Genomic DNA, 227,024 nt, shown 5'->3' with positions numbered 1-227,024 from the left:
CCAGCCGGGTGAGAGAGCGCCGGTACGGCTTCTGCGAACGCGCGGCGATGATCGCCCAGCCGACCGCCGCGCACAGCACGTACGTCAGCAGGCGGTTGCCGAACTCGATGTAGCCGTGGACGCCCATCTCACGGGTCGCGGTGAGCGAGTCGTCGGTGCACTTGGGCCAGGTCGGGCAGCCGAGGCCCGACCCGGTGAGCCGCACGGCACCGCCGGTCACCACGATGACCACCGCCATCACGAGGGCGGCGAGGGCCGCGCGCCGGACCGTTCTGGGGTCCGGCGTCCAACGGTCGGCGATGAAGGCGAGCGGGTTGCGCGCGGCGGAGACGAGGTCGTCACGGGTCACTTTCGGCACGCGTCCCATCGTAGGCCGCCGCTTGTGCACGTATTCACGAGGGGTGTGGCCAGGAGCGTGACCTGCGGCTACTCCCAGCGGAAGAAGCGTGCCGCCGCGCCCAGCCCGAGCACCGCCCACGCCGCGAGGATGCCGAGGTCGCCCCACGGCACCCCGGCGCCGTGCTGGAGGACGTCCCGCAGCCCGTCCGACAGGGCCGCGATCGGCAGCAGCCCGAGCACGCTCTGCGCCGCGTCCGGGAACTTCTCCAGCGGGACGACGACACCACCGCCCACCAGCAGCAGCAGGAAGACGAGGTTCGCCGCCGCCAGCGTCGCCTCCGCCTTCAGCGTGCCCGCCATCAGCAGACCGAGGCCCGAGAAGGCGGCCGTGCCGAGGACCAGCAGGAGCAGCACGGCGAAGGGGTTTCCGTGCGGGTCCCAGCCCATCGCGAAGGCGATCACCGTGAGCAGGACGACCTGGAGGACCTCCGTGACCAGCACGGACAGGGTCTTCGCCGTCATCAGGCCCCAGCGGGGGAGCGGTGAGACGGCCAGCCGCTTCAGCACGCCGTAGCGGCGCTCGAAACCGGTGGCGATGGCCTGCCCGGTGAACGCTGTCGACATCACGGCGAGCGCCAGGACGCCGGGCGCCAGGAAGTCGACCGCCTCGCCCTCGCCCGTGTCCACGATGTCCACGGAGCCGAACAGCACCAGCAGCAGCGTCGGGATGACGACCGTCAGGAGCAACTGCTCGCCGTTGCGCAGCAGCATCCTCGTCTCCAGCGCCGCCTGCGCCGCGATCATGCGGGTCAGCGGGGCCGCCCCCGGCATCGGTGTGTAGGCCCCGGTGCTCGTACGCGCGCTCATGACCGCAGCTCCTTGCCCGTGAGCTCCAGGAAGACGTCTTCGAGGGTGTGCCGCTCCACCGAGATCCGGTCCGGCATCACCCCGTGCTGGGCGCACCAGGAGGTGACGGTCGCGAGGAGCTGCGGATCGACCTTGCCCGTCACCCGGTACACGCCGGGCATCAGTTCGACGGCGGTGGAGTCCGCCGGGAGCGCCTTCAGCAGGGAGCCGACGTCGAGGGCCGGCCGGCCGGTGAAGCGCAGGGTGTTCTCGGCGCCGCCCCGGCACAGGTCCTCGGGCGAGCCCTGGGCCATGACCCGGCCGCCGTCGATGATCGCGACGTCGTCCGCGAGCTGTTCGGCCTCGTCCATGTAGTGCGTGGTGAGGATGACCGAGACACCGTCCGCGCGCAGGTCCCGCACCAGTTCCCAGGTGGCCCGGCGGGCCTGCGGGTCGAGACCGGCGGTCGGCTCGTCGAGGAAGACCAGCTCGGGCCGGCCGACGACGGCCATCGCGAGGGCGAGGCGCTGCTGCTGCCCGCCGGAGAGCCGCCGGTACGTCGTACGGCCGCAGCTGCCGAGGCCCAGGCGCTCGATCAGGGCGTCCACGTCGAGGGGGTGGGCGTGCAGCTTCGCGACGTGCCGGAGCATCTCCTCCGCGCGGGCGCCGGAGTAGACGCCGCCGGACTGGAGCATCACGCCGATCCGGGGGCGCAGCGCGGCGGCCTCGCGGACCGGGTCGAGGCCGAGGACGGACACCGAGCCGGAGTCCGGCTTCCGGTACCCCTCGCAGGTCTCGATCGTGGTCGTCTTGCCCGCGCCGTTCGGGCCGAGCACGGCGGTCACGCCCGCCCCGGCCACCAGGTCCAGGCCGTCCACCGCGGTCTTGTCGCCGTACCGCTTCACCAGGGACCGGACCTGGACCACGGGGTCACTTCGCATGGGCCCGAGTCTAGGGAGACGGCCGGGTGCCGAGGCGGGCGGGTCCGGAGATCCCCTCCTCACGGGGACGGTGCACGGGGAGCCAGCGCTCGGCGTACGCCACCGCGTCGGCCACCGGGAACAGCCGTACGTCCGCCCCGCCCACCCTGGTCCGGCGGATGCCGCGGTCGCGTTCGAAGTCGTACCCGAGTTCGTCGAACCGGTCCGAGTCGATGGACACCTCGGTCACCACCTCCCAGCCGTCCGGGCCCGGACGGCCGACCTCCACCAGCGGCGCGGGGATCCGGTACTCGGCCAGGTGGAAGCAGGTGCAGGAGTCGTAGCCCGCGCCGAGCAGCAGGACGCGGGCGCCCGCCGCCTCGAGCCGGGCCAGTGGGCTGCGCTCGCCCAGGCGGCAGTCGGTGGCGTGGTCCGCGAGGAGCGCCGACGCGCCCGGGCCTATCGCCGCGAAGGACGTCTGGGGGTGCGCGCTGCGCAGGGCGCCCGGCCAGGTGCGCACCGTCTCGGGGATCACCCCGACCCCGCGGGTGGGGGTGGTCGCCGGGTCGTAGCCGGGCATGCCGGCGCGGATGGTCTCCCACCACTCCTCGGGCACCGGGGGGTTCGCCCAGAGCGCGGGGTCCGACAGGTCGCCGGACTGGCTGGGCACGACCAGGGTGCCGTCCGGGCCGAGTGCGTCGAGCAACGCGTGCACGACCGTCACGGCGCCTCCGCAGACCCAGCCGAGCGAGCTGAGCGAGGAGTGCACGAGGAGGGTCTCGCCGGGCTCGACACCGGCGGCGCGCAGGTCCGCCGCCAAGCCGGCGCGGGTGACAAGAGGGCCGGTGGGAGGGGTTGTCGACATGGTGTGGCAGTCTTCCCCAGCGCCCTGCGCGGCGCCACCGGTTTGATCGATCAGTGATCGTTTCCCCAGGTCAGCTTAGGTATGCCTAAGTGATGCACGGCACCGCCCGCCCGGCCGGACGCGGCTTGCCCAGCTCTGAGGAATTACGCAACAATGGCGTTGTGAAAAACGTCGGCGAGGCTCCGCAGGAGGAACTCGCGACCGGTGAGCGGTCCACCCGCAACCGGGTCGCGCGGTCCATCCTGTCCCACGGCCCGTCCACCGTGGCCGACCTCGCGGGGCGTCTGGGGCTGACCCAGGCGGCCGTCCGCCGGCACCTCGACGCCCTGGTCTCCGACGACGTCGTGCAACCCCGCGAGCAGCGCGTCTACGGCACGCGTACGCGCGGGCGCCCGGCCAAGGTGTTCGCCCTGACGGCCTGCGGACGGGACGCCTTCGACCAGTCGTACGACAAGCTCGCCACCGACGCGCTCCGCTGGATCGCCGACCAGGAGGGCGGGGAGCAGGCGGTCGCCGCCTTCGCCCGCGCCCGGGTCGCCGCCCAGGCCGGGGCCTACCGCGAGGCCGTCGAGGCCGCGGACCCCGAAGAGAAGACCGAAGCCCTGGCCAAGGCCTTGAGTGCCGACGGGTACGCTGCTACGGCACGCAGTGCCCCCCACCCCCACCAGGGTGAGCAGCTCTGCCAGCACCACTGCCCGGTAGCCCATGTGGCCGAGCAGTTCCCGCAGCTCTGCGAGGCCGAGACCGAGCTCTTCGCCGAACTGCTCGGTACGCACGTCCAGCGGCTGGCCACCATCGCCCACGGCGACGGCGTCTGCACGACGTTCATCCCCAGAGTTTCCAAGACAGCCACCAACGCATCCGCAAGCACGGCCGGGAGGAACCCCGCATGACTCTCCCCATCGAGGAGACAGCCCACCCCGAGCTCGAGGGCCTGGGTAAGTACGAATACGGCTGGGCGGACTCCGACGAGGCCGGCGCCTCTGCCAAGCGCGGTATCAACGAGGACGTCGTCCGCGACATCTCCGCGAAGAAGAACGAGCCGGAGTGGATGACCAAGCTCCGTCTCAAGGGTCTGCGCCTGTTCGAGAAGAAGCCCATGCCGAACTGGGGCTCGGACCTCTCCGGCATCGACTTCGACAACATCAAGTACTTCGTGCGCTCCACGGAGAAGCAGGCGGAGTCCTGGGAGGACCTGCCCGAGGACATCAAGAACACGTACGACAAGCTCGGCATCCCCGAGGCGGAGAAGCAGCGCCTCGTCGCCGGTGTCGCCGCCCAGTACGAGTCCGAGGTCGTCTACCACCAGATCCGCGAGGACCTGGAGGAGCAGGGCGTCATCTTCCTCGACACCGACACCGCCCTGAAGGAGCACCCGGAGCTCTTCAAGGAGTACTTCGGCACGGTCATCCCGGTCGGCGACAACAAGTTCGCGTCGCTGAACACCGCCGTGTGGTCCGGCGGCTCCTTCATCTACGTGCCGAAGGGCGTGCACGTGGAGATCCCGCTCCAGGCCTACTTCCGTATCAACACGGAGAACATGGGCCAGTTCGAGCGGACGCTGATCATCGTCGACGAGGACGCCTACGTCCACTACGTCGAGGGTTGTACGGCCCCGATCTACAAGTCGGACTCCCTGCACTCCGCGGTCGTCGAGATCATCGTCAAGAAGGGCGCCCGCTGCCGCTACACGACCATCCAGAACTGGTCGAACAACGTCTACAACCTGGTCACCAAGCGCGCCGTGGCCTACGAGGGCGCGACCATGGAGTGGGTCGACGGCAACATCGGCTCCAAGGTGACGATGAAGTACCCGGCCGTCTACCTGATGGGCGAGCACGCCAAGGGCGAGACCCTCTCCATCGCGTTCGCGGGCGAGGGGCAGCACCAGGACGCCGGCGCCAAGATGGTCCACATGGCCCCGAACACCTCCTCGAACATCGTGTCGAAGTCGGTGGCGCGCGGCGGTGGCCGCACCTCCTACCGCGGCCTGATCGAGATCGGCGAGGGCGCCCCGGGCTCGAAGTCGAACGTCCTGTGCGACGCGCTGCTCGTCGACACCATCTCCCGCTCGGACACCTACCCGTACGTCGACGTCCGCGAGGACGACGTCTCCATGGGCCACGAGGCGACCGTCTCCAAGGTCTCCGAGGACCAGCTCTTCTACCTGATGAGCCGCGGTCTGAGCGAGTTCGAGGCGATGGCGATGATCGTGCGCGGCTTCGTCGAGCCGATCGCCAAGGAGCTGCCGATGGAGTACGCGCTGGAGCTCAACCGGCTGATCGAGCTGCAGATGGAAGGCGCGGTCGGCTAAGCACCGCCCTCCGGTCCAGCAGCAGGCGGCCCGCCTCTCCGGGGCGGGCCGAAGATCGTAAACGTAGGAAGAGAGCAGACCGACAGCCATGGCTGAGGCTCAGAACATCCCGGTGGGGAGCACCACCGCCGGCTCGATCGCGGTGGCCGCCGAGTCGACCGTCGCCACGCGCATGAGCGCGCCCCCGTCCTTCGACGTGGCGGACTTCCCCGTGCCGCACGGCCGCGAGGAGGAGTGGCGGTTCACCCCGCTGGAGCGCCTGCGCGGGCTGCACGACGGCACCGCCGTCGCCTCCGGCGACGGCCTGAAGGTCGACGTCCAGGCCCCCGAGGGCGTCACCGTCGAGGCCGTCGGCCGCGACGACGCCCGCCTCGGCAAGGCCGGCACTCCGGTGGACCGCGTCGCCGCCCAGGCCTACTCGGCCTTCGAGAAGGCCGGCGTGATCACCGTCCCCAAGGAGACGGTCCTCGCCGAGCCGATCCGGATCGCCGTGCACGGCGAGGGCGGCACCGCCTTCGCCCACCAGGTGATCGAGCTGGGCGCCTTCGCCGAGGCCGTCGTCGTCATCGACCACACCGGTGACGCGGTGCTCGCCGCCAACGTCGACTACGTCCTGGGCGACGGCGCCAAGCTGACCGTCGTCTCCGTCCAGGACTGGGACGACAAGGCCGTCCACGTGGCCCAGCACAACGCCCTGGTCGGCCGGGACGCGTCGTTCAAGTCGATCGTCGTCACCTTCGGCGGCGACGTCGTCCGCCTCCACCCCCGCGTCGCCTACGCCGGGACCGGCGGCGAGGCCGAGCTGTTCGGGCTCTACTTCACCGACAAGGGGCAGCACCAGGAGCACCGCCTCCTGGTCGACCACAACACCCCGCACTGCAAGTCGAACGTGGTCTACAAGGGCGCGCTCCAGGGCGACGGCGCCCACGCGGTCTGGATCGGCGACGTGCTGATCGAGGCCAAGGCCGAGGGCACCGACACCTACGAGATGAACCGGAACCTGGTCCTCACGGACGGCGCCCGGGTCGACTCCGTGCCCAACCTGGAGATCGAGACCGGCGAGATCGTCGGCGCCGGCCACGCGAGCGCGACCGGCCGCTTCGACGACGAGCAGCTCTTCTACCTGATGGCCCGCGGCATCCCCGCCGAAGAGGCCCGCCGCCTCGTGGTCCGCGGCTTCTTCGCCGAGCTGGTCCAGCAGATCGGTGTGGACGACATCCAGGAACGCCTTCTCGTGAAGATCGACGAGGAGCTGGAGGCGTCGGTCTGATGTCGACCTATGTACGAGCCTGTGGGCTGAGCGAGCTGGAGGAGGACACCCCCAAGCGGGTGGAACTCGACGGCACGCCGGTCTCGGTCGTGCAGACCGAGGGGGAGGTGTTCGCCATCCACGACATCTGCTCCCACGCGAACGTCTCGCTCTCCGAGGGCGAGGTGGAGGACTGTCAGATCGAGTGCTGGCTGCACGGCTCCGCGTTCGACCTCAGAACCGGCAAGCCGTCCGGCCTACCCGCGACGCGCCCCGTCCCCGTATACCCCGTAAAGATCGAAGGGGACGACGTGCTCGTCTCCCTCACCCAGGAGTCCTGAGGCACCCATGGCAACGCTTGAAATCCGAGACCTGCACGTCACCGTCGAGGCCGACAACGCCACGAAGGAGATCCTCAAGGGCGTCGACCTCACCGTGAAGCAGGGCGAGACGCACGCCATCATGGGCCCCAACGGCTCCGGCAAGTCGACCCTCGCCTACTCCCTCGCGGGTCACCCGAAGTACACGATCACCGGCGGCACCGTGCTGCTCGACGGCGAGGACGTCCTGGAGATGTCCGTCGACGAGCGCGCCCGCGCGGGCCTGTTCCTGGCGATGCAGTACCCGGTCGAGGTCCCGGGTGTCTCCGTCTCCAACTTCCTGCGCACCTCCGCCACCGCCATCCGCGGCGAGGCCCCCAAGCTGCGCACCTGGGTGAAGGAGGTCAAGGAGGCCATGCAGCGCCTCAACATGGACCCCTCCTTCGCCGAGCGCAACGTCAACGAGGGCTTCTCCGGCGGTGAGAAGAAGCGCCACGAGATCCTCCAGCTGGAGCTGCTCAAGCCCAAGGTCGCGATCCTCGACGAGACGGACTCCGGCCTGGACGTCGACGCGCTGCGCATCGTCTCCGAGGGCGTCAACCGCGTCCGCGAGACCGGCGAGGTCGGCACCCTGCTGATCACGCACTACACGCGCATCCTGCGCTACATCAAGCCCGACCACGTGCACGTGTTCGCGAACGGCCGTATCGCCGAGTCCGGCGGCCCGGAGCTCGCGGACCAGCTCGAGGCCGAGGGCTACGACAAGTACGTGAAGGGTGGCGCATCCGCGTGACACAGCTGCCGGGCCTCCTCGACACCGAGGCGATCCGCAAGGACTTCCCCATCCTGGACCGTCAGGTCCACGACGGCCGGAAGCTCGTGTACCTGGACAACGCGGCGACCTCGCAGAAGCCGCGCCAGGTGCTGGACGCCCTGAGCGAGTACTACGAGCGCTACAACGCCAACGTCCACCGCGGTGTGCATGTGCTCGCCGAGGAGGCCACGGCGCTGTACGAGGGCGCGCGCGACAAGGTCGCGGAGTTCGTCAACGCGCCTTCGCGCGACGAGGTGATCTTCACCAAGAACGCCTCCGAGTCGCTCAACCTCGTGGCGAACATGCTGGGCTGGGCCGACGAGCCCTACCGCGTGGACTCCGAGACCGAGATCGTCATCACGGAGATGGAGCACCACTCCAACATCGTGCCGTGGCAGCTGCTCTCGCAGCGCACGGGCGCGAAGCTGAAGTGGTTCGGGCTGACCGACGACGGCCGCCTCGACCTCTCCAACATCGAGGAGATCATCACCGAGAAGACGAAGATCGTCTCCTTCGTGCTGGTCTCCAACATCCTCGGCACGGTCAACCCCGTCGAGGCGATAGTGCGCCGGGCACAGGAGGTCGGTGCCCTGGTCTGCATCGACGCCTCGCAGGCCGCACCGCACATGCCGCTGGACGTGCAGGCGCTCCAGGCCGACTTCGTGGCCTTCACCGGCCACAAGATGTGCGGACCGACGGGCATCGGCGTGCTCTGGGGCCGCCAGGAGCTCCTGGAGGACCTGCCTCCGTTCCTCGGCGGCGGCGAGATGATCGAGACGGTGTCGATGCACTCGTCGACGTACGCCCCCGCCCCGCACAAGTTCGAGGCGGGCACCCCGCCGATCGCGCAGGCGGTCGGCCTCGGCGCGGCGATCGACTACCTGAACTCCATCGGCATGGACAAGATCCTCGCCCATGAGCACGCGATCACCGAATACGCGGTGAAGCGGCTGGCGGAGGTCCCGGACCTCAGGATCATCGGCCCCGCCACGGCCGAGGACCGGGGCGCGGCGATCTCCTTCACCCTCGGCGACATCCACCCGCACGACGTGGGCCAGGTCCTCGACGAGCAGGGCATCGCGGTCCGGGTCGGCCACCACTGCGCCCGCCCCGTCTGCCTGCGGTACGGAATTCCCGCGACCACCCGAGCGTCGTTCTATCTGTACTCCACGCCGGCCGAGATCGACGCCCTGGTCGAAGGCCTGGAGCACGTACGGAACTTCTTCGGCTGAGGGGACGAGCGATCGCATGAAGCTGGACTCGATGTACCAGGAAGTCATCCTGGACCACTACAAGCACCCCCACGGGCGGGGCTTGCGGGACGGTGACGCCGAGGTACACCACGTGAACCCGACGTGCGGCGACGAGATCACCCTGCGAGTGAAGTACGACGGCACGACCATCGCGGACGTGTCGTACGAGGGCCAGGGCTGCTCGATCAGCCAGGCCTCGGCCTCCGTGCTGAACGACCTCCTCGTCGGCAAGGACCTTGACGACGCGCGGAAGATCCAGGAGACCTTCCTGGAGCTGATGCAGTCCAAGGGGAAGATCGAGCCGGACGACGCGATGGAGGAGGTGCTGGAGGACGCGGTCGCGTTCGCCGGTGTCTCCAAGTACCCCGCCCGGGTCAAGTGCGCCCTCCTCAGCTGGATGGCGTGGAAGGACGCGACGGCCCAGGCGCTGGGCGCCGACGCCGACGTCGAAAGGAAGACGGCATGAGCGAGACCCTGGAGATGAAGCCGGCCTCCGAGGAGGAGGTCCGCGAGGCCCTGTACGACGTCGTGGACCCCGAGTTGGGCATCGACGTCGTCAACCTGGGCCTGATCTACGGCATCCACATCGACGACGCGAACATCGCGACGATCGACATGACCCTGACCTCGGCGGCCTGCCCGCTGACGGACGTCATCGAGGACCAGGCCAAGTCCGCCACGGACGGCCTCGTCAACGAGCTCCGCATCAACTGGGTCTGGATGCCCCCGTGGGGCCCCGACAAGATCACCGACGACGGCCGTGAGCAGCTGCGCGCGCTCGGGTTCAACGTCTGAGACCAGTGACATGAGTGTGGCCCCCGGCGAACCGCCGGGGGCCACACTCATGTCCGCACTGCCGACGTCCGGTCAGGAGAAGCCCTTCACCAGGCTGAACGTGGCGTCCGCGTAGAAGTAGCCGCTGTGTTCGGCGCGTTCGAGGCGGAGCTGGAAGCTGCGGTGGCGCACGAAGTAGCCGGGGTAGTTCACCGACTCCAGCAGGACCGAGCCCGAGTAGCCCGAGCGGGGGCAGAAGGTGGCGTCCTGCTGGAAGAGCCGGGAGCCGTCGTTGCCGGACGCGCGGAGCACGAAGTTCTGGTGACGCACGTAGCGGCCGTCCGCCATGCGGAAGGAGTAGCAGGAGGAGTTCGCGAGGCCGGAGACGACCTTGAAGGAGGAGTCCTCCTTGGTCTCGCTGCCGCTGCGGGAGCTCACCTGGTCCAGCTGGATCAGACCGTCGCGCAGATGCCAGTAGCGGTCCGGGTAGCTGACGGACCGTACGGACTTGCGCGTGGTCGACGTGGACGGCGGCTTCTTCGGGGGCGCGGGCGCCTTCGACGGCTCGGAGGTCGGCTTCGCGCCGCCCTGTTGCTTGTCGTCGGACGAGCCGGATCCCTTGGCGCCGTCGGCGTCCTCGGTCTTGCCCTTGCCGTCGGTCTCCTTGGCGTCGCCCTCGGCGCCCTGCGGCTCCGACAGTCCGCTCTTGCCGTCCGGCGCCGACGTCGCGGGGGGCGACGTGGGCGGGAGCGAGAGGGAGGGGAGTACCCGGTCGTCGGCGGCGGTGGTGCGCCCGTTCTTCTCCGACGAGTCGTCAGGTCCGCTGCCCTGGAGGGTGATCGCGGTGACACAGGACGACACGACGGCGAGGGCCAGGGCGCCGGCCAGCCAGAGGCGGCGCGTGCCCGGTATTCGGGTGTCGTTCGGGGCGACACCCGTCTCCCACACCTTCGCGGATCTGAGCACCGGAAGGTTGGGCGTGGTCTGGTCCGGATCAGGTCCGGGCTTGTGTGGCGGCATGCGCGGTTCCTTCGGCGTCGCCAAAGGCGGACGCGAATCGTCATGCGGATCAGGGAGGGTGGTACGTGTCACCCGTGTGCGCAAACCCTGGCGGTCGTCACACAATCGGGAGATTGACCGTTGAAACAGTAGTGGACCAAGGGACGTGCGGGGAGCCCTTTCGGAGAGCGCTTCCATAACGGAACGGCCCCGAATCCAGGGCCTCTTGGCTGTCGGCGAGGGTCAATTCCGCCCATAAGCGTTCCTGTGCCGCGCGATGTGTACAGGCGTACGCATCATGTGTACGATCGTACACATGGGATATCTGTTGCTCGCCGCGGCCATAGCCGCCGAAGTGGCCGCCACCACCGCCATGAAGTACAGCGAGGGCTTCAGCAAGCTGTGGCCGTCACTGGTCACCGGGGTGGGGTACGTCATCTCCTTCGTCCTGCTCGCCCAGGCGCTGAAGTCGATGTCGATCGGCACGGCCTACGCGATCTGGTCCGGCGTCGGCACCGCGACGGTCGCCGCCCTCGGACTGGTGCTGTTCGGGGAGGGGTTGACCGTCCCCAAGGTCGCCGGGATCGTGCTGATCATCGCGGGGGTCGTGGTGCTGAACCTGGGAGGCGCCCACTGATGGCCCGGCGCTACGACCCCGAGCGGCGGCAACGGATCATCGACGCGGCGATCCGGGTCGTGGGGGAGAGGGGCATCGCCGGGCTGAGCCACCGCACCGTGGCCGCCGAGGCGGACGTCCCGCTCGGCTCGACGACGTACCACTTCAAGACCCTCGACGACCTGATGGTCGCCGCGCTGCGGCAGGCCAACGAGCGCTACGCGAAGTCCGTCGCCGCCCGCGAGGCCCTGCGGGACCCCGCCGCCGACCTCGCCGCCGAACTGGCCGCGCTGGGCGGCGAATGGTTCGCCGGCGACCGTACGGGACTGGAGGTGGAGTACGAGCTCTACCTCGCCGCCCTGCGCCGCCCCGCGCTCCGGCCCGTCGCCGAGGAGTGGGGCCGGGACTTCGCCGACTTCCTCGCCGAGCTCACCGACCCGGTGACCGCCCGGGCCCTGGTCGCCCTCATCGACGGCATCTGCCTCCAGGTCCTGCTGACCGGGGCGCCCTACGACGAGCGGTACGCGCGCGAGGCCCTGGCGCGCGTCATCCCCCGACCGGCCCGCAGGACGACTTCGCGCGAACCGTGAACCTTTCTCGGGCCATCGGGAAACAGGGGGTGACAGGAACACGGCGGACACGGTGGACACGCTGAAATGTGGATGCGCCGGCGTGTCGGATGCGCCGGCGTGTCGGACGCGGCGGAGGAGAGCGGTTGTGACGAGCGGGGGGAGAACCCGGTGAGCGGACCACCGCCACGGGCGGGCGGGACGGACACGAGCGGGGCCGATGCGAGCGGGGCGTATGCGCGCGAGGCGGACGACGCCGAGGTGGTCGCCCGGTCGCTGGAACAGCCCGAGGCGTTCGCGCGGCTCTACGACCGCTACGCGCCGGACATCCACCGGTACGTGGCCCGGCGCCTCGGCGACTCCCTCGCCGACGACATCACCGCCGACACCTTCCTGACGGCGTTCCGTATCCGGGCCCGCTACGACGGGGCCCACCCCAACGCCCGCCCCTGGCTGTACGGCATCGCGGGCAACCTCATCGGCAAGCACCGCCGTACGGAGGTCCGGGCGCTCAAGGCGCTGGCCCGCACCGGACACGATCCGGTCGCCGCGTCCTGGAGCGAGACCTGGGTCGAGCGGACCGACAGCCGGGTGGCGGCGCAGGGGCCGCTCGCCGGGGCGTTGGCGGCGCTGTCGGCCGGGGACCGGCATGTCCTGCTGCTGGTCGCCTGGGCCGACCTCGGCTACCAGGAGGTCGCCGAGGCCCTCGACATCCCCGTGGGGACGGTCCGCTCGCGGCTCAACCGCGCGCGGCGCAAGGTGCGTACGGCGCTGGGGGCCGATCCGGCGTTCGTGGGGGACGGTCCGGCGTTCGCCGGGGACACGGCGGAGGTGGTCTGAGATGGAGGAGCTGATCGACGAGGTGGCCCGGGTGCGGGAGCTGCGCGCCGGGGCGCCGGCCCCCGACCACGCCCGCCTCGCCCCCGGCCGCGCCCGGCTGCTGCACGCGGCCGGGACGGACCGGCGGCGGCACCGGGTCCGGGTACGCCCCAGATTCGTGATCGTGGGGGTGGCGGCGGCCGTGACCGCGGTGGCGGTGGCCGCGTCGCTGCTGGTGGGCAGGGACGACACGCGGGGTTTGACGACCCCGGCGACGCTGACGGACGCGGACCTCAAGGGGATGACCGCGGCCGAACTGCTGGAACGGGCGGCCGAGGCGGTGGAGGGACAGCCGCCGGTCGCGGAGCCGCGGGCGAAGCAGTGGATCTACACCCGCCACGCCCTCGAATACACGCCGGTTCTCGCGAAGAGCCTGTCGGACGGAGACTTCTCCGACGAGCGATGGGTCCGGTACGACGGAGGGGAGATGGCCTTCGTGGACGCCGAAGTGAACCAGCAGAAGCCCTCGGTCGTCGTCGAAGACGCGGACATGGAGAACGAGGCCGAGAACGGCACGGAGGACGACGACGGGCGTTCGCCGCGCGAGATGTACCGCCTCCTCGGCTCCCTGCCCCCCGACGCGCAGGGCGCGCTCACGGCGCTCCGGAGAGAGAACGCGGTACCGGACGCGAAGGACAGGGACCGGGCCCACGCCGACTACAGGGAGATCTCCGACCTGCTGGGTGCGCCGATCAAGCCGCCCCAGGGGCTGGCGGGCCTCTACCGCGCACTCGCCACGCTGCCGCACCTCGACGTGGTCGACCGCATGGTCGAGGACGCGGCCGGGCAGCGGGCGATCGCCCTCCGCTACAGCGGCAACGACTCGGGGGACGAACGCGTCGAGCGGGAATGGCTGATCGACCCGGTGACGTACGAGGTGCTCGGCGACCGGATGCTCCGGAACGGGAAGATGGTCTCCGGCAAGGCGTTCGTCGTCGCCACCGTCGTCGACAGGCCGGGCGAACGCCGCTGACGCCCCCACGGTGTACGGGCGGCTCGCCCCACGGGGGTGGGCGGGCCGCCCGGCGCCGTGGGCCGTGCCGTACGTCCGCCGCGCGCAGGTCCGCCGTACCGTATGTCCGCAACGTGCCCGGCCCCTGAGACGCCCGCGCCGCGGGTTGGCCTGCGTGGCCCCCTCCCGGTTAGGTTGCCCTCATGACCGACACGACTGCTCCTCGTACCACCGGCGCCGTGGCCGCCGGCCTCGCCACGATCTCCGCCGACGGCACCGTTCTCGACACCTGGTTCCCCGCGCCCGAGCTCGCCGCCGAGCCGGGCCCCTCCGGCACCGAGCGGCTGACCGCCGAGCGGGCCGCGGAGCTGCTGGGCGGTGGCGCGACCGCCGCGATCGGTCAGGACACGCGCCGGGGTGTCGAGGTCGTCGCGGTCCGCACGGTCATCTCCTCGCTCGACGAGAAGCCGGTCGACACGCACGACGCCTACCTGCGCCTCCACCTGCTCTCGCACCGCCTGGTCAAGCCGCACGGCCAGAGCCTGGACGGCATCTTCGGCCTCCTCGCCAACGTCGCGTGGACCTCGCTCGGCCCGGTCGCCGTGGACGAGCTGGAGAAGGTCCGCCTCAACGCGCGTGCCGAGGGTCTGCACCTCCAGGTCACGTCCGTCGACAAGTTCCCGCGCATGACGGACTACGTGGCCCCCAAGGGCGTCCGGATCGCCGACGCCGACCGGGTCCGCCTCGGCGCGCACCTCGCCGAGGGCACCACGGTCATGCACGAGGGCTTCGTCAACTTCAACGCCGGCACGCTCGGCACGTCGATGGTCGAGGGCCGGATCTCCGCCGGTGTGATCGTCGGCGACGGCTCGGACATCGGCGGCGGCGCCTCCACGATGGGCACGCTCTCCGGTGGCGGCAACGTCATCATCTCCATCGGCGAGCGCTGCCTGATCGGCGCCGAGGCGGGCGTCGGCATCGCGCTGGGCGACGAGTGCGTCGTCGAGGCCGGCCTCTACGTCACCGCCGGCACCCGCGTCACCATGCCCGACGGCCAGGTCGTCAAGGCCCGCGAGCTCTCCGGCGCCTCGAACATCCTCTTCCGCCGCAACTCGGTCACCGGCACGGTCGAGGCCCGCCCGAACAACGCGGTCTGGGGCGGCCTGAACGAAATCCTGCACAGCCACAACTGACCTCGTCCGGCCGCGCCCTGCGGCCGCCCGACCGATCGCCGCTCTGACCTACTGCCGAGCTGTCGGCAGTCGTCGACGACGGCCACCATGAGCGCCCTTCCACGGCCCCGAGACGGCCCGGGAGGGCGCTTCACGCCGGTCTGGTCTTCAGGTAGTCGGCTGGGAAGCGGCGTCAGCCGAGGTACGGTTCCGGGCGTTCTTCGAGTGCGTGGTCGATGCGCATGCGCATGGATGGGTGGATGGTCAGTTCGTCGAGCCTGTTCGGGGCGACGAATGCGACTTCCTTGCTCTCGTTGCTCGTCCGTGGTTCGCCGCCGGTGACGCGGGCCCGGAAGCAGATGGCGAACTGTTGGCGGACCTCGCCGTCGTCGTATGCCATGACGTGGGCCGGATTGGTGTAGAGGCCGACCAGGCCGGTCACCTCGATGTCGCACCCGGTCTCCTCCTTCGTCTCCCGGACGGCCGCATCAGGCGCTGACTCGCCCACATCGACTCCGCCGCCGGGGAGGGCCCATAGGTCGTTGTCCGTCCTGTGGATCAGCAGAACGTCCCCGGCCTCGTTCAGCGCCACGGCGGTGACTGACGGGACGACGCTGTTCGCCTTGGGGGCGTTCGGGTCGTTGAAGTAGTCGATGCGAGCCATGCGCCCAGCGTCGCACCACGGAGGGCAGCCGCCACTGACCCCGTATGGGTTGCTCGGCGTGACCTCGTCGTGGGGTTGGCAGATGAACTGTCGGACGCAGTGTCCGATCAGTGGCCGAAACGATGAGATGAGGGGCCGAGGGATGAGGAACGACGGGGTGGGGGCCGTGGCGCGTGTGGTCGTGGCAGGGCTGGCCGCGGTGCTGCTGTGCGGGGTGTCGGCCGGAGCCGCGCACGCCGACGAGACCAACAGGGCCTCGCACAACGGCCCCCGGATCGGACTCGTGAACGTCGGGCAGGTCGACGACCCGATGGAGGACGTGCTGGAGCACACCCTGCTGTTCGGCGACGGCTACCGCTGGGGCTGACCGGCACGGCACGGCCGTCACACGGTCCGGGGCCCGTACGCGTGCACACGCGTGCGGGCCCCGGACCCGTTCACCGAGACTTTTCTCCGTCGACTACTTTCGTCGACCTGGCATAGCGGTGGGCGGGGCGGCGCGTCTCAAGAGGCACAGGGCGGACACAGGGCCCGCCGGGGGAAGAGAAGGTGACGATGGATGCCGCGGGGCAGGAGAGTTTCCGGGAATTCGTGGCCGGGCGGTCGTCGGCACTGCTGAAGACGGCCGTACTGCTGAGCGGCGGGGACCGGCACGCCGCCGAGGACCTGCTGCAGAACGCGCTGATCAAGGCAGCCGGGCGCTGGCAGCGGATCGACGAGCCGGAGGCGTACGTACGGCAGATCCTCTACCGGCAGCAGGTCAGCCGGTGGCGGCTGAAGTGGCGGCGGCGGGAGTTGACCGTCGCCGAGCCGCCCGAGAGCGGTGGTGCCGTCGACGGAGTGGCCGGCGTGGAGCTGCGGCTGGTGATGCGCGGGGCGCTGGCCCGGCTGACCGCCCGGCAGCGGACCGTGCTCGTGCTCCGCTACTTCGAGGACCTGCCGGAGGGCGAGGTGGCCCGGATCCTCGGGTGTTCCGTCGGGACCGTCCGGTCCACGACCCACCGCTCGCTCGCCCGGCTGCGCGAACTCGCGCCCGAACTGGCCGCGCTCGGCCCCGCCGCGGCCGAGCAGGAGCCGTCCCGTGACTTCTCGCCCGTGGAGGTGCGTCCGTGAACGTCGACGAACTGGTGCGTGACTCCCTGCGTGAGCAGGCCGCCGAACAGCCACCCCTGGCGACGGACTTCGCTGAGCGCGTGCTGACCGTACGGCGCCGCCGCCGGACCCGCGCGATCGCGGGCACCGCCGCCGCCACGGCCGCGGTCGTGGCCGTCGCGGTGGGCGTACCCCTGCTGACGTCCGATGGCGGGGACGAGGTGCGGCCCGCCAGCGAGATGAACAAGAGCGACATCATCGGTCACCCCGACCAGTCGCCGCCGCGGAACATGATCGCGGCGGGCGACACCGCGCTCTCCGCGTTCTATGTGCGCGAGGCGGTCAAGCAGCCGGGCGGGGACATCGTCAACACCCGCGTGTACGGCCTCCTCGACCAGAAGACGGCCGAGTACCGCAAGACCAAGTGGGCCTTCCTGGATGTCGCACCCGGTATGCGCACCGCGGCCGTACTGGAGGGCGAACTGCCCGCCCGGAGGATCGGGCTGCTCGACATGATCACGGGCAAGGTGGACCGCTGGATCCCGGTGGGCCACGGCGTCGCGTCCGTCGAGTTCTCCCCGGACGGCACCAAGCTCGTCGCGACGACCTACTCCAAGAACCCGGACCGTAACTTCGCCGACCACCCGCAGAGCGTCAACGGCAAGGAAGTGCCGGGCCCCGTCGCCAGCCGCACGGGGTTCTCCATCGTCGACGTGGACTCCGGTGAGGAGACCTGGCACAAGGCACCGCAGTGGAAGGACGAGTGGGGCTTCTTCTACAACAGCCGGGATGACATGAAGTGGAGCGAGGACGGCCGGTCCGTCTTCTCGGACATCGGGGAGAAGCCGTTCCGGCAGTACTACGACCTGAAGGGCGACAAGATCGATGTGCCCGCCGCCGAGAAGTACGTGAACTACGCGGAGGCCGGTCTGTCGCCCAACGGGAAGCTGATCGGGGGCGAGTTCGCCGGAGAGGGGGACAAGATCGCCTCCGCGATCGTCGACTCGCGTACCGGCAAGAGGGTCACCACCGTGCCGGGCCAGCAACTCCTGGCCTGGGCGGACGACGAGCGGGTCATCGCCTGGGGCTGCGACCCCAAGAGGTGCAGCGGCAAGGGCGAGTTCCGCAACCAGCTCATCCTGCTCACGATCGGCAGCGACAAGGTCGTTCAGCTCAGCGGGTTCCGCAAGGCCTCTGACGACTACCCCGGCCGCTGGGTCCCGGTGTTCACCCAACGCTGGGCCGACTGACCCTCCTACCGGGTGCCGGAGCCGACCAGTTCCTCGTACGCCGCCAGCAGCCCGTCGGTCACCTCCTGACCGGCGGGCCGCAGCGGTGCGCGGACCGGGCCCGACGGGAGACCGAGTCGGCCGAGGAGCGCCTTCGCCGTGACGGAGCCGGGAAGCCCGCCGGCCATCATCAGCTCGGTGAGGGGGACGGTACGGCGCTGGAGCCGGGCCGCCTCGGCGGTGTCGCCAGCGTCGAACGCGTCGATGATCGCCCGGAAGTGGCCGGGCGCCGCGTTCGCGACCGTTCCGACGTATCCCGACCCGCCGATCGCGTACAGCGCGAGGACGTACTCGTCGCAGCCCGTGTAGTACGCCAGGTCCGTCTCGGCCAGCACCTTCTGGGTGCCGAGGAGGTCGTACGCGCAGTCCTTCACGGCCACGATCCGGGGGTGGCCGGCGAGGCGGATCATGGTCTCCGGTTCGATGCGGGTGCCGGTGCGGCCGGGGATGTCGTAGAGGGCGACGGGCAGCCCGCAGGCGTCGGCCAGCTCGCGGAAGTGGGCCTCGACGGCGTCCTGCGGAGGTCTGCTGTAGTACGGCGTGACCGCCAGCAGGCCGTCCGCGCCCGCCTTCTCCGCCGCCAGCGCCAGCTCCACGGTGTGCCGGGTGTCGGCGGTGCCCACCCCGGCCACGATCGCGGCCCGCCCGCCGACCGCCGCGCGCACCGCGCGGATCAGCTCCGCCTTCTCCGTGTCCGTCGTGGTCGGTGACTCGCCCGTCGTACCGGACAGCACCAGCCCGTCGCACCCCTCCCGCACCAACCGGTCGGCCAGCCGTTGCGCCCCGTCGAGGTCGAGTGCGCCGGACGCGGTGAAGGGCGTGACCATCGCGCAGAGGGCGCGGCCGAAGGGGGCGGGGCGGTGGATGCGGGGCGGGGTCATGGGTGCCATGGGGGTAGTCTCGGCCCCACCATTGTGAAGCTCCACTTAATTCTCCTACGAGATATTGCGAAGTGCTGCTACGCGCTGGCTGACTGCTTGCCTGGCCAGGACAGGACGCGCTGGTGACGCAGGGGTAGCTCGGGTCGGTGCGGGTACTCGGGGCGTCCCGATGTGTGAGGAGGCGACACCGTGACCGGGACCACCGAGACCAGGCCCACGCGATTCGTGCGCTCTGTGCGATCCGCGCGTCCGGGGCCGGGAGAACACGACCATCACTCCGTGGGCGAGCTGGTGGGGCAGGCCACCGAACAGCTCTCCCTGCTCGTACGACAGGAGGTCGCCCTCGCGAAGGAGGAGCTGGCCGAGAAGGGGCGGCGCGCCGGGCGCGGCGGTGGGCTCCTCGGCATGGCCGGGGCCGTCGCCTACGTGGGGTTCATGACCCTCGCCGGCGCCGGGGTCGCCGCGCTGTCGCTGGTGCTGGACGTGTGGGCCGCCGCGCTCATCGTCATGGCCGTGCTGTTCGTGATCGCCGGTGTGCTGGCCGCCATGGGGCGCGCGCAGCTGCGGCGGGCCACGCCTCCTCGGCCGGAGCAGGCGCTCGACAGCGTCAAGGCCGACGTGGACGAGATCAAGGGGAGGGCTCGGCGATGACGCACGCATCCGGTACGGCCGGTGCTTCCGGCGGCGAGACCAATGGTTCGGTGGGCGCCAAGGGGCCCGACGAACTGCGGCGGCAGATCGAGCAGACCCGGGCGCAGCTCGGCGACACGGTCGAGGAACTGGCCGCCAAGGCCGATGTGAAGGCGCGGGTGCACTCGGCGTGGGAGCGGGTGCCGCGGGAGGCGGTCGTCGTGGGCGGTGCGACGGTGGCGGTGGCGGCGGCGGGGGTGCTGGCCTGGCGCCACTACCACGAGTGACCGCCGATCCGCTTCGCTCCAACTGCCTTGCCCGCCCACCCACCCGACTCGCTCAGCTGACAAGTTCAGCCCGAAGACACCCCCCACGGCCGCCTGGCCGCCGCTCACACCGAACCCCCCGGCGGGGTTCGGCGGGGGCGCGGACGGGCGTGCCCGGGGGCGGTAGGGCGGGCGGTGCTGGGCGCTGAGACGCCGCGACTAGCCCGTGGGGGTGTTGGTAGGGGGACGTCGGGGGGCGGTTCGGTGTGCTCAATGATCCGGTCTTCGGTGCTGTACCTGGCAGGGCGGGCTGCGGGTCTGCCGGCCCGATTGGAGTGGTGGCCGGGTTGGGGGTCCGTGCTGGGTGCTCTGGCTGGCCTGCGGCGCTGCGGTCCGGGCTGGATGTCGGAGGGGTGCGCCGGGGTTGGGGCGGGGGCCTGCTGGCCTGTGACGACGCGGCCCCCGCCGTCGCCGCCCGCGCTGCCCCGTGCCCTCGTTCCCGCGCTGCCCCGCGCTCTCGTTGAGAGCGGCGTGCTGCCGGCTGTGGAGGGGGAGGCGCTGCCTCGACGGCTGCCGGCGCACATAGCGGTTTCCGGTCTCCCTCTCCGGTCCACGGCTTGGGCGCGTTCGGCGGTGTGGCGCTCCTCGGCCCCCAGCTCCTTGGCCCCGCTCCCGGTTCTTCGACCCCGCTTCTTCGGCCCGGCTCTACGGCCCCCTCCCCCTGCCCCCCACTCCTCACCCAGTGACCCCCGCCCCGCCGTCCTTCGGGCGGTGGGATTCTCGTCGGGCTCGTAGGCGGGTTGGCCAGGTGCGGGTGTCTCGAGGTTCTACGTAGGGCTCGTCCGTGGGGGAGCGGCCGTCGATGATGGCGCGTTCGCGGGAGAGTTCCGCGTCGAATTCGAGGCCCAGGAGGATCGCCAGGTTGGTGAGCCAGAGCCAGATGAGGAAGACGACGGCTCCGGCGAGGGCGCCGTAGGTCTTGTTGTACGAGCCGAAGTGGGCCGCGTAGACGGCGAACCCGGCAGACGCGGCGAGCCAGATCAGCGTGGCGAGGACACCACCGGGGCTCACCCAACGGAAGCCCCTGCCACGGACGTTGGGCGCGGCCCAGTACAGCAGCGCGATCATCAGCGTCACCAGCACCAGCAGGACCGGCCACTTGGCGATGCCCCACACGGCGATGGCCGCGTCACCGAGCCCGATCGTCGTGCCCGCGCGTTCGGCCAGCGGACCCGTGAAGACGACGATCAGCGCGCTCGCCGCCAGCATCAGCATCAGCACGAGGGTCAACACGATCCGCAGCGGAGTGAGTTTCCACACCGGACGGCCCTCCGGCAGGTCGTACACCGCGTTGGACGTACGGATGAACGCCGCCACGTACCCCGACGCCGACCACACCGCCGCCAGCAGGCCGACGATCGCCAGCACCCCGCCCGTACCGCCGCTGTCCCCCAGTTGGACGACCGCGTCCCGCAGGATGTCCCGCGCGGGGCCGGGGGCCAGGTCGCCGATGTTGTCCAGGATCTTGTCGATCGCGCGCTGCCCGACGACCCCCAGCATCGACACCAGCACCAGCAGCGCGGGGAACAGCGACAGGACGCCGTAGTACGTCAACGCGGCCGCCCGGTCGGAGAGTTCGTCGTCCTGGAACTCCTTGACCGTTCGCCGCACCACCGCCCACCACGAGCGCCCCGGCAGTCCCGTCGGACCACCCTCCCCGCCGGTCTCCGGCGCCTTCCCCACCCGCTCGGCCTCCGGCCGCTTCTCGTCCATGACCGGGCGGGTCTCCCGAAACCCGGCCCCGAATCGCGGACTTGACCTGAATCTTGGTTGAGGTTGAAAGGTGGTCATGCGTCCACCGAGCACCGATCCTGGGAGAGTGGCATGACCCGTCGTACGGACCTCCATCCCGTCCTCGACCGTTCCGATGTCGGGGCGGCCCTCTTCAGCACCTGGGAGGTGGGCACCCCCGAGCGGCAGCGGCGGACCGTCGAGGCCATCGCCGACACCTGGGAGCGGCGGCCGTGGCCGGCGGCAGGGCTGTTGGGGTACTTCGTCTACACCGCCGAGGACGGTTCCGGTCTGCTGCACCACTCGCAGTGGGCCGACGAGCAGGCGTACGAGGCCTTCGTCAAGACACACCGGCAGGAGCGCAACGACGCCATCGACACCGCCGTACCCGGGATCGAGCGGGTGGACCTGGCGCGCTATCGGCGGTACCGCAGCCTCACGGGCGGCGAGGGGCGGCCCGCGCGCGTGCCGGGGTGCGTCGTGATCGTCGACGTCCGGTTCGACGGGCCGGACCCGGCGCGGCAGCGGGCCTGGGTGGACGCCGTGGAGGAGGCGCTCGCCGCCGAGCCGGACGCGCACCCCGGCGGTATCTCCGCCCACTTCCACCTCGGCACCGACGGCACCCGCGTCCTCAACTACGCCGAGTGGGAGACCGCCCGGCACCACATCGACGCCCTCGCCGCACCCGGTGACGGCGTCGGCTCGCCCTCACCGCTCTGGGAGCGCGTACAGACCTGGCCCGGACTGCTGCGGACCGGCTCCGTCAAGCGGTACGAGTACGCCCTCGGCCTCGTTCCCGACTGAGGGCGCGAGGCCGGAGGCTCTCACAGCCCGACTCGGCCCCACCCCGCCCGTCCACCGCTCACCGAAAACTCGAACCGTCTGGACAAAAAAAGTTTTCGGTGAGACGGTGGAGCCATGTTGGACGTCACCGTGATCGAGGACCCCGAGGCAGCGGCCGTCTCGCTGGATCCCGTACGTGCCCGGCTGCTCGCGGAGCTGGCGGCCGGGCCCGCGTCGGCGGCGATGCTGGCCGGGAAGGTCGGGCTGCCGAGGCAGAAGGTGAACTACCACCTGAAGGCCCTGGAGAAGCACGGCCTGGTCGAGCTGGCGGGGGAGCGCCGCAAGGGCAATGTCACCGAGCGGCTGATGCGGGCCACCGCCGCGTCGTACGTGATCTCGCCGCTCGCGCTCGCCGCCGTGCAGCCGGACCCGGACCGCTTCCGGGACCAGCTCTCCGCGCGATGGCTGCTGGCGCTCGGTGCCCGGCTGGTCCGGGACGTCGGATCGCTGATCACCGGCGCGGCCAAGGCCCGCAAGCGCCTCGCGACCTACGCGCTCGACGGCGAGGTCACCTTCGCCTCGGCCGCCGACCGGGCCGCGTTCGTCCAGGAGTTGACGGCCGGGGTGAGCGCGCTCGTCCGCAAGTACGACGCGCCCGACGCCCAGGGCGGCCGGGGGCACCGGATCGTCGTGGCCGTCCACCCGACACTCAAGCAGCAGCCCGCCGACGAGCCCGCTACCGATGAGCGCGACCTGCCCGCCCTTCCCGTTCGGCCCGAACCACCCGTTCGTTGAGACCCGTTGAGGAGTACGTCATGCCCAAGGAATTCGAGATCGCCCGTGAGTTCGAGGTCGACGCCACCCCCGAGGAGGTGTGGGAGGCCGTCACCGCCGGAACCGGCGGGTGGCTGTGGCCGATGGAGGCACCCGAGCCGCGGGTCGGCGGCAAGGGGCCGTTCGGCTCCGAAGTCACCGCGTGGGACCCGCCGCACCGCTACACCAACCGTGTCGAGGACGTGGAGGGGATCTCCGAGCAGACCCTCAACCAGCTCGACTACACGATCGAGCCGCGCGACGACGGCCGACGCGCCTGGGTGCGGTACGTGCACAGCGGCGTCTTCGTCGACGACTGGGACAACCAGTACGACGGCGCCGCCAAGCACACCGTCTTCTACCTGCACACCCTGCGCCAGTACCTGACGCGTTTCGCGGGCCGGAAGATCACCGCGTTCGCCACCTTCGACGGGCCCGAGGCGTCCGGCGGCGCCGACGCGCTCACCCTCGTGGCGCGGGCGCTCGGCCTCGCGGACGACACCTCCGAAGGCGCCCGTGTCCAGGCCGAGGGGCCCGGCGGGCAGCGCTTCGAGGCCGTCGTCGACTACCGCGACCCGTACTTCATCGGTCTGCGCACCGACGACGCCCTCATCCGGTTCTTCGGCCGCAACCACTGGGGCCACGTCGTCGGCATGAGCGTCCACGACTTCGCGCCGGGCGCCGACTCGGAGGCCGACGAGACCGCGTGGAAGGGCTGGCTGAACGGGGTGTTCAGCCAGCCCTGAGAAACCACCGCCTGCCGCGCCGTTACGGCTTGAAGCGCAGCACCTGCGGGTCGTGGTCGCTGATCTGGTCGTTGAACTCCGCGTTGGTGTGCACGCTGTCGTACGTGAACTCGCACGAGCGCCGGATCGAGGGGCTGATCAGGATCTGGTCGAGGACCTGCGTGTTGCCCTGGAAGACGTAGGAGTAACGCTCGCTCCTCGGCAGCGACTTGACCGCCGACCACAGGGCGCCGTCGTCCTCCAGCAGCTCGGTGGTCTTGGAGAACTCGAAGTCGTTGATGTCGCCGAGGGTGATGACGTCCGCGTTCTTGTCCTTCGCCAGGATCTCCTTGACGAAGGTGTTCACGGCGGTCGCCTGGAGGTGGCGCTGGGTCTCCGAGCTCCGCTTCGGCGGCTGGAACTCCGAGTGCAGCGACTGGTCGCCACCCTTGGACGCGAAGTGGTTCGCGATCACGAAGACGGACTTGCCGCGGAAGGAGAACTCGCCGACGAGCGGCTTGCGGCTGTTCGTCCAGGCGGCGTTCGCCGGGTCGATACGGCCGGGGGAGACCGTCAGGCGCGCCTTGCCGTACGCCTTCGTCACCCCGACGGCGGTCGTGGCGTCGCCGCCCGCGCGGTCGGTGAAGGAGACCCGCTCGGGGTTGAACAGGAAGACCTGGCGGATGTTGCCGCCCGGCTCGCCGCCGTCCGCGAGGTTCACCGGGTCGATGGACCGCCAGTCGTACGTCGGCCCGCCGGCCGCCGCGATGGCCTCGACCAGCTTCTTCACCGTCTGGTCGGCGGCGACCGTACCGTCGTTGGTGGCGCCGTTGTTGTCCTGGATCTCCTCCAGGGTCACGATGTCGGGCGACTGGAGGTTGTGCACGATCGCCGCCGCGTGGTCCGCGAAGGTGGCGTCCGAGGGGTCCAGGTTCTCGACGTTGTACGTGGCGACCGCCAGCTCGCCGCGTCCCTGCTTGCGGGTCGTCTCGCGCTCGAGACCGCCCTGTTCCAGGGTGCCGAGCTGATTGGCGACGAGCGTGTAGCCACCGAACTGGTTGTAGTCCAGCGGGCCCGCCGTCGTGCCCTTCAGGGCGTCGCCGACGTTCGCCTTCGGGAAGTCGGCGACCGCGCCGAGCGACTGGATCTGGATACGGCCGGTGTTCTGCGAGGTGTAGGAGCCGTACACCGTGCCGCCGCGGCGGTTGGCGTTCTCCCGGGGCTTCACCGTGACCCACAGCTCGGTGAACGGGTCGGTGGCGCCCACCACGCGGGCGTCGGAGACCTGGACGTTCATGCCCTCCAGGGACTCGTAGAAGTCCAGGGCGTACGTGGCCGGGGCGAGCTTCAGACCGTTGACCGAGCCGCCGACGGCGGTGTCGCCGGTCGGGGCGTACCGGCTCGGCACCGTCCTGGCGTTCACGACGGTCGCGGCCGGGACGGCGTTGCCCGTGGAGACCACGGTGATCGTCGGGCGGGTGATCTGCGTCACGGACTGGTTTCCGGACGAAGTGCCGCCCGGCACGAACTCGGAGACCGTGCCCGCGACCGTCACCGCGTCGCCCACGGAAACGGTCGGCCGGGAGCTGGTGAAGACGAAGACGCCCTCGCTCGTGGCCGGGTCGGCGTCCGCCTTGGTGTCCTGGATCCAGAAGCCGCGCGAACCGTAGGTGCGGACGCCCGTGACGATCCCCTCCACCCCGGTCACCTGCTGACCGGCGAGCGGGGACGTCCGGGTCGTGCCCTGGATGTCGTGGATGCGTATGGAGTCCGCCTCGGCGGGCGAGGTCAGGACCACGGCGGACACCGTGGAGCAGATGGTGGCGACGGTCAGCGCGCCGATGCGCGCGGTTCTCTTGCTCGGCAAGGGGATCCCTCCGGGGACGTACGTGAGCGCCGGGACGAGAGTGGACGGGGGGTGGCCTGCGACCGGTGGGGCGGTGCGACGCGCGTAGAACTCCGACGGGCACCGACGGGGTCCGGTGGGCCCGGACGGTCGCCTCCGTGGGCGGCCCTGGAATCCGCCCAGAGCTACCCGTGAGTTTCTACGCGCGTCAATCTCCTGCCTGCTCAGGCCAGTTGTCAAGGTTTCAGCCACACCCGACTCCTGGCAGGTACATGAACCGGGCGGCATGGGTCCAAATCCGTCTAGGCTGAGCGGCTGCGTACACGTACGCGTATCGCTCATGGGCGACGTCCCTCGGCGGCCCCGAACCGCTCGCCGTCGTACGTCGCCATCTGTGCCGATGTTCTGCTGTTCCGAATCTGTACCGACGTACCGACGTTCCGACGTTCCGATGTCCCGAGGAGATCCCCGCCGATGTCAGACAGCTCGCCACTGCCGCCGGTGCGGCTCCTCCCCGAAGCGGAGCTGGCGCGGGAGGCTCTCGCCACGCCGCTGCTCTCGCGCGCCGCGCGGCTCGCCCGCTGGGCCGGCCCGGACACGCGGGTGGGCGCCGGGGGCGAACTCGTCGAGGAGCAACTGCCCGCGGCCGCCGAGGCGCTCGGGCTCACCGGCGCCGAGGGTGTCGACGGGGCTGACGGGGGCGACGGTGTCGGTGGCGACGACGTGGCGGCCCTCGCCAGTGAGGCGTGGCGCGTGGCCGTGGACACCGGGCTCGTCGAGATCGTGGACGAGGAGGCCGGGACGGTCGCCGTGGGGGAGGACCTCGCGCTCCTCACCTCGGGCGGACCGCAGGACGTGCTCGGCATCTGGCTGACCGCCCTGGAGACCACCCTCGCCGACGCGAGCGTGCCCGACCTCGACGGCCTCGTCGAGGCCATGGACGCCGGCGGCGAGATCGACTTCTCCGAGCTGGATTGGGACCCCGAGGCGGAGGCCGCGTTCCTCGACGGGGTGCTCGGCAACCTGTACCTCCTCACCGTCAACGAGGACGGCCCCGACGGGCCGGTGCCGCTGCCCGCCCTCGCCGCGTCGATGATCGTCCCCGACGACATGGGAGAGCCCACCAACGACGTCCTGGAACAGGTCTCGGACGCGATGATGCGGCTCGACGACCAGTTCCGGGTGCTGGAGCCGATCGGGCTGGTGGAGTACCAGCCGGTGGACGAGGCGCTGATGACGGACGCGGAGGAGGCCGCGGCCGCCGCCGAGGGGTCGGGGGCGCCTGCCGTCGACGACACCGATGTCACCCGGTACGGCATGGTCCGGCTCACCCCGCTGGGGCTGTACGGGGTGCGGGCGCGGCTCCAGGAGGCCGGCGTGGTCGCGCCCGCCGTGGGGGACCTCGTCGACAAGGGTGCGGACGTACTCCTCGACGGCACCGCCGGGTTCCCGCCGGGGGCGGCCCAGGCCGAGACCGAGCAGTGGCTCGCCCGTCGTGAGTCGCTCGACGCGGCGCGGGAGCTGCTGGCCGCGGCGCGTGGGTCCGACCCGGGGGCGCCGCTGCGGCGGCTGCGCTGTCAGCAGGCGCTGTCCCTGGTGGGGGCGGTGGCGGAGCCGGCCCTCCGGGACGTCCTGGACGACCCCGAGCTGGGTGGGCTCGCCCGGGTGTGGCTGACCGAGCGTGGTGCCGGGGATGTGCCCGCGCCGTCGGAGGCGATGGTCTTCTGGCTCACCATCGACACGGTTGCCGCGCAGCTCGCGGCGGAGGGGAACTCTGCGGAGTTGCGGGCGCTGGTGGAGGGGTTGGCGGCGCAGCACGGGTCGTTCTTCGCTGCGGCGTGGCGGGTGGATCACCCTGCCACGCCGGATGTGCTGGAGGCGATGGGGAGGATCCACCCCGACAAGAAGGTGGCGAAGGAGGCCCGCAAGGCGGCGTTCAAGGCTCGGTCGCAGATGGGGCCGGGGGCTTGATGGCTCGGGGTGCGCCTAGTAGCACGGGGGATTGGGGTGCGTGGGCGGGTGCGGGTGCGTGGGGCTTCTCGCGCAGTTCCCCGCGCCCCTAAAAGAACAGGCCCCTGCGGGCCTGAAAGACCACGGCCCCGCGGGCCTGAAAAGCACGGGGCGCAGCCCCTGCTTTTCAGGGGCGCGGGGAACTGCGCGAGAAGCCCCACCGGCCCGCGGCCGCCAATGCACGCGCACCCCCGAGTCACTGGGCCCCCCACGCACCCGCACCCCCCGCCGCACCCGTCCCCCCACAGGCACCCCCGAGTCACGGCGCGTTCAGCCCATGTTCAGGCGGGAGCGCGATCGTGTGGCGCGACAGTCAGGGTCCGCCCCCCACGGTCAGCCCACGCCACGCAGGAGACAGCATGTCGCTCACCCGTAGGGACTTCGCCAGACGATCCGCGGCCACCACAACCGGTGTCGCCCTGGCCGGCAGCGTGGCCGCCCTCGCCACCGCGCCGAACGCCCTCGCGTCGACGGACACGGACACGGACACCGCGCCGGACTCCGAGGCGGACGGCACCGAGCGCGGCGCGGACCGCCACCGCGGCGTCGGCTACGGCCCCCTCGTGCCGGACCCCGACGGCATCCTCGCCCTGCCCGCCGGCTTCACCTACCGGATCCTCACCCGCAGCGGGAAGACCAAGCTGGAGTCGGGCGAGTTCACTCCGGGCAAGCACGACGGCACCGCCGCCTTCCCCGGCCCCCGCGGCACCACCCTCCTCGTCAACAACCACGAACTGAAGGGCCCCCGGGCCAACTGGGAGTTCCCGGTGCCGCTCACCGAGGGCCTCGTCTACGACCCGGCGGCCGCCGGCGGCTGCACCGTGGTCGAGGTCCGGCCGGACGGACGCGTCGCCGAGTGGGTCGGCATCGCGGGCACCTCCACCAACTGCGCGGGCGGCAGCACCCCCTGGAACACCTGGCTCACCTGCGAGGAGAACTCCGACCGGGCCGGCGTCAACGGCATGACCAAGGACCACGGCTACGTCTTCGAGGTCGACCCCTGCGACCGCCGCGCCAACCGCGCCCCGAAGCCGCTGAAGTTCTTCGGCCGCTACGACCACGAGGCCGTCGTCATCGACCCCAAGCGCGGCCACGCCTACCTCACCGAGGACGCGGCGGCCCCCAACGGCCTCTTCTTCCGCTGGACCCCGCCCAAGGGATTCACCTACGGCCCCGGGAAGTTCCGTACCCTCGCCGACGACGCGGGCGTCCTCCAGGCCCCCCGCTGCTACGACTCCGGCGGCCGGTTCGTCGACGACCTGTCCCGCGCCACGCGGATCGGCACGGTGTACGGCGTCGACTGGATCGACGTCCCCGACCGCGACGCCAGGACCGTCGCCGTGCGCAAGCAGTTCACCGACACCGAGATCACCCGCGCCCGCAAGCTGGAGGGCATGTGGTGGGGCGACGGCGGCGCGTACCTCGTCTCCTCGTACGCCCGGGCCGAGAGCCCCGGTGCCGCGCACGACGGCCAGGTCTGGTTCTACGACCCCAAGCGCCGCACCCTCACCCTGAAGGTCCTCCTCGGCGTCAACCCGGACCCGTCCGCCGACGGCGCCCTCGACGGCCCGGACAACATCACCGTCTCCCCGTACGGCGGCATCGTCCTCGCCGAGGACGGTGAGGGCGTCTCGCACCTGTTCGGCGCCACCGACAGTGGCCGTACGTACCCGATCGCGCGCAACGACCTGAACATCGGCACCGAGGAGGAGCCGGAATACAGCGAGTTCGCCGGCGTCACCTTCTCGCCCGACGGAAAGACCCTCTACGCCAACATCCAGGCCCCGGGAATCCTGCTCGCGATCACCGGTCCCTGGAAGCGGCAGAAGCGGTAGTGGCGTCGGGTCCCCCGATCGAGTGGCTCTGATCGAAGACCCTGAGCACCCCTCCGTCTCGACCTAGCGTTTGGGCATCGTACTGATGGCCGTTCGAGACGGAGAGGATCATGGATAAGGAACTTCGGGGCGGCATTGCCGAAGGTTCTCGCGTGTGGCTTCCGGATGGCTCGGCAAGACCGATCGAGGAAGTGGTCGCGAAACGTCTTCCTGTGTTGTCGTACAACAAGGAGTGGGATACCAGGCCAGTTCGGTACGGAGCCAATCAAGGGTCACGTGACCATTCGGTCGGCGAACTTATCAGTGTCGTGCCGAGTACTTGGTCCGGTAGCGTTCTGCGCGAGGCATACAGCATCAGATTCGTATCTGGACGCATCATCGAAGTGAGCGGTGATCAGCCGTGGGTGACACAGCGGCGAAAGGGGCGTCAGGCATGGGAATGGAAGCGGACTGACGCTCTGGCTACTGGAGACCGGGTACCGCTTCCGTTGACTGCTGCTTACTTCGGAAACGAGGGAGATGCTCGCGAAGGATACTTCGTTGGAGCGATGCTCGGCGATGGTGGAATGACTTCGTGTACTCCTGAGTTCCACGGTGACCCGTGTGACGGAGCCGCAGCGTTCATGCGGGACTTTGCCTCTGAGCATGGATGCGGTGTGCGTGAAACCTCGAATGGTTCGATCGTGCGCATGCGATTCCCGTTCAGGTCAGGGTATCGGAACCCCATGACTGAATGCCTTCGTCGCTACGGCGTGTGGGGCCAGCGGTGCGACCGGAAGTCTTTGCCCTCTGATGCGTTTAGCCGTGATTTCTGGCTCGGATGTCTATCGGGGCTCATCGACACCGATGGCTGTGTGCGAGAGAGGATCAATCCGCGAGGTACGGCGCATGGTTCCGTCGAGTACGCCACAGTATCGCCAGAGTTGGCGACTCAGGTTTTCAATGCCTTGTTGCGCCTCGGCGTTGCCAGTCGGTTCACTGTCGTCGAACGGCGACGCAGCGCGAATCATTCCATCAATGGCTATCGGATTGAGAGTCGTCGCCCAATCTGCATCGTCGAAGTCTCGCGGGCGACAGCGCTGGTCCGTCTTGCCGGTCTTTTGGAGCTTCGTATCGGATGCAAAGCTCGCAAGTTGCAGCGACTGGCTCAGCTGGTCGGCCACGTAGCTCCGGCGTGCAGCGATATGCATGGCTATGACGAAGCTGTGGCCTTGGACAGAGTGAAGACCGTTGAGTCGATTGGTGTCAAAAGCGTTTATGGTGTACTGGCATCTCCCTCTGGCTTGTTCGTGGTCAACGGCCTTGTGCTAGGCGCCAGGTAACGGCTGGTACGCGGAACGGCCGCGTGCCAGCCAGAGAGCGACATTCTTCGTGTAGCTCCAACGGGATACCTACTGCTGGAATCCGCCTCTGGAGCGTCCTCCACAGCTTCTTGCGGCTGCATCCTGTAGCCGCTGGCGGCAGGAGGATGAAGCAAGCGGCTGTCCCATGGCTGGGGAGTGCAACGCTTCTGCCCCCTTGTCTGAACTTCACACTGACATCTAACATTTCAGTCCGTGGAGGCCATACGACCGGTCGGGCGCACCCTTCTCAGGGACCGTGCCTACCAAGCCATCCGGGACGCCATCGTGGCCGGGGAGATCGAGCCCGGTGCGGTGGTGCGCGACGCCGAGCTCGCGGAGTTGCTGGGGCTGTCCCGGGCGCCGGTGCGGGAGGCGTTCTCCCGGCTGGTCGACGAGGGGCTGCTGGAGACCAAGCCGCAGAGCTACACGCGGGTCACGGCCGTCGTGGCCGCCGATGTGCGGGACGCGGCGGCCGTGGTCGGGGCCATGCACGAGCTGGCCACCCGGATCGCGGTGCCCCGGTTGTTCGCGGCGGACGTCGAGACGATGCGCTCGGCCAACAAGCGGTTCGCGGCGGCCGTCCGCACCGGCGACGTGGACGCCGCCCTCGTCGCCGACGACGAACTCCACGACGTCCTCGTCCGGGTCAGTGGCAACCGCGCGGCCGCCGCCACCATCGCCCGCTACACCCCGCTCATCCGCCGCCTGGAGCGCCGGCGCTTCGGCGAGGGCGGCAACTGCCGCTCGGCCGGCCTGCACGACCAGCTGATCGAGGCCTGCGCGGGCGGCGACACGGACGAGGCGGTCCGCGTGACGGCGGAGATCTGGCGGGGCCTCGCGGCACTCGTCGACGAGCTGGCCGAGGACATCGACCACTGAACGTCGTACCTCGGCCACACCCCACCCCACCACGTACCGCCTGCCCCACTTCACCCCGGGAGGACCCGTGTCCCTGTCTTCGTTCGCGCGCTATCCGCTCCTCTTCGGGCCCTCGCCGGTGCACCCCCTGGAGCGCCTGACGGCCCACCTGGGCGGGGCCGCCGTCTGGGCCAAGCGGGAGGACTGCAACTCCGGTATCGCGTACGGCGGCAACAAGACCCGCAAGCTGGAGTACCTGGTCGCCGACGCGCTCGCGCAGGGCTGCGACACCCTCGTCTCCATCGGCGGTGTGCAGTCCAACCACACCCGCCAGGTCGCCGCCGTCGCCGCCCGCGCCGGGCTCAAGTGCGTGCTGGTGCAGGAGAGTTGGGTCGACTGGCCGGACGCCGTCTACGACAAGGTCGGCAACATCCTGATCAGCCGGCTGGCCGGCGCCGACGTACGGCTCGTCCGGGCCGGCTTCGGCATCGGCTTCAAGGAGAGCTGGGAGCTGGCGCTCAGGGAGGTCGAGGAGAGCGGCGGCAAGCCGTACGCCATCCCGGCCGGCGCCTCCGACCACCCGCTCGGCGGCCTGGGCTTCGCCGGCTGGGCGTACGAAGTCGCCGAACAGGAGCAGGAGTTGGGCGTCTTCTTCGACACGGTGATCGTGTGCTCGGTGACCGGCTCGACGCAGGCCGGCATGGTCGCCGGTTTCGCCGCGCTGGAGGAGGCGGGCGGGCGAACGCGCCGGGTGATCGGCATCGACGCCTCGGCCAAGCCGGCCACCACCCGTGAACAGGTCGCGCGGATCGCCCACAACACCGGGCAACTCATCGGTCTCAAGCGGGAGTTGACCGTCGACGACGTCGAGCTGGACGAGCGCTACCACGCCGGGATCTACGGTGTCCCGGACGACGCCACCCTCGTCGCCATGCAGCTCGCGGCACGCACCGAGGGCATGGTCACCGACCCCGTCTACGAGGGCAAGTCCATGGCAGGCATGGTCGACCTGATCGAACGCGGTGAGATCGCCCCGGACTCCACCGTCCTCTACGCCCACCTCGGCGGACAGCCGGCACTGAACGCGTACAGCGGTGTGATCCAGTGACGGCGCCCTTCTGAGCCGGCCGCGTTCTTGAGTCGGCCGCGTTCTTGAGCCGGGCGCCCTCCTGAGTGGGGCGCCCGGCGATGTCTGTGTCAGAGGGCCTGGGCCGCCGGCTTCACCATCCCCCTGACGGTGCGGGACTTCACGAAGTCGCCCATCGCGGTCATCTCCCACTCGCCGGAGAACTGCTTGATCAGCTTGGCCATCATCACGCCGGTCTGGGCCTCGGCGTTGGTGAGGTCGAAGCGGACCAGTTCCTCGCCGGTCGCGGCGTCGAGCAGACGGCAGTAGGCCTTGGCGACCTCGGTGAACTTCTGGCCGGAGAAGGAGTTGACGGTGAAGACCAGCCCGGTGACGTCCTGGGGGAGCCGGCCGAGGTCGACCGCGATCACCTCGTCGTCGCCGCCGCCCTCGCCCGTGAGGTTGTCGCCGGAGTGCTTGATCGCGCCGTTGACGATGGACAGCTTGCCGAAGTAGCAGCTGTCGATGTGGTTGCGCTGGGGGCCGTACGCGATGACCGACGCGTCCAGGTCGATGTCCTTGCCCCGGTACGCCGGCTCCCAGCCGAGGCCCATCTTGACCTGGGAGAGCAGCGGGCGGCCGCCCTTGACCAGGGAGACCGTCTGGTTCTTCTGGAGGCTGACGCGGCCCTTGTCCAGGTTGATCTTCCCGGCGCCGGGAGCGGGCGGGGCCGGAGGGGCCGCGGGGGGCGGAGGCGCGGCGGCGACGCGGGGGTCGACGGGCGGGGCGGCCGGGGTCTGCATGGCCGGGGCGACGGGCTGCGCCGGGGCCGGGGCGGGTTCCTCCACGGTGACGCCGAAGTCCGTCGCGATGCCGGCGAGGCCGTTCGCGTACCCCTGGCCCACCGCGCGGGCCTTCCAGGCGCCGTTGCGCAGATAGACCTCCACGATCACCAGGGCCGTCTCCGTGCCCAGCTGCGGCGGGGTGAACGTGGCGATCACCGCGCCGTTCGCCGCGTCACGGATCGTGGCCGTCGGTTCGACGCCCTGGAAGGTCTGGCCGGCCGCGTCGGGGCTGGCCGTGACGACGATCTTCTCGATGCCCGGGGGGACGGCCGTGGTGTCCACCGTGATCGAGTCGGGGGTCGTGCCGCCGCCGGAGCGGTACGTCACGCCCGGGCCGCTCGGCTGGTTGTAGAAGATGAAGTCGTCGTCCGAGCGGACCTTGCCGTCGGGGGTGAGCAGCAGGCCCGAGACGTCGAGCCGCACGGGCGCGGCGACGTCCACCGCGACGCGGGTGACGGGCAGCGGGATGTTCGAGCCGGGGGTCATAGCGGTCATGCCGGGAGAACGATTCGAGCCGCTTTACCGTTCCCTTACCCAGGCGTGCCGGTCGGCCGTTCGGGTCAGCGGCGGTTGCGGGGGTGCTCCCGGGCCGTGCGTTCGTTGCCCCGTCGGTAGTTCCCGGTCCAGCGGGCCATGACCAGCTGTGGGTCGCCCGCCGCGACCTCGGCGAGGAACCGGGCAGCTCGGGGGCCGCGCAGTGTCGTGGCCGCGCGGCCGTGGTGGTCGATCGTCACGGTGGTGTCGGAGTGCTCGGTGTAGGTGAACCCGCTGGGGCGTGGCATGTCGCTGAGGGTAGGGGCGGCAGCGGGCGACGGCCCAGCGAATTTCGGTCGCCCGACGGCGCGCCCGGCGCCCGTGGCCGCTCCCCGGCACCCAGGCCCTACGGCACCACGACGATCTTCCTGCCCACCCCCGCCGCGAACTGTTCCAGAGCCTGGGGATAGCGCTCCAGCGGCACCCGGTCGCTGATGAAGACGTCCGGGTCCAGGGCGCCGTTCGCGAAGAGTTCCGCCGCGCGTTCGAAGCTGTGCAGGACGGCCATGGAGCCCGTGATGGTGATCTCCTGGTTGTAGATGCGGTAGGGGTTGATGGTGACCCGGGTCGCGTAGTCGGCCACTCCGAACTGGAGGAAGGTGCCCGCCTTGGCCACGCGGTCCAGGCCGTCCTGGATCGCGGCGGCGTTGCCCGTCGCGTCGATCACCACGTCCCAGCCCTGGGGCCGGTCCAGTTCGTCGGGCCCCGCCGCCGCCCCCGAGACGCCCAGCTGCCGCGCCGTCTCCAGCCGGGCGGGGTTCACGTCGACCACGTCCACGCTCGCCGCGCCCGTCCGCTTCGCGAGTTCCAGCATCATCAGCCCCATCGTGCCCGAGCCGTAGATGAGGACGTGCGCGCCGAGGCGGGCGCGCAGGATGTCGTAGCCGCGTACCGCGCAGGACAGCGGTTCCACGAGCGCCGCGTCCTGCGTGCGGACGTGCTCCGGGAGCCGCACGCAGTTCGCCACCGGCGCCACCGCGTACTGGGCCGCGCCCCCGGCCGTGGTGACCCCGATCGCGGCCCACCGCTCACAGAGGTTGTTGTGGCCGGTACGGCAGTAGCGACACTCGTGGCAGTACAGGGACGGGTCGACGGCCACCCGGTCGCCGACGGACAGTTCGGTGACCCGGCCGCCGACGCCGACCACCTCGCCCGCGAACTCGTGGCCGGGCACGATCGGCAGCTTCGGGGCGAACTCGCCCTGGAGGATGTGCAGATCGGTGCCGCACAGACCGCACGCGGCGACCTCGACGACGACCTCGCGGGGGCCCGGTGTCGGGTCCGGGACCTCGGCGACGACGGCCTTGCCCACGGACTCGATGACGGCGGCCTTCATTTGACGGCTCCCAAGGAGAGGCCCTGGACCAGCTTGTCCTGGGCGGCGAACCCCGCGGCGAGCACCGGCAGGGAGATGACGAGCGACGCGGCGCACACCTTGGCCAGGAACAGGCCCTGGCTGGTGATGAAGCCGGTCAGGAAGACGGGCGCCGTCTCGGCGACCACACCCGTCAGCACCCTCGCGAACAACAACTCGTTCCAGCTGAAGATGAAGCAGATCAGAGCCGTCGCGGCGATCCCCGGGGCCGCGATGGGCGCCACCACGCGGGCCAGGACGGTCGGCAGCCGGGCGCCGTCCAGGTGCGCGGCCTCGATCACCGCGACCGGGACCTCCGCCAGGAAGGACTGCATCATCCAGACGGCGATCGGCAGGTTCATGGAGGTGTAGAGGACGACCAGCAGCCAGATGTTGTCCAACAGGCCCGTGTTCTTGGCGAAGAGGTAGAGGGGGAGCAGGCCCGCCACCACCGGCAGCATCTTCGTGGAGAGGAAGAAGAACAGGACGTCCGTCCACTTCTTCACCGGCCGGATCGACAGCGCGTACGCCGCCGGGAAGGCGAGGAGGAGGACGAGAAGGGTCGACGCCAGGGACGCCACCGTCGAGTTGATCAGGGCGGGCCAGGGGCTGGCCCCGCCGCCCACGCCGAAGAACTCGCGGTAGCCGTCGAGGGTCAGGGAAGCCGCCCAGGACGGGGGGTTGGTCGCCGCGTCCGGCTCCGAGTGCAGCGAGGTCAGCACCATCCAGGCGATGGGCAGGAAGAAGAGGAGACCGAGCAGCCAGGCCGCCACGCCCAGGCCGATTCCCTTGTGTTTCACGGCAGTCGGCCTCATGAGCGGCCCACCTCCTCGCGGAACAGCGACGACACCACGCGCAGGGCGAACGTCGCGATGATGATGGAGCCGATGACGACCAGGACGCCGGCGGCCGAGGCGAGGCCGTTCTCGTGGGCCTGGTAGAAGGTCTGGTAGACGGTGTACGGCAGGTTCGCGGTGCCCAGGCCGCCCGACGTGATCGTGAAGACCGCGTCGAAGTTCTGGACGATGTAGATCGAGCCCAGCAGCGCGCCCAGTTCCAGGTAGCGGCGCAGGTGCGGGAGCGTCAGATGACGGAAGATCTGCCAGTCGCTCGCGCCGTCGACCCGGGCCGCCTCGATCTGCTGCTGGTCCCTGGACTGCAGTCCCGCCAGCAGGATCAGCATCATGAACGGCGTCCACTGCCACACCAGGGAGGCCTCGACCGCGAGCAGCGGGGTGTCGGAGATCCAGTCCGGCTGGGGGCCGCCGACGTAGTGCAACAGGCCGTTGAACAGGCCGTATTCGGGGTTGTAGAGGACGTGCTTCCAGAGCAGGGCCGCCGCCACCGGGACCACCAGGAAGGGGGCGATGAGGAGCGTGCGGACGATGCCCCGGCCGCGGAATCTACGGTCGAGGAGCAGGGCGAGCCCCAGGCCGAGGACCAGGCTGGCGAGGACCACGGCGACCGTCAGCAGGATCGTCGTCCACACCGAGCGGCGCAGGTCGGGGTCGGTGAGGACCTCGCTGTAGTTGGCGAAACCGGCGAAGGCGCGGGCGTCGGGGTAGAGGGAGTTCCAGTCGAAGAAGGAGATCACCAGCGTCGCCACGAACGGGAGTTGGGTCACGGCGATCATGAAGATCAGGGCGGGCAGGAGCGGGGCGCGGGTCGCCCAGGCGCGCAGCCGGGCGTTCGGTGTGCCCTGGATGCGTACGGGGGTCGCCGCCCTCGGCGCTGTCGTGGTCGCGGTCATCGTCCCTCGTACTCCTCGGAGATCTGCTCGGCGAGCTCCTGCGACTTCCTCAGGGCCGACGCGACGGACTGGCGTCCGGCGATGGCCGCGCTGATCTCCAGGGAGACCTTGGTGCCGAGGTCGGTGAACTCGGGGATGCCGACGAACTGGATGCCGGGCGCGGGGCGCGGCTGCACGCCGGGGTCGGTGGGCCGGGCGCCCTCGATGGCCTCGCGGGTCATCTCCTGGAAGGCGGCTGCCTCCTCGCGGTAGTCGGGGTTCGCGTACGTGGACTCCCGCTTGCCGGCGGGTACGTTCGACCAGCCGATCTCGTCGCCGACCAGTTCCTCGTACTCCTTGCTCGACGCCCAGGAGACGAACTTCCAGGCCTTGTCCGGGTTCCGGGAGGCCGCCTGGATCCCCCAGGCCCAGGTGTAGAGCCAGCCGGAGGACTCGGTCCTCTCGACCGGCGCCGGTACGTAGCCGACCTTGCCCTTCACCGGTGAGTCGGCCGCCTCCAGGGAACCGGCGGCGGACGTGGCGTCGTACCACATGGCGACCTTGCCCTGGGTCATGTTGTTGAGGCACTCGGCGAAGCCGGCCTGGGCGGCGCCGGATTCGCCGTGTTCGCGTACGAGGTCGACGTAGAACCTGGTGGCCCGCTCGAACTCGGGGGAGTTCAGCCGTGCCTTCCAGTCCTTGTCGAACCAGGTGCCGCCGAAGGTGTTCACGACGGTGGTGAGGGGTGCCATGACCTCGCCCCAGCCGGGCAGTCCGCGCAGACAGATGCCCTTCATGCCGTCCTCGGCCCCGTCGGCCTTCGCGGCGAGGTCGGCGACCTGTCGCCAGGTGGGGCGGTCGGGCATGGTGAGGCCCTGCTCGGCGAAGACGTCCTTGCGGTACATCAGGAAGGACGACTCGCCGTAGAACGGTTCTCCGTAGAGCTTGCCGTCGTCGCCCGTCAGGGACTGGCGCATCGGCTTCAGGATGTCCTGCTGGTCGAAGGCCGGGTCCTTCGCGACGTAGGGGTCCAGCTCCTCCAGCCAGCCGTTGCGGGCGTAGATGGGGATCTCGTAGTTGCTGAGCGTGGCCACGTCGTACTGGCCCGCCTGGTTGGCGAAGTCCTGGCTGATCTTGTCGCGGACGTCGTTCTCCGGCAGCACGGTGAAGTTCACCTCGATGCCGGTTTCCTTGGTGAAGTGCGCGGCGGTGAGCTTCTGCAGCTCCTGCATCTGGGGGTTGTTGACCATCAGGACGTTGATGGCGTCGCCGCCGGACCCCGCCCCGCCCGCCCCGGTCCAGCAGCCGGAGAGAAGCGGGGCGAGCAGCGTCCCTGCGGCGACCGCGGCGAGTGCGCGCGGCCTCCGTCGGCTCGGGATTCGCATGGATCGCTCCTGGACGTATGGGGAGAAATAGGTCTCTTCGAAGCAAGGGGGAGGTGGAGTGGGGTGGGGTGGGGTGAAGTAGGAAGGGGAGGGAGTCGGTGGTGTCAGACGCGGACGACCTGGGGCCCCAGCAGCGAGTACCGGTGGGCCTCAGCCGTCGGCAGCAGCGTGCTGGTGACGATCGCGTCCAGGTCGCCGACCTCGGCGAACCGGCAGAAGCTGACCGCGCCGAACTTGGTGTGGACGCCCGCGAAGACCGTGCGCCGGGAAGCGCGGATCGCCTGGGCCTTGACCTCGCTGACGGCCGGGTCGGGGGTGGTGAGGCCGTGTTCGCGGGTGATGCCGTTGGCGCCGATGTACGCCAGGTCGATGACGAAACCGGCCAGCATCCTCGTCGTCCAGTGGTCCACGGTGGCGAGGGTGCCGGGGCGTACCCGGCCGCCGAGCAGCAGCACGGTGGTGTTGCCGGCCTCGGCGAGGGCGCCCGCCGTGGCGAGTGAGGCGGTGACCACGGTCAGCGGCCGGTCCCGGGGGAGCGCCTCGGCGATGAGCTGCGGGGTGAAGCCCTCGTCGACGAAGACGGTCTCGGCGTCGCCCAGCAGTTCCGCCGCCGCGGCGGCGATCCGGCGTTTCTCGGGCACGTGGCTGGTGGCGCGGAAGGCGAGCGTCGTCTCGAAGCCGGCGCTCTCCACGGGGTACGCGCCGCCGTGCGTCCTGCGGACCAGCCCGTGGTCCTCCAGGGCGCGCAGATCGCGCCGTACGGTCTCCTTGGCGACGCCCAGGGCGACGGCGAGGTCGGCGACGTCGACCGCGCCCGTGCGGCGGGCGGCCCTGACGATCTCGCGCTGCCTCTCCTCCGCGCTCATGGCCGACACCCGCTCTCCCTCGCCTCGCCGTGCTGCTGCCCGTTCGGGCCCGCTGCGGGCCTTGGAGGAAGTTCTACAGCGGGTGCGCGGCGCCGACCAGGCCTGTTGCGCGTCCGATGCTGCCCGTCCCTGACCGTTTCAGGCGGCCGGGGCCCGTCGCGGACCTGGGGCGGAGGGGGGATCGGGCAACGGGCGTGCCCGCATACGGGAGCGGGCGGGCCCGTTCGGTGCCCGCCCGCTCCTTCCGTGCGCCGCACGGCCCTCGTTTCCCGTACGACGCACGAACCCTTGGGTCCGCTCCGGCGCGGTCAGTACGGCCAGATCGGCGGGTCGCTCACGAAGTGGCCGCCCAGGTTGGCGTGGGCCTCGTTCCCGGGGTCCAGCTCGCCCTGTTCGGCGAGCAGCTTCTCGGCGTACGGCTCGGAGTCGTCCTGCGGCTCGTAGCCGAGGGCGCGGGCCGTGGAGAGGTCCCACCACAGGCGGGTGTTGGCGGAGGAGCCGTAGACGACGGTGTGGCCGACGTGCTCGGCGGTCAGGGCCGCGTGGAGGAGGCGGGCGCCGTCGGCCGGGCTCATCCAGAGCGAGAGCATGCGCACGCTGGTCGGCTCGGGGAAGCAGGAGCCGATGCGGACCGAGACCGTCTCCAGGCCGTGCTTGTCCCAGTAGAACTGGGCCAGGTCCTCGCCGAAGGACTTGGACAGGCCGTAGAAGGTGTCGGGGCGGTGGGGGACGTCGACCGGGATGAGGGGGTCGTCGCCCTGCGGCCTCGGGGTGAAGCCGACCGCGTGGTTGGAGGAGGCGAAGACGATCCGGGGCACGCCCTCCTCACGGGCGGCCTCGTACAGGTTGTACGTCCCCTCGATGTTCGCCTTGAGGATCTTCTCGAAGGGGGCTTCCAGGGAGATGCCCGCGAGGTGGATGATCGCGTCGACGCCCCGCACGGCCTCGCGCAGGGCCTCCTTGTCGGCGAGATCGGCGGCGATCGCGTCCGGCTCGCCCTCCACGGGGCGCACATCGAGGAGGCGCAGCTCGTAGCCGTACGCCGGGAGGAGCTCCCGCATCAGGGTGCCGAGTCCACCGGCGGCGCCGGTGAGCAGAACGGTGCGGGGAGCGGGCATCCTCGGGTCTCCTTGCATCGCCAACCGTGCACATGGGCGTCCGGTATTCACATTCATGGACACGCTAGGGAGCGTGGGCCCCGTGCGTCAAGTGTGACGCCGCGTCGCGAAATCGCTGGTGCGGTGCGGGTTACCCGGCTTGACCGGCCGCAAGGAGGCGGCTTAGCGTGCTGCTGTTCAGAAATGTAAACACTGATCAGCGACATGGACTTGGGAGAGCCCGTGACGTCAGCCCCTCTCGCCGCCCGGCTCAGGATCCCCACCGGACCGCTGTTCTTCCCCGTCACGGCGTACGGCCCGGACGGCGGCGTCGACCTCGACGTCTGTCGCGCGCACGTCCGCCAAGGCGTCGACGCCGGTGCGGCCGCCGTCTTCGTCGCCTGCGGCACCGGCGAGTTCCACGCGCTCACGCCCGAGGAGTTCCAGAGTTGCGTCCGGGCCGCCGTCGCGGAGACGGCTGGCCGGGTGCCCGTGGTGGCCGGCGCGGGCTACGGCACCGCCCTCGCCGTGCGCTACGCGCGCCTCGCCGAGGAGGCGGGCGCCGACGGCCTGCTCGCCCTGCCGCCGTACCTCGTCGTGGCCGCCCAGGAAGGGCTGCTGCGCCACTACCGGGAACTGGCCGCCGCGACCTCCCTCCCGGTCGTCGTCTACCAGCGCGACAACGCGGTCCTCACCCCGGAGACCGTCGTCGAACTGGCCCGCACGGAAGGGATCGTCGGCCTCAAGGACGGCGTCGGCGACCTCGACCTGATGACGCGGATCGTGAGCGCGGTACGCGCCGAGGCCCCGGCCGCCGGCGACTTCCTCTACTTCAACGGCCTGCCGACCGCCGAGCTGACCCAGCCCGCGTACCGGGGCGTCGGGGTCCCCCTGTACTCGTCGGCCGTCTTCTGCTTCGTCCCGGAGATCGCCCTCGCCTTCCACCGGGCGCTCGAAGCCGGTGACCGTGCGATCGTGGAGCAACTGCTCGACGGGTTCTACCGGCCCTTCGTCGAACTCCGCGCCAAGGGCCGGGGTTATGCCGTGTCACTGGTCAAGGCCGGGGTACGGCTACGGGGACTGGACGTGGGCGGGGTACGGCCGCCGCTGCACGAGCCGGCCGAGGAACACGTCAAGCAGTTGGGTCAGTTGATCGAGCGCGGACACGCGCTGCTGGAAGAGTGCCAGGAGGGCCAGTGAAGGCGTCGACGTTCGTCTACCCGTGGGACGTCAACGGGGACCCGGCCGCCGCGGAACGCATCGCGGGGCTGGGCGTCAGTCAGGTGACGCTCGCCTCCGCGTACCACTCCACCCGCGCGCTCACCCCCCGCCACCCCCGGCAGCGCATCGTCACCGCCGAGCACGCGGCCGTGCTGTATCCGCCGGGGGTGCGCTGGGAGGGCCGTACGCTGCGGCCGTACCCGGCGGGGCAATGGGCGCCGGGCGACGCGTTCGGCGAGGCGGCGACGGCCCTCGCGCACGCCGGCCTGGAGGTGCACACCTGGGTCGTCCTCGCCCACAACTCCCGGCTCGGCGCCGAGCACCCCTCGACCTCCGTGGTCAACGCCTACGGCGACCGGTACCCGTGGGCCCCGTGCGTCGCGCAGGAGGCGTCCCGGGAGTACCTCGTCGACCTGGCCGTGGAGGCGGCGGTCCGGCCGGGCGCCCGCGGCACGGAACTGGAGTCGCTCGGCTGGTACGGGATCTCCCACCTCCACGCCCACGACAAGACGGGCGGCGTCGGGCTCGGGGACGCCGGGCAGTACCTGATGTCGCTCTGCTTCTGCGGGACCTGCCGCGCCGGTTACGCCGAAGCCGGCCAGGACCCCGAGGAACTCGCGGCCGCCGTCCGTACCGCGCTGGAACCGCTGTGGCGGGGCGAGGCCGTCGACGAGGGCTGGCCGGCCGTGGAGAAGCTGCTCGGCGCGGAGCCGGCGGCCGCCACGCGCGCGTGGCGCGACGCGATCGCCCGCTCCCTCCAGGAGACCACCGTCGAGGCGGTACGGGCCGCCGCGCCCGCCGGGTTCCAGATCCTGCTGCACGCGGACCCGGTGGCGTACCACTGCGGCGCGAACCCGGGGGTCGACCCCGCGCACATCCTCGGCGTGGCGGACGGCGTGGTCGTCCCGTGCGCGGGCGGCCCGGGACTGCTGCCGGCCTTCGCCGAGGTCGGCGCGGAGAACACCGTGCTGGCCGCCAACTTCGGCATCGTGTCGGGCATGGGCGGCAGCCCGGTCACCCTGGCCGAGGACGCGGGCCGCGCGGCGGAACTGGGCGCGACGGAACTCCGGCTGTACCACGCGGGACTGGCCTCGGACCAGGACCTGACGGCGGCACGGGAGGCGCTGACGGCGGTGGGGTGAGCCGGGGCGGGGCGCGTACGGGGTCACGCACGGCTCAGGGCCGGCGCAGCAGTGCGGCCGCCGGCAGGAGAGCGAGGGCTCCCACCGTCACCGACAGCACCGGGAGGTCGACCGGTCCCACCAGGGACGCGCCGATCGCCATGCCCACCGCCGTCGGAGCGAACAGCAGGGTCTGGGCGGTGGCCGTGGCGCGGCCCAGCAGGTGGGGTGGCGTCCCGCGCTGCACCGCGGTGAGCGTGGCCACGAGGACGCACGGCAGCCCGGCGCCGATCGCCGCGCCGCACACGAGGGCCACCGTGTCGTCGGGCACCGCCCGCAGCGCCACCGCCACCCCGGTCAGGGCGATCCCGTACGCGGCGAAGCGGCGTTCGCCCAGGCGGCGCAGGAGGACGCCCGTGGCCAGGCCGACGGCGACGGAACCGGCGCCCTGGGCCACGTGGAGCAGGCCGGCGTACGCGGGGGAGTGGCCGAGGGATTCGACCACCGCGAAGATCAGGGAGCCGTTCACGCCGGAGAGCAGCATGGTCGTGCCGCCGGCCAGGACCAGGGGCCGCAGGCGCCGGTCCGTGAGGAGGTGGCGGGCACCTTCCGCCGTGCGGGTGCGCAGGCCCGGGGCGGGGCGGTCGACGGGGACGGGGTGTGGCTCCCGGGTCCGCACCAGCCCGTACAGTCCCGCGGCCGCGACGAACGTCACCGCGTCCAGCAGGGCCACCGTCGCTCCGCCGTACGCCGCGTACAGGCCCGCCCCCGCCAGGGGCGCCAGCAGCTTCATGCCCTCGTTCGCCGTCATGCGCAGACCGTTGAAGTCGCCCAGGAGGGCGGGGGTGACGGCGGTGGCGACGAGGGCCGACTCCGCCGCGTCGTGGACGACACCCGCCGCGCCGTATACGAGGAGGACCGCGTAGAGGAGCCACAGGTCGCCCGGGGAGTCGACGGTGAAGAGGGTGAGGAGGAGGGCGGCCAGGGCGAGGTCGGTGGTGATGAGGAGGGCGCGGCGGTGGCCCCGGTCCGCGAGCGTGCCGAGGACGGGGCCGGCGAGGAGCGGGGCCCACAGCGCGAACGCGCACAGCGCCGCCAGCGCGTCCGAGCCGGTGAGGTCCTTGACCCAGACGCCCGCGACCAGCCACATCGCCGACGAACCGAGGCCCGAGACCACCACCCCGGCCAGATACAGCCCCGCGTCGCGGTCCCGGAGCACGCGCCGCACCGCCCATGTCGTGGATGCCACGGAAGCCTTGGGGGTCTTGGGATTCCTGGGTGTCATGGCTGGTCAGCGTGGCTCTAAGGCCCGGGCGTGCGGATCGGGCGGATGCCCTAGGAATCGTCACCGGGAAGGGTGGGCGGCACGCGGGCGATGAGTTCCCGGGGCGGCGGCGGTCTACCGAAAACGAAGGACGAAGCCCGGCGAAGGAGTACCGCATGACCGACCACGGTTCGATCCCGCTCGACCTCGGCCCGCAGACCCGGACCGTCGCCCGGCTCGTCGCGGCCGTCCGGGACGACCAGCTCTCCGGACCCACCCCGTGCCCCGCGTACGAGGTGCGCCATCTCCTCGGGCATCTGCTCGGGCTCGCCACCGCCTTCCGGGACGCGGGCCGCAAGGAGCTGGGGGCCACGACGGACACCGACCCGCAGGCGGCGCTGCCCGACATCGGGCCCGGCTGGCGCGAGGCGCTGCCGCGCGTGCTCGACGAGCTGGCGGAGGTCTGGCGGGACCCGGCCGCGTGGACCGGTGAGACCCGGGCGGGCGGGGTGCCGCTGCCGGGGGCCGTCGCCGGGGCCGTGGCGACGGACGAACTCGTCGTGCACGGCTGGGACCTCGCCCGGGCGACCGGTCAGCCCTACGAAGCCGATCCGCCGGCCCTCGCCGCGACGCACGCCTTCCTCGAGGAGTCGGTCGACGACCCCTCGCGCGGCGAGATCTTCGGCCCGGTCGTGCCCGTCCCGGACGACGAGCCGCTGCTCGACCGGGCGATCGGACTGAGCGGACGTGATCCCAAGTGGAAGCCATAGCGGCCACCACACGAGCAACACCATGAGCAACCCACGAAAGAACGCACAAACGCGGCACGCGCCCCCGCCCGCGTCCGTACGCTCCCGAGCATGCCCCTGAGCCTCACCGTCCTCGGCACCGCCTCCCCGCACCCCGGACCGGGCCGCCCCGCCTCCGGATATCTGCTGCGCGGTGGGGGCGCCGAGGTGTGGGTGGACGCGGGCTTCGGCACGTTCGCCGAGTTGCAGCGGCACACGGACCCCACCCGGCTCACGGCGATCTGGATCTCCCATCTGCACGCGGACCACTGCGCGGACCTGCTGGCCGCGACCTACGGGTTCGCCTACGGCGGCCTCACCCTGCCGGCCCCGCTTCCGGTCTACGCGCCCGGCGACTGCGCCGCCCGGATCGCGGGGTTCCTCGGGAAGCCGGACAGCACCTTCCTGAACGGGGTGTTCGACTTCCGTCCCCTGTACGACGGCCACGCCGCCCGGCACTGGAACCTCACCCTCACCGCCCGCGCCGTCGTCCACGACGTGGAGGCGTACGGGCTGCGCGCCGAGTGCCAGGGGCGGGTGTTCGCGTACTCGGGGGACAGCGGGCCGTGCGACGCGCTGAGTTCCCTCGCGGGCAGCGCCGACCTGTTCCTGTGCGAGGCGGACGTCGACACGCATCGCGAAGGCGAACCCCGGGTGCACCTCACCCCGGAGGAGGCCGGGGCGTACGCCAAGGGCGCCGGCCGGCTGCTGATCACGCACGTCGGGCCCTCGCTCACCCCGGAGGGAGCGACCGGGCGGGCGGCGGTGGTCTTCGGCGGCCCGACCGAGAGCGCGCGGGTGGGGGACACCCACACCGTGTGACGTCCGCATCGGGTGACAGTCAAATGGGGTGACACCCCCATCATGTGACCGCGCGCACTACTTCTTCTGTCAGAAGCATTGACGAAACATGGGCCCCCTCCTACCTTCAACGCGTCGTACTTCGTACGTCATATATGAGACGCGATATGTGAGATCCGAGAGCGAGAGGCGCGCATGACCTCTGTGCCCACGCCGATCCCGTCCCGCACGCAGTTCGTGCTGGAGGGGATCAAGCACCGCATCCTCACCGGGCAGTTGACGCCCGGTCAGGCCCTGGTCGAGACCGAGCTGGCCGCGCAGTTCGGGGTGTCCAAGACGCCCGTGCGCGAGGCCCTGAAGACGCTGGCCGGGACCGGGCTCGTCGTGATGAGCCAGTACAAGGGCGTCACGGTGCGCATGGTGGACGCGGACATGGCGCGCGAGGTCTACGACGTACGGCTGCTCCTGGAGCCGGAGGCGTTGCGGCGCTCGGTGCGGCGCGGGGCCTCGTGGAACGCGGCGAGCGACGCGCTGGCCAGAGCCGACGAGGCCACGGACACCGCCGAACGGTCGCTGGCCAACCGGGAGTTCCACCGCGCGCTGTACGTGCCGTGCGGCAACCCGCTGCTCGGCCGGATGCTGGACGAGGTGCGCGACCAGGCCGCCCTGGTCTCGGCCGTCGCCTGGGCCGCCGACCCCTCCTGGGAGCGGGAGGCCACCGAGCACCGGGAGATCCTGCGGCTCGCCCTGGACGGCGACGCCGACGGCGCGGCCACCGCCCTCCACGCGCACATCGCCTCGTTCGTCGAGCGGGCCTTCCCGGGGGCCGGCGAGGAACCGCCGGGCCGACAGGCCCCGTAAGCCCCGAGTCCAGAGGCACGGTGGAGCCGCACGAAGCGCCGGCACCGCCGGCCCCCACAGCCTCCAAGAGCTCCTCGCAGAGGAAGGTCATCCATGAGCAGCGTGACGTTCGAGACCCAACGGACGGCTCTGGCCGACGTGGTCGCGATCCCGGTGACTCCGTTCGCCGAGGACGGCACCGTCGACCAGGGCGCCCACCGGGCCCTGCTGCGTCGGCTGCTCGACGGTGGGATCACCACGCTCACCCCGAACGGCAACACCGGTGAGTTCTACGCCCTCACCCCCGAGGAACGCCGCCTCGTCACCGAGTTGACCATGGACGAGGTCGGCGACCGGGCCGTGCTCCTGGTCGGTGTCGGGCACGACGTACCGACCGCGATCGCCTCCGCCGAGCACGCCCGCGAGGTCGGCGCGCAGATGGTGATGGTCCATCAGCCGGTGCACCCGTACGTCTCGCAGAGCGGCTGGGTCGACTACCACCGGGCGATCGCGCGGGCCGTGCCCGAGCTCGGCGTCGTGCCCTACATCCGCAACGCCCAGCTCACCGGCGAACGCCTCGCCGAACTCGCCGACGACTGCCCGAACGTGATCGGCGTCAAGTACGCCGTGCCGGACGCCGCGCGCTTCGCCGCCTTCGCCCGCGACGCCGGCCTGGAGCGCTTCGTCTGGGTGGCCGGGCTCGCCGAGCCGTACGCCCCCTCCTACTTCTCGGCCGGCGCCACGGGCTTCACCTCCGGCCTGGTGAACGTCGCCCCGGCCGTCTCGCTGAACATGATCGAAGCGCTTCGATCGGGGGACTTCCCGGCCGCCATGAAGGTCTGGGAGCAGATCCGCCGCTTCGAGGAGCTGCGCGCCGCCAACGGCTCCGCCAACAACGTCACCGTCGTCAAGGAGGCCCTCGCCTCCCTCGGCCTCTGCCGCCGCGACGTCCGGGCCCCCAGCAGGCACCTGCCCGAGGACGAACGCGCCGAGGTCGCGGCCATCGCCGCCGGATGGTCGATATGAACGAGCCGACCGACATGACGCACCCCGAAGAGCCGCGTACGACGCAGCCCGAAGAGCTCCGTGTGAAGAAGCCCGAAGAACTCCGCAGCCACCAGTGGTACGGCACCGACGGCCTGCGTTCCTTCAGCCATCGGGCCCGCACCCGCCAGCTCGGCTACCTCCCCGAGGAGCACCTCGGCAAGCCGGTCATCGCGATCCTCAACACCTGGTCGGACATCAACCCCTGTCATGTGCACCTCCGGGATCGCGCGCAGGCGGTCAAGCGAGGGGTGTGGCAGGCCGGAGGCTTCCCGCTGGAGTTCCCGGTCTCGACCCTCTCCGAGACCTTCCAGAAGCCGACCCCCATGCTCTACCGCAACATGCTCGCGATGGAGACCGAGGAGCTGCTGCGCTCGTACCCCGTCGACGGGGCCGTGCTGATGGGCGGCTGCGACAAGTCGACGCCCGCGCTGCTCATGGGCGCGGCCTCCGTCGACCTGCCGGCCGTGTTCGTGCCCGCCGGGCCCATGCTGCCGGGGCACTGGCGCAACGAGGTCCTCGGCTCCGGCACCGACATGTGGAAGTACTGGGACGACAAGCGCGCCGGGCTCATCGGCGACTGCGAGATGACCGAGCTGGAGTCCGGTCTCGCGCGTTCGCCGGGCCACTGCATGACCATGGGGACGGCGTCCACGCTGACCGCCGCCGCCGAGGCCCTCGGGGTCACCGTCCCGGGCGCGTCCAGCATCCCGGCCGTCGACTCGGGCCATGACCGCATGGCGGCCGCCGCCGGTCTCCGTATCGTCGAACTGGTCCGCAGGGACCGGAAGTTGAGCGACATCCTCACCGCCGACGCCTTCGAGGACGCCGTCACCACCGTCCTCGGACTCGGCGGCTCCACCAACGCGGTCATCCACCTCATCGCGATGGCCGGCCGCGCGGGCGTCAAGCTCACCCTCGACGACTTCGACCGCGTCGCCCGTACGGTCCCGGTGCTCGCCAACGTCCGGCCCGGCGGCCGGACGTACCTGATGGAGGACTTCCACTTCGCCGGTGGCCTCCCCGGGTTCCTGTCCCGGATCACCGACCTGCTGCACCTGGACCGGCCGACCGTCTCGTACGACACGATGCGCGAACAGCTCGACGGCGCGCTCGTCCACAACGACGACGTGATCCGGACCCGGGACAACCCGGTCGCCACCGAGGGCGGGGTCGCCGTCTTGCGCGGCAACCTCTGCCCGGACGGCGCGGTCATCAAGCACATCTCGGCCGAGCCGCACCTGCTGAAGCACACCGGCCCCGCGGTCGTCTTCGACGACTACCGGACCATGCAGCGGACGATCAACGACCCGTCCCTCGGCATCACCGCCGACAGCGTGCTGGTGCTGCGCAACTCCGGCCCCAAGGGCGGGCCGGGCATGCCCGAGTACGGGATGCTGCCCATCCCCGACCACCTGCTGAAGCAGGGCGTCCGGGACATGGTGCGGATCTCCGACGCCCGGATGAGCGGCACGAGCTACGGCGCCTGCGTCCTGCACATCGCGCCGGAGTCGTACATCGGCGGCCCCCTCGCCCTCGTCCGCACCGGTGACTCGATCACCCTCGACGTCGAGGCGCGCACACTTCGACTCAACGTGGACGACGAGGAGTTGGAGCGCCGCCGCGCCGAGTGGACGCCACCGCCCACCCGCTACGAACGCGGCTACGGCGCGCTCTACAACGACCAGATCACCCAGGCCGACACCGGCTGCGACTTCGAGTTCCTGGCCAGACCGGGCATGGTCCCGGACCCGTACGCGGGCTGAGCGCCCCGTAGGGGCGCGGGGAACTGCGCGACCAGCCCCCACGCACCCGCACCCGCCAACGCACCACAAGCCGCACCCCGAACCGCGCCCCGCACACCCACGCACAGCGAGAAAGCGCTTCCTGCACCACGACGCACCCCGACGCACCCAAAGCGCCACGACGCACCACGACGCACCGCAACGCACCACGACACACCCAGAAACGGAGCCCCAGTCATGGCCCAAGCCGCAGCCGTGGCGAAGCCGCCCGCGCCGCCCCGGCGGAGCCGTGCGCGGAGCAGTGCGCGCCGTGCCTCCGCGACCCCGCGCAGGCTGCCGTACCTGCTGATCGCCCCGGCCGCCCTGCTCATGCTGGGCTTCATCGCCTATCCGGTCATCAGCGTCTTCTACTACAGCCTGCAGCACTACAACCCCACGAAGCCCTGGCGGAACGGCTTCGCCGGCTTCGACAACTTCGTCCACGCCTTCACCGAGGACCCCCTCTTCTGGGACACCCTCGTCTTCAGCGCCAAGTGGGTGATCGTCGAGGTCTCGCTGCAGCTGCTCTTCGGTCTCGCCCTCGCGCTCATCGTCAACCAGACGTTCGTCGGCCGCGCCATCGGCCGCGCGCTGGTCTTCTCGCCCTGGGCCGTCTCGGGCGTGCTGACCTCCGCGATCTGGGTGCTGCTCTACAACTCCCAGACCGGCATCACCCGCTACCTCGCGGACATGGGCATCGGCGAGTACGGCACCAGCTGGCTCTCCGACACCTCCACCGTCTTCTCGGCGGCGATCGTCGCCGACCTGTGGCGCGGTGTCCCCTTCTTCGCGATCCTCATCCTCGCCGACCTCCAGTCCATCTCGAAGGACCTGTACGAGGCCGCCGAGGTCGACGGCGCCAGCCGCATACGGCAGTTCGTGCACATCACGCTGCCGCACCTGAAGGACGCGATCATCCTCTCCACGCTGCTGCGCGCGGTGTGGGAGTTCAACAACGTCGACCTGCTCTACACGTTGACGGGCGGCGGACCGGCCGGAGTGACGACGACGCTCCCGCTGTACATCGCCAACACCTCCGTCGACGCCCACAACTTCGGCTACGCGTCCGCCCTGACCACGGTCGCGTTCGTGATCCTGCTCTTCTGCTCGATGGTCTATCTGCGGCTGAGCAAGTTCGGAGGCGAGTCCAAGTGATCACCAAGGACGCCGAGAAGGTCGCCCCGACGCGGCCCGCGCCCACGGCCGAGGAGCCCCCGCAGCGACCGGGCAAGGTCCACCGCGCCTGGGACGAGGTCCCCCGCTGGCAGATCTACCTCCCGCTGTCGATCTACCTGGTCTTCACCCTCGTCCCCTTCTACTGGATCCTGCTGTTCGCGCTGCGCAAGCCCGGCTCGACCTCGCTCGTGCCCTGGCCGATGACGTTCGAGCACTTCGAGAAGGTGTGGAACGAGCGTTCGTTCGGCATCTACTTCCAGAACAGTGTGCTGGTCGGCGTGGTCACCCTGGTGATGACCACCCTGGTCGCCCTGGCCGGCGGCTACGCCCTCGCCCGCTTCGACTTCAAGATCAAGCGCGGGTTCATGCTGGCGCTGCTGTGCTCCCAGTTCGTGCCGGGCGCACTGCTCCTCGTGCCGCTGTTCCAGATCTTCGCCGAGCTGCGGATGATCAACTCGCTCGGCAGCGTCATCCTCGCCGAGACGGTCTTCCAGCTGCCGCTGTCGATCATCCTGATCAGCAACTTCATCAAGAACGTGCCGTACTCGCTGGAGGAAGCGGCCTGGGTGGACGGCTGCAACCGCTTCACCGCGTTCCGGGTGGTCGTGCTGCCGCTGCTGCGGCCCGGCCTGATCGCCGTCGGCTCCTTCGCCTTCGTGCACTCCTGGAACCACTTCCTCTTCGCCCTGATGTTCCTCAACAACCAGGCCAAGCAGACCATCCCGGTCGGCCTCAACACCCTGCTCAGCGCCGACAGCGTCGACCTGGGCGCGCTGGCCGCCGGCGGCATCATCGCCGCCGTCCCGGTGGTCATCGTCTTCGCCTTCATCCAGAAGTGGCTGATCACGGGCTTCAGCGCGGGGGCGGTGAAGGGATGAGCGGACGCAGGAGGAGTCTGCAACTCCTCGCCCTCGCGGGGGTGTTGGGCGCCACGCTCACCACCCCGGCCGGGGCGGAGTCCCGGGGCGCCGACCGGGACATCAGCCGGGACACGCTCGCGACGGACGACGGCTGGGCGGCCGCCGACGGTGGTACCACGGGGGGTTCCACCGCAGACGACGCCCATGTCCTCACCGTCCGCACCCGCGCCGAACTGGTGCGCGCGCTCGACGGCGGCAGCGCCACCCCGAAGATCATCCGGATCGCCGGGACCATCGACGCCAACACGTCCGACGACGGCGGAAAGCTCGACTGCGCCGACTACGCGACCGACGGCTACGACCTGCGGAAGTACCTGGCCGCCTACGACCCCCGCACCTGGGGTTCCGCCAAGCCCAGCGGCCCCCAGGAGGAGGCCCGCCAGGCGTCGGCGGCGCGGCAGGCCGAGCGGGTCGAGCTGGCCGTCGGCTCCAACACCACCATCGTCGGCCTGAAGGGTGCCGTCCTGAAGGGCGCGAGCCTCCAGCTCAGGGGCGCGGACAACGTCATCGTCCGCGACCTCGAACTCCGCGACGCCTACGACTGTTTCCCCCTCTGGCAGCCCAACACCGGCGGCCTCGGCGACTGGAAGACGGCGTACGACAACATCTGGGTGCGCGGCTCCAGCCACGTCTGGATCGACCACGTCACGATCTCCGACCAGGGGCACCCGGACGAGGACGAGCCGACGTACTTCGGCCGCAACTACCTCCGGCACGACGGCCTGCTCGACATCACCAACGCCTCCGACCTGGTCACCGTCTCCTGGAGCCGCTTCGCCGACCACGACAAGGGCATCCTGATCGGCAACGGCGACACGGCCACCGGCGACCGGGGCAAGCTGCGGGTGACGCTGCACCACAACCAGTTCGAGAACGTCGTGCAGCGCGCGCCGCGCGTCCGGTTCGGACAGGTGCACCTCTACAACAACCGGTACGTCGTCCCGGCCGACGCCCACGACTACCGCTACTCCCTGGGCGTCTCCACCGAGTCCGCCGTGTACGCCGAGAACAACGCGTTCACCACCCCCGGCCACATCGAGGTCGCCGACCTGGTCAAGAGCTGGAACGGCACCGCCCTGCACCAGACGGGCACCCTCTTCAACGGCTATCCGGTGGATCTCCTGGCCATCCACAACGCCTACAACTCCGGCAGCGAGCGGGATCTCACGGCCGACGTGGGCTGGACGCCTACCCTGCACCAAAAGATCGACAGCGCCGGGAGGGCCGACCGAGAGGTGGCACGCGGCGCGGGCGCAGGGAGGATCCGATGACCACCACCACGTACGAGAACCCGCTTCCGCTCGTCCTCGCGGGCGCCCGCGGCCACGGCCGCTGGCACCTGGAGAACATCCGGCGCCTCGCCGACAAGGGGATCGTCCGGCTCGCCGGGATCTGCGAACTGACCCCGCTGGGCGCCGACGAGATCCCCGACGGCCTCGGCACGCCCGAGCAGTCCGCCGACTTCGGGGCGCTCCTCGACTCCACGGGCGCCGCCATCGCCGTGATCTGCACGCCCATCCCCACCCACACCGACCTGGCGCTGACGGCCGCCGAGCGGGGCGTCCACGTCCTGCTGGAGAAGCCGCCGGCCCCGTCGTACGCCGAGTTCCGCCGGATGGCCGACGGGGTCGCGGCGGCCGGGACGGTCTGTCAGATCGGCTTCCAGTCGCTGGGCTCGCACGCCCTGCCCGCGATCCGCAGGATGGTCGAGGAGGGCCTGATCGGCGACGTCGTCGGCATCGGCGGCGCCGGTGCCTGGGCCCGCGCCGAGGCGTACTACCGGCGCGCGCCCTGGGCCGGGAAGCGGCGCATGAACGGTGTGGACGTGCTCGACGGGGCGCTCACCAACCCCCTCGCGCACGCCGTCGCCACCGGCCTGGCCCTCGCCGACGCGGGCCGTGCCGAGGACGTCGCCGGCATCGAGACCGAGCTGCTGCGCGCCAACGACATCGAGTCCGACGACACCTCCTGCGTCCGGATCACCACCACCGGCGGCGGCCGGATCACCGTCGCCGCCACGCTGTGCGCCGAGGACCCGGACGACCCGTACAACGTCGTGCACGGCACCAGCGGCCGGATCACCTTCTGGTACAAGCAGGACCGGGTGCTCGTCCAGCGCGCCGGACACGGTCCGGAGGAGATCGAGTACGGCCGCACGGACCTGCTGGAGAACCTCGTCGACCATCTCGTCGACGGCACCGAACTGCTGGTCCCGCCGGAGGTGACCGGCGCGTTCATGAAGGTCGTGGAGGCGATCCGCACCGCCCCGGACCCGGTCGCGCTCCCGGCCGACGCCTGGCACCGGCTGCCCGACGAGGACCGCCGGGTCGTCGACGGCATCGACGGTCTCGTCGCGGCCGCCGCCGACGACCTCGCCCTCTACTCCGAACTCGGCGCCCCCTGGGCGCTCCCCGAAGCACCGGCGAAAGAGGTGAGCACATGACGATCACCGACGACTCCCTGATCCTGCGCGTCGCGGGCCGCCCGGTGGGCCGCTACCTCACCCGGCCCGAGCTGCCGGAACGGCTCTCCCCGCGCCCCTGTCTGCATCCCGTCACCACCCTGTCCGGTACGGCGGTCACCGAGCTGAGTCCCGCCGACCACCTCCACCACCTCGGCGTCGGTGTCGCCGTTCCCGACGTCGAGGGGCACAACTTCTGGGGCGGACGGACCTACGTCCGCGACCAGGGCCCGACCGAGCTCGACAACCACGGCTCCCAGCGCCACACCGCCTTCCAACTGCGCGACCCCGACGGTTTCGTCGAGGAACTGCGCTGGGTGGCCGCGGGCCGGGAGTGGCTGCGCGAGCGCCGTACCGTCGCGGCCACCGAACTGACCGACTCCGCCTGGGCGTTGGACTTCACCTTCTCCCTCACCAACATCACCGACGCCCCGGTGTCGATCGGCAGCCCCGCCACCAACGGCCGCCCCGGCGCCGCGTACGGCGGCTTCTTCTGGCGGGCCCGCAAGGAGGCCGAGGCACCCCGCGTCTTCACCGCCGAGGCGGAGGGCGAGGCCGAGGTCCACGGCAGCCGCGCCGACTGGCTCGCCCTGGCCGGCGCCACCTGGACGCTCGTCTTCGCCGGGGCCACCGACACCACACGGCGCGACCCCTGGTTCGTCCGCGCCGACGAGTACCCGGGCGTCGGCTCCTCCCTCGCCCACACCGACCGTCTCCCCATCGAGCCGGGCGGGACGGCCGTACGCCGGGTCGTCACCGTCGTCGCCGACGGCACCCTCGACCGGGGCGAGGCGGCGGCCCTCGTCCGCAAGGCGGTGAGCCCGTGACCACCTCGGTGAGCGCACCCGCCTTCTCCGCCGACCGGGGCGACGGCACCTACCGCAACCCCGTCCTCGACGCCGACTGGTCCGACCCCGATGTCCTGCGCGTGGCCGACGACTTCTACATGACGGCCTCCAGCTTCGGCCGGGCCCCGGGCCTTCCCCTGCTCCACTCCCGGGACCTGGTCAACTGGACGCTCGTCGGCCACGCGCTGCACCACCTCGAACCCGCCGCCGAGTTCAGGGCACCGCGCCACGACTGCGGGGTGTGGGCGCCCTCGCTGCGCCACTTCGACGACCGGTTCTGGATCTTCTGGGGCGACCCCGACCAGGGCGTCTTCCAGGTCAACGCCCCCGGGATCAGGGGCCCCTGGACCCGGCCGCACCTGGTCAAGGAGGGCAAGGGACTCATCGACCCGTGCCCGCTGTGGGACGAGGAGACCGGCGAGGCATATCTCGTGCACGCCTGGGCCAAGTCCCGCTCCGGCGTCAAGAACCGGCTCACCGGCCACCGGATGCGGCCCGACGGGACGGGTCTGCTCGACGAGGGCAAGGTGATCGTCGACGCGGACCGGCTCCCCGGCTGGTTCACGCTGGAGGGCCCCAAGCTCTACCGGCACGACGGCTGGTACTGGATCTTCGCCCCCGCCGGGGGAGTGGAGACCGGCTGGCAGGGCGCCTTACGCTCCCGCGACTTCTTCGGCCCGTACGAGGAGCGGATCGTCCTGGAGCAGAAGGACACCGACGTCAACGGGCCGCACCAGGGCGGCTGGGTGCGCACGGCGGCCGGCGAGGACTGGTTCCTCCACTTCCAGCAGCGGGGCGCGTACGGCAGGGTCGTCCACCTCCAGCCGATGCGCTGGGGCGCCGACGGCTGGCCCGTGCTCGGCGACGACGGCGCCCCCGTCGCCGTCCACCGCAAGCCGGCGCTGCCGGCGCAGCCGGCGGCCGCGCCCGCCACCGACGACGACTTCCCCGGCGGCCGCTTCGGACGCCAGTGGCAGTGGACCGCCAACCCGCAGGACGGCTGGGCCACCCAGCACTCCGGCGACGGGCTGCGGCTCACGTGCGTGCGCTCCGTGCACGCGCACGACCTGCGGAAACTGGCGAATGTGCTCACACAGCGGCTGCCGGGGATCCCGGCGGTCATCGAGGTGGAGCTGAGGCTCGACAGCGAGGAACCGGGGGCGCGCGCCGGGCTCGCGGTGCTCGGGGACGCGTTCCGCTGGATCGGGCTCCAGCGGGGTGCCGACGGGAGCGTGCATCTGGTCCACCGGTTCGCCGAGACCGTCGCCGAGCGGGAACGGGACGCCGATCACGCCCGTCCGGCGCCCGGGGGGCGGGCCCGGCTGCGGATCGAGACCTCGGCCGGGGCACGCTGCCGGTTCTCCTTCGACGTGGGGGAGGGGTGGCAGCCCTCGGGACAGGTCTTCGCCGCCACCCCCTGGCGCTGGGTCGGCGCCCTGCTCGGCCTCTTCGCGGTCGCGCCCACCGGCGGGGGCCACGCCGGGGCGGCCACGTTCACGCAGTTCCGGATCACCGCCGCACCGGACGGCACCGCCTGACCGCAGTCCTCGTACGCCTGTTGGGAGCCGCAATGACGCACCTCCGTAGCAAGCGCTTGCCGCACAAGGGGAGAGCCCTCGCCGCCGTCACCGCCCTGATCGCCTCGTTCGTCGTCGGCGCGTTCACCCCGGCGGAGGCCGCCGGGCCCGCCACGGCCGCCGACGCCACCGCCGGGTACGGCGCGGCACCCCGCTGGAGCGACCGCCCCCACGGCTTCGCCTCCCTCGACGGCGGCACCACCGGCGGCGCGGGCGGCAAGGTCGTGACCGTCACCGACCAGGCCTCCCTGGTGCGGTACGCGTCCGCCGAGGAGCCGTACGTCATCCGGGTCAAGGGGACCGTCGACGTCGAACCCTTCGGCTCCGACGTCGTCGTGACCTCGAACAAGACGATCATCGGCGTCGGCGACAGTGCCGAAATCGTCCACGGCGAACTGCACCTCAACCCCGGCACCAGCAACGTCATCATCCGCAATCTGACGATCCGGGACTCCTACGTCGAGGGCGACTGGGACGGCAAGACCACCGACTTCGACGCGATCCAGATGGACACCGTCGACCACGTCTGGATCGACCACAACCGCTTCGAGCACATGGGCGACGGGCTCCTCGACATCCGCAAGGACAGCCGGTACGTCACCGTCTCCCACAACCAGTTCAGGAACCACAACAAGGCCCTCGGCATCGGCTGGACGACCAATGTCCAAACCGAGATCACCATCGACCACAACTGGTTCACCGGCACCAAACAGCGCAACCCCTCCGCCGACAACTGCGCCTACGCCCACCTCTACAACAACTACCTCTCGGCGCAGGTGGCCGACGGCGACCCCGTGTGGACGTACGGGAACTGGGCGCGCGGCCGGACCAGGATGGTCATCGAGAACAGCTACTACGACGGTGTCCAGCACCCCTACCAGGCCGACGCCACCGCCGAGTTGGTTCAGCGCGGGTCGATCCTGAAGAACGTCACCGGACGGCAGGAGGCCTGGGGCACGGCCTTCGACCCGAGGGACTTCTACCGCTACCGGCTCGACCCGGCCGCCGCCGTCCCCGCGCTGGTCACCCGGTTCTCCGGCCCGCAGAAGGGCATCGGCACGAACACCGTGCTGAACGTCCCCGGCGACTACGCGACCGTGCAGGCAGCCGTGGACGCCGTGCCCGCCGGCAACGACGGCACCGTCACGATCCGCATCGCGCCCGGCATCTACCGCGCCAAGGTCCTGATCCCCGCGAACAAGCCGAACCTGGTGCTGCAGGGGACTGGACAAGATCGCTCGGACACCGTCATCGTCTTCGACACGCCCGCAGCGAACGGCGGCTCCAACGGCAGCGCCACCGTGCGGATCCTCGCCAGTGACGTGACCGCCCGCAACCTCACCTTCAGCAACGACTTCGACGAGGCCGCGCACGAGGTGAACGGCGAGCAGGCGCTCGCGATGAAGACCACCGGCGACCGGATCGTCTTCGAGAACACGGCCTTCCTGGGCAACCAGGACACGCTGATGACCGACAGCCCCAAGCTCGACGTCATCAGCCGCGTCTACATCCGCGACTCGTACATCGAGGGCGATGTCGACTTCATCTACGGCCGGGTCACCACCGTCATCGAGCGTTCCCTGATCAAGGCGCTCAGCCGGGGCTCGGACAGCAACAACGGCTACATCACGGCCGCCTCGACCTGGAAGGAGAACCCCTACGGGTTCCTCATCACCCGGTCGAAGGTCGTCAGCGACGCGCCCGCCGGGACGTACCACCTCGGCCGGCCCTGGCACCCGGGCGGCGAGCCGGACGCGATCGCCCAGGTGCTGTTCCGGGAGACCGAACTGCCCGCCGCGATCAAGTCGTCGCCGTGGACGGACATGAGCGGCTTCTCCTGGAAGGACGCGCGGTTCACGGAGTACCGGACGTACGGGCCCGGGGCCGCCGTCACCGCCGACCGGCCGCAGCTCGAGCGTTCCGACACCTCGGCCCACACGGTCACCAAGTACCTCGCGGGGACGGACGGCTGGGCGCCGCATCGCGGTCGCGCCGGCCACTGAGTCCGCCCCGGAGACAGCACAGACCCCCCACAACTTCATAACCCTCGTATCCAGAAGAAGAGAGCCGTTCAATGAAGATCAGCATTCGCAGAAGCAGGCGTGCCGCCGTGGCCGTCGCCCTCGGATCCGTCCTCGCCCTGACCGCCACCGCCTGCGGTGACGACGGCAGCGGCGCGGGCGGGGACAAGGGCTCCGAGGGCAGCGGCAAGGGCAAGGTTCTCTTCTGGGACAACAACGGCGGTGTCCGCACCGAGATCTGGAAGGAGATCATCGCCGACTTCGAGAAGGCCAACCCGGACATCAAGGTCGAGTACGTCGGGATCGCCGCCACCGAGTACCAGTCCAAGGTCGACACCGCCATCCAGGGCGGCGGCCTGCCGGACGTCGGCGGTGTCGGCGCGGCCATGGCCGCCGGGTTCGCCGCGCAGGGCGCGCTGGAGCCCCTCGACAACCGGCTCTCCAAGTCCTCCCTCAGCGGCAAGCTCAACGAGGCGATGGTCGAGTCGCTGAAGTCCGCCGGCGGTGGCGACGCCCTGTACTCGATCCCGACCTCCGCCAACAACGGTGTCCTCTACTACCGCACCGACCTCTTCAAGGCGGCGGGCTTGGCCGATCCGACGGACTGGGACAAGTTCTACGAGGCCGCCGAGAAGCTCACCGACAAGGACAAGAACAAGTTCGGCTACACCATCCGCGGCGGCGCCGGCTCCATCGCGCAGGCGCTGGACGCGATGTACGGGCAGTCCGGGATCACCTCGTTCTGGGACGCGAGCGGTGAGAAGACCACCGTGAACGACCCGAAGAACGTCGAGGCCCTGGAGAAGTACGTGGGCCTCTACAAGAAGGTCACGCCCGCGGCCGACCTCAACAACGACTTCACCAAGATGGTCGCGCAGTTCGACTCCGGCACGATCGGCATGCTCAACCACAACCTGGGCTCCTACCAGGACCACGTGAAGGCGTTCGGCGACAAGTTCCGGGGCATCCCGCAGCCGACCGGCCCCGGTGGCAAGCGCGTCCAGGTGTCCAACCCGGTCGACGGGCTCGGCATGTTCAAGAGCTCGAAGAACAAGGAGGCCGCCTGGAAGTTCATCGAGTTCGCGACCTCGCACGAGGAGAACTCCAAGTTCAACAAGTCGGCCGGGCAGGTGCCGTCGAACAACGACGCCGCGAAGGACGCGTGGATCTCCGAGGCCGAGCCGACGAAGCTGGCCGCCGCCGCGCTGAGCGACGGGTCGACGACGATCGTGCAGCTGCCGTACTACCTGCCGGACTGGAACACGATCTCCAAGGCCGACAACGAGCCCGCCTTCCAGAAGGTGATGGACGGGCAGAGCACGGCGAAGGAGTTCCTGGACTCGCTGGCCGAGCAGCTGAACACGGCGCAGGCCGAGTGGAATGAGCAGAAGAAGGGCTGAGAGCTCGGTCCGGTTCGATTCGTGGCCGGCTGCGGGTTGGTTGTGGCTGGTCGCGCAGTTGCCCCGCGCCCCTGAAAGACGGGGCGCGGGGCCCTACTGGAAGGCACCCGCACGTGTCGCTCACTCGTAGACAGGTCAGCACCGCGGCTCTTGCCGCCCTTCCGCTCGCCGTCGCCGCCACCGGGCCCGCGTCCGCCGCGGCGGCCTCCGGCGGGCCCCGGCGACAGCGCACCCTCTACATCGCCGGCGACTCCACCGCCGCTCAGAAGTACGCCGACGCCGCGCCCGAGACGGGGTGGGGGATGGCGCTGCCGTTCTTCCTCGGGAAGGGGATCGCGGTCTCCAACCACGCCGTGAACGGGCGTAGTTCGAAGAGTTTCATCGACGAGGGGCGGCTCGACGTCATCCTCGGGGCGATCCGGCCCGGGGACTTCCTCGTCATCCAGTTCGGGCACAACGACTCCAAGATCGCCGATCCCACGCGGTACACCGAGCCGTGGACGACGTACCAGGACCACCTGCGCCAGTACATCGACGGTGCGCGGGCGCGGGGCGCCAGGCCGGTGCTCGCCACCTCCGTCGAGCGCAGAAAGTTCGACGCGAGCGGCAACGCCGTGCCGACCCACGGCGACTATCCGGCAGCGGCGCTCGCTCTCGCCGCGGAGGAGGGTGTCGCCGTCCTCGACATCCAGGCGCTGTCCATCGCGTTGTGGCAGCAGCTCGGGGTCGAGGAGACCAAGAAGTACTTCAACTGGACCGCGACCGAGCAGGACAACACGCACTTCAACCCGCCGGGGGCGATTGCCGTGGCCCGGCTGGTCGCGGGTGAGTTGCTGCGCCGTCGGGTGCTCGCGCGTCGTGACGTGCGCCGTCTCGACGAAGAGGTGCCCGACTCCTGGATCAGCTGGCCGGAAGCGTAGTGCTCCGCTCGTAGGCCGGTTTTCGGCTGCGGGTCCGTTGTGGGTGGTCGCGCCCACGCGGCGGAGCCGCACATGAACACAGCCCCGCGCCCCTGACGGGGCGGCGCTCAACATCCCCCTTTGCTTTGAAAGGAACCGCACACATGCGTCCTCGTATCTGGCATGCCCATGTCATGACATCCGTCGTCGGCTGCACCGCGCTCGTGCTCGGGGTCGCCGGTACCGGTGTCGCCCAGGCCCAGGGCCAGGGCCGTGATCTCGGCCGGCAGGTGCTCGGCGCCGGTGACGGGTGGGGCTCGGCGGAAGGTGGCACCACCGGTGGGTCGGCGGCCGACGCCGAGCACATCTACACCGTCACCACCTGGGCCGAGTTCAAGGCCGCGCTGGCCGCCGGCGGAAACGCGCCGAAGATCATCAAGGTGAAGGGGATGATCGACGCCGTCTCCGAGGGGTGCGAGGCCTTCGTCACCGGGGGCTACGACCTCCAGCAGTACCTGAAGGACTACGACCCGGCCACCTACGGCAACGACCAGGTCGCCAAGGGCCCGCAGGAGGACGCGCGGGTCGCGTCCATGGCCAACCAGGACTCGGCGATCAAGGCCAACATCCCCAGCAACACCACCATCGTCGGCGTCGGCAAGAACTCCGGCATCCTCGGCGGCAGCCTCCAGATCAAGGGCGTCTCGAACGTCATCATGCGCAACCTCACCATCGAGGCCCCGCTCGACTGCTTCCCCAAGTGGGACCCGACGGACGACAACAACACCGGCAACTGGAACTCCGAGTACGACGCCGTGGTCGTCTTCGGCACCGACCACGTCTGGCTCGACCACAACACGTTCACCGACGGGCGGTACCCCGACAGCGAGCGGCCGGTCTACTTCGGCAAGGTGTTCCAGCAGCACGACGGCCTGACCGACATCGTGCGCGGCTCCAACTACGTGACCGTCTCCTGGAACCGCTTCCAGGACCACGACAAGAACATGCTGATCGGCAACAGCGACGGCACCGCCGCCCTCGACGCTGGCAAGCTCAAGGTCACCATGCACCACAACCGCTTCGACGGGATCCTCCAGCGCTCCCCGCGTGTGCGGTTCGGCCAGGTCGACGTCTACAACAACCACTACGTCGTCACCGAGGAGCAGAAGGACGACTACTACATCTTCGGTGTCGGCCTGTCCTCGCAGCTCCACGCCAGCGACAACGCGATCACGCTGCCTGCGGGCGCGAGCGTCGGCAAGGCCCTGAAGAGGTGGAACGACTCCCCGCTGACCGCCGAGAACAACTACGTCAACGGCAGGCTGACGGACCTCATCGCCGTCCACAACGCCGAGATCCCCTCGGAGTTCCTCCGCTCCGGCGCCGGGTGGACGCCCACCCTGCGGACCAAGGTCGACTCGCCGCGCGCGGTGCCGGGCATCGTCGCGAACCGCGCGGGCGCCGGGAAGGTCTGCTGATGGCCGGGCGCCACCCGGGGCCGAGCAGACGGTCGTTCGTGGCCGCCGGGGTCGGGACCGCGCTCGCGCTCGCCGTCGCGACCCCGGCCCAGGCGGCACCGGCCGCCCGTGGCCGCCGCGTCTTCGGGCGCTACGGATCGCCCGCCGCCCGCCTCGACGAGCGGACCCTGTACGTGGACGCCGGCGGCGCCGGGGACTTCACCACCGTCCAGGCCGCCGTCACCGCCGCGAGCGGGAGCGGGTACACGCTGGTCGTCGCGCCGGGCGTGTACCGGGAGACCGTCGCCGTCAGCGTCGCCCGTACGGAGATGACCTGGATCGGGGCCTCCGGGAACGCCCGGGACGTCGTGGTCGTGTACGACAACGCGGCCGGCACCCCGAAGCCCGGCGGCGGCACCTACGGCACCACCGGCTCCGCCACGACCCTGGTGCAGGCCGCCGGGTTCACCGCGCGGGACATCACCTTCGCCAACGACTGGCTGCGCGCCGACCACCCCGGGATCAGCGGCACCCAGGCCGTCGCCATCAAGGTGCAGGGCGACCGGTCGGCGTTCCTGCGCTGCCGGTTCCTCGGGCACCAGGACACCCTGTACGCCGACTCGATGGCGCTCGGCACCTTCGCCCGGCAGTACTTCCGCGACTGCTACGCCGAAGGGGACGTGGACTTCGTCTTCGGGCGTGCCACAGCCGTCTTCGAGCGCTGCCACTTCCACACCCTGACCAGGACGGATCTCTCCTCCGCCCCGTACGGATTCGTCTTCGCGCCCTCCACCGCGGGCGCCAACCCCCGCGGCTACCTGGTGACCCGGAGCCGGATCACCAGCGAGGCCCCTGACGCTTACTACAAGCTGGCCCGCCCCTGGGTGCCCAGCTCCGACACCACCGCCCGGCCCATGCTCACCGTGCGCGAGACCCGCCTCGGTGCCGGGATCGACGCGGTCGCGCCGTACACCAACATGTCGGCGGGCTTCCCCTGGCAGGACCAGCGGTTCGCCGAGTACCGGAACACCGGGCCGGGCGCCGTCGTATCCGTCCCGGAGAACCGGCCCCAGCTCACGGCCGCCGAAGCCGCCTTGGCCACCCGTGAGGCGTACCTCGGCGACTGGACCCCGTGGGAGAGGTGCTGAGATGCGCCGACGCACCCTGCTCGGCGGGATCGCCGGCGGCCTGCTGGCCGCCGGCGCGGCCCCCGCCCTCGCCCACGGCCGCCGGGTCCTGCACGTCCGGCCCGGCGGATCGGTCCAGGCGGCGGTGGACGCCGTCACCGGCCCCGGGTGGACGATCGTCGTCCACCCGGGCACGTACCGTGAGGTCGTCAACATTCCAGCAGGCAAAGGGGAGTTGACCCTGCGCGGCGCGTCCCGCGACCCCCGCGCCGCCGTCGTCGTCTTCGACCGTGCCAACGGCACCCCGAGGCCCGAGGGCGGCACCTACGGCACGGCGGGCTCCGCCACCTTCACCTCGGCGGCGCCCGGCCTGACCGTGCGCGACCTGACCCTCGCCAACGACTGGCTGCGCGCGGACCACCCGGACTACACCGGAACCCAGGCGGTCGCCGCGTACGTCACCGGGGACCGCTCGCACTTCGAGAACGTCCGGTTCCTCGCCCATCAGGACACCCTGTTCGCGGACACCACCGCGCTCGACGCCTTCGACCGGCAGTACTACCGGCACTGCCACATCGAGGGCGACGTCGACTTCGTGTTCGGGCGGGCCCGCGCCGTCTTCGACACGTGCCACTTCCGCACCCTCCAGCGGGATGTGTCCTTCACCCCCAAGGGCATGGTCTTCGCCCCCGCCACCGCCCGCGCCAATCCCTACGGCTTCCTCGCCCTGCGCGGCCGGATCACCTCCGGTGCGGAGGACGCCGCGTACAAGCTCGCCCGGCCCTGGGTGCCGTCGTACGAGACGACCGCCTGGCCCGCACTGGTCGTGCGGGACACCTGGATCGGCCCCGGGATCGACGCCGTCGCGCCCTACACCAACATGCGTGAGGCCTACCCCTGGCAGACCATGCGCTTCCGGGAGTACGGCAACTCGGGCCCGGGCGCGGTCGTCTCCGTGCCCGAGAACCGGCCGCAACTGACGGCGGCCGAGGCGGGGGAGCACACACGGCGGACGTATCTCGGGGACTGGAGGCCGTATGCCGGCCGGTGAACCGGCGGGCGACCCCGACCCGCCCGGGACCCGTCGAGCCGTGGGGCGCCGGGCCTTCGTCGTGGGCGCGGGGGCGGCGGCACTCCTGACGGGAGGGGGGTCGCAGGCGGGCGGGGCGGACCCCTCGGCCCCCGCCGGCGCCGCCCTGGCCGGCAGCCTCCCCGACTTCCACCCCCTGCTCAAGGACGAGCTCCGCTTCCCGCTCGCCTGGGGCACCTCGCCCCTCCGCGACTTCCGCACCTGGCGCCGGGCGGCTCGGGCCAAGGTCGAGGAGCACCTGTTCGTCGGACGGGACGACACCCCGTACGACCCCGAGTTCGGCCAGGACCGCGCCGAGGGCGACGGCTACACCCGCGAGTCGGTCACCTTCTCCCTCACCCGGTACGGCCGCGTCCGGGGCGCCCTGCTCACCCCGCACGGCACCGGACCGTTCCCGGCCGTCCTCCTCCTGCACGACCACGGCGCCAAGTTCGACATCGGCAAGGAGAAACTGGTCCTGCCCTGGTCCGACGAGAGCCGGCTGGCCTCCGCGCGGGCCTGGGCCGACCGGTACTTCAGCGGCCGGTTCGTCGGCGACGAACTGGCCCGGCGCGGCTATGTCATCCTCGCCGTGGACGCGCTCGGCTGGGGAGACCGGGGCCCGACGACCTACGAGGAGCAGCAGGCCCTCGCCAGCAACCTCTACAACCTGGGTTCGTCGCTCGCCGGGCTCATGGCCCGGGAGGACGTGCGCGCGGCGGGCTTCCTGGCCGGCCTCGACCGGGTGGACCGCCGCCGGGTCGCCACCCTCGGGTTCTCCATGGGCGCCTTCCGCGCCTGGCAGACGGCCGCGCTCAGCGACGACATCGCGGCCGCCGTCAGCGCCTGCTGGATGACCGGGCTCAAGGAGGTCATGGTCCCCGGCAACAACATCCTGCGCGGTCAGTCCTCCTATTACATGCTCCACCCCGGGCTCGCCCGGCACCTCGACTTCCCCGACGTGGCGAGCATCGGCGCCCCCAAGCCGATGTTCTTCCTCGACGGCGGCCAGGACCCCCTCTTCACCAGAGAGGGCGTCCGGGTCGCGCACGAGAAGCTGCGCGCCGTCTGGCGCGCACGCCACGCCGGGGAGCGGTTGCGGCTGACGACCTGGCCCGAGCTGGGCCATGTGTTCACCGCGCCGATGCAGGACGCGGCCGTCGACTGGCTCGACGCCGTCCTGTGAACCGTCCCCCCCAACCCGCACGGGAAGGAACCGCTCCCCATGTCTCGTCGCACCGCTCTCGTCCTGAGCACGGCCCTGGTGTTCGGCGCAGGTCTGGCCGTTCTCCCCACCCAGGCGCACGCGGCCACGGTGGTCGTCAGCAACTCCACGGATCTGTCCAACGCCATCAAGAACGCCACCCCGGGCACCGTCATCCAGGTGCGCGGCGGCACGTACTACCCGACGGCGACCCTCCAGTCCACGGCGAACGGCAGCTCCTCCAGCCGGATACACCTCCAGCCCTACGGCTCGGAGACCGTCAAGATCGACGGCTCGAACCTCCCCGACGGCGACTGGATCTTCAAGCTGACCGCCGACTACTGGACCGTCTCCGGGATCACCTTCCAGAACTCCCCGGACAGCGCGGTCGTCTGCCAGTCCTGCGCCTCCACGGTCTGGGACAACATCAAGACCATCAACGGCGGCGACTCCGGCTTCACCCTCACCGGCGACAGCACGACCAACAACACCGTCCGCAACATCGACTCCTACGGCCACTACGACCCGGCCAACCACGGGGAGAACGCCGACGGGATCGCCGTGAAGTTCGGCTCCGGCTCGGGCAACCTCATCACTGGGGCCCGCCTCTACAACAACTCGGACGACGGCCTGGACTTCTGGTCCTTCTCCTCGCCCGTCACCGTCGAGCACACCTGGGCGATGGGCAACGGCAAGAACCGCTGGGGCGACTCCGCGTTCGCGGGCGACGGCAACGGCTACAAGCTCGGCGGCGACGGCGAGACCGTCGCCCACGTCATCAACAACGCGGCGGCCTGGGACAACGCGGGCAACGGCTTCACCGAGAACAGCAACAAGGGCGCCATCGTCATCAACCGGACCACCGCCTACGCCAACGCCAAGTGGGGCTACTACTTCGCCACCGGCGCGGCCCGCCTCGGCAAGAACCTGGCGGTGAGCAACGGCGGCGGCTCGGTCAACAAGGGCTCGTCCGTCGTGTCGTCCGGCAACAACTGGGACTCCGGCGTCGCGACCCCGTCGTTCCGCTCCACCGACGCCTCCTCGACGTACAACGCCCGCTCGGCGAGCGGCACCCTGCCCGCGACCACCTTCCTGACCACGGGCAGTACGACGATCGGCTCCACGATGAACTGACCGGCGCGAAGCCCGTCCGGCACGCCGGGCAAAACGATTCTGTCGCCACGGAGGCGAGGCGACCCCACACAGTGTTGCGCGACGAACAGCACCTGCGCATCTGAGTGGAGTGGTCCAAGTGGTCGACAGTCCTCGCCCGCTGATCCTGATTCGCGGTTTCGGCGGCCCCGGTGTGTCGGACGAGCGGCGTGACGCCTATCAGGGCTTCAACAACGGCAGCGTCTACGCCGAGCGCTACGGCGAGAACTACATCTACGAGGGATTCGTCCTGCGCGCCCTCAAGTCGACGCTCCACCCGTACCGGGACGCCACCAACGTGGTCGGCTACTACGAGAAGGAGCAGAGGCCCAGACCGGGAGAGCACGACGGCTGGCCCGAACACCTGCTCACCGGCACGATGGTGGTGGACGTCCCCATGGCGCGCGAGGTGCTGGGCCAGGGCGCCCGGGGCACCCTCTGGATCTACCGCTACTACGACCTCCTTCCCCGGAAGATCGACCGCTTCGGGGAAGGGCTGGTCCGGCTCATCGAGATCATCCGGCACGGCCTGCGGCCGGACGAGGAGTTCACCGGTGTGGACATCGTCGCCCACAGCATGGGCGGCCTCGTCACCCGGGCCGCCCTGAGCAGGCTCGGGGACAGCAGCGCCGACCTCATCCACCGCATCGTCACCCTCGGCACACCGCACCGGGGGATCGCGTTCCAGTACCTGCCCGACACCCTGGTCAAGTGCCTGCCCGACGCGGTCGCCGACGAGATCGCCGCCTTCGACCCGGACCGCACGGACATCACAGCCATCCCGTTCCCCGTCAGGAGGATCCTCACGGTGGTCGGTACGGACCACCGCTCCTACAGCAACAAGTTCGCCACCCTGGGCAATCGCATCGCCGGCCTGATCGACGAGGGCACCCTCACCTACAACCGCAGCGACGGCCTGGTCAAACAGTCCTCCGCCCAGATCCCGGGCGCTCCCCGGACCTTCGTCCACAAATGCCACGGCGGCAACGACTCCCTGGTGACCTCGCGCGAGGCGTACGAGATCGCCATGCGCTTCTTCCACGGCACGCACCACGTGCAACTGCGGCTGGACAGCGCCGAGGTGACCCGGGGTCGGGACCTCTTCGGCCGCAGCGAGTTCTACTTCGGGGTGTCCGTCAAACCCCGGTTCGTCGACTTCGACCTGTGCCACCAGAGCAGCGAGGCCGAGAACTACTACGGCCCCTTCCGCAAGGACGACTTCACCGACGACCTGCCCGATCTCGCCGAGGAGCTGGGCAAGCCGCTCGCGGAGTCGGGTGACGCCACCACCGGCTGGGCGGACGGGAACCGGCTGATCTGGGAGGGCTGGCTCGACGCCGCCGCCAAACCCGAGGGAGCGGCGGACCGGAGCGTGGTGCTCCGGCTCGACGTCCATGTGTACGAGCGGGACAGCCTCGGTATCGGCTTCTCCGACAACCTCGTCTTCCGCAAGCAGTACTACGTCCAGGCGGTGCCCGGCGGCGACGACGAGGACTGGTCGCTGTACCTCCACACCGGCGAGCGCTTCCTGGCGCCAGGGGTGAGCACCGGGGAGGCGCACGCCGCCGCGGAGGACAAGCAGGTCGCAGAGGTGTGGCCGATGAGGCCCACCGGTGACGGCACCTGGACCTTCGAGGTCGGCGGGACCGGCTTCAAGGCCGACCTCCTGCTGTCGGTGACCGACGAACGGTCCACGGGCACCGGACCGGCCTGATCGGCTACCGGGTCGGCACCGCCTCGACCGTCCAGACGCGCTTCGTGCCGTCGGCGGCGGTGTACCTCTGCGGCTCGCGGAAGTCGCGGCGGGTGCCCGACCTCGGGCTCACCGACGCGCCCTCGCCGATCCAGAGCCTCGGCGCGAGCCGCGCGAGGTTCTCGTCGACGGCGTCAATCGGTGTGCGGGTGAAGGCTTCGAGCGAAACTTTCGAGCTCTTTCGCGAGGGCGCGGCAACCCTTTACCGGCGGGCGGCGACCAGTGATCAGAAGCGGGCCGGGGCGGCCCCTCCGGCCCGCTTCGTTCCTCGTCTCCCGAAGACGCGTCCCCTGCGAAAGGATTCCCAATGGAGTTGTCAACCCGCGTTGGTGACTCGCTGTGAGCGTGTCAGCCCAGCATGACGGGGGTCTGCGGTGCCGTGAGTTCGAAGGCGCGGCCGTCGCGTATGAGTGCCCACAGGACGTTCAGGCGGCGTCGTGCGAGGGCGATGATTGCCTGCTTGTGGCCCTTGCCCTCGGCTCGTTTGCGCTCGTAGAAGGCTTTGGAGACGGGGCAGGAGCGGGCGGCGACCATGGCGGACATGTAGAAGACCCGCAGCAGGCGTCGGCAGTAGCGGCGTGGGCGGCGCATGTTGCCGCTGATGCGTCCGGAGTCCTTGGGGACCGGGGCCAGGCTAGCGACAGCCGGCGAGGCGGTCAGCGCTGGCGAAGACGCTCAGGTCTCCGCCGGTGTGAGCGATGAACTCGGCGCCCAGGACGGGGCCGAGGCCGGGCATGCTCAGGATGACCTCGGCGTGCGGGTGGTCGCGAAACCGGCCCTCGATCAGGGCGTCGGTCTCGGCGATCTCCTCGTCGAGGGCCATCACCTCCTCGCGAGCCTGGCCACCATGGCGGCGGCCAGCTTCTCCCCGGCGACGGCGGTGTGCTGGGCCTCGGCGGCCTCCACCGCGGTGGCCGCAACGAGCTGATAGTTGCGGACCTTGCGGTTCTTCAGCCAGGTCGCGAGCCGGGTCCTGCCGACGCGCCGGAGGGCGGCCGGGGTCTGGTACTGCGTCAGCAGCACCAGGGCCGCCTTGGACGTCTTGTAGTCGAAGGCGCGTTCCAGGGCGGGGAAGTACTCCAGCATCTGGGCTCGCAGCCGGTTGATGGTCCTGGTGCGGTCGGCGGCCAGGTCCAGGCGGCGCGAGGTGAGGATGCGCAGGTCCACGGCGATGTCGTCGCCTCGGTGCACAGGTTCCAGGTCGCGGCGCATGCGGGCCTGGTCGGCGATGACGAAGGCGTCCTTGGCGTCGCTCTTGCCGTCGCCCCGGTAGGAGCCGGAGGCGTGATGGACGGTGCGGCCGGGGATGTAGAGGACCTGCTGGCCGTTGTCGGTCAGCAGCGCGATCATCAGCGCGGCCCCGCCGGCGTTGAGGTCGATCGCCCAGGTCACCGGGGCGCCGTCGCTCAGCTCCAGCACATCGGCGATCAGCTTCAGCAGCGCGGTCTCGTCGTTGTCCACCCGCCGCGACAGCCGGCGCTTGCCGTCCGCGTCGAGCACCACGCAGTGATGCGCGGCCTTGCCCGCATCCGTACCGGCCCACAGCTCGGGCACGGCCACCTCCGAAGTCGTATCCGTTCACAGCCCAGCAGACGACCTCGCCAGCGTGTCCTTACCAAGCGATCTTGTGCCGCGCATCCCAATGAGTGGTCGAGTCGTCGCGGGATGCCGAGCGGCCAATCCTTTCAAGCCACCAGTGGGCGGAAACCCATGAGCCACACCCAGCATCCCCGGGTCTTTCGATCCTACGAGTGACCGAAACCAACCCACCTACAACGTAAGGAACACCCGTGCGTCAGACCATCGGACGCCACCGGAGAACCCGGACCCTGTCGATCGCCGCCGCCGTGTCCGTCGCCGCGGGGGCGGGCGGCGTCCACCTCGGTCTCGCGCACGGCGGCGCCCAGGCGGCCGCCACCACCGTCACCGTCTCCAGCACCGCGTCGCTGGAGAAGGCCGTCGCGAACGCCGTCGCCGGTACGACCATCCAGGTGCGCGCCGGCACCTACCGGCCCGCGCGAACGCTGAGGTCCACGGCGAACGGCACCCCCAGCGCCCGGATCACGCTCACCGCGTACCGAGGTGAGAAGGTCAGGATCGACGGATCCGCGCTGCCCGCCGGCTCCTGGCTCGCCGCGATCCACGGCGACCACTGGACCGTCTCCCACCTCACCTTCCAGAACTCCCCGGCCCAGGGCCTCGTCGCCACCTCCTCGGTCGGCGGGATCTTCGAGAACCTGGTCACCGCGAACAACGGCGACTCCGGCTTCACCCTGCGTGGCGACGGCACGACGGACAACTTCGTGCGGAACCTGGACAGCCACGGCAACTACGACGCGGCGAACCACGGCCAGAACGCCGACGGCATCGCCGTGAAGTTCGGCTCCGGCACCGGCAACAGAATCACCGGCGCACGCCTCTACAACAACGCGGATGACGGCCTCGACCTCTGGCAGTTCTCCTCGCCGGTCACCGTCGACCACTCCTGGGCCTTCGGCAACGGCAGGAACCGCTGGAACGACTCCGCGTTCGAGGGCAACGGCAACGGGTTCAAGCTGGGCGGCGGCGGGGCCTCGGTCGCGCACTCCGTCAACAACAACGCGGCCTGGAACAACACGCTGCACGGGTTCACCGAGAACTCCAACACCGGCGCGATCCTGCTGAACCGGAACACGGCGTACGCCAACAAGGAGAACGGGTTCTACTTCGCCACCGGCAAGGCCCGGCTGGCGCGGAACCTCGCCGTGGGCAACGGGGCGGGGAAGGCGAAGCGGGGTTCCGCCACGGTCTCGGCCGCCAACAACTGGGACAGCGGCACCGCCACGCCGGCCTTCCGCTCCACGGACGCGGCCACCGCCCACGCCGCTCGGCGGACGGACGGGTCCCTACCGATCACGACGTTCCTCACCACGGGCTCCAAGGCCATCGGCGCGACGATGAACTGACCCGCCGCGCACGGCAGAACGCGCCGCGCGCACCGCAGAACGCGCAGGACGGGAAGAAGGCGCCCCCCGCCGGTCGTCACCGGCGGGGGGCGTTTCTCGTGCCGACCCCGAGGGGGGCTCCGGTCGGCACCTGCTGCCGGCCGAGGGGGGCTCAGGCCAGCAGGTCCAGACAGTCGAACGAGGTGCCCGGACTGAGGAAGCCCGTGCCGCTCGAACCACTGACGATGTCGATGGTCAGTACGTTGTACTCACTGGTGTTCGACTTCCACGCACTGGCAGGGACGCTGTAGAGGAAGGTGTGGTTGTTCCCCCGGTACGAACCCGTGGTGAGCGAACGGGTGGACGGCTGTTTCGGGGCCGCCGGGACCGGCGAGGCCCAGTCATTGATGGATACCCGGGGACGCCCGCCCGCGAACGCGTCGGTGACCCCTATCCGCAGCGTGTGCGCGGCGGCGGCCTGCGCGGGCGTCAGCTTGAAGAGGATCCGGACGCCGTCGTTGACGTCCTGCCAGACGTACGCCGGGATGGAGGCCGCCGGACGGCCGCCGTCCAGGGTGACGTCGCCCGTCCACTTCGCCGCGCGGCCGTCGGACGGGTGCGCGTACGTCATCAGCTCCGCGTTCTTGAACCCGCCGGGCGTCCCGTCCCAGTCGCCGAGCCGCCAGAGGGTCTTGGCGGCGGACGGATCGCCGGTGACGGTGAGGGAGTTCAGCGCGGTCGAGCCGCCCGCCGTCACCTTCACCTCCCGGGTGTGCACGGCCAGTTCGCCCTTGAAGACGGTCAGCGTGTACGTCCCCGGCAGCATCCCCTTGCAGGAGAAGGCGCCGGTGCCGGCCGCGGCCCTGGCCCAGTACTGGGCGTCGGCGTTGGCGAAGCCGACCGTGTAGGCGTACTTCGGGTCCATGCCCTTGAGCCCCACACCGGCCACTTTGCCGCGCCCGGCCCTGCCGACCCAGCCGGTGATGCCGAGGCCGTCCACCCAGGAGGTGTCCAGCCGGTCGTGGGCCAGCGACGGCGAGGGCGCCCCGCCGTCGGTGAAGGCCAGGACGTACGGCCCCTGGAGGCCGAAACGTTCCGCCTCGGTCTGGGCCTGGTTGTAGTGCAGGATCTCGTAGAGGCCCGCGCCGAGGTCGTTGGAGTGGCGCAGCAGCGAGCGGTAGAAGGGGCCGCCGGAGGCCTTCTCGTGGTTGGAGCGGACCATCCAGAGGCCGACCGAACCCGTGGTGAAACCGATGTGGTCGTAGTCGATCACCCGCTTGCCCGAGTAGTGCTTGGAGTGGGTCGTGCCGTCCGCGCGCCGCCAGACGTCACCGGCCTCGATGACCTTGTCGGAGGCCTCGATCCAGGAGTCGGGGCCCTCGTTGGGGAACATCCCGGGCTTGAGGCGGACGAGGAAGCGGGTCGCCGTGAAGGAGGCGTTCGCCTTGTCCGTCCACAGGTAGATGTTGTTCTGGCCGCTGCGGGCCGCGTACCACTGGGTGATCGCGCCGTGCACGGCCTTGATCAGGATCGTCGACCCGGACCGGCGGATCGTGACGGTCGAGGCGCCGAGACCCGACTCCACGTGCGAGTGCCGGCCGCCGTAGCCCTCGTACTCCTTGCCCTTGTAGCGCAGCGAGGTGAGGTCGCCGGTGGTCTTGGAGACCTTGAAGACCAGGTTCGCCCCGGTGTCGACGACGAAGTTCTTCCCGTCGTCCGAGTGACCGAAGCCGGCCGCGGACGCCGTGGAGAGCAGGCCGGTGCCGCCCGCGACGGCGGCGCCGGTGGCGGCGACACCGAGCGCGCCGGCCCCGAGGACGCGTCGACGGGTGAGACGTCTCTTGTGGGTGCTCAAGGGTGGTACTCCGGGTATGTCGGATCCTGGCTCACTTGTGCGTGATGCCAGATGACGAGAACGTGCGGGTGGTTCCTTCCGCGCCGGTGGTGACTCCCGCGTCTCCTGGTCGCCACCGGCGGAGAAAGGGTTGCCGCTCCCGCGGATCTTTCTCGCGGGATCTTCTTCGCGGATCTCCCGCTACGAATCGCCCTCGTCCGAGGAGTCGTCGTCGTGGCCCTCGAAGTCGCCGCCCACCGTGACGTCCTCGCCGCCCGCCTTCGCGGTCATCGTGTAGCGGTCGTCGCCCGCGTCACGGCCGCCGCGCTCGTGGTTGTACTGCCCGGCGAAGACGAACTCGCCCTTCGGGACCGTCCGTCCGTCCTTGAGCACCCAGGTGTAGACCAGGAACCCGTCGTCGGACTCGACCGTGAGGTCGAAGTCCTGCTCCGGCAGGGACCGCCAGGCACCGGCCGAGGAGACCCCGCCGGTCTGGGCGATCGTCAGCTGGACGGTCAGTTCGGTGAGCTGCTCGCTCGTCCTCAGGGTGAGATTGCTCTGCGCCCAGAAGTCGTTGCTGTGCGGGTCGACCGAGCCGTCCGACCAGAGCGGGCCCTCCTCCTCGTCCTTCGAGGTGGGCAGCTTCGGCACCGCCGTGTCCTTGGGCGACGGGTCCTTCGACGGCGTCGAGCTGGGCTTCTCCTCCCGCTTCCCACCGGCGCTGGGGCTCGGCCGGTCCGGCGGGCTCGGGGCGCGGCTCGTCGCGGCGGGGGAGTCGACCGGGGTCGGGGAGACCACGACCGTCCGATCGGCCGGCGGCGTCTCCTCGCCCTTCACCGCGGAGGCGACCGCGTAGCCGCCGACCGCGAGCACACCCGCGACCCCGGCGGTGGCGGTGACCACCCGCACCCAGCCCCACAGCGGCGGCCGGGTCGCCTTGCGGCTCCGGCGCACCTCGGGGGCGGCCATACCGCGCTCGATCCGGGCCAGGATGCGGGCGCGGTCGGGCTCGTGCGCCTCGGCCGACGCGCGCAGCCGGGCGCGCAGCTCCTCGTGCACGTCCCTCATCGGTCCCTTCCTCCGGTGCCGGTCACGCCCGCGCGGGTCACGCGCGGTTTCGTGACGCCCCCGCCCGCGATGCCCGCGTGCATCCGCTGCGGCGTGTCCTCTGTGCCGAGCAGCTTCTGCAACTCGGCCATCCCCTTGGACGTCTGGCTCTTCACCGTACCGACCGAGACGCCGAGGGCGAGCGCCGTGTCCTTCTCCGAGAGGTCGAAGGCGTGGCGCAGGACCACACAGGCCCGCTTGCGGAACGGCAGCCGGCGCAGCGCCGACTGGACGTCGACCACGCCGGGCACATCGGGATTCTCGGTCTTCTCCTCGCGCTGCGACCAGAACAGCGTGATCCTGCGGCGCTCACGGACCGCGCTGCGGATCCGGGTGCGGGCCAGATTGGCGACGACGCCACGGGCGTACGCCACCGGATGGTCCGCCGCACGGACGCGGTCCCAGCGGTGCCACATCGCGAGCAGCGCGTCCGCGGCCAGGTCGTCGGCGGCGTCCGCCTCGCCCGTCAACAGGTGTGCCAGACGTGACAGTTCGGCATAGTGCCGTTCGAAGAAGGCGTGGAACTCCACGGAGGCTGCGTCGTCGACGACAGTGCCCACGGGGACCTCTCTTCTCGCTGCGGCCACAGCAGCCGAGCCGGCTGGCTGTGCGTGTCATGTGAATGACATGTGGTCGTCCGGGGCCGACCCCCGACGAGATCCGGAAGAGTAGCAGTGATCGTGAAAGAGGTTCGTACGCGGCTTCGAACGCCGTCTTGCAGGGAGAACTCCGATTCCGTAACACGGAGAAAACCTGAATCAGGTTCAACACGGGCACAATCCAGCCAGCATCCGCGCGTAGTCCACGCATGTCACTAGGAGCACCGTTCATGTCCGACGCACAGCAGGTGGCCGACCGGCCCGCAGCCGAGCCACCCGGGGCGAACAGCGTCGATCGCTTCTTCAAGATCACCGCTCGGGGGTCCACCTTCGCCCGTGAGATACGCGGCGGCTTCGCCACGTTCTTCACGATGGCGTACATCCTTGTCCTGAATCCCATCATCCTCGGCAGCGCGAAGGACAAGTACGGCCACACCCTCGACGGCGCCGAACTCGTCACCGCCACCGCCCTCGTGGCCGCCGTGATGACGATCATCATGGGCGTCGGAGGAAACCTTCCTCTCGCGCTCGCCGCGGGCCTCGGTCTCAACGCGGTCGTCGCCTTCCAGATAGCCCCGCTGATGAGCTGGTCCGACGCGATGGGCCTGGTCGTCCTCGAAGGCCTGCTGATCTGCGTCCTGGTGGTCACCGGCCTGCGCGAGGCCGTCATGCACGCGATACCGCAGGCGCTGAAGCAGGCGATCAGCGTCGGCATCGGCCTGTTCATCGCCTTCATCGGCTTCGTCGACGCCGGCTTCGTCAGCCGCATACCGGACATCGCCAACACCACCGTCCCGGTGCAGCTCGGCGCCACCGGTTCGCTGTCCGGCTGGCCGATCCTGGTCTTCTGCCTCGGTGTCCTGCTGACCATCGGCCTGCTCGCCCGCAAGGTGAAGGGCGCGATCCTCATCAGCATCCTGACGATGACGGTCGTTGCGATCGTGATCAACTCGGTGGCCGACATCAAGAGCTGGGGCCTGACCACCCCGAAGGTCCCCGACGACATCGTCGCCGCCCCCGAGTTCGGACTGATCGGCGACTTCAGCCTCTTCGGCTCGTTCGGCGAGACCACCGTCATCACGGTCGTCCTGCTGATCTTCACCCTGCTGCTCTCGGACTTCTTCGACACCATGGGCACCGTCGTCGGCATCACCGCCGAGGCGGGCCTGCTCGACGAGGAGGGCAAGGTCCCGAACCTCGGCCGGGTCCTCCTCATCGACGGCGCGGCGGCCGTCGCGGGCGGCGCGGCCTCCTCGTCCTCCGCGACCTCCTACATCGAGTCCGCGGCCGGCGTCGGAGAGGGCGCCCGCACCGGGTTCTCCAACCTGATCACCGGCGGCCTCTTCGCGGTGGCGCTCTTCCTCACCCCGCTGCTCACCATCGTCCCCATGCAGGCCGCCGCGCCCGCGCTCGTCGCCGTCGGCTTCCTGATGATGACCCAGGTCAAGAACATCGACTGGGACCGGTACGACATCGCCATCCCGGCGTTCCTCACCATCGCCGTGATGCCGTTCACCTACTCCATCACCAACGGCATCGGCGCCGGCTTCCTCGCCTTCGTCCTGATCAAGACGGTCCTCGGCAAGGCGAAGGAGATCCACTGGCTGCTGTGGGCCACCTCGGCGCTGTTCCTGGTGTACTTCGCGATCAACCCGATCCAGCAGCTCTTCGGGGTCAGGTAGGACGGACGAAGGGCCGCCCTCCGGGGGGAGTGAGGGCGGCCCTTCTCATTCAGGTGGTCCGGGTTGTTCCAGGGGGTCTTCAGTTCTTCAGCGCGGCCTCCATGACCGCCTTGGCCACCGGCGCCGCCAGCCCGTTGCCGCTGACCTCCGACCGCGCGGCGTTCGACTGCTCGACGACGACCGCGACGGCGACCTCCTTGCCGTCGGCCTTCGCGTACGACGTGAACCAGGCGTAAGGCGTCTTGCTGTTGTTCTCGCCGTGCTGGGCCGTACCGGTCTTGCCGCCCACCGTCGCCCCGCTGATCCGCGCGTTCGTGCCGGTGCCGTCCTCCACGACCGTGCGCATCGCCGACTGGAGCTGCTCGGCCGTGTCCGCGCTCATGATCTCCTCGGTCCCGGCCTCCGAGTCGTAGTCCTCCAGGACATCGCCACCGCTGTCGGTGATCTGCGACACCATGTGCGGTGAGACCAGCTTGCCGCCGTTGGCTATCGCCGCCGACACCATCGCCATCTGGAGCGGCGTCGCGGTGACGTCGTACTGGCCGATGCCCGTCAGGGCCGTGGAGGACTTGTTCATGTCCGACGGATAGACACTCTCGTACGCCCGCACCGGCACGTCCTGCGCCTCGTCGTTGAAGCCGAACCTCTCGGCCGTCTCCCGCACCTTGTCCTGCCCGAGGTCGACGGCCATCTTCGCGAAGACGTTGTTGCACGAGTACTGCAGCGCCGTACGGATCGTGGCGTTCTCGCAGGGCGCGCTCGGGTTCTCGTTGGACAGCTCGGTCTCGGTGTCCGGCAGCGTGTACGGGTCCGGGCTGACGGTCCTCTCGTCCACCGACCCGTACAGCCCGTCCTCCAGCGCGGCCGCCGCCACGACCAGCTTGAACGTCGACCCCGGCGGCAGCGGCTGGCGCAGCGCCCGGTTGGTCAGCGGCTTGTCCGGGTCCGCGTTGAGCTTCTTCCAGGCATTTCCGGCGGTGCCCGCGCCGGTGAGCGAGGACGGGTCGTACGACGGCGTCGACACCACCGCGAGGATCTTCCCCGTCGTCGGGTCGATCGCGACGGCCGCGCCCTTGTTGTCGCCCAGCGCGTCGAACGCGGCCTTCTGCACGGCCGGATCGATCGTGGTGATCACATTGCCCGGATCGGCCCGCTGCCCGGTGACCGTGTCCATCACGGTCTTCAGCCGCAGGTCGGTGCCGTCGAGCAGGTCCTGGTAAATGCCCTCCAGCTGGGTGGGCGCGTAGGCCTGCGAGGCGTATCCGGTGACCGCCGCGTACAGCTCGCCGTCCTTGTACGTGCGCTTGTACGCGAGGTCGCCGCTCTTGGTACGGGCCGAGCCGGTGATCGAATCCCCGGCCACGATGATGTTCCCGAGCGGGTCGGCGTACGTCCGAATCGCGTTGCGCCGGTTGTCCTGGTCGTCCGCGAGCGCCGTGCCCTCGTAGAACTGCACCCATGTCGCCCTGACCAACAGGGCGAGCACGAGCAGCAGGGAGAAGACGGCGGAGCGCCTGATCGTCTTGTTCATGGCACCCGGAAGGACGAGCGGGACGCGATCAGTCGTTCCCCTCGCCCGGCTTTCTCATGAGGTCTTCATGTGACCGGGGTTGCCACGGGGCCGGTTCAGAGTCTGCGGGTCGCCAGCGTCAGCCGGTCGCGGGCGTCGAAGAGGGCGTCCTTGACCAACTGCTCGTGCGCCGGGGTCAGCCGGGCCACCGGGACGGAGCAGCTGATCGCGTCGCGGGCCGGGGTGCGGTAGGGGATCGCCACCCCGAAGCAGCGCAGCCCGAGCGTGTTCTCCTCGCGGTCCACCGAGAACCCCTGCTCACGGATCTGCCGCAGCTCCTCGATGAGCTGCTCCCGGTCGGTGATCGTGTGCTCGGTCAGCGCCGGCAGGGTCTCCGGGAGCATCTTGCGGACCTGCTCGTCGGTGTGGGTGGCCAGCAGCGCCTTGCCGAGCGAGGTGGAGTGGGCGGGCAGCCGGCGGCCGACGCGGGTGAAGGGGCGCAGATAGTGCTGCGACTGGCGGGTGGCCAGATAGACGACGTTGGTGCCGTCGAGGCGGGCCAGGTGGATCGTCTCCGTGGTGTCGTCCGACAGCCGGTCCAGCGTCGGCCGGGCCAGCGCCACCACCTCGTCACCGTCGATGTAGGACGTGCCGACGAGCAGCGCGCGGACGCCGATGCCGTAGCGGGTGCCCGTCGCGTCGGTCTCCACCCAGCCCAGCTCCACCAGGGTGCGCAGCAACATGTAGAGACTGGACTTGGGATATCCGACGGCTTCCTGGACCGCCGCCAGGGAATGCATACCGGGGCGCCCGGCGAAGTATTCGAGCAGCTCAACGGTCCTTACCGCCGATTTGACCTGTGCCCCGCCGCCCGTCTCCACTGCCGACATCGCCCTTGACCCCTTCGTTCGGCGAGAAGCTGAAGATATAGTCTCCGACAGAATATTCATCATCAGAGACGGCGTTCAGCATATCGAACGACGCTGGTGAATGACCCAGATATGACCCTGGGAATCGATCCAGAAATACGTGGAGGAACCCGCGGTGGCAGCAGCACCAGTCTGGAGTGTCGACCCCCGTAACGGGAAGCAGCGCGAGCAGGTTGCGGTGGAGGCCACAGCCCAGGAGGTGGACGCCGCCGTCCGCGCGGCGCACGCCGCCCGCGCCTCCCTGGCCGACCGCACCGTCCGCGCGGCCTTCCTGCGCACCGCCGCCGACCAGCTCCAGGCGGCCAAGGACCAGCTCGTCGAGGTCGCCGACGCCGAGACCGCGCTCGGCCCGGTCCGCCTCACCGGCGAACTCGCCCGCACCTGCTACCAGCTGCGGGCCTTCGCCGACATCGTCGACGAGGGCGCCTTCCTCGACGTGGTGATCAACCACCCCGACGACACCGCCACCCCGCCCATCCCGGACCTGCGCCGCTACAAGGTCCCGCTCGGCGTGGTGGCCGTCTACTCGGCCTCCAACTTCCCCTTCGCCTTCTCCGTCCCCGGCGGCGACACGGCGAGCGCGCTGGCCGCCGGCTGCCCGGTCGTCGTCAAGGCCCACCCCGACCACCCGGCGCTGTCCGAGCTGGTCGCGATCGTGCTGCGCCGGGCCGCCGCCGAGCACGGCATCCCCGAGGGCGTCCTCGGCCTCGTGCACGGCTTCGAGGCGGGCGTCGAGCTGGTCAAGCACCCGCTCGTCACCGCGGCCGGCTTCACCGGTTCGGTACGCGGCGGCCGTGCCCTCTTCGACGCGGCGGCCGCGCGCCCCGTGCCGATCCCGTTCCACGGCGAGCTGGGCTCCCTGAACCCCGTCCTCATCACCGAGGCCGCCGCCGCCGAGCGCGCCGAGACGATCGGCACCGGGCTCGCCGGGTCGATGACGCTCGGTGTCGGCCAGTTCTGCGTGAAGCCCGGCCTGGTGCTGGCGCCCGCCGGTGACGCCGGTGACCGGCTGCTCAAGTCGCTCACCGACGCCGTCAGCGACGTCGACTCCGGGGTCCTGCTGGACCACCGGATGCGGGACAACTTCCTCGCCGGTGTCGCCGAGCGCGCCGAACTGCCGGACGTGGAGTCGCCGGTGACCGCCGGCGCGGGCGGCGAGCACACGGTCAGCCCCGGGTTCCTGACCGTCCCCGCGGAGAAGCTGGCCGTCGAGGGCGAGCACGACCTGCTCCTGGAGGAGTGCTTCGGCCCGCTCACCGTCGTGGCCCGCTACGAGGACGAGGACGAGGCCAAGTCGGTGCTGTCCCGGCTGCCCGGCAACCTCACCGCCACGGTGCACGTGTCGGGCGAGGAGGCCGCCGAGGGCGGGCGCGGACCGGAGCTGCTGGCCGAGCTGACGCCGCTGGCCGGGCGCGTGCTCGTCAACGGATGGCCGACGGGGGTGGCCGTGGCGGCCGCCCAGCACCACGGTGGGCCCTACCCGGCCACGACGTCGACGTCCACCTCGGTGGGCGGGACGGCGATCGAGCGGTGGCTGCGGCCGGTCGCCTACCAGGGGGCGCCCGCGGCGCTGCTTCCGCCGGAGCTGCGGGACGAGAATCCGCTGGGGCTGCCCCGTCGGTTCAACGGGGTCTTGGAGCGGTAGCGCCGTAGGGGTTCCGTTCGGTTCGGGCTGCGCGTGCGTTCGTGGTTGCTCGCGCAGTTCCCCGCGCCCCTAAAGGGGCGCGGCAGTGGGGCGGGAGCTGCGAGAATCCCCCAATGGACGTCGACATTCCCGAACTCCCCTTCCCCCTTCGCACATATGGCCCCGACGGGCATTGGTCCTACGAGGACGGGGTGCTCACCGGGTGGGCCGGTGCCCGGCAGGACCGGTTCGTGCCGCCCACGGACGAGGGGCTGGACCCGAAGTCGGACGCGCCCCGGCTGCTGGGGGCACCGGAGGGGGACTTCCAGCTGATCGCCCGCGTCACCGTCGGCTTCGCCGCCGGGTTCGACGCGGGCGTGCTGTACGTGCACGTGGGCGAGCGGGCCTGGGCGAAGCTCTGCCTGGAGAACTCACCCGACGTGCCGACCGTGTGCACGGTGGTCACCCGGGGGCACTCGGACGACGCCAACTCCTTCACCGTCGAGGGCAGTTCGGTCTGGCTGCGGGTCAGCCGCACCGGCCGCGCCTTCGCCTTCCACGCCTCCCGCGACGGCAAGCGGTGGACCTTCGTCCGCCTCTTCACCCTCGCCGGCGAGCGGGAGAGCGGCGCCGCCCTGATCGGCTTCATGACGCAGTCGCCGATGGGCGAGGGCTGCGTCGTCACCTACGACGAGATCGAGTTCCGCCCGAACTGGCCGAAGGATCTGAGGAACGGCAGCTGACCGGGGAATGGGCCGCGCTGCTTGAACGTTCATCCACCCTAGAGGCGGAGGGCGCCTCCGTACCCGTACGACCTGGAGAGAGCTGACACCATGCGCGTCGAGATCTGGAGCGACATCGCCTGCCCCTGGTGCTACGTGGGCAAGGCCCGCTTCGAGAAGGCGCTCGCCGCCTTCCCGCACCGCGACGGCGTCGAGGTGGTGCACCGCTCCTTCGAGCTCGACCCGGGCCGCGCCAAGGACGACATCCAGCCCGTGCTCACCATGCTGACCAAGAAGTACGGCATGAGCGAGGCGCAGGCCCAGGCCGGTGAGCACAACCTCCGGGAGCAGGCGGCGGCCGAGGGCCTCGCCTACCGGGCGGAGGGCCGTGACCACGGCAGCACCTTCGACATGCACCGCCTGATCCACTTCGCCAAGGACCAGGGCCGGCAGAGCGAACTGCTCCAGGCCTTCTACCGGGCGAACTTCGCCGAGGAGCGGTCCGTGTACGCCGACGCGGACGACTACCTGATCGAGCTGGCCGTCGAGGCGGGGCTCGACGAGGAGGCCGCGCGCAAGGTGCTGGCCGACCCGGACGCGTACGCGGACGCCGTCCGCGCGGACGAGCGCGAGGCCGCTGCGCTCGGCGCGAACGGGGTGCCGTTCTTCGTGCTGGACCGGAAGTACGGGGTGTCCGGGGCGCAGCCCGCGGAGGTCTTCGAGAAGGCGCTCACGCAGGCGTGGGGGGAGCGGCCCGCGCCGCTGAAGGTCGTGGCGGCGGACGGCGCGGAGGCCTGCGGGCCGGACGGGTGCGCCGTGCCCCAGTAAGAGGCGGGTAGCGGTCTGGCGCCGCGGCGCAGGTCAGGCGCCATGCATAAGCGTTGCTTGGAGACAGGGCGCAAAACTTCTCAATGGACGTGGGATACGCCCGGCCCCACAGTGGTCCCATGGAAACCTTCGAGAGCCTCGTTCGTGCCGAGTTCGTCCCGAAGAACACCTATCTGAACACCGCCAGCACCGGCCTGCTGCCCGTCAGGGCGGTCGACGCGATGAAGGCGGCCGTGGAGTCCGTGGCGGCCGGGCGGCCGCAGGACATGTTCGCCGACGTGGAGGCCGCGCGCGCCGCATTCGGCAGGATCACCGGGGTGCCGGACCGTCGCGTGGCGGCCGGCGCCTCGGTCGCCGTCTACAGCGGGCTGATCGCCGCCGCGCTCCCGGCGGGAGCCGAGGTGCTGACCGCCGAGGGCGAGTTCGCGTCCCTCGTGAACCCCTTCCACGTGCGCGGCGACCTCAAGGTGCGCCAGGTGCCGTTGGAGCGCGTCGCCGAGTCGGTGCGGCCCGGCACCGCCCTCGTCGCGGTGAGCGCCGCGCAGTCCGCCGACGGCCGGATCGCCGACCTGGACGCGATCCGCGCGGCGGCCCGGGAGCGGGGAGCGCGTACGTTCGTCGACGCGTCGCAGTCCGCCGGCTGGCTGCCGATCGAGGCGGACGCGTACGACTACGTCGTCGCCGTCGCCTTCAAATGGCTGCTGTGCCCGCGCGGAGTCACCTTCCTCGTCGTCCCCGAGGACCTCGGCGGGCTCACCCCCGTCTTCGCCGGCTGGGTCGCGGGGGAGGAGCCGTGGGACAGCTGCTACGGCCCGGTCGAGGAACTCGCCCGCTCCGCACGCCGGTTCGACGAGAGCCCCAGCCTGTTCTCCTACGCCGGCGCCCGCCGCTCCCTCGCGCTGATCGAGGAGCTGGGCGTGGCACGGGTACGGGACCACGACCTCGCGCTCGCCGAACGGTTCCGCGCGGGTCTCGCCGCGCTCGGCCACGAGCCGGTGCCGGCCCCCGGGTCGGCGATCGTGTCGGTGCCCGGACTCGGGCGGCGGCAGGCGGAATTGAGCCGCGCGGGGGTCGAGGTCTCCGATCGCGCGGGTCATCTGCGGGCCGCCTTCCACCTGTACAACACACCGGCGGACGTCGACCGGCTTCTGGACGTCCTGTCCGGCTGACTTTCCCGACCCACTGGCGCGGACCGCGCCAGGACGCTAGGAAGGCATCACGAGGTGGTGGTGCCGGTGGAGCCGACGCTCGAACAGCCGTCCATCGATGTGGAGTTGCATCGGCGGCTGGTGTACGGGGACGAGTCCGCGCTGCGTGAAGCGTACGCGGCGTACGGAGGGCTCGTCCGGCGGGTGGCCGTCCGGGTCACCCGCAGCCCGGCGGCCGCCGAGGACGTGGCGCAGGAGGTCTTCGCCCAGCTGTGGAGCAGGCCGTACGGCTTCGACGCGCGCCGGGGCTCGCTGCGCACCTGGCTGTCCATGGTGGCCCACCGGCGGGCCGTGGACTGGGTGCGCGGCGAGGCCCGGCACCGCAAGGACGTCCGCGCGGACGACTCGGCGCTGCACGCCATCCCCGACGCGGGCCCCGACCCCGCCGAGGCGCTCGTCGACCGCGAGCGCTCCCTTCTGCTGCACACCGCCCTCGCCGAACTCCCGCGCCCCCAGCGGGAGGTGGTCCACCTCGCCTACTTCGCGGGCCGCACCTACCGCCAGGCCGCCGTCGAACTCGGCATACCCGAGGGCACCGCGAAGACCCGCCTCCGCTCGGCGCTGCGCAAACTGGCGGAGTCCCTCGCGGACCCACCGGACCCGGCAGCGGCGAGGGGCGCGTGATGGGGGCGCACGGGACCGTCCGGAGCGCGGGGCACCTGCGTATCGTGGACGCGGCAGGGCGAAAGGGCGGCGCGCGATGACCAACGACCACGACGGTGTACGGGAGCTGCTGGCCGCCTGGGCCGTCGGCGCGCTCCCACCCGGCGACCGGCGCAGAGTCACCCCGCACCTGGCAGCCTGCACGTCGTGCGCGGCCGAGGCGGAACGCCTCCGCGACACGGTCCGACTGCTGGACGGATCGTGGGACGGGCACCCGCGCGATGCGCTGGACGGGCACCCGGGCGATGCCGTGGCCGGGGGTGCCGACGACATCCTCTCGTCGGCCCTCCGCTCCCGCCGCCCCCGCGCCGCCGAGCTCGCCCACCACGCGGCGCCCTACGCCGCGGCCGTGGCCGGGCTCCAGGCGCTGGTACCGGAGGTGGAGGGCCGCTGGGGCACCCCGGTCGTGCACGACTGGGACGCGCACGCCACCGTCGCCCACCTCGTCGCCGCCGACGAACACCTCGCCGTACGGCTGGGCATCGACACACCGCTGCCCGTCTCGCGCATCCCGGAGGGGATCCCGGCCGGAGACGCCTGGGCCCGGCGCACCGCCGACGTCATCGCCCACGAGCACGGGCGCACACCGGCGCAGACGGTCGCCACGTGGGCCGCGCAGGCCGCCGCGCTGCTAGCCACCCCCGAGGCCGCCGACCCCGAACTCGCCGCCCGCCCCGTCACGGTGATGGGCCTGCGCCTGCCGGTCGCCGACCACTTCGTGATCCGCGCCTTCGAGGCCTGGATCCACACGGACGACATCGGCCGGGCGCTCGGCCTGCCCGTGCCGCCGCCCCCCGACGAACACCTGTGGTCGCTGGTCAGGCTGGCCGTCCGCATCCTCGGCCTGGCCCTCCACGACGCGCCCCCCGTCCTCTTCGAGGTCACCGGCCCCACCGGCACCAGCTGGATCCTCGGCGACGACAGCGACCCCGTGCACGCCGAACTCAGCCTGGACCCCGTCGACTTCTGCCTCCTGGTCGGCGGCCGTTACGCCCCGGAGGAGGTACCGAGGGGCGTCACGGGCGACGAGGACGCGGCCCGGAACGTCCTGGAGCGGGCGGCCTCGCTGGCTTGGCTGTAGCGGATCCGCGGAGGCGACGCCCCGCAGGCGCGCGAAAGGGCCGGGCGGCCGCTCAGGGGTGGCGACCGCCCGGCCCCGTCAGGGGGACGACGGGATCACTTCACCGGGGTGAAGTCCCGTGCGCCGATGAACTCCGGCCGGCGTATCGGCGCCGCGAACGGCTCCACGGCCGCGTTCTCCACGCTGTTGAAGACGATGAAGACGTTGCTGCGCGGGAACGGCGTGATGTTGTCGCCGGACCCGTGCATGCAGTTGCAGTCGAACCAGGTCGCCGAACCGGCCTTGCCCGTGAACAGCTTGATGCCGTACTCCGACGCCATGGCCGTCAGCGCCTCGTCGGACGGGGTGCCGGCGTCCTGCATCTGCAGCGACTTCTTGTAGTTGTCCTTCGGGGTGGCGCCCGCACAGCCGAGGAACGTCCGGTGCGACCCCGGCATGATCATCAGACCGCCGTTGGTGTCGTAGTTCTCGGTCAGGGCGATCGAGACGGACACCGTCCGCATGTTCGGCAGCCCGTCCTCGGCGTGCCAGGTCTCGAAGTCGGAGTGCCAGTAGAACCCGGACGCGCCGAAGCCCGGCTTCACGTTGATCCGCGACTGGTGGACGTAGACGTCCGAGCCGAGGATCTGCCGGGCCCGCCCGACGACCCGCTCGTCCCGCACCAGCTGCGCGAACAGCTCGCTGATCCGGTGCACCTCGAAGACCGACCGGATCTCCTGCGACTTCGGCTCGACGATCGAGCGCTCGTCGGCGCGGATCGCCGGATCGGCGACCAGCCGCTCCAGCTCCTGCCGGTACACGGCGACCTCGTCCGGCTCGATCAGCTGCTCGACGGGGAGGAACCCGTCGCGCTCGTACGCCTGGAGTTCGGCGAGGGAGACGGGGCCGGGCGTGGCGGGGGAGCCCCAGACGACCGGGTCCTGACGCGGGACCGACACCTCGGTGGCCCCACGGCTGGGGTAGAGGTCGGGGACGGTGGTGGCAGTGTTCATCGTGGTGGTCGTGGTCATGGTGATGTCACACCTCCTCGGGCTCGGTGAGCAGCGGGTAGACGCCGTTCTCGTCGTGGTCCTCCCGTCCGGTCACGGGCGGGTTGAACACACAGATGCAGCGGAAGTCCTCCTTGATCCGCATCGTGTGCCGCTCGTGCCCGTCGAGGAGGTACATGGTCCCGGGCGTGATCGTGTACGTCCGCCCGGTCTCGTCGTCGGTCAGTTCGGCCTCGCCCTCGACGCACACCACGGCCTCGACGTGGTTCGCGTACCACATCGACGTCTCCGTGCCCGCGTAGAGGACCGTCTCGTGCAGGGAGAAGCCGACCCTCTCCTTGGCGAGGACGATGCGTTTGCTCTCCCACGTGCCGGACGCGGCTTTGACGTGCCGGTCGGTGCCTTCCAGATCCTTGAAAGAACGGACGATCACGGTGGTTCCAGGCCTCCTTCTCAGCCTTCTCTGACGGGTTCTCGGGTGGTCGCTCAGACGGTTTCCCGGACGGCGCGGGCGAGGACGCGCAGGCCCTCGTCCAGCTCGTCGGGGGTGATGGTGAGGGCCGGCAGCAGTTTGACGACCTCGCTCTCCGGGCCGGACGTCTCGATCAGCAGCCCGAGTTCGAACGCCCGCTTGGCCACCCGGCCCGCGCGCTCCTTCTCGTGGAACTCCATGCCCCACACCAGGCCGCGGCCCCGGTACTCCTTCACGTCGGCGAGGTTCTCCTCCGTGATGGAGATGAGCGCCTGCTCGACCTGCTCACCGCGCTGGCGGGTCTGCTTCTCCATGACGGAGCCGTCGGCCCAGTACGCCTCCAGGGCGGCCGTCGCCGTCACGAACGCGGGGTTGTTGCCGCGGAAGGTGCCGTTGTGCTCGCCCGGCTCCCAGATGTCCAGCTCCGGCTTGAACAGGCAGAGCGACATCGGCAGCCCGTACCCGCTGATCGACTTGGAGACGGTCACGATGTCGGGCGTGATGCCGGCCTCCTCGAACGAGAAGAAGGCGCCCGTACGACCGCAGCCCATCTGGATGTCGTCGACGATGAGCAGCATGTCCTGCCGCTCGCACAGGTCGGCGAGGGCACGCAGCCACTCCGGGCGGGCGACGTTGATGCCGCCCTCGCCCTGCACGGTCTCCACGATCACGGCGGCGGGCTTGTTGAGCCCGGAGCCCTGGTCCTCCAGCAGCCGCTCGAACCACAGGAAGTCCTCGACCGTGCCGTCGAAGTAGTTGTCGAACGGCATCGGGGTGCCGTGCACCAGCGGGATCCCCGCGCCGGCCCGCTTGAAGGCGTTGCCGGTGACGGCGAGCGAACCCAGCGACATGCCGTGGAAGGCGTTGGTGAAGGAGACGACCGACTCGCGGCCCTTCACCTTCCGCGCCAGCTTCAGCGCCGACTCCACCGCGTTGGTGCCGGTCGGCCCCGGGAACATGACCTTGTACGGCAGGTCGCGCGGCCGCAGCACCAGGTTCTGGAAGGACTCCAGGAACGCCCGCTTCGCGGTCGTCGACATGTCGAGCCCGTGGGTGACGCCGTCCCGTTCCAGATAGTCGATGAGGGCGCGTTTGAGTACGGGGTTGTTGTGGCCGTAGTTGAGTGACCCGGCGCCGGCGAAGAAGTCCAGGTACGTGTGGCCGTCCTCGTCGAACATCCGGCTGCCCTGCGCGCGGTCGAAGACGGTGGGCCAGCCGCGGCAGTAGCTGCGCACCTCGGACTCCAGGGTCTCGAAGACGCTCAGGTCGGGCTGGGTGATGGTCACGTCGAATCGCTCCTCGGTGCGTGGGGGAGTGAGGGAGGGGAGGGGGAGTGCGGGGGGTGGGGGGTGACGGCGGGGCTCAGGGGGAGAGCGGGCCGATGCGGTGGAGCACCTCGGGCTGGTGCGGGCCGTCGGGGAAGTCCCCGGCCTCGAACAGGACCGTGCGCTCGACGCTCGCGCCGTGCCGTTCGGCGTACGCGGCGAACAGGCGCTCGGAGGCGGTGTTGCCCGGTGTGATGGTGGTCTCGACGGTGGTCAGGGGGTGCCGTCGCGCGACCCGGGCGGTGAGCCCGTCCAGCAGGGCGCCCGCGAGCCCGAGCCCCCGGTGCGCCTCGTCGACGGCCACCTGCCACACCAGCAGGGTGTCCGGTCGCTCCGGCCGCACGTACCCGGTCACGAACCCGACCGGTTCCCCGGACCGGTCCCGCGCCACCGCCGAGGTGTCCGCGAAGTCCCGGCACCACAGCAGATAGCTGTACGAGGAGTTCAGGTCCAGGGCTCCGGAGTCACCGGCGATACGCCACAGCGACGCGCCGTCCGACACGTCCGGGCGGTCGATCCGAATCCCTTCCGCGATTTCCGTCAGTGGTTCTGCTTGTGCGGCAGTCATGGGGCTTGAATTTACCCATGGGAATTTCGAATTGCATCGCCGCGCGGGGTTACGTATGAGCCGCCCACGTGTTATCACGCGGGCGTGAGGGGCCTGGGGGCAGGCGGTAGGTATGGGAGCTTTCGCCCGTAAATTACCGCACAAAACGGGCACGTTGTGGAGTCGGTCACACGTACGTAACCCTCACGAGATCTGCTCGAATCAGCCCCGCCAGTGTTCGCGAAACCTTTGCGTTTAGGCGGGGGAAGAGCGGGCAGAAGAATACGGGATCCTGATCTGTGAATTCCAGTGTATTACTGCCATCACATTACTGCCGCCGCATTACCGTCGCTGAAAGGTGCCGCGATTCCCCCGGCGAAACGGACTCTCTACGCCAGGGCCGCTGCCGCCGCCCGCCGAGCCCCCTCCAGGTCGACGGTCACGCCGAACTCCGCCAGGGCCGCGCCCAGCCCCGCGAGCGCGGAGTGCACGGCGCCCGGGGTGGCGTCGGGGCCGTAGTGGTTCACGCGGACCATCTCCGAGGCGAGGGACCCGCCGCCGGCGGCCAGCGGGAGCGCCGGATCCATGGCCAGCGCCTTGGCCACCAGCTCCGAGGCGTCGACCCCGGCGGGCGTCCGGAGGGTCGTGGCGACCGGCGCGGCGTCGGCCGCCTCGCGCACGTACGGCTCGAGGCCCCCGCCCAGCGCGAGCGCGCCCGCCCGGGTCGCCGCGGCGGCGGACGCGTGCCGGGACATCACCGTGTCGAGCCCCTCCGCCTCGACGCGCTCCAGACAGGCCTCCAGGGCGAGCATCTCCAACTGGGCGGGCGCGTGCAGCAGGGCCCGGCGGCCGCCGTCGATCCAGCGCTCCTTCCAGTCCAGGAGGGAGAGGTACGAGCGGCGCGGCGCCCGCGGGTTGGCCGCCATCCGCGCCCACGCCCGCTCGCTCACCGAGATCGCCGACACCCCGGCCGGCCCGCCCATCGCCTTCTGCGCCCCGATCACGCACAGGTCGACGCCCCACGCGTCCGGCAGCACCGGCTCGGCCCCGACGGAGGCCACCGCGTCCAGGTAGAACAGGGCGCCGTGCGCGCGGACGACCTCGCCGATCTCCGCCACGGGGTTGGTGTTGCCGGTCGCCGCCTCCGCGTGCACCAGCGACACGAAGTCGATCGCCGGATGCTCGGCGAAGGCGTCCCGGATCTGCCCGGCCGTCACCGCCGTGTGGAAGGGCACCGCCAGGTCGACGACCCTCGCCCCGCAGTCACGCAGCCAGTTCCCGAAGGTCTGCCCGTACGGCCCGGTGATCACGTTCAGCGCGGTCGTGCCGGGCCCGGCGGCCCCGCGGATCGCGCCCTCCAGCGGCAGCAGCGCCTCGCCCTGCGTGATCACGACGTCCTGCTCGGTGGAGAGCAGCCGGGCGACCCGGTCCTCGATCGAGGCGAAGTGCGAGGCGCTCAGCGGGGCCAGATCCAGAAACGGGTGTGTCACGGGGTGCTCTCTTCACCGACGGGGTAGATGGTGTCGAGGGTACCGACGGCACCCGTGCGCTCCTCACCGGTGACTTCCGAGGTCGAACGGGTCGGTAGCCATGGGAATGATTTGAGCAAGTCAAACATTTCCTTATAATCGATCGTCTCTCAGTTCCCTCACAGGAGGTCTCCCCGTGAACTCGGTCCCCGGACGCCGGACCCGCATCCTGGCCGCCACCACCGCCGCGGCCGGACTGCTGCTCGTGGCCGGCTGTTCGTCGGACGGCGACGGCGGCAGCGGCGGCACCAAGACCGCGGCCGGCGGGGTGGAGCTGGTGAAGGCCGGTCAGCTCACGACCTGCACCCACCTCCCGTACCCGCCGTTCCAGTCGGAGATCGACGGCAAGGTGCAGGGCTTCGACGTGGCGCTGATCGACCTCGTCGCCGAGGACCTGGGGGTGAAGCAGGAGATCCTCGACACCCCCTTCGAGAACTTCAAGACGGGCGCCTTCCTGAACTCCGGTGAGTGCGACCTCGCCGCCGCCGGTATGACGATCACCGACGAGCGCAAGAAGAACGTCGACTTCTCCGACCCGTACTTCGAGGCGACGCAGGCCGTCCTCGCCGACAAGAGCGCCGGTATCGGCTCCTTCGCCGACCTCAAGGGCAAGAAGGTCGGCACCCAGGCACAGACCACCGGCGAGGACTACGCCAAGAGCAAGGGCATCGACTCCGTCTCCTTCGAGTCCTCCGACGCCGTCCTCAACGGTCTGCGCACCAAGCAGGTCGACGCCGTGATCATCGACTACCCCGTCGTCCAGGGCTGGTTGAAGGACAAGGCGAACGCCGACGCCTTCGAGGTCGCCGAGCAGATCAACACCGGCGAGGAGTACGGCTTCACGGTCAAGAAGGGCAACACCAAGCTCGTCGCCGCCATCAACAAGGCGCTGGCCGAGGCCAAGTCCGACGGCACGTACAAGAAGCTGTACGAGCAGTGGATCGGCCCGTACGACGAGAGCGCCGCCTCGGCCTCCCCGTCGGCCTCATGAGCGGGACCGACACGGACACACCGCTCCAGCCGAAGAGGAAGGGCCTGAGCCGGAGCCAGAAGCGCACCCTCTCCCGGGGTGCGCAGTACGCGCTGTTCGTCGCCGCCGTCGTCGCCTTCGCGGTGTCGGCGGACTGGGCCCGGCTGAAGAACCAGTTCGCCCAGTGGGACATCGCCGAGCAGATGTTCCCCGACGTCATCACGCTGGCGCTGAAGAACACCGTCCTCTACACGCTGTCCGGCTTCGTCTTCGGGCTCGTCCTCGGCATGGTCATCGCCCTGATGCGGCTGTCGTCGGTGGGCCCGTACCGCTGGTTCGCCGGGGTCTACATCGAGATCTTCCGGGGCCTGCCCGCCCTGCTGATCTTCATCTTCATCGGCGTCGCCGTACCGCTGGCCTTCCCGGGCACGGAGATCCCCGGCGGCACCTACGGCAAGGTGGCGCTCGCGCTCGGTCTGGTGGCCGCAGCGTACATGGCGGAGACGATCCGCGCGGGCATCCAGGCGGTCCCCAAGGGGCAGCTGGAGGCGGCCCGTTCGCTGGGCTTCTCGCCCGCCCGCGCGATGGTCTCGATCATCATCCCGCAGGCGTTCCGGATCATTCTGCCGCCGCTCACCAACGAACTGGTCCTGCTGTTCAAGGACTCCTCGCTGGTCCTGTTCCTCGGCGTCACGCTGGAGGAACGCGAACTGTCCAAGTACGGCCGTGACCTGGCCAGCACCACCGCCAACTCCACCCCGATCCTGGTCGCCGGCCTGTGCTACCTGCTGGTGACCATCCCGCTCGGTTTCGTCGTACGCCGTATGGAGGCGAAGGCCCAGGAGGCCGTGAAATGAGTACCAGGGCGGAGATCGAGGTCCGGGGCCTGCACAAGTCCTTCGGCACCAACGAGGTGCTGAAGGGCATCGATCTGGAGATCGGCCGGGGCGAGGTGGTGTGCGTCATCGGCCCGTCGGGCTCCGGCAAGTCGACCCTGCTGCGCTGTGTGAACCTCCTGGAGGAGCCGACGAAGGGCCAGGTCTTCGTCGGCGGGACGGAACTGACGGACCCCGACGTCGACATCGACGCCGTACGCCGCCGTATCGGCATGGTCTTCCAGCAGTTCAACCTCTTCCCGCACCTCACGGTGACCGAGAACCTCACGCTGCCGCAGCGCCGGGTCCTGAAGCGGGACAAGGCGACGGCGGCGAAGGTGGCGGCGGAGAACCTGTCCCGGGTGGGTCTGTCGGAGAAGGCGGACGCCTACCCCGCCTCCCTCTCCGGCGGCCAGCAGCAACGCGTCGCGATCGCCCGCGCGCTGTCCATGGGCCCCGAGGTGATGCTCTTCGACGAGCCGACCTCGGCGCTCGACCCGGAGCTGGTGGGTGATGTCCTGGCGGTCATGCGCATGCTCGCCCAGGACGGCATGACGATGATGGTGGTGACCCACGAGATGACCTTCGCGAAGGAGGTCGCCGACCGTGTGGTCTTCATGGACGACGGCGTGATCGTCGAGGACGGCACCCCGGACCGGGTCATCGGCGACCCGCAGCACGAGCGAACCCGCCACTTCCTCTCCCGCCTGCTGGACCCGGCGATGGCGAACGTGGAGGAGGAGACGTCGGACCAGGTGGGCAAGGCCGAGCAGCCGGGTGGCTAGTGCCGCGACAGGCAACGTTCGCCCCGTCGCGACGCCCGGCACGCCCTCTCGCCGCACCGGCCGAAAACCCAAGTACATCCAGTACGAGGGCTTTCGGCCGGCACACCGAGAGCACGCACCGGACGCCGCTCCTTGACGGGCAAACGTTGCCTGCCGCGGCACTAGTCTGCGGTACATGAGCGATGAGCCGGTGCTGCATGTGAAGGGCCGGGTGCTGGTCGGCCCCGAGGCCGTCCGCGACGAGCTGTGGGTCGTGGACGGCCGGATCACCTACGACCGTCCCGTGAACGCCGGCGACATCCGCACGGTGACGGGGTGGGCCCTGCCCGGCCTGGTCGACGCGCACTGCCACGTCGGCCTCGGCCCCCAGGGCCCGGTCCCGGAGGACGTCGCGGAGAAGCAGGCCATCACCGACCGCGACGCGGGCACCCTCCTGATCCGCGACGCGGGCTCCCCCTCCGACACCCGCTGGATCGACGACCGCGACGACCTGCCGAACATCATCCGTGCGGGCCGCCACATCGCCCGCACCCGCCGCTACATCCGCAATTTCGCCCACGAGATCGAGCCGGAGGAACTCGTCGCGTACGTCGCCCAGGAGGCCCGGCGCGGGGACGGCTGGGTGAAGCTGGTGGGGGACTGGATCGACCGGGGGCTGGGCGACCTGTCGCCGTGCTGGCCGCGTGAGGCGGTCGAGGCGGCGATCACGGAGGCGCACCTCCTGGGCGCCCGCGTGACGGCCCACTGCTTCGCCGAGTCGTCCCTCCGCGACCTCGTCGAGGCGGGCATCGACTGCGTCGAACACGCGACGGGCCTGACGGACGACCTGATCCCTCTGTTCGCCTCCCGAGGCGTCGCGATCGTCCCGACCCTGGTCAACATCGCCACCTTCCCCTCCATGGCGGACGGCGGCGAGGCCAAGTTCCCGAACTGGGCCGCGCACATGCGCCGCCTCCACGAACGCCGCTACGACACCGTCCGCAACGCCTACGACGCGGGCATCCCGGTCTACGTCGGCACGGACGCGGGCGGCTCCCTCGCCCACGGCCTGGTGGCCGCGGAGGTGGCGGAACTCGTCACCGCCGGAATCCCCCCGATCGAGGCCATCGCGGCGACCACCTGGGACGCCCGCGACTGGCTGGGGCGCCCAGGCCTGACCGAGGGCGCCCCCGCCGACCTGGTCCTGTACGACGAGGACCCCCGCACGGACGTACGCGTCCTGGGGGCGCCGTCGAGGGTGGTGCTGAACGGGCGGGTCGTGAGTTAGGGGCCACGGCGCGAGAACCCTTCGGCGTGCCGATCCGGCGCCGGTGAGCGGACGGCAGCGGACGAGGAACTCCACGATGCGGCGGGCAGGAGCCGGCTCGGCTCAGCCCCAGGTCCTGCCTGCTGGTTCCTTGATGGTGCGGTTGATCCGGTTGAAGAAGTTGGTCAGCGCGATCTCCAGGTTGATCGCGCCGATCTGCTCCTCGGTGAAGTGGGCGTTGATCTCTTCCCAGATCTCGTCGGTGACGCCCGGCGCGCCGTCCTGCAACCGGGTGGCGGCCTCGGCCAGCGCCAGTGCCGCGCGCTCCGCGTCGGTGTAGAACGGCGCCTCACGCCACGCCGCTACGTTGTGCAGCCGCTCGTCCGTGTCACCGGCCTTCTTCGCTCCTGCGGCACTGGCGTAGACGCACGCCGAGCAGCTGTTGATCTGGCTGGCGCGCAGGTGGACCAGCGCGAGCAGCTTCGGGTCGACGCCGCCGGCGGCGATCGCCTTCTGGAGGTGCTGGATCGCGGTCCACACATCGGGGCTGTTCGTGCTCTTGTTCTTGAGCCGGTTCTCCACGGGAGTGTTCTCCTTCATCGGGTTACGTCGCGGCGCCTGTGCGCGTCATCCCTATGACGGAGCAGCTTCCAGGAAGGTAACAACATGGCCGGCACCCATTCCGTGGACCCGATCGTCGACGCTTTCGAGTCCCACCGTGACCGGTTGCGCGCCGTCGCCCACCGGATGCTCGGATCACACGCCGACGCGGAAGACGTGGTCCAAGAGGCGTGGCTGCGTCTCTCCCGACAGGACACCGACGCCATCGACAACCTCGGCGGCTGGCTGACCACCGTGGTTGGCCGCCTCAGCCTCGATGTCCTGCGGTCGGGTCGGACGCGCCCGGAAGTCTCCTTCGACGACCGGTTGTCCGAATGCACCGTGACGCTCGACGACGCTCATGCTCCCGAAGAGCTCGCGGCGATCGGGGACTCCGTCGGCCTCGCGCTGCTCACGGTCCTCGACTCGTTGCGCCCTGACGAACGACTGGCGTTCGTGCTGCACGACGTGTTCGCCGTGCCCTTCCAGGAGATCGGCACCATTCTCGGCAAATCGGCCGACGCGACCAAGATGCTCGCCAGCCGTGCCCGCAGGAAGGTACAGGGCGCCCAGCAGCCGGCAAGCGCAGTAAGACAACAACGCGAGGTGGTCCGGGCCTTCCTGGCCGCAGCCCGCGACGGTCGGTTCGAGGAACTGCTGAGGGTTCTCCACCCCGAAGTGGAGTTCACCGTCCACACCCCGAACGGCACGTTCGTCACGCTCGGAGCCACCGAAGTCGCCACCCGCGCGCGAGTGGCCGGCAGCGCGGCACGAGGACATGCGGCGACCGTCAACGGCCGCCCCGGCGTCATCTCCTGGAGCGAGGACGGCACCCCGCTCTCCCTCCTCGCCTTCACCGTCGCCGACGGCCGCATCACCGAGATCACCGCCCTGGTCGACCCGGCCAAACTCGCGCTCATGGACCTGCCGGACCCGGTATGACTCCCTACCGGTGAAGGCCGCACCTACCCGAAGCGGGCTAGACCAGCTCCTGCCAGATCGCGAAATCACGTGGCTTCTTCGTGGCGAGAAGGCGCGAAATCGGTGCCTGATCCACGGAGTTCAACCAGCTGTCGAAGGAGACCTCGCCGCCGGGGAACCACCACTCCGAATGGCTCCCCGCGGAATCATCATCACCTTGCCGTACTGGAAAAGGTATCCGTCCGCATCGGGGGATTCCGGGACCTCGAACTCGATCGCCGAAAATCGTCTCACCAACCCAGTCAGCCCCGAGAGTGATGTGTCGAGATCATCCATCTCCTCGACAAGTCGACGGGCTGTGCGTTCCGCCGAATCCACCTGCTGTTTCATAGGCGTGATCACCTTTCGGGTCCAGCGGTACGCACCCTGACCGATGCCCGCCCGCCGATCGCTCCCAGTGGTCGACGGTGAGTGTGCGCCGGCCCTCGGCGTCGGTGACGTACTTCAGCAGCTTGGAGGGGTGACCGAGCAGCCGCTCCTCGTACGTGAACTCCATCCGGTTGCCGTTCTTGTCCACCTGGGCGCTCGGATAGCCCTGGCAGTCGAAGAGGTACCGGGTCCGGTCCGGGCGCAGGAATCCCCAGGCTTCGCGCTGGTGGGGGTGGAGCAGACAGTCCTTCTCCAGCTGCTTGACGCGGAAGTGGACGCCGGCGGGGGAGTCCCACTCGCCCTTCTTGTTCTTGCTGAAGACGTGGCTGGTGCCGTCGCCGTCGGTCAGGGTGATCTGCTCGGGCAGCAGCGCGGCCGGGTGGAAGTCCAGCGGCGTGCCGAGCCGGACCGGCGAGGAGGCCTGCAGCGACCAGCCGAAACCGGCCGGAGTGCTGGACGCGTCCTGTTAGTTGTAGCCAGCCGCAGGAAGGTCGAGAACCCGAGCGACGGGTTCGAGAAGGCGTTGTACGACCACACCGCGTTGCCCGCGTGAAGATTGCTCATCAGCGCCGAGCCCGCGCCGGTGTTCTTGCCGGCGTAGGAGTGGAAGTCCTCCAGGCCGAGCTGGTCGGAGGTCGGGTACTCGGCGGTCACCTGGTGCTTCGAGGGCGGCACCCCGTCGGTCTCGGACAGCCAGTCGCCGGTGGCCTTCTCCCGCAGGTCCCACTCCAGGCCGAAGGTGAGCCGCCGCGCCGGCGTGTACGGCAGGAAGTAGGTCTCGCCCTCGGGGGCGGCGAGCAGCTTGTCGCCCTTGACCACCCGGCCGACGGCGGGCAGCTCCACCGCCCGCGCCGGGCCCGCCAGCAGCGTGCCCTGCTGGGTGCGGACGACTGCGCGGTGGTGAATTCCGGACTGCGAACAGTGCGGAGAAGTCCTGTACGGATCGGTGAGGCGGTGTGAAGCCGTGGAGGCGGGGCGGCCGGATCCGGTCATCGGGTCAACCGCCCTTCTTTGTCAGGGCTGTTGACCGTCCAATGAAAACGTTTTAACTTCCCCTCACTCCGACGTCGAGATGTGAGGGGGACCCGTGGGCGCGTTACTACGGGAACGTGCAGGTGCAGAGGAGGACAGCGCGACCATTCATCGAGCGGACGATGTGCGACCGAGCCGAAAACGCTTCCAATCGCGTGCACTGTTCCTGCTCATGCTCCCCGGCCTCGGCTACTTCCTGCTGTTCCACTACGGCGCCCTGGCCGGCAACCTCATCGCGTTCAAGGAGTACGTGCCGTTCGACGGCATCTGGGCCAGCCCCTGGGTCGGCGCGGGCAACTTCCAGCGCATGTTCGAGGACGGGGCGTTCTGGGCGGCCGTCCTCAACACCCTCTGGATCGCCGTCCTCCAGCTCGTCTTCTACTTCCCGGTACCGCTCGGCCTCGCCCTGCTGCTGCACAGCCTCACCTTCAGCAGCGTCCGCCGCTTCGTGCAGTCGGTGGCGTACCTGCCGCACTTCATCTCCTGGGTGATCGTCGTCGCCCTGTTCCAACAGGTGCTCGGCGACACCGGACTGCTCAACTCCTCCCTCGACGGCATGGGGTTGAGCACCGTCGACATCATCGGCAACCCGGACGCCTTCCGGCCGCTCACCGTCGCCCAGGTCATCTGGAAGGACGCCGGCTGGGGCACGATCATCTTCCTCGCCGCCCTCGCCCAGGTCGACGAGCAGCAGTACGAGGCCGCCGCGATCGACGGGGCCGGCCCCTGGCGGCGGTTCTGGCACGTCACGCTGCCCGCCATCCGCCCGGTGATCGTGCTGCTGCTCATCATGCGGCTCGGCGACATCCTCTCCGTCGGCTTCGAGCAGATGCTGCTCCAGCGCGACGCGGTCGGCCCGGAGGCCGCCGAGATCATCGACACCTTCGTCTACTACCAGGGCATCGTCGGCGGCGACTACGGATTCGCCGCCGCCGCGGGCCTGTTCAAGGGCGTCATCGGCGCGCTGCTCGTGTACGCCGCCAACAAGGTCGCCCACCGCCTCGGCGAACAGGGGGTCTACAAGTGAGCGCCCGGACTCGACCGGGCTGGCTGGAGAAGCCGAAGCCGGTGACCCAGGCCGCCAAGGCCATGGCCCTGGCCGCCGTCGTCCTCCTGGTCTGCGTGCCGTTCCTCGTCATCGTCTCGACCTCCCTCGCCTCCACCGACGAGGTCGTGGCGAACGGCGGCTGGGTCCTCTGGCCGACCGAGCCCAGCCTCGACGCCTACCGCGACATCCTCGACGGCGGCATCGTCACCCACGCCCTCGCCGTCAGCGCGGGCGTGACGATCGTCGGCACCCTCCTCAGCCTCGCCTGCACCGTCACCCTCGCCTACGCGCTCTCCCGGCCCGGGGTCTTCGGAGGCCGGCCGGCGCTGCTGCTCATCCTGTTCACCTTCCTCTTCCCGCCCGGCATGATCCCGAGCTTCCTCCTGGTCAAGGAGCTGGGCCTGCTGGACAGTTACGCCTCCCTGGTGCTGCCCGTCCTCGTCAACGTCTTCAACCTGGTCGTGCTGCGCGGCTTCTTCCAGGGCATCCCCGAGGAGCTGTACGAGGCCGCGCGCCTCGACGGAGCGGGCGACTGGCGGGTGCTGTTCTCCGTCGTCCTGCCGCTGTCCAAGGCCGCGCTCGCCGTCGTCGGACTGTTCTACGCGGTGGCGTACTGGAATTCCTGGTTCTACGCCTCGCTGTACCTGGAGAGCGACCACTGGCCCCTCCAACAGGTCCTGCGCACCTATGTGGTGGCCGGCTCCGGCCTCACCGACGCGACCACCGGCGAGGGCACGGTCACCGCGCCGCAGACCGTGCAGATGGCGGTGCTGGTGATCGCCACCGTACCGATCCTGCTCGTCTACCCCTTCCTCCAGAAGTACTTCACCAAGGGCGTGCTCACCGGCGCCATCAAGAGCTGACCCACGCCGATTCAGGCCGACACGAGGGGTTCACCCATGCCCAGCATGTCCCGACGTACTCTGCTCGGTTCCCTGGCCGCCGTCTCCGTCCCGGGCGTGCTGACCGCCTGCTCCACGAGCTCCGGCGACAGCGACGTCTCCAACGCGGGCAAGAAGCTCGCGCCCTGGCCGACGTACACCCCCGCGCGCGGCCCGAAGCCGGACCTCGCGCCCACCGAGGCCGGCGTCCAGGCCGGCTACACCGCCTACCCCGCCGACCTGGCGAAGAGCGTCTCCCGCACCCCGGGCGACGGCTCCACGGTCAAGGTCCTGTCCGTGTCGTTCGGCACGCCCCCGAAGCCCGCCTCCGCCAACCGGTTCTGGGCGGCGGTCGAGAAAGCCCTCGGCGTGAAGATCGAGTACACGATCGTCCCGCAGGCCGACTACCAGAAGAAGATGGCGACGGTGATGGCCGGCGACCCCGACACCCTCCCCGACATCATCAACGTTTTCTCCGGCTTCGTCCTGCCCCGCGAGGCCGAGTTCGTCCGGCGCCGGGCCGAGGACCTCACGCCGTACCTCTCCGGCGACGCGATCGCCGACTACCCGAACCTCGCCAACATCCCCACCCACGCCTGGCGGGACATGGGCCGCATCGGCGGCCTCCTCTACGGCATCCCGCTGGAACGCCCGCTGCCCGGCTCCACGCTCTGGCTCAACCAGGGCATGTTCACCGACGCGGGCATGCGGGAGGGCTGGAGCGCCGACGACTTCGCGGCCGTCGCGAAGCGGGCCACCGCCGGACGCACCTACGCCCTCGGCGCCGCGGCCGGCTCCCTCTTCGGCAACGCCGTCCACGCGGCCGCCCACAACGCCCCCATGGAGTGGTCCGTCACCAAGGGCGGCACCTTCGAACCCGCCTGGGCCGACGAGCGCTTCAAGGCGGCCGTCGCCTTCCAGGCCCGGCTGCGCCAGGACGGCTCGTACCACCCCGACGCCACGTCCATCTCCCAGATCGACCTGACCACCCTCTACTACAACGGCACGGTCGGCTCGATGCAGGACGGCTTCGGCGCGTACCTGCCCAAGTACCGCGAGAGTAAGGGCAAGTTGACCCCCGCGGCCGCCCTCCCGTACAGCGTCGGCGGGGAGCCCGGCGGGATCGTCGCCGCCCGCCGCTCCTTCGGCCACACCGTGCTGAAGAAGGCGAAGAAGGAACGGATCGAACTGCTGCTACGGGTCCTCGACTACCTCGCCGCGCCCTTCGGCAGCGAGGAGTGGGAACTCGTCCACTACGGCGTCGAGGGCACCCACTTCACCCGAGGGGCGGACGGCTCCCCGCAGGTCACCAAGCTCGGCGAGGTCGAGAACAACACCAACCTCCCGCTGAAGTACCTCGCCGAGGGCCCGCAGGTGCTGTTCGTGCCGGGCATGCCGGACGCCGTACGGGCCCTGCACACCTGGCAGCGGAAGGTCGTGCCGCGCGCCGTCCGCAACGCCTCCTTCGGGCTCCAGTCGGCCACGAAGAACTCCCAGGGCGCCACGCTCAAGGCCCTCGTCGAGGACACGCTCACCGGCATCGTCGCCGGTCGGCTCCCGCTCTCGGAATGGGACGCGACCGTGAAGAAGTGGCGGCAGCGGGGCGGCGACAGAATGGCCGAGGAGTTCGCGAAGGACTACGCGGCCAACACATGAGCGACGGCCTGCGGCCGACGGCAGCGGAACAGGAGACGCGGGGGATGGGGAACGACATGGCACCCGAGGAGACGGAGACCGAGACCCCGGCGCGGCAGCATCAGGTGTCCGGAGGCCCGGTCCCGGTGGACACGGGGACGGGGTCCGTGGGCAACGGCCCGGCGGGGGTGAGGGCGGGGACGGGGTCTGCGGGCACGGGCTCGGGGGAGACGGGGACGGGGTCTGTGGGCACGGGCACGGGCTCGGGGGAGACGGGGACGGGGTCTGTGGGCACGGGCCCGGTAGAGACGGGTGCGAGGTCTGTGGGCATGGGTCCGGTTGAGACGGGGTCCGGGGCCAGGGGGCCGGGGGAGGCGGAGCCCAAGGAACCGGCGGGCAAGGGACGGGTCACGATTCGGGAGGTCGCCGTGCGGGCGGGGGTGTCGACGGCCACCGCCTCCCGCGCGCTCAGCGGCAACCATCCGGTGCCCGCCGCCACCCGGGCCCGCGTCCTGCGCGCCGCCCGCGACCTCGACTACGTCGCCAACGCGCACGCCCGCGCCCTGGTCGGCGGCGGCCGCAAGATGGCCGCCGTCGTCGTCCGTCAGGTCACCAGCCCCTTCTACGCCCAGGTCGCCGAGGGCGTCGAGGCGGAGGCCGCCGACCGGGGCTGGCTGTGCGTGGTCGGCGCGACCGGGGGAGACCCGCAGCGGGAGATGGACTTCGTACGGCTGATGCGCGAGGAGGGGGCGCGGCTGGTGATCCTGGTCGGCGGGGTCGTCGAGGACGACGCCTACCGCTCGCGCGTGGCCCAGTACGCGCAGGCCCTGGACGCCTCCGGGGCCCGGCTCGTGCTCTGCGGGCGGCCGGCCCCCGACCCCGGGATACCGGCGCTGGTCGTCGAGTTCGACAACGAGGCGGGGGCGCGGGCGATCACCGCGCATCTGCTGTCGGCCGGGCATCGCAGGATCGTCTTCCTCGGCGGGCTGCCCGGCAACACGGCGCTCGACGCCCGCGTCGCGGGATACCGGGCCGCGCTGGCGGAGCACGGGCTGCCGCCCGAGGCCGCGCGGGTCGTCGACTGTGGCCTCGGCCGCCCCGCCGGGCTGCGGGCGATGACCGAACTGCTCCAGGAGACACGGGAGTTCACGGCCGTGTTCGCGGGGGACGACATGGTCGCGGCGGGCGCGCTCCGCGCGATCGCCGAGGCCGGGCTGAGCGTTCCCGACGACATCTCGGTGGTCGGGTACAACGACATCCCGCTCGCCGAGGACTTCGACCCGCCGCTCACGACGGTGCGGACTCCTGCGGAGGAGCTGGGACGGGCGGCTGTGCGGATCGCTCTGCGGGATCCCGAACGGGGGGTGGGGGGTCGGCATGTGCTGGGGACGCACATCGTCGTGCGGCGGAGTGTGGCGTCGCCGAGGGGGCCGTTGTGACCGTGCGGGTCCGTCGTGGCTGGTCGCGCAGTTCCCCGCGCCCCTGAAGGGGCGCGCTGCCCTTGCCCTCGACCACAACTCACCGGAGGACGCACTCCCCTATGACCGCGCCGCACATGTCGCCCGCCGACAGCTCGACGCTCCCGCCCGCAGACCCCTCCCTCTCCCCTTTCACCGGCTGGACCCGAGCCCACTGGGAAGCCATGGCCGACCGGCTGCTCGACGGGCTGGTGCCCTACGCCTCGCCGGGCCTCGCGCAGTACCGGCTGCCGGGGCGGGCCAGTCACTCCGGTCCCGTGTCCGACGGGCTGGAGGGGTTCGCGCGGTCCTTCCTGCTCGCCGCCTTTCGGATCGCCGGCTCGCGGGGGCGGGTCGGGCCCGCGCTGATCGAGCGGTACGCGGCCGGGCTCGCCGCCGGGTCCGACCCCGCCGGCGGTGACGAGCGGTGGCCGGCGATCACCGACCGGGCGCAGCCCATGGTGGAGGCCGCGTCGATCGCGATCGCCCTGCACGAGACGCGCCCGTGGCTGTGGGACCGGCTCGACGACGGGGTGCGCGCCCGGGTCGCCGACTGGCTGGGCGGATTCGTCGGCGCGGACGTCAACGACTCCAACTGGCGGCTCTTCCAGGTGATCACCGAGGAGTTCCTCGCCTCGGTCGGCGCCCCGCACAGCCGCGCCGAGATCGACGCGGGGCTCGCCCGGCTGGAGGACTGGTACCGGGGCGGCGGCTGGTACACCGACGGCGACGGGCGGAAGTTCGACTACTACAACGGCTGGGCGCTGCACCTGTATCCGGTGCTGTGGGCCCGCATCGCCGGTCCCCGGGCGGACGCGGCGGCGGTGGCCCGGCACCGGGCGCGGCTGCGCGAGTTCCTCGCCGCCCACCAGCACTTCTTCGGCGCCGACGGCGGTCCGGTCCACCAGGGCCGCTCCCTCACCTACCGTTTCGCGACCACCGCCCCGCTGTGGGCGGGCGCCCTCGCCGACGCCACGCCCCTGCCGCCGGGCCGCACCAGACGGCTCGCGTCCGGTGCCCTGCGGCACTTCGCGGAGCGGGGTGTGCCCGACGAGCGGGGCCTGCTCACCCTGGGCTGGTACCGGCCCTTCCTCCCCGTCACCCAGCGCTACTCGGGCCCCGCCTCGCCGTACTGGGCGAGCAAGGCCTTCCTCGGCCTGCTGCTGCCCGAGAGCCACCCCGTGTGGACCGCGCCGGAGGAGCCCGCGCCGATCGACACCGACGACACCACGCTCGCCCTGCCCGGCCCCGGCTGGCTGCTGCACACCACCGCCGCCGACGGCCTCGTACGCCTCGTCAACCACGGCAGCGACCGGTTGCCGCCGCCGCCCGCCACCGCCGACGACAGCCCGCACTACGCCCGGCTCGGCTACTCCAGCGCGACGGCACCGGAGACCCCGCCCGCCCCGGACACGGCCCCCGACAACCACCTCGCCCTGCTCGCACCCGACGGCACCCCCTCCCCACGGGGCCGTATCCAGCCCCTGGGCACCGAGGGCCGCCGGGCCGCGTCCCGGTACGGCAGTGCGGACAGCGGCAGGAACGCGGACGGCGGCAGGAACCGAGACGGCGACGGGATCGAGACGGTCAGCGTGGTGCACGGCCCCTGGGAGGTCAGGGTCCACCGCGTCCACGCCGCGGCCGGCACGCCCGTACGCGAAGGGGGCTGGGCCGTGGCGGACGACGACGGGCCGCCGGAGGGCAGGTCCGGGCCGGGCTGGGCAGTGGCCCGCCGGGCGGACGGCCTGACCAGCGCGCTCGTGGGCCTGCACGGCTGGGGCGACGGCCCCGGCACGGTCGTGTCGGCCGCCGGGACGAACGCCTACGGGCACCACTCGGCGACGCCCGTCCTCGAAGGGCGGACGCCACCCGGCGGGAGGGAATCGCTCCTGGTCACCCTCGTCCTGCTGAGCGGCGACCCGGACACCCCGCACACCGGAGCGAGCGCGAGCGTCGACGCCGACGGCGACGTGCGCATCCGCTTCCCGGACGGCACCCGTGAGTCGGTCCGCAGGGGCGAGACACCGTACGGGCGCCCCCGCTGACCGCTGACCCTCCCCCGGAGGCAGTGGCCGGCCGGCTGGTCCGGCCGGTGGGCCGTAGAGCCCCTCCGCCCGGCTGACGCGGTCGACGGACCGCCGAGCCCTGTGCTCAGCGGTCCGCCAGTGTCATCGCCCGGTCCAGCGCCTGGAGGAAGCCGTTGACCGTGGTCCGGTCGCGGACCGCCAGGCGCAGCCACGCGTCGTCCAGCCCCGGGAACGTGTCACCGCGGCGAACGGCGAAGCCCAGGCTGCGCAGATGCCGCCGTACGGCGGTCGCGCGGGGCAGCCGGACGAGGACGAACGGGCCCTCGGCGGGCTCGGCCACGACCAGGCCGTCGGGGGCGAACTCCCGCAGCCCGGCGACGAGATGGGCCCGGTCGGCGACGACACGGCCGGCCGCCTCGGCGGCCTCCGCCAGCGCCCGGTCCGAGACACACGCCTCGGCCGCCGCGAGAGCGGGCGTCGACACCGGCCACAGCGGCTGGGCGCGCTCCAGCTCGGCGATCGTCCCGGGCGCGGCGAGGACGTAACCGATCCGCAGCCCGGCCAGCCCCCAGGTCTTGGTCAGGCTGCGCAGGACGACGAGGCCGGGCACGTCCGTCCGCCCGGCCAGCGCCTCACGCTCACCCGGCACCGCGTCCATGAACGCCTCGTCGACCACCAGCGTCCGCCCCGGCCGGGCCAGCCGGACGAGGGACTCCGCCGGGTGCAGCACCGACGTCGGATTGGTCGGGTTGCCCACGACCACCAGGTCCGCGTCCTCCGGCACGGCCGCCGGGTCCAGCCGGAAGCCGTCCGCCTCCCGCAGCAGCACCCGGTCCACGGCGTGCCCGGCGTCCCGCAGCGCGGCCTCGGGCTCGGTGAACTGCGGGTGCACGACCACCGGGTGACGGACCTTCAGGGCGCGGGCCAGCAGCACGAACGCCTCGGCCGCGCCCGCCGTGAGCAGGACCCGCTCGGCGGGCAGCCCGTGCCGGTCCGCCACCGCCGCCCGCGCGGCCCGCCCGTCGGGGTAGGCGGCCAGCCCGGTCAGCGACCCGGCTATCCGCTCCCGCAGCCAGGCGGGCGGTGTGCCGGTCCGGACGTTCACGGCGAGGTCGATGAGTTTCGCCCCGTCGTCCCGCACCTCGGCGTCGCCGTGATGCCGCAGGTCATGACCCGCGTGCGCCGGTCCCTGGCCCGAATCGGCCAGGTCATGACCCGTGTTCCGCAGGTCGTGCCTGCGCCCGGAGTCGGAATCAGTGTGCATGGGAGTGCGTGTGTCCCCAGTCGTGATGTTCGTGACCGTGGTGCCCGTCGCGGTCCGGACGGACGTACGGCTGTCGCGGCAGCCCCGGGCTGTTCCCGCCGCCGGGCGGAGAGTCGCCGGGCGGAGTGCCGCCCGGGGCGGGGGAGTCGTGGGAATCGCGGTTCATGTACGGGTCGCCCTCCAGCGCCTCCCGGTACCGCTCCACGATCAGATCGAGCAGCTCCGGCTCCGGTCCGATGACATCGGCCGACCGTACCCCGATCTCCGGACGCGCGGCAGCCCAGCCCTCGGTCTGCTGCCGCACCCGGTCCGCCGGCCCGCCGTCGAGCGGGAAGTACGGCAGGACGACGATCCGCCGCGCCCCCAGCCGCGCACACCGCTCGAGACCGCTCGGCACGTCCGGCGCCGCCATCGAGACGAACGCCGTCTCCACACCCGCGTATCCGCGCCCCTCCCACAACAACCGGGCCGCCCTGTGCACCTCGGCGTTGGCCTCGGGGTCCGTGGACCCGTACCCGACGAGCAGGACGGTCACATCGGCCCGGTCGCCCGGAGTCCTCGGCGAGGGCGATCCCAGTGCCTCCTCCACCCGCCGCTCCAGCAGGTCCAGCAGCACGGGGTGGGGGCCCGGGGCGCGGCCGTACTGGTACGACACCTCCGGGTGCCGCTCCCGCAGCCGGCCCAGCGCCGCCCGGGCGTCCGCCTCCGCACGCCCGGCGGACTCCCGCACCAGCGGGACCACCACGAACCGCCGTACCCCGTGCTCCACCAGCGCGGTCACGGCCTCGCCCAGCGGCGGCCGGTACGGCTCGACGAAGCCGCCCCCGACGGGCAGCCCGGGGTGGCGGCGTCCCAGCTCGCGCAGTAAGTCACGGAACACCTCGGCCCCGGCCTCGTCCCGGGTTCCATGACCGGCGATGAGCAGGGCGGGCGGCGGGGTGGTCACGGTGTCTCCTCGGAGGGGCGGAAGGGGTGGTGCGGGCGCGGAAGCGGGGGCGGTCGGTCAGCGCGGTCGGCGGTGGTCACCGTCGCGGTCATGGTCATGGTTCCGGTCGCGGTCACGGCCGCAACGATCATCATGCCGACTCCCGCCGGGTCCGGCGAAGCCAGGGTTCGCCGTCGCGACGGCACACGTCGCCCTCCCCGCCCGCCCGTCCACCGGCTCCGACTTCCGCTTCGGCACGAGCAGTTCACCCCCGCCGACGAGCGCGGCGGCCTCCGCGACGGACGGGGTACCGACGGCGGCGAGGGCCGCGCCGGAGGGGTTCGGCACCACGACGGCGGCCAACTCCTCGGCGGCGTAGGCGACCAGGGGGACACCGAGCCGTTCGGCGGCTTGGACAAGGCCCGGTTCACCGGCTTTGGCCTCGACGGTGACGAGCGCGGAAACGGCCCCGAGGGAGAGCCCGGCATCCCGCAGCACCCCTTCCAGCAGCCCGAGAACCTCCACCACCGAAACCCCGGCAGAGGCGCCCACACCGACAACGAGTGCTCCGAACACACGGTCAGCCACAGCCGCGCCCCACAGGGGCGCGAGGAACTGCGCGACCAGCCACGAACGACCCGCAGTCAAAACCCGACCTTCCCGGGAACACACCACCCCGGGGCGCCGCAGCCGACACCGCCCCCTCATCCGGTAGCAAAGACGCATGGCGGTCTTCGTGGCACTCGGCGCGTTCCTGATGACGCTGCTCGGCGGCTGGACGGCACAACGCGTGACGGACCGCCGTCACCTCGTGCTGGGCCTGGCCGGCGGTCTGATGCTGGGCGTGGTCGGCCTCGACCTGCTCCCGGAGGCGCTGGAGGCCGCAGGCGACGAGGTCTTCGGCGTGCCGGCCGCGCTGCTGCTCTTCGTCGCCGGGTTCCTCCTGGCCCACCTGGTGGAACGCCTGCTGGCCGCCCGCCAGGCGGCACACGGCGCGGAGGAGCACAACGGCCGTACGCCCCAGGTGGGCCTGACGGCGGCGGCCGCGATGGTCGGGCACAGCGCCATGGACGGCGTCGCGATCGGCGCGGCCTTCCAGATCGGCCAGGGCATGGGCATCGCGGTCGCGCTCGCGGTGATCGCCCACGACTTCGCGGACGGCTTCAACACGTACACGCTCACCAGCGTCTACGGCAACGCCCGCCGCCGTGCGCTCGCGATGCTGTTCGCGGACGCGGCGGCCCCGGTGGTGGGAGCCGCCTCCACGCTGCTGTTCACGATCCCGGAGGGCCCGCTCGGCTGCTACCTCGGTTTCTTCGGCGGCGCCCTGCTCTATCTCGCCGCCGCCGAGATCCTCCCCGAGGCCCACCACGAACACCCGGCCCACTCCACCCTGTTGTGCACGATCGCCGGGGCGGCCTTCATCTGGCTGGTGGTGGGCGTGGCGGAGTGAGCGGAACCCCCCACCGGCCGACGGACCACCCACGACGTCAGCCCGGCCGCCCATGACACCCGACGAACCGCTCATGACGCCCGGCATCTGTCCACGAACCGCCGTGCGACACCGGGTTCCGCGGCCCAGTGGGTGTGCAGATAGCTCGCGTGCACCCCTCCCCGCACGAACCCCTCGACCCGCGGCCGGGGGGACCGTATCCCCCAGGCGGGCGCGGGCCCGGCCCCCGGCTCGACGACCGTCCGGTGGAATTCGTGGGCCCGCATCCGGGTCCCGGCCGGCGCGAGCACGCTGTCGCCCACGGCCACGGCGTCGCGGTACCCGAGGGTCAGCCGCTCGTCCATCCGCGCCGTCGCGTCCAGTACCCCGCACATGGGTTGGCCGTCCAGTTCCCGGCACAGGTAGAGCAGACCGGCGCACTCGGCGGCCACCGGAGCCCCGCCGAACGCCAGCTCGGCGACGGCCTTGCGCAGCGGCTCGTTGGCGGACAGCTCGGCGGCGTACATCTCGGGGAACCCGCCGCCGATCACCAACCCGCGTGTCCCGTCCGGCAGTTGCTCGTCCCGCAGCGGATCGAAGACGACGACCTCAGCACCCGCGGCGGTCAGCAGCTCCGCGTGCTCGGCGTAGGAGAAGGTGAACGCGGGCCCACCGGCCACGGCGACCACCTCCCGCCTCCCCGTGGTCGTGACGGGCGGCTCCCACGCCGGCCCCGACAACGCCCCGGCGCTGCGGGCGAGCGCGACCAGCGCCTCCAGGTCGCACCCGGCCCGCACCTGCGCGGCCATCGCCGCCACGGCCTCCAGCGCGGCTGCCTGCCGTTCCGCGACCGGGACCAGTCCCAGATGCCGGGACGGGGTGTCCACCTGAGGAGCCCGCCGCAGCACCCCCAGCACGGGCACACCGGTCGACTCCAGGGCGTCCCGCAGCAGTTCCTCGTGCCGGTCCGAGGCGACCTTGTTGAGGATCACGCCCCCGATCCGCACCTCGGGATCCCAGGAGGCGAACCCGTGCACCAGCGCCGCCACCGACCGCGACTGCGACGACGCGTCCACGACCAGCACCACCGGCGCCCGCAGCAGCTTCGCCACATGCGCGGTGGACGCCAGCTCCCCCTGGCCCGAGGCCCCGTCGAACATACCCATCACGCCCTCGACGACGGCGATGTCGCACCCGCGCGCGCCGTGCGCGAAGAGCGGCGCGACCAGATCGGGCCCGCACAGGTACGCGTCGAGGTTCCGCCCCACCCGCCCGCTCGCGAGCGCGTGGTAGCCGGGGTCGATGTAGTCCGGCCCCACCTTGTGCGGGGACACGGCGAGCCCCCGCTCGGTGAGCGCCGCCATCAACCCCGTCGCCACGGTGGTCTTGCCGCTGCGCGACGAGGGCGCGGCGATCACCAGCCGGGGCACGGAGGGGATCGAGGTGTAGGACGTCACGATGTCACCACTCGATGCCCCGCTGGCCCTTCTGGCCCGCGTCCATGGGGTGCTTGACCTTCGACATGTCGGTCACGAGGTCCGCGAAGTCGACCAGCTTCTCGGGCGCGTTCCGCCCGGTGATCACCACATGCTGGGTGCCGGGCCGGTTCCGCAGCACGTCGACGACCTCGTCCGTGTCGATCCACCCCCAGTGCAGCGGGTACGCGAACTCGTCCAGCACGTACAGCTTGTACGTCTCGGCCGCGAGGTCCCGCTTGACCTGCTCCCAGCCCTCCCGGGCCTTGTCCTCGTTGTCCATCTGGCCGTCGCGCTGCACCCACGACCAGCCCTCGCCCATCTTGTGCCAGTCGACGGACCCGCCCTCACCGGACGCCCCGAGCACGCGCAGCGCGTTCTCCTCGCCGACCTTCCACTTCGCCGACTTGACGAACTGGAACACCCCGATCGGCCACCCCTGGTTCCAGGCGCGCAGCGCGAGCCCGAACGCGGCGGTGGACTTCCCCTTGCCGATACCCGTGTGCACGAAGACCAGCGGACGGTTCCTGCGTTGACGAGTCGTCAGTCCGTCGTCCGGTACGACACTCGGCTGTCCCTGAGGCATCTAAGCCGCCCTCCCTGAAGTCCTCTGCGTTCCCTGCACATCCCGGACCAGCCCGGCGATGGAGTCCGCCCGCAACTCGTCCAACGTCACCGCCGTACCGCCCAGTTCACCCGCCAGCTGCCCGGCGAGCCCCAGTCGGACGTGGCCCGACTCGCAGTCGACCACCACGGACGCGTGGCCCTCGGCCGCGAACAGCCGAGCGGCCCGCCCGGCGAGCGCGACGGGCTCGGGCCCGCCGGTCGCCCGGCCGTCGGTCACCACCACGACCAGCGGCCGGCGCGCGGGGTCCCGCAGCCGCTCCACCCGCAGCACGTCGTGCGCCTTGAGCAGTCCGGCCGCGAGCGGTGTCCGCCCGCCCGTCGGCAACGACTCCAGGCGGGCCGCCGCCGCGTCCACCGACGAGGTCGGCGGCAACGCCACCTCGGCGGCCGACCCCCGGAACGTCACCAGGCCCACCTTGTCCCGCCGCTGATAGGCGTCGAGCAGCAGCGACAGCACCGCGCCCTTCACCGCGCCCATCCGCTGCCGCGCCGCCATCGACCCGGAGGCGTCGACCACGAACAGCACGAGGTTGCCCTCCCGCCCCTCCCGGGTCGCCTGCCGCAGATCGTCACGCCGTACCACCAGGCCCGGCCCGGACCGCCCACGCGTCCGCTGGTGCGGCGCGGCGGCCTGCACGGTCGCCGCCAGATGCAGCTTGGTCAGCGTGCCACGCGGCCTGCGCGCCCCGGTCGTACGCCCGTGCTCGGTCCGTGCGCGCGAGCGCCGCCCGGCGGCACCCTCCCCGAGCCCCGGCACACTGAGCACCTTCGTACGGAACGGCTCGGCGGCCCGTACGGCGGACTGCTCACCGGCGGCCGGAGCCTGTGGGGGCACACCCTCGCCGGCCTCGGACCGACCGCCACCGTCGCCGCCCTGCGGCCCGTCGGACTCGGGAGCGGGCGGCTGCCCACCGCCACCGGGGCCGTCGGGACCGGGATCAGGATCGTCGTCGTCCTGCGAGTCCTGCGGATCCTGAGAGTTCTGCGAGTCCTGCGGATCCTGCGGGTTCTGCGGCGGCTCCGCGAACTCCTCCAGCGTCTCGTCGAGCTTGTCCTCGTCGAGGCCGGGCGCGTCGAAGGGATTCCGCCGCCTCCGGTGCGGCAGTGCGAGCAGTGCCGCCTGGCGCACGTCCTCCGCGAGGACCTCGGTCCGCCCGGCCCACGCGGCCAGCGCGGTCGCGGTCCGGGCCATCACGATGTCGGCCCGCATCCCGTCCACCTCGAAGGCCGCACAGGTCGCCGCGATCTGCAGCAGCGCCCCGTCGCCCAGCACCACGGACGGCAGCAACTCCCGTGCCGCGACGACCCGTTGACGTACACCGGCCTCCTCGTCCGCCCAACGGGCCGCGAAACCGGCCGGGTCGTCGTCGTAGGCGAGCCGCCGCCGGACGACCTCCACCCGCTGGTCCGGCTCCCGCGAGGCCGCGACCTCCACGGTCAGCCCGAACCGGTCGAGCAACTGCGGCCGCAGCTCGCCCTCCTCGGGGTTCATCGTCCCGACCAGCAGGAACCGCGCCGCATGCCGTACGGAGACGCCCTCGCGCTCCACGTACGAGGCGCCCATCGCGGCCGCGTCGAGCAGCAGGTCGACCAGGTGGTCGTGGAGGAGGTTCACCTCGTCGACGTAGAGGATGCCCCGGTGCGCGTCCGCGAGCAGGCCCGGCTCGAAGGCCTTCACGCCCTCCGACAGCGCCCGCTCGATGTCGAGGGCGCCGACGAGCCGGTCCTCGGAGGCGCCGACGGGCAGCTCGACCATGCGGGACGGCCGGGTCTCGAACGCCGGTTCGTGCGGCCCGTCCGGACACGTCGGGTCCGGCTGCACGGGGTCGCACGAGAACCGGCAGCCGACGACGACCTCCACCGGCGGCAGCAGCGCCGCGAGCGCCCGCACGGCGGTGCTCTTGGCGGTGCCCTTCTCACCGCGCACCAGCACGCCGCCGATACGCGGGGAGATGGCGTTGAGGAGCAGGGCGAGTTGCAGATCGCCCTGCCCGACGACGGCGGTGAAGGGGAAGTGCGTGCTCACGCGGTGATACCTCCTAGAGGTGAATGAGCGAGACGGGGGCGGACGGGCGGGATGAAAGGAACGGGGCGCAGCCCCTGCCTTTCAGGGGCGCGGGGAACTGCGCGAGAAGCCCCACCGGCCGGCAGACGAAGTTTCCTCTCCTGGTGAGGGCGACCCGGCGCCCTCATCCCGGCGCCCCCGGCGGTACGAACGGCAACCCCGTCGGCGCGCCCGACTCGATGAGCCGCCACAGCGCGTCCGTGTCCGCGTGCTCCTCGATCAGATCGCCGAGCCGGTCCAGCTGCTCCTCGCGCAGCTCGGCGAACGACGTGTCGGGGGCCGGCACGAACCGCCGCCCCGAAGCCGCCGCCACCTCGCGCAGGAAGGCCCGCCGGAACCCGTCCGACTCCAGCGACCCGTGCCAGTGCGTGCCCCAGGTCTGCCCGACCCGGCACCCGTCCAGGAAGGGCTCGCCGCCCAGCACCTCGGCGACCCCGTGGTGGATCTCGTACCCCTCGACCCGCTCACCGAGGGCCTCGCCCACGGGCCGGGTCAGTGTCTTCTCCACGGCGAAGCGGACCCGCACGGGAAGCACCCCGAGCCCGTCCACCCGCCCGAGCCGGCTCTCGACCTCGTCCTCGATCCGCTCGCCGAGCACCTGGAACCCGCCGCAGATCCCGAGCACCGGCCGCCCCTCGGCGGCCCTGCGCACCAGCGCGTCGGCCAGCCCCCGCTCCCGCAGCCACTCCAGCGCCCGCACCGTGCCCCGAGTGCCGGGCACGACGACGAGGTCCGCGTCGGCCAACTCCTCGGCCCGGTCCACGAACCGCACGACGACACCGGGTTCGGCGGCGAGCGCGTCCACATCGGTGAAGTTGGACATCAGCGGCACCGCGCACACGGCGACCCGCAGCACGTCCTCCCCGACGGGCGGCGCGACGTTCGACTCCCGAACCGTCCCGCGCAGCGAGACCCGCAGCCCGTCCTCCTCGTCGATCCCGAGCCCGTGCCGGAACGGCAGCACCCCGTACGTCCGTCGCCCGGTGAGCCCGCGCAGCATGTCGAGCCCCGGCTCCAACAGGGAGACGTCGCCCCGGAACTTGTTGACGAGGAACCCGGCGACGAGGGCCTGGTCCTCGGGGGAGAGCAGTGCGACGGTCCCGAAGAACGACGCGAACACCCCACCTCGGTCGATGTCACCGACCACGAGCACGGGCAGCCCGGCGTTGCGGGCGATCCCCATGTTGACGATGTCGGTGCGCCGCAGATTGATCTCGGCCGGAGAGCCGGCCCCCTCGCAGATCACCGCGTCATACGTGCCCCGCAGCTCGGTGAGGCACTCCAACACGGTCCCGAGCAGCCGCTGTTGCCGCCCGCCGTGATAGCCGCGCGCGCTCATCTCACCCACGGGCTTCCCGAGCAGCACGACCTGACTGCTGCGCTCGCCCCCGGGCTTCAGCAGCACGGGGTTCATGAGCGCGGTGGGCTCCACCCGGCACGCCTGCGCCTGCATGGCCTGCGCGCGCCCGATCTCGGCGCCCTCCTTCGTCACGAAGGAGTTGAGCGACATGTTCTGCGCCTTGAACGGCGCGACCTTGACCCCCTGCCGCACCAGCCACCGGCAGATCCCGGCGGTGACGACGCTCTTCCCGGCGTCGGAGGTGGTCCCGGCCACCAGCAGTCCGCCACTCATCCTCGACTCCTCGACCGCAGCAGCGACACACCCGCACCGATCCCCAGCGCCAGCCACCCCACCCGCCGGGACAACCGAACGGCCCGCTCGATGTCCCCCACGACGACGGCGCGTCCCTCTCCATTCAGCACAGGCCGATGCTCGACCCGCCCCCCGTACGACAACGTGCCCCCCAACCGCACTCCGAGCGCCCCCGCGAACGACGCCTCCACGGGCCCCGCGTTGGGGCTCGGGTGCTTGCCCGCGTCCGCGCGCCAGGCCCGTACGGCCCCCCGGGCGTCCCCACCGGAGGCGGCGGCCAGCACCGCCGTCAGCCGGGCCCCCGGCCACCCCACCACGTCGTCCAGCCGCGCGGAGGCCCAGCCGAACCGCCGGTACCGCTGCGACCGGTGACCGACCATGGCGTCCAACGTGTTGACGGCCCGGAACCCGACCAGCCCGGGCACTCCCGCCACGGCTCCCCAGACCAGCGCCCCCACCACCGCGTCGGAGGTGTTCTCGGCGACGGACTCCACGACCGCCCGCGCGATCCCGTCCGCGTCGAGCGCCTGGGGGTCCCGCCCGCACAGGTGAGGCAACCGGGCCCGCGCGCCCTCGACGTCCCCCGCGTCGAGGGACCGTCCGATCGTCCGGGCCTCCCGCGCGAGCGAAGTCCCCCCGACGACGGCCCAGGTGGCGGCGGCGGTCAACGCGACGGAGGCCACGCGCGACGGCCGTACGGCGGTCGAGGCCACGGCCCCGAGCGCCACGGCGCCACCCGCGCACACGGCGGTGTGCAGCGCGCCCCACCCCCGGTGGTCCCGCCACAGCACCCGCTCCACGGCACCGGCGGCCCGCCCGAACGCGGCGACCGGATGCCCCCGGCGAGGATCACCGAGCAGCAGATCACCGAGGAGTCCGGCGGTGGCGCCGTACGCGAAGACGCGATCGGCACGCACGGGTTCAGCCGACCGCGAGGGCGTACGCGGATCCGGTGCTGGGACTCAAGTGGCAGCCGCACATGGCGATATGTCCTCACTCAGGGTGTCCACGCCCTGGTTCGACGAGACCGACGGCGAGAGTTCCTGGCTCCCGGGAGACGCGTCGAGTTGCTTCCCCGGTGACAGTGGCGGGACCGCGCCGGACTCGCACCGGCTTCCTCTCCTGCCGTCGTACATGGCCCCGGCAGTCCACCACGCCCCTTCGAGACCCGTCAACTCGCTGTTGACCTGCGGCGCGACGGTGTGCCGAGCCCCACACCGCTGGTCCTCGACGCGGGAGCGCCGCATCCCGGTGCGTCCAACTGGCATCAGAACGCTGTGCACTCCTTCCGTCACGCCGCGTGGTGTGGTTTTCTGGCGGGGCTTGTGGACCCGGGTACGGACGGCTCTTGACGAACCGTTCGGGGGACGGGAGGTACACGCGATGGAAGACCGGACCGAGACATTCGCCGTGGCGCGTGCGAGGGCGTCGAGGGACCGGCGGACGCTGTTGTCCGCGGCCGCCCCGCTGGTGCTCTTCAGCACGGTCGCCGGAGTCCTGGCCGTGGGGATGGGAGCTCTCGCCGCCCTGCTGGTGCCGGCGACGGAGGCGCGGGCCGTCGTCTGGCCGGCGGTGACCGCCCTGCTCGCCACGGGGGCGGGCCTGTGGTGGGGGCTCACCCCCCGGCCGCGCAGGCCGGGGGAGCGCTGAGGCCGGCTGCGGACCGACGACGCACCCCTCGTACCGGATCGAACGGTACGAGGGGTGCGCTTCTGTGTGTCGTGCGAGGTGGAGCGGGTGAACGTGGCCTCAGGCCATGATCAGGTAGATCCCGTAACCCACCGCCGCCGTGCAGGCCGCGAAGCAGGCGTACGCCGCTGTCGTGGCGAGCGCGGGCGACGTGCCGGCGGCGGTCGCGGCCTCCCGCTTGGAGAGGCCGACGATCCCCAGGGTGAAGAGGCCGACGAGGGCCACGGTGACCACGAGGCTGACTCCGAAGACGGAGCCCAGGGCTGCCCAGTCGATGTGCATGGTGATCTTCCTCAGGAGGTCGCGGGGCTCAGACGGCGGGCGTCGGCGCGGACGAGTTCGCCGGGGCCGGGGTCTCGGCGGCGGCCGCGGCCGCGGGTGCCGGGATGGTCGCCGCGAGCTCCTCGGCCACGGCGGCGGTGGGCGGCGGCGTCACGGCGGCCATCGCCGTGGTCACCACACCGGGCGTTTCCTCGGTGTCGTTGACGTTCGTGTGGTCGACGACCTCACGGCGCGAGATCACCCAGATCGCGGCGCTGGAGGCGATGAGGAAGACCGCGACGACGGCCGTGCCCCAGCTGCCGAAGGACGTCACCCACTCGGCGAGCGCGGCGACCAGCGCGGCGGCCGGCAGGGTCAGACCCCACGCGACGAACATCCGGGTCGCGGTGGACCAGCGGACCACCCCGCCCTTGCGGCCGAGGCCCGCGCCCATCACCGCACCGGAGACCGAGTGCGTGGTGGAGAGCGAGAAGCCGAGGTGCGAGGAGGCCAGGATGACCGTGGCCGCGCTGGTCTGGGCGGCGAAGCCCTGCTGCGGCTGGAGGTCGGTCAGGCCCTTGCCCATCGTGCGGATGATGCGCCAGCCGCCCAGGTAGGTGCCGAGCGCGATGGCGAGACCGGCGGAGACGATGACCCACACCGGCGGGTCGGAGTCGGGCGCGAGGGCGCCGCCGGCCACCAGGGCGAGGGTGATGATGCCCATCGTCTTCTGGGCGTCGTTGGTGCCGTGGGCCAGCGAGACCAGGCCCGCGGAGGCGATCTGACCGGCGCGGTAGCCCTTGCCGGAGGCCTTCTCGCTCGTGTGCTGTCCGAGCTTGTAGGTCAGCCGGGTGGCGAGCATCGCCGCGATGCCGGCGACCAGCGGGGCCGCGACGGCGGGGATCAGCACCTTGGTGACGAGCACGTCGCCGTGCACGCCGCTGACGCCGACCGAGGCGATGGTGGCGCCGACGAGGCCGCCCATCAGGGCGTGCGAGGAGCTGGAGGGGAGCCCGACCAGCCAGGTCAGCAGGTTCCAGAGGATGGCGCCCACGAGCGCCGCGAATATGACCTCTGGCTGTATGCCGGACTCGTCGACGAGCCCCTTGGAAATGGTGTTGGCGACCTCGATGGACAGGAACGCGCCGACAAGGTTGAGCACGGCGGACATGGCCACCGCGACCTTGGGCTTCATGGCGCCGGTCGAGATGGTGGTGGCCATCGCGTTGGCGGTGTCGTGGAAACCGTTCGTAAAATCGAACGCAAGCGCGGTGACGACCACGATCGCGAGGATCAGCGAGAAGTTTTCCATTTACCCGGGCTTCTTTCGGACGTCAGTGGCATGTGGACCGTAGGCAACCTGGGTGAACGGAAGATGAACTAGGACAGGCGTACGGGTGTAATGAACGAGGTGTCGCCGCTCCGCTTGCGGACGGGCGGGCCGTCGGGGCGCGGCGGGACGGCGGTCCGACCTTCGAACTGAGGCGGAATATCGAGGTCCGCTACCCCCGGGCGAACTGCTTCAGCCGCTTCGTCGACCCGTTGAAGAGATTCTGGTCACCCGGCAGGTTCCCGCTGCCGTTGTCGTACTGCCAGATCGTCCAGACCTTCCACCCCGCGGGCAGTTCCCCCGCCCCGGAGGAGTCGTACCGGGCCAGCCACAGCGCGTGGTTCCTGCCGAAGGCCGGGCTGTTGCCGGTGCAGGTCTTCCACCAGTGGGTGGTCGTGTAGATCACCGGGCGGCGGCCCGTGAGGCGCTTCACCTCGTCGCTGAACGACGTGATCCAGCCGACCATCGCGCCGTCGCTCAGGCCGTAGCACTTCCTCTTCCTGTCGTACGGGTTGTATTCGATGTCGAGCGCCGGCGGCAGCGTCCAGCCGTCCGCGCGCCAGCCGCCCCCGTTGTCCACGAAGTAACGGGCCTGGGTCGTCCCGGACGACTGGTGGGGCAGCGCGAAGTGGTACGCGCCCCGGATCAGGCCCGCCTCGCGCGAGCCGTTGTACTGCTGGCCGAAGTACGGGTTGCGGTAGGTGGTGGACTCGGTCGCCTTGACGTAGACGAACCGGGCGCCCTTCGACTTCGCGCTCGACCAGTCCACCCTCTTCTGGTGCGAGGAGACGTCGTGCCCCCTGGGCCGGGCGGCGGCCGAGACAGGGAGCTCGGCGAGAGCGGTTCCCCCCAGGGCGAGGGCCGCGACGGAGGCGGCGAACGCGCGGTGGCGGCGGCGGAACGGTTGGAGAGCGATGGCCATACTTCCCCCCGGAATGGCGTTTGTGCGACAAAACACCCGGAGATTACTGGAAGATCACCGAATCCCGGTCGATCATCGGCCAATCACCAACTCCGGGTGACGTATGCGTATATGACCCTCCGGCTCCGCGCTTCCACGGACCCGTCACCGTCCGCCGCCTGGCAGGATCGCGGCATGGTCGAGCAGCAGGGGAACGCCGGGGGCGAGCGGGACGAGCGGGACGTGCGGCGGCGCGGTGTGCCGGACGACGTGGCGCACGCGTGGGACGAGCTCGTCACGACGGCCCGCCGGACGGTGGCCGACGGCCTGGTCGTGGGCACCTCGGGGAACGTGTCCGTGCGCGTCGGGGACACCGTCCTGGTCACACCGACGGGAGTGCCGTACGACCGTCTGGCCCCGCAGGACGTGACGGGTGTGGACCTCTCCGGCCGGCAGGTCCTCGGCACGCTCCGCCCGACGAGCGAACTCCCCATGCACCTGGCGATCCACGGCACCACCGACGCCCGTGCCGTCGTCCACACCCACGCGGTGCACGCGACGGCCGTCTCCACGCTCGTGGACGAGCTGCCGCTGATCCACTACATGTCCGCCGCCCTGGGCGGACCGGTCCGCGTCGCCCCCTACGCGACCTACGGCACCCCGGAGTTGGCCGAGAACATGCTCCGCGCTTTGACAGGGCGCTCCGGTTGTCTCCTCCAGAACCACGGCACGATCACCTACGGGAGCACCCTCTCCGAGGCCTACGACCGCACGGCCCAGCTCGAATGGATGTGCAGGGTCTGGCTGACGGCATCCTCCGTCCCGGGCCGCACCCCCCACCTCCTCACCCCCGCCCAACTGACGAAAGCCGCCACCCACCTCCGCGACTACGGCCAGCCGACCTAGCCCCCGGGTCCCGCACGCCACCACCCACCGGCACCCGCCGCCACCCCTGGCCCGCTTTCGTCTCTTCGGTCCCTCCGGTGTGCATGCCCACTGGCCGGAGGCGTGGTCGGCCAGGACACTGGAGGCGTGGGTGCAGTCAAAGCGGCGGTCGCCGCTGTCGGAGTCGCGTTCGCGGCCGGTGCGGCCAGTGTGGCGGCGGGCCGGGTGGCCAGCGACGTCGCGCTGAAGGCGCCGCCGGGCGAACCGCTGCCCACGGAACCCCGGCTGACCGTGCACGCCACCGCCGCCGGCCGCATCGCGCTGACCCGCGCCTTCGCCTCCCAGCGCCCCGGCACCTACGGCCTCACCGGCAACGGCTCCCACGCGGTCGTCGGCACCGTCCTGGACGGCGCCCCGCACGCTCCCGACACGGTCGTACGCCGCCTGGAACGCGTCACCCACGGCACCCTGGAGCCGGGCGACAAGGTGTGGCTCACCCCCGACCTCCACCGCGGCGACCCGCGCACCGCGCTCGGCCTCGACCACGACGACGTCGAGATCCCCGGTGAACTCGGCATCCTCCCCGCCTGGTTCGTGCCCGGGGACCGGGACGTCTGGGTGATCGCCGTGCACGGCCTGGGCGCCACCCGCGAACACCCCATGAACGTCATGGAGTTCCTGCACCGCCACCACTTCCCGGTGCTCGCCCCCGCCTACCGCGGCGACCCGGGCGCCCCCCGCTCCCCGGACGGCCTGAACCACCTCGGCGAGACCGAGTGGCGAGACGTCGACGCCGCCATCCGCCACGCCGTCCGCCTCGGCGCCGAACGGGTGGTCCTGCTCGGCTGGTCCACCGGCGCCACCATGGCCCTGCGCGCCGCCACCCGCTCCCCGCTGCGCGACCGCGTCGCCGGACTCGTCCTGGACTCACCGGTGCTCGACTGGACCGCCACCCTCCGCGCCCTCGCCGCGGCCCGCCGCACCCCCGGTGCCCTGCTGCCCCTCGCCGTCCGCGCCGCGCAGGGCCGCACCGGACTGCGCGCGGCCCCCACCGGCCAGGACACCGACGCCTCGGGGCTCAGGACACCGACCCTGCTCTTCCACGGCCCCGACGACACCGTCGCCCCCTGGGGCCCCTCCCGGCGCCTCGCCGCCCGCCGCCCCGACCGGGTCACCCTCCGCACGGTCCGCCACGCCCCGCACGCCGCCATGTGGAACGCGGATCCCGAGGAGTACGAGGAGAGCCTGCGCCGCTTCCTGACACCACTGGTGTAGGCGTGCCGCGAGGGCGGGGGACCGGGCTCGCCCCAGACAGGTACGACCCATTCCGTTTAGCGCTGGACCAACACGATCGCCGCCGATGTCCCCCCGGAGGGACCCGTGCGTTGGCCACCCCTGTCGCCCGCTGTGACATTCCGTTTGGGTTTTCGGACCGTCAACCGGAAGACTGCCCCCGTGACGTCCCGTAACCCGCGCGACTCCAGGCTCCGACTCGTCAGCCCGCGAACCCTGGCCGCCGCTCCCCGAGCAGCAGTGACCCAGCGCCGCCGACCGGCTCCCCGGCCCCCGGAGGGCACACCTCCGCCCGTGGAACTCGCCCGCATGGCCCGCGCCGTCCTCGCGGACGCGGCCCGCGTCGCCCGCTGGGCCGACGCCACCCTGCGCCCGGGCCGCGAGGGCGCGAGCCCCGACGGCCAGGGCACCCTCTCCGCCGCGACCGCCGAACGGGCCGCGGCCGAACTGGGGCTGACCCCGGCTCAGGTCCGCCACGACTGGGACACGGCACGTCTGGCCGGACTGGTCGAGGTGCACGGCGACAGCGCGCGCCCCGGCTGGCGCCTGCGTGCCTGGAACCGCGACGACAGCGCCGTACTGCGCGGCTGGGTCGCGTTCTTCGACGCCTGGTCCATCGCGTATCCGGAGCCCGAGGACCGGGAGCCGGCGGCGGTCGCCGAGGTCGTCTCGGCCATGCCCCAGGTCCTCTCCTTCCTCCAGCTCTCCGCCGGGCCCGTCCCCGTGGAGCAGCTCCTCGACCTCCTGGACCAGCGGGTCACCGAACTGCGCACCGAGCGCTGCGAGGTCCCCTACGGCCCGCAGCCCGAGCCCGGCGCGGAGCCCACCGCCGAAGACACCCCCCTCGCCCCCCTCCTCGACTGGGCGCTGCGGGCCCTCGCCTCCGTCGGCGCCCTCACCTACGGCGACGGCCAGGCCACCCTCACCCCGCTCGGCAGCTGGGCGGTCTGGGTCAAGCTCGAACAGATCTGCGTCGCCGCGCAGAGCCCCGCCGGGAACATCGAGGTCTCCGCCGAGGACATGCTCAGAGGCTGCGCCCAGCTCCGCCCCAACGCGGCCCGCGCCGAGTACCGCGCCTGGCTCGCCGCCCGCCCCGTCGGCGGCGCCGTCACCGAGCTCATCGACGCCGCCCGCGGCGAGGACGCCCTCATCCGCGGACTCGCCTTCGAGGCGCTGCGCGTCGTCGGCGCCCCCGCCGAGCCCGACGTCCGCACCGTCGCCGACGAGACCCCGCTGCGCCCCTACGCCCTGCTGTGGCTCGCCGAGCACGACGGCGCCGACCCCGAGGACGCGCACGAGGTCCTCACCCGGGAGGAGTCCACCTGGCTCTGGGTCGACACGGCCGCCGCCGTCGCCGACCACGGGGAGGCACCCCTGCTCGTCCGGCATCTGGAGTCGGCGGTGCAGCCCACGGTCCCCGCGCTGCTCGACGAGGTCCGCGCGGTCGGCCACCCCCGCACCGTCCAGGTCCTGGTCGCCCTCGCCGCGGCCCACCCCGACCCGGCCCTCGCCAAGGCCGTCCGCCGCGCCGCGTTCCAGGTGCACACCGGCGGCAGCTGACCCGGCCGACGGGGCACCGTGCGACGGGCCGGTCGCGCGGGGTCAGCCGCCCGTCTCGGGGGCGTACGTGCCGAAGCTCCACACATTGCCCTCGGCGTCCCGGGCCATGTAGTCCCGGGAGCCGTAGTCCTGGTCCGTCGGGGGCGTGAGGATCTCGACGCCGTGCTCCACGGCCCGCCGGTGATGGGCGTCCACGTCGTCCACGACGATGTACACCCCCGCCGGCCCCGCGCCCTTCATCGCGCCGTCGAAGACGCTGCCGCTGCCCTTGGAGCCGATCATCACCGCGCCGTTGCCCTGCGTCAGCTCGGCGTGCCGCACGATGCCGTCCTCGCCCTCGTACACCGACAGCTCGGTGAAGCCCAGCGCCTCCGTGAGCTGCCTGATGGCGGCCTTGGCGTCCGCGTAGAGCAACGTCGGATAGACGCTCGGGCGTCCGTCACCCCTGCCTGCCATACCGATCACGACCTCTCTGCCGTCCGGTCCGTCGTCCGCGTCGGTCCGGCCCGCATCCCGCTCCTCGTCCGGAATACGACCCGCTGCCCAGTTTTGCACCGGCCACTGACAACACCCCGCCGAGCCGGTGACCGAGACCACGTGATCCCTTGTCACACGGGCGGAAAACCGCTTGCCGCCCCCAGTTAGAATCGGCCCATGGCCATTCTCCTCGCGCATTAGACGGCGGGAACGTCCTCAGCCGCCCACACCCGCCACCCCCACCCGCCCTGGAGTCTGTCCGTGATCTCCGCCTCCGGTATCGAGCTGCGCGCCGGTGCCCGCGTCCTCATCGAGTCCGCCACCTTCCGCATCGCCAAGGGCGACCGCATCGGTCTGGTCGGCCGTAACGGCGCAGGCAAGACGACCCTCACCAAGTGCCTGGCCGGCGAGGGCATCCCGGCCGGCGGCACCATCACCCGCTCCGGCGAGGTCGGCTACCTCCCGCAGGACCCCCGCACCGGCGACCTCGACGTCCTCGCCCGCGACCGCATCCTCTCCGCGCGCGGCCTCGACGTACTGATCCGCAAGATGCGCGAGAACGAGCAGCGCATCGCCAACGGCAGCGGCGCCACCCGTGACAAGGCCCTGCGGCAGTACGAGCGCCAGGAGACCGAGTTCCTCACCAAGGGCGGGTACTCCGCCGAGGCCGAGGCCGCCACCATCGCCGCCGCGCTCAACCTGCCCGACCGGGTGCTCGGCCAGCCGCTGCACACCCTCTCCGGCGGTCAGCGCCGCCGTATCGAGCTGGCCCGCATCCTCTTCTCCGACGCCGACACCCTGCTCCTCGACGAGCCGACCAACCACCTCGACGCCGACTCGATCGTCTGGCTGCGGGATTACCTCAAGACCTACCGCGGCGGCTTCATCGTGATCTCCCACGACGTCGACCTGGTCGAGACGGTCGTCAACAAGGTGTTCTACCTGGACGCCAACCGCGCCGAGATCGACGTCTACAACATGGGCTGGAAGCTGTACCAGCAGCAGCGCGAGGCCGACGAGAAGCGCCGCAAGCGCGAGCGGCAGAACGCCGAGAAGAAGGCCGCCGCACTGCATTCGCAGGCCGACAAGATGCGTGCCAAGGCCACCAAGACCGTCGCCGCGCAGAACATGGCCAAGCGCGCCGACAAGCTGCTCGCCGGCCTGGAGGCCGTCCGCGTCTCCGACAAGGTCGCCAAGCTGCGCTTCCCCGAGCCCGCGCCCTGCGGCAAGACCCCGCTCACCGCCGAGGGCCTGTCGAAGTCGTACGGCTCGCTGGAGATCTTCACCGACGTCGACCTGGCCATCGACAAGGGCTCCCGGGTCGTCATCCTCGGCCTCAACGGCGCCGGGAAGACCACCCTGCTCCGCCTCCTCGGCGGCGTCGAGAAGCCCGACACCGGCCAGGTGATCGAGGGCCACGGCCTCAAGCTCGGCTACTACGCGCAGGAGCACGAGACCCTCGACCCGGAGCGCACGGTCCTGGAGAACATGCGCTCCGCCTCCCCGGACCTGGACCTGGTCGAGATCCGCAAGACACTCGGCTCGTTCCTGTTCTCCGGCGACGACGTCGACAAGCCGGCCGGGGTCCTCTCCGGCGGCGAGAAGACCAGGCTCGCCCTCGCGACCCTGGTGGTGTCGTCCGCGAACGTCCTCCTCCTCGACGAGCCGACGAACAACCTCGACCCCGCCAGCCGCGAGGAGATCCTCGGCGCCCTGCGCACCTACAAGGGCGCGGTCGTCCTCGTCACCCACGACGAGGGCGCCGTCGAGGCGCTCCAGCCCGAGCGGATCATCCTGCTGCCCGACGGCGTCGAGGACCTGTGGGGCGCCGACTACGCGGATCTCGTCGCGCTCGCTTGATCGAATCGGTTGATCAACTGCCGCTGGATCATTCGGCCCATCGGTGATCCATCATCTGTGTGAGATCTCCTCGTACCGAGGTGTGTCCTACATCGATTTCACGGCCGAGTCCTTCCTTGCGAAGGGCTCGGCCGTCGCGCGCCCCTGACCTGGGGCTTCACGGAACAACCCGTTCGGCCGTACGGACACGGCCGGGCGGAATCACAGGTTCCGCTCGTGGGGACGCGCTCCTGTCGTCAAAACCTTGTCGCACGGACCTTGCCGAATGGGTGGCCAACCCGCCCCGGAGGGGTGATCATGAGGAGACCAGAGCGCACTTCCCATGAGGAGGACCGGGTGGCCGAGACTCTGAAGAAGGGCAGCCGGGTTACCGGCGCCGCGCGCGACAAGCTCGCGGCAGACCTGAAGAAGAAGTACGACTCCGGTGCGAGCATTCGGGCGCTGGCCGAGGAAACCGGCCGCTCGTATGGCTTCGTACACCGGATGCTCAGCGAGTCGGGCGTCACGCTCCGAGGGCGTGGTGGCGCGACGCGGGGCAAGAAAGCCGCGTCGGCCTGACGCCGGGCGGCCCATCGGCTTCGATGGTGGCCACCCGGTCGGTCGGCTGATCGACCGGGTGGTTACTGTGCAGTCACTTAGCATCGCTTCATCGCTCTGCTGACCGCACCCATCGGAGGCGCCCCATGGCTTCGCTCGAAACGCTGCTCGACCAGGACGGCGTACGGCTCACCGTCGACGACGCGATCGCCACGGTGACGCTGACCAATCCGGCCAAGCGCAACGCGCAGAGCCCCGCCCTGTGGCGGGCGCTCACCCAGGCCGGGCGGTCGGTGCCGGGCTCCGTCCGTGTGGTCGTGCTGCGTGCCGAGGGCAAATCGTTCTCCGCCGGGCTCAACCGGCAGATGTTCACGCCCGAAGGCATCGAAGGGGAGCCGTCGTTCGTCGATATCGCGCGCCGTGACGACGCCGGGCTCGACGCGACCATCTCCGAGTACCAGGAGGCGTTCACCTGGTGGCGGCGCAACGACATCGTGTCCGTCGCCGCCGTGCAAGGGCACGCCGTCGGTGCGGGCTTCCAGCTCGCCCTCGCCTGTGATCTGCGCGTCGTCGCCGACGACGTGCAGTTCGCCATGCTCGAAACCAGCCTCGGACTCGTGCCCGACCTCACGGGGACGCACCCGCTGGTGAACCTCGTCGGGTACGCCCGCGCGCTGGAGATCTGCCTCACCGGACGGTTCGTCCAGGCGGACGAGGCCCAGCGGATCGGGCTCGCGAACCTCGCGGTACCCGCCGACCAGCTCGACGACGCGGTGCGCGACCTCGTCGGCGCCCTGGTGACCGCGCCCCGGGACGCGGTCGTCGAGACCAAGGCGCTGCTGCGCGGTGCCCAGGGCCGGGGGTACGACGAGCAGCGGGTCGCCGAGCGGGCGGCCCAGGCCCGGCGGCTGCGGGACCTCGCGGGCGTCGGCGAGTAGACGGCCGGTCCGGGGCCGCGGCCGCGTCGTTCGAGGACAGCATTCTCGGGATCAGGTGCCGACCGCTGTGACGAGTACCGCCACCGAGGGGTGGTCCGGCAGCGAGTCGCTCACCGCCGCGCGCACCTCGCGGGCCACGTCCAGGGCGCGGCGCTCCTCCGTCACCGCCAGTTCCACGCGGACATGGCGGCGGGAGAGAGCCGGCCCGGCGGCGATGGCGACCGCGCGAGCGGAACCGTCGGCTCCGCCGAGGCCGCCGCCCAGGACACCGAGCCCCCCGAAGACGCCGGTCAGCCGTGCGACGCCGGGGACGGAGAGCGCCGCCGCGGCCACCCGGGACTCCTCGTCGTCCCCACCCGCCGCCGCCGAAGCGGCGCCGGAGGACGACGGCCCGGGCGGGGGACCGGAGGGCCCCGCCTCGACCTCGGCCTCCAGTGGTTCGGACGACTCCGCGTCGGCCTCCAGCAGACCGGACGGCCACTCGTCGGCCTCCATCAGGCCGGGCGACTCCGCGTCGGCCTCCAGCAGGCCGGACGGCCGCTCCTCGGCCCCCATCGGACCGGACGGCCCAGTGTCCGTCTCCACCAGGTGTGTCACCCGGAGATCCACCTCGGCCACCGTCAAGCCGAGGCGGTCCGCAGCGGCTGTGAACAGGGCCTTCCTCAGCCGGGCCGCCGTGGTCGGTAGGGGCTCGGCGGCCGGGCCCGCCATGGCCGCGAGGTCGGCCGTGACCCGGAGCGGACCGGGCGGCAGGGCACTCGGGGGCGGCGGCACGGCCGTCTCGTGGCCGTACCCGTCCGCCTCACCGGAGTCGACGGGCGAGATACGGAGCCGGCCGAGCGCGAGCCCGCGCAGGGGCGTGGCCGCGCGGCGCAGGGCCGTCCTCGCCGCGCTCTCCGTGATCCACGCGCCGTCGTGCGGGCCGCCCAGGGGGAGCACGCGGCCGAGCCCCAGCTGTTGACGCACCGCCTTCGTCCAACCGTCCGCCGTCATTCCTCCAGCCTGCCGCATCCCCGGCGCGCGGTGCCGCAACCGCGCTTACTGTGGGCTGGAGGGGGACGACCGGAAGGGACTGACGGCATGACTGACATGACGGAGCGGAACCGGACGGAAGGGCCCGACACCACCAAGGAGTCGCCGCAGGTCGGGCGCAGGGCGACCCGGCGCGGTGGCGGTGATCCGGCGGGCCGGGGGCGTACGACCATCGCCGACGGCGTCGTGGAGAAGATCGCCGGGCTCGCCGCGCGGGAAGTGGTGGGCGTGCACGCCATGGGCAGCGGGCTGTCACGGACCTTCGGGGCCGTGCGCGACCGGGTCCCCGGCGGGGCCAAGTCCGTGACCCGGGGTGTGAAGGTCGAGGTCGGCGAGGTGCAGACCGCGCTGGACCTGGAGATCGTCGTCGACTACGGGGTGTCCATCAGCGACGTCGCCCGCGATGTGCGCGAGAACGTCATCGCGGCCGTCGAGCGGATGACCGGCCTGGAGGTCGTCGAGGTCAACATCGCCGTCAGCGATGTGAAGCTGCCGGACGAGGAGGACGAGGAGCCGGAGTCCCGGCTGCAGTGAGCGGGCTGAGTCGCTAGGAGCGCAGCATGAGCTTGGCCGTGATCGGCATGGTCGCCGGGATGGCGCTGGGCTTCGCCGGATACTTCGGCGGATTCGGAGCCTTCCTGCTGGTGGCGGCGCTGGGCGCCGTCGGCTTCGTCGTCGGCCGGTTCCTGGAGGGCGACATGGACCTGGGCGACTTCTTCCGCCCGCGTGACGACCGACGCCGATGAACCCGGCGGACAGCGGCCGTCCCCCTCAGACACAGGAGACGCAGGAGACGCGGGAGCCCCAGCCGGCAGGGGCCGTGGCTCCGGGTGGGCGAGGGGCGACGCGGATCGCCGACCGGGTGGTCGCGAAGATCGCCGCTCAGGCGGCGCGCGAGGCACTGGCGGCGCCGGCGCCCGCCTCCGCGCCCCCGAACGCCACCGTCGTCGTCGTTCACGAGACCGCGCGCGTCCGCGTCACGCTCGGGCTCCCCTACCCCTCGGACATCGGTGGCCAGTGCGCTGCGGTGCGTCGCCATGTCGCCGAGCGGGTAGGGACGTTGGCGGGAATGCGCGTGACGGAGGTGGCCGTCCAGGTGGAACGGCTGCACCTGGCACACGCCCACGACGTGGCACAGGGGAGGACGCGATGAGCGAACCCCACCGGACCGAAGGCACCACGCGACGCCTACCCGTCATCGAGAAGGCCGCGGACGAGACGGCGTCGGACGAGAGGGCGTCGGACGAGACGAAGCCGGACGAGACGGCGTCGGACGACGTGACCGCAGGCGGCAAGGCGGCCGGCCGTGATCCGGGCCAGTCCGCGTCGGCCTCCGCCTACCACCCGCCACCGGCCCTGGACGGCGAGAAGGGCGAGAACGGGAGCGAGGGGCGTTTCTGGTCCACGCGCAGAGTCCCCGCGGGCGTCCTCGCCGTGCTGCTCCTCGCCGGCGCGGGCATCCTCCTGTACGACGTCGTCGCCGTCCGCGCCGACCGGCCCGCCATGGCGTGGCGCCGCTCGCTGGCACGGGAGCTCGCCGAGCGGCCCCTCGACGACACCTGGGTGCTCGTCGGCGCCGCGGTCGCCGTCCTCCTCGGCCTCTGGCTGCTCGTCCTGGCCGCCACCCCCGGGCTGCGTGACGTCCTGCCGATGCGGCGCGCCCACCCCCACGTCCGGGCCGGACTGCACCGGGGCGCCGCCGCGCTGGCCCTGCGCGACCGGGCCATGGAGGTGTCCGGCGTGCAGGCCGTCCGGGTCCGGGCGGGACGCAAGCGGGTCGACGTCCGCGCGGTGTCCCACTTCCGGGAACTCGACGACGTACGGGCCGACCTGGACGTCGCGCTCGCCGACGGCATCCGGGGCCTGGGGCTGTCCCGGCCGCCCGCCCTCGCGGTGCATGTCCGCCGCCCCGGCCGGAAGGGGTGACACGCGATGCTGAGGATCGTCAACCGGGTGCTGCTCGGAGTCGTCGGGCTCGTCCTGCTCGTGGTCGGCGGCGCCGTCCTCGCCGTCGGGCTCGGCGTGGACCCGCCCTCCTGGTGGCCCCACGACGGCCGTCAGGACGTGCTGCTCAGCGACGCCGACCGGACCCGCTGGCGCGACTCCGGCTGGTGGTGGCCCGCGGTGATCGCCGTGCTCGCCGCCCTCGTCCTGCTCGCCCTGTGGTGGCTCACGGCCGTGCTGCGCCGCCACCGCCTCGCCGAGGTGCTCGTCGACACCGGCGACGGCGAGGGCGCGCTGCTCCGGGGCCGCGCGCTGGAGGGCGTGCTCACCGCCGAGGCGGCCGACGCGGACGGCGTCGAACGCGCCCACGCCCGGCTGACCGGCCGCCGCAACACCCCCGAGGCCCGGGTCCGCCTCCTCCTGCAGCCCCACGTGAACCCGGGGGACGCCCTGCAGACGCTGACGACACAGGCGCTGACGCACGCCAGGGAGTCGGCGGGTCTGGCGGCGCTGCCCGCGGAGGTCCGGCTGCGAGGGGCCAGACACCGTGCGGAAAGGGTCAGTTGACGGTGGTCGGCGACCTCAGAACCCGTGCCGCATCCCACCGTCGACCGGCAGCATGATCCCTGTCAGATAGGAAGCGGCCGGAGACAGCAGGAACGCCCCCGCGCGCCCGAACTCCTCCGGTCGCCCGTACCGCCGCAACGGAATCCGCGACTCGTGCGCCGCCCGCGTAGCCTCCGGGTCGGCCGACATCCCGTCCAGCTCCCGCACCCGGTCCGTGTCGATACGGGCCGGGAGCAGGCCGACCACCCGGATGCCGCGCGGCCCCAACTCGTCGGACAGCGATTTGGCGAACCCGGCGAGCCCCGGCCGCAGCCCGTTGGAGATGGTCAGCCCGGGGATCGGCTCGTGCACGGACCCGGACAGCACGAAGCCGATCACGCCGCCCTCGCCCAACTCCTCGGCCGCGGCCCGCGCCAGGCGCACCGCCCCCAGGAACACCGATTCGAAGGCGGTGGTCCACTGCTCGTCGGTGGTGTCGGCGACGAATCCGGGCGCCGGGCCGCCCACGCTGACCAGGATGCCGTCGAAGCGCCCGAAGTGGTCGCGGGCGGCGGCGATCAGCCGCCCGGGCGCCTCGGGGTCCGCGTTGTCGGCGGCGACACCCACCGCGTGCGCCCCGAGCGCCGCGGCCGCCGCACCGACGCTCTCCTCCTCGCGGCCCGTGAGGACCACCCTCGCGCCGTCGGCGACGAGTTCCCGCGCGACGGCGTTGCCCAGTCCGCGGGTCGCCCCGGTGACGATGTAGACACGGTCCTTCAGCCCAAGATCCATGGCCCCTATCCTGCCTTCTTCCCGTCGTAGAGGGCGAGGGCGGTGCCGACGAGACCGACGTGGCTGAACGCCTGCGGGAAGTTCCCCAGCTGACGGCCCGCGACGGGGTCGTACTCCTCCGCCAGCAGGCCCACGTCGTTGACCAGCCCCACCAGCCGTTCGAACAGCTCGCGCGCCTCCCGCGTGCGGCCGGTCAGCTGCAGGGCGTCCGCGAGCCAGAACGAGCAGACGAGGAACGTGGCCTCGCCGCCCGGCAGCCCGTCGACTGAGCCGGTCTCCGCGGTGAGGTGGTCCGCGCTGTAACGGCGGACGAACCCCTCGTGGCACAGCTCCTCACGGATCGCGTCGACCGTGCCGACGACCCGGGGGTCGTCCGGCGGCAGGAAGCCCATGAGGGGGATGAGCAGCAGCGCGGCGTCGAGTTCGCGGGAGCCGTAGGACTGGGTGAACGTGCCCCGGTCGGCGTCGTAGCCGCGTTCGCAGACCTCGCGGTGGATCTCGTCGCGCAGGGCCCGCCAGCCTTCGAGGTCGCCGCCGGTCAGGGTCGGGTCGTCCTCCAGGGTGCGCACGGCCCGGTCGGCGGCCACCCAGCACATCACCTTGGAGTGCGTGAAGTGGCGGCGCGGCCCGCGCACCTCCCACAGCCCCTCGTCCGGCTTCCGCCAGGCCGTCCGCAGGTAGTCCATCAGCGCGCACTGCATCCGCCACATGTCCGGCATGTCGGGGAGGCCCGAACGCCGGGACACGAAGAGGGAGTCCATGACCTCGCCGTACACGTCCAACTGGAGCTGGTGGACGGCGTCGTTGCCGACCCGGACCGGGCGCGAGTCCTCGTAGCCGGACAGCCACGGCAGTTCGTACTCGGGGATACGGCGCTCACCGGCGAGGCCGTACATGATCTGCAGGTCGGCCGGGTCGCCCGCGACCGCGCGGAGCAGCCAGTCGCGCCAGGCCTCGGCCTCCTCCTGGTAGCCGCAGGACAGCAGCGCGCCGAGCGTGAGGGTGGAGTCGCGCAGCCAGCAGTGACGGTAGTCCCAGTTGCGGACGCCGCCGATCTCCTCGGGCAGCGAGGTGGTGGCCGCCGCGACGATGCCACCGGTGGGGGCGTACGTGAGGGCCTTGAGGGTGATCAGCGAGCGGACCACGGTGTCCCGGTGCGGACCGTCGTACCGGCAGCGCGCCGCCCAGGCCCGCCAGTCGTGGAGGCTCGATCGCAGCGCCTCGTACGGGTCGACGAGGCGGGGGCGGGGCTCGTGCGAGGGGTGCCAGGTCAGCACGAAGGCGACCTTCTCGCCCGGCTCCACCGTGAACTCGGCGTACGTGGCCCGGTCCTCGCTCCACGACCGCACCCGGGGTTCGCTGCGCAGCCACACCGAGTCGGGGCCGGCGACCGCCACGCGGTGGCCGTCCGATCGGCGCATCCAGGGCACCGCCGAGCCGTAGTCGAACCGCAGGCGCAGGGTGCTGCGCATCGTGACCCGGCCGGACAGGCCCTCCACGATCCGTACGACGTCGGGCGCGCGGTCGCGTTGCGGCATCAGGTCGGTGACGCGTACCGCGCCCTCGTCCGTCTCCCACTCGGTGTCGAGCACGAGCGTGTCGTGCCGGTAGGAGCGCCGCGTACAGGTGCCGCCCTCGCCGGGCGCGATCCTCCAGTGGCCGTTCTCCTCGTCACCGAGCAGCGCGGCGAAGCACGCGGCCGAGTCGAAGCGCGGCAGACAGAGCCAGTCGATGGAACCGTGGCGACTCACCAGCGCGGCCGTCTGGTGGTCACCGATCAGGGCGTAGTCCTCGATGTGGGGATGCACGGGGACCGTGTTCCCGGGGCCGGGGGTGATCAGTCCCGGGATCCGGAGGGCGTGACCCTCCCGTCAGCCCGGCCCCGTGCCCGCCGTCGTCCCTCCCACCCCCGAGAAGATCACCCCGGAGCCGGACGGGGCCTGGTTGAGGACCCAGAGGCCGAGGAGCGTGGCGAGGGCGAAGACGACGAGGACCAGGACGGCCAGCACCAGCCGCCGCCGGCGCTCCCGGCGGAGCCAGTCCCCCCGCGCCGTCCGGTACGCGTCCGGCGCGGCGTGCACGCCGCCCGCCAGCGCGGCGAGCGCCGCGGCCAGCTCCCGCTCGGTGCGGTCCTGACCGGTGTCGTTGCCGGTGGTGTCGTTCATCGCCGGGCCTCCATCGCCTGGGTGAGGGCGGCGAGGCCGCGTGCGGTGTGGGTCTTGACCGAGCCGCAGGAGATGCCCATCGCGGCCGCGATCTCACTTTCCTTCAGCCCGAGCCAGTGGCGCAGCACCAGCGCCTCCCGCTGGCGGGCGGGCAACTGCTGCAGCGCCCCGATCAGCACCCGCTGGTCGTCGTGGAGCAGCGCGGTGCTCTCGGCGGAGGCGACCGGCTCCTCCACCACCGGGGTCTCCACATGCCGGCGGGCGACCTGGAGGTGCCGTATCCGCATCCGGGTCAGGTTGCAGACCGTGGAGCGGAGGTACGCCTCCGCCGCCTCGGCGTCCCTGAGGCGCCGCCACTTGCGGTAGATCTGGTAGTACGCCTCGGCCACCACGTTCTCGGGGTCGTCCGCGCCCAGCAGCACCGCGAGCCGCAGCATCGAGGAGTAGTGCAGCTCGAACAGCCGGGCGACACCCGCCTCGCGTTCCACGTCGGCGGGGTCCGCCGGAGCCGGCACCTGTCCCAGGGGCTCGGTCGCGGTCAGGGGCGCGGAGGCCGCCGGGGCCACCGGCACACGCATGTGCGTTCTGCGTCTCACGGGTTGCTCGCTCCCGTCTCGGGGCGCCGCCTGACGGTCAGGCGGGACGGTAGGTCGGTCGCGTCGGTGCCGCGCGGGACACCGAGCCGTTCGAGGACCGTCGTGCCGACGACGGCGACGGTCAGATTGAGCAGCAGGGCGAGCAGGCCGGCGTAGATCTCCAGCGAACCGCCGCCCAGGAGCACGATGGAGGAGAACCCCTCGCGCACCACCAGGAAGGTGCCGGTCACCATGCCCGCGGCCCACCCCGCGAGCAGCGCCCGGGGATGCAGCCGCCCGGTGAACAGGCCGACCGCGACCGCCGGGAAGATCTGCAGGATCCACACCCCGCCGAGCAGTTGGAGGTTGATGGCGTCCTGGTCGCGCAGTCCGAAGACGAACGCCACCGCCCCCACCTTCGCCGTCAGCGACACCACCTTGGCGATGCGCACCTGACGCTTGGGCGTGGCGGTGGGCTGGAAGTACTCGACGTACACGTTGCGGACGAAGCCCGTGGCGGCCGCGATCGACATCACCGCCGCCGGGACCAGCGCGCCCACGGTGATCGCGCCGAACACCAGCCCCGCCAGCGGCCCCGGCATCAGCCGGTCCACCAGCATCGGTACGGCCGCCTCGGCACCGCCCTCGGGGGCCCGCACGCCCGAGGCGAGCGCCGCGATCCCGAGGAAGCCGAACAGGGCCAGCAGCCCCGTCCAGGCGGGCAGCGCCACGGCGACCTTGCGGACCGTGCGCGGTCCGTCGGCGGCGAACCCGGCGGTCAGCACGTGCGGGTACATCAGCAGGGCCAGCGCCGAGCCCAGCGCGAGGGTGGCGTAGGCGGGCTGCTGCTCGGGCGCCAGCAGGAGCGCGGACTCCTCGACGCTCGTCCCGCCGAGCCGCCGGGCCGCCCCCTCGAAGACCGCGCCCGGGCCGCCGAACCGTTCCAGCACCAGCCAGCACACGGCGGTCAGCGACACGAAGACGGCCACCGCCTTCAGCGCCGAGATCACGGCCGGCGCCCGCAGCCCGTGCCGGTACGTCGCCACCGCGAGCCCCGCGAACAGCGCGACCATCACCAGATCACCGGCCGCGCCCTTCGGGTACACACCCCCGGCCGTCAGCACCGCCCTTATGCCGAGCAGCTGCAACGCCAGGTACGGCATCGTCGCGAGGATCCCGGTCAGCGCCACCACCAGGGCGAGCGGCGCCGAACCGTACCGGCCGCGCACGAAGTCCCCGGCCGTCACGTACCCGTGCCGCCGGGCCACGTCCCACAGCCGGGTCAGCAGGACGAAGGCCAGCGGGCAGACGATCACCGTGTACGGCACCGCGAAGAACGCCGGCGCCCCGTTGCCGTACGCCAGCCCCGGTACGGCGGTGAAGGTGTACGCGGTGAAGATCGTGCCGCCGAGCAGCATCCAGGTCCACACCGGGCCGAGGGCGCGGTCGGCCAGCGCCCAGCCCTCCAGCGAGGGCAGCCGGTCGCTGGGGCGCAGCCGGCGCGCGGTGACGGCGAACAGCGACGCTCCGCCGATCACGGCGAGGAACGTCGCGGTCATGGCAGCGTCCGCCATGGGTCACCGTCCTTGGTGGGCCTGGGCCCGGGTGTACCTCGGCCCTCGCGTGTTGGTTGCGTGGACAGCCGATTCGGATGACAGGGAATCGGCGCGAAATCTTCTGGAAATTCGCTGTCAACCGATCCCGACGAGTGGGCAACTCTTGCACAGACCCCCAGGAAGCGGGAGAGGAGAGCAGGTCATGGCACAGACCGGTCACCACCGGCTACGGCGCGTCGCGATCGCCGTACTGCTCCTCGCGCCCGCCGCGGGACTGCTCTGGGTCCCCTGGTACGCCGGTGCGGAGCCACGGCTCGCGGGAACGCCGTTCTTCTACTGGTACCAGCTCGCCTGGGTCCCGGGATGCGGCCTCTGCCTGCTCGCCGCGTACGCGCTGTCGGACCGGCGCTCCGCCGGGCACCGCGACCGACATCGTTGACCGGCGGCAGCAGCCGCACCGTCCCCCTCTTCCCTTCCGCCTCTTCCGTTCTCTGCCGTACCCCCGTTGAAATCAGGAGCCGCCATGCCTACGTCAGTCATGCCCGAAACCGGCCCCGAGGTGCCGGAAAGATCCCGAATGACGCCGAAATCGATCGCCCTCTGGATAGCCGTCGGTCTCGTCGGGGCGATCGGCTGGGCGGTGCTCGCCCTCTCCCGGGGCGAGGAGATCTCGGCCGTCTGGCTGCTCATGGCGGCCCTCGGCTCGTACGCGATCGGCTACCGCTTCTACTCCCGGTTCATCGCCCGCCGGGTCCTCCAGGTCGACGACACCCGCGCCACGCCGGCCGAGCGGCTGGAGGACGGCGTCGACTACCACCCGACCGACAAGCGGGTGCTGTTCGGCCACCACTTCGCGGCCATCGCCGGCGCGGGCCCGCTGGTCGGACCGGTGCTGGCGGCCCAGATGGGCTATCTGCCGGGCACCATCTGGATCATCGCGGGCGTGATCTTCGCCGGCGCGGTACAGGACATGATCGTCCTCTTCCTGTCCATGCGCCGGGACGGCAAGAGCCTCGGCCAGATGGCCCGGGACGAGATCGGCAAGGTCGGCGGCGCCGCCGCGCTGATCGGCGTCTTCGCCATCATGATCATCCTGCTCGCGGTCCTCGCGATGGTCGTGGTCAACGCCCTCGCCGAGTCCGCCTGGGGCACCTTCTCGGTCACCATGACCATTCCGATCGCCCTCTTCATGGGCTTCTACCTGCGCTACCTCCGTCCCGGCCGCGTCGTCGAGACCAGCTTCATCGGCGTCGCCCTCCTCCTGCTCGCCATCCTCGGCGGCGGCTGGATCCAGGACTCCTCGCTCGCCGAGTACTTCGTCTGGAGCCCCGAGACCCTGGTCTTCTGCCTGGTCGGCTACGGCTTCGTGGCCTCCGTGCTCCCCGTGTGGATGCTGCTGGCCCCGCGTGACTACCTCTCCACCTTCATGAAGGTCGGCACCATCGCCCTGATGGCCGTCGGTGTCGTGGTCGCCGCCCCGAACCTGCGTGCCGAGTCGGTCACCGAGTTCGCGCACACGGGTGCCGGACCGGTCTTCGCGGGCTCGCTCTTCCCGTTCCTCTTCATCACGATCGCCTGCGGCGCCCTGTCCGGCTTCCACGCCCTGGTCTCCTCCGGCACCACGCCGAAGCTGATCCAGAAGGAGTCCCAGGTCCGGATGATCGGCTACGGCTCCATGCTCACGGAGTCCTTCGTCGCGGTCATGGCCCTCATCGCCGCCTGTGTCCTCGAACCCGGCCTCTTCTACGCCATGAACTCCCCGGCGGCGCTGCTCGGCCCGACCGTCGACACGGCCGCCGAGGCGGTCAAGAACCTCGGCTTCACCATCACGCCGGAACAGCTCACCGCGGCGGCCAAGGCCGTCGAGGAGGAGACCCTCGTCGGCCGCTCCGGCGGCGCGCCCACCCTGGCCGTCGGCATGTCGGAGATCTTCGCCGGGGTCTTCGGCGGCGCCGGGATGAAGGCCTTCTGGTACCACTTCGCGATCATGTTCGAGGCCCTGTTCATCCTCACCACCGTGGACGCCGGCACCCGCGTCGGCCGGTTCATGCTCCAGGACATGCTGGGCAACGTCTGGAAGCCGATCGGCCGGGTCACCTGGAAGCCGGGCATCTGGATCACCAGCGCCCTGGTCGTCGGCGCGTGGGGCTACTTCCTCTACGCCGGTGTCACCGACCCCCTCGGCGGGATCAAGCAGCTCTTCCCGCTCTTCGGCATCGCCAACCAGCTGCTCGCCGCCGTCGCCCTGGCCGTCACCACCACCGTCCTCATCAAGTCCGGCAAGCTGCGCTGGGCCTGGGTCACCGGCATCCCGCTGGCCTGGGACGTGGCCGTCACCTTCACCGCCGGCTGGCAGAAGATCTTCTCGGACAACCCCGCGATCGGCTTCTTCGCCCTCCGCGACAAGTACGCGGCCGCCATCGACAAGGGCGAACTCCTGCCCGGCGCCACGAACATGGACGACATGCACACGATCGTCACCAACAACACGGTCGACGGCGTGATCATGGCGATCTTCCTGCTGCTGGTCCTCACGGTCCTGATCAACTGCGCGGTGGTCTGCGTCCGCGCCGTACGGTCCCCGGTGCCCCTGCCGTCGACCGAGGCCCCGTACGTCGAGTCCCGCATCGACGCGGACGACACCGAGAAGCAGTTGGTGGGAGCCCGCCGATGACCGCCCGGGACTGGGTGCGGGGGGTCCGCTGGTACCTCCGGGAACTCACCGGCGAGGCCGAGTACGACCGCTACTGCGAGCGTCGGCGCCGCCACCACCCGGCAGCGCCGGTCCCGACCCGCCGGGAGTACGACACCCTGCGGACCCGGCAGAGAGAGGAACACCCGGAGGGCCGCTGCTGCTGAGAGCGACGGCGCCCTGCTGAGCCGGCCCAGGGTGCGTCGTCGGGTGCGGGTGCGTGGGGGCTGCGGGCCTGAAAAGCAAGGGGCGCAGCCCCTGCTTTTCAGGGGCGCGGGGAACTGCGCGAGAAGCCCCACCGGGCCCGCACCCGCACCCGCACCCCGCACCGCACCGCACCCGACCCCACCCACCCCCATCCCCGGATCCAGAGATGCTGAGACGCCGACCCTCCCTGCTGATCCGTCCCGAACTCGACGACGACCCCCTGCACAGAACGCTGACCGAACTCCGCCCCACCCCCCAGCTCCACGGCCTCGGCGCCGGCCGCACTCGCCCCCCATGGGAACCCGTGGCCGCCCTCCTCCGCACCACCGGCCGCGACTGGGACCGCCGGGCCCACCGCCTCGCCGTACTGGCCCAGCGACTCCCCGCCGCCGTCCCCCAACGCTGGGCGGCCGACCGCCCGGAGGACGGCGACGCCCTCACCCTGCGCGCCTTCGTCGAGTCGCACCGCACCCCCGCCACCGACCGGACCGCCGTCCGCCGCGCCGAACACACCTGCCTCCGCGCCGCCGAGGCCTGCCCGGACGACCCCACGCCCTGGCTGGCGCTGCTGTCCCTGATGGACGCCTGCGCCGTACCGGTCAAGGACGCCGTGCCCGTGTGGACGGAAGCCGTCGACCGGGCCCCCTGGCTCCGGACGTCCTACCACCGGCTGCTGCGCTATCTGTCCCCGCGCGGCCACGGGACGGTCCCCGACATGATGGACTTCGCCTGGCAGGCCGCCGCCCGCGCACCCCACGGCTCACCGCTGGCCCTGCTCCCGGTGGCGGCCCGCGTCGAACTCATGGCCCACCGCCAGGGCTCGACACCCGTCGACGCCCTCGGCTCGGGCGGCGGCAACTGGAACGAGCCCCGGTCCGTCCACGAGATCGACCTCGCCCTCAAGAGCTGGTTCGACGTCGGCACCGCACCCCACGCCGAGGCCGTCACCGACCTCAACACCCTCGCCTTCGCCCTCACCCGCGCCCACCGCCCGGCCGAGGCCGCCCCCGTCTTCGAGCGCCTGGGCCGCCATATGACGACCCACCCGTGGGACCTGCTGCCCGAACCGCGACGCACCTTCGCCTACTGGCGCGAGCGCTCGGCCGAGGGCCGCGGCCGTACCTGAGCCCGGCCGGCGCCTACACCGGAGTGGGGGCCGTCTCCTTCTCTCCCTCGGCCTCCGCCGCGGCCGCCGCCTCCGCGCGGTCGCGGCGCTCCCGGCGGGCGAGGATGACGTAGCCGACGGGAACACCGAGGGCGAAGAGCCACCACTGCAGGGCGTAGGCGTAGTTCAGCGCGGCGTTCTCGTCGCCGGGGCTGCCGAGCTGTTCCGGGGTGTCGCCCTTGGGCTCGGGCGCGGTCTGGGCGAGATAGCCGCCGAGGACCTGGACACCGAGGCGCTTCGCCTCCCGCTCGCTGTCGATCAGCATGATCTGCCGGTCCGGCAGGCCCTGGAGGTCCTTGATGCCGCTCGCCTCGGTCGTCTCGTCGGGCATCAGCCGCCCGGTGACGGTGACTTCGCCGGCGGGCGGCGCGGGGATCTTGGGGAACGCGGTCTGGCTCGGGCCGTTCGCGGGGATCCAGCCCCGGTTGACGAGCAGCACCCTGCCGTCGTCGAGGGCGAACGGGGTGAGCACATGGAAGCCGACCTCGTCGTCGGCGTTGACTCGACGGCGGACGACGACCTCGTCCTCGGTGTCGAAGCGGCCCTTCGCGGTCACCGTGCGGTAGCGCTCGGCACTGGTGACGGTGTGCCCGGGGGAGGTCAGCCGCTCCACGGGCACCGGCTTCGCGGCCAGCGCGTCGGCGACGAGCTGGTTCCGCGCGCTGCGCTCCTCGTAACGATGCATCTGCCAAATACCCAGCCTGACCATGGTCGGGACCAGGACGAGTACGAGCAGCGCGAGGATCACCCACTGCCGGGACAACAGGAAGCGGTACACCCCACGACCGTACAACTCGGTCGTGGGGTGCGTTCGGGCGGGTGCGCACTCGCCGGTGTTCAGACTCTGTCGACGATGCCCGCCTTCCCCTCGGCCCGCGCGCAGTGGGCGCCGCAGTACCAGTGGCCGTCGACGTCGACGCCCTGGCCGATGATCTGCACCCGGCAGTGCTCGCAGATGGGGGCCATGCGGTGGATCGCGCAGGAGAAGCAGTCGAAGACGTGCACCGCTCCCTGGGCGTGGACCTCGAAGGTCATTCCGTAGTCATTGCCGCAAACTTCGCATCTCGCCATGCGCCACAGGGTGAGCCGTCGCCGCCGCGCGGGCGAGCGGGCGCCGGGCGAGTCGCCCGGCAATCACCCGTCCGTACGGGTCACTCGTCGGCGGGCGCCACATCGCGGAGCAACTGCCCGAACGCGGCCTCGTCCACCACCGGCGTCCCGTACTGCCGGGCCTTGACGACCTTCGACGTGTTCGAGTCGGGGTCGTTGGTGACGAGCAGACTGGTCACCCGGGACAGACTCGTCGCCACGTGGAGCCCTGCCTCGACCGCGCGGTCCTCCAGCAGATCGCGTTCGACCGACGTGTCCCCGGAGAAGGCGACCCGCATGCCCTGCTTGAGCGGTTTGCCGTCCTCGAACCGCCCCGGGTTGGGATAGGGACACGCGGGCCGCTTCCGCGAAGGCCGCCAACTGGTGGGCCGATAGCCGCTGTAACCACCGCCGTAGCCGCCACCGTGGCCCGCCTGCTGCCCGATGCGGGGCGTCGCCGGGCTGTCCCGCCACTCGGTCAGCGGCCGGCACTCGTGCAGCGGCAGCCGTACACCGCTCGCGGCGGCGACCCGCAGACTCGGCCGGAACGCCTCCGCCAGCACCCGCGCGTCGTCCAGCGCGTGGTGCGCCCGCTGCTGCACCACCCCGAAGTGCGCCGCCAGCGACTCCAGCTTGTGGTTGGGCAGCGGCAGCCCCAGCTCCTTCGACAGCGCGATCGTGCACAGCCGTTGACGCACCGGCGCCTCGGTCTCCGCGCGCGCGTACTCCCGGGCGATCATCGACCAGTCGAACACCGCGTTGTGCGCGACGAGCACCCGGTCCGCGAGCCGCGCGGAGAACTCCTCCGCGATCTCCTTGAACAGCGGTGCCCCTTCGAGCACATCGCTCGTCAGCCCGTGGATCCACACCGGCCCCGGATCCCGCTCCGGGTTCACCAACGTGTACCAGTGGTCCTCGACCTCGCCCCGCGCGTCCAGTCTGTACACAGCCGCGGAGATTATCCGGTCGTCCCGGGCCAGCCCGGTCGTCTCCACGTCCACGACCGCGTACCCCTGGGGATACGCGGCCGGCCAAGGCGCTTGCGACGCTGCGGTCGTGTGGTCTTCGAGCATGGTCCCTGAGGATACGGGCCGGGACTGACAGCTCGTTACCCGGCGCCGACGCGGCACAAGTGACGGAGCGACAGCTTCCTCCTCACCCTCCGGTTTGGTGGAGGACGCCAAGAAGCAAGCGCGTACCGCCGTAAATACTTGTCAGTAACAACGTCTAGCCCCCGTCCACCAGCGGTTCTACCGTGCCCCCATGCCGAACCTGCCCGATGTCGTGCTCTGGTCGATACCCGCCTTCGTGCTGCTCACCGTGATCGAGGTGATCAGTGTCCGGATCCATCCGGACGAGGATGCCGCGGGGTACGAGGCGAAGGACGCCGCGACGAGCGTCGGTATGGGGCTCGGGAGCCTCGCCTTCGACTTCCTCTGGAAGATCCCGATCGTCGCCGTCTACACGGCCGTCCACGAGTTGACCCCGCTGCGCGTCCCGGTCCTGTGGTGGACGATCCCGCTGATGCTCCTCGCGCAGGACTTCTTCTACTACTGGTCGCACCGCGGCCACCACGTGATCCGCATCCTCTGGGCCTGTCACGTCGTCCACCACTCCAGCCGGAAGTTCAACCTCACCACCGCCCTCCGGCAACCGTGGACGACCTGGACGGTGTGGCCCTTCTACGTCCCGCTCATCGCCCTCGGCGTGCACCCGGCCGCGCTCGCCTTCTGTTCCTCCGCCAACCTCGTCTACCAGTTCTGGATCCACACCGAGCGCATCGGGAAGCTGCCCCGCGCCTTCGAGTTCGTCTTCAACACGCCGTCCCACCACCGGGTCCACCACGCCTCCCAGGGTGGCTATCTCGACCGCAACTTCGGCGGCATCCTCATCGTCTGGGACCGGCTCTTCGGCTCGTTCGTCGAGGAGACCGAGCGGCCGGTGTACGGCCTGACGAAGAACATCGACACGTACAACCCGCTGCGGGTCGCCACCCATGAGTACGTCGCCATCGCCAAGGACCTGAAGAGGGCGAGCGGCTGGGGCGAACGGGCGGGGCGGGTCTTCGGGGGGCCCGGCTGGAAGCCCGCACAGCCGACCCCGGCCGACCTCTCCGACTCCTCCGACTCCTCCGACTCCTCCGAGTCCTCCCACTCTTCCGGCTCCTCCGGTTCTTCCGGCTCTGCCGGTACCTCAGGTTCCTCCTCGCCCTCTCCCTCGAAGACCGTCGCGTGAGGCGGGACAGAGGGGCCGTTCTCCTCGTCGCCTTCGGGGTCGCCGTCGGGGTCGACCTCGCGTCCCTGGCCGTCGGGTTCGACGCGGGGCACCTCGCCGCCAAGCCCCTGCTGATGCCCTTGCTCGCGGCGTACGCGTACACGCGCGGCGCGCCCCGACCGCTGATCGCGGCCCTGCTGTTCGGCTGGGGCGGCGACGTGCTGCTCCTCTCCGACGCCGAACCGGCCTTCCTCGCCGGGATGGGCTCCTTCGCGGTGGGCCACGTCTGTTACCTCGTGCTGTTCGGCGGACCCGGCGTATCCGCCGGGCCCGCCGCACCCGTCGGCCCCACCGGACCCGGCAGGTCCGGACGCCCGTCGTACCGCGCGCGCGTGGCGTTCGGTGTCGCGTACGCCCTCGCCCTGGTCGTCGCCGTCGCGAGCCTGTGGCCCGGTCTGCCGGCCGACCTGCGCCTCCCCGTCGCCGGGTACAGCGCCCTGTTGACCACGATGGCGTGGGCCGCCGCCCGACTCGGGAGCGTCGCCGGGCTCGGCGGCGCGCTCTTCGTGGTGTCGGACATGCTCATCGCGACCGGTGTCGCCGAGTGGCCGCAGCCGCCCCGACCCGACCTGTGGATCATGCTCACCTATCTGGCGGCGCAGTACCTGCTCACCCGAGGGGCCCTCGACACCCTCGGCACGCGCCCCTCGTCCACCCCGGCGGAGGGTGGGGCGCCCCAGCACACGGTCTGACCGGGCCGCCCTGCGCACCCCCGCCCCGTCGCCGCCTCACCAGCGGATCGGCAGCGGCAGCGCCGTGAGCAGCGCCGACACCGCGACGACGACGCCCAGTACGACCACCTCCGCCCGCGCGGGCGCGCAGGCGCCGAGCGGGTCGTCGGTCGCGCGGCGCAGCCGCAGCCGTGCCCAGAGGGCCAGCACGGCGACGGCCGTCACCAGCAGCACCTTGGCGAGCAGGGCGCGCCCGTACGCCGTCTCCGTCAATTGGTCGAGCACCGTGTCCGGCGGCATCCGGCGCAGCGTGCTGCACACCCCGCTGGCCGTGACGGCGGCGAGCAGAACGGCGGCCACGCGCGCGTAGAGGCCCAACAGCGCGGTGCCCGGCGGCGACGAGCGCCACGCGCGCGTGCGCAGGATCCGCAGCACGTGCAGCAGTCCGCCCGCCCACAGGGCCGCGCACGTCAGGTGCACCAAGGTCAGAGCGGCGCCGACCAGCGGATCGTGGTGGTCCGTGCTCGGGTGGGCGCGCAGCGCCTCCGCGACGACGACGGCGGCCAGGGGCAGCGCCTGGGCGGCCGGGCGACGGGACAGCGCCAGGAGGCCGGCCGCCACGAAGGCGTTGACCTCCAGCAGGGCGAGCTTGCCGTCCCGCGTCTCGTAGAGGCCGCCCACGTCCACGTCGGCGGGGGAGTCCGGCACCAGATTGCCTGTGGCCACGACCGACGCCAGCCCCAGCGAGGCCACGAGACCGGCCCCCGCCGCCCAGGGCGCCCAACTGCGCGGCGCCCGCCCGGGAGCGCCGGGCACCCGCCGCACCAGCCGTGCCACGAACAACTCGCCCACCGGTACGCACAGCGCCGCCAGCAGCACCGTCCGCAGCAGGGCGATCCCGCCGGTGCCGGGCGCCTCGGCCTCCCCCGTGCCGTCGAGCGCCACCCGCGGCCCGAACAGGGGTATCAGCGCGGCCACGGCCACCAGGACGAGCACCACGACGGCCCGCCAGGTCCCGCCCCCGGCCCGCCCCTCAGCCCCGCCGGCTTCCTCTACCCTCGCGCCCCTCGCGTCCGTCGCGTCCGTCGTCCGTCTCGTCAGGCTCACCCCAAAAAGTTCACCAGTCGCACCAGACCGGGGCAAGTGCCGGAAATCGACCGGCAGTTCGACATTCCGCCCAACCGTTCGACCCGGAGGTAGCGGTGACCTCAGCGCCAGCGCGCCTCGTCCGCACCCCAACGCCCCGGAGGCCGAGCCCAGTCGCGCGGCCCGCCCTCGAAGGACACCGGCGACAACGCGTACCGCAGCCGACCGAGGGGGCTGTCCCGCTCGGCGAGCCAGGCGTCCGGCGCGCCGGGAGCCCCGCCCTCATCGGGGGCTCGCTCGATCCCGTCCGTCAGCCAGGCTGCCGTCCGCGCCAGCGACAGCCGGACGACCCGGCTGTACCCCTGCTCCGCCTGCTCGGTGAGTGCCCGCAGCACGGCCGCCGCCAGCAGATAGCCCGTCCCGTGGTCGAGCGCCTGCGCGGGCAGCGCGCCCGGCCGCTCCGTCGTACCCTCCATCGTCGCGATCCCCGTCGCCACCTGCACCAGACTGTCGAACCCCCGCCGCCCGGCCCACGGCCCGTCCGCGCCCCAGGCCGAGAGCTGCGCCACGATCAGTCCGGGACGCCGATCGACCAGGGCCTCGGCCGACAGCCCGAACCGGTCCAGCGCACCCGGTCGGTACCCGGTGACGACGACGTCGGCCTCGGCGAGCAGCGCCTCGAACGCCCTCGGGTCGGCGGCCAGATCGAGCGTCGCCGACCGTTTCCCGAAGCCCGTGTCGGCGTGCTGGTCGAGGATCTCGGGCATGCCCGGCGGATCCACGCGCAGCACGTCCGCGCCCAGGAGGGCGAGTGTGCGGGTGGCGACGGGGCCCGCGATGACCCGGGTCAGGTCCAGGACCCGTATCCCGGCGGCGGGCGACAGCGGCGCCTCGGCCGAAGGCAGGAACGGGAGCACGCGCGCGTAGGCCGTGTCCAGCCGCTCGTGCTGGATCAGCGGCCGGGCCGCCACCGCCCGCGCCTGCTCGTGCGCGGCCCACTCCCCGGGCGTCCGCAGCGCCACCGCCAGGCCCCCGGCGGCGTACACCACCTCCTCGACCTCCCGCGCAGACCGCTCGGCGAGTGCCGCCTCCACCGCGGGCACTTCGGCGGCGGACACCCCCAGCGCCGACAGCAGCCGCTCCCGGTGATGCGGATAGTTCGCGTGTGTCCGCACCCAGCCGTCCGCCGTCCGCCAGAACCGCGACAGCGGCGCGAAGTTGACCGGCGCCCGACCGTCGACCAGCAGATGACGTTCACTCACGAAGGCCGTGCCGACCGCCCCGTCGTCCACCCGCACCCGGGGGACCTCGCCGAGCCCGGCCCGGCGCGCGCCCAACTCGGCCGCCGCCAGCGCGCACACACCGACGCAGGTCCGCGCCAGTTCCCGTACCGGCAGCCGGGCGTCGAGCACCCCGTCCCGTACGACCGTCGAGACCCTCGACGGCAGAGCGGGATCGCCGCCCAGGGCCGCCCACGCACCATCCATGTCAGTCATGATCCGAACCTACGCAACGGAAGGGCCGGGCGGTGCAGCACCGCCCGGCCCGACGACCCGCCGCTACGCCGAGAACCTCTACCTGGTCACCGCGTCCAGCGCGTCCGCGGTGCCGAAGCCGTAGAAGCCGTTGTAGCTTCTCGGCCCCTCGCAGACCGCGTCGGCCTTGCCGTCCCCGTCGATGTCGTACGGGTCGGTGCAGGGCGTGGCGTCGGCCTCGGCGTACAGCAGTGCCTTGACCAGGGCGGCCGGGGCGTACGGATGGGTCGACCTGATCAGGGCGGCGACGCCCGCGACGTGCGGCGACGCCATCGACGTACCGGCCATGTAGCCCCAGGTGCCGCCGGGCAGCGGGCCCAGGATCAGACCGCTGGTGGCGGGCGGGGCCGGGGTCTGGAAGCGGGTCGAGTCACCGCCGGGTGCGGCGATGTCGACGACGCCCAGACCGTGGTTGGAGAAGGACGACTTGATGCCCTTGGCGCCGGTGGAGGCGACCGTGACGACACCCGGCAGCTGCGTCGGGATGTCGAGGCACTCGGACGGGTCGATCAGCCGGTCCGACGGCGTCGAGTCGTTGGGGGAGACCGGGTCGGTGATCTCGTCGGCCGCGAGGTCGTAGTTCTCGTTGCCGGCCGCGGCGACATTGACCGCGCCCTTCTTCTCCGCGTACTTCGTCGCCCGGCCGAGCGCCTCCACCAGCGCCTTCTGGTCCGGGTCGTGCTTGCAGTTGAAGTACCAGGGGTCGGTGTAATAGCTGTTGTTGGTGACGTCCACCCCGTGGTCGGCGGCCCACATGAAGCCGCAGACCACGGCCTCCGTGTAGAAGAAGCCGGCGGTGGTGGACACCTTGATGCCCGACACCTTGACCCCGGGCGCCACACCCGTGACACCGATGCCGTTCTTCGCGGCGGCGATCTCACCGGCCACATGGGTGCCGTGCGCGCTCTCCGTGGGCCCCGGCCGCCAGGCCCCGTCGCTGGTGTCGGGCTTGCCCGTCACACAGTTGACGGAGGCGTCACGGTCGAAGTTCGGCGCGATGTCCGGGTGCGTGTCGTCGACGCCCGTGTCGATGACGGCGACGGTGACGTCCCGGCTGCCGAGCGACACCTCGTGGGCCTTGTCGGCCTTGATGGCGGGCAGGTCCCACTGCAACGGCTCCAGCGGGTCCTGCCCGTCCGCGGCCTCGACGTCCGCGATCTCCTCGGCGGTCAGCACCTTGGGGGTGCCCACGTCGGTGGTCGACTGGGCGGGCAGCGGCGCGGTGCGGGTGGCACCGGCCGACTGCACCCCGCGCACCGCACGGATCTCCGCGGCGAAGCCGGGGTTCGTGGAGTGCACGACGACGACACCGATCCGGTCGTACGACGTCACGATCGTGCCGCCGGCCTCAGTGATCGCCTTCCGCACGTGCGCGGAGGGCCCGTGCCCCGCGCGCACGTTGACGACGTGGCTGAGCCCGGTCGCTTCGGCCCGCCCGGCCGAAGCGACCGATCCGTTCGCCGCGGCCGCCGAGGCCGTGACGTTCGGTACGACGACCAGCGCGGTCGCCATGACCATCCCCAGCGGGATCGCGGTCAGACGACGGGAGCGCTTGAGACGCGCTGTCATGCTGTCTCCAGTTCGTCGTGGCTGCTCGTCGGCTGTGCTACTTGACGGCCTTCAGGGCGTTGACGATGCCGAACCCGTAGAAACCGTTCACGCTGGGGCTGCCTTCGCAAACCGCGTCCTGGACGCCGTCGCCGTTCTGGTCGTACGACGTCGGGCAGGCCTGCTCGTCCGCCTGGGCCTTCAGCAGCTTCTGCAGCTGCTTCGGGGACGCCCACGGGTGGGTGGACTTCAGCAGCGCGGCGACACCGGCGGCGTGCGGGGACGCCATCGACGTGCCCTGGAGGTAGCCGTAGGCGCCGTTCGGCATGGTGGACAGGATGCGGCCGTTCTTCGACGGCGTGTCCGGGATCTGGTAGCGGCTGTCGCCACCCGGGGCCGCGATGTCGACGACGCCGTTGCCGTACGTGGAGTAGAACGACTTCTCGTTCTTCACGCCCGTCGCGCTGACCGTGACGATGCCCGGCAGCTGGGTCGGGACGTCGAAGCACTCGCTCGGGTCGATGGTGCGCTCGACCGGCGTGGTGTCGTTGGGGCTGGAGGCGTCCAGGATCGCGTCGGAGGCGAGATCGTGGTTGGAGTTGCCGGCCGAGGCCAGGTGCAGGGTGCCCTTCCTCGTGGCGTACTTCTGCGCCCGGTTCACCGCGTCGACGATGGCTTCCTGGTCCGGGTCGTCCACGCAGTTGTAGAGCCACGGGTCGACGTAGTAGCTGTTGTTCGTGATCTCCACGCCCTTGTCGGCGGCGAACACGAACGCGCAGACGACGCTCTCGGCGTAGAACAGACCGCTCGTCCGGTCGGTCACGTTGATGCTGGAGACCTTCACGCCCGGCGCGACACCGGCGACGCCGACGCCGTTGCGGGCCGCGGCTATCTCACCGGCGACGTGCGTGCCGTGGTAGTCGTTCACGGTGTACGGCCGCCAGGCGCCCTCGCTGGTGTCCGCGACACCGCCGTCGCAGTTGGCGGACTGGGACTTGGAGAAGTTCGGCGCGAGGTCCGGGTGGGTGTCGTCGACGCCGGTGTCGATGACGGCGACCGTGACCTTCTTGCTGCCGTCGTCGATCTTCGCGGCCTGGTCGGCGCCGATCGAGCGCAGGTCCCACTGGTCGGCCTCGAGGGGCTCGGCGTCGGGGATGTCCGCCGAGGCGGCCTTCACCTTCGCGGCCTCCGCGTCCGTCAGCATGTCGACGGCGCCCACCTCCGTCGTGCCGGCGGGGGTCAGCGGCGAGGTCCGGGTGGCACCGGCGGACTGCACCCCGCGCACCGCGCGGATCGTCGCACCGAACGCCGGGTCGGTCGAGTGGACCACGATCACGCCGATCTTGGCGTAGGTGACCACTATCTTGCCGCCGGCCTGGGTTATCGCCTTCTGCACCTTGGCGATCGTGTGCTTGTCCGTCTTCGTGTTCACGACGTACGACAGGTTCGGGCCCTCCGCGGTCGCGGCGGTGGACTCCGCGAGCGGGGCCGCCGAGGCGACACCCGGCAGGAAACCGAGCGAGGCGGTCAGCGACAGGACGACCGGCACCGCGAGCGCGAGCTGTCGCCTGGAGCGCAGATGAGCCATGTGATCTCCACATCATCTTCAAAGAAACCGGCCCGAGACACACGGGTGCCCGGGCAGGTACATGACGTTGGTGGTGCAGCCCGAAGCTATCCCTGGTCGTCGCCGGCCAGCAATGACTTCACGGGCGGGAGGCCGAAGTAGAGGGGTAACCCTCGAAGTCGCCGTATCTCCTGGCCATTTCCGCATCGGCCGCACTTCGGCCACATGTCGCCACGGATCGGCCACGGCGTCGGCCACGCGTCGGACCCCGTGACGGTTTCCGAATCGGTTTTCGAAAGAAACCCGCGCGGTTGAACCGGTCCCCGTGCGCCGCCGTGACGTTGAGCAGGGAGCGCGAGCGCGATCGCGCACCCGTCACCGAAGGAACAGAACCGACCCCATGTCCGAACCCAGTCCGTCCCCCGATCCGACGGCGAAAAAGTCACCATCCACCGTCGCGAACGCGGCGGAGACGCGAGGAGACTCCGTGGCAACCGACGCACCGCCCCCTGCGAAGGCAGAGCATCACCTCCCCTCACCCGAGGAGTTCGCCGCGGTCCATGAGAGCGCCGAGTTCGCCGAACTGCGCCGCTCCTACCGCTCGTTCGCCTTCCCGCTGACCGTGGGCTTCATCGCCTGGTACCTGCTGTACGTCCTGCTCTCGAACTACGCGGGCGACTTCATGGGCACCAAGCTCTTCGGCAACATCAACGTCGCCTTCGTCTTCGGCGTCGCACAGTTCGTCACCACGTTCCTCATCGCCTGGTGGTACTCGAAGCACGCCGCCGCGAAGCTCGACCCCAAGGCCGAGGCGATCAAGTCCCGGATGGAGGGCGGCGCATGAGCCCCGCAACGCAGACGTTCCTCGCGGCCAACGAGGCCAGCGAGCACCGGCCGCTCATCATCACCCTGTTCGCGCTGTTCGTCCTCGCGACCCTCGGCATCACCGTCTGGGCCGGCCGCCAGACCAAGGACGCCGCCGACTTCTACGCGGGCGGCCGCCAGTTCAGCGCCTTCCAGAACGGCCTCGCGGTCTCCGGCGACTACATGTCCGCCGCGTCGTTCCTCGGCATCGCGGGCGCCATCGCCCTCTTCGGCTACGACGGCTTCCTCTACTCCATCGGCTTCCTGGTCGCCTGGCTGGTCGCCCTCCTCCTGGTCGCCGAGCCGCTGCGGAACTCCGGCCGCTACACCATGGGCGACGTGCTCGCGTACCGCATGCGCCAGCGCCCCGTCCGCACCGCCGCCGGCACCTCCACGATCGTGGTGTCGATCTTCTACCTGCTGGCCCAGATGGCGGGCGCGGGCGTCCTCGTCTCGCTGCTCCTCGGCATCACCTCCGACGCCGGCAAGATCCTCATCGTCGCCCTCGTCGGCCTCCTGATGATCGTCTACGTCTCCATCGGCGGTATGAAGGGCACCACCTGGGTCCAGATGGTGAAGGCCGTGCTGCTCATCGGCGGCACGCTCCTCATTACGTTCCTGGTGCTGCTGAAGTTCAACTTCAACATCTCCGATCTGCTCGGCACCGCCGCCGAGAACAGCGGCAAGGGCGCCGCCTTCCTGGAGCCCGGCCTGCAGTACGGCGCCACCGGCACCTCCAAGCTGGACTTCATCTCCCTCGGCATCGCCCTCGTCCTCGGCACCGCCGGCCTGCCGCACATCCTGATCCGCTTCTACACGGTGCCCAACGCCAAGGCCGCCCGTAAGTCCGTGAACTGGGCCATCGGCATCATCGGCGGCTTCTACCTGATGACCATCGCCCTCGGCTTCGGCGCCGCCGCGCTGATCTCCCAGGACGAGATCATCGCCTCCAACCCGTCCGGCAACACGGCGGCCCCGCTGCTCGCCCTGCACCTGGGCGGCGTCGACTCGGCGTGGGGCGCGATCCTGCTCGCCACGATCTCGGCGGTGGCCTTCGCGACCATCCTCGCCGTGGTCGCCGGCCTCACCCTCGCCTCGTCGTCGTCCTTCGCGCACGACATCTACGCCAACGTCATCCGCAAGGGGCAGGCCTCCGGCGCCGAGGAGGTCCGCGCGGCCCGCTGGGCGACCGTCGCCATCGGCATCGTCTCCATCGGCCTCGGCGCCCTCGCCCGCGACCTGAACGTGGCTGGCCTGGTCGCCCTCGCCTTCGCGGTCGCGGCCTCCGCCAACCTGCCGACCATCCTCTACAGCCTCTTCTGGAAGAAGTTCACCACCCAGGGCGCGCTGTGGTCGATCTACGGCGGTCTGATCGTCGCCGTCGGCCTGGTGCTGTTCTCGCCCGTGGTCTCCGGCGACCCGAAGGCGATGTTCCCGGACGTCGACTTCGCCTGGTTCCCGCTGAAGAACCCGGGCATCATCTCCATCCCGTTCGGCTTCCTCATGGGCTTCCTCGGCACGGTCCTCTCCAAGGAGAAGGCCGACGACGCGAAGTACGCCGAGCTGGAGGTCCGCTCCCTCACGGGCACGGGCGCGCACTAGCTCCGCTGAAAGACCCGTCACGAAGGGGCCGTCGTAGATCTCTACGGCGGCCCCTCGCCGCGTCTCGTGCGATCGGGCCGGTGATGTTGTCAGCGCGGTCACGTAGGCTCGCAGATGTCGAACGATTGTGATCCGCCGCGAGGGAGGGGGCCCACGTGCTCATCGACACCTACGGCCGAGTGGCCACCGACCTGAGGGTCTCGCTGACCGACCGGTGCAATCTGCGCTGTACCTACTGCATGCCCGAGGAGGGCCTGCAGTGGCTGGCCAAGCCCGACCTGCTGAGCGACGACGAGATCGTCCGCCTCATCGACATAGCCGTCCGGATCCTGGGCATCGAGGAGGTCCGCTTCACCGGCGGTGAGCCGCTCCTGCGCCCCGGCCTGGTCGGCATCGTGGAGCGCGTGGCGGCCCTCGCCCCCCGCCCCCAGATGTCCCTCACCACCAACGGCATCGGCCTCAGGCGCACGGCGACGGCCCTGAAGGCGGCCGGCCTGGACCGGGTGAACGTCTCCCTGGACACCCTGCGCCCGGACGTCTTCAAGACCCTCACCCGCCGGGACCGTCACAAGGACGTCCTCGAAGGCCTCGAAGCCGCCCGCGACGCCGACCTGACCCCCGTCAAGGTCAACTCGGTCCTGATGCCCGGCCTGAACGACGACGAGGCCCCGGACCTCCTCGCCTGGGCCGTCGAGCACGACTACGAGCTGCGCTTCATCGAGCAGATGCCCCTGGACGCCCAGCACGGCTGGAAGCGCGACGGCATGGTGACCGCCGGCGACATCCTGACCTCCCTGCGCACCCGCTTCGACCTCACCCCCGAGGGCCAGGACGAACGCGGCTCGGCCCCCGCCGAACGCTGGCTGGTCGACGGCGGCCCGCACCGCGTGGGCGTCATCGCCTCGGTCACCCGCCCCTTCTGCTCGGCCTGCGACCGCACCCGCCTCACCGCCGACGGGCAGGTCCGCACCTGCCTCTTCGCCCGCGAGGAGACCGACCTGCGCGCCGCGCTGCGCTCCGGCGCTCCGGACGAGGAGATAGCCCGCATCTGGCGGCTGGCGATGTGGGGCAAGAAGGCGGGCGCCGGCCTCGACGACCCGTCGTTCGTCCAGCCGGACCGGCCGATGTCGGCGATCGGGGGCTGAGCGGCCCTACGGCGCCGGCTCCTCCCAGTCGTCCAGCTTCACCACGTCCTTGAGGAACCCCCGCACCCCCAGGAACTGCGACAGGTGCTCCCGGTGCTCCTCGCAGGCGAGCCAGGTCTTGCGGCGCTCCGGCGTGTGCAGCTTCGGGTTGTTCCAGGCGAGCACCCAGACCGCGTCGGCACGACACCCCTTGGCCGAACAGATGGGGGAGGACGGATCCGAGCCGGGGACGTTGAGGATGTTCACACGTCGACCCTAGCCGCAGGAATCCGGCCGGAGAAAAGGCGACGCCGAGCAGCCACGGGGGGAGCTGCCCGGCGTCGGTCTGTCGCTCCGACGGGGGATGCGGAGCGCGTACGAAGTATGTCACGGGTAGGCCTCTGCCCGGCACAGGAACTACATGATTGATCTGAGCATTTCTTGAGCTTGGCGGGTGGCCGGATTCCGTTTCGTGGGGACGTCCGGACGGCCGGTCGCTCAGGCCCGCTCGCGCGGCTCGCTCCGCCGAGGCCCCGCCGCATCGGCCGCGGAATCCTCCGGGACGGATTCCGCGGGCGGCTCGATCATCGGCCGCATGGGGGCCCTCACGAACGTGGACGGCAGCGAGGGCGCGTTCTCCCGGCCCGCGTTGGCGATCACCACGGCGATGTACGGCAGCACCGCGCCGAGCACCAGCGCGACGACCGCGACGTGCCGTTCGACGTTCCAGAGGACCGCGGCGGCGATCACCGCGAGGGTGCGGACGGACATCGAGATGATGTAGCGGCGCTGCCGGCCGCGGACGTCGTCGGCGAGGCCCTGCCGGGCACCAGTGATCCGGAAGACCTCGACGTTGCTCTGCTTCCGCATCGCGTTCCACCACCCGCCTTTTTCGGACGCTCCCCGGCCCGTGCCCGTCCGTGTCCGCTACAGGGCACGCGGTCCGGACACGTTCAACGTTACGCCGCGTCTGCGCCGCCTACGAGACCGGGTCACCTTCCACGGGGAGTGCGGGAAATGCGCCGTAGCGCGTACAGCCGTGCCCGACATGCGGCGTACCGCAGGCGGGCCGACACTGGGCGTAATGCTCACGTCGAGCCGTACGAGGAGGCAGCCATGGGCTGGTTGTGGGCGATCATCGTGGGATTCGTACTGGGCCTGCTGGCCAAGGCGATCCTCCCGGGCAAGCAGCACAGCCCGCTCTGGCTGACGACGATCTTCGGCATGCTGGGCGCCGTCGTCGGCAACGCGATCGCACGCGGCTTCGGGGTCGAGGAGACCTCCGGTATCGACTGGAGCCGCCACATCTTCCAGCTGGTCGCCGCGATCGTCATCGTGGCCCTGGGCGACATGGCGTACATGGCGACCCTGGGCAAGAGAAAACGGCGGACCTGAGCGCCCCGAAAGGGGCGCGGGGAACTGCGCGAGCAACCACGATGAAGCGGCACTCGCCAGATCATCCACGCCCCTACGGCGCCCAGGCCCCGGCGAACTCGATCGTGCCTAGGCCCCGGTCACCTCGATCGCGGCCAGGTTCTTCTTCCCCCGACGCAGCACCAGCCACCGCCCATGGATCAGCTCTTCCCGGGACGGAACCGCGTCCTCCGCGGTGACCTTCACGTTGTTCACGTAGGCCCCGCCCTCCTTCACGGTCCGCCGCCCCGCGGACTTGCTCGGCACCAGCCCGACCTCCGCGAGGAGATCCACGACCGGCGCCGGCTCGGCCACCTTGGCGTGCGGCAGCTCGGACAGCGCCGCGGCCAGCGTCTTCTCGTCCAGCTCCGCCAGCTCGCCCTGACCGAACAGCGCACGGGACGCGGCGATCACGGCGGCCGTCTGGGCGGCCCCGTGCACCAGCGTCGTCAGCTCCTCGGCCAGCGCCCGCTGCGCGGCACGTGCCTGCGGCCGCTCCTCCGTCTGCTTCTCCAGCTCCTCGAGCTCCTCACGGGACTTGAAGGACAGGATCCGCATGTAGCGGGTGATGTCCCGGTCGTCCACGTTCAGCCAGAACTGGTAGAACGCGTACGGCGTGGTCATCTCCGGATCGAGCCAGACGGCGCCGCCCTCGGTCTTGCCGAACTTGGTGCCGTCCGCCTTGGTCATCAGCGGGGTGGCCAGCGCGTGCGCCTCCACACCGGGCTCGAGCCGGTGGATCAGGTCCAGGCCGGCCGTGAGGTTGCCCCACTGGTCGCTGCCGCCCTGCTGGAGCGTGCAGCCGTACCTCCGGTAGAGCTGGAGGAAGTCCATGCCCTGGAGGATCTGGTAGCTGAACTCGGTGTAGCTGATGCCCTGGTCGGACTCCAGCCGGCGGGCGACGGAGTCCTTCGTCAGCATCTTGTTGACGCGGAAGTGCTTGCCGATGTCCCGCAGGAACTCGATGGCGGACAGACCCTCGGTCCAGTCGAGGTTGTTGACCATGACGGCCGCGTTCTCACCCTCGAAGGACAGGAACGGCTCGATCTGACCGCGCAGCTTGCCGACCCAGCCGGCGACGGTCTCCGGGTCGTTCAGCGTGCGCTCCGCCGTCGGACGGGGGTCGCCGATCAGGCCCGTCGCCCCGCCGACCAGCGCCAGCGGCCGGTGACCGGCCTGCTGGAGCCGGCGCACGGTGAGCACCTGCACCAGATGCCCGACGTGCAGGGACGGTGCGGTCGGGTCGAAACCGCAATAGAACGTGACGGGACCGTCCGCGAGCGCCTTGCGCAAAGCGTCCTCGTCGGTGGACAGGGCGAACAGGCCCCGCCACTTCAGCTCGTCGACGATGTCCGTCACGGTTCTCGTGTCTCCTCGAGTGGGTCGCACCAGGTGAATCAGGTACGAGGTTATACGCCCTGGCTGACAGAACTCATATTGAAATCCGGCACCCGCAGCGCGGGCATCGCGGCCCTGGTGAAGTAGTCGCTCCACTCGCGCGGCAGCGTCTTCTCCGTGCGCCCCGCCTCCGTGGCCCGGCCCAGCAGGTCCACCGGCGACTCGTTGAAGCGGAAGTTGTTGACCTCGCCCGTGACCTCGCCGTTCTCCACGAGGTAGACGCCGTCGCGGGTCAGGCCGGTCAGCAGCAGCGTCGCCGGGTCGACCTCGCGGATGTACCACAGGCAGGTCAGCAGCAGCCCGCGCTCGGTGTCCGCGACCATCTCCTCCAGGGAGCGGTCCGCGCCGCCGTCCAGGATCAGGTTGCCGATCGTCGGCACCACCGGCAGCCCCGTCAGGCCCGCGCTGTGCCGGGTGGTCGGCAGGTGCGCGATCTCGCCCCCGCTGATCCACTCGGTCGCCGTCAGCGGCAGCCCGTTGTCGAACACCGAGCTGTCGCCGCCGGAGGAGTGGGCCAGCACGAACGGCGCGCACTCCAGGCCCGGCTCGTTCGGGTCGCTGCGCAGGGTCAGCGGCAGCTCGGTCAGCCGCTCGCCGATCCGCGTGCCGCCGGGCTTGCTGAACACGGTCCGGCCCTCGGCCGCGTCCCGCGCCGACGCCGACCACATCTGGTAGATCAGCAGGTCCGCCACGGCCGTCGGCGGCAGCAGCGTCTCGTACCGTCCGGCGGGCAGCGGCACCCGCCGCTCGGCCCAGCCCAGCCGTACGGCCAGCTCCGCGTCCAGGGCCGCCGGGTCGACGTCCTTGAAGTCCCGCGTGGAGCGCCCCGCCCAGGCCGAACGCTTGCGGTCCGGGGACTTGGCGTTCAGCTCCAGCGTCCCGTTCGGCTGGTCGTGGCGCAGCCGCAGCCCGGTGGACGTGCCGAGATAGCTCGACACCAGCTCGTGGTTGGCGAAGCCGTACAGCTCACGGCCGCCCGCACGCGCGCGTGCGAAGGATTCGCCGAGGGCCGGCGCGAAGTCGGCGAACACGGCGGAGGAGGTCTCGGCGGGCGCGTCCGTGAAGTCGGGGGAGTGCGCCACCCCCGTGACCAGCGGCTGGGCGTCCTCGGCCGGTCCGGCGCCGCGCGCGGCGGCCTCGGCGGCCCGCACCAGCGGCTCCAGCTCCTCGGGGGTGACGGCGGCCCGCGAGACGACCCCGGAGGCGGTGCCCTCCTTGCCGTCGACGGTGGCGACGACGGTCACCGACCGGCCCCGGGTGACCCCGTTCGTGGTCAGCGCGTTGCCCGCCCAGCGCAGGTTCGCCGTCGAGTACTCGTCGGCGATCACGACACAGCCGTCGGCCCGGGAGAGTTCGAGGGCCCGCTCGACGATCTGGTGCGGCTTGTGCGCCTTGCTGTTCCGCGCGCTCATCGACCGGCCTCCTGCGTGGTGTTCAGAATGTTGACGCCCTTGAAGAGGGCGGAGGGGCAGCCGTGCGACACCGCGGCGACCTGGCCCGGCTGGGCCTTGCCACAGTTGAACGCCCCGCCCAGGACATAGGTCTGCGGCCCGCCCACGGCCGCCATGGATCCCCAGAAGTCGGTCGTGGTCGCCTGATAGGCGACGTCCCGCAACTGCCCGGTGATCCGCCCGTTCTCGATCTTGAAGAACCGCTGCCCGGTGAACTGGAAGTTGTACCGCTGCATGTCGATGGACCAGGACCGGTCCCCGACGACGTAGACACCCCGGTCGACCCCGCCGATCAGATCCTCCGTCGACATCCCCGCCGGATCCGGCTTCAGCGACACATTGGCCATGCGCTGCACCGGTACGTGCCCGGGGGAGTCGGCGTAGGCGCACCCGTTCGACCGGCCGAGGCCCGTCAACTTCGCGATGCGGCGGTCGAGTTGGTAGCCGACGAGGGTGCCGTCCCGGACGAGGTCCCAGCTCTGGCCCGCCACGCCCTCGTCGTCGTATCCGATGGTCGCCAGACCGTGCTCGGCGGTGCGGTCACCGGTGACGTTCATCAGCTCGGAGCCGTACTTCAGCTTGTTCAGCTTGTCGAAGGTGGCGAAGGACGTACCGGCGTAGGCGGCCTCGTACCCGAGGGCACGGTCCAGCTCTGTCGCATGCCCGATGGACTCGTGGATGGTCAGCCACAGGTTGGACGGGTCCACGACCAGGTCGTAGACGCCCGCCTCGACGCTCGGTGCCCGCATCTTCTCGGCGAGCAGCTCGGGGATGCGGGCCAACTCGTCGTCCCAGTCCCAGCCGGTGCCCGTCAGGTACTCCCAGCCGCGCCCGACCGGCGGCGCCAGCGTCCGCATCGAGTCGAACTCGCCGCTGGACTCGTCGACGGACACGGCGGTCAGCGACGGGTGCAGCCGTACGCGCTGCTGGGTGGTCACGGTCCCGGCGGTGTCGGCGTAGAACTTGTTCTCGTGGACCGTGAGCAGCGAGGCGTCGACATGGTTGACCCCGTCGGCCGCCAGCAGCCGCGTGCTCCACTCCGTGAGCAGCGCGGTCTTCTCCTCGTCGGGGATGGTGAACGGGTCGATCTCGTAGGAGGAGACCCAGGTCTTCTCCGCGTGCACCGGCTCGTCCGCCAGCTCCACCCGCTCGTCCGACCCGGCCGCCTTGATGACCTGCGCGGACAGCTTGGCCATGGCCACGGCCTGCGAGGCGACCTTGGCGGCGGCGTCCATCGTCAGATCCACCCCGGACGCGAACCCCCAGGTCCCGCCGTGCACCACCCGCACCGCGTACCCGAGGTCGGTGGTGTCCGACGACCCGGCCGGCTTCGCGTCCCTGAGCCGCCAGGACGCGCTGCGCACCCGCTCGAACCGGAAGTCGGCGTGATCGGCGCCGAGGGCCCGCGCGCGGGCGAGCGCGGCGTCGGCGAGCGCCCTCAGTGGTAGTGCCGTGAAGGCTTCGTCGATGGAATGAGGCACCGAGGTCTCCCTGTTGCCGAACGGTTGTCGTGGCCTGTCGGGTCCGATCATGTCGCGCCCGCGGGCGGCCGGACCACATCTTTCCGGCTGCGGTCGGCGGGCTTTCTGTAGGGACCCCACAGCGACTCCCCCGCGCCACTGTCACAGCTCGAATGCCCGCCGGGAGAAATGGACCGATAGGTTTCGAGGGAAGCCGCCTGCCGTCCAGGCATCAGGGCAGGTGTCCAGACCGCTTCAGACCGCTAAGGAAAGGGTGATCCGTTGAGCCGCTCGGTTCTCGTCACCGGAGGCAACCGGGGCATCGGCCTCGCCATCGCCCGCGCGTTCGCCGACGCCGGCGACAAGGTCGCCATCACCTACCGCTCGGGGGAGCCGCCGGCCGCCCTAACAGAATTGGGCTGCCTGGCCGTCAAGTGCGACATCACCGACCCCGAGCAGGTGGAGCAGGCCTACAAGGAGATCGAGGCCGAGCACGGCCCGGTCGAGGTGCTGATCGCCAACGCCGGCGTCACCAAGGACCAGCTCCTGATGCGCATGTCCGAGGAGGACTTCACCTCGGTCATCGACACCAACCTCACCGGCACCTTCCGCGTCGTCAAGCGCGCCAACCGCGGCATGCTGCGCGCCAAGAAGGGCCGCGTCGTCCTCATTTCCTCGGTCGTGGGCCTCTACGGCTCGCCCGGCCAGGCCAACTACGCCGCCTCCAAGGCCGCCCTGGTCGGCTTCGCGCGCTCCCTCGCCCGTGAGCTGGGCTCGCGCAACATCACCTTCAACGTCGTCGCCCCCGGCTTCGTCGACACCGACATGACCAAGGTGCTCACCGACGAGCAGCGCGCGGGCATCGTGAAGCAGGTGCCGCTCGGTCGTTACGCGCAGCCCGAGGAGATCGCCGCGACGGTGCGGTTCCTCACCTCGGACGACGCCTCGTACATCACTGGAGCCGTCATCCCCGTAGACGGCGGACTGGGAATGGGTCACTGATCACCATGAGCGGAATCCTCGAGGGCAAGCGCGTCCTGATCACCGGTGTGCTGATGGAGTCCTCCATCGCCTTCCACACCGCCAAGCTGGCCCAGGAGCAGGGCGCCGAGATCATCCTCACGGCCTTCCCCCGGCCCACGCTGACCGAGCGCATCGCCAAGAAGCTCCCCAAGCCCACCAAGGTCATCGAGCTCGACGTCACCAACGACGAGCACCTCGGGCGCCTGGCCGACATCGTCGGCGAGGAGCTGGGCGGTCTGGACGGCGTCGTCCACTCCATCGGCTTCGCGCCGCAGGACGCCCTTGGCGGCAACTTCCTGAACACGCCCTTCGAGTCCGTCGCCACCGCGATGCACGTCTCGGCGTACTCCCTGAAGTCGCTCACCATGGCCTGCCTGCCGCTGATGCAGAACGGCGGCTCGGTCGTCGGTCTGACGTTCGACGCGAAGTTCGCCTGGCCGCAGTACGACTGGATGGGTCCGGCCAAGGCCGCCCTGGAGGCCACCAGCCGCTACGTCGCCCGTGACCTGGGCAAGCAGAACATTCGCTGCAACCTCGTCTCCGCCGGCCCTCTCGCCTCCATGGCCGCCAAGTCCATCCCGGGCTTCGGCGAGCTGGCCGCCGTGTGGGACGACCGTTCGCCGCTGGAGTGGGACCTCAAGGACCCCGAGCCGGCCGGCCGCGGTGTCGTCGCGCTGCTCAGCGACTGGTTCCCCAAGACCACCGGCGAGATCATCCACGTGGACGGCGGGCTGCACGCGATCGGCGCCTGAGCTCCATCGCCGAAGGCTCCGCCGCGGTTCGAGGGCGCGCATCCATTCGGGTGCGCGCCCTCGCCGTACTCCTGTCCGCCGGGATCATCACTCGTTCGGCTCATCCGGCGGGCAGCCGGGGCCGGGTGCCGCGCACGCTGGACGTGCACCGCTCAGCCACTCGGCCGAGGAGGTCCCCCTTGTGCGCATCTCCCGCAGCATCGCCCCAGCTGTCGTCGCCCTGGCTCTCGTCCTCACTCTTCCGTCCGAGTCGGCACCGCACGCGCGCGTGGAGACCGGGGAGCGGCACGCGCGCGTAGTGGTGGACGACAAGCCCGCCGCGTTCGGGGCGGCCTGCCACAGCACCGTCACCGGCTCCCAGGTGGTCGGCTACTGCTTCAATCCCCACGCGGCCGTCGATCACGTCCGGCTCCACATCGAGTGCGCGCGGTGGTGGGACCTCGACAGCGACAGCGCCGCGGTCGAGACGCCGCCCGCACGGACGGTACGGCTCACCGGGCGCTGCTGGAAGGAAGTCGGCTCGGTGTGGTTCAGCCACCAGCGGGGGGAGGGCTGACGTGTGGTTCACTCACCGGCCGGTGAGGGCTGACGTGTGGTTCACCCACCGGCCGGTGGAGGGCTGACCCGGCCGGGACGGCAGTGGAACGGATAGCCGGCCGCCTCCGCCGCGGCGGTCTCCGCGTCGCCCGCCCGGATCGCGTCCACCAGCCCGGCGTGGTCCATGTACGCCTCCGGGGTCAGCTCCTCGCCCACGTCGCCGCGCAGCCAGTCCCGCAGGACCTCGCCCAGGTCCGCGTAGACCGTCGTCACGACGTCGTTGTGGGACGCGGCGACGACCGCCATGTGGAACGTCGCGTCGGCGGTCACGAAGGCCTCCGCGTCGCCCGAGGCCCAGGCCTCCTCTCGGCGCGTCAGGAGCGCGTCCAGCTGCTTGAGGTCCCGCTCCGTGCGCCGCTCGGCCGCCAGCTTCGCGGCGCTCGACTCCAGGGCGGAGCGCAGCTCGGCGATGTGGCGCGGGTCGGCGTCCGCGAAGCGGCGGTGCATCACGCCCGCGAGCTCGCTGGTCGCGACGACGTAGGTGCCGGAGCCCTGGCGGATGTCCAGCAGGCCGTTGTGCGCGAGCGCGCGGACGGCCTCGCGGACCGTGTTCCGGGCGACCCCCAGCTCCTCGACGAGCTCGGGCTCGGTGGGGATTCGGGAGCCGACCGGCCACTCGCCCGAGGTGATCTGGTTGCGCAGCGCGGCGATGACCTGCTCGGACAGCGCCGATCGGCGGGGATGGCTCAGCGGCATGGCACACCTTCGCACGAAGTGGCCGACCGGGGACGACCGGGCCATGGACAACCAATCATCCTATGATTCTATGATGGATGTCATGGTGAGCGAGGAAACCGCGACGACGACATCCGCACCGGTTCGGGCACCGTCCGAAGCACCCGAGTCCGACCCGGCCGGGTCCGAACCCCGGCGTCGTCCACGCGCGCGTGGACGACCCGCCTCGTGATCGTCGGCATCGTCCTGACGGCCCTGAACCTCCGCCCCGCCATCACCAGCCTCGGCGCCCTCCTCGAAGAGGTGCGCACCGGGCTCGGCATGAGCGGCAGCGTCGCCGGGCTCCTCACCTCCGTACCGCCGCTCTGCTTCGCCCTCTTCGGCGTCATGGCGCCCCGGCTCGCCCGCCGGTTCGGTCCAACCGCCGTCGTCTGCGCGGGCATGGTCGCCATCGCCGCCGGCCTGCTGATACGGCCGTACGCCGGCGGCACGGCCGGATTCGTGGCCGCGAGCGCCCTCGCCCTGATGGGCATCGCCGTCAGCAACGTCCTGATGCCGGTCATCGTCAAGCGCTGGTTCCCCGACCGGGTCGGCTCCATGACGGGCCTCTACTCCATGGCCCTGGCCCTCGGCACGTCCTGCGCCGCGGCCGTCACCGTGCCCATGACCGAGGCGCTGGGCGGGAGTTGGCGGACCGGGCTGACCGTATGGGCGCTGCTGGCGGTGGCGGCCGTGGTGCCGTGGCTCCCCTTGCTCCGGGACCGCGACGCGCGCTCGGCGGAGAACCCCCGGCGAGCGTCGGGCTCGGTGCGCGGTGCCGGGGGAGCGCCGGGTTCCTCGCGCGGGTCCGGGGGAGCGTCGGGCTCCGGGCGCGAGGCGGCGCCCGTGCTGCGGATCACCCGGAGCCGTACGGCCTGGGCGCTCGCCGTGTTCTTCGGCCTCCAGGCGACCGCCGCCTACATCACGATGGGGTGGATGGCGCAGATCTTCCGCGACGCCGGGGTCCCCGCCGGCACGGCGGGACTGCTGCTGGCCCTCACCATGGTGATGGGCGTGCCGCTGGCCTTCGTGATCCCCCGGCTCGCCACCCGCCTGCCCCACCAGGGGCCGATCGTGGTCGTCCTGGGCGTCTGCGGGCTCCTCGGGTACGGCGGCCTCCACCTCGCCCCGGCCCAGGGCGCCTGGGCGTGGGCGCTGCTGATCGGTATCTCCAACTGCTCCTTCCCGCTCGCTCTCACCATGGTCGGCATGCGGGCCAGGACCGGTGCGGGCGTGGTCCAGCTGTCCGCCTTCGCGCAGAGCACGGGCTACCTGATCTCCATCCCCGGCCCGCTCCTCGTCGGCGTCCTCTACCAGCACAGCGGCGGCTGGGGCCTGCCTCTGGCCCTCATGGCCGCCCTGATGCTCCCGCAGATCGCCGCGGGCGTCTTGGCGGGCCGCGACCGGCTCGTGGAGGACGAGGCGGCCCGCTGAGGGCACACCCCGGCGGCCTCATCCGGGGTCGCGGGTGCGACACTGGGCGCATGCCAGTGCTCGACCCGAACCCCCAGAACGGCCAGAAGAAGATGCTCCTGGTCTTCGGCTCGTTCCTCGCCATCTTCGTCGTCATCGGGATCATCGCGGCCATCGCGTCACCGTGACCGCCGACGGAACGTCACCGTGACCGCTCAGCGGTCGTCACAGCGACCGCTCAGGGGTGGGGATAACCCCCCGTCCCCTAGGGGGCGAGTCTCAGGGTGAAGTGGGTGGATCACCGGATGGGGCGGAGCGCCCGCGTTCCGTAACGTCGAGATTGTGGCCGCAGGGGACCCGCGAGGGCCCACGGAGGACCGGGCCACGAGGACTCGCAGACCACGGAGGCGGCATGTCGGCCCGTACGCACCCCCGGCCCCACCCGGCGACTACCAGCGGCGTCGGCGTCCGGCTGCCCTGGTGGGCGGTCGCCCTGCCCGCCGTCGGCTTCATCACGCTCCTGCTGCTGCTCTCCGACCCCGCGCAGGCCCATGCGGCGAGCGGCGACCCGGTGATCGCCGACCTCGTGGAGCGCATACGGAACGCCCTGTCGAGCCACACACCGTGACGAGCCCCCGGCGCACCGGAACCACCTGTACCGGTGTCGGGTATCCGCACTTCAACTCCCTGCGCCCCGTGGCCTGTTTCGTGCGAAGCTGGGACGCATGAGCGTCGCAGAATCCCGCAGGATTGTCCTCTTCCGGCATGCGAAGGCCGACTGGCCCCAGGTTTCCGACCACGAGCGGCCGCTCGCCGACCGGGGCCGCATGGACGCCGCCGTCGCCGGGCGCAAGTTGGCCGACTCCGGAATCCCCTTCGACCTTGCCCTCTGCTCCACCGCCGTCAGGACCCGCGAGACCTGGAAGCTGGCCGTTCATGAACTGCCCGAACGACCGAAGACGGTCTACGAGGAGCGGATCTACGAGGCCTCTCCCGGCGAGCTGATCGCCCTGCTCAACGAAACCCCGGACGACGTGCGGAACGTCGTGCTGATCGGCCACAACCCCGGGATCCAGGGCCTCGCCGACATCCTGGCCGGCACTTCCGAGGGCGACGCCCGCGAGCGTATGAACCGCCTCGGCTTCCCGGCCGCCGCCTACGCCGTGCTCACCTTCGAGGGCGCCTGGAAGAGCCTGGAGCCGGGCGTGACCACCCTGGCCGACTACTGGGCGCCCACCGAGTAACTCCGCCGCGTAGCCGACCCGACGGCCACCCGGCCACGGGACCCGGCACCGGCCACCCCGCATCCGCCATCCGGCCACGCGGTACGACGAGGGCCCGGCACCACCTGGTGCCGGGCCCTCGTCATGTGTCTCGCCCGCTACTCGTCGTGCGTGTCCGCCGCCTCGACCTCTTCACGGGTCACCCCGAGGAGGTACAGGACGGTGTCGAGGAAGGGGAAGTTCACCGCGGTGTGCGCCGCCTCGCGCACGACCGGCTTGGCGTTGAAGGCGACGCCCAGACCGGCCGCGTTGAGCATGTCGAGATCGTTCGCGCCGTCGCCGATCGCCACGGTCTGCGCCAGCGGGACGCCCGCCTCGGCGGCGAACCGGCGCAGCAGCCGCGCCTTGCCCGCCCGGTCCACGATCTCGCCGACGACCTTGCCGGTGAGCCTGCCGTCGACGATCTCCAACGTGTTGGCCTGCGCGAAGTCGAGGCCCAGCCGCTCCTTCAGGTCGTCCGTGACCTGGGTGAACCCGCCCGAGACGACGCCGACTTGGAAGCCGAGCCGCTTCAACGTGCGGATCAGCGTGCGCGCGCCCGGCGTGAGCCGCACCTCGCTGCGCACCTTCTCCACCACCGACGCGTCCAGCCCCTCCAGCAACGCCACGCGCGCGTGCAACGACTGCTCGAAGTCCAGCTCCCCGCGCATCGCGGCCTCCGTGACCTCGGCGACCTCCTTCTCGCACCCGGCGTGGGCGGCGAAGAGCTCGATCACCTCGTCCTGGATGAGCGTGGAGTCCACGTCCATCACCACCAGCCGCTGGGCCCGCCGGTGCAGCCCCGCCGCGACCACGGCGACGTCCACGCCGAGGGCGACCGACTCGGTGACCAGCGCGGTCCGCAGCGTCTCCGGCTCCGTGCCCGACACGGCGAACTCGACGGCCGTCACCGGGTACTTGGCGAGCCGGAAGATACGGTCGATGTTGCCGCCGGTGGCGGTGATGCGGGCGGCGATGCGGGCGGTGGACTCGGCGGTGAGGGGGTGGCCCAGCACGGTGACGTGCGAGCGGCCGAGACCGCGGGGCCGGTTGTCGCCCAGGCCGGAGATGATCTCCGCCTGCATCTTCATCGACTCCGCCCAGCTGTGCACGGTCGCCCGCAGGTCGCCCTCCTGTCCGGCGGGCGGCTCGGTCACGAGCGCGCACAGCACGATCCGGCCACGGGTGACGACCTGCTCGATGTCGACCACGTCGACGGAGTACGCGGCGAGGGTGTCGAACAGCCCGGCGGTGATCCCCGGTCGGTCCTTGCCGAAGATCTTGACGAGGAGAGTGGGGATGTCAGAGGAGGTCTGCGAAGCGCTCATGATGTGCCAACCGTATCCGGCGCCCCGTGCCTTTTGCCCCTGAGGTCCGCCCAGCGGACGGAGAACACTGGGTTACCAACGGCTGAAGCACACCGGGACCCCGCACGACACCTCAGAGCGCCCGCTCCCGCGTGCTCCCCGCCCCCGGCCCGCCGACACCGCTGTCGCGAGCCCGCCGCGGACCGGTACGGCGACCGGGCATGGTTTTGCTTGCGGCTCGGGGTCCATCCGGGGTACGCGCCGCCCCGTGTCCGGCCCGACCCTGCACCTGGCTCGGCGGGCTCAGCGAGCCCCCGGCCCGGCCGGGGGCTCGCCCCGCGTGGCCCCACCCGTCCCGGTGAGCGCGCCCCGTGCCTCCTTGGGGCCCCTCACCGTCCGCGTGGTCCACGCGGTGGGGGAGGAGGCGGTGGCGGTGGTGGCCTCTCCTCCGGTGGCGGCGGGGGTGCGGGCCAGGTGCCCGACCTCGACCCCGACCCCGACCTCGAACCGGATCCCGATCCCGCCCCCGTCCCCGGCCCGGATCCCGCCCCCGAGCCCGGCCGCTGTCCCGGTCGTCGGGGCGGTGGTGGTGTGAAGCGCCGTGCCACCGTGGGCGCGCCATACACATCGGGCGGACCCTGTGCCCCGGGGCCGCCGGAGCCGCCGGAGCCCCCAGCTCCGCCCGTACCCTGCCCGCCCGCACCCCGGGTTTCCGCACCCCGCCCGTCCCCGCCTCGCCCCGTCGACCCCCGCCCGGGCTCCCCGGGCTCCCCTGCCTCCCGGGAACCCCGAGCCCCTGGCGCCCCCCGCGCCCCCCGCAGCTCATCCGGCAGTCGCAGGTACGGATTGGTGTCCGGGTTCGGCGGTCGGTACGGCGTGCCCGGCGTGTACGGTCCCGAGGAGGAGCCGGGGTCGTAGGTCTCGGCGGTCGTCGTCGCCCAGCCCCCACCCTCACCCCCGACCCCGACGCCGACCCCCCGCGCCAGCGGCGACGCCCGCAGCCCCGCCGCCCGGGTCGCGCAGGCCAGCAGGGCCCCGGCGGCCCCCGCCCCCGCGCCCCACAGCGCGCCCAGCACCAACGCCGTCGCCACCCGCCCCCGCAGCTCCACTCCCGCGTCGAACGCGTCGATGCCGAACACGGCCAGCGACGCGTCCACCGACACCTCCGTCACCCACACGAGCAGCGGCAGTGCCACCGCCGTCGCGAGCCCGAGCCGAAGCGCGCAGCGCCCCATGAAGCCGAGCACGCTCCCGCCCCGTACATCCGCACCGGACGCACCCCCGGCAGGGGCCGCAGCCGCCCCCCGTACGAACGGCGTACGTACGGCGGTCAGAACCCCCGCGTACAACATCATCAACGCGGCGGCGAGGCCCAACAGCCAGACGCGGTTGTCGAGTTCGGCCAGCCGACCGAGCGTGACGGGCTCGTCCGCGTCGACGCGCAGGAGCTCGTCGAGCGGGTCGGGCAGGAGGTCGGCCAGCGCCCCGGTCGCCCTGCCGTCCCAGGGGACGAGGAGACCGAGGGGGACGCCCAGCCAGACCCCGTTCGGCGCGCCGAGGAGGGCCGCGCCCGCGATCCGCCGGGGGTTCGGGTCGCCGATCGCCGCGTACACCGCCGCCGCGAGCCCGGCGAGGACCGCCACCAGGAGCACGGTGACCACCGCGGACACGGCCGGCCGTACGACCCGGTGCACCACGTCGAGTCCGGGCGGCAGCGGGGTGTGGCGCGAGGCCAGCAGCGCGATGACCAGCACTCCGAGGCACCAGGTCAGGCCGCCGAGCACGGTCGGCACGGCGTCGACCGTGAAGCCGACGCGGGCGTCGGCGGAGGCCAGGTCGCCCAGCCGGTCCGGCAGCAGACCGCCGCCGAGGTCACCGAGGTCGCCGAGCCCGGGGATCTCCACGTTGTCCAGGTCGCCCCCGCCCGGCAGCTGTTCGTCGATGCCGAGCCGGCCGCCGTCGAGGGTGATGACGGCGTTCCCGGCCCAGGCCAGCCCGCCCATCAACGCCACGAACAGCGCGAGCACCGTGCCCGCGCGCGCGAGGAGTTCCCCGGGCGAGACGACAACTCCCGCGCCCCGCAAGGACCGTAGGAAGAACCAGGACAGCAGCAGCGCACCCACGAGGCTGACACCCAGTGGCGTGATCTCGATGGCGGTGGTCGCCTGAGCCCCGTCCAGGCCCATCACGGACACATCGCCCGACGGGGTCACCGACCCACCCGCCCCGAGCGCCACAACCGCCGCTGTCATGGGCCCGAGTTCGCCCGCCGCGTCGGCCTCCAGCAGATGCAATCCGAGCGCCGCCGCACCCGCCATGCCGATCAAAGCCCAGCTCACGGCGGCAATCGCGGAGAACACCACGTCCCCCCACGGCACGCGCCTGCCACGGCCAACATTCCGGTCGCTCATGGTCGGACCCCCCGATCCGCATCGCGGCGTTGCACCGCTGATGTCCCCCTCGCGGGGGATTACCACTCTCCGGCCCGGTTTCAACCCCGTCAACGGGACGGGGAGATGCCCCCGTACGTTCTCTTCACAAGGCCCGACTTTCGGTCAGGGGGTCGAGCCTGAAATAGTTCCCCCCGATGTTCGACATCCCTAGACTCCCTGTGTTGGGGGTAATTCGGGGGACAACTCAGTGGGGCATGGAGTGCCGGAACTCGTACTGGAATTGAACGGACAAACCTGGACGCTCGATCCGTCCAGGGCATACACCCTCGGACGTGATCCGCAGGGGGACATCGTGTTCGACGACGCCAGGGTGTCCTGGCGTCACGCCACGATCAGCTTCGGCGGCCGTAGTTGGGTGATCGAGGACCACGGCAGCACCAACGGCACCTTCGTGCAGGGGCAGCGGATCCACCAGTTGGAGATCGGCCCCGGCTCGGCCGTGCACCTCGGCAACGCGACCGACGGACCGAGACTCAGCCTCTCCGGCACCGCCGCGTCCGTCGCGCAGCCCCAGCAGCAGCCGTACGCGGCGCAGGGCGCGAGCGCCGGATACGCCGGCCAGCAGCCCCCGCAGCAGCAGGCACCGCAGGCGGGCTGGCAGCAGCCTCCGGCGGCACAGGTCCCGCAGCAGCAGGGCTTCCCGCAGCAGGGCCCCGGTGGTGGCGCGGGGGCGCCGCCGGTCTACGGCGACCGCAGCCCGACCACGTTCCACCACCTGTCGCTCGGCCGGGTGATGCGGATCGGTCGTGCCCTGGAGAACGAACTGGTGGTCTCCGACCTCCAGGTCTCGCGCCACCATGCCGAGTTCCACGCGACGCCCGACGGGCGCTTCGAGATCCGTGACCTCGGTTCGCACAACGGCACGTTCGTCAACGGTATGCCGATCGCCAAGGGTGGCTCGGCCCTCCTCGGTCCGAACGACATCGTCGGCGTTGGCCACTCGACGTTCCGCATCGTCGGCGACCGCCTGGAAGAGTTCGTCGACACCGGTGACGTCTCGTTCTCCGCACGCCATCTGACGGTCACCGTCGACGGCGGCAAGCAGATCCTGAAGGACGTCTCCTTCGGTGTCCCGGAGAAGTCGCTCATCGCGGTCATCGGCCCCTCGGGCTCCGGCAAGTCCACCCTGCTGAAGGCGCTCACGGGCTACCGCCCCGCCAACCAGGGTGACGTCCTCTACGACAACCGGAACCTGTACAAGCAGTTCGCCGAGCTGCGTCAGCGCATCGGTCTCGTGCCGCAGGACGACATCCTGCACAAGGAGCTGAGCGTCAAGAAGGCCCTCAAGTACGCGGCCAAGCTGCGCTTCCCGGCCGACACCACGGCCGCCGAGCGTGACGCCCGCATCGACGAGGTGCTGCGCGAGCTGAAGCTCGACATCCACAAGGACAAGAAGGTCACCTCGCTCTCCGGCGGCCAGCGCAAGCGCGTCTCGGTCGCCCTGGAGCTGCTGACCAAGCCGTCGCTGATCTTCCTGGACGAGCCGACCTCCGGCCTCGACCCGGGCATGGACCGCGACGTCATGCAGCTGCTGCGCGGCCTCGCCGACGACGGCCGTACGGTCCTGGTGGTCACCCACTCGGTGGCCGAGCTGGCGATCTGCGACAAGCTGCTGGTGATGGCCCCGGGCGGCTCGGTGGCGTACTTCGGTCCGCCCGAGGAGGCGCTGAACTTCTTCGGCTACGAGACCTGGGCCGACGTCTTCTCCGCCTTCGAGAACTACCGCGACTACGACTGGGCGGGCCGCTGGAAGGGCTCGCAGCACTACCAGATGTACGCCGCGGACATCGACGCCGTCGCCCCGCAGTCGGTGCACATGCCGCCGCCGCAGGCGATGCGTCCGCCGAAGCCGCAGGGCTGGTTCTCCCAGCTCGGCACCCTGGTCCGGCGCTATGTCTCCGTCATCGCGTCCGACAAGGGCTTCCTGGCGCTGACGGTGATCCTGCCGGCCGTCCTCGGCGCGGTGAGCCTGCTCATCGACCCGGACAAGGACCTGCTGGTCAGGAAGATCAACCCGGCGACCAACCTGCCCATCCCCAACGGCACGGCCACCACGGTGCTGCTGATCCTCGCGGTGGGCGCGTGCTTCGCGGGCGCCGCCAACTCCGTACGAGAGCTGATCAAGGAACGGGTGATCTACGAGCGGGAGCGGGCCACCGGCCTGTCGCGCTCGGCGTACCTGATGTCCAAGGTGATCGTGCTCGGCGCGGTGACCGTGTTCCAGGGCGCCATGGTCGGCGCGATCGGGTTCTCCAGCCGGACGATCCCGGACGAGGCGCTGATCTTCGGCGAGGGCAAGGTCGCCGTGATGCTGGAGCTCTCCATCCCGATCATGGGGCTCGGCTTCACGTCCATGATGTTCGGCCTGGTCATCTCCTCGCTGGTGAAGACCGCCGAGAAGACGATGCCGCTGCTGGTCATGTTCGCGATCGTCCAGGTCGTCTTCACCGGCTGCCTCTTCGCCCTGCACGGCAGCCCCGGTGTCAACGAGTTCTCGTACCTGATGCCGTCGCGCTGGGCGGTCGCCGCCGCCGGTGCCACGCTGGACTTCAACAACATCAGCCCGCCGAAGGAGGCCGGCGACACCGACCCGCTGTGGGACCACACGGCCGGCGCCTACAGCCTCGACATGATCGCCCTGATCGTGCTCGGTGTGATCTGCGGCTTCCTCGTGGCCCGCTTCCTGCGCCGCCACGAGCCCGAGGTCATGCGGAAGTAGTCCACGGGCAGTGACGTACGAAGGGCGGCACCCGCACCGGGTGCCGCCCTTCCGCGTTCTCAGAGGTCCCGCGCGGGCCTCAGTACGCGCTGTTGACGTTGTCGATCGAGCCGTAGCGGTCGGCGGCGTAGTTCGCGGCGGCCGTCAGGTTGGCGACCGGGTCGTACTGGCTCTTCTTCGTGCCCGGGACGTGGTAGGCGTCGAAGGTCGGCTTGATGACCTGCAGCAGACCGATCGAGGGGACGCCGTTCTGGGCGTTGATGTCCCAGTTGTTGATGGCGTTCGGGTTGCCCGAGGACTCCCGCATGATGTTCTTGTGCAGGCCGTGGTAGGTGCCCGGGATCTTGTGCTTCTTCATGATGTCGAGCGCCTCGCGGATCCAGCCGTCGAGGTTGTTCGGGTACGACTTGGCGGCGGCGGCCTTGACCTGGGCGGCGCGCTTGGCGGACCGGCTCGCGGCCTCCTTCTTGGCGCGCTCCTGCTCGGCCTTCTTCTTCGCGGCAGCGGCGGCAGCCTTCTTGTCGGCGTCGGCGGCCTGGTTCGTCACGCTGGCCTTCGCGGCCGGGGCCGGGTTCTGGCTGAACGCCGCCGGAGCCGCGGACACCGTCTGCGTGGCGGTCTGAGCCTCGGCCGGCACCAGCGAGAACGCGAGGGCGGCGGCACCGAAGGCGGCCACGCCGGCGAACGAGAGCTTGTGGGTCTTGGTCAGCGCGAGACTGTGGCCGGGGATCTTGGCGTTCTTGAGCATGAGTGATGGACCTCTTCGAATAGCGCGGAGGTCGCTCTGCGTGCCAGGTGGGGGACACAGCTCTTCCAGCACAAACGCCGCGGTTTGACCCGCGGCGTCGAGCGACAGCAGCAATTCTTAGCGGCCGCAAAATGGCGTGGCAAAGGTGTGACGTACGATGCCGCTTAGTTGTGCCGGAAGCGGCAAAATGGGACAGACCACCCCGTCCTTCCCGCTCATACCGCCCGTATGTATCTCCTAGGTTTCTTCGTACGTGATGCGCGCCCTATGGGGGGCCTCACACCGCCCTGACGGTTTGTTCACTGTCAGTTGCGCCCGCAATGCTGTGTGTGAGGCGCCTCTCCGGCAGGATCAGATGCACGTCCCCGAACTCGTGCCACAGATAACGCCCCCTGATCGCGGCCTCGTACGCGCCCTCGATCGCCGCCCGCCCCGCGACCGCCTCCAGCATCAGCAGATGCGAGGCCTCCGGCTCGTGCAGCCCGGTCAGCAGCCCGTCGACCACCCGCACCCCGCGCTCCGGCGTCACCACCAGATCCGTCCAGCCCTCCCGCGCCCGGACGACGCCGTCGGACCCGGTCGCCGACTCCACGGCCCGCACCGCCGTCGTCCCCACCGCGACGACCCGCCCGCCACCGGCCCGCGCCGCGTTGATCAGCCGCGCCGAGGCCTCGGGCACCGCGAACCGCTCCGGATACGGCGGCTCGTGCGCCTCCGCCGACGCGACCCCGGTGTGCAGCGAGACCGGCGCGAACTGCACCCCCCGGCTCACCAGCTCCGCCACCAGCCGAGCCGTGAACGGCCGTCCGGCACTCGGCATCTCCGCACTCCCCGCCCCGTCCCGCGACGGCAACGCGAACACCGTCTGGTACACGGACAGCGGCTGGTCGCGCTCGGTGTAGGAGTAACGGATGGGCCGCCCGTGCTCCCGCAGCAGCCCGGCCACCCCCGACGAGGACACACGGGCCCACCACAGCCTGTCGCCCCGCTCACTCAGGGGCTTCTCCAGGACCAGCCGCACGTCACGGGGCAGCCACACCTCCGTCCCCGCCGGACCGCCCGGACGCGCGCGCGTGGTGCCGCGCCCGTCCGGATCCCGCAGCTCGACCGCCCACCGCCCGTCGTCGCCCCGCGTGGAGAAATGCACCACCACGCGCGCGTGCCCGATCCTGCCGTCCACCGCCGCCGCCAGCGTCGGCGAGGTGTTGACCACCAGCAGATCACCCGCAGCCAGCAGCCCCGGCAGCGCCGCGAACGCGTGGTGCGACACCGCCGTCCCCCGAGAGACCAGCAGCCGTACGCCGTCCCGGTCGAGGCCCGGCCCGCGCTGCTCGGCGGGCACGCGCGCGTGCAGCTCCTCCGGCACCCGCACCGTCACCGTCGTCATCGCCCCTCCAGCAGGGACGGCGCCGCGTAGCGGCCACTGGCCGGCCGCTCGTCGAGCAGCCGCAGGAAGGCGGGCACCACACCGGCCGGCTCCGGCCGCGGATCGTCGTCGTCCGGTACGGCCGCCGCGTACAGGTCCGTGCCCATGTCGCCGGGATCGACGGCCCACACCCGAAGGCCCGGCTCCTCCTCCGCCAGCACCGCCGACAACTGGTCCAGCGCCGCCTTCGAGGCCCCGTACCCGCCCCACGTCCCGTACGCCTCGACCGCCGCGTCCGAACTGACGTCGATCACCGTGCCCGCCCCCGAGGCCCGCAGCAGCGGCAGCGCCTCCTGGACCAGCCCCAGCGCCGCGACCACATTGACCTCCAGGGCCCGCCGCAGCCCTTCCAACGGCAGTTCCTCCAGCCGTACCAGCGGCTCGGCGCCCAGCGCGCTCGCGTTGTTCACCAGCAGGTCCACCCCGCCCAGCCGCCGCGCGGCCGCCACCAGCTCCGCCCGGTGCCCGGCGTCGGTGACATCCCCCGCCAAGGCCTCCACCCGCGTCCCGTACGCCGACAGCTCCGCCGCCGCCTCCTTCAGCACCCTGGCGGTCCTGGCGTCGAGCACCAGATCCCACCCGCGCCGCGCCAGCGCCGCGCCGAGCGCCCGGCCCAGCCCCTTCGACGCCCCCGTGATGATCGCCACCGACATGACATCCGTCCCCTCGTTCTCACCCGCCTCCGAACCCGGCGGCGGTGATCCCAACGTAGGAACCGCACCGCCCCCACCGCCTCGTACGCGGGCCGCAGAGCCCCGGGGCCCTTCGCCCTACGCCACCGGGCCGGGCCCTCAGGACGTAGGACCCGTCGAAGGCCGCCCGACCCGGCCCCCGGGACCTAGGACCGGTCGTAGGCCCCGGGCCTACGACCGAGGCCCCCCGCAAGGCCTCCGGCGGCCCGATCCGCCGTGTCGGACCCCGCCGGTACGGTGAGGTCATGAGTCAAGGTCCACGGTCCGGCCTCGCCGCGGTGAGCAGCGCCCTGCTGGCCATGAGCAGGCACCTGGAGGTGCGCGACGTCCTCAAGACGATCGTCGCCTCCGCGCGCGAGCTGCTGGACGCGGAGTACGCCGCGCTCGGCGTCCCCGACGACCACGGCGGCTTCGCCCAGTTCGTCGTCGACGGCGTCAGCGACGCCCAGTGGAAGGCCATCGGCCCGCTCCCGCGCCAGCACGGCATCCTCGCCGCGATGCTCCACCAGGCCACCCCCGAGCGCCTGGCCGACGTCCGCAAGGACCCCCGCTTCGAGGGCTGGCCCAGCGCCCACCCCGACCTGATCGACTTCCTCGGCCTGCCCATCCGCGACGGCGACGAGGTCATCGGCGCCCTCTTCCTCGCCAACAAGCGCTGCCCCAAGCCCGACGGCGGCTGCGGCTTCACCGAGGAGGACGAGGACCTGCTGTCGATCCTCGCCCAGCACGCCGCCATCGCCCTCACCAACGCCCGCCTCTACGAACGCAGCCGCGAGCTGACCATCGCCGAGGAGCGCTCCCGGCTCGCCCACGAACTGCACGACGCGGTCAGCCAGAAGCTGTTCTCCCTGCGCCTGACCGCCCAGGCGGCCGCCGCCCTCGTCGACCGCGACCCCTCCCGCGCCAAGGGCGAACTGCAGCAGGTCGCCGCCCTCGCCGCCGAAGCCGCGGACGAACTGCGCGCCGCCGTGGTCGAACTGCGCCCCGCCGGGCTCGACGAGGACGGCCTGGTCGCCACCCTGCGCACCCAGGTCCACGTCCTCGACCGCGCCCACAGCGCCCGTGTCACCTTCTCCGGCCGCGGCGCCCGCGCGCTGCCAGCCGCCCAGGAGGAGGCCATGCTGCGCGTGGCCCAGGAGGCCCTGCACAACGCCCTGCGGCACTCGGGCGCCGAGCGGGTCGACGTCACCCTGGACCGGCACGGCGGCGGAGCCGTCCTGCGCGTCACCGACGACGGCCACGGCTTCGACCCCCAGGCCGTACGCCGCGCGGGACGCCACCTCGGCCTGGTCTCCATGCGCGACCGGGCGAGCGGGGTCGGGGGCCGGCTGGCCGTGGAATCGGAGCCCGGCAAGGGCACCACCATCGAGATGGAGGTCCCCGGTGGCTGACACGATCAAGGTGCTCCTCGTCGACGACCACCAGGTGGTCCGCCGAGGTCTGCGCACCTTCCTGGAGGTACAGGACGACATCGAGGTCGTGGGCGAGGCCGCCGACGGCGCCGAAGGCGTCGACCGCGCCGAGGAGCTCCGGCCCGACGTCGTCCTCATGGACGTCAAGATGCCCGGCATGGACGGCGTCGAGGCCCTGCGCAGACTCCGCGAACTCGCCAACCCCGCGCGTGTACTCATCGTCACCAGCTTCACCGAGCAGCGCACGGTCGTCCCGGCCCTGCGCGCCGGGGCCGCCGGATACGTCTACAAGGACGTGGACCCCGACGCCCTGGCCGGCGCCATCCGCTCGGTGCACGCCGGACACATCCTCCTGCAGCCGGAGGTCGCCGACGCCCTGTTGTCCCAGGAGGAGGCCAACTCCGGGCAGGGGAGAGGCGGTTCGCTGACCGAGCGGGAGCGTGAGGTGCTCGGCCTGATCGCCGACGGCCGCTCCAACCGTGAGATAGCGCGGGCGCTGGTGCTGTCCGAGAAGACGGTGAAGACCCACGTCTCGAACATCCTCATGAAGCTCGACCTGGCTGACCGGACCCAGGCCGCGCTCTGGGCGGTACGCCATGGTGTGACCGGATGATGTGCGGATTGTCCGGCAACACGGAGGGTTCCCCTCCGGGCTGAGATTCATACTGTCGGGTGTATGTCCCCCGGGTGGCGCATCCTGCCGGGACCCCCGGCGTTCTTCAGTGCGTGCTGCGTGCGACCGCCGCAGTGATCGCAAGGAAGGGCTCAAAGTGAAGAACCTGAAGAAGGCCGCCGCTGTCACGATGGTGGCCGGTGGCCTCGTCGCCGCCGGTGCCGGTATGGCCTCCGCCACCGACGGCGGGGCGCACGCCGACGGCAAGGCCATCGGCTCGCCGGGCGTCGTCTCGGGCAACGTCATCCAGGCCCCGGTCCACATCCCCGTGAACGCGGTCGGCAACAGCGTGAACGTCGTCGGCATCCTGAACCCGGCCTTCGGCAACCTGGGTGTCAACCACTGACGTTCCGCCCCGGAGCACCAGTGACCACCGGCCTCCCAGGCACCCCCTGGGAGGCCGGTCAGGTTTCGTCCTGTAGTCGTTCCATCGCCCCAATGCGCCGAAGGGGCCGTTCCCGCCGTCGGCGCGTACCACCGCGGAGCAGCCGGGCGTTGATCAGCGCACGGCCCGTTCGGCTGGGCCGGACACGTACGACGCAGGAGGAACGCAGCTCATGAACTTCGCCAAGAAGGCCGCTCTGACCGTCACCGCCGCCGGTCTCGCCGCGGGCGCCTCGTCCGGTGCCGCCGTCGCCGACTCGGTCGCCGACAGCGCCGCGGTGGGCTCCCCGGGCGTCGCCTCCGGCCTCGACGTCCAGGTCCCCGTCGATGTCCCCGTCACGGTCACAGGCCTCAGCGCCAACCTCATCGCCGCCCTCAACCCGACGTTCGGCAACATCACGGCCAACCACTGAGCACGACCGCGCACGGCCGCGCCGACCATCCAGCCGTCCCAGCTGCGGGCAGTCGTGCCGCTGGGGGCGGCACGGGTGGGCGCAGCGGCACCCGGCAAGCGCCGGTGAGCGAAACCCGGCCCCCGCCCAGCCGCAATCACCGAGCAACCCGCAACCAAGGGCCCAGCCGCCCCGCAGCCGCCGGGCAACGCACAGCCAAGGGCCCAGCGCACCCCCGCCCGGACTACCGCCCCCGCTCCCGCTCCTCCACGAACGCGTTGTACGCCGCCACCTGCGCCCGCCGAGCCGTCCGCTCCACCGGCCGCAACGCGGCCGTCCGCGAGGCCATCTCGGACGCGCTCACGGCCCCGCCGTGCCCGTTCTCGAAGGCCACGGAGATCAGCAGCCCGATCCGCTGCGCCAGCTCCAGCACCCGTACCGCACGCGGCGGATACCCGGGCGCCAAGACCTCCCGCCCCCGCTCGGCCCGAGCCCGGTACGCGTCGATCGCCGCCTCCGCCACCGGCCCGGACGCCGCGACGTCCAGCCGCGACAACACCTCCGTCGCCTCCCGGAGCGCCTCCGCCAGCTCCCGCTCGGCCTCCCCGAGCGACGGCACGTCGGCCGGCGGCGCCTCACGCACCTCCAGGCAGTGCCAGACGACCTCCACGTGCTCGTCGCCCGCCGGCCCGGCCGAGGACACCTCCGGCACCAGCCCCAGCGCACCCCCGTGGCAGACGACCGCCTCCTCCGCCTCCAGCGCCCGCTTGTTGAACTCCGGCGGCCCGCTCAGCCCCAGCGGATGCCCCGGCGCCGGCAGCGCGACCCGCAACCCGGTCACCCCGAGCGCCCGCAACCGCCCCAGCCCGAGCGTCAGCCCCACGGGCCCCGATTCGCCGGGCAAGCCCTCCACCCGGTGCACCGCGTCCTCCCCGACGATCGCGAGCACCGCGTCATCCGGCGAGACAAGTCCGGCAAGAAGGGCATTTCCCCATGAGGCGAGGCGTCCTGAGCGTGGTTCGGAGAGCATGTCCCCACCCTAAGGACGACCGAGGCGATGGGTGGCCCGACCGGTGGCGTAGATTTCCCTATGGGCTGCGCCCACCCGGCGGTGGCTCCAACCACAGGCGTACGCGACAGCCGAGTCAGGCCGACACTGCAAGGGGAGACAGCGCGCTCATGAGCGATGTTCTGGAGCTGGAGGACGTATCCGTGGTCCGCGAGGGCCGGGCTCTGGTGGACCAGGTCTCCTGGTCGGTCAAGGAGGGCGAGCGCTGGGCCATCCTCGGCCCCAACGGCGCCGGCAAGACCACCCTCCTGAACATCGCGTCCAGCTACCTCTACCCCAGCAAGGGCACCGCCACGATCCTCGGCGACACCCTCGGCAAGGTCGACGTCTTCGAACTGCGCCCCCGCATCGGCATGGCCGGCATCGCCATGGCGGAGAAGCTCCCCCGGCGCCAGACCGTCCTGCAGACCGTGCTGACCGCCGCCTACGGCATGACGGCCACCTGGAACGAGGACTACGAGGAGGTCGACGAGCTGCGCGCCCGCGCCTTCCTCGACCGCCTCGGCATGACCGAGTACGTCGACCGCAAGTTCGGCACCCTCTCCGAGGGCGAGCGCAAGCGCACCCTCATCGCCCGCGCCCTGATGGCCGACCCCGAGCTGCTGCTCCTCGACGAGCCCGCCGCCGGTCTCGACCTCGGCGGCCGCGAGGACCTCGTACGCCGCCTCGGCCGCCTCGCCCGCGACCCGATCGCTCCCTCCATGATCATGGTCACCCACCACGTCGAGGAGATCCCCCCGGGCTTCACGCACGTCCTGATGATCCGTCAGGGCAAGGTCCTGGCGGCGGGCCCGCTGGAGCTGGAGCTCACCTCCCGCAACCTCTCCCTCTGCTTCGGCCTCCCGCTCATCGTGGAACAGGTCGACGACCGCTGGACCGCCCGCGGCTTGCCGCTCACCTGACCCGCAACTCCCGTCGATCTTGCGGCTGTCGGGTGCGCCGGGGCCATAACCCGGCCCGGGCCCACCCGACTTGGAAGCCCTCTGTACGCGATCTTTGACCGGGCGCTCTGTTCGGCGGCCCGATCGCGGTTCTACCATTGCCGATGTGGACAGCATCGACGCATGGGTGTGGTGGCTGATCGGCGCGGCCGGGCTCGGAATCGCCCTCGTCGTGACCGCGATGCCCGAGTTGGGAATGCTCGCCCTGGGCGCGGTCGCCGGCGCCGTGGTCGCGGGGCTGGGTGGTGGTGTCGTACTCCAGGTCGTCGTCTTCGCGATCGTCTCCGTCGCGCTCATCGCCGTCGTACGGCCCATCGCGGCCCGGCACAGATCGCAGCGGCCGCAACTCGCCACCGGCATCGACGCGTTGCGGGGCAAACACGCCGTCGTCCTCGAACGGGTCGACGGCGCGGGCGGCCGTATCAAGCTGGGCGGCGAGATCTGGTCGGCCCGCGCGCTCGACACCGGTCAGGCCTTCGAAGTGGGGCAGGAAGTGGACGTGGTCGAGATCGAGGGAGCCACGGCGATCGTCATGTGACCTCGTACGACGTGGTCACGAGGCGATGACGCAATGGCCTGAACCACCCACCCGGCAGGCGGTGTTCTGCCAGACTCGACCAGCAAGATCTTCAACAGTCCGAACAGGCATAAGATCTTCAGGAAGCGCCACGGCGGAGAAGGGCACGGGGAGCAACGATGGAACCGATCATCATCGTCCTGATCATTCTGGTGGTGTTGGTCTTCATCGCCCTGATCAAGACCATCCAGGTGATCCCACAGGCCAGCGCGGCCATCGTCGAGCGGTTCGGCCGCTACACGCGCACTCTGAACGCGGGCCTCAACATCGTGGTCCCGTTCATCGACTCCATCCGCAACCGCATCGACCTCCGCGAACAGGTCGTGCCGTTCCCGCCGCAGCCGGTGATCACCCAGGACAACCTGGTCGTGAACATCGACACGGTCATCTACTACCAGGTCACCGACGCCCGCGCCGCGACCTACGAGGTCGCCAGCTACATCCAGGCGATCGAGCAGCTCACCGTCACCACGCTGCGCAACATCATCGGTGGCATGGACCTGGAGCGGACCCTGACCTCTCGCGAGGAGATCAACGCGGCCCTGCGCGGCGTCCTCGACGAGGCCACCGGCAAGTGGGGCATCCGCGTCAACCGCGTCGAACTGAAGGCGATCGAGCCGCCCACCTCCATCCAGGACTCGATGGAGAAGCAGATGCGCGCCGACCGCGACAAGCGCGCCGCGATCCTCACCGCCGAAGGTACGCGCCAGGCGGCCATCCTCACCGCCGAGGGCGAGAAGCAGTCCCAGATCCTCCGCGCCGAGGGTGAGGCCAAGGCGGCCGCCCTGCGCGCGGAGGGCGAAGCCCAGGCGGTCCGTACGGTCTTCGAAGCCATCCACGCCGGTGACCCGGACCAGAAGCTCCTCTCCTACCAGTACCTCCAGATGCTCCCCAAGATCGCCGAGGGCGACGCCAACAAGCTCTGGATCGTCCCCAGCGAGATCGGCGACGCCCTCAAGGGCCTCTCCGGCGCCATGGGCAACTTCGGCAACCTGGGCGGCGGCCCCACCGTCCCCCGCCCCGCCGACGGCAACGGCGAACGCCGCGAGAAGCCGGCGATCGACTGACGGGCAAACACGACGACGGGCCCGCCTTCCGAAGAAGAGCGGGCCCCAAGTCTTTTGCCTTTAAGGGGCGCGGGGAACTGCGCGACCAGCCACGGCGCCGCCGCAGCCCGCAAACGACAGAAGTCGAACGGCGCTGGGGAGCCGCGTTTCCGGGGCGGAGCCCTACGCGGCTCCCTGCGAGAGCCAGGCCGGAAGCGCGTCGAAGTCATCGTGGCCCAGCGACAGCAGCATCGCATCGGCCGGCGTCGGCTCGAACGGCTGCCGCAGCAACGGCATACCCGCCTGCTCCGGAGTCCGGTCCGCCTTGCGGTGGTTGTCCTCGGCGCAAGAAGCCACCGTGTTCAGCCAGGTGTCCCCACCGCCCCGCGACCGCGGCACCACATGGTCGACGGTCGTCGCCCGACGACCGCAGTACGCGCACCTGTGCCTGTCCCGTACCAGCACACCCCGCCTCGACCACGGCGCTTGTCTTCGGAACGGCACCCGCACGTAGCGGCAGAGCCTGATCACCCGGGGCGCCGGTATGTCGACCGCGGCTCCCCGCATGCGCAGCTCGGGGTGGGTCTGCTCGACGACGGCCTTGTCCTGCAGCACCAGCACGACGGCTCGGTTGAGCGTCACCGTCGACAGCGGCTCGAAGCTCGCGTTCAGTACCAGCGTGTCCCGCATCCCAGCCCACCTCCTGTGCCAGCCCACCCCCCGGCGGGCTTGGATCAACTCTGGCCGGGCACGCCGAGATGGACAACGCAATAAAAAATGCCCGTCCCTGATCACTTCCAAGACCAGGGACGGGCAAACGTTCAATGAACGTCCAGCTTCGTTGCTATTCCGCCACGGCGGCGTACTCACCGATGAGTTGTGCGCGGGCCAGGGTGTGGAACCGCAGGTTGAACCCGACGACGGCCGGCGAAGCGTCCGAATCCGGGCCGAGCTTCTCCTGGTCCACGGCGTACACCGTGAACACGTACCGGTGGGCCGGATCGCCGGGCGGCGGGGCGGCCCCGCCGAAGTCCTTCGTCCCGTAGTCGTTGCGCACCTGGACGGCGCCCTCGGGCAGTCCCTCGAACTTCCCCGACCCGGCACCTGTCGGCAACTCCGTCACCGACGCCGGGATGTCGAAGACGACCCAGTGCCAGAACCCGCTCCCCGTGGGGGCGTCCGGGTCGTAGCACGTCACGGCGAAGCTCTTGGTCTCCGGCGGGAAGCCCTCCCAGCGCAGCTGCGGCGAGGTGTTCCCCTCCGCGTAGACCTGGGCGTCCTTGAGCGTGGAACCCGCCTCGACGTCCTCGCTCGCGACCGTGAAGGACGGCACGACCGGGTGGAAATCGTGGGGGAGCGGCGGCCTCTTCGGCTCGGTCACCTCGATACCTCCTGATGGATCCGGGGTGGGTGTGGTTCCAGTGGTACCGAGCCTAGAACCAGCTGCGCTTGCTGCCGACCTCGGACAGCCACTGGTTGAGGTACGCCGTCCAGTCCGTGCCCTGGTAGTCGTGCAGACCCACCTTGAACGAGCGGAACGAGTCGCTGCCCTCGCTGAACAGACCCGGCTTCTTGTCCATCTCCAGCACGACGTCCATCTCGCGCTCGTCGGCGACGAAGCTCAACTCGACCTGGTTCAGGCCGTGGTACTGCTGCGGCGGGTAGAACTCGATCTCCTGGTAGAACGGCAGCTTCTGCCGGGTCCCCCGGATGTGACCGCGCTCCATGTCCGCGTTCTTGAAGCGGAAGCCCAGCTGGATGAAGGCGTCCAGGAGAGCCTGCTGCGCGGGCAGCGGGTGCACGTTGATGGGGTCCAGGTCACCGGAGTCGACCGCGCGCGCGATCTCCAGCTCGGTGGTCACACCGATGTGCATCCCGGGCAGCGGCTGACCCTGAATGGTGGTGATCGGGGTCTCCCACGGGATCTCCAGCCCGAACGGCACCACATGCACGGCCTCGGCCTTCAGCTCGAAGGCACCGCCGAGCCGCTGCTTGGTGAACTCGATGTCCTGCTTGTACTCCGCGTCCTGGCCCTCGACCTCCACCTTGGCCTGAAGCCCGACGGACAGCGCCTCGATCTGCTGGTCCACGGAGCCGCCCTGGATCCGCACCTCACCCTGGACGACACCGCCCGGGACGACATTGATCTCGGTCAACACCGTCTCGACCGAAGCGCCACCGGCTCCCAGGCTCGCGAGCAGCCGCTTGAACCCCATGTCTGTTCCTCCCGTCAGGCCGAAGCCTGCGCATCTGCGTGGTTCTGTGTTCTCTGTGGTGTGGATCGCTCTGCGTGGCGCGGAGCCTTGATCCCTACAAACGCAAACCGACGGCACCCGGTTCCGCGTCCTCCCGCTTCCTCACCCTTCCAAGGAGGACGCCCCCACGCCACCCGTCGGCACGCACCCGTCTGGACTACGCTCGTACGCCATGATCGCGAGCCCCGACCGTACGCCCCTCGCCCGCGAGTTCTTCGACCGCCCCGTGCTGGAGGTGGCGCCGGACCTCCTCGGGCGCGTCCTCGTCCGCACCACCCCGGAGGGCCCGATCGAGCTCCGTCTCACGGAGGTCGAGGCCTATGACGGTGCGAACGACCCGGGTTCCCACGCCTATCGCGGTCGCACAGCCCGCAACGGCGTGATGTTCGGTCCGCCCGGACATGTGTACGTCTACTTCACCTACGGCATGTGGCACTGCATGAACCTCGTGTGCGGTCCGGAGGGCCGGGCGAGCGCGGTCCTGCTGCGCGCCGGCGAGATCACCGAAGGGGCCGACCTTGCTCGCAAACGTCGAATCTCGGCCCGAAATGACAAAGAACTGGCCAAAGGGCCGGCCCGCCTGGCCACGGCCCTGGACATCGACCGAGCCCTGGACGGCACGGACGCCTGCGCCGCCGAGACCTCGCCCCTGACCGTTCTGACCGGCACCCCCGTCGGCCCTGACCAGGTACTCAACGGCCCCCGCACCGGGGTCTCCGGCGACGGTGGGGTCCACCCCTGGCGCTTCTGGATCGCCAACGACCCGACGGTCAGCCCTTATCGAGCCCATGTCCCCCGTCGGCGCTCAACTTGACTCGCCCCTGGGCGATCCGTAACGTAGCCCGAGCCGCTTGAACCGGTTACGGCGATCAGCCAGCAGCCGAGAGCGGCCAACCCACTACCTACGACATCCCCTCAGCGGGGGCGAATTAGGCATGCCCTGATTCCAGCCCGCACCACTCAATTATGAGTTGCCGAGGGAATCGGCTAACGTAGTGAATGTCGAAAGGCCGCAAGGGAAACCGCGAGGCCTAAAGACAGCCGAAAGGCAAATCCCCCCGACAGGGAATCGGATCGGAAAACGATCTGATAGAGTCGGAAACGCAAGACCGAAGGGAAGCGCCCGGAGGAAAGCCCAGGAAATAACTTGGGTGAGTACAAAGGAAGCGTCCGTTCCTTGAGAACTCAACAGCGTGCCAAAAATCAACGCCAGATTAGTTGATACCCCGTCTCCAGCATCTGCTGGGGCGAGGTTCCTTTGAAATAAACACAGCGAGGACGCTGTGAACCATCGGCTTATTCCGCCGGTGGTTCCGCTCTCGTGATGTGTGCACCCGATTACGGGTAAACATTCACGGAGAGTTTGATCCTGGCTCAGGACGAACGCTGGCGGCGTGCTTAACACATGCAAGTCGAACGATGAACCACTTCGGTGGGGATTAGTGGCGAACGGGTGAGTAACACGTGGGCAATCTGCCCTTCACTCTGGGACAAGCCCTGGAAACGGGGTCTAATACCGGATACGACACTCTCGGGCATCCGATGAGTGTGGAAAGCTCCGGCGGTGAAGGATGAGCCCGCGGCCTATCAGCTTGTTGGTGAGGTAACGGCTCACCAAGGCGACGACGGGTAGCCGAGCCTGAGAGGGCGACCGGCCACACTGGGACTGAGACACGGCCCAGACTCCTACGGGAGGCAGCAGTGGGGAATATTGCACAATGGGCGAAAGCCTGATGCAGCGACGCCGCGTGAGGGATGACGGCCTTCGGGTTGTAAACCTCTTTCAGCAGGGAAGAAGCGAAAGTGACGGTACCTGCAGAAGAAGCGCTAAGCTAACTACGTGCCAGCAGCCGCGGTAATACGTAGGGCGCGAGCGTTGTCCGGAATTATTGGGCGTAAAGAGCTCGTAGGCGGTCTGTCGCGTCGGATGTGAAAGCCCGGGGCTTAACCCCGGGTCTGCATTCGATACGGGCAGACTAGAGTGTGGTAGGGGAGATCGGAATTCCTGGTGTAGCGGTGAAATGCGCAGATATCAGGAGGAACACCGGTGGCGAAGGCGGATCTCTGGGCCATTACTGACGCTGAGGAGCGAAAGCGTGGGGAGCGAACAGGATTAGATACCCTGGTAGTCCACGCCGTAAACGGTGGGAACTAGGTGTTGGCGACATTCCACGTCGTCGGTGCCGCAGCTAACGCATTAAGTTCCCCGCCTGGGGAGTACGGCCGCAAGGCTAAAACTCAAAGGAATTGACGGGGGCCCGCACAAGCAGCGGAGCATGTGGCTTAATTCGACGCAACGCGAAGAACCTTACCAAGGCTTGACATACACCGGAAACGGCCAGAGATGGTCGCCCCCTTGTGGTCGGTGTACAGGTGGTGCATGGCTGTCGTCAGCTCGTGTCGTGAGATGTTGGGTTAAGTCCCGCAACGAGCGCAACCCTTGTTCTGTGTTGCCAGCATGCCCTTCGGGGTGATGGGGACTCACAGGAGACTGCCGGGGTCAACTCGGAGGAAGGTGGGGACGACGTCAAGTCATCATGCCCCTTATGTCTTGGGCTGCACACGTGCTACAATGGCAGGTACAATGAGCTGCGAAGCCGTGAGGCGGAGCGAATCTCAAAAAGCCTGTCTCAGTTCGGATTGGGGTCTGCAACTCGACCCCATGAAGTCGGAGTTGCTAGTAATCGCAGATCAGCATTGCTGCGGTGAATACGTTCCCGGGCCTTGTACACACCGCCCGTCACGTCACGAAAGTCGGTAACACCCGAAGCCGGTGGCCCAACCCCTTGTGGGAGGGAGCTGTCGAAGGTGGGACTGGCGATTGGGACGAAGTCGTAACAAGGTAGCCGTACCGGAAGGTGCGGCTGGATCACCTCCTTTCTAAGGAGCACTTCTAGGCTGCCACGGCAGTCCAGAGGCCAGATCATCAGCGAACGTCTGATGCTGGTTGCTCATGGGTGGAACGTTGATTATTCGGCACCGTCGGCCGTCTCGGGCTGCAAGTACTGCTCTTCGGAGCGTGGAACGCTGATCACGAGCGGCGAGGGTGTCGGGCACGCTGTTGGGTGTCTGAGGGAATGAACGTCCCCTCAGTGCCGGCCCCAGTGAACTCCGGTGGAAACCGGGGGTGATGGGTGGTTGGTCGTTGTTTGAGAACTGCACAGTGGACGCGAGCATCTGTGGCCAAGTTTTTAAGGGCGCACGGTGGATGCCTTGGCACCAGGAACCGATGAAGGACGTGGGAGGCCACGATAGGCCCCGGGGAGTCGTCAACCAGGCTTTGATCCGGGGGTGTCCGAATGGGGAAACCCGGCAGTCGTCATGGGCTGTCACCCTTGCCTGAACACATAGGGCAAGTGGAGGGAACGCGGGGAAGTGAAACATCTCAGTACCCGCAGGAAGAGAAAACAACCGTGATTCCGGGAGTAGTGGCGAGCGAAACCGGATGAGGCCAAACCGTATGCGTGTGAGACCCGGCAGGGGTTGCGTATACGGGGTTGTGGGATCTCTCTTCTGTTGTCTGCCGGCAACAGGACGAGTCAGAAACCGTTGATGTAGGCGAAGGACATGCGAAAGGTCCGGCGTAGAGGGTAAGACCCCCGTAGCTGAAACGTCAGCGGCTCGTTTGAGAGACACCCAAGTAGCACGGGGCCCGAGAAATCCCGTGTGAATCTGGCGGGACCACCCGCTAAGCCTAAATATTCCCTGGTGACCGATAGCGGATAGTACCGTGAGGGAATGGTGAAAAGTACCGCGGGAGCGGAGTGAAATAGTACCTGAAACCGTGTGCCTACAAGCCGTGGGAGCGTCGGACATCAAGCTTGCTTGGTGTCTCGTGACTGCGTGCCTTTTGAAGAATGAGCCTGCGAGTTTGCGGTGTGTTGCGAGGTTAACCCGGGTGGGGTAGCCGTAGCGAAAGCGAGTCCGAACAGGGCGATTTTAGTAGCACGCTCAAGACCCGAAGCGGAGTGATCTAGCCATGGGCAGGTTGAAGCGGAGGTAAGACTTCGTGGAGGACCGAACCCACCAGGGTTGAAAACCTGGGGGATGACCTGTGGTTAGGGGTGAAAGGCCAATCAAACTCCGTGATAGCTGGTTCTCCCCGAAATGCATTTAGGTGCAGCGTCGTGTGTTTCTTGCCGGAGGTAGAGCACTGGATAGGCGATGGGCCCTACCGGGTTACTGACCTTAGCCAAACTCCGAATGCCGGTAAGTGAGAGCGCGGCAGTGAGACTGTGGGGGATAAGCTCCATGGTCGAGAGGGAAACAGCCCAGAGCATCGACTAAGGCCCCTAAGCGTACGCTAAGTGGGAAAGGATGTGGAGTCGCAGAGACAACCAGGAGGTTGGCTTAGAAGCAGCCACCCTTGAAAGAGTGCGTAATAGCTCACTGGTCTAGTGATTCCGCGCCGACAATGTAGCGGGGCTCAAGCGTACCGCCGAAGTCGTGTCATTGCGATATATACCCCCAACGGGGATCGTGATGGGTAGGGGAGCGTCGTGTGCCGGGTGAAGCAGCCGTGTAAGCGAGTTGTGGACGGTTCACGAGTGAGAATGCAGGCATGAGTAGCGATACAAACGTGAGAAACGTTTGCGCCGATTGACCAAGGGTTCCTGGGTCAAGCTGATCTGCCCAGGGTAAGTCGGGACCTAAGGCGAGGCCGACAGGCGTAGTCGATGGATAACCGGTTGATATTCCGGTACCCGCTGTGAAGCGTCAAACATCGAACCAGGCGATGCTAAGTCCGTGAAGCCGCCCCGGATCCTTCGGGTGAAGGGGAGTGGTGGAGCCGACGAACCAGACTTGCAGTAGGTGAGTGATGGGGTGACGCAGGAAGGTAGTCCATCCCGGGCGGTGGTTGTCCCGGGGTAAGGGTGTAGGACGTCAGGTAGGTAAATCCGCCTGGCAATAGTCTGAGACCTGATGCCGAGCCGATTGTGGTGAAGTGGATGATCCTATGCTGTCGAGAAAAGCCTCTAGCGAGTTTCATGGCGGCCCGTACCCTAAACCGACTCAGGTGGTCTGGTAGAGAATACCGAGGCGTTCGGGTGAACTATGGTTAAGGAACTCGGCAAAATGCCCCCGTAACTTCGGGAGAAGGGGGGCCATCACTGGTGATCCGATTTACTCGGTGAGCTGGGGGTGGCCGCAGAGACCAGCGAGAAGCGACTGTTTACTAAAAACACAGGTCCGTGCGAAGCCGTAAGGCGATGTATACGGACTGACGCCTGCCCGGTGCTGGAACGTTAAGGGGACCGGTTAGTCACTCTTCGGGGTGGCGAAGCTGAGAACTTAAGCGCCAGTAAACGGCGGTGGTAACTATAACCATCCTAAGGTAGCGAAATTCCTTGTCGGGTAAGTTCCGACCTGCACGAATGGCGTAACGACTTCTCGACTGTCTCAACCATAGGCCCGGTGAAATTGCACTACGAGTAAAGATGCTCGTTTCGCGCAGCAGGACGGAAAGACCCCGGGACCTTTACTACAGTTTGATATTGGTGTTCGGTTCGGCTTGTGTAGGATAGCTGGGAGACTGTGAAGCTCGGACGCCAGTTCGGGTGGAGTCGTCGTTGAAATACCAGTCTGGTCGTGCTGGATGTCTAACCCGGGTCCGTGATCCGGATCGGGGACAGTGTCTGATGGGTAGTTTAACTGGGGCGGTTGCCTCCCAAAGGGTAACGGAGGCGCCCAAAGGTTCCCTCAGCCTGGTTGGCAATCAGGTGGTGAGTGTAAGTGCACAAGGGAGCTTGACTGTGAGACCGACGGGTCGAGCAGGGACGAAAGTCGGGACTAGTGATCCGGCGGTGGCTTGTGGAAGCGCCGTCGCTCAACGGATAAAAGGTACCCCGGGGATAACAGGCTGATCTTCCCCAAGAGTCCATATCGACGGGATGGTTTGGCACCTCGATGTCGGCTCGTCGCATCCTGGGGCTGGAGTCGGTCCCAAGGGTTGGGCTGTTCGCCCATTAAAGCGGTACGCGAGCTGGGTTTAGAACGTCGTGAGACAGTTCGGTCCCTATCCGCTGCGCGCGTAGGAATATTGAGAAGGGCTGTCCCTAGTACGAGAGGACCGGGACGGACGAACCTCTGGTGTGCCAGTTGTTCTGCCAAGGGCATGGCTGGTTGGCTACGTTCGGGAGGGATAACCGCTGAAAGCATCTAAGCGGGAAGCCTGCTTCGAGATGAGTATTCCCACCCACTTGATGGGGTAAGGCTCCCAGTAGACGACTGGGTTGATAGGCCAGATATGGAAGCCCAGTAATGGGTGGAGTTGACTGGTACTAATAGGCCGAGGGCTTGTCCTCAGTTGCTCGCGTCCACTGTGTTAGTTCTGAGACAACGAACAGTTGTCGGCTAGAGCTGAACCACACAAAAGAAGAGTGTGCTTGTTCGCTCGAAACCATTAGGGTTTCGGTGGTCATAGCGTGAGGGAAACGCCCGGTTACATTCCGAACCCGGAAGCTAAGCCTTACAGCGCCGATGGTACTGCAGGGGGGACCCTGTGGGAGAGTAGGACGCCGCCGAACAATCTTTGGAAGGACCCCTGGTCCCAGCGTTCAGCTGGGACCAGGGGTCCTTTTGTTTCTAGAATGCTTGCAGTACCGAAGACAGGAGTCACCATGTCCACCAACTCTCCCGACGATCGACCGGAGCGCGACCAGCGGCGACGGGACAGTGGTGACCGTGGCGGCTATCGCGGTGGACCGCGCCGCGACAACGACCGGCGCGACAACGACCGTGGTGGCTACGGGCGGCGTGACGATCGCCGTAGCGACGACCGCCGTGGTGATGACCGGCGGGGTGATGACCGAGGCGGGTTCCGTCGCGACGATCGCCGCGACGACCGTGGTGGCTTCCGTCGTGACGACAACCGTGGTGGTGAGCAGCGCGGCGTCGGGTTCCGTGGCCGCGACGACCGCCGTGACGACCGCCGTGATGGTGACCGTGGGCCTCGTCCCGCGTTCCGCCGCGACGACCGTCCGGGGGCCCCTCGTCGTGACGATCGGGATCGCGACCGTGGATTCCGGCGGGACGGCGACCGGCCGGCCTTCCGTCGCGACGACCGCCGCGACGACCGTCCCGCGTTCCGTCGTGACGACCGTCGGGATGACCGCAGGGACGACCGGCGCGACAGCGGGGACCGTGGTGATCGTGGCGGCTTCCGGCGCGATGACCGGGACCGTGGGTTCCGTCGGGACGACCGTCCCGCTCGTCCCGAGCGCCGTGAGGGTGACCGTCCCGCGTTCCGTCGCGACGACGACCGTGGCGGCTTCCGCCGTGACGACGACCGTGGCGGCTTCCGCCGCGACGACAACCGTGGTGGTGAGCAGCGCGGCGGCGGGTTCCGTGGCCGCGACGAGCGTGGCCGCGACGAGCGACGCGGGGACGACCGCGGTGGGCGTCCGCCCTTCCGCCGTGACGACCGCCGAGACGACTTCCGGCGCGACGACCGCCGGGACGGTGACCGTCCCCCCTTCCGCCGCGATGACCGCCGCGATGACCGTCGCGACGACTTCCGGCGCGACGACCGTCGGGATGACCGCCCCGCTCGTCCCGAGCGTCGTGAGGGTGACCGTCCCGCGTTCCGTCGTGACGACGACCGTGGCGGCTTCCGCCGTGACGACAACCGTGGCGAGCAGCGCGGTGGCGGGTTCCGTCGTGACGACAGCCGTGGTGGCGAGCGCGCCGGCGGGTTCCGTGGGCGTGACGATCGCCGCAGCGACGACCGGGGGCGTGGTCCCCGTCGTGACGACCGTGGCGGTCGGCCCGGAGGCTTCCGTGGCCGTGACGACCGGCGCGGCGGCGACGACCGGCGTGGTGGTGGCCGTTTCCGCGACGAGCGGGACCGGGACCGGGAGCCGATCAAGCGGCTGCCGATCCCCGAGGACGTCACCGGCGACGAGATCGACAAGGACGTACGCCAGGAGCTGCTGAGCCTGCCCAAGGGGCTGGCCGAGGATGTCGCCAAGAACCTGGTGATGGTCGCGCAGCTCATCGACGAGGACCCCGAGAGGGCGTACGGCTACTCCAAGGTCGCTCTGCGGCTGGCGTCGCGTGTCGCGGCCGTGCGGGAAGCGGCCGGCTTCGCGGCGTACGCGAACCAGAAGTACAGCGAGGCGCTCGCGGAGTTCCGTGCGGCCCGGCGGATGACCGGCAACGTCGAGCTGTGGCCCGTCATGGCGGACTGCGAGCGTGGTCTCGGGCGGCCCGAGAAGGCGCTCGACATGGCCGGGGCCCCCGAGGTGCACAAGCTGGACAAGGCCGGGCAGGTCGAGATGCGGCTCGTCGCGGCCGGCGCCCGGCGGGACATGGACCAGCTGGACGCGGCCATCGTGACGCTGCAGAGCCCCGAGCTGGCCTCCAACTCCGTACAGCCGTGGACCGCGCGCCTGCGGTACGCCTACGCCGACGCGTTGCTCGCGGCCGGGCGTGAGGGCGAGGCGCGGGAGTGGTTCGCCAAGGCCGTCGAGGCCGACAAGGACGGCAGCACGGACGCTTCGGACCGGCTGGCGGAGATGGACGGTGTCGAGTTCATGGACGCCCTCGTCGAGGACGATGACGAGGACGGGAACGAAGACGGCCTCCTCGTCGACGAGGACCATGACACCGACACCGACACCGACACCGACACCGACGCAGCCGCAGGCGACGATGACGGCCCTGCCGATGTGGACGACGCGGATGTCGTCGTTGTCGCCGACGACGACAAGGACTGACGTCCGGTAGAGAGCGTGAAGGGCGGGATTCCGTACAGGGATCCCGCCCTTTCTCATGTCCGGCCGTCGCGGAAGCCGCCGTCTCAGAACTCCAGTGCGCGCAGTACCAGCCCGGACGCCGGCTTGGGGCCGAACGACGTGGACTTGCGGGGCATGGTGACGCCCTGGCGGGCCAGGTCGCGGACGACCTCCTCGCGGACCGGGTGCATGAGGACGGCCGTGCCGCCGTCGCGTTCGGCCTTCTCGACGGTGGCGGCCGTGTCGTGGATGTAGGCGACATGCGCCGGGGAGTCCTCGGGGATGCGCCAGACGTGGCCGAGGAGGGTGGCGTGGAGGACCGTCGCGTCGAGGGTGCGCCAGGCCGGCGGCCGGTCGGCGGGGATCGTACGGGCGAGGAGGTCCGGGTCCGGGCGGTCGACGAGGTGGAAGGCTCCGTCGGACGAGCCCGCGAGGACGAAGGCGTTCCCGGTGGTGGTCGCGTCCGCCAGGGCCTCCAGGGCCTCCGGGAGAGGGACGTCGAGGCGGCGCACGCGGAACAGGCCGTCCAGGGCGGTGAGGGCGTCCCGGAGCGGGAGTTGATGGAGGAGGCGGTGGATCGCGCGTACGCGCAGGGGGTAGCGGGCGGTGTCCACCAGCAGGACCAGGCCGTAGTCCCAGGGGCTGGGGGACGGGTGTTCCGTGCGGAGCCGGAGGTAGGTCGCCCAGCGGTGGTGGCCGTCGGCTATCAGGGCCTGGTGGCGGGCGAGGTCCGACTGGATCTCGGCGAGGTCGGCGGGGTCGGTGACCGCCCAGAGTCGATGCCGGAAGCCGTCCTCCGTCGTGGTGGCGAGGAGAGGGGCGCGTTCCGTGGTGCGCTCGACCACGGCGGTCGCCCCGGCTGAGGCGCAGCCGCCCCGGTAGGTGAGGAGCAGGGGCTCCATGTTGGTGCCGGTGGCGCGCATCAGGGCGGCGCGGTCCGCGATGACATGGGGGATGACGTCCTCGTGGGGCAGGACCACGCCCGCGGAGGGCTCGGAGAGGCGCAGGGCGCCTATGAGACCGCGCTGAAGGATGCTGCCGTCCGCCTGCTCGTAGACGTAGAGACCGGGCTCGGCGTCGGCGGCGAGGACGCCGTCGGCGAGCCAGCGCCGCAGCGTGTCGGCCGCCTGTTCGTCACGGCCGGTCGGGGTACTGGCCTGGGGGAGTATCAGGCGGACGATGTTGTGGGGATCGGCGGATTCGAGGTGGAGCAGACCGTCCGGCCGTACGACGACGTCGTACGGCGGTGATGTGACGGCGGCCAGGCTGCCGACCCGGTCGGGGTCGTAGCGAAGCCCCCGGAACGGGGTCAGTTCGAGGCCGCTGCGCGCCGGGATCTCCTCCGCGGGACCTGCGTAGTTCATTGATGCATCGTATGGGTGTCGGTGGCGTGAGGGATGATCGGGGAAAGTGACCTGACCGATTGTTGACCGACGGGCGTCCGGCCCGGGCGGTCGGACCGTCGGACCGAGCGAGGAGCGGAGCGCGATGAGCCAGGCAGTCAGGACGCGGCCCGACGGCAGTGGGCAGGCCCTGAGCGAGGCGTACGACACGGCTCTGCTCGATCTGGACGGGGTGGTGTACGCGGGAGGGAGTGCGATCGCGTACGCCGTGGAGTCCCTGAGCACGGCGCGCGCCGGTGGGATGCACCTCGCGTACGTGACGAACAACGCGCTGCGGACGCCCGACACGGTGGCCGCGCATCTGACGGCTCTCGGGATACCGACCGAGGCCGGTGACGTCATCACCTCGGCGCAGGCCGTGGCCCGGCTGATCAGCGAGCAGTTGCCCGCCGGGGCGCGGGTGCTGGTCATCGGGGGCGAGGGGCTACGGGTGGCGCTGCGCGAGCGGGGTCTGGAGCCCGTCGAGTCGGCGGACGACGACCCGGCGGCGGTGGTGCAGGGGTTCGGCGGCCTCGACCTGCCCTGGGGGCGGTTCGCGGAGGCCTGCTACGCCATCGCGCGTGGGGTGCCGTGGTTCGCGTCCAACACCGACCTGACGATTCCGAGCGCGCGGGGGATCGCGCCGGGCAACGGGGCGGCGGTGCAGGTCGTCCGGATCGCGACCGGCGCGGAGCCGCAGGTGGCGGGCAAGCCCCTGCCGCCGATGCACCGGGAGACGATTTTGCGGACCGGTGCCGAGCGGCCGTTGGTGGTGGGGGACCGGCTGGACACGGACATCGAGGGGGCGTTCAACGGGGAGGTCGACTCGCTGCTCGTGCTGACCGGTGTGACCGACGGCGCGCAGTTGCTGGCCGCGCCGCCGCAGCACCGGCCGACCTACGTCGACGCCGATCTGCGGGGGATGCTGACCGGGCAGCCGGAGGTCGTCGAGGCGGGCGCTGGATTCCGCTGCGGCGGCTGGACGGCCACGGCGGGGCCGGATCGGCTGGAACTCGACGGCGAGGGCGAGGCCCTGGACGGACTCCGGGCGCTGTGCGCGGCGGCCTGGACGGCGGCCGGCGAGGGCACGTGCGAGCTGGACGGGGGGAAGGCGCTGGCCAAGCTGGGTTTGTGACGGGCTGGGCGGGCACCCGCACCGTACGACGGAGCGTCGGTCGCGGATGCGATCGAGCCAGAACGGACGCGATCGAGCCAGAAAGGGAGGATAGGCTAACCTAACCGGGTGTTGGTCGACAGTCCTCCTGAACCGCGCGCGGAGACCGCCCCCGCGCCCCCGAACCGCCGGGCGGTACGAGCCGTCGGGCTTCTCGTGGCCCTCGTGATCCTCGTCCTGGTCGCCCTGGCGAGTATCGCGATCGGTGCGAAAGAACTCTCCCTGGAGCAGGTCTGGCACGGCCTGTTCGAGGACACGGGGACGTACGGCGACGCCGTGGTCGGGGAGCGGATCTCGCGCACGCTCCTCGGACTGCTCGCGGGGGCCGCGCTCGGCCTGGCCGGTGCCGTCCTCCAGGCGCTCACCCGGAACCCGCTGGCCGATCCGGGGCTGCTCGGCATCAACGCGGGCGCGTCCGCGGCCGTGGTCACCGCCATCACCTACTTCGGCGTCACCTCGCTGAGCGGATACGTGTGGTTCGCGTTCGCCGGCGCGGCCATGGTCGGGGCGCTGGTCTGGTTCCTCGGCGGCAGCCGGGGCGCGACACCGGTGCGGCTGGCGCTCGCCGGTACGGCGATCAGCGCCGCGCTCTACGGCTACCTCCAGGCCGTGATGATCATGGACGACGCGGCGCTCTCCAAGATGCGCTTCTGGACGGTCGGTTCGCTGGCCTCGGCGACCGACGACACCATCACCCAGGTGCTGCCGTTCCTGGCCGTCGGTACGGTCGTCGCGCTGCTGCTCGCCCGGCCGCTGAACGCGATGGCCATGGGCGACGACACCGCCCGCGCGCTCGGCGCCAACCTCAACCGCACCCGCGCGCTTTCCATGGCCGCCGCGACCGTGCTGTGCGGGGCCGCGACAGCCGCCTGCGGGCCGATCGTCTTCGTCGGGCTGATGGTCCCGCATGTGGTGCGGTCCTTCACCGGGCCCGACCTGCGCTGGATCCTGCCGTACGCGACCGTCCTGTCGCCCGTGCTGCTGCTCGGCGCCGACGTGCTCGGCCGCATGGTGGCACGGCCGGCGGAGCTGCAGGTCGGCATCGTCACCGCGATCCTGGGCGGCCCGGTCTTCATCTTTCTCGTACGACGGCGGAGGACGGCCCAGCTGTGAAGACGCAGCCCAAGAGGGAGACACACGACAGGGGCGAGCGCGCTGTACGCGGTCGTGCGCTGCGCACGCCCGGCGGCCTGTCGGTCCGCCTGGACGTGCGGGCGTTCACCGTCGTCGTCCTGCTGCTCGTGGCGGCGCTGACCGCGAGCGTCGTGCTGATCGGGACCGGCGACTTCCCGATCCCGGCCGGCGACGTCCTGCGGACGCTGCTGGGCAACGGCGACGCGGGCCAGGAGTTCATCGTCAACGAGCTGCGGCTGCCGAGAGTCCTGGTCGGCCTCCTCGTCGGGGCCTCGCTCGGGCTCGGTGGGGCGCTGTTCCAGTCCATCTCCCGCAATCCGCTGGGCAGTCCGGACGTGCTCGGCCTCTCGCAGGGCGCCACGGCCGGCGCCCTGGTCGTCATCGTGCTGTTCTCCGGCAGCGCGAACCAGGTGGCCCTCGGGGCGCTCGTCGGCGGACTGGTCACCGGCATCGCGATCTATGTGCTGGCGTGGAAGCGGGGCGTGCACGGCTATCGGCTCGTGCTGGTCGGCATCGGTGTCTCCGCGATCGTCACGGCGGTCAACGGCTACCTCATCACCAAGGCCGACCTCGTCGACGCGGCCCGCGCGGTCGTCTGGATGACCGGCTCCCTCAACGGGCGTGACTGGGCCCAGGTCTGGCCGCTGCTGATCATGTGCGCGCTCCTCGTGCCCCTGGTGCTCGGCAACGCGCGCGGGCTGCGGATGATGGAGATGGGCGACGACGTGTCGTACGCCCTCGGGGTGAGCGTCGAGCGGGTACGGCTGCTGCTGATGGTGTCGGCCGTCCTGCTCACCGCCGGGGCCACCGCCGCGGCCGGGCCGGTCAGTTTCGTCGCCCTCACCGCGCCCCAGCTCGCCAAGCGGCTGACCCGCTCCCCGGGCCCGAACCTGGTGCCCGCGATGTGCATGGGCGCGACCCTGCTGATCGTCGCCGACTGGGCCTCGCAGCGGGCCTTCGGGGCCGACCAACTGCCGGTCGGCGTGGTCACCGGCGTACTCGGCGGCGTCTACCTGCTGTGGCTGCTGGTCACCGAGCGCAAGGCCGGGCGGATATGAACGAGAACGACAGCGCGTCGGCGCACGCGAAAGACCAAGGGAGCACTGTGAACCGCCTGTCCGCCGAGAACGTCACCCTCGCCTACGACCAGCGGGTCATCGCCGAGCAGCTGTCGGTGGAGATTCCCGACAACTCCTTCACCGTGATCGTCGGCCCCAACGCGTGCGGGAAGTCCACGCTGCTGCGGGCCCTGTCGCGGATGCTGAAGCCGGCACAGGGGCGGGTGCTGCTCGACGGGAACGTCATCCAGTCGATGCCCGCGAAGAAGGTCGCCCGGACGCTCGGGCTGCTGCCGCAGTCGTCGATCGCGCCCGACGGGATCACCGTCGGCGACCTCGTGGGCCGCGGCCGGTACCCGCACCAGGGTCTGTTGCGCCAGTGGTCGGCCGAGGACGAGCGGATCGTCCGGGAGTCGATGGAGTCGACCGGGGTCGCCGAACTGGCCGACCGTTACGTCGACGAGCTGTCCGGCGGTCAGCGCCAGCGGGTCTGGATCGCCATGGCGCTCGCCCAGCAGACCCCGCTGCTGCTGCTCGACGAGCCGACCACCTTCCTCGACATCCAGCACCAGATCGACGTGCTCGACCTGTGCGCCGAACTCCACGAGGAGCAGGGCCGCACGCTGGTCGCCGTGCTGCACGACCTCAACCACGCCGCCCGCTACGCCACCCATCTCATCGCCCTGCGCGGCGGCTCGGTGATCGCCGAGGGAGCCCCCTCCGAGATCGTCACGGCCGAGCTGGTCGAGGAGGTCTTCGGGCTGCGCTGCCAGGTCATCGACGACCCGGAGACGGGCACGCCGTTGGTGGTGCCGGCGGCACGCAAGGCACGGACCGGGGTGGCCGGGACCGAGAAGACGGGGTCCGAGGAGCCCGGATCAGAGGAGGCAGCGGCCGAGGAGCCCGGATCCGAGAAGGCGGGCCCCGAGAAGGTGGGGGCCGAGAAGGTGGGGGCCGCTACAGAAGCTTCCTGAGCTGGAACAGGTCCCGGAAGCCCGCCTCCAGCTTCACGCGGCCCGACCCCCAGGCCTTGGCGAAGTTCAGTTCGCCGTCGACCAGGGCCACCAGGTCGTCGCCCGTCATCGCGAGCCGGATCTGCGCCTTCTCGGCGGGCGGCCCCTGAAGGGTGTCGTGCACCTCGATCCGGCCGTCCCGCATCCGCCCCACGAAGGTGACGTCGAGGTCCGTGATGTGGCAGCTCACCGAACGGTCGAGGGCCGTCGCCTCACGCACCTGTCCGTCGGCGCCTGCCATGGTGTCCGAGAGCTTTTCGAGTGCGGCGCGGCACTCATCGATCGTTGCCATCGCGATCGACGGTACCCCAGAGCTTCGCGGTAGCGTCTGGGCATGAGCGACTCTTTGCCCGAGGTCGTGGCGGAGGCGGACGCGGCGGTTCCGGAGGCGGCCACCGGGGGCGAACCCGAGTACGACCCCGCCGCACCCGCCCCGCTGGACGTTCCCCGCACCGCCACCGGCCACCCCGAGGTCGACACCGCCCTCGACCGGCTGGCCGACGCCGACCACCTCGCCACCGACGGCCATGTGGAGGTGTACGAGGATGTACACCGGGGGCTGCGCGACGCGCTCACCGCGCTCGACGCCCGCCCGGGACCTCCGGCGCCCCCACGACCGCACGAAAGCAGGAGCTGAACCCACCGTGGCAGGAGTCGCACGCCGCCGTCTGGACGCCGAACTGGTCCGGCGGAAGCTCGCGCGGTCGCGTGAGCACGCGAGCCAGCTGATCGCCGCCGGTCGGGTCACCGTCGGCAAGACCGTCGCGACAAAGTCCGCCACCCAGGTGGAGACCGCGGCCGCGATCGTGGTCGTGAGCGACGACAGCGATCCCGAGTACGTGTCCAGAGGCGGCCACAAGCTCGCCGGAGCTCTGGAGGTCTTCGTCCCGCTGGGGCTGGCCGTCGAGGGGCGCCGGGCGCTGGACGCGGGCGCGTCCACCGGGGGGTTCACCGACGTCCTGCTGCGGGCCGGAGCCGCGCACGTCGTCGCGGTGGACGTCGGATACGGTCAACTCGCTTGGACTCTGCGGAGCGATGAACGCGTCACCGTCAAGGACCGTACGAACGTACGCGAGTTGACGCTCGAAGCGATCGATGGGGAGCCTGTGGATCTTGTCGTGGGGGATCTGTCCTTCATCCCGCTCGGCCTGGTACTGCCCGCCCTGGTGCGGTGCGTGAAGCCGGACGCCGATCTGGTGATGATGGTCAAGCCGCAGTTCGAGGTGGGTAAGGAGCGGCTGGGCAGTGGGGGAGTCGTGAGGAGTCCGGAGCTGCGCGCCGAGGCGGTGCGCGGGGTGGCCCGGCGGGCCGGGGAGCTGGGACTCGGGGTGAAGGGTGTGACGGCCAGTCCGCTGCCCGGTCCCTCGGGCAATGTGGAGTACTTTCTGTGGCTGCGTGCCGGGGCACCCGCGCTGGACCCGGCCGACGTCGACCGAGCAGTGGCGGAGGGCCCGCGGTGACCCAGGACCGATCTCGAACTGTTTTCCTGCTCACCCACACCGGGCGGCCGGCGGCGATCCGCAGTGCCGAACTCGTCGTCAAGGGGCTGCTGCACCACGGCATCGTCGTGCGCGTCCTGGAGTACGAGGCCGAGGACATCCCGTTGCCGGAGGAGGTGGAGCTCGTCAAGGAGGCCACCCCGCAGTGCCTGGACGGGTGCGAGCTGCTGATCGTCCTCGGCGGTGACGGCACGCTGCTGCGCGGCGCCGAGTTCGCCCGCGCGTCCGGGGTGCCGATGCTCGGCGTCAACCTCGGCAGCGTCGGCTTCCTCGCGGAGGCCGAGCGGGACGACCTCGACAAGGTCGTCGACCGGGTGGTGACCAAGTCCTACGAGGTCGAGGAGCGGATGACCGTCGATGTCGTCGTTCATCAGAACGGGGACATCGTCCACACGGACTGGGCGCTGAACGAGGCGGCCGTGCAGAAGGCCGGTGCCGAGAAGCTGCTCGAAGTCGTCCTGGAGATCGACGGGCGGCCGGTGACCGGGTTCGGGTGCGACGGCATCGTGCTGTCGACGCCGACCGGGTCGACGGCGTACGCGTTCTCGGCGGGCGGGCCCGTGGTGTGGCCGGAGGTCGAGGCGCTGCTGATGGTGCCGATCTCCGCGCACGCGCTGTTCGCCAAGCCGCTGGTGACGTCGCCGAATTCCGTGCTGGCGGTGGAGGTGCTGCCGCACATTCCGCCGGGAGTGCTGTGGTGCGACGGGCGGCGGACCGTCGAGCTGCCGCCGGGGGCGCGGGTGGAGGTGCGGCGGGGGGCGGTGCCGGTGCGACTGGCTCGGCTGCACCATGCTTCGTTCACCGACCGGCTGGTGGCCAAGTTCGCGTTGCCCGTTTCCGGGTGGCGGGGGGCTCGGCATTAGCGGCTTGTGGGGGATGGTGGGGGATCGTCGGCGGCTGCGGGTTCGTCGTGGCTCGTCGCGCAGTTCCCCGCGCCCCTGAAGGGCGCGCTGTAGCTCGGCGGGGTGACATTGGGGACGGGGGGCGTCGCACTTCCGTCTCCGGACCTCGTATGGTCGTGTCCGTGTTGGAGGAGATGCGGATACGGTCGCTCGGAGTCATCGACGACGCGGTGGTCGAGTTGTCGCCCGGCTTCACCGCCGTGACGGGTGAGACGGGTGCGGGCAAGACCATGGTCGTCACCAGCCTCGGCCTGCTGCTCGGCGGGCGGGCTGACCCGGCGCTCGTGCGGATCGGTGCGAAGAACGCCGTCGTGGAGGGCCGGATCGCCGTGCCCGAGGACGCGTCGGCGGTGGTCCGGGCCGAGGAGGCCGGGGCCGAACTCGACGACGGGGCGCTGCTGATCAGCCGTACCGTCTCCGCCGAGGGACGGTCCCGGGCCCATCTGGGCGGGCGTTCCGTCCCCGTGGGCGTGCTCGCCGAGCTGGCCGACGAACTCGTCGCCGTGCACGGGCAGACCGACCAGCAGGGGCTGCTCAAGCTGTCCCGGCAGCGGGCGGCGCTCGACCGGTACGCGGGCGACGCGGTGGCCGTACCCCTCACCAAGTACGGCGAGGCCTACCGGCGGCTGCGGGCCGTGGCCGGTGAACTCGACGAGATCGTCACGCGCGCGCGGGAGCGGGCCCAGGAAGCCGACATGCTGCGGTACGGCCTGGACGAGATCGCCGGCGTCGAGCCCCGGGCCGGTGAGGACGTGGAGCTGGCCGAGGAGGCCGAGCGGCTCGGGCACGCGGAGGCGCTGGCCTCGGCCGCCACGGCCGCGCACGCCGCGCTCGCGGGCAATCCCGAGGACCCGGAGGGCGTGGACGCCACCACCCTCGTCGCGGGCGCCCACCGCGCGCTGGAGGCCGTGCGGTCGCACGACCCGGCGCTGGCCGTGCTCGCCGAGCGGATCGGGGAGGTCGGGATCCTGCTGGGCGATGTGGCCGGGGAGCTGGCGGGATACGCCGACGACCTGGACGCCGACCCGCTGCGGCTGGCGGCCGTGGAGGAGCGGCGGGCCGCGCTGACGGCGCTGACGAGGAAGTACGGCCAGGACATCGCCTCGGTGCTGTCGTGGGCCGAGGAGGGCGCCCAGCGGCTCACCGAGCTCGACGGCGACGACGAACGCATCGACGAGCTGACCGCCGAGCGGGACGCGCTGCGGGCCGAACTGGGCGGCCTCGCCCAGGCGCTGACGGACGCCCGAACGGACGCCGCCGAGCGGTTCGCCGCCGCCGTCACCGCCGAGCTGGCCTCCCTCGCCATGCCGCACGCGCGCGTGTCGTTCGCGATCCGGCAGACCGACGACCCCGAGGGCGTCGAGGTGGGCGGGCGCACGGTCGCGTACGGCCCGTCCGGTGCCGACGAGGTCGAACTGCTGCTCGCGCCGCACCCGGGGGCCCCGCCCCGGCCCATCGCCAAGGGCGCGTCCGGCGGTGAGCTGTCGCGGGTGATGCTGGCCGTCGAGGTCGTCTTCGCGGGGACGGACCCCGTGCCGACGTACCTCTTCGACGAGGTCGACGCCGGTGTCGGCGGCAAGGCCGCGGTCGAGATCGGCCGGCGCCTCGCCAAGCTCGCCAGATCGGCGCAGGTCGTGGTGGTCACGCATCTGCCCCAGGTGGCCGCGTTCGCCGACCGGCAGTTGCTGGTGGAGAAGACCAGCGACGGTTCGGTGACCCGGTCCGGTGTGAAGGTGCTGGAGGGCGAGGACCGGGTGCGGGAACTGTCGCGCATGCTCGCCGGCCAGGAGGACTCGGAGACGGCGCGGGCGCACGCGGAGGAGCTGCTGGCGGCGGCCCGCGCGGACGCGTAGGAGTGGCGCGGGAGTGGGGCTGGAGTCACCCAGAGGGGCAACCTCGTGCGGGTGTTCACTCGTGTGGGTGACTCTGGGTCCGGGGTTGCCCGCCCCTCCGGCGGCTTCCCCGTTCGGCTGTCCCGGAACACCCTTGCGGCCTGGCATCCTTGGTCAGGTATGCCCGACCCCGAACCAGGAGCCCCGGCCACGTGAGCCACGTGAGCAGCCACTCACCACACGGCCAGTCGCCGCTGCGGACCGTACAAGTGCTCGGCGGTGGCAGCGCGGTGAGTAGCGCGCATGTGCGATCGCTGGCCTCGGGGCTGGTCGCCAGGGGCGTGCGGGTCACCGTCTGCGCCCCCAGTGAGACGGACGGCCTGTACGACTTCACCGGCGTCGGCGCCCACCACGTCCATGTGCCCCGCAGCAGCGACCCCGCCTCGGTGGCCGGCCTGCGCAGCGCCTGCGCGGACGCCGACCTGGTGCACGCGCACGGACTGCACGCCGGCTTCCGCGCCACCCTCGCGCTCGGCCGGCGCACCACCCCGCTCGTCGTCACCCTGCACACGCGCTCGGACGCCGAGGGGGCGCGGGCCCATCTGCTGCGGCTGCTGGAGCGGCGGGTCGCCAAGGCCGCCGCCGTGGTCCTCGGTACCTCCTCCGACCTGGTCGACCGGGCCCGCAGCCGGGGCGCGCGCGACGCCCGGCTCGCCGCCGTGGCGCTGCCCCTGTCGCGCCGGGCCGTGCCCGGCGAGGATCCGGACCGGCCCGCGTCCAAGGTCCGGGCCGAACTGGGCGCCACGGACCGCCCGTTGCTCATGGCCGTCGGCACGCTCGACCGTCCGTGGAGGTACGAGACCCTCCTCGACGCCGCCCGTGAGTGGCGTGGTCTGGACCCGGCCCCGCTGCTCGTCGTCGTCGGCGAGGGGCCGCTGCGGGGTCTGCTGCAGCGGCGCATCGAGGACGAGGAGCTGCCCGTACGGCTCGTCGGACGGCGCGACGACGTCTCCGAACTGATCGCGGCCGCCGACCTCGCGCTGCTGCCCGGCGGTCCCGAGGCCCGCTCGGTCCTCGCACAGGAGGCGCTGCACGCGCGCGTGCCGCTCGTCGCCGCCGCCGTCGGATCGCTGCCCGACCTGGTGGGCGACGGCGCCGAGCTCGTCCCGTACGGCGATGCCGGGGCCCTCGCCCGGGCCGTCGTACGCCTTCTCGGGGACCCGGCCGGGTGCGAGGCGCTGCGGGAGCGGGGCGCCCGGCAGGCGGCCACCTGGCCGACCGAGGACGACACGGTGGCCCAGGTGCTGAGCGTCTACGACGAGTTGACGCAGCTCAGGCCCTTGACCTGACGGCCGGGCCGGCGTCCGGCCTCAGCCGACGTGTCTGCGGGCCCGCAGGGCCAGGCTCAGGGCCAGCACCGCCTGGGGGTCGTCCAGGTCGGTGCCGAGCAGTTCGCCGATGCGGGCGAGGCGGTTGTAGAGGGTCTGACGATTGAGATGCAGCTCGCGGGCGGTCTCCGCCTTGCGGCCGGCGTGCGCGAGATAGGTCTCCAGCGTCGGCAGCAGCGGGGGTCTGGCCCGGTCGTCGTGGTCGCGCAGGGGGCCGATCGCGCGGTCCACGAAGGCCGCCAGGTCGGGGTGGTCGCGCAGCCGCCACAGCAGCAGGTCGATGTCGAGGCGCCGGGCGTCGTACCAGGGGCGGTCGGCCAGGCCCTGCGCGGCCGTCGCCGTCTCCGCCGCGTGCCTGAGGCCCGCCGAGGCGGCCGCCCAGCCGCCGGGCACCCCGACGACCACCACAGGCGGCGGCCCGCCCGGCCGCCGCATCCCGGCCCGCTCCACACCGGCCCGCAGCGCCGCCGCGACCCTGTCGGCCACCGCGGGGCGCTCCGACTCCGCGCGCAGGCCCACCAGCAGCGGTACACGGCCCTCCACGGGGCGTACGCCGAGCAGCACGGGCACGCCCACGGAGGCCAGCTCCTCGGCCACCGCGCGGGCCAGGACGGCCCAGCCCCCGCCGGGGGAGAGCCCGTCGGCGAGGCGCATCACGACGGGCAGCAGCGGGCCGGAGCCCGGCTTGAAGCCGAGGACGCGGGCCTGTGCGGGCGCGTCCTCGGCCTGGACGCGGCCTTCCGCGAGGTCGGTGAGGAAGTCGCCGCGTCCCCGTGCCGCCAGCTCTTCCTCCTGCCGGGCCTGCATCAGGACGACGGCGAGGATGCCGGCCGCGCGTTCGGCCGCCATCCGGTGGACGGGCGCCAAGGGGGCGACGACGGGCAGCAGGACCAGGCGGGCCCGTACCGAGCCGGTGCCGGGGCCGCCGCCCGGTACGTCGACGAGGGCCGCCCCGGTCGGCGGCTCGTCCTGGTGCCGGCCGCGCAGGCCCTCCCACACCTGGAGCGGATCGGTGTCCGCCGGACCGGTCCCGGCGGCGTACAGCAGCTGCCCGTCGGGGGTCTCCAGGAAGACCGGGTTGCCGCTGAAGTCGGCCAGGATGCCGAGGACCTGTGGGACCCCGCCGCCGCCGAGCAGGGCCTCGGTGCACCGGCGGTGGACCTCCTCGGCCTGCTGCAGGAGCGCGTAGTGGCCGTTGACGATCTCGGTGTGGATCTCCTCGGTGACCGTCACGAAGGCCACCTCGCGGTGCAACTGGACGAGCGGGAGCCCGGCCGAGCGCGCCGTCTCGACCAGGGCCGCCGGGAGCCGGGCGAAGCGCGGGCCCAGTTCGACGACCAGGGCCGAGATACCGCGCTCGGCGAGGGTCCGGACGAACGCGCGTTGGTCGGCGGGGCGGGTGCCGAGCCCGTACCCGGTGGTCAGCAGCAGCTCGCCGCCCTTGAGGAGCGAGGCGATGTTGGGGACCTCGCCCGCGTGCACCCAGCGCACGGTGCGGTGCAGCCGGTCGGCGCCCGCCAGGATCTCCGGCAGCCCGCCACGCAGTCCGGGCAGCTCCAGCGCCCGCCGCACGGTGATGCCGCCCTGCGCCTCACGGCCGTCGCCTGCTGCGCGGCCTCCACGGGTGTCCATGGAGCGGACGGTACCCGGTGCTCAGGCCGGCGGGATGTTGTGGTTGAAGCGGAAGACGTTGTCGGGGTCGTACTCGGTCTTCACCGCCGTCAGCCGCCGGTAGTTGTCGACGCCGAGCCCGGCGACGACCCGGTCGGCGCCTTCGTCGCCGACGAAGTTGAGGTAGACGTCACCGGTGCTCCACGGCCGTACGTCGGCGCGCACGTCCCGTACCCACCGGACGCACCGGTCGTCGTCCTCGGGGTCCTCCCAGACGCCGAAGGGGTGCACGACCCAGGGGGAGTCCCGGTAGGGCACGGGGTAGTGGGCGGGGCCCTCCGGTATCGCGCCGCCGAGCGGGAAGAGCACGTGCTGGGTGCCGGTCGGCACGGGCATCGACCAGGCGCGGGTGGCGAGCACGTCCACCAACTCGTCCGGCAGGCCGGTCAGATACTCGGCCGACCAGTAGTTCCGCATCCCCGGCGGATCGTCGATCATGCACTGCACGTCCGCGTACGGCATCGCTCCGACCACCTCGGCCTCGTGCGGCATGGCCAGGAGCGGCTGGGCGACCTTGCGCATGTCCTCCTCGGTGCCCGCGTACGTGAGGAGGACGGCACAGGTGAGCCCGCCCACCAGATGCTCGGGGACGAACTCCTCGGGTGGGGCGGTGAGATACAGGACCCCGCCGCTCGCCTCCCGCGGGCCGGTCTCGATGAGTTCGCGGTACACGCGGATCACCTCGGGGCCGTGCTCCGGGCGGTAGAACAGCAGGGCGACGGCGAAGGCGGGCAGCTCGTGCAGCCGGAGGGTGAGCGCGGTGGCCACGCCGAAGTTCCCGCCGCCGCCGTGCAGGGCCCAGAACAGGTCCGGGTTCTCCTCGCCGGTCGCGTGGACGGTGTGCCCGTCGGCGGTCACCAGGTCGACGCCGAGCAGGTTGTCGACGGCGAGACCGAAGGTGCGGTCCAGCCAGCCGCTGCCGCCGCCGAGGACGAAGCCGCCCACGCCCGTCGTCGACGCGCGGCCCCCGGTGGTCGCGAGACGGTGGGGCTCGGTGGCGCGGTCGAGATGGCTCATGGTGGCGCCGCCGCCGACCCGTGCGGTCCTGGCCGCGGGGTCGACCGTGACCCCGTGCATCCGGCGGAGGTCGATGACGAGCCCGTTGTCGTTCAGCGCCATTCCGGCCACGCTGTGGCCGCCGCCGCGCACCGCGATCCGCAGGTCGAGGTCGCGGGCGAAGCACACCGACCGGACGACGTCGGTCTCGTCGGCGCACTGCGCGATCACCGCCGGACGCCGGTCGATCATGGCGTTGAAGACCGTGCGGGCGTCGTCGTACCCCGGGTCTCCCGGGGCGAACACGTCACCGGCCAGATCCTCGCGCAGTGCGGCGAGGGCCGCCCGCGCCTTCGAGAAGGGAGCCATGGTGAGCCGCCCCCTTTCGTTCGGGGGACAGGGCTCCTTCCAGGCTAGGCGGGCCAGGCGGATCGGGCCTGCTCGGCGGTGACGAGGGGCCGCCGCGCCCACCCGTACCAGCGAGCGCAAGCGCTTGCCGTGTGCGCCTGTGCGCGCCCCGGTCCGCCGCCGTGCGCGCCGGACCGGAGGGCGCGCACGGCAGGCCGTACGCCCCTACGGCGGTCAGCCGCCGTACGCCCCCGAGGCGGTCAGCCGCAGGGCCGTGTCGATGAGGGGCACATGGCTGAACGCCTGCGGGAAGTTGCCGACCTGGCGCTTGAGCACCGGGTCCCACTCCTCGGCGAGGAGGCCGAGGTCGTTGCGGAGGGAGAGCAGCTTCTCGAAGAGCTTGCGGGCCTCGTCGACCCGGCCGATCATCGCGAGGTCGTCGGCCATCCAGAACGAGCAGGCGAGGAACGCGCCCTCGTCGCCCGGCAGTCCGTCCACGCCCTCCTCCTCGCCGGAGGTCGGGTAGCGCAGGATGAAGCCGTCGGGGGTCGACAGCTCGCGCTGGATCGCCTCGATGGTGCCGATGACCCGCTTGTCGTCCGGCGGCAGGAAGCCCATCTGCGGGATCAGCAGCAGCGAGGCGTCCAGTTCCTTCGACCCGTAGGACTGTGTGAAGGTGTTGCGCTCCTTGTCGTAACCCTTCTCACACACGTCCCGGTGGATGTCGTCGCGCAGCTCGCGCCACTTCTCCAGCGGGCCGTCCGCGTCACCGGACTCGATGAGCTTGATCGTCCGGTCCACCGCGACCCAGGCCATGACCTTGGAGTGCACGAAGTGGCGGCGCGGACCGCGCACCTCCCAGATGCCCTCGTCCGGCTCGTCCCAGTGGTCCTCCAGGTAGCGGATCAGCTTCAGCTGGAGCAGCGAGGCGTAGTCGTTGCGCGCCAGGCCCGTCATGTGGGCCAGGTGCAGGGCCTCGGTGACCTCGCCGTACACGTCCAGCTGGAGCTGGTGCGCGGCGCCGTTGCCCACCCGGACCGGGGCGGAGTTCTCGTACCCGGGCAGCCACTCCAGCTCGGCCTCGCCCAGCTCTCGCTCACCGGCGATGCCGTACATGATCTGCAGGTTCTCCGGGTCGCCGGCGACGGCCCGCAGCAGCCACTCGCGCCAGGCGCGGGCCTCGTCGCGGTAGCCGGTGCGCAGCAGCGAGGAGAGGGTGATGGCCGCGTCGCGCAGCCAGGTGTAGCGGTAGTCCCAGTTGCGGACGCCGCCGATGTGCTCCGGGAGGGAGGTCGTCGGGGCGGCGACGATGCCGCCGGTCGGGGCGTAGGTCAGGGCCTTCAGCGTGATCAGGGAGCGGATCACGGCCTCGCGGTACGGCCCGTGGTACGTGCACTGCTCCACCCAGTCGCGCCAGAACTCCTCGGTCGCCCGCAGCGACGGCTCGGGCTCCGGCAGCGGCGGGGGCTGCTTGTGCGAGGGCTCCCAGGAGATCGTGAACGCGATCCGGTCGCCCGGCGTCACGGTGAAGTCGGCGTAGGTGGTCAGCGCCTTGCCGTAGGTCTCGCACTCGGTGTCGAACCACACCGAGTCCGGCCCGGCGACGGCCACCGTGCGCCCCTCGTGCTTGTGCACCCAGGGCACCACCCGGCCGTACGAGAACCGCATCCGCAGCGCCGAGCGCATCGGCACCCGGCCGCTGACGCCCTCCACGATCCGGATCAGTTGCGGGGCGCCGTCACGCGGCGGCATGAAGTCCGTCACACGGACCGTGCCGCGCGGGGTGTCCCACTCGGATTCCAGGATCAGCGAGTCGCCGCGGTACCGGCGGCGGGAGGCCGTCGGCGGTTCGGCGTCGGCCGCGTGGGCGGGACCCAGTCTCCAGAACCCGTGCTCCTCGGTGCCGAGCAGTCCCGCGAAGACGGCGTGGGAGTCGAAGCGGGGCAGGCACAGCCAATCGACCGTGCCGTCCCGGCAGACCAGCGCGGCGGTCTGCATGTCTCCGATGAGTGCGTAGTCTTCGATGCGCCCGGCCACGTGCAACTCCAGTCGAACGGCCACGTCGTCGCCCCCCGAGGGGCGGTCGCTGTGCGGTGTGCGGTCAAGGGACCCAAGGGATCGACAAAGAAACCATGTTTCCAGAGTGATCCAAGGGACGGTGTCATGCGATGTCGCTCAACGATCCTCAACGCATATGAGGCGGTCGTTGCTCAACGGACTGCCGAGCTCTCATGATTACCGGAGACGGGCGGGGGTGGTGCCGTCGCGCCGGCCGCGCTCGGCAGCGAGTGTCCGAAGAGGATACGACGCACCGGAGGGCTCCGCGTGCCGCTCCAGGCAACACGAGTGAGCCGAACGGGTGAGCTAATGGTGAAGGCCGACCGGGATGCGTCGGCCGTCGTACGAGGTCCGTGTCGGCCCGTGCGCGGAGCGTGGCCGGAAGCGATCGTGTTCTGTCGCTGATACCCTGGTAGCCCGTGGACCGGTGGGCGCCCCACGCCGAAGATCGCGAGAGGGACCCCCGAACCGCAGCGAAGGCACCCCCGACGGATGAGTTCGGGCGGCGGCCGACCCGCACACCGAACCGCGACCACGGGAGCCCCCTCTTGGCCATGCCGCCCGCTGCTTTTCGAAACACGACGACAAAGCACATCTTCGTCACCGGGGGTGTCGCCTCCTCGCTCGGCAAGGGTCTGACCGCCTCCAGCCTCGGCATGCTGCTCAAGGCCCGCGGGCTGCGCGTCGTGATGCAGAAGCTCGACCCCTACCTGAACGTCGACCCCGGCACGATGAACCCCTTCCAGCACGGCGAGGTGTTCGTCACCAACGACGGCGCCGAGACCGACCTGGACATCGGCCACTACGAGCGCTTCCTCGACCGCGACCTGGACGGCTCGGCCAACGTCACCACCGGTCAGGTCTACAACACGGTCATCGCCAAGGAGCGGCGCGGCGAGTACCTGGGCGACACCGTCCAGGTCATCCCGCACATCACCAACGAGATCAAGCACCGCATCCGGCGCATGGCCTCCGACGAGGTCGACGTCGTCATCACCGAGGTCGGCGGCACGGTCGGCGACATCGAGTCGCTGCCGTTCCTGGAGACCGTCCGCCAGGTCCGTCACGAGGTCGGCCGTGACAACGTCTTCGTCGTCCACATCTCGCTCCTGCCGTACATCGGGCCCTCGGGGGAGCTGAAGACGAAGCCGACACAGCACTCGGTTGCGGCGCTGCGCAACATCGGTATTCAGCCAGATGCGATCGTGCTGCGCTGCGACCGTGAGGTGCCCGCCGCGATCAAGCGCAAGATCTCGCTGATGTGCGACGTCGACGAGGCGGCCGTGGTGGCCTGCCCCGACGCCCGCTCGATCTACGACATCCCGAAGACCGTGCACGGCGAGGGCCTGGACGCCTATGTCGTCCGCAAGCTGGACCTGCCGTTCCGCGACGTGGACTGGACGACCTGGGACGACCTGCTCGACCGCGTCCACAACCCGCTGCACGAGATCAACCTGGCGCTCGTCGGCAAGTACATCGACCTGCCCGACGCCTACCTCTCGGTCACCGAGGCGCTGCGCGCTGGCGGCTTCGCCAACAAGGCCCGGGTGAAGATCAAGTGGGTCACCTCGGACGACTGCAAGACCCCGGCCGGCGCCGCCGCCCAGCTCGCCGACGTCGACGCCATCTGCATCCCCGGCGGCTTCGGCGACCGCGGCGTCTCCGGCAAGGTCGGTGCCATCCGGTACGCCCGCGAGAACAAGATCCCGCTGCTCGGCCTCTGCCTGGGGCTGCAGTGCATCGTGATCGAGGCCGCGCGCAACCTCGCCGACATCCCGGACGCCAACTCCACCGAGTTCGACTCCGGCACCGCCCACCCGGTCATTTCCACCATGGCCGAGCAGCTCGACATCGTCGCCGGTGAGGGCGACATGGGCGGCACGATGCGGCTGGGCATGTACCCGGCCAAGCTCGCCGAGGGGTCGATCGTGCGCGAGGTGTACGACGGCAAGGAGTACATCGAGGAGCGCCACCGCCACCGCTACGAGGTGAACAACGCCTACCGCGCGGAACTGGAGAAGAAGGCCGGTCTGCAGTTCACCGGGACCTCGCCCGACGGCAAGCTCGTCGAGTACGTCGAGTACCCGCGTGAGGTCCACCCGTACCTGGTCGCGACCCAGGCGCACCCCGAGCTGCGCTCCCGTCCGACCCGTCCGCACCCGCTGTTCGCGGGGCTGGTGAAGGCCGCCGTGGAGCGGAAGACCGGCAAGTAATTCCGAGCGGCGCGAGAGCTGTACGGTGACCGGGGTGCGCGTCTTTCGGGACGTGTGCCCCGGTTTCTTTTTGCACGTGTGGGAGGACGAGTCGACATGACGATCAAGGACACCGCCGAGGAGTGGGAGGTCCGGGCGAGCGAGACCCCGTTCGTCGGCAACAAGACCTCCGTGCGCACGGACGAGGTGGTCATGCCCGACGGATCGGTCGTCCGCCGCGACTACCAGGTGCACCCCGGGTCCGTCGCCGTCCTCGCCGTCGACGACCAGGACCGGGTGCTCGTCATCCGGCAGTACCGCCACCCGGTCCGCGAGAAGCTGTGGGAGATCCCGGCCGGGCTGCTGGACGTGCCCGGCGAGAACCCGCTGCACGCCGCCCAGCGCGAGCTGTACGAGGAGGCGCACGTCAAGGCGGAGGAGTGGCGGGTGCTCACCGACGTCTACACCACGCCCGGCGGCTGCGACGAGGCCGTACGGATCTTCCTGGCCCGGGACCTCTCCGAGGCCGAGGGGCAGCGGTTCGAGGTGGAGGACGAGGAGGCCGACATGGAGTTGGCCCGGGTGCCGCTGGACGAGCTGGTGCGGGGGGTGCTCGCGGGGGAGTTGCACAACAACTGCCTTGTGGTGGGAGTGCTTTCGCTGGTGGCGGCGCGCGCGAACGGCGGCGTCGAGGGGTTGCGCCCTGCGGAGGCGGCTTGGCCGGCGCGGCCGTTCGAGAGCTAGGGAAGCGGGTCGTGGGTGAGCTGCGGGTCCGTCGTGGCTTGTCGCGCCCACGCGGCGGAGCCGCATATTGATTCAGCCCCGCGCCCCTGAAAGCATCTGGGGCGGGACTCTTCTTCACGTCACCCTCACCCCGCCAGTCGTACGATCTGTTGATCCGATCGAGCGACCTCACCGCCTCGCTCCGCCCGGACCGTCGCAGAGCGTGAACTAGGCTCGGGAGACGCCCGAACCGGAGTCCCGGCGGGCTTGCTCGTGCGGTGGGACGGGAGTGTGGCCCGTGGCGGATCAGGCGGTGGACCTCGGGGGTGCCCGGGTGTCCGGAACGGGGCGGCCCCCGGCTGTCGAGGCCGCCCCCACGGACAGTCAGTTCCTGGGCCGTACACGCGAGTTGAAGGAACTGCGGGCCGACATCGACCGGGCCGGACTCAACACCCTCGCGGGCCGCAAGGCACCCCACGCGCGCGTACTGCTCATCGCCGGCCGGCCCGGTTACGGCCGCACCGCGCTCGCCGAGGAACTCGTACGACAAATTACCGATGGTTACCCTGACGGGGTGCTGCGGACCCGGCTCACCGAGCCCGACGGCACCCGGGTCCCGGTCGAGCGCGCGGCGCGGGAACTCCTCGGAGGGCTCGGACTGCCGGCGCCCGCCGGTGCCGACGAGGACGACCTCAGCGAGGCGTTGCGCGAGGCGCTGGTCGACCGCCGGGTGGTGCTCCTGCTGGACGACGCCGCCGACGCCGAGCAGGTGGACGCGCTGCTGCCGGACACCCCCGACTCCCTGGTCGTCGCGGTCTCCGAGGGGCCGCTGACGGGCATCTCCGACGTCCGGCCCTGCACCCTGGGCGGACTGGACACCAAGTCCGCCGTGGAGCTGCTGGAACGCTTCAGCGGCTCGGTGCGCATCACCGTGGACCCGCGCTCGGCCGAGGGGCTCGCCGAGGTGTGCGGCGCCCAGCCCGCCGCGCTGCGGCTCGCCGGGGGCTGGCTGGCCGCCCGGCCCTCCGCCGCCGTCTCCGACCTGGCCAAACAGCTGCGCTCCGACGAGGACGGCAGCCCGCCGCTCGTCAAGATCTTCAAGCTGTCGTACGCCTCGCTGCCGACCACCGCCGCCCGGATACTGCCCCTGCTCTCCCTTGCTCCCGCCGGCCTGGTCGACCCGCACATCGGCTCCGGCCTCGCCGGCTGCTCCGTCGGCACGGCCCGCGGCGTCCTGGACGACCTCGTGGCCCTGGGCTTCCTGCACGAGGTCGACTCACCGCTGCCGCAGTACGAGGTCCCCGGCTGTCTCCAGCCGCTCCTGCGGTCCCTCGTCGAGAGCCAGGCACGGCCGGGGGAACTGCAGCTGGCCCGGGCGCGCATGCTGGAGCGGACGGTGCGGCTGCTGCAGTCCTGCCGGGCCATCACCGAGACCGACAGCCCGCCGGCCCGCGAGAAGCTCCTCGCGATGCCCAAGGAACTGCGGTTCCCGACCCCCCGGGCCGCCGAGGAGTGGCTGCGCGTGCGCCGGCCCGCGCTGCTGGCCTCGGCCCGGCTCGCGGTCGCCGACGGCGAGCTGGACACCCTCGCCCGGCGCCTGATGTCACAGCTGGTCCGGGCCCTGGTGGCGCACTTCGGCACCCAGGCCGCCGCCCCCGACCTGTACGACCTGCACGGGCTCGTCCTCGACGTCGCCGAGCGCCGCGCCCTGCCCCGCGAGGAGGCCGCCGCCTTGCTGAACCTCGGCGACCTGGACGCCCGGACCGGCCGTACGACGGCGGCGCTGGCCCGCTACCGGGCCGCGCTCGACGCCGGACGACGGGCGAACGACCCGTACGCCACCGGCCGCGCGATGGAATCCGTGGGCGGCGCCCACCAGGAGCTGGAGGACTACGAACGGGCCGCCGACTGGTACGGCAGGGCGCTCGCCCAGCGGCTCGCCCGGGACGAGCGCGAGGACGCCACCCGGCTGTACGGCCGGATCGCCGCCACGCACACCTACGCGGGCCGGTACGGCGAGGCGCTGCGCAACTGGAGCTCGGCACTCACCGGCCACCGCCGGCTCGGCGATGTGGGCGGCCAGGCAAGGGTGTTGAGCGAGATGGCGCGCGTCCAGGAGTACGCGGGCCGGCCCGAGGAGGCGCTGCGGACCTGTCAGGAGGCCGCGGAGTGGGCGCGGCGCGCCGACGACGTCCGGCTGCAGGCCGCGATCCAGCTGCGGATCGCCGACACCCTGGAGCGGCTCGGCGACCCCGCGGCGGCCCGGCTGCACCGGGCGGCCGCCGAGCGACTGCTCGACGACGGGGCCCCGGACCCCGAAACCGGCGAGATCGAGCCGGAACAGGGTGCTAACGCCTACGAAATCCGTAGTGCATCTGCGAAAGATTGATGCATTGAAAGGCTAGACAGCGGGGACACCTTCATTAGACTGGCTGCGCCGCCGGTTCTCCTGCGGTGTCTCCCGGTGCGCTCAGATGCGTACGGGTATGTCCTGCATTGCGTGGGCATGTTCCGCCTGTGCGTGCGAGCCCCCACACCCCTCCGAGCCAAGGACCGTGATCGACGTGAAGGTCGGCATCCCCCGCGAGGTCAAGAACAACGAGTTCCGGGTGGCGATCACCCCGGCCGGCGTGCACGAGCTCGTGCGCCACGGCCACCAGGTCGTCATCGAGCAGGGCGCCGGAGTCGGCTCGTCGATCCCGGACGCCGAGTACGTCGCCGCAGGCGCCGAGATCCTGGCCACGGCCGACGAGGTGTGGGCGGCGGCCGACCTGCTGCTCAAGGTCAAGGAGCCCATCGCCGAGGAGTACCACCGCCTCCGCAAGGACCAGACGCTCTTCACCTACCTGCACCTGGCCGCCTCCAAGGAGTGCACGGACGCCCTCGTCGAGTCGGGCACGACCGCGATCGCCTACGAGACCGTCGAGCTGCCGAACCGCGCGCTGCCGCTGCTCGCGCCGATGTCCGAGGTCGCGGGCCGGCTCGCCCCCCAGGTCGGCGCGTACCACCTGATGCGGGCCAACGGCGGGCGCGGGGTGCTGCCCGGCGGTGTGCCGGGCGTGCTCGCCGGGCGGGCCGTCGTCATCGGCGGTGGCGTGTCGGGCTGGAACGCGGCGCAGATCGCCATCGGCATGGGCTTCCACGTCACCCTGCTCGACAAGGACATCAACAAGCTCAAGGAGGCCGACAAGGTCTTCGGCACCAAGATCCAGACCGTCGTCTCCAACGCCTTCGAGCTGGAGAAGGCGTGCCTGGAGGCCGACCTCGTCATCGGCGCCGTCCTCATCCCGGGCGCCAAGGCCCCGAAGCTGGTCACCAACGAGCTGGTGTCGCGGATGAAGCCGGGAAGTGTCCTTGTCGACATCGCGATCGACCAGGGCGGCTGCTTCGAGGACTCCCGCCCCACCACCCACGCCGAGCCGACCTTCCCGGTGCACGAGTCGGTCTTCTACTGCGTCGCCAACATGCCCGGCGCGGTGCCCAACACCTCCACCTACGCGCTGACCAACGCCACGCTGCCCTACATCGTCGAACTCGCCGACCACGGCTGGGCCGAGGCCTCGCGCCGCGACCCGGCGCTGGCCAGGGGGCTCAACACCCATGACGGCAGGGTCGTTTACCGCGAGGTCGCCGAGGCGCACGGGCTGGAGCACGTCGAGCTGGCCTCGCTGCTCGTCTGACCGGCTGTTTTTAAGTCACCTTTCGGTAAAAGGCGATACGTCAACACGGGTCGTCAACAGCACCTTCCCGGCCGGATCTTGCCCGACAAGGTCCGGCCGGATGTGTGTATGGTCACTTTGCGACACTCGTGCAACTCGCCTCGAACGTAACCGTTCGGTTGTTTCGCGCACCGGTGAAACCTGCCGTGCGACGGCCCTACGCCCTTGACAGCCGCATGTTTCATTGCCGACACATCGGGCCGGGTCCGGCGGATTGTGTTGCTGCGGACCGCCGACACGCCATAGAGTCGCCAACCGTCGGCATGGTGCCACGCTGACCTATCTAGAAGTTTCCTGGTCACCAAGGAGGTAAGACGACTTGTGAATGAGTCGACATTTACTCCCGGGGGTGGTCAACCAGGAATGCCTGCGCCGGTCTCGGGTCCCACGGGGTTCGCGGCTGTCGGCTCGGTCGCTGTCCGCACCTTCGCGGCCCACCAGAGTCCGCAGGCAACTCCGACAGCACTCCAGAGCATGGATGGCCAACACGTGAACGCCATGGCCGGCGACGGAAGTGGCGGGGTCCACAACCACTTCGCCGACTACGACGAGCTGCCCGACGGGCACTTCTACGACCCCGACGCCGAGTACGAGCCCGATCCGGAGTACGCGGCCACGCTCGCGCCCGACGCGGCCCGTCAGCGCCGCGAGCGCATCGGTCCCACCGGTCGCCCGCTGCCCTACTTCCCGATCCCGGGTCCGCTGACCGACCACGGTCCCGCGAAGATCATCGCGATGTGCAACCAGAAGGGCGGCGTCGGCAAGACGACGTCGACCATCAACCTGGGTGCCGCGCTCGCGGAGTACGGCCGCCGGGTCCTGCTCGTCGACTTCGACCCGCAGGGCGCCCTCTCGGTCGGCCTCGGCGTGAACCCGATGGAGCTCGACCTCACGGTCTACAACCTGCTCATGGAGCGGGGCATGTCGGCCGACGAGGTCCTGCTGAAGACCGCGGTCCCCAACATGGACCTGCTGCCGAGCAACATCGACCTGTCCGCGGCCGAGGTCCAGCTCGTCTCCGAGGTCGCGCGCGAGTCGACGCTCCAGCGCGCCCTGAAGCCGCTCATGGCCGACTACGACTACATCGTGATCGACTGTCAGCCCTCGCTCGGCCTGCTCACGGTCAACGCCCTGACGGCCGCGCACAAGGTGATAGTGCCTCTGGAGTGTGAGTTCTTCGCTCTCCGTGGTGTCGCGCTGCTGACGGAGACCATCGAGAAGGTCCAGGAGCGGCTCAACCCCGAGTTGGAGCTCGACGGCATCCTCGCCACGATGTACGACTCGCGCACCGTGCACAGCCGTGAGGTCCTCGCGCGTGTCGTCGAGGCGTTCGACGACCACGTCTACCACACGGTCATCGGGCGCACGGTCCGCTTCCCGGAGACCACGGTCGCCGGTGAGCCGATCACCACGTACGCCTCCAACTCCGTCGGCGCCGCCGCCTACCGTCAGCTCGCCAGGGAGGTGCTCGCCCGGTGTCACGCCGAGTGAGTCTGCCGGGGGCCGACGAACTCTTCCGTACGACAGGGGGAACGGCGCTGCAGCCGTCCGCTCCCCGGCGGGGGCCGAACGGAGAAACCCGTGTGCCCGCTCCCGCCGGGGAGAGCGACGGGGCCGCCGGCGCGGACGACGCGCCGCCGTCCGTGCCCGTGCAGGGCGGTGACGGCGAGGGGTCCGAGCACGTGGCCGCGGACGCCGAGTCCGACGGTGAGCAGCCGCGCAGCCGGGGCGCCGCGGCGGGGGCCGAGCGGGCCGCCGCCGGGCGGGGTCCGAAGCCGCAGGAAGGTTCTGCCGCCGCTCCCCGTAAGCGGGGGCGGGCCTCCGGGCGCCGGCCCAGTGGGCGGGAGCGGCACGACGAGAAGATCACCGTGTACGTCTCCGCCGAGGAGCTCATGGACCTCGAACACGCGCGGCTGGTGCTGCGTGGGGAGCATGGGCTGGCCGTCGACCGGGGGCGGATCGTGCGGGAGGCCGTCGCCGTGGTGCTGGCGGATCTGGAGTCCCGTGGGGACGCGAGCATCCTCGTACGGCGGCTGCGGGGGCGGTAGGGTAGCTGAGCGCTTGCTGGAATGAGCGTGGTGTGACTCGATCGTGTGATAGTCGGCTTCCAGGCTTGCGGTGGCCTGGCCCGTTCGGGCTACGGTGATCAGGCGATCTGGGCCGCTGAGCGTGGTGCGGGCGTGCGGGGCCCCTGCTCCACAGGAGTGATGGTTCGGGGCCTCCCCGTCGTTCTTTCGGCCACGCCCACTGCCAGAGCGCACAGGGAACCAGCCTCCTGGGATCGGACCACGCACGGGATGCGTGTCGCTGCTCCAGGGTCGAGTACGCCGGGGACCAGTTCGCCCAAGACCGTTCGGGGCGCGCGGCTGAGTGAGCTCACTCCTCCTCAGTCCACAGGAACGGTAGCCTGCGGGGGCTATGGCCTCGTCTGATGTTCCCGCCGCCCCCTCCAGCGCAGCCGCCGTTCGTCGGCGTGCGCTGGGGCGGGGGCCGGGCGTGGCCGCATCTGTTACCGAGGGGGCCGAACTCCCCCCTGAGGGACACCTACCTCCTGTACCAAAGCCGGAGGATACCCCCGATGGTGTCTTCAAGGTCCGGCTCTCCAACTTCGAGGGGCCCTTCGATCTGCTGCTCCAGCTGATCTCGAAGCACAAGATGGACGTCACCGAGGTGGCGCTGTCCAAGGTCACCGATGAGTTCATGGCGCACATCCGGGCCATGGGGCCGGACTGGGACCTCGACGAGACGACCGAGTTCCTCGTCGTGGCCGCGACGCTGCTGGATCTGAAGGCCGCGCGGCTGCTGCCCGCCGCCCAGGTCGAGGACGAGGCGGACCTCGCGCTCCTCGAAGCCCGGGACCTGCTGTTCGCCCGGCTGCTCCAGTACCGCGCGTACAAACAGATCGCGGACATCTTCAACCGGCGCCTCGACGAGGAGGCCCGCCGCTACCCCCGGACCGTCGGCCTGGAGCCGCACCACGCCGAGCTGCTGCCCGAGGTGGTCATCAGCATCGGGGCGGAAGGATTCGCCAGGCTCGCGGTCAAGGCGATGCAGCCGAAGCCGAAGCCGCAGGTGTACGTCGATCACATCCACGCGCCCCTGGTGAGTGTGCAGGAACAGGCCGGGATCGTGGTCGCACGGCTGCGGGAGCTGGGAGAGGCGTCCTTCCGCGTGCTCGTCGAGGACACCGACGACACCCTCACCGTCGTCGCCCGCTTCCTCGCCCTGCTGGAGCTGTACCGCGAGAAGGCCGTGGCCCTCGACCAGGAGACCGCGCTCGGCGATCTGATCGTGCGCTGGACCGGCGGGGACGGGGACGCCGAGCCCGTGGTCACGGACGAGTTCGACCGGCCGCCCGAACCGCCGAAGGAGGAGACGAAGGCATGAGCGAGGAGACGACCGGGGGGACGACCGAGGCGCCCGCGGGGGCGCGTGCCGTTGCCGACCTCGACCTCAAGCCCGCCCTGGAGGCCGTCCTCATGGTCGTGGACGAGCCCGCGACGGCGGAGCATCTGAGCAAGATCCTGGAGCGGCCGAAGCGGCAGATCTCCAAGGTGCTGCGGGAACTGGCCGACGAGTACGCGACACAGGGACGCGGCTTCGAGCTGCGGCTGATCGCCGGGGGCTGGCGGTTCTACACCCGGCCCGAGTACGCCGCCGCCGTCGAGCGGTTCGTGCTCGACGGGCAGCAGGCCCGGCTGACCCAGGCCGCGCTGGAGACGCTGGCCGTGGTCGCGTACCGGCAGCCGGTGAGCCGGAGCAGGGTCTCGGCCGTACGAGGGGTCAACTGTGACGGGGTCATGCGCACCCTGCTCCAGCGGGGTCTGGTCGAGGAGGCGGGCGCGGAACCCGAAACAGGTGCGATCCTGTACAGGACGACGAACTACTTCCTGGAGCGGATGGGCCTGCGCGGCCTGGACGAGCTCCCGGAACTCGCGCCCTTCCTCCCGGAGGCGGAGGCGATCGAGGCCGAGACCCAGGAAGCCGTACCGTCGTTCGATCCGGATGCTCCGGATTCCGAGGACACAGACGACAAGACGGAATTTTGATGCGAAGCAGCAGCGGCAGGAACAGCAGCGGAAACAACGGCGGGAGCCGTGGTGGCAACAGCGGCGGCCGCGGCGGAAGCGGTGGTGGACGCGGCGGGAGCGGCGCCGGACGCGGCGGGAGCGGCGGGAGCGGTGGTGGCCGCGGCAACTACCGTGGCGCGGGCAACGACCGCGACGACAGGCAGGGTGGTCGGCCGAAGAAGCCCCGCCCCGAGGAGCGCCGTTACGACGTGGGCCCCGGCGGCACACAGGAGGGGCCGAAGTCGGGGCGCGGCGCGTCCGCGCGAGGTGGAGCCAAGGGCGGGCCCAAGCAGGGTCAGGGCAGCACCGGGCGAGGCCGGTGGGCCCCGGCGACCTCGCGCGAGTACGACGCGCGGGCCGAGGAGCGCAACCGCGAGCGCTACGCGGGCAAGAAGGACGTGAAGCTGCCCAAGACCTTCCCGGGCGCCGAGCAGGAGGGCGAGCGGCTGCAGAAGGTCCTCGCGCGGGCGGGCTACGGCTCGCGGCGGGCCTGCGAGGAGCTGATCGAGCAGGCGCGGGTCGAGGTGAACGGCGAGATCGTGCTGGAGCAGGGCAAGCGCGTCGACCCGGAGAAGGACGAGGTCAAGGTCGACGGTCTGACCGTGGCCACGCAGTCGTACCAGTTCTTCGCGCTGAACAAGCCGGCCGGCGTCGTCTCCACGATGGAGGACAACGAGGGCCGGCAGTGCCTCGGTGACTATGTGACCAACCGCGAGACGCGGCTGTTCCACGTCGGACGGCTCGACACCGAGACCGAGGGCGTCATCCTGCTCACCAACCACGGTGAGCTGGCGCACCGGCTGACCCACCCCAAGTACGGCGTGAAGAAGGTCTATCTCGCGCACATCGTGGGCCCGATCCCGCGCGACCTGGGCAAGCAGCTCAAGGACGGCATCCAGCTGGAGGACGGGTACGCGCGCGCGGACCACTTCCGGGTCGTCGAGCAGACCGGCAAGAACTACCTCGTCGAGGTGACCCTGCACGAGGGGCGCAAGCACATCGTGCGCCGGATGCTGGCGGAGGCCGGCTTCCCGGTCGACAAGCTGGTGCGCGTCGCCTTCGGGCCGATCACCCTCGGCGACCAGAAGTCGGGCTGGCTGCGCCGCCTGTCGAACACCGAGGTCGGCATGCTGATGCAGGAGGTCGACCTCTAGGTCTCCCGGCGCGTCGAGCGTCGCGTTCGAGCAGAGGGCCGGTCCCGACTTCGCCGTCGGGGCCGGTTTTCTGCTGTTTTCGGGCACCGCGCTCGGTGCTGGGAGAGTCGCGTCATGTCCGGAAGATATCCGGCGGTCCGGCTGAGAAATCTCCGGGATGACCGATTCAAGCATTTCCCCCTTCATCTCACGATTTGAGATTCCGTTAGCGAGGCTTGCTCCCCGAAAGCGTTCATTGCATGATCATCGGCGTCGCTGTGCGGAGTCGGTTTCGCGGTGCCAGGTGAATTCCATTAGGTAACGCGGAACGGCTGAAAAATAGAGAAAACCGGGGAATGCATGTGTGGCATCGTTGGTCTCTTCACCGGCTGTACCGCGGTCAGTTACTGCCCCAAGCGCCTGCTGACCAAGGGTTCCGAAGCCCCGGCCGCGGACGGCCCGGAAGCGGCTGACGGTTATCGCAGCCCGTTCCGTGGTTGGGACAAGCGTGCCTCGCTGCGTGCGACTCCCCGGCGGGAACTGCCGGGTGAAACCGATGGGCAGTATTTCTTTTCGCCCGACTTGGTTCCGGTCGCCCGCCATGAGCTGGTGCGGGATCTTCGCCCTGAACTATTCGACCGGATACTGATCCAGCACCTCTACCGTTACCTGGATTTCACGGCGAAGCTGGAACAGATCGTCGTCAATCGCACCGCGCTCGGTATCGCACACGGAACAGTGGGCCTGCGTCTCCATCCCGACATGCGGTTCGACGCCTACCGGATCTACTGCGACGAGGCGTACCACGCCCTGTTCTCGGTCGACCTGATGAGACAGGCTCAGGCCCGGACCGGTGTCGCCGCACGGCTGCCCGCCGAGCCGTATTTCCTGACCCGGCTGGCGATGATCCAGCAGCAGCACCCGGAATGGCGGGAGCTGGCCGAGTTGGTCTTCGTGATCGTCTCCGAGACCCTGATCTCGGGCTCGCTCGGCGAGGTCCCGGACGATCCCCGGGTGGTGCCCACCGTTCGCGAAGTGGTGCGCGACCACGCCATGGACGAGGGCCGCCACCACACCTACTTCTCGCTCTTCCTCAAGGAGCTGTGGGCGCAGTCGGACCCGACCGAGCGGCGAGTGATCGGCACCCTCGCACCGATGATGGTGGACGCCTTCCTCCGGCCGGATCTCCCGGCCCTCCGCGAGGAGCTGACCGGGTACGGGCTCGACCGGGACACCGTCGAGCAGGTGCTGGCCGAGGTGTTCCCGGAGAGTCTGGTGCGCAAGTCCGCCCGTGACGCCTCCCAGCAGACGGTCCAGTACTTCAGACGGCTCGGGGCGTTGGACGACCCCGACATCCGGGCCGCCTTCGAGACGTACGAACTGGTGTGACGATGAACGCCGTCGAGAACGGACGACCCACCGACACCACCGGCACCACAGGCACCAAGGCCCCACCGGTCAGCGGACCGGCCGACGGCTCCGTCGCCGGCTCATCCGCCGGATCCGGTACGGGTGAGCGTCGCCCCCCGGGACGCCAGCCAGCGGACCACCCCCGCCGTGTAGCCCGGCAACAGCTCCCGGCCGAAGTGTTCCCGGTCCCAGTCGTTCTCCAGGACCAGCGACGCGTCGACGCACACGTAGGCCACAGCGGGGCCGCCGCCTTCCACGGGCAGGGCGCGAGCCTCGTACATCGGGCCCTCGTACACATCCAGCAGAGCACGCTCGGCAGGGTCCAGATCGGTCAGCAGGCACCCGGTGACCCGGCTTCCGGCCCGGGGCACCAGACCGGGGAAGACACGGTCCCGCAGGGCCGCGTTGCGCCAGCCGGTCACTGCCGCCGGGCGGGACTCGGGGACCCGTCCCAGCAGCGCCTGCTGCACCTCAACGTACGACAGGCTGCCGTAGACGAACAGGGGCAGCTCGTACGTCGGTCGATCGGCCGTCGGCATCGCTCGTAACTCCCACTTGAAAGGCAGCCGGTACTTCCCGGCGGAGCCTACGTCGCATGCCCGGTTGGCCGGGCACCACCCCATGAGAAGGAGCCCTCGCGTGACCACCGTCGCCCGTCCCGACGCCCCCTGTGCAACCGGTGGGGTCGCCTACGACCTCATCGACGCCGCGCTGCGTGCCGTCCCCGAGTACCAGAGCTTCCGCGGCGGTGTGTTGAGCCGCGCCGCCTACTGTTCCTGGCTGGGCTCCGGTCGTCTGCGCCCCGAGGACGTCGGGCTGAACGAGGACCAGTTCAACCTCTCCACCCGGTTTCCCGTGGACGAGCGCGCCTTCGTCGCGCAGGTGCTGGAGGGGCTGGAGCAGGACGGCGTGATCGCCTCCACGGACTACCCGGACGACGAGTTCGAGGCGCTGCGGGAGCGTGTCGCCGAGCAGTTCGCCCACGAGGACCGCGCCACCTACATCTTCCCGGAGGAGGCCCGGCTGCTCTTCGCGCTCTGCCATCTGCTGGCCCCCCGCCGCACCGTCTTCCCCGGCTCGTACTACGGGTACTGGGCGGTCTGGGCACTGCCCGGCATCCGTGCGGCCGGCGGTACCGCCACCCTGATCGACATCGACCCCAACACCATGGCGCTGGCCGAACGCAACCTCACCACCCTCGGCCTCGTTGACGGAGTCGAGTTCGCCACCACCGACGCCATCGCCCACGGCCGTGGCCTCGACCCGGTCGACCTGTGTGTGCTGGACGCCGAGGGCCCGGCCCCGCATCGAGCCCCCGAGGGCATGGACCCCGATCTGATCGACAAGGCGATCTATTTCCCGATCATGGAGGCCACCACCCCCGCCCTGCGCCCCGGCGGCCTGCTGATCGCCCACAACATGCTCCTCGGCAACCTCACCGAGAACGCCTACTTCGCCGGTCGTATCGCCAACAACCAGGCCCAGTACGCCCGTTTCCACGGCCACCTGGACACCCACTACGACCTCCAGCGGCTGATCCCCAGCTCCGAGGGCGTCGGCATCTACCGCCGTCGCGCCGACGCCGTCGTCGGGGAGGCCTCCCGATGAGCGCCCCCGTCCTGCGCCCGCTGACCGAAGCCGATCTTCCTGCGGTACTGTCTACGATCAATCACGCCATCCGGCACACCGACGCGACCATGGACCATGAAGAGAAGGCGCTCGACGACCTGCACGGCTGGCTGTCGGCCCATCATGGCCGCTACCCCGCCCTGGCCGCCGAGCAGGACGGGCGGTTCGCCGGGTACGGCACCCTCAGTCCGTTCGCCTCACGCAAGGGCTATCTGGCCAGCGCCGAGATCTCGATCTACCTCTCGCCCGACGCCCGTGGCCGCGGTGTCGGCTCGGCTCTGTGCGTCCGCCTCACCGAACTGGCGGAGCAGGCCGGTATGTCCACGGTCATCGCCTTCATCTCCTCCGGCAACGAGCCCTCCCGCCGCATGGTGCTGCGCGCCGGGTACCGCCACGAGGGCGTCCTGCGCCAAGTCGGCTACAAGCTGGGCCGGCTGACCGACCTGGACATCTTCCAGCGCACCTTCCCCGCCAACTGCGCCCGCTACGACGGCACACCGCTCGACGACCTGCTCGCCGCCCACCTACCCGCAGAGGAGCCCGCCCGATGACCACCCAGCCCCCCACCGCCCCGGAGTCCAGCGGGTCGGCCGCCTACGACCGTCATGTCGCCTCCCAGCCCGAGGCCGTGGCCGCCCTCCTGTCGACCCCGGTCCCGGTCCTCGACCCCGCGCGTCCCCTGGTCTTCACCGGCATCGGCACCTCGCTGCACGCCTGCCGGATCGCCGCCGCCTGGGTCCGGCTGCTGACCGGCGGCCGGGTACGGGCCGCCGCCCTCGACGCCCACGACCTGGCCCTGACCGAGGGTGTCACCTCCGCCGACCAGATCGTGGTGGTCAGTCACCGGGGCACCAAGGCCTGCCCCAACGACGTCCTCCGCCGCGCCGCCGAAGCCGGTGCCACCACGGTCGCCATCACCGGCGAGGGCCCGGCCGAACCCGTCGCCGACACGGTCCTGCGCACCTGCCCCCAGGAGGCGGCCAGCACCCACACCGTCTCCTACACCACCGCGCTGACCCTGCTCGCCCGCCTGGTCGCCACCGCCTTCGGCGAGGCGGGGGCCCCGCTGACCGCCGCGCTCGCCCAGGTCCCCGAGGCACTGTCCCGCACCCTGCGACTGCCCGTCGCGCCGGAGGCCGTGGACGCCCTCGCCGACGCCGCCGGACCGGTCCTGGTCACCGGCACCGGACTGGACGCGATCACCGCCGCCGAGGCCGCGCTGAAGATCAAGGAGGGCACCTACCGCTGGGCCGAGGCCCTGCACACCGAGTTCGCCCTGCACGGCACCCCCGCCGTCTTCTCCGCGACCACCGCCGGCTTCCTCCTGCGCCCCGCCGGACCCGACGCCGGCCGTACCGCCGACCTGGAGCGGGTCCTGCGCGCGCTGGGCGCCCCCGTCCACCACTGCGCCGACGATCCCGGCGCCGCGCTTCCCTTCGCCGCCGTGCCCGATCTCGTCCGTCCGCTGGTGTCGGTCGTGCCCTTCCAGCGACTGGTCTCCCTGGCCGCCGTCCGCACCGGCGCCAGCCCCGACCTCACCCACCTGGAGGCGGAGCCCTGGGCCTCGGCCATCCGGTCGGTGAAGCTGTGACGCGCGGACCGGTCATCGCACCGGAGACGGCGGGGACAGCGGCGGCGCACGCCACGACGGATGCCACCGCCGCCGCCGTCACCGAGGCATATCTCCACGACCCCCGGCTCGCCGGCGTCGTCCAGGAGACCGTCTTCCCCCCGGCCTTCCAGGAGTGCTGGGGGGCGCGCATGCTCTCCCGCCCGCTCTTCGTGGACGGTCCCGAGCTGAGCCGTGCCGGGGCCGATGTCCAGGACCTGTTCGCGCTGCTCGTCTCACTGCCGCGGCGCCTGTTCGGCGGGGACACGGCCGAGTACTGCGACGCCCTGGGCATCGCCCCCGACCGGGCCGCGGTGATCTCCCGCTTCGCCGACGCCCGCGGCGGGGCCACCCGGTACGGCCGTGCCGACCTCTATCACGACGGCAGCGCCTTCAAGCTGCTGGAGTTCAACATAGCCAGCGACCTCGGCGGCACCGACCGCTCCCAGATGCAGCGGGCACTTCTCACCCACCCCGCGTTCGCGGCCTTCGCCGCCGAGCACGGACTGGAGCACGTCCACACCGGGGAACACCTGGCCGTCGCCCTGCGCGAGGCGGCCCTCCCCCTCACCGGCGGCGGACGGGAGCCCCGTATCGGCCTGGTCTGCGCCCCGGGAGGGCTGGCCGCCTTCGGTCATCTGCTGCACGCCCTCGCCGAGATGATGCGGGGCCTCGGCCTGCCCTTCACCCTCGGCGAACTGGACGGCCTCACCGAACAGGGCGACCGGCTCCGTCTCGACGGCGACCCCGTCGACGTCGTCCTGCGCTTCTTCACCGTCGACGACCTCTGCGCGGACCCGGCCTCCGCCGCCCGCGCCGAACTCGCCTTCCGCGCCCACGAAGAGGGCCGCGCCGTCCTGTGGACGCCCATGGACAGCTCCCTCTACTCCAACAAGGGCGCCCTCGCGCTCCTCTCCGATCCCGCCACACCCTTCACCGAGGCGGAGCGCGCCCTCACCGACCGTCTTCTCCCGTGGACCCGGCTCCTCGCCGACGGCCCGCCCACACCCGGCCCACGCCCCGGTGAGACGGTGACCGACCTGCTGTCCTTCTGCCGGGAACACCGCACCGAGCTCCTCCTCAAGCCCCTGCGTGACTTCGGCGGCACCGGCGTGATCCCCGGCTGGGAATGCGAACCGGACCATTGGGCGCGCCTCGTCCAGGACAAGAAGTCCGACGCCACCGGCCCCCTCACCGGTCTGGGCAACCGCTGGATCGTCCAGCGCCGCGTCCTGCCCCGCGCCGAGCCCGTCCTCGACCCCGCCACCGGCGACCGCTCCGACTGGGTCGCGGCCTGGGGCCTGTTCCTCACGCCGCAGGGGTACGCCGGCACCGACGTCCGCGCCGCGCCGGCCTCCGCCTCCGCCGTCGTCAACTACGGCTCCAACCCGCTGACCCGCACCACCGGCGTCTTCACCGTCGGGACCGCGCGATGAGGTGCCTCACGGACACCCTCCCCACCGCTCGCAAGGATCACCGTCATGAGCACTGAGCCGACCGTCGCGCCGCCCACCGTGCGCGCGTTCTCCCGGGCCGCGGACCTCCCCCGCGCCGACTGGGCCGAACTGCTGCGGCCCGAGGACCTCTTCCTCGGTGAGCGCTGGCTGGCCGTCGCGGAACGGACCGCGGGCTGCCCGATGAGTTATCTGCTGCTCGACGAGGACGGCCGCACGGTCGCCGGGCTCGCCACCGCCCTGGCCGACGACACCGCGCCCTGGGTCCTCGGCCGCCCGGACACCCTGCTCCAGGCCGGCGCCGAGGCCGGTCGCGAGGGCGCCGCCGAGATCCTCTCGGCGCTGCCCGCGAGTCCCGCCGAGAGCCTGCTGCCCACGCTCGTGTGCGGAGGGCGGCACATGGGGCGCAGCCGGGTGCCGAGGCTCGCCGGCACCGGCCGGGACCAGGTGGAGGCACTGGTCGCCGAGGCCGAACGGCTCGCCACCGAACAGGGCGCCGCATCGGTGGCGTACCCCTTCGTGGAGGACGGCGACACCCTGCTGCGGCAGATCCTCGACGAACGGGGCTATGTGCACCACGACTCGGGCCGTTACAGCTCGCTGCGCGTCGGCCCCGGCGGCTTCGACGACTATCTGACCCTGGTGTCCGCGCGCCGCCGCCGCCGGATCCTCACCGAGCGACGCCGGGTGCGGGAGGCCAGCATCGAACTGCGGATCGAGCCGTTGAGCGCCGACCTCGTGCCCCGGCTCGGCGCGCTGGAGGCGCAGCTGATGGCCAAGTACGGCCACACCTGGACCGCCGGGCAGACCGAGCAGGTGCTGCACGAGATGATCGCCGCGTTCGGTGCCGACGCCCAGGTGGCGCTCGCGGTCGGCGACGGCGACATCCGGGGCTTCGGCACCCTGCTGCGGTTCGGCACCCACTGGTACGCGCGTCAGGCGGGCTTCGACTACGCCTACCAGGACCGGCTCCCGCTGTACTTCGAGACCCTCTACTACTTCCCCGTCGAGGCGGCGGCCCGGCTCGGGATCGAAGCCATCCACTACGGCCTCGGCAGCGAGGAGGCCAAGCTCTCCCGCGGCTGCACGGCCGAGACCCAGTACTCCTATCTGCTGCCGCTGACCCGACCTTCGAGGAACACCCATGTCTGACGCCCTGCCCCACGGGCCCCTGATCGCCGTGGTCGAGACCGGGCGAGGCGAGTACGGCCTCCAGCCCCTGCTGCGCGCCCGCGAGCTGGGACTGCGCCCGATCCTCGTCACCGACGACCTCAGCCGCTACGCGACGTCCGAGGCCGCGCGCTCCCTCATCGAGCGGACCGTGCACGCGATCGTGGACGCCGACACCCGGGACAGCGCCTCCGTCACCGAGGCGCTGCGCCCGTACGCCGAGCAGGGCGACCTCGCGGGAGTCCTCGCGGTCATCGACTACTACGTCCCCGTGGTCGCCGAGACCGCCCGCCGCCTCGGCCTGCCCGGCCTCGACCCCGAGGCCGCGCGGACCGCCCGCAACAAGCTGCGCACCCGCGAGGTCTGCGCGGAACTCGGCGTCCCCGCCCCGCGGTTCAGCCGTGCGACGGCACGCGAGGACGCGGTCGCCGCCGCCCGGTCGATCGGCTTCCCCTGCGTCGTCAAGCCGCTCACCGAGTCCGCGAGCATCGGGGTGCGGCTGTGCCGCGACACCGACGAGGTGGCCGCGCACTACGACGAGCTGACGGCGTCCCCGGTCGACATGCGCGGCATGGCGAAGCCGGGCGGTGTGCTGGTGGAGGAGTATCTGACGGGCTACGAGCTGAGTGTGGAGGTGCTGACCACCGCCAAGGGGCCCCAGGTCGTCGGCGTCACCGACAAGGCACTCACCGCGCACCCGTACTTCGTGGAGACCGGTGAGACGTTCCCGACCCAGCTTCCCGATTCCGTGCGCGACGAGGTCACCCGGGCCGCGCTCGACGCGCTCGAGGCGATCGGCCACGACTTCGGCGCCGCGCACGTCGAGATCAAGGTGACCCCCGACGGGCCCCGCCTGGTGGAGATCAACGCCCGGATGGGCGGCGCCCAGATCGGCCGGATCATCCAGGAGGCCACCGGCCTCGACCTGCTGCGCGAGGTCGTCCGACTGCACGTCGGGCAGGAGCCCGAGGTCGTGCTGGAGCGCACCGGAGCCGCCGCCTCCCGCTATCTGACGGCGGCCGACGACGGCGTGCTGCGCGGGTTCGAGGGCGAGGACCTGGTACGGCGGCTGCCGGGTGTGTGCGCCGTCGACCTGTACGCGGCGCCGGGAGGCGAGGTGCGCCGGCCGCGCAGCAACGCCGATGTCCTCGGCCATGTGGTGGTCCGGGCGGACACCCCCGCCGAGGCGGCCCGCTGGGCGGACACCGCGGCCGTCATGCTGGCTCCCGCCGTCGACGCGCCGTGCTGAGGCAACTGCGCCAGGCGCTGCCGACGGGGCCCGGGGTGCCCGCCTTCGCGGGTGCCACGTTCGCCAACTCCGTGGGCATGGGCATCTATTACCCGTTCTCACTGCTGTTCTTCCAGTCGGTCCTGGACACCTCGCTGACCCGGATCGGCGCCGCCCTCACGGTGGCCGCGCTGCTCGCCCTGCCGCTGCTTCCGTACGTGGGGCGGCTGATCGACCGCTTCGGCCCCCGTCAGGTGCTCCTGGTCAGCACGGTGGTACGGGCGTCCGCGTTCGCCGGGTATCTCCTGGTGGACTCGTTCTGGCCGTTCCTGGTGCTGAGCGTGCTCGTCGCGCTGACCATGCGCACCGAGCAGGCGGCCACCCCGGCGCTGGCGAAGGTGCTGGCGGGCGAGGAGCCACCGGGACGCTGGATGGCGCTGTCCCGCGCGCTGTTCAACGCCGGGTTCGGGCTCGGCGCGCTCGCGGCGGGGCTGACCGCCTCCGCGTCGCCCGAGGTGCTGCACGGGGTCGGGGCGGGCAACGCGGTGTGCATCGCGCTCGCCGCCCTGCTGTACGTCGCGCTGCCCGCGGCCCGCCCGGCCGGGACCGGGGCCGGGTCCGGTACGCCGGACAAGGCCCGGCCCTGGCGCAGCCGCCCGTTCCGCGGGGTGGTCGCCGCGGGCGCCGGTCTGTGGATCATCGCGGTGAGCGTGGAGGTGGCGCT

Annotated in this window: 209 protein-coding genes, 3 rRNA genes, 2 pseudogenes and 1 riboswitch (2 of these 215 running past the window's edge); of the genes and pseudogenes, 135 read left to right on the top strand and 79 right to left on the bottom strand. The window is 71.0% G+C overall.

The genetic code is table 11. From position 1 onward, the window contains the following. The 4 genes in view from L3078_RS11250 to L3078_RS11235 are tightly spaced (at most 59 nt apart) and all read right to left on the bottom strand, a layout consistent with a single transcriptional unit that may run on beyond the window. Positions 1-367 carry the beginning of a COX15/CtaA family protein gene (locus L3078_RS11250; protein ID WP_239753299.1) on the bottom strand. The gene continues 644 nt to the left of window position 1, outside the view, so 367 of the gene's 1,011 nt are visible here — the first part of the coding sequence; its start codon is at positions 365-367; its stop codon lies off the left edge, out of view. 59 nt (positions 368-426) lie between these two features. Further along, complete coding sequence (locus L3078_RS11245; protein WP_239753298.1) at positions 427-1,206, bottom strand: ABC transporter permease; 780 nt, start codon at positions 1,204-1,206, stop codon at positions 427-429. Next, positions 1,203-2,126 (bottom strand): ABC transporter ATP-binding protein, encoded by a 924-nt coding sequence (locus L3078_RS11240; protein ID WP_239753297.1) that lies wholly within the window; start codon positions 2,124-2,126, stop codon positions 1,203-1,205. Before L3078_RS11240 ends, L3078_RS11245 begins: the two co-directional genes overlap by 4 nt. Positions 2,127-2,136: 10 nt before the next feature. Further along, positions 2,137-2,970, bottom strand: coding sequence for an AAC(3) family N-acetyltransferase (locus L3078_RS11235; protein ID WP_239753296.1), 834 nt, complete (start codon positions 2,968-2,970; stop codon positions 2,137-2,139). Positions 2,971-3,131: 161 nt separating this feature from the next. Here L3078_RS11235 and L3078_RS11230 point away from each other — a divergent pair, with 161 nt between their 5' ends. The 8 genes from L3078_RS11230 (at position 3,132) to L3078_RS11195 (ending at position 9,715) form a co-directional block, all read left to right on the top strand. Further along, positions 3,132-3,863 (top strand): helix-turn-helix transcriptional regulator, encoded by a 732-nt coding sequence (locus L3078_RS11230; RefSeq protein ID WP_239753295.1) that lies wholly within the window; start codon positions 3,132-3,134, stop codon positions 3,861-3,863. Then, the gene (sufB, locus tag L3078_RS11225) at positions 3,860-5,284 is read left to right on the top strand and encodes a Fe-S cluster assembly protein SufB (RefSeq protein WP_045560921.1); all 1,425 of its coding nucleotides are present in this window, start codon (positions 3,860-3,862) and stop codon (positions 5,282-5,284) included. The genes L3078_RS11230 and sufB overlap by 4 nt, the downstream gene beginning before the upstream one ends. Before the next feature lie 88 nt (positions 5,285-5,372). Further along, entirely contained in the window at positions 5,373-6,554 is a 1,182-nt protein-coding gene (sufD, locus tag L3078_RS11220; RefSeq protein WP_239753294.1) for a Fe-S cluster assembly protein SufD, read from the top strand. Next, entirely contained in the window at positions 6,554-6,874 is a 321-nt protein-coding gene (locus tag L3078_RS11215) for a non-heme iron oxygenase ferredoxin subunit (protein WP_239753293.1), read from the top strand. Before sufD ends, L3078_RS11215 begins: the two co-directional genes overlap by 1 nt. Before the next feature lie 7 nt (positions 6,875-6,881). Then, positions 6,882-7,646, top strand: a complete 765-nt coding sequence (sufC, locus tag L3078_RS11210; protein ID WP_060885157.1) for a Fe-S cluster assembly ATPase SufC — start codon at positions 6,882-6,884, stop codon at positions 7,644-7,646. Continuing rightward, entirely contained in the window at positions 7,643-8,899 is a 1,257-nt protein-coding gene (locus L3078_RS11205) for a cysteine desulfurase (RefSeq protein ID WP_239753292.1), read from the top strand. The genes sufC and L3078_RS11205 overlap by 4 nt, the downstream gene beginning before the upstream one ends. 16 nt (positions 8,900-8,915) lie before the next feature. After that, positions 8,916-9,386 carry a Fe-S cluster assembly sulfur transfer protein SufU gene (gene sufU / locus L3078_RS11200; protein ID WP_239753291.1) on the top strand — a complete coding sequence of 157 codons (471 nt, stop codon included), beginning with the start codon at positions 8,916-8,918 and terminating at the stop codon, positions 9,384-9,386. Next, positions 9,383-9,715: a metal-sulfur cluster assembly factor gene (locus L3078_RS11195; protein WP_020130530.1), complete on the top strand. Its 333-nt coding sequence runs from the start codon at positions 9,383-9,385 to the stop codon at positions 9,713-9,715. The genes sufU and L3078_RS11195 overlap by 4 nt, the downstream gene beginning before the upstream one ends. Before the next feature lie 72 nt (positions 9,716-9,787). On the opposite strand, the gene L3078_RS11190 is transcribed toward L3078_RS11195, so the two are convergent. Further along, positions 9,788-10,714 carry an AbfB domain-containing protein gene (locus tag L3078_RS11190; RefSeq protein ID WP_239753290.1) on the bottom strand — a complete coding sequence of 309 codons (927 nt, stop codon included), beginning with the start codon at positions 10,712-10,714 and terminating at the stop codon, positions 9,788-9,790. Between the two features lie 295 nt (positions 10,715-11,009). On the opposite strand from L3078_RS11190, the gene L3078_RS11185 reads away from it, so the two are divergent. From L3078_RS11185 to dapD, 5 genes are all read left to right on the top strand, one after another. Continuing rightward, positions 11,010-11,330, top strand: a complete 321-nt coding sequence (locus L3078_RS11185; RefSeq protein ID WP_239753289.1) for a DMT family transporter — start codon at positions 11,010-11,012, stop codon at positions 11,328-11,330. Continuing rightward, positions 11,330-11,899: a TetR/AcrR family transcriptional regulator gene (locus tag L3078_RS11180; protein WP_239753288.1), complete on the top strand. Its 570-nt coding sequence runs from the start codon at positions 11,330-11,332 to the stop codon at positions 11,897-11,899. Before L3078_RS11185 ends, L3078_RS11180 begins: the two co-directional genes overlap by 1 nt. Before the next feature lie 150 nt (positions 11,900-12,049). Continuing rightward, positions 12,050-12,718, top strand: coding sequence for an RNA polymerase sigma factor (locus tag L3078_RS11175; RefSeq protein WP_420864051.1), 669 nt, complete (start codon positions 12,050-12,052; stop codon positions 12,716-12,718). A 1-nt stretch (position 12,719) separates the two neighbouring features. Then, positions 12,720-13,730: a CU044_5270 family protein gene (locus L3078_RS11170; protein WP_239753287.1), complete on the top strand. Its 1,011-nt coding sequence runs from the start codon at positions 12,720-12,722 to the stop codon at positions 13,728-13,730. A 182-nt stretch (positions 13,731-13,912) separates the two neighbouring features. Further along, on the top strand, positions 13,913-14,902 hold the full coding sequence (gene dapD / locus L3078_RS11165) for a 2,3,4,5-tetrahydropyridine-2,6-dicarboxylate N-succinyltransferase (protein ID WP_239753286.1): 990 nt from the start codon (positions 13,913-13,915) through the stop codon (positions 14,900-14,902). 172 nt (positions 14,903-15,074) lie between these two features. Here the strand turns inward: dapD and L3078_RS11160 are convergent, their stop codons facing one another. Beyond that, positions 15,075-15,545, bottom strand: a complete 471-nt coding sequence (locus L3078_RS11160; RefSeq protein ID WP_239753285.1) for an NUDIX hydrolase — start codon at positions 15,543-15,545, stop codon at positions 15,075-15,077. Positions 15,546-15,687: 142 nt separating this feature from the next. On the opposite strand from L3078_RS11160, the gene L3078_RS11155 reads away from it, so the two are divergent. The 3 genes from L3078_RS11155 (at position 15,688) to L3078_RS11145 (ending at position 17,887) form a co-directional block, all read left to right on the top strand. Beyond that, the gene (locus L3078_RS11155) at positions 15,688-15,912 is read left to right on the top strand and encodes a hypothetical protein (RefSeq protein WP_239753284.1); all 225 of its coding nucleotides are present in this window, start codon (positions 15,688-15,690) and stop codon (positions 15,910-15,912) included. Between the two features lie 188 nt (positions 15,913-16,100). Further along, complete coding sequence (locus tag L3078_RS11150) at positions 16,101-16,658, top strand: SigE family RNA polymerase sigma factor (protein WP_239753283.1); 558 nt, start codon at positions 16,101-16,103, stop codon at positions 16,656-16,658. Continuing rightward, positions 16,655-17,887 carry a WD40 repeat domain-containing protein gene (locus tag L3078_RS11145; RefSeq protein WP_239753282.1) on the top strand — a complete coding sequence of 411 codons (1,233 nt, stop codon included), beginning with the start codon at positions 16,655-16,657 and terminating at the stop codon, positions 17,885-17,887. The genes L3078_RS11150 and L3078_RS11145 overlap by 4 nt, the downstream gene beginning before the upstream one ends. A gap of 5 nt (positions 17,888-17,892) precedes the next feature. On the opposite strand, the gene dapA is transcribed toward L3078_RS11145, so the two are convergent. Next, positions 17,893-18,807, bottom strand: a complete 915-nt coding sequence (dapA, locus tag L3078_RS11140) for a 4-hydroxy-tetrahydrodipicolinate synthase (RefSeq protein ID WP_239760277.1) — start codon at positions 18,805-18,807, stop codon at positions 17,893-17,895. 189 nt (positions 18,808-18,996) lie between these two features. On the opposite strand from dapA, the gene L3078_RS11135 reads away from it, so the two are divergent. Together L3078_RS11135 and L3078_RS11130 are read left to right on the top strand one after the other, a co-directional pair. Further along, a complete protein-coding gene (locus tag L3078_RS11135; protein WP_391806260.1) occupies positions 18,997-19,458 on the top strand; it encodes a phage holin family protein in 462 nt (153 codons plus the stop codon). After that, on the top strand, positions 19,455-19,724 hold the full coding sequence (locus L3078_RS11130) for a DUF3618 domain-containing protein (RefSeq protein WP_239753281.1): 270 nt from the start codon (positions 19,455-19,457) through the stop codon (positions 19,722-19,724). The genes L3078_RS11135 and L3078_RS11130 overlap by 4 nt, the downstream gene beginning before the upstream one ends. A gap of 714 nt (positions 19,725-20,438) precedes the next feature. On the opposite strand, the gene L3078_RS11125 is transcribed toward L3078_RS11130, so the two are convergent. Then, a complete protein-coding gene (locus tag L3078_RS11125; protein WP_239753280.1) occupies positions 20,439-21,476 on the bottom strand; it encodes a YihY/virulence factor BrkB family protein in 1,038 nt (345 codons plus the stop codon). A gap of 111 nt (positions 21,477-21,587) precedes the next feature. Here L3078_RS11125 and L3078_RS11120 point away from each other — a divergent pair, with 111 nt between their 5' ends. The 3 genes from L3078_RS11120 (at position 21,588) to L3078_RS11110 (ending at position 23,836) form a co-directional block, all read left to right on the top strand. After that, positions 21,588-22,298, top strand: coding sequence for an antibiotic biosynthesis monooxygenase (locus L3078_RS11120; protein WP_239753279.1), 711 nt, complete (start codon positions 21,588-21,590; stop codon positions 22,296-22,298). A 114-nt stretch (positions 22,299-22,412) separates the two neighbouring features. Then, positions 22,413-23,072 (top strand): ArsR/SmtB family transcription factor, encoded by a 660-nt coding sequence (locus L3078_RS11115; RefSeq protein WP_239753278.1) that lies wholly within the window; start codon positions 22,413-22,415, stop codon positions 23,070-23,072. 20 nt (positions 23,073-23,092) lie between these two features. Continuing rightward, positions 23,093-23,836, top strand: coding sequence for an SRPBCC family protein (locus L3078_RS11110; protein ID WP_239753277.1), 744 nt, complete (start codon positions 23,093-23,095; stop codon positions 23,834-23,836). A gap of 22 nt (positions 23,837-23,858) precedes the next feature. On the opposite strand, the gene L3078_RS11105 is transcribed toward L3078_RS11110, so the two are convergent. Next, positions 23,859-25,682: an endonuclease/exonuclease/phosphatase family protein gene (locus L3078_RS11105; protein ID WP_239753276.1), complete on the bottom strand. Its 1,824-nt coding sequence runs from the start codon at positions 25,680-25,682 to the stop codon at positions 23,859-23,861. A 453-nt stretch (positions 25,683-26,135) separates the two neighbouring features. Here L3078_RS11105 and L3078_RS11100 point away from each other — a divergent pair, with 453 nt between their 5' ends. From L3078_RS11100 to L3078_RS11080, 5 genes are all read left to right on the top strand, one after another. Beyond that, positions 26,136-27,632 carry a hypothetical protein gene (locus tag L3078_RS11100; RefSeq protein ID WP_239753275.1) on the top strand — a complete coding sequence of 499 codons (1,497 nt, stop codon included), beginning with the start codon at positions 26,136-26,138 and terminating at the stop codon, positions 27,630-27,632. 398 nt (positions 27,633-28,030) lie between these two features. Further along, a complete protein-coding gene (locus tag L3078_RS11095) occupies positions 28,031-29,506 on the top strand; it encodes an alkaline phosphatase PhoX (protein WP_239753273.1) in 1,476 nt (491 codons plus the stop codon). A 110-nt stretch (positions 29,507-29,616) separates the two neighbouring features. Continuing rightward, a complete protein-coding gene (locus L3078_RS44915) occupies positions 29,617-30,828 on the top strand; it encodes an LAGLIDADG family homing endonuclease (RefSeq protein WP_420864050.1) in 1,212 nt (403 codons plus the stop codon). 234 nt (positions 30,829-31,062) lie between these two features. Continuing rightward, complete coding sequence (locus L3078_RS11085) at positions 31,063-31,728, top strand: GntR family transcriptional regulator (RefSeq protein WP_239753270.1); 666 nt, start codon at positions 31,063-31,065, stop codon at positions 31,726-31,728. Between the two features lie 67 nt (positions 31,729-31,795). Then, the gene (locus L3078_RS11080) at positions 31,796-32,815 is read left to right on the top strand and encodes a 1-aminocyclopropane-1-carboxylate deaminase (RefSeq protein ID WP_239753268.1); all 1,020 of its coding nucleotides are present in this window, start codon (positions 31,796-31,798) and stop codon (positions 32,813-32,815) included. 89 nt (positions 32,816-32,904) lie between these two features. Here the strand turns inward: L3078_RS11080 and L3078_RS11075 are convergent, their stop codons facing one another. The 8 genes from L3078_RS11075 to L3078_RS11040 form a co-directional block, all read right to left on the bottom strand. After that, positions 32,905-34,104, bottom strand: a complete 1,200-nt coding sequence (locus L3078_RS11075) for a TerD family protein (protein ID WP_239760275.1) — start codon at positions 34,102-34,104, stop codon at positions 32,905-32,907. 74 nt (positions 34,105-34,178) lie between these two features. After that, the gene (locus tag L3078_RS11070) at positions 34,179-34,400 is read right to left on the bottom strand and encodes a hypothetical protein (protein ID WP_239753266.1); all 222 of its coding nucleotides are present in this window, start codon (positions 34,398-34,400) and stop codon (positions 34,179-34,181) included. Between the two features lie 98 nt (positions 34,401-34,498). Continuing rightward, entirely contained in the window at positions 34,499-35,488 is a 990-nt protein-coding gene (locus L3078_RS11065) for a zinc-dependent alcohol dehydrogenase family protein (RefSeq protein WP_239753265.1), read from the bottom strand. After that, positions 35,485-36,321 carry a carbohydrate ABC transporter permease gene (locus L3078_RS11060; RefSeq protein ID WP_239753263.1) on the bottom strand — a complete coding sequence of 279 codons (837 nt, stop codon included), beginning with the start codon at positions 36,319-36,321 and terminating at the stop codon, positions 35,485-35,487. Before L3078_RS11060 ends, L3078_RS11065 begins: the two co-directional genes overlap by 4 nt. Beyond that, on the bottom strand, positions 36,318-37,256 hold the full coding sequence (locus L3078_RS11055) for a carbohydrate ABC transporter permease (RefSeq protein WP_239753261.1): 939 nt from the start codon (positions 37,254-37,256) through the stop codon (positions 36,318-36,320). The genes L3078_RS11060 and L3078_RS11055 overlap by 4 nt, the downstream gene beginning before the upstream one ends. Further along, positions 37,253-38,620, bottom strand: a complete 1,368-nt coding sequence (locus tag L3078_RS11050; protein ID WP_239753259.1) for an ABC transporter substrate-binding protein — start codon at positions 38,618-38,620, stop codon at positions 37,253-37,255. The genes L3078_RS11055 and L3078_RS11050 overlap by 4 nt, the downstream gene beginning before the upstream one ends. Positions 38,621-38,724: 104 nt before the next feature. After that, entirely contained in the window at positions 38,725-39,486 is a 762-nt protein-coding gene (locus L3078_RS11045) for a DeoR/GlpR family DNA-binding transcription regulator (protein ID WP_239760274.1), read from the bottom strand. Between the two features lie 308 nt (positions 39,487-39,794). After that, positions 39,795-40,604: an NAD-dependent epimerase/dehydratase family protein gene (locus L3078_RS11040; protein WP_239753258.1), complete on the bottom strand. Its 810-nt coding sequence runs from the start codon at positions 40,602-40,604 to the stop codon at positions 39,795-39,797. 204 nt (positions 40,605-40,808) lie between these two features. Between L3078_RS11040 and L3078_RS11035 the strand changes: the two genes are divergently transcribed. Both L3078_RS11035 and L3078_RS11030 read left to right on the top strand, forming a co-directional pair. Then, a complete protein-coding gene (locus L3078_RS11035; RefSeq protein WP_239753257.1) occupies positions 40,809-41,783 on the top strand; it encodes a 5-dehydro-4-deoxyglucarate dehydratase in 975 nt (324 codons plus the stop codon). Next, on the top strand, positions 41,780-42,946 hold the full coding sequence (locus L3078_RS11030; RefSeq protein WP_239753256.1) for a hypothetical protein: 1,167 nt from the start codon (positions 41,780-41,782) through the stop codon (positions 42,944-42,946). Before L3078_RS11035 ends, L3078_RS11030 begins: the two co-directional genes overlap by 4 nt. Positions 42,947-42,980: 34 nt before the next feature. Here L3078_RS11030 and L3078_RS11025 read toward each other — a convergent pair whose 3' ends face one another. Then, positions 42,981-44,210, bottom strand: coding sequence for an MFS transporter (locus L3078_RS11025; protein ID WP_239753255.1), 1,230 nt, complete (start codon positions 44,208-44,210; stop codon positions 42,981-42,983). A gap of 155 nt (positions 44,211-44,365) precedes the next feature. Between L3078_RS11025 and L3078_RS11020 the strand changes: the two genes are divergently transcribed. The 20 genes from L3078_RS11020 (at position 44,366) to L3078_RS10925 (ending at position 68,471) form a co-directional block, all read left to right on the top strand. After that, entirely contained in the window at positions 44,366-44,959 is a 594-nt protein-coding gene (locus tag L3078_RS11020; protein WP_239753254.1) for a TIGR03086 family metal-binding protein, read from the top strand. Between the two features lie 90 nt (positions 44,960-45,049). After that, complete coding sequence (locus L3078_RS11015) at positions 45,050-45,799, top strand: MBL fold metallo-hydrolase (protein ID WP_239753252.1); 750 nt, start codon at positions 45,050-45,052, stop codon at positions 45,797-45,799. Between the two features lie 174 nt (positions 45,800-45,973). Next, on the top strand, positions 45,974-46,639 hold the full coding sequence (locus L3078_RS11010) for a GntR family transcriptional regulator (RefSeq protein ID WP_239753250.1): 666 nt from the start codon (positions 45,974-45,976) through the stop codon (positions 46,637-46,639). A gap of 93 nt (positions 46,640-46,732) precedes the next feature. After that, positions 46,733-47,644 carry a dihydrodipicolinate synthase family protein gene (locus tag L3078_RS11005; protein WP_239753249.1) on the top strand — a complete coding sequence of 304 codons (912 nt, stop codon included), beginning with the start codon at positions 46,733-46,735 and terminating at the stop codon, positions 47,642-47,644. 14 nt (positions 47,645-47,658) lie between these two features. Beyond that, positions 47,659-49,428 carry an L-arabinonate dehydratase gene (araD, locus tag L3078_RS11000; protein ID WP_239760273.1) on the top strand — a complete coding sequence of 590 codons (1,770 nt, stop codon included), beginning with the start codon at positions 47,659-47,661 and terminating at the stop codon, positions 49,426-49,428. A gap of 216 nt (positions 49,429-49,644) precedes the next feature. After that, positions 49,645-50,601, top strand: coding sequence for a carbohydrate ABC transporter permease (locus tag L3078_RS10995; protein ID WP_239753246.1), 957 nt, complete (start codon positions 49,645-49,647; stop codon positions 50,599-50,601). Beyond that, positions 50,598-51,500: a carbohydrate ABC transporter permease gene (locus tag L3078_RS10990; protein WP_239753245.1), complete on the top strand. Its 903-nt coding sequence runs from the start codon at positions 50,598-50,600 to the stop codon at positions 51,498-51,500. Before L3078_RS10995 ends, L3078_RS10990 begins: the two co-directional genes overlap by 4 nt. Next, a complete protein-coding gene (locus tag L3078_RS10985; RefSeq protein ID WP_239753244.1) occupies positions 51,497-52,813 on the top strand; it encodes a pectate lyase family protein in 1,317 nt (438 codons plus the stop codon). Before L3078_RS10990 ends, L3078_RS10985 begins: the two co-directional genes overlap by 4 nt. After that, a complete protein-coding gene (locus tag L3078_RS10980) occupies positions 52,810-53,985 on the top strand; it encodes a Gfo/Idh/MocA family protein (protein ID WP_239753243.1) in 1,176 nt (391 codons plus the stop codon). The genes L3078_RS10985 and L3078_RS10980 overlap by 4 nt, the downstream gene beginning before the upstream one ends. Beyond that, a complete protein-coding gene (locus tag L3078_RS10975) occupies positions 53,982-54,830 on the top strand; it encodes a DUF6807 domain-containing protein (RefSeq protein ID WP_239753242.1) in 849 nt (282 codons plus the stop codon). The genes L3078_RS10980 and L3078_RS10975 overlap by 4 nt, the downstream gene beginning before the upstream one ends. Further along, positions 54,827-56,389, top strand: a complete 1,563-nt coding sequence (locus tag L3078_RS10970) for a glycoside hydrolase family 43 protein (RefSeq protein WP_239753241.1) — start codon at positions 54,827-54,829, stop codon at positions 56,387-56,389. The genes L3078_RS10975 and L3078_RS10970 overlap by 4 nt, the downstream gene beginning before the upstream one ends. Before the next feature lie 32 nt (positions 56,390-56,421). After that, on the top strand, positions 56,422-58,431 hold the full coding sequence (locus L3078_RS10965) for a pectinesterase family protein (protein WP_239753240.1): 2,010 nt from the start codon (positions 56,422-56,424) through the stop codon (positions 58,429-58,431). Positions 58,432-58,502: 71 nt separating this feature from the next. Then, the gene (locus L3078_RS10960; RefSeq protein WP_239753239.1) at positions 58,503-59,849 is read left to right on the top strand and encodes an ABC transporter substrate-binding protein; all 1,347 of its coding nucleotides are present in this window, start codon (positions 58,503-58,505) and stop codon (positions 59,847-59,849) included. Between the two features lie 113 nt (positions 59,850-59,962). Beyond that, positions 59,963-60,769, top strand: a complete 807-nt coding sequence (locus L3078_RS10955; protein ID WP_239753238.1) for a rhamnogalacturonan acetylesterase — start codon at positions 59,963-59,965, stop codon at positions 60,767-60,769. Between the two features lie 143 nt (positions 60,770-60,912). Further along, positions 60,913-62,226 (top strand): pectate lyase family protein, encoded by a 1,314-nt coding sequence (locus tag L3078_RS10950; protein ID WP_239753237.1) that lies wholly within the window; start codon positions 60,913-60,915, stop codon positions 62,224-62,226. Further along, complete coding sequence (locus L3078_RS10945; RefSeq protein ID WP_239753236.1) at positions 62,226-63,353, top strand: pectinesterase family protein; 1,128 nt, start codon at positions 62,226-62,228, stop codon at positions 63,351-63,353. Before L3078_RS10950 ends, L3078_RS10945 begins: the two co-directional genes overlap by 1 nt. A 1-nt stretch (position 63,354) precedes the next feature. Then, positions 63,355-64,383, top strand: a complete 1,029-nt coding sequence (locus L3078_RS10940) for a pectinesterase family protein (protein WP_239753234.1) — start codon at positions 63,355-63,357, stop codon at positions 64,381-64,383. Next, entirely contained in the window at positions 64,370-65,587 is a 1,218-nt protein-coding gene (locus L3078_RS10935) for a dienelactone hydrolase family protein (protein ID WP_239753231.1), read from the top strand. Before L3078_RS10940 ends, L3078_RS10935 begins: the two co-directional genes overlap by 14 nt. Positions 65,588-65,626: 39 nt before the next feature. Then, positions 65,627-66,739 (top strand): right-handed parallel beta-helix repeat-containing protein, encoded by a 1,113-nt coding sequence (locus tag L3078_RS10930; protein ID WP_239753230.1) that lies wholly within the window; start codon positions 65,627-65,629, stop codon positions 66,737-66,739. 118 nt (positions 66,740-66,857) lie between these two features. Continuing rightward, positions 66,858-68,471, top strand: a complete 1,614-nt coding sequence (locus L3078_RS10925) for a lipase family alpha/beta hydrolase (protein WP_239753229.1) — start codon at positions 66,858-66,860, stop codon at positions 68,469-68,471. 387 nt (positions 68,472-68,858) lie between these two features. On the opposite strand, the pseudogene L3078_RS10920 reads toward L3078_RS10925, so the two are convergent. Then, positions 68,859-70,070, bottom strand: a pseudogene (locus L3078_RS10920) (IS110 family RNA-guided transposase). Positions 70,071-70,300: 230 nt separating this feature from the next. On the opposite strand from L3078_RS10920, the gene L3078_RS10915 reads away from it, so the two are divergent. Beyond that, the gene (locus L3078_RS10915) at positions 70,301-71,455 is read left to right on the top strand and encodes a right-handed parallel beta-helix repeat-containing protein (protein WP_239753228.1); all 1,155 of its coding nucleotides are present in this window, start codon (positions 70,301-70,303) and stop codon (positions 71,453-71,455) included. 151 nt (positions 71,456-71,606) lie between these two features. On the opposite strand, the gene L3078_RS10910 is transcribed toward L3078_RS10915, so the two are convergent. The 3 genes from L3078_RS10910 to L3078_RS10900 form a co-directional block, all read right to left on the bottom strand. After that, positions 71,607-73,289: a rhamnogalacturonan lyase B N-terminal domain-containing protein gene (locus tag L3078_RS10910; protein ID WP_239753227.1), complete on the bottom strand. Its 1,683-nt coding sequence runs from the start codon at positions 73,287-73,289 to the stop codon at positions 71,607-71,609. 180 nt (positions 73,290-73,469) lie between these two features. Then, positions 73,470-74,336, bottom strand: a complete 867-nt coding sequence (locus L3078_RS10905) for a hypothetical protein (protein WP_239753226.1) — start codon at positions 74,334-74,336, stop codon at positions 73,470-73,472. Then, positions 74,333-74,935, bottom strand: coding sequence for a SigE family RNA polymerase sigma factor (locus tag L3078_RS10900; protein WP_239753225.1), 603 nt, complete (start codon positions 74,933-74,935; stop codon positions 74,333-74,335). The genes L3078_RS10905 and L3078_RS10900 overlap by 4 nt, the downstream gene beginning before the upstream one ends. A gap of 269 nt (positions 74,936-75,204) precedes the next feature. Between L3078_RS10900 and L3078_RS10895 the strand changes: the two genes are divergently transcribed. Beyond that, a complete protein-coding gene (locus L3078_RS10895) occupies positions 75,205-76,656 on the top strand; it encodes an NCS2 family permease (protein ID WP_239753224.1) in 1,452 nt (483 codons plus the stop codon). 79 nt (positions 76,657-76,735) lie between these two features. Here L3078_RS10895 and L3078_RS10890 read toward each other — a convergent pair whose 3' ends face one another. Then, complete coding sequence (locus L3078_RS10890; RefSeq protein ID WP_239753223.1) at positions 76,736-78,187, bottom strand: peptidoglycan D,D-transpeptidase FtsI family protein; 1,452 nt, start codon at positions 78,185-78,187, stop codon at positions 76,736-76,738. Between the two features lie 95 nt (positions 78,188-78,282). Next, on the bottom strand, positions 78,283-79,056 hold the full coding sequence (locus L3078_RS10885; protein WP_037691381.1) for an IclR family transcriptional regulator: 774 nt from the start codon (positions 79,054-79,056) through the stop codon (positions 78,283-78,285). A gap of 154 nt (positions 79,057-79,210) precedes the next feature. On the opposite strand from L3078_RS10885, the gene L3078_RS10880 reads away from it, so the two are divergent. From L3078_RS10880 to L3078_RS10855, 6 genes are all read left to right on the top strand, one after another. After that, positions 79,211-80,740: an aldehyde dehydrogenase (NADP(+)) gene (locus tag L3078_RS10880; protein ID WP_239753222.1), complete on the top strand. Its 1,530-nt coding sequence runs from the start codon at positions 79,211-79,213 to the stop codon at positions 80,738-80,740. A gap of 113 nt (positions 80,741-80,853) precedes the next feature. After that, the gene (locus tag L3078_RS10875) at positions 80,854-81,462 is read left to right on the top strand and encodes a DUF1349 domain-containing protein (RefSeq protein ID WP_239753221.1); all 609 of its coding nucleotides are present in this window, start codon (positions 80,854-80,856) and stop codon (positions 81,460-81,462) included. 90 nt (positions 81,463-81,552) lie between these two features. Beyond that, positions 81,553-82,269: a DsbA family oxidoreductase gene (locus L3078_RS10870; RefSeq protein ID WP_239753220.1), complete on the top strand. Its 717-nt coding sequence runs from the start codon at positions 81,553-81,555 to the stop codon at positions 82,267-82,269. 119 nt (positions 82,270-82,388) lie between these two features. Beyond that, positions 82,389-83,438: an aminotransferase class V-fold PLP-dependent enzyme gene (locus L3078_RS10865; protein ID WP_239753219.1), complete on the top strand. Its 1,050-nt coding sequence runs from the start codon at positions 82,389-82,391 to the stop codon at positions 83,436-83,438. Between the two features lie 54 nt (positions 83,439-83,492). Beyond that, entirely contained in the window at positions 83,493-84,101 is a 609-nt protein-coding gene (locus L3078_RS10860) for an RNA polymerase sigma factor (RefSeq protein ID WP_239753218.1), read from the top strand. 76 nt (positions 84,102-84,177) lie between these two features. Next, positions 84,178-85,221, top strand: coding sequence for a maleylpyruvate isomerase family mycothiol-dependent enzyme (locus L3078_RS10855; protein ID WP_239753217.1), 1,044 nt, complete (start codon positions 84,178-84,180; stop codon positions 85,219-85,221). A gap of 95 nt (positions 85,222-85,316) precedes the next feature. Here L3078_RS10855 and thpD read toward each other — a convergent pair whose 3' ends face one another. From thpD to L3078_RS10830, 5 genes are all read right to left on the bottom strand, one after another. After that, positions 85,317-86,231, bottom strand: a complete 915-nt coding sequence (gene thpD / locus L3078_RS10850; protein WP_239753216.1) for an ectoine hydroxylase — start codon at positions 86,229-86,231, stop codon at positions 85,317-85,319. A gap of 7 nt (positions 86,232-86,238) precedes the next feature. After that, on the bottom strand, positions 86,239-86,643 hold the full coding sequence (locus L3078_RS10845; RefSeq protein ID WP_239753215.1) for an ectoine synthase: 405 nt from the start codon (positions 86,641-86,643) through the stop codon (positions 86,239-86,241). Between the two features lie 53 nt (positions 86,644-86,696). Beyond that, a complete protein-coding gene (gene ectB / locus L3078_RS10840) occupies positions 86,697-87,968 on the bottom strand; it encodes a diaminobutyrate--2-oxoglutarate transaminase (RefSeq protein ID WP_239753214.1) in 1,272 nt (423 codons plus the stop codon). Positions 87,969-88,044: 76 nt separating this feature from the next. Beyond that, positions 88,045-88,575 (bottom strand): diaminobutyrate acetyltransferase, encoded by a 531-nt coding sequence (ectA, locus tag L3078_RS10835; protein ID WP_239753213.1) that lies wholly within the window; start codon positions 88,573-88,575, stop codon positions 88,045-88,047. 368 nt (positions 88,576-88,943) lie between these two features. Next, on the bottom strand, positions 88,944-90,044 hold the full coding sequence (locus tag L3078_RS10830) for a pyridoxal-phosphate-dependent aminotransferase family protein (protein WP_239753212.1): 1,101 nt from the start codon (positions 90,042-90,044) through the stop codon (positions 88,944-88,946). 175 nt (positions 90,045-90,219) lie between these two features. Here L3078_RS10830 and L3078_RS10825 point away from each other — a divergent pair, with 175 nt between their 5' ends. From L3078_RS10825 to L3078_RS10810, 4 genes are all read left to right on the top strand, one after another. Beyond that, positions 90,220-91,074 (top strand): transporter substrate-binding domain-containing protein, encoded by an 855-nt coding sequence (locus L3078_RS10825; protein ID WP_239753211.1) that lies wholly within the window; start codon positions 90,220-90,222, stop codon positions 91,072-91,074. Then, positions 91,071-91,910 carry an amino acid ABC transporter permease gene (locus L3078_RS10820; protein ID WP_239753210.1) on the top strand — a complete coding sequence of 280 codons (840 nt, stop codon included), beginning with the start codon at positions 91,071-91,073 and terminating at the stop codon, positions 91,908-91,910. Before L3078_RS10825 ends, L3078_RS10820 begins: the two co-directional genes overlap by 4 nt. Beyond that, on the top strand, positions 91,907-92,713 hold the full coding sequence (locus L3078_RS10815; RefSeq protein WP_239753209.1) for an amino acid ABC transporter ATP-binding protein: 807 nt from the start codon (positions 91,907-91,909) through the stop codon (positions 92,711-92,713). Before L3078_RS10820 ends, L3078_RS10815 begins: the two co-directional genes overlap by 4 nt. A gap of 175 nt (positions 92,714-92,888) precedes the next feature. Then, positions 92,889-93,980 carry an amidohydrolase family protein gene (locus L3078_RS10810; protein ID WP_239753208.1) on the top strand — a complete coding sequence of 364 codons (1,092 nt, stop codon included), beginning with the start codon at positions 92,889-92,891 and terminating at the stop codon, positions 93,978-93,980. A 102-nt stretch (positions 93,981-94,082) separates the two neighbouring features. On the opposite strand, the gene L3078_RS10805 is transcribed toward L3078_RS10810, so the two are convergent. After that, positions 94,083-94,541 carry a carboxymuconolactone decarboxylase family protein gene (locus tag L3078_RS10805; protein ID WP_239753207.1) on the bottom strand — a complete coding sequence of 153 codons (459 nt, stop codon included), beginning with the start codon at positions 94,539-94,541 and terminating at the stop codon, positions 94,083-94,085. An 84-nt stretch (positions 94,542-94,625) separates the two neighbouring features. Between L3078_RS10805 and L3078_RS10800 the strand changes: the two genes are divergently transcribed. After that, positions 94,626-95,501: a sigma-70 family RNA polymerase sigma factor gene (locus L3078_RS10800; protein ID WP_239753206.1), complete on the top strand. Its 876-nt coding sequence runs from the start codon at positions 94,626-94,628 to the stop codon at positions 95,499-95,501. A 120-nt stretch (positions 95,502-95,621) separates the two neighbouring features. On the opposite strand, the gene L3078_RS10795 is transcribed toward L3078_RS10800, so the two are convergent. Together L3078_RS10795 and L3078_RS10790 are read right to left on the bottom strand one after the other, a co-directional pair. Then, positions 95,622-95,870, bottom strand: a complete 249-nt coding sequence (locus tag L3078_RS10795; protein ID WP_239753205.1) for a hypothetical protein — start codon at positions 95,868-95,870, stop codon at positions 95,622-95,624. A 384-nt stretch (positions 95,871-96,254) separates the two neighbouring features. Beyond that, the gene (locus L3078_RS10790) at positions 96,255-96,902 is read right to left on the bottom strand and encodes a hypothetical protein (protein WP_239753204.1); all 648 of its coding nucleotides are present in this window, start codon (positions 96,900-96,902) and stop codon (positions 96,255-96,257) included. 211 nt (positions 96,903-97,113) lie between these two features. On the opposite strand from L3078_RS10790, the gene L3078_RS10785 reads away from it, so the two are divergent. The 3 genes from L3078_RS10785 to L3078_RS10775 are packed head-to-tail and all read left to right on the top strand — an operon-like array spanning position 97,114 to position 100,526. Further along, positions 97,114-97,968: an ABC transporter permease gene (locus tag L3078_RS10785; RefSeq protein ID WP_239753203.1), complete on the top strand. Its 855-nt coding sequence runs from the start codon at positions 97,114-97,116 to the stop codon at positions 97,966-97,968. Beyond that, entirely contained in the window at positions 97,965-98,852 is an 888-nt protein-coding gene (locus tag L3078_RS10780) for a carbohydrate ABC transporter permease (RefSeq protein ID WP_239753202.1), read from the top strand. Before L3078_RS10785 ends, L3078_RS10780 begins: the two co-directional genes overlap by 4 nt. A gap of 36 nt (positions 98,853-98,888) precedes the next feature. Then, positions 98,889-100,526 carry a type 2 periplasmic-binding domain-containing protein gene (locus tag L3078_RS10775; protein ID WP_239753201.1) on the top strand — a complete coding sequence of 546 codons (1,638 nt, stop codon included), beginning with the start codon at positions 98,889-98,891 and terminating at the stop codon, positions 100,524-100,526. Positions 100,527-100,626: 100 nt separating this feature from the next. Here the strand turns inward: L3078_RS10775 and L3078_RS10770 are convergent, their stop codons facing one another. Next, positions 100,627-100,800 (bottom strand): hypothetical protein, encoded by a 174-nt coding sequence (locus L3078_RS10770; protein WP_239753200.1) that lies wholly within the window; start codon positions 100,798-100,800, stop codon positions 100,627-100,629. A 34-nt stretch (positions 100,801-100,834) separates the two neighbouring features. Between L3078_RS10770 and L3078_RS10765 the strand changes: the two genes are divergently transcribed. Together L3078_RS10765 and L3078_RS10760 are read left to right on the top strand one after the other, a co-directional pair. Then, complete coding sequence (locus tag L3078_RS10765; protein WP_239753199.1) at positions 100,835-101,944, top strand: LacI family DNA-binding transcriptional regulator; 1,110 nt, start codon at positions 100,835-100,837, stop codon at positions 101,942-101,944. A gap of 101 nt (positions 101,945-102,045) precedes the next feature. Next, positions 102,046-104,007, top strand: coding sequence for a DUF2264 domain-containing protein (locus L3078_RS10760; RefSeq protein WP_239753198.1), 1,962 nt, complete (start codon positions 102,046-102,048; stop codon positions 104,005-104,007). A 106-nt stretch (positions 104,008-104,113) separates the two neighbouring features. Here L3078_RS10760 and cobC read toward each other — a convergent pair whose 3' ends face one another. The 3 genes and pseudogenes from cobC to L3078_RS10745 all read right to left on the bottom strand — a co-directional run. Continuing rightward, positions 104,114-105,253, bottom strand: a complete 1,140-nt coding sequence (gene cobC, locus L3078_RS10755) for an Rv2231c family histidinol phosphate aminotransferase CobC (RefSeq protein ID WP_239753197.1) — start codon at positions 105,251-105,253, stop codon at positions 104,114-104,116. Then, a complete protein-coding gene (locus tag L3078_RS10750; RefSeq protein ID WP_239753196.1) occupies positions 105,243-106,199 on the bottom strand; it encodes a sirohydrochlorin chelatase in 957 nt (318 codons plus the stop codon). The genes cobC and L3078_RS10750 overlap by 11 nt, the downstream gene beginning before the upstream one ends. 177 nt (positions 106,200-106,376) lie before the next feature. Beyond that, positions 106,377-106,745 (bottom strand): annotated as a pseudogene (locus tag L3078_RS10745) (cobalamin biosynthesis protein); the annotation flags it as partial. Positions 106,746-106,902: 157 nt separating this feature from the next. Between L3078_RS10745 and L3078_RS10740 the strand changes: the two are divergent. After that, on the top strand, positions 106,903-107,631 hold the full coding sequence (locus L3078_RS10740) for a ZIP family metal transporter (protein ID WP_239753195.1): 729 nt from the start codon (positions 106,903-106,905) through the stop codon (positions 107,629-107,631). Positions 107,632-107,702: 71 nt separating this feature from the next. Here L3078_RS10740 and L3078_RS10735 read toward each other — a convergent pair whose 3' ends face one another. The 5 genes from L3078_RS10735 to L3078_RS10715 all read right to left on the bottom strand — a co-directional run bounded on the left by L3078_RS10735 (position 107,703) and on the right by L3078_RS10715 (position 114,348). After that, on the bottom strand, positions 107,703-109,067 hold the full coding sequence (locus L3078_RS10735) for a cobyrinic acid a,c-diamide synthase CobB (RefSeq protein ID WP_239753194.1): 1,365 nt from the start codon (positions 109,065-109,067) through the stop codon (positions 107,703-107,705). A 4-nt stretch (positions 109,068-109,071) separates the two neighbouring features. Continuing rightward, complete coding sequence (cobO, locus tag L3078_RS10730; RefSeq protein WP_239753193.1) at positions 109,072-109,671, bottom strand: cob(I)yrinic acid a,c-diamide adenosyltransferase; 600 nt, start codon at positions 109,669-109,671, stop codon at positions 109,072-109,074. Next, on the bottom strand, positions 109,672-111,738 hold the full coding sequence (locus L3078_RS10725) for a putative cobaltochelatase (RefSeq protein ID WP_239753192.1): 2,067 nt from the start codon (positions 111,736-111,738) through the stop codon (positions 109,672-109,674). 163 nt (positions 111,739-111,901) lie between these two features. Beyond that, positions 111,902-113,410, bottom strand: coding sequence for a cobyric acid synthase (locus tag L3078_RS10720; protein WP_239753191.1), 1,509 nt, complete (start codon positions 113,408-113,410; stop codon positions 111,902-111,904). Beyond that, positions 113,407-114,348 (bottom strand): cobalamin biosynthesis protein, encoded by a 942-nt coding sequence (locus tag L3078_RS10715; RefSeq protein ID WP_239753190.1) that lies wholly within the window; start codon positions 114,346-114,348, stop codon positions 113,407-113,409. Before L3078_RS10715 ends, L3078_RS10720 begins: the two co-directional genes overlap by 4 nt. A gap of 98 nt (positions 114,349-114,446) precedes the next feature. Further along, positions 114,447-114,599: riboswitch (cobalamin riboswitch) on the bottom strand. A gap of 215 nt (positions 114,600-114,814) precedes the next feature. Here L3078_RS10715 and L3078_RS10710 point away from each other — a divergent pair. Further along, on the top strand, positions 114,815-115,081 hold the full coding sequence (locus tag L3078_RS10710; protein WP_239753189.1) for a hypothetical protein: 267 nt from the start codon (positions 114,815-114,817) through the stop codon (positions 115,079-115,081). 99 nt (positions 115,082-115,180) lie between these two features. On the opposite strand, the gene L3078_RS10705 is transcribed toward L3078_RS10710, so the two are convergent. The 3 genes from L3078_RS10705 to L3078_RS10695 all read right to left on the bottom strand — a co-directional run bounded on the left by L3078_RS10705 (position 115,181) and on the right by L3078_RS10695 (position 117,633). After that, positions 115,181-115,402: a hypothetical protein gene (locus tag L3078_RS10705; protein ID WP_217185538.1), complete on the bottom strand. Its 222-nt coding sequence runs from the start codon at positions 115,400-115,402 to the stop codon at positions 115,181-115,183. 28 nt (positions 115,403-115,430) lie between these two features. Continuing rightward, entirely contained in the window at positions 115,431-116,693 is a 1,263-nt protein-coding gene (locus tag L3078_RS10700; RefSeq protein WP_239753188.1) for an inorganic phosphate transporter, read from the bottom strand. A 190-nt stretch (positions 116,694-116,883) separates the two neighbouring features. Then, a complete protein-coding gene (locus tag L3078_RS10695) occupies positions 116,884-117,633 on the bottom strand; it encodes a lysozyme (RefSeq protein WP_239753187.1) in 750 nt (249 codons plus the stop codon). 174 nt (positions 117,634-117,807) lie between these two features. On the opposite strand from L3078_RS10695, the gene L3078_RS10690 reads away from it, so the two are divergent. The 3 genes from L3078_RS10690 to L3078_RS10680 all read left to right on the top strand — a co-directional run bounded on the left by L3078_RS10690 (position 117,808) and on the right by L3078_RS10680 (position 121,350). Then, positions 117,808-118,518 carry a class II aldolase/adducin family protein gene (locus L3078_RS10690; protein WP_239753186.1) on the top strand — a complete coding sequence of 237 codons (711 nt, stop codon included), beginning with the start codon at positions 117,808-117,810 and terminating at the stop codon, positions 118,516-118,518. Positions 118,519-118,644: 126 nt separating this feature from the next. Further along, positions 118,645-119,772: an alpha/beta hydrolase gene (locus tag L3078_RS10685; protein WP_239753185.1), complete on the top strand. Its 1,128-nt coding sequence runs from the start codon at positions 118,645-118,647 to the stop codon at positions 119,770-119,772. Between the two features lie 180 nt (positions 119,773-119,952). Beyond that, positions 119,953-121,350 (top strand): hypothetical protein, encoded by a 1,398-nt coding sequence (locus tag L3078_RS10680; protein ID WP_239753184.1) that lies wholly within the window; start codon positions 119,953-119,955, stop codon positions 121,348-121,350. A 42-nt stretch (positions 121,351-121,392) separates the two neighbouring features. Here the strand turns inward: L3078_RS10680 and L3078_RS10675 are convergent, their stop codons facing one another. After that, complete coding sequence (locus L3078_RS10675; protein ID WP_239753183.1) at positions 121,393-121,806, bottom strand: VOC family protein; 414 nt, start codon at positions 121,804-121,806, stop codon at positions 121,393-121,395. 282 nt (positions 121,807-122,088) lie between these two features. On the opposite strand from L3078_RS10675, the gene L3078_RS10670 reads away from it, so the two are divergent. The 3 genes from L3078_RS10670 (at position 122,089) to L3078_RS10660 (ending at position 125,162) form a co-directional block, all read left to right on the top strand. Further along, complete coding sequence (locus tag L3078_RS10670; protein ID WP_239753182.1) at positions 122,089-123,687, top strand: ABC-F family ATP-binding cassette domain-containing protein; 1,599 nt, start codon at positions 122,089-122,091, stop codon at positions 123,685-123,687. Positions 123,688-124,023: 336 nt separating this feature from the next. Further along, the gene (locus L3078_RS10665) at positions 124,024-124,245 is read left to right on the top strand and encodes a helix-turn-helix domain-containing protein (RefSeq protein WP_006123601.1); all 222 of its coding nucleotides are present in this window, start codon (positions 124,024-124,026) and stop codon (positions 124,243-124,245) included. 125 nt (positions 124,246-124,370) lie between these two features. Next, positions 124,371-125,162, top strand: a complete 792-nt coding sequence (locus L3078_RS10660) for an enoyl-CoA hydratase/isomerase family protein (protein ID WP_239753181.1) — start codon at positions 124,371-124,373, stop codon at positions 125,160-125,162. Between the two features lie 51 nt (positions 125,163-125,213). Here the strand turns inward: L3078_RS10660 and L3078_RS10655 are convergent, their stop codons facing one another. Beyond that, entirely contained in the window at positions 125,214-126,155 is a 942-nt protein-coding gene (locus L3078_RS10655; RefSeq protein ID WP_239753180.1) for a nucleopolyhedrovirus P10 family protein, read from the bottom strand. A gap of 87 nt (positions 126,156-126,242) precedes the next feature. Between L3078_RS10655 and L3078_RS10650 the strand changes: the two genes are divergently transcribed. Genes L3078_RS10650 through amaP form a run of 5 tightly spaced genes read left to right on the top strand, consistent with a single transcriptional unit; the run spans position 126,243 to position 128,705 of the window. After that, on the top strand, positions 126,243-126,728 hold the full coding sequence (locus L3078_RS10650; protein ID WP_239753179.1) for an Asp23/Gls24 family envelope stress response protein: 486 nt from the start codon (positions 126,243-126,245) through the stop codon (positions 126,726-126,728). Between the two features lie 26 nt (positions 126,729-126,754). Then, the gene (locus L3078_RS10645) at positions 126,755-126,940 is read left to right on the top strand and encodes a hypothetical protein (protein ID WP_239753178.1); all 186 of its coding nucleotides are present in this window, start codon (positions 126,755-126,757) and stop codon (positions 126,938-126,940) included. After that, positions 126,937-127,347, top strand: a complete 411-nt coding sequence (locus tag L3078_RS10640; protein WP_239753177.1) for a hypothetical protein — start codon at positions 126,937-126,939, stop codon at positions 127,345-127,347. Before L3078_RS10645 ends, L3078_RS10640 begins: the two co-directional genes overlap by 4 nt. Next, entirely contained in the window at positions 127,344-128,120 is a 777-nt protein-coding gene (locus tag L3078_RS10635) for a DUF6286 domain-containing protein (protein WP_239753176.1), read from the top strand. The genes L3078_RS10640 and L3078_RS10635 overlap by 4 nt, the downstream gene beginning before the upstream one ends. Positions 128,121-128,126: 6 nt before the next feature. Next, positions 128,127-128,705 carry an alkaline shock response membrane anchor protein AmaP gene (gene amaP / locus L3078_RS10630; RefSeq protein ID WP_239753175.1) on the top strand — a complete coding sequence of 193 codons (579 nt, stop codon included), beginning with the start codon at positions 128,127-128,129 and terminating at the stop codon, positions 128,703-128,705. A gap of 15 nt (positions 128,706-128,720) precedes the next feature. Here amaP and L3078_RS10625 read toward each other — a convergent pair whose 3' ends face one another. The 5 genes from L3078_RS10625 to L3078_RS10605 all read right to left on the bottom strand — a co-directional run bounded on the left by L3078_RS10625 (position 128,721) and on the right by L3078_RS10605 (position 133,790). After that, a complete protein-coding gene (locus L3078_RS10625) occupies positions 128,721-129,476 on the bottom strand; it encodes an SDR family oxidoreductase (protein WP_239753174.1) in 756 nt (251 codons plus the stop codon). A 5-nt stretch (positions 129,477-129,481) separates the two neighbouring features. Next, positions 129,482-131,284 carry a glycoside hydrolase family 15 protein gene (locus L3078_RS10620; protein ID WP_239753173.1) on the bottom strand — a complete coding sequence of 601 codons (1,803 nt, stop codon included), beginning with the start codon at positions 131,282-131,284 and terminating at the stop codon, positions 129,482-129,484. Between the two features lie 63 nt (positions 131,285-131,347). Next, a complete protein-coding gene (locus L3078_RS10615; RefSeq protein ID WP_033529192.1) occupies positions 131,348-131,641 on the bottom strand; it encodes a hypothetical protein in 294 nt (97 codons plus the stop codon). After that, positions 131,638-132,237 (bottom strand): sigma-70 family RNA polymerase sigma factor, encoded by a 600-nt coding sequence (locus L3078_RS10610; protein WP_239753172.1) that lies wholly within the window; start codon positions 132,235-132,237, stop codon positions 131,638-131,640. The genes L3078_RS10615 and L3078_RS10610 overlap by 4 nt, the downstream gene beginning before the upstream one ends. Beyond that, a complete protein-coding gene (locus L3078_RS10605) occupies positions 132,234-133,790 on the bottom strand; it encodes a sodium:solute symporter family protein (RefSeq protein WP_239753171.1) in 1,557 nt (518 codons plus the stop codon). Before L3078_RS10605 ends, L3078_RS10610 begins: the two co-directional genes overlap by 4 nt. 184 nt (positions 133,791-133,974) lie before the next feature. Here L3078_RS10605 and L3078_RS10600 point away from each other — a divergent pair, with 184 nt between their 5' ends. The 4 genes from L3078_RS10600 (at position 133,975) to L3078_RS10585 (ending at position 137,797) form a co-directional block, all read left to right on the top strand. After that, a complete protein-coding gene (locus L3078_RS10600; protein ID WP_239753170.1) occupies positions 133,975-134,211 on the top strand; it encodes a DUF3311 domain-containing protein in 237 nt (78 codons plus the stop codon). 84 nt (positions 134,212-134,295) lie between these two features. After that, on the top strand, positions 134,296-136,446 hold the full coding sequence (locus L3078_RS10595) for a carbon starvation CstA family protein (RefSeq protein WP_275593134.1): 2,151 nt from the start codon (positions 134,296-134,298) through the stop codon (positions 136,444-136,446). Further along, positions 136,443-136,631: a YbdD/YjiX family protein gene (locus L3078_RS10590; protein WP_239753168.1), complete on the top strand. Its 189-nt coding sequence runs from the start codon at positions 136,443-136,445 to the stop codon at positions 136,629-136,631. The genes L3078_RS10595 and L3078_RS10590 overlap by 4 nt, the downstream gene beginning before the upstream one ends. 206 nt (positions 136,632-136,837) lie before the next feature. Further along, positions 136,838-137,797, top strand: a complete 960-nt coding sequence (locus L3078_RS10585) for a hypothetical protein (RefSeq protein WP_239753167.1) — start codon at positions 136,838-136,840, stop codon at positions 137,795-137,797. A 13-nt stretch (positions 137,798-137,810) separates the two neighbouring features. Here the strand turns inward: L3078_RS10585 and L3078_RS10580 are convergent, their stop codons facing one another. From L3078_RS10580 to L3078_RS10570, 3 genes are all read right to left on the bottom strand, one after another. After that, positions 137,811-138,614: an SURF1 family cytochrome oxidase biogenesis protein gene (locus L3078_RS10580; RefSeq protein ID WP_239753166.1), complete on the bottom strand. Its 804-nt coding sequence runs from the start codon at positions 138,612-138,614 to the stop codon at positions 137,811-137,813. Positions 138,615-138,673: 59 nt separating this feature from the next. Next, a complete protein-coding gene (locus L3078_RS10575) occupies positions 138,674-138,907 on the bottom strand; it encodes a hypothetical protein (protein WP_239753165.1) in 234 nt (77 codons plus the stop codon). 80 nt (positions 138,908-138,987) lie between these two features. After that, entirely contained in the window at positions 138,988-139,998 is a 1,011-nt protein-coding gene (locus L3078_RS10570; protein WP_239753164.1) for a DEDDh family exonuclease, read from the bottom strand. A 190-nt stretch (positions 139,999-140,188) separates the two neighbouring features. Here L3078_RS10570 and L3078_RS10565 point away from each other — a divergent pair, with 190 nt between their 5' ends. Continuing rightward, a complete protein-coding gene (locus L3078_RS10565; RefSeq protein WP_239753163.1) occupies positions 140,189-141,160 on the top strand; it encodes a sterol desaturase family protein in 972 nt (323 codons plus the stop codon). Continuing rightward, positions 141,157-141,891, top strand: coding sequence for a lysoplasmalogenase (locus tag L3078_RS10560; RefSeq protein WP_239753162.1), 735 nt, complete (start codon positions 141,157-141,159; stop codon positions 141,889-141,891). The genes L3078_RS10565 and L3078_RS10560 overlap by 4 nt, the downstream gene beginning before the upstream one ends. Positions 141,892-141,927: 36 nt before the next feature. On the opposite strand, the gene L3078_RS10555 is transcribed toward L3078_RS10560, so the two are convergent. The 4 genes from L3078_RS10555 to L3078_RS10540 form a co-directional block, all read right to left on the bottom strand. Further along, positions 141,928-142,977 (bottom strand): CopD family protein, encoded by a 1,050-nt coding sequence (locus L3078_RS10555; protein WP_239753161.1) that lies wholly within the window; start codon positions 142,975-142,977, stop codon positions 141,928-141,930. A 101-nt stretch (positions 142,978-143,078) separates the two neighbouring features. Next, entirely contained in the window at positions 143,079-144,452 is a 1,374-nt protein-coding gene (locus tag L3078_RS10550) for a CoA transferase (protein WP_239753160.1), read from the bottom strand. Positions 144,453-144,530: 78 nt separating this feature from the next. Next, entirely contained in the window at positions 144,531-146,060 is a 1,530-nt protein-coding gene (locus L3078_RS10545; protein ID WP_239753159.1) for a S8 family serine peptidase, read from the bottom strand. A gap of 37 nt (positions 146,061-146,097) precedes the next feature. Further along, the gene (locus tag L3078_RS10540; protein ID WP_239753158.1) at positions 146,098-147,627 is read right to left on the bottom strand and encodes a S8 family serine peptidase; all 1,530 of its coding nucleotides are present in this window, start codon (positions 147,625-147,627) and stop codon (positions 146,098-146,100) included. Positions 147,628-148,093: 466 nt separating this feature from the next. Here L3078_RS10540 and L3078_RS10535 point away from each other — a divergent pair, with 466 nt between their 5' ends. The 3 genes from L3078_RS10535 to moaA all read left to right on the top strand — a co-directional run bounded on the left by L3078_RS10535 (position 148,094) and on the right by moaA (position 151,217). Next, entirely contained in the window at positions 148,094-148,450 is a 357-nt protein-coding gene (locus L3078_RS10535; protein ID WP_239753157.1) for a DUF485 domain-containing protein, read from the top strand. Next, the gene (locus L3078_RS10530) at positions 148,447-150,072 is read left to right on the top strand and encodes a solute symporter family protein (RefSeq protein WP_239753156.1); all 1,626 of its coding nucleotides are present in this window, start codon (positions 148,447-148,449) and stop codon (positions 150,070-150,072) included. Before L3078_RS10535 ends, L3078_RS10530 begins: the two co-directional genes overlap by 4 nt. A 155-nt stretch (positions 150,073-150,227) precedes the next feature. Next, positions 150,228-151,217 carry a GTP 3',8-cyclase MoaA gene (gene moaA, locus L3078_RS10525; RefSeq protein ID WP_239753155.1) on the top strand — a complete coding sequence of 330 codons (990 nt, stop codon included), beginning with the start codon at positions 150,228-150,230 and terminating at the stop codon, positions 151,215-151,217. A 6-nt stretch (positions 151,218-151,223) separates the two neighbouring features. Here moaA and L3078_RS10520 read toward each other — a convergent pair whose 3' ends face one another. Together L3078_RS10520 and L3078_RS10515 are read right to left on the bottom strand one after the other, a co-directional pair. Beyond that, positions 151,224-151,463, bottom strand: coding sequence for a hypothetical protein (locus tag L3078_RS10520; protein WP_239753154.1), 240 nt, complete (start codon positions 151,461-151,463; stop codon positions 151,224-151,226). A 231-nt stretch (positions 151,464-151,694) separates the two neighbouring features. After that, on the bottom strand, positions 151,695-152,066 hold the full coding sequence (locus L3078_RS10515; protein ID WP_239753153.1) for a DUF3099 domain-containing protein: 372 nt from the start codon (positions 152,064-152,066) through the stop codon (positions 151,695-151,697). Between the two features lie 246 nt (positions 152,067-152,312). Between L3078_RS10515 and L3078_RS10510 the strand changes: the two genes are divergently transcribed. Beyond that, positions 152,313-152,591 carry a GlsB/YeaQ/YmgE family stress response membrane protein gene (locus L3078_RS10510; RefSeq protein WP_086803632.1) on the top strand — a complete coding sequence of 93 codons (279 nt, stop codon included), beginning with the start codon at positions 152,313-152,315 and terminating at the stop codon, positions 152,589-152,591. A 108-nt stretch (positions 152,592-152,699) separates the two neighbouring features. Here the strand turns inward: L3078_RS10510 and tyrS are convergent, their stop codons facing one another. The 3 genes from tyrS to L3078_RS10495 are packed head-to-tail and all read right to left on the bottom strand — an operon-like array spanning position 152,700 to position 156,939. Continuing rightward, positions 152,700-153,968 carry a tyrosine--tRNA ligase gene (tyrS, locus tag L3078_RS10505; RefSeq protein ID WP_239753152.1) on the bottom strand — a complete coding sequence of 423 codons (1,269 nt, stop codon included), beginning with the start codon at positions 153,966-153,968 and terminating at the stop codon, positions 152,700-152,702. 50 nt (positions 153,969-154,018) lie between these two features. Next, the gene (locus tag L3078_RS10500) at positions 154,019-155,419 is read right to left on the bottom strand and encodes a metallopeptidase TldD-related protein (protein WP_239753151.1); all 1,401 of its coding nucleotides are present in this window, start codon (positions 155,417-155,419) and stop codon (positions 154,019-154,021) included. Beyond that, positions 155,416-156,939: a TldD/PmbA family protein gene (locus L3078_RS10495; RefSeq protein ID WP_239753150.1), complete on the bottom strand. Its 1,524-nt coding sequence runs from the start codon at positions 156,937-156,939 to the stop codon at positions 155,416-155,418. Before L3078_RS10495 ends, L3078_RS10500 begins: the two co-directional genes overlap by 4 nt. A 261-nt stretch (positions 156,940-157,200) precedes the next feature. On the opposite strand from L3078_RS10495, the gene fabG reads away from it, so the two are divergent. The 3 genes from fabG (at position 157,201) to L3078_RS10480 (ending at position 159,249) form a co-directional block, all read left to right on the top strand. After that, on the top strand, positions 157,201-157,920 hold the full coding sequence (gene fabG, locus L3078_RS10490) for a 3-oxoacyl-[acyl-carrier-protein] reductase (RefSeq protein WP_045560797.1): 720 nt from the start codon (positions 157,201-157,203) through the stop codon (positions 157,918-157,920). Between the two features lie 5 nt (positions 157,921-157,925). Further along, positions 157,926-158,693, top strand: coding sequence for an enoyl-ACP reductase FabI (gene fabI, locus L3078_RS10485; protein WP_045560796.1), 768 nt, complete (start codon positions 157,926-157,928; stop codon positions 158,691-158,693). Positions 158,694-158,874: 181 nt separating this feature from the next. Then, a complete protein-coding gene (locus L3078_RS10480; RefSeq protein WP_239753149.1) occupies positions 158,875-159,249 on the top strand; it encodes a hypothetical protein in 375 nt (124 codons plus the stop codon). A gap of 41 nt (positions 159,250-159,290) precedes the next feature. Here L3078_RS10480 and L3078_RS10475 read toward each other — a convergent pair whose 3' ends face one another. Further along, on the bottom strand, positions 159,291-159,986 hold the full coding sequence (locus tag L3078_RS10475) for a FadR/GntR family transcriptional regulator (protein WP_239753148.1): 696 nt from the start codon (positions 159,984-159,986) through the stop codon (positions 159,291-159,293). A 207-nt stretch (positions 159,987-160,193) separates the two neighbouring features. Between L3078_RS10475 and L3078_RS10470 the strand changes: the two genes are divergently transcribed. From L3078_RS10470 to L3078_RS10460, 4 genes are all read left to right on the top strand, one after another. Next, on the top strand, positions 160,194-161,438 hold the full coding sequence (locus L3078_RS10470; protein ID WP_338059481.1) for a CynX/NimT family MFS transporter: 1,245 nt from the start codon (positions 160,194-160,196) through the stop codon (positions 161,436-161,438). A gap of 50 nt (positions 161,439-161,488) precedes the next feature. Then, positions 161,489-161,605: an SGM_5486 family transporter-associated protein gene (locus L3078_RS44545; RefSeq protein ID WP_005477623.1), complete on the top strand. Its 117-nt coding sequence runs from the start codon at positions 161,489-161,491 to the stop codon at positions 161,603-161,605. Between the two features lie 224 nt (positions 161,606-161,829). Beyond that, the gene (locus tag L3078_RS10465) at positions 161,830-162,045 is read left to right on the top strand and encodes a hypothetical protein (RefSeq protein ID WP_239753147.1); all 216 of its coding nucleotides are present in this window, start codon (positions 161,830-161,832) and stop codon (positions 162,043-162,045) included. A 97-nt stretch (positions 162,046-162,142) separates the two neighbouring features. Then, complete coding sequence (locus tag L3078_RS10460) at positions 162,143-162,661, top strand: SixA phosphatase family protein (RefSeq protein WP_239753146.1); 519 nt, start codon at positions 162,143-162,145, stop codon at positions 162,659-162,661. Positions 162,662-162,798: 137 nt separating this feature from the next. Here L3078_RS10460 and serB read toward each other — a convergent pair whose 3' ends face one another. Together serB and L3078_RS10450 are read right to left on the bottom strand one after the other, a co-directional pair. After that, entirely contained in the window at positions 162,799-164,007 is a 1,209-nt protein-coding gene (serB, locus tag L3078_RS10455; protein WP_239753145.1) for a phosphoserine phosphatase SerB, read from the bottom strand. A 368-nt stretch (positions 164,008-164,375) separates the two neighbouring features. Beyond that, a complete protein-coding gene (locus tag L3078_RS10450) occupies positions 164,376-166,397 on the bottom strand; it encodes a streptophobe family protein (RefSeq protein WP_239753144.1) in 2,022 nt (673 codons plus the stop codon). A gap of 241 nt (positions 166,398-166,638) precedes the next feature. Between L3078_RS10450 and L3078_RS10445 the strand changes: the two genes are divergently transcribed. Then, a complete protein-coding gene (locus tag L3078_RS10445; protein WP_239753143.1) occupies positions 166,639-169,158 on the top strand; it encodes an ABC transporter ATP-binding protein/permease in 2,520 nt (839 codons plus the stop codon). 79 nt (positions 169,159-169,237) lie between these two features. On the opposite strand, the gene L3078_RS10440 is transcribed toward L3078_RS10445, so the two are convergent. The 3 genes from L3078_RS10440 to L3078_RS10430 all read right to left on the bottom strand — a co-directional run bounded on the left by L3078_RS10440 (position 169,238) and on the right by L3078_RS10430 (position 171,985). Next, complete coding sequence (locus L3078_RS10440; protein ID WP_239753142.1) at positions 169,238-169,906, bottom strand: transglycosylase SLT domain-containing protein; 669 nt, start codon at positions 169,904-169,906, stop codon at positions 169,238-169,240. Between the two features lie 277 nt (positions 169,907-170,183). Continuing rightward, on the bottom strand, positions 170,184-171,293 hold the full coding sequence (locus L3078_RS10435; RefSeq protein ID WP_239753141.1) for an S-adenosylmethionine:tRNA ribosyltransferase-isomerase: 1,110 nt from the start codon (positions 171,291-171,293) through the stop codon (positions 170,184-170,186). After that, a complete protein-coding gene (locus L3078_RS10430; RefSeq protein ID WP_239753140.1) occupies positions 171,290-171,985 on the bottom strand; it encodes an SDR family NAD(P)-dependent oxidoreductase in 696 nt (231 codons plus the stop codon). Before L3078_RS10430 ends, L3078_RS10435 begins: the two co-directional genes overlap by 4 nt. A 284-nt stretch (positions 171,986-172,269) precedes the next feature. Here L3078_RS10430 and L3078_RS10425 point away from each other — a divergent pair, with 284 nt between their 5' ends. The 4 genes from L3078_RS10425 to L3078_RS10410 all read left to right on the top strand — a co-directional run bounded on the left by L3078_RS10425 (position 172,270) and on the right by L3078_RS10410 (position 174,906). Next, complete coding sequence (locus L3078_RS10425) at positions 172,270-173,415, top strand: GAF domain-containing sensor histidine kinase (protein WP_239753139.1); 1,146 nt, start codon at positions 172,270-172,272, stop codon at positions 173,413-173,415. Further along, entirely contained in the window at positions 173,408-174,049 is a 642-nt protein-coding gene (locus tag L3078_RS10420) for a response regulator (protein WP_239753138.1), read from the top strand. The genes L3078_RS10425 and L3078_RS10420 overlap by 8 nt, the downstream gene beginning before the upstream one ends. A gap of 157 nt (positions 174,050-174,206) precedes the next feature. Then, the gene (gene chpE, locus L3078_RS10415) at positions 174,207-174,455 is read left to right on the top strand and encodes a chaplin ChpE (protein WP_033529228.1); all 249 of its coding nucleotides are present in this window, start codon (positions 174,207-174,209) and stop codon (positions 174,453-174,455) included. A gap of 211 nt (positions 174,456-174,666) precedes the next feature. Further along, positions 174,667-174,906: a chaplin family protein gene (locus L3078_RS10410; RefSeq protein ID WP_193382203.1), complete on the top strand. Its 240-nt coding sequence runs from the start codon at positions 174,667-174,669 to the stop codon at positions 174,904-174,906. A gap of 223 nt (positions 174,907-175,129) precedes the next feature. Here L3078_RS10410 and L3078_RS10405 read toward each other — a convergent pair whose 3' ends face one another. Then, positions 175,130-175,915, bottom strand: coding sequence for a hypothetical protein (locus L3078_RS10405; RefSeq protein WP_239753137.1), 786 nt, complete (start codon positions 175,913-175,915; stop codon positions 175,130-175,132). 149 nt (positions 175,916-176,064) lie between these two features. On the opposite strand from L3078_RS10405, the gene L3078_RS10400 reads away from it, so the two are divergent. The 3 genes from L3078_RS10400 (at position 176,065) to L3078_RS10390 (ending at position 178,539) form a co-directional block, all read left to right on the top strand. Beyond that, a complete protein-coding gene (locus tag L3078_RS10400) occupies positions 176,065-176,856 on the top strand; it encodes an ABC transporter ATP-binding protein (protein WP_239753136.1) in 792 nt (263 codons plus the stop codon). Positions 176,857-177,001: 145 nt separating this feature from the next. Beyond that, positions 177,002-177,433 carry an NfeD family protein gene (locus tag L3078_RS10395; protein WP_239753135.1) on the top strand — a complete coding sequence of 144 codons (432 nt, stop codon included), beginning with the start codon at positions 177,002-177,004 and terminating at the stop codon, positions 177,431-177,433. A gap of 158 nt (positions 177,434-177,591) precedes the next feature. Next, complete coding sequence (locus tag L3078_RS10390; protein ID WP_239753134.1) at positions 177,592-178,539, top strand: SPFH domain-containing protein; 948 nt, start codon at positions 177,592-177,594, stop codon at positions 178,537-178,539. Positions 178,540-178,701: 162 nt separating this feature from the next. On the opposite strand, the gene L3078_RS10385 is transcribed toward L3078_RS10390, so the two are convergent. From L3078_RS10385 to L3078_RS10375, 3 genes are all read right to left on the bottom strand, one after another. After that, positions 178,702-179,208 carry an HNH endonuclease gene (locus L3078_RS10385; protein ID WP_033529234.1) on the bottom strand — a complete coding sequence of 169 codons (507 nt, stop codon included), beginning with the start codon at positions 179,206-179,208 and terminating at the stop codon, positions 178,702-178,704. A gap of 154 nt (positions 179,209-179,362) precedes the next feature. Further along, positions 179,363-179,899: a YbhB/YbcL family Raf kinase inhibitor-like protein gene (locus L3078_RS10380; RefSeq protein ID WP_239753133.1), complete on the bottom strand. Its 537-nt coding sequence runs from the start codon at positions 179,897-179,899 to the stop codon at positions 179,363-179,365. 52 nt (positions 179,900-179,951) lie between these two features. After that, positions 179,952-180,734, bottom strand: a complete 783-nt coding sequence (locus L3078_RS10375) for a sporulation protein (protein ID WP_239753132.1) — start codon at positions 180,732-180,734, stop codon at positions 179,952-179,954. A gap of 211 nt (positions 180,735-180,945) precedes the next feature. On the opposite strand from L3078_RS10375, the gene L3078_RS10370 reads away from it, so the two are divergent. The 5 genes from L3078_RS10370 to L3078_RS10350 all read left to right on the top strand — a co-directional run bounded on the left by L3078_RS10370 (position 180,946) and on the right by L3078_RS10350 (position 189,490). After that, the gene (locus L3078_RS10370) at positions 180,946-181,587 is read left to right on the top strand and encodes a DNA-3-methyladenine glycosylase (RefSeq protein ID WP_239753131.1); all 642 of its coding nucleotides are present in this window, start codon (positions 180,946-180,948) and stop codon (positions 181,585-181,587) included. 537 nt (positions 181,588-182,124) lie between these two features. Continuing rightward, positions 182,125-183,653 (top strand): 16S ribosomal RNA (locus L3078_RS10365). Positions 183,654-183,954: 301 nt separating this feature from the next. Next, positions 183,955-187,078 (top strand): 23S ribosomal RNA (locus tag L3078_RS10360). A 105-nt stretch (positions 187,079-187,183) separates the two neighbouring features. Beyond that, positions 187,184-187,300: ribosomal RNA gene (rrf, locus tag L3078_RS10355) — 5S ribosomal RNA — on the top strand. Together the 16S, 23S and 5S rRNA genes form the textbook arrangement of a ribosomal RNA operon. A gap of 1,344 nt (positions 187,301-188,644) precedes the next feature. Beyond that, positions 188,645-189,490, top strand: a complete 846-nt coding sequence (locus L3078_RS10350) for a hypothetical protein (RefSeq protein WP_239760271.1) — start codon at positions 188,645-188,647, stop codon at positions 189,488-189,490. Positions 189,491-189,573: 83 nt separating this feature from the next. On the opposite strand, the gene L3078_RS10345 is transcribed toward L3078_RS10350, so the two are convergent. Then, the gene (locus L3078_RS10345; protein WP_239753130.1) at positions 189,574-190,872 is read right to left on the bottom strand and encodes a DUF1015 family protein; all 1,299 of its coding nucleotides are present in this window, start codon (positions 190,870-190,872) and stop codon (positions 189,574-189,576) included. Positions 190,873-190,996: 124 nt separating this feature from the next. Between L3078_RS10345 and L3078_RS10340 the strand changes: the two genes are divergently transcribed. The 4 genes from L3078_RS10340 (at position 190,997) to L3078_RS10325 (ending at position 195,230) form a co-directional block, all read left to right on the top strand. Beyond that, on the top strand, positions 190,997-192,025 hold the full coding sequence (locus tag L3078_RS10340) for an HAD hydrolase-like protein (RefSeq protein ID WP_239753129.1): 1,029 nt from the start codon (positions 190,997-190,999) through the stop codon (positions 192,023-192,025). Between the two features lie 108 nt (positions 192,026-192,133). After that, positions 192,134-193,177: a FecCD family ABC transporter permease gene (locus tag L3078_RS10335; RefSeq protein ID WP_239753128.1), complete on the top strand. Its 1,044-nt coding sequence runs from the start codon at positions 192,134-192,136 to the stop codon at positions 193,175-193,177. Then, positions 193,174-194,256, top strand: a complete 1,083-nt coding sequence (locus L3078_RS10330) for a FecCD family ABC transporter permease (protein WP_239753127.1) — start codon at positions 193,174-193,176, stop codon at positions 194,254-194,256. Before L3078_RS10335 ends, L3078_RS10330 begins: the two co-directional genes overlap by 4 nt. Then, positions 194,253-195,230, top strand: a complete 978-nt coding sequence (locus L3078_RS10325; protein ID WP_239753126.1) for an ABC transporter ATP-binding protein — start codon at positions 194,253-194,255, stop codon at positions 195,228-195,230. The genes L3078_RS10330 and L3078_RS10325 overlap by 4 nt, the downstream gene beginning before the upstream one ends. Here L3078_RS10325 and L3078_RS10320 read toward each other — a convergent pair. Beyond that, on the bottom strand, positions 195,214-195,561 hold the full coding sequence (locus L3078_RS10320; protein WP_239753125.1) for an SCP2 sterol-binding domain-containing protein: 348 nt from the start codon (positions 195,559-195,561) through the stop codon (positions 195,214-195,216). The two genes, L3078_RS10325 and L3078_RS10320, sit on opposite strands and share 17 nt — an antisense overlap. Before the next feature lie 42 nt (positions 195,562-195,603). Here L3078_RS10320 and L3078_RS10315 point away from each other — a divergent pair, with 42 nt between their 5' ends. The 5 genes from L3078_RS10315 to L3078_RS10295 all read left to right on the top strand — a co-directional run bounded on the left by L3078_RS10315 (position 195,604) and on the right by L3078_RS10295 (position 200,851). Continuing rightward, entirely contained in the window at positions 195,604-195,906 is a 303-nt protein-coding gene (locus L3078_RS10315) for a hypothetical protein (protein WP_239753124.1), read from the top strand. 7 nt (positions 195,907-195,913) lie between these two features. Beyond that, a complete protein-coding gene (locus L3078_RS10310) occupies positions 195,914-196,729 on the top strand; it encodes a TlyA family RNA methyltransferase (protein ID WP_239753123.1) in 816 nt (271 codons plus the stop codon). Next, positions 196,726-197,631, top strand: coding sequence for an NAD kinase (locus tag L3078_RS10305; RefSeq protein ID WP_033528902.1), 906 nt, complete (start codon positions 196,726-196,728; stop codon positions 197,629-197,631). The genes L3078_RS10310 and L3078_RS10305 overlap by 4 nt, the downstream gene beginning before the upstream one ends. Before the next feature lie 149 nt (positions 197,632-197,780). After that, the gene (gene recN, locus L3078_RS10300) at positions 197,781-199,523 is read left to right on the top strand and encodes a DNA repair protein RecN (RefSeq protein WP_239753122.1); all 1,743 of its coding nucleotides are present in this window, start codon (positions 197,781-197,783) and stop codon (positions 199,521-199,523) included. A gap of 191 nt (positions 199,524-199,714) precedes the next feature. Then, the gene (locus L3078_RS10295) at positions 199,715-200,851 is read left to right on the top strand and encodes a glycosyltransferase family 4 protein (RefSeq protein WP_239753121.1); all 1,137 of its coding nucleotides are present in this window, start codon (positions 199,715-199,717) and stop codon (positions 200,849-200,851) included. Between the two features lie 21 nt (positions 200,852-200,872). On the opposite strand, the gene L3078_RS10290 is transcribed toward L3078_RS10295, so the two are convergent. The 3 genes from L3078_RS10290 to L3078_RS10280 form a co-directional block, all read right to left on the bottom strand. Then, entirely contained in the window at positions 200,873-202,522 is a 1,650-nt protein-coding gene (locus L3078_RS10290; RefSeq protein ID WP_239753120.1) for a PucR family transcriptional regulator, read from the bottom strand. Between the two features lie 21 nt (positions 202,523-202,543). Continuing rightward, positions 202,544-203,926 carry an FAD-binding oxidoreductase gene (locus L3078_RS10285; RefSeq protein ID WP_239753119.1) on the bottom strand — a complete coding sequence of 461 codons (1,383 nt, stop codon included), beginning with the start codon at positions 203,924-203,926 and terminating at the stop codon, positions 202,544-202,546. 213 nt (positions 203,927-204,139) lie between these two features. Beyond that, positions 204,140-205,942 carry a glycoside hydrolase family 15 protein gene (locus L3078_RS10280; protein ID WP_239760270.1) on the bottom strand — a complete coding sequence of 601 codons (1,803 nt, stop codon included), beginning with the start codon at positions 205,940-205,942 and terminating at the stop codon, positions 204,140-204,142. A 575-nt stretch (positions 205,943-206,517) separates the two neighbouring features. Between L3078_RS10280 and L3078_RS10275 the strand changes: the two genes are divergently transcribed. The 10 genes from L3078_RS10275 (at position 206,518) to L3078_RS10230 (ending at position 219,189) form a co-directional block, all read left to right on the top strand. Then, positions 206,518-208,176 carry a CTP synthase gene (locus L3078_RS10275; RefSeq protein WP_239753118.1) on the top strand — a complete coding sequence of 553 codons (1,659 nt, stop codon included), beginning with the start codon at positions 206,518-206,520 and terminating at the stop codon, positions 208,174-208,176. A gap of 96 nt (positions 208,177-208,272) precedes the next feature. Then, the gene (locus tag L3078_RS10270; protein WP_239753117.1) at positions 208,273-208,899 is read left to right on the top strand and encodes an NUDIX domain-containing protein; all 627 of its coding nucleotides are present in this window, start codon (positions 208,273-208,275) and stop codon (positions 208,897-208,899) included. Positions 208,900-209,176: 277 nt separating this feature from the next. Beyond that, positions 209,177-211,267 (top strand): tetratricopeptide repeat protein, encoded by a 2,091-nt coding sequence (locus tag L3078_RS10265; RefSeq protein WP_239753116.1) that lies wholly within the window; start codon positions 209,177-209,179, stop codon positions 211,265-211,267. 166 nt (positions 211,268-211,433) lie between these two features. Next, positions 211,434-212,558, top strand: a complete 1,125-nt coding sequence (gene ald, locus L3078_RS10260) for an alanine dehydrogenase (RefSeq protein ID WP_239753115.1) — start codon at positions 211,434-211,436, stop codon at positions 212,556-212,558. Positions 212,559-212,960: 402 nt separating this feature from the next. Then, positions 212,961-214,088, top strand: coding sequence for a ParA family protein (locus tag L3078_RS10255; RefSeq protein WP_239753114.1), 1,128 nt, complete (start codon positions 212,961-212,963; stop codon positions 214,086-214,088). Next, entirely contained in the window at positions 214,073-214,645 is a 573-nt protein-coding gene (locus L3078_RS10250; RefSeq protein ID WP_239753113.1) for a hypothetical protein, read from the top strand. Before L3078_RS10255 ends, L3078_RS10250 begins: the two co-directional genes overlap by 16 nt. A 370-nt stretch (positions 214,646-215,015) precedes the next feature. Next, positions 215,016-215,984 (top strand): segregation and condensation protein A, encoded by a 969-nt coding sequence (locus L3078_RS10245; protein WP_239753112.1) that lies wholly within the window; start codon positions 215,016-215,018, stop codon positions 215,982-215,984. Beyond that, the gene (gene scpB, locus L3078_RS10240) at positions 215,981-216,646 is read left to right on the top strand and encodes an SMC-Scp complex subunit ScpB (RefSeq protein WP_239753111.1); all 666 of its coding nucleotides are present in this window, start codon (positions 215,981-215,983) and stop codon (positions 216,644-216,646) included. Before L3078_RS10245 ends, scpB begins: the two co-directional genes overlap by 4 nt. After that, entirely contained in the window at positions 216,646-217,821 is a 1,176-nt protein-coding gene (locus L3078_RS10235; protein ID WP_239753110.1) for a pseudouridine synthase, read from the top strand. Before scpB ends, L3078_RS10235 begins: the two co-directional genes overlap by 1 nt. Positions 217,822-218,160: 339 nt before the next feature. Continuing rightward, the gene (locus L3078_RS10230; RefSeq protein ID WP_239753109.1) at positions 218,161-219,189 is read left to right on the top strand and encodes a diiron oxygenase; all 1,029 of its coding nucleotides are present in this window, start codon (positions 218,161-218,163) and stop codon (positions 219,187-219,189) included. A gap of 101 nt (positions 219,190-219,290) precedes the next feature. Here the strand turns inward: L3078_RS10230 and L3078_RS10225 are convergent, their stop codons facing one another. After that, entirely contained in the window at positions 219,291-219,749 is a 459-nt protein-coding gene (locus L3078_RS10225) for a gamma-glutamylcyclotransferase family protein (protein ID WP_239753108.1), read from the bottom strand. Between the two features lie 100 nt (positions 219,750-219,849). On the opposite strand from L3078_RS10225, the gene L3078_RS10220 reads away from it, so the two are divergent. The 7 genes in view from L3078_RS10220 to L3078_RS10190 are tightly spaced (at most 45 nt apart) and all read left to right on the top strand, a layout consistent with a single transcriptional unit that may run on beyond the window. Next, the gene (locus L3078_RS10220) at positions 219,850-220,818 is read left to right on the top strand and encodes an O-methyltransferase (RefSeq protein WP_239753107.1); all 969 of its coding nucleotides are present in this window, start codon (positions 219,850-219,852) and stop codon (positions 220,816-220,818) included. Then, positions 220,815-221,390 carry a GNAT family N-acetyltransferase gene (locus L3078_RS10215; protein ID WP_239753106.1) on the top strand — a complete coding sequence of 192 codons (576 nt, stop codon included), beginning with the start codon at positions 220,815-220,817 and terminating at the stop codon, positions 221,388-221,390. The genes L3078_RS10220 and L3078_RS10215 overlap by 4 nt, the downstream gene beginning before the upstream one ends. Then, positions 221,387-222,430 (top strand): SIS domain-containing protein, encoded by a 1,044-nt coding sequence (locus tag L3078_RS10210; protein WP_239753105.1) that lies wholly within the window; start codon positions 221,387-221,389, stop codon positions 222,428-222,430. The genes L3078_RS10215 and L3078_RS10210 overlap by 4 nt, the downstream gene beginning before the upstream one ends. Next, entirely contained in the window at positions 222,427-223,884 is a 1,458-nt protein-coding gene (locus L3078_RS10205; RefSeq protein WP_239753104.1) for a hypothetical protein, read from the top strand. The genes L3078_RS10210 and L3078_RS10205 overlap by 4 nt, the downstream gene beginning before the upstream one ends. Positions 223,885-223,929: 45 nt before the next feature. Then, a complete protein-coding gene (locus L3078_RS10200; protein WP_239753103.1) occupies positions 223,930-225,054 on the top strand; it encodes a GNAT family N-acetyltransferase in 1,125 nt (374 codons plus the stop codon). Further along, complete coding sequence (locus L3078_RS10195) at positions 225,047-226,321, top strand: ATP-grasp domain-containing protein (protein ID WP_239753102.1); 1,275 nt, start codon at positions 225,047-225,049, stop codon at positions 226,319-226,321. Before L3078_RS10200 ends, L3078_RS10195 begins: the two co-directional genes overlap by 8 nt. After that, positions 226,315-227,024 carry the 5' portion of an MFS transporter gene (locus L3078_RS10190; protein WP_239753101.1) on the top strand. It continues 688 nt past the right edge of the window, so the window shows 710 of its 1,398 coding nt (coding positions 1-710); its start codon is at positions 226,315-226,317; its stop codon lies off the right edge, out of view. Before L3078_RS10195 ends, L3078_RS10190 begins: the two co-directional genes overlap by 7 nt.

The sequence above is a fragment of the Streptomyces deccanensis genome, assembly GCF_022385335.1.
Taxonomy (GTDB): Bacteria; Actinomycetota; Actinomycetes; order Streptomycetales; family Streptomycetaceae; genus Streptomyces; species Streptomyces deccanensis.
This window is presented reverse-complemented; position numbering and strand designations above follow the sequence as displayed.

Coding starts and splice junctions, on each gene's coding strand:
- L3078_RS11245 (WP_239753298.1), bottom strand. CDS start 1,206: ATGAGCGCGCGTACGAGCACCGGGGCCTACACACCGATGCCGGGGGCG.
- L3078_RS11240 (WP_239753297.1), bottom strand. CDS start 2,126: ATGCGAAGTGACCCCGTGGTCCAGGTCCGGTCCCTGGTGAAGCGGTAC.
- L3078_RS11235 (WP_239753296.1), bottom strand. CDS start 2,970: ATGTCGACAACCCCTCCCACCGGCCCTCTTGTCACCCGCGCCGGCTTG.
- sufB (WP_045560921.1), top strand. CDS start 3,860: ATGACTCTCCCCATCGAGGAGACAGCCCACCCCGAGCTCGAGGGCCTG.
- sufD (WP_239753294.1), top strand. CDS start 5,373: ATGGCTGAGGCTCAGAACATCCCGGTGGGGAGCACCACCGCCGGCTCG.
- L3078_RS11215 (WP_239753293.1), top strand. CDS start 6,554: ATGTCGACCTATGTACGAGCCTGTGGGCTGAGCGAGCTGGAGGAGGAC.
- sufC (WP_060885157.1), top strand. CDS start 6,882: ATGGCAACGCTTGAAATCCGAGACCTGCACGTCACCGTCGAGGCCGAC.
- sufU (WP_239753291.1), top strand. CDS start 8,916: ATGAAGCTGGACTCGATGTACCAGGAAGTCATCCTGGACCACTACAAG.
- L3078_RS11195 (WP_020130530.1), top strand. CDS start 9,383: ATGAGCGAGACCCTGGAGATGAAGCCGGCCTCCGAGGAGGAGGTCCGC.
- L3078_RS11190 (WP_239753290.1), bottom strand. CDS start 10,714: ATGCCGCCACACAAGCCCGGACCTGATCCGGACCAGACCACGCCCAAC.
- L3078_RS11185 (WP_239753289.1), top strand. CDS start 11,010: ATGGGATATCTGTTGCTCGCCGCGGCCATAGCCGCCGAAGTGGCCGCC.
- L3078_RS11180 (WP_239753288.1), top strand. CDS start 11,330: ATGGCCCGGCGCTACGACCCCGAGCGGCGGCAACGGATCATCGACGCG.
- L3078_RS11170 (WP_239753287.1), top strand. CDS start 12,720: ATGGAGGAGCTGATCGACGAGGTGGCCCGGGTGCGGGAGCTGCGCGCC.
- dapD (WP_239753286.1), top strand. CDS start 13,913: ATGACCGACACGACTGCTCCTCGTACCACCGGCGCCGTGGCCGCCGGC.
- L3078_RS11160 (WP_239753285.1), bottom strand. CDS start 15,545: ATGGCTCGCATCGACTACTTCAACGACCCGAACGCCCCCAAGGCGAAC.
- L3078_RS11155 (WP_239753284.1), top strand. CDS start 15,688: ATGAGGAACGACGGGGTGGGGGCCGTGGCGCGTGTGGTCGTGGCAGGG.
- L3078_RS11150 (WP_239753283.1), top strand. CDS start 16,101: ATGGATGCCGCGGGGCAGGAGAGTTTCCGGGAATTCGTGGCCGGGCGG.
- dapA (WP_239760277.1), bottom strand. CDS start 18,807: ATGACCCCGCCCCGCATCCACCGCCCCGCCCCCTTCGGCCGCGCCCTC.
- L3078_RS11130 (WP_239753281.1), top strand. CDS start 19,455: ATGACGCACGCATCCGGTACGGCCGGTGCTTCCGGCGGCGAGACCAAT.
- L3078_RS11125 (WP_239753280.1), bottom strand. CDS start 21,476: ATGGACGAGAAGCGGCCGGAGGCCGAGCGGGTGGGGAAGGCGCCGGAG.
- L3078_RS11120 (WP_239753279.1), top strand. CDS start 21,588: ATGACCCGTCGTACGGACCTCCATCCCGTCCTCGACCGTTCCGATGTC.
- L3078_RS11115 (WP_239753278.1), top strand. CDS start 22,413: ATGTTGGACGTCACCGTGATCGAGGACCCCGAGGCAGCGGCCGTCTCG.
- L3078_RS11110 (WP_239753277.1), top strand. CDS start 23,093: ATGCCCAAGGAATTCGAGATCGCCCGTGAGTTCGAGGTCGACGCCACC.
- L3078_RS11100 (WP_239753275.1), top strand. CDS start 26,136: ATGTCAGACAGCTCGCCACTGCCGCCGGTGCGGCTCCTCCCCGAAGCG.
- L3078_RS11095 (WP_239753273.1), top strand. CDS start 28,031: ATGTCGCTCACCCGTAGGGACTTCGCCAGACGATCCGCGGCCACCACA.
- L3078_RS44915 (WP_420864050.1), top strand. CDS start 29,617: ATGGATAAGGAACTTCGGGGCGGCATTGCCGAAGGTTCTCGCGTGTGG.
- L3078_RS11075 (WP_239760275.1), bottom strand. CDS start 34,104: ATGACCCCCGGCTCGAACATCCCGCTGCCCGTCACCCGCGTCGCGGTG.
- L3078_RS11070 (WP_239753266.1), bottom strand. CDS start 34,400: ATGCCACGCCCCAGCGGGTTCACCTACACCGAGCACTCCGACACCACC.
- L3078_RS11065 (WP_239753265.1), bottom strand. CDS start 35,488: ATGAAGGCCGCCGTCATCGAGTCCGTGGGCAAGGCCGTCGTCGCCGAG.
- L3078_RS11060 (WP_239753263.1), bottom strand. CDS start 36,321: ATGAGGCCGACTGCCGTGAAACACAAGGGAATCGGCCTGGGCGTGGCG.
- L3078_RS11055 (WP_239753261.1), bottom strand. CDS start 37,256: ATGACCGCGACCACGACAGCGCCGAGGGCGGCGACCCCCGTACGCATC.
- L3078_RS11050 (WP_239753259.1), bottom strand. CDS start 38,620: ATGCGAATCCCGAGCCGACGGAGGCCGCGCGCACTCGCCGCGGTCGCC.
- L3078_RS11045 (WP_239760274.1), bottom strand. CDS start 39,486: ATGAGCGCGGAGGAGAGGCAGCGCGAGATCGTCAGGGCCGCCCGCCGC.
- L3078_RS11040 (WP_239753258.1), bottom strand. CDS start 40,604: ATGCCCGCTCCCCGCACCGTTCTGCTCACCGGCGCCGCCGGTGGACTC.
- L3078_RS11035 (WP_239753257.1), top strand. CDS start 40,809: ATGGACTTGGGAGAGCCCGTGACGTCAGCCCCTCTCGCCGCCCGGCTC.
- L3078_RS11025 (WP_239753255.1), bottom strand. CDS start 44,210: ATGACACCCAGGAATCCCAAGACCCCCAAGGCTTCCGTGGCATCCACG.
- L3078_RS11020 (WP_239753254.1), top strand. CDS start 44,366: ATGACCGACCACGGTTCGATCCCGCTCGACCTCGGCCCGCAGACCCGG.
- L3078_RS11015 (WP_239753252.1), top strand. CDS start 45,050: ATGCCCCTGAGCCTCACCGTCCTCGGCACCGCCTCCCCGCACCCCGGA.
- L3078_RS11010 (WP_239753250.1), top strand. CDS start 45,974: ATGACCTCTGTGCCCACGCCGATCCCGTCCCGCACGCAGTTCGTGCTG.
- L3078_RS11005 (WP_239753249.1), top strand. CDS start 46,733: ATGAGCAGCGTGACGTTCGAGACCCAACGGACGGCTCTGGCCGACGTG.
- araD (WP_239760273.1), top strand. CDS start 47,659: ATGACGCACCCCGAAGAGCCGCGTACGACGCAGCCCGAAGAGCTCCGT.
- L3078_RS10995 (WP_239753246.1), top strand. CDS start 49,645: ATGGCCCAAGCCGCAGCCGTGGCGAAGCCGCCCGCGCCGCCCCGGCGG.
- L3078_RS10985 (WP_239753244.1), top strand. CDS start 51,497: ATGAGCGGACGCAGGAGGAGTCTGCAACTCCTCGCCCTCGCGGGGGTG.
- L3078_RS10980 (WP_239753243.1), top strand. CDS start 52,810: ATGACCACCACCACGTACGAGAACCCGCTTCCGCTCGTCCTCGCGGGC.
- L3078_RS10975 (WP_239753242.1), top strand. CDS start 53,982: ATGACGATCACCGACGACTCCCTGATCCTGCGCGTCGCGGGCCGCCCG.
- L3078_RS10965 (WP_239753240.1), top strand. CDS start 56,422: ATGACGCACCTCCGTAGCAAGCGCTTGCCGCACAAGGGGAGAGCCCTC.
- L3078_RS10960 (WP_239753239.1), top strand. CDS start 58,503: ATGAAGATCAGCATTCGCAGAAGCAGGCGTGCCGCCGTGGCCGTCGCC.
- L3078_RS10950 (WP_239753237.1), top strand. CDS start 60,913: ATGCGTCCTCGTATCTGGCATGCCCATGTCATGACATCCGTCGTCGGC.
- L3078_RS10945 (WP_239753236.1), top strand. CDS start 62,226: ATGGCCGGGCGCCACCCGGGGCCGAGCAGACGGTCGTTCGTGGCCGCC.
- L3078_RS10940 (WP_239753234.1), top strand. CDS start 63,355: ATGCGCCGACGCACCCTGCTCGGCGGGATCGCCGGCGGCCTGCTGGCC.
- L3078_RS10935 (WP_239753231.1), top strand. CDS start 64,370: ATGCCGGCCGGTGAACCGGCGGGCGACCCCGACCCGCCCGGGACCCGT.
- L3078_RS10930 (WP_239753230.1), top strand. CDS start 65,627: ATGTCTCGTCGCACCGCTCTCGTCCTGAGCACGGCCCTGGTGTTCGGC.
- L3078_RS10905 (WP_239753226.1), bottom strand. CDS start 74,336: ATGAGGGACGTGCACGAGGAGCTGCGCGCCCGGCTGCGCGCGTCGGCC.
- L3078_RS10895 (WP_239753224.1), top strand. CDS start 75,205: ATGTCCGACGCACAGCAGGTGGCCGACCGGCCCGCAGCCGAGCCACCC.
- L3078_RS10890 (WP_239753223.1), bottom strand. CDS start 78,187: ATGAACAAGACGATCAGGCGCTCCGCCGTCTTCTCCCTGCTGCTCGTG.
- L3078_RS10885 (WP_037691381.1), bottom strand. CDS start 79,056: ATGTCGGCAGTGGAGACGGGCGGCGGGGCACAGGTCAAATCGGCGGTA.
- L3078_RS10875 (WP_239753221.1), top strand. CDS start 80,854: ATGGACGTCGACATTCCCGAACTCCCCTTCCCCCTTCGCACATATGGC.
- L3078_RS10870 (WP_239753220.1), top strand. CDS start 81,553: ATGCGCGTCGAGATCTGGAGCGACATCGCCTGCCCCTGGTGCTACGTG.
- L3078_RS10865 (WP_239753219.1), top strand. CDS start 82,389: ATGGAAACCTTCGAGAGCCTCGTTCGTGCCGAGTTCGTCCCGAAGAAC.
- L3078_RS10855 (WP_239753217.1), top strand. CDS start 84,178: ATGACCAACGACCACGACGGTGTACGGGAGCTGCTGGCCGCCTGGGCC.
- thpD (WP_239753216.1), bottom strand. CDS start 86,231: ATGACCACGACCACCACGATGAACACTGCCACCACCGTCCCCGACCTC.
- ectA (WP_239753213.1), bottom strand. CDS start 88,575: ATGACTGCCGCACAAGCAGAACCACTGACGGAAATCGCGGAAGGGATT.
- L3078_RS10820 (WP_239753210.1), top strand. CDS start 91,071: ATGAGCGGGACCGACACGGACACACCGCTCCAGCCGAAGAGGAAGGGC.
- L3078_RS10815 (WP_239753209.1), top strand. CDS start 91,907: ATGAGTACCAGGGCGGAGATCGAGGTCCGGGGCCTGCACAAGTCCTTC.
- L3078_RS10810 (WP_239753208.1), top strand. CDS start 92,889: ATGAGCGATGAGCCGGTGCTGCATGTGAAGGGCCGGGTGCTGGTCGGC.
- L3078_RS10800 (WP_239753206.1), top strand. CDS start 94,626: ATGGCCGGCACCCATTCCGTGGACCCGATCGTCGACGCTTTCGAGTCC.
- L3078_RS10795 (WP_239753205.1), bottom strand. CDS start 95,870: ATGAAACAGCAGGTGGATTCGGCGGAACGCACAGCCCGTCGACTTGTC.
- L3078_RS10790 (WP_239753204.1), bottom strand. CDS start 96,902: ATGACCGGATCCGGCCGCCCCGCCTCCACGGCTTCACACCGCCTCACC.
- L3078_RS10785 (WP_239753203.1), top strand. CDS start 97,114: ATGCTCCCCGGCCTCGGCTACTTCCTGCTGTTCCACTACGGCGCCCTG.
- L3078_RS10775 (WP_239753201.1), top strand. CDS start 98,889: ATGCCCAGCATGTCCCGACGTACTCTGCTCGGTTCCCTGGCCGCCGTC.
- L3078_RS10765 (WP_239753199.1), top strand. CDS start 100,835: ATGGGTCCGGTTGAGACGGGGTCCGGGGCCAGGGGGCCGGGGGAGGCG.
- L3078_RS10760 (WP_239753198.1), top strand. CDS start 102,046: ATGACCGCGCCGCACATGTCGCCCGCCGACAGCTCGACGCTCCCGCCC.
- cobC (WP_239753197.1), bottom strand. CDS start 105,253: ATGCACACTGATTCCGACTCCGGGCGCAGGCACGACCTGCGGAACACG.
- L3078_RS10740 (WP_239753195.1), top strand. CDS start 106,903: ATGGCGGTCTTCGTGGCACTCGGCGCGTTCCTGATGACGCTGCTCGGC.
- cobO (WP_239753193.1), bottom strand. CDS start 109,671: ATGCCTCAGGGACAGCCGAGTGTCGTACCGGACGACGGACTGACGACT.
- L3078_RS10720 (WP_239753191.1), bottom strand. CDS start 113,410: ATGAGTGGCGGACTGCTGGTGGCCGGGACCACCTCCGACGCCGGGAAG.
- L3078_RS10710 (WP_239753189.1), top strand. CDS start 114,815: ATGGAAGACCGGACCGAGACATTCGCCGTGGCGCGTGCGAGGGCGTCG.
- L3078_RS10705 (WP_217185538.1), bottom strand. CDS start 115,402: ATGCACATCGACTGGGCAGCCCTGGGCTCCGTCTTCGGAGTCAGCCTC.
- L3078_RS10700 (WP_239753188.1), bottom strand. CDS start 116,693: ATGGAAAACTTCTCGCTGATCCTCGCGATCGTGGTCGTCACCGCGCTT.
- L3078_RS10695 (WP_239753187.1), bottom strand. CDS start 117,633: ATGGCCATCGCTCTCCAACCGTTCCGCCGCCGCCACCGCGCGTTCGCC.
- L3078_RS10690 (WP_239753186.1), top strand. CDS start 117,808: ATGGTCGAGCAGCAGGGGAACGCCGGGGGCGAGCGGGACGAGCGGGAC.
- L3078_RS10675 (WP_239753183.1), bottom strand. CDS start 121,806: ATGGCAGGCAGGGGTGACGGACGCCCGAGCGTCTATCCGACGTTGCTC.
- L3078_RS10660 (WP_239753181.1), top strand. CDS start 124,371: ATGGCTTCGCTCGAAACGCTGCTCGACCAGGACGGCGTACGGCTCACC.
- L3078_RS10655 (WP_239753180.1), bottom strand. CDS start 126,155: ATGACGGCGGACGGTTGGACGAAGGCGGTGCGTCAACAGCTGGGGCTC.
- L3078_RS10650 (WP_239753179.1), top strand. CDS start 126,243: ATGACTGACATGACGGAGCGGAACCGGACGGAAGGGCCCGACACCACC.
- L3078_RS10645 (WP_239753178.1), top strand. CDS start 126,755: ATGAGCTTGGCCGTGATCGGCATGGTCGCCGGGATGGCGCTGGGCTTC.
- L3078_RS10640 (WP_239753177.1), top strand. CDS start 126,937: ATGAACCCGGCGGACAGCGGCCGTCCCCCTCAGACACAGGAGACGCAG.
- L3078_RS10635 (WP_239753176.1), top strand. CDS start 127,344: ATGAGCGAACCCCACCGGACCGAAGGCACCACGCGACGCCTACCCGTC.
- amaP (WP_239753175.1), top strand. CDS start 128,127: ATGCTGAGGATCGTCAACCGGGTGCTGCTCGGAGTCGTCGGGCTCGTC.
- L3078_RS10625 (WP_239753174.1), bottom strand. CDS start 129,476: ATGGATCTTGGGCTGAAGGACCGTGTCTACATCGTCACCGGGGCGACC.
- L3078_RS10615 (WP_033529192.1), bottom strand. CDS start 131,641: ATGAACGACACCACCGGCAACGACACCGGTCAGGACCGCACCGAGCGG.
- L3078_RS10605 (WP_239753171.1), bottom strand. CDS start 133,790: ATGGCGGACGCTGCCATGACCGCGACGTTCCTCGCCGTGATCGGCGGA.
- L3078_RS10600 (WP_239753170.1), top strand. CDS start 133,975: ATGGCACAGACCGGTCACCACCGGCTACGGCGCGTCGCGATCGCCGTA.
- L3078_RS10595 (WP_275593134.1), top strand. CDS start 134,296: ATGCCTACGTCAGTCATGCCCGAAACCGGCCCCGAGGTGCCGGAAAGA.
- L3078_RS10590 (WP_239753168.1), top strand. CDS start 136,443: ATGACCGCCCGGGACTGGGTGCGGGGGGTCCGCTGGTACCTCCGGGAA.
- L3078_RS10585 (WP_239753167.1), top strand. CDS start 136,838: ATGCTGAGACGCCGACCCTCCCTGCTGATCCGTCCCGAACTCGACGAC.
- L3078_RS10575 (WP_239753165.1), bottom strand. CDS start 138,907: ATGGCGAGATGCGAAGTTTGCGGCAATGACTACGGAATGACCTTCGAG.
- L3078_RS10570 (WP_239753164.1), bottom strand. CDS start 139,998: ATGCTCGAAGACCACACGACCGCAGCGTCGCAAGCGCCTTGGCCGGCC.
- L3078_RS10565 (WP_239753163.1), top strand. CDS start 140,189: ATGCCGAACCTGCCCGATGTCGTGCTCTGGTCGATACCCGCCTTCGTG.
- L3078_RS10550 (WP_239753160.1), bottom strand. CDS start 144,452: ATGACTGACATGGATGGTGCGTGGGCGGCCCTGGGCGGCGATCCCGCT.
- L3078_RS10545 (WP_239753159.1), bottom strand. CDS start 146,060: ATGACAGCGCGTCTCAAGCGCTCCCGTCGTCTGACCGCGATCCCGCTG.
- L3078_RS10540 (WP_239753158.1), bottom strand. CDS start 147,627: ATGGCTCATCTGCGCTCCAGGCGACAGCTCGCGCTCGCGGTGCCGGTC.
- L3078_RS10530 (WP_239753156.1), top strand. CDS start 148,447: ATGAGCCCCGCAACGCAGACGTTCCTCGCGGCCAACGAGGCCAGCGAG.
- L3078_RS10515 (WP_239753153.1), bottom strand. CDS start 152,066: ATGCGGAAGCAGAGCAACGTCGAGGTCTTCCGGATCACTGGTGCCCGG.
- L3078_RS10510 (WP_086803632.1), top strand. CDS start 152,313: ATGGGCTGGTTGTGGGCGATCATCGTGGGATTCGTACTGGGCCTGCTG.
- L3078_RS10500 (WP_239753151.1), bottom strand. CDS start 155,419: ATGAGCGCGCGGAACAGCAAGGCGCACAAGCCGCACCAGATCGTCGAG.
- fabI (WP_045560796.1), top strand. CDS start 157,926: ATGAGCGGAATCCTCGAGGGCAAGCGCGTCCTGATCACCGGTGTGCTG.
- L3078_RS10475 (WP_239753148.1), bottom strand. CDS start 159,986: ATGCCGCTGAGCCATCCCCGCCGATCGGCGCTGTCCGAGCAGGTCATC.
- L3078_RS44545 (WP_005477623.1), top strand. CDS start 161,489: ATGCCAGTGCTCGACCCGAACCCCCAGAACGGCCAGAAGAAGATGCTC.
- L3078_RS10465 (WP_239753147.1), top strand. CDS start 161,830: ATGTCGGCCCGTACGCACCCCCGGCCCCACCCGGCGACTACCAGCGGC.
- L3078_RS10460 (WP_239753146.1), top strand. CDS start 162,143: ATGAGCGTCGCAGAATCCCGCAGGATTGTCCTCTTCCGGCATGCGAAG.
- serB (WP_239753145.1), bottom strand. CDS start 164,007: ATGAGCGCTTCGCAGACCTCCTCTGACATCCCCACTCTCCTCGTCAAG.
- L3078_RS10450 (WP_239753144.1), bottom strand. CDS start 166,397: ATGAGCGACCGGAATGTTGGCCGTGGCAGGCGCGTGCCGTGGGGGGAC.
- L3078_RS10440 (WP_239753142.1), bottom strand. CDS start 169,906: ATGCTCAAGAACGCCAAGATCCCCGGCCACAGTCTCGCGCTGACCAAG.
- L3078_RS10435 (WP_239753141.1), bottom strand. CDS start 171,293: ATGACGACGGTGACGGTGCGGGTGCCGGAGGAGCTGCACGCGCGCGTG.
- L3078_RS10430 (WP_239753140.1), bottom strand. CDS start 171,985: ATGTCGGTGGCGATCATCACGGGGGCGTCGAAGGGGCTGGGCCGGGCG.
- L3078_RS10425 (WP_239753139.1), top strand. CDS start 172,270: ATGAGTCAAGGTCCACGGTCCGGCCTCGCCGCGGTGAGCAGCGCCCTG.
- L3078_RS10410 (WP_193382203.1), top strand. CDS start 174,667: ATGAACTTCGCCAAGAAGGCCGCTCTGACCGTCACCGCCGCCGGTCTC.
- L3078_RS10405 (WP_239753137.1), bottom strand. CDS start 175,915: ATGCTCTCCGAACCACGCTCAGGACGCCTCGCCTCATGGGGAAATGCC.
- L3078_RS10400 (WP_239753136.1), top strand. CDS start 176,065: ATGAGCGATGTTCTGGAGCTGGAGGACGTATCCGTGGTCCGCGAGGGC.
- L3078_RS10390 (WP_239753134.1), top strand. CDS start 177,592: ATGGAACCGATCATCATCGTCCTGATCATTCTGGTGGTGTTGGTCTTC.
- L3078_RS10385 (WP_033529234.1), bottom strand. CDS start 179,208: ATGCGGGACACGCTGGTACTGAACGCGAGCTTCGAGCCGCTGTCGACG.
- L3078_RS10375 (WP_239753132.1), bottom strand. CDS start 180,734: ATGGGGTTCAAGCGGCTGCTCGCGAGCCTGGGAGCCGGTGGCGCTTCG.
- L3078_RS10370 (WP_239753131.1), top strand. CDS start 180,946: ATGATCGCGAGCCCCGACCGTACGCCCCTCGCCCGCGAGTTCTTCGAC.
- L3078_RS10345 (WP_239753130.1), bottom strand. CDS start 190,872: ATGAACTACGCAGGTCCCGCGGAGGAGATCCCGGCGCGCAGCGGCCTC.
- L3078_RS10340 (WP_239753129.1), top strand. CDS start 190,997: ATGAGCCAGGCAGTCAGGACGCGGCCCGACGGCAGTGGGCAGGCCCTG.
- L3078_RS10325 (WP_239753126.1), top strand. CDS start 194,253: ATGAACGAGAACGACAGCGCGTCGGCGCACGCGAAAGACCAAGGGAGC.
- L3078_RS10320 (WP_239753125.1), bottom strand. CDS start 195,561: ATGGCAACGATCGATGAGTGCCGCGCCGCACTCGAAAAGCTCTCGGAC.
- L3078_RS10315 (WP_239753124.1), top strand. CDS start 195,604: ATGAGCGACTCTTTGCCCGAGGTCGTGGCGGAGGCGGACGCGGCGGTT.
- recN (WP_239753122.1), top strand. CDS start 197,781: ATGGTCGTGTCCGTGTTGGAGGAGATGCGGATACGGTCGCTCGGAGTC.
- L3078_RS10290 (WP_239753120.1), bottom strand. CDS start 202,522: ATGGACACCCGTGGAGGCCGCGCAGCAGGCGACGGCCGTGAGGCGCAG.
- L3078_RS10285 (WP_239753119.1), bottom strand. CDS start 203,926: ATGGCTCCCTTCTCGAAGGCGCGGGCGGCCCTCGCCGCACTGCGCGAG.
- L3078_RS10275 (WP_239753118.1), top strand. CDS start 206,518: ATGCCGCCCGCTGCTTTTCGAAACACGACGACAAAGCACATCTTCGTC.
- L3078_RS10270 (WP_239753117.1), top strand. CDS start 208,273: ATGACGATCAAGGACACCGCCGAGGAGTGGGAGGTCCGGGCGAGCGAG.
- L3078_RS10255 (WP_239753114.1), top strand. CDS start 212,961: ATGCCTGCGCCGGTCTCGGGTCCCACGGGGTTCGCGGCTGTCGGCTCG.
- L3078_RS10245 (WP_239753112.1), top strand. CDS start 215,016: ATGGCCTCGTCTGATGTTCCCGCCGCCCCCTCCAGCGCAGCCGCCGTT.
- scpB (WP_239753111.1), top strand. CDS start 215,981: ATGAGCGAGGAGACGACCGGGGGGACGACCGAGGCGCCCGCGGGGGCG.
- L3078_RS10235 (WP_239753110.1), top strand. CDS start 216,646: ATGCGAAGCAGCAGCGGCAGGAACAGCAGCGGAAACAACGGCGGGAGC.
- L3078_RS10230 (WP_239753109.1), top strand. CDS start 218,161: ATGTGTGGCATCGTTGGTCTCTTCACCGGCTGTACCGCGGTCAGTTAC.
- L3078_RS10225 (WP_239753108.1), bottom strand. CDS start 219,749: ATGCCGACGGCCGATCGACCGACGTACGAGCTGCCCCTGTTCGTCTAC.
- L3078_RS10215 (WP_239753106.1), top strand. CDS start 220,815: ATGAGCGCCCCCGTCCTGCGCCCGCTGACCGAAGCCGATCTTCCTGCG.
- L3078_RS10210 (WP_239753105.1), top strand. CDS start 221,387: ATGACCACCCAGCCCCCCACCGCCCCGGAGTCCAGCGGGTCGGCCGCC.
- L3078_RS10200 (WP_239753103.1), top strand. CDS start 223,930: ATGAGCACTGAGCCGACCGTCGCGCCGCCCACCGTGCGCGCGTTCTCC.
- L3078_RS10195 (WP_239753102.1), top strand. CDS start 225,047: ATGTCTGACGCCCTGCCCCACGGGCCCCTGATCGCCGTGGTCGAGACC.